Source organism: Arthrobacter sp. E1SS-5 (assembly GCF_057073715.1).
The window spans coordinates 615390-846075 of record NZ_CP172703.1 but is presented as its reverse complement, the minus strand read 5'-3'; the positions used below and the strand labels follow the sequence as shown (position 1 = coordinate 846075).

The following is a 230686-nucleotide window of genomic DNA, read 5'->3' as shown; positions in this document are numbered from 1 at the left end:
TAGAAGGTGGCTTCGCCGTTTACCAGGAACATGGCCGTGGCGAAGATGCCCCAGCTGATCAGGATGCGGGCAATCCATTTGCGGGCGCCGAAGCGGTACATACCGCCGTTGCTCGGGATTTCCAGCAGCGCGTAGCCCAGGAAGAAGATGCCTGCACCCAGCCCGTAGGCGGCCTCGGTCAGGCCGATGTCCCCCTGCATGCCGAGCTTGGCGAAGCCCACGTTGTTCCGGTCGAGGTAGGCAATGAAGTAGAGCAGGACGATCAGGGGCATGAGCCTCCTGCGAACCTTGCGGAGGGTGGTCTCGCCCAGTTCGCTGAGTGCGGGGGCAGCGGCACGGGAGGTCATCGCGTACCTCCCGCTTGTGTCTGGGGACCCTTGAAAAGGGAATGCGCGCGCATGAAGACTCCTTTGGCTGGCGGCATTTTGCGGGGATGCTGATATCAGATGTCTGATGTCTGACTGAGATTGTAGTCACAGGGAAAGGCGACCGTCAACACAGAAGGGGTGGCGCCAGAGGGCCTTTAGCCGGCGGTGGCTTCCGAGCGGCTGGACATGGCAAGGAACTGCTCGTAGTCCTCGAAGGTCTGGGTGATGTGCGCGTCCATGGTGGAGCGGGCGGTGGCAGGGTCACCGGCCGCAATGGCAGCCAGGACCATCTTGTGGTGGTGGATCGCGTGGCGCTGGACATCCGGGAATGCCGAGGTCTCCCGCCGCATGGCATACAGCAGCGTGGACAGCTGGCCCAGCAGGGCCGGCACAAAGGGGTTGCCGGAAGCGCGCAGGACTGTGTCATGGAAGGCGATGTCCGCCACGGTGAGGGCGTCAACATCGCCTGACTGGTGCGCTGCTTCCATCCGGTCCACGCTGTCCTGCAGGGCGGCGAGATCGGCAGGCCTGTGACGGGAGGCGGCAAGTTCAGCGGCCCCGGTCTCCACCATGCGGCGGACTTCAAGGAGCCGCAGCGCTACCTGGTCGGAGGCCACTCCCCTGGAGGCTGCCTGCATGATGGCATCCATGCCGGTCCATCGTTCCGGAGGGTTGACGAACGTCCCGAGCCCGCGTTTTACGTAGACCACGTTTTGGGCCTTCAGGACGTTCATCGCTTCACGTGCCGTCAGCCTGCTGACCCCGGACTCCTTGGCGATATCAGCTTCAGGCGGCAGGGCGTCGTCGGCCTTAATCTCTCCGCTGAGTATGTGCTCGAGGACCTTATCCACGACGGCGTCGACCAGGCTGCGTCGCTTTTCTGCCATCGTCAATCCCCTGCCTGGGCGCGCGGCGCCCCCTGATTTGCCTTACTCAACATTACTCGACGCCCCCGGTCAGCCGCCCGCCGTCGTCCCTTGCTAAGTGGCCGTGTTAAACAGGCAAACGCGGGGCCTCCCCGTCCCGGTCTCCTTGAGGGAACCGGGTCTGGGGTGACCCCGCGTCTGCGGTACTGCTAGAGGGCTGAGTAGACCTCGCGGAGCAGCTTGGCGGTCTCGGAAGGCGTCTTGCCAACCTTCACGCCGGCAGCCTCGAGGGCTTCCTTCTTGGCCTGGGCGGTCCCGGCCGAGCCGGAGACGATGGCGCCTGCGTGGCCCATGGTCTTGCCTTCGGGAGCGGTGAAGCCGGCCACGTAGCCGACGACCGGCTTGGTGACGTTGGCCTTGATGAAGTCGGCTGCGCGCTCTTCGGCGTCGCCGCCGATCTCGCCGATCATGACGATGGCCTTGGTCTCGGGGTCAGCCTCGAACGCGGCCAGGGCGTCGATGTGCGTGGTGCCGATGATGGGGTCGCCGCCGATGCCGATGGCGGTGGAGAAGCCCAGATCGCGCAGTTCGTACATCATCTGGTAGGTCAGGGTGCCGGACTTGGACACCAGGCCGATGGGGCCCTTGCCGGTGATGTTGGCGGGGGTGATGCCAACCAGCGCTTCGCCGGGGGTGATGATGCCGGGGCAGTTCGGGCCGATGATGCGGGTGACCTGGTTGCCGTCGGCGTCCACCTTGGACTGGGCCAGGGCCCAGAATTCGGCGGAGTCCTGGACGGGAACGCCCTCGGTAATGACCACGACCAGGCCGATGCCGGCCTCGATGGCTTCAACCACGGCGTTCTTGGTGAATGCCGGCGGCACGAAGACGATGGAGACGTCCGCGCCGGTTTCCGCCATGGCTTCCTTGACGGTGCCGTAGACGTTGATTTCCTTCTCGCCGTGCAGGACCGTGGTGCCGGCCTTGCGGGCGTTGACGCCGCCAACGATGTTGGTGCCGGCCTTGAGCATCAGGGCGGTGTGCTTGGTGCCTTCACCGCCGGTGATGCCCTGGACGATGACCTTGGAGTCCTTGTTGAGGTAGATAGACATGGTGCGTCCCTTACTTAGCTGCGTTGGCGAGCTCGGCGGCCTTGTCGGCGCCCTCGTCCATGGTGGCGGCCAGGGTAACCAGCGGGTGGTTGGCCTCGGTGAGGATGCGGCGGCCTTCCTCGACGTTGTTGCCGTCGAGGCGGACTACCAGCGGCTTGTTGGCGGAGGTGCCCAGCTCGGCCAGTGCACCGACAATGCCCTTGGCGACGGCGTCACAGGCGGTGATGCCGCCGAAGACGTTCACGAACACGGACTTGACCTGCTCGTCGCCCAAGATGACGTCCAGGCCCGCGGCCATGACCTCTGCCGAGGCTCCACCGCCGATGTCCAGGAAGTTGGCGGGCTTGACGTTGCCGTGGTTCTCGCCGGCGTAGGCAACGACGTCGAGGGTGGACATGACCAGGCCGGCGCCATTGCCGATGATGCCTACTTCGCCGTCCAGCTTGACGTAGTTGAGGTCCTGCGCCTTTGCCTTGGCCTCAAGGGGGTCTGCTGCGTCCTTGTCCTCAAGCTGTGCGTGCTTGGGGTGGCGGAAGTCGGCGTTCTCGTCCAGGGAGACCTTGCCGTCGAGGGCCAGGATGTCACCGTTGCCGGTCTTGACCAGCGGGTTGACCTCCACCAGGGTGGCGTCTTCCTTCTTGAAGACGTCCCAGAGCTTGAGGATGACGCCGGCAACCTTGCCGCGCAGTTCCTCGGCGAAGCCGGCTGCTGCGACGATTTCGTCGGCCTTGGCCTGGTCGATGCCCACAGCGGGGTCGATGGCGATCTTGGCCAGCGCTTCGGGGCGTTCGACGGCGAGCTGTTCAATTTCCATGCCGCCCTCAACCGAGCACATGGCCAGGTAGTTGCGGTTGGCCCGGTCCAGCAGGACGGAGAAGTAGTATTCCTCGGCGATGTCCGCACCCTGGGCAATCATCACCTTTTTGACGGTGTGGCCCTTGATGTCCATGCCCAGGATGTTGGAGGCGTGCTCAAATGCCTCATCGGCGGACTTTGCCACCTTGACGCCGCCGGCCTTGCCGCGGCCGCCTACCTTGACCTGTGCCTTGACAACGGTAACGCCGCCGATCTTCTCGGCAGCTGCCTTTGCTTCTTCTGGGGTGTACGCCACGATGCCGGCAAGCACGGGTACACCGTGCGCCTCGAACATATCGCGCGCCTGGTATTCAAACAGGTCCACGGTTTAGTGTCCTTCTACGTCGAAGTAGTTTCGGTACAGTCGGGCACCATCGAAAGACGATGACCGGGCTGCGGATTGCACGCACCGGCGGCCTGTCTGGAAACGAGCCACGCGGCGTAATGCTCCATGGGGAACTCTAGTCCTTTAGAGGGACCGGGCCGTCCCAGACTACCTCTTATGTGAGTAAGCACACTATTCTACGGAGCGTAGAAAAACCGCGGATTTACGGGGTTTTTGGGGCCGCTGACTGCGGATTTGGACCGCTTGCGGGCGGGCCGGCGATCAGTTCGTAACGTTCAGGGGAAACGAAGAACCCGACGCCGGCCGAGACGTTTCCGCACGCCACGCCGCCGTTGTAGGCGGAACAGCGCAGCCCGTTGCGTTCCAGGTTCTGCCCGTCGGCAAGCACGGGCAGCTGGGCCAGTGGCCCGGTCTTGGTTCCCTTGGGCCCGTAGGCCGCTTCCATGGATGTGACGCCCGACCTGCATTCCCCATAGCGGGCGCTGTCCGGGGCCAGCAGCGCCACCCCGCCCAGGTACCCCAGGTGGGTCCCGGCACAGTCGTCCTTAATGTCGCCTGGTTGCGGTGCCGGGTAGGTGGCCAGCTCGCAGTGCGCCACCGGAACGATGGGCAGCTTGTTGTTGGCGGAGTCGGTGTAGCGGTTCTGCTCATAGGGAAGGTTCAGGTGCTCCCCCCGGGCAGAGGTGAGCGAGCAGGCGACGGTCCGGTCCGCGGTGATGAAGGAGAGGACGTCGGTGCCGCTCGAGAACGCCTTGCCGTCGGCCAGGGGCGCCTTTTCCAGCTGCTCCATGGGTTTGAGCGGGGCGGGCGGGACGTAGCCGGGGTCCTTTGTGGTCACGCTGCACCCCGTGGCGGTGATTAGGAAAAGGGCGGCGAGCATCCCCCATGTAGTCCGTCGCATGGCCTCCATTATGCCCGGGGCGGGGCCCGCTTTAGGCGTCCAGTTTGGTCAGCGGCGCGTACCGGAGCAGCAGCCGCTTCTCGCCGACGTCAAACTTGACCTTGGCTACGGTCTTGTCCCCCGCACCTTCAAGCGCCAGGACGGTGCCGTTGCCGAAGCTGGTGTGGTTGACCTTGTCCCCCACGCTGACGGCGATGATTTCCTTCTGCGGCTGCACCCGGTTCTTGGCGATGAAAGCCGGAACATCGGCGTTGAAGCCGGCGGAGGAATCCGCCGCTGCGCCGCGGGCGGTGCCGGCTCCCCAGAAGGACCCGCTGTAGCGGCCGGACCCAATGGAGCCGCCGCCCCAGCCGCCGGCCTGCCTGCTGGTTCCTTCCCGTTTCCATTCCAGGAGCTCGGCGGGGATTTCCTCCAGGAACTGACTGGCGGGGTTGTACTGGCTTTGGCCCCACATGCTGCGGACCTCGGACCGGGTGACGTACAGGCGCTTGCGGGCACGCGTGAGGCCCACGTAGGCCAGCCGGCGTTCCTCCGCCAGTTCCTTGGGATCAGTGGCGGAGCGCTGGTGCGGGAAGAGCCCGTGTTCCATGCCGGTAAGGAACACCACCGGGAATTCCAGGCCCTTGGCCGTGTGCAGGGTCATCAGCGTCACCACGCCCAGCCGCTTGGCCTCGGCCACTGCTTCGTCGATGTCCGCTCCGGGGGCATCCGGGATCTGGTCGGCGTCCGCCACCAGGGACACCTGTTCCAGGAATGCCGCCAGCGATCCTTCCGGGTTTTCCTGTTCGTACTCGCGCACCACCGCCACGAGTTCGGCCAGGTTCTCCACACGGGATTCGTCCTGCGGATCCGTGCTGGAGCGGAGCGCGGCAAGGTAGCCGGTCTGTTCCAGGACGGCTTCGAGTGCTGCGGCAGCCCCGGACCCGGCGGCTACCTCGGCAAGGTCGTCCAGCATTTTCACGAAGCCCAGAACGGCGTTGACGGAACGGGTGGCCATTGCCGGTGCCTGGTCCGCCCGGCGCGCCGCGGCCATGAAGGAAGTCCGCTCGCGCTCGGCCAAGGCTGCGATGGCTCCCTCGGCACGATCGCCGATGCCCCGTTTTGGCTCATTCAGCACCCGGCGAAGATTGACGTCGTCGTCCGGGTTCACCAGGACGCGCAGGTACGCCAGGGCGTCCTTGATTTCCTTGCGCTCGTAGAAGCGCGTGCCGCCCACCACCTTGTACGGCAGGCCCACGCGCACCAGGACGTCTTCAATGGAGCGGGACTGGGCGTTGGTGCGGTAGAAGATGGCAACGTCGCCGGGGCGCAGGTTTTCCTCGTCCTGCAGGCGGTCAATCTCCTTGGCAATGAACTGCGCTTCGTCGTGTTCGTTTTCGCCGACGTACCCGATGATCTTGTGGCCTTCGCCCTCGGCAGTCCACAAGCGCTTTTCGGGCCGGTTGGGGTTGCGCGAGATCACGGAGTTGGCGGCGCTCAGGATGTTCTGGGTGGAACGGTAGTTCTGTTCCAGCTTGATGGTGCGGGCTTCCGGGTAGTCCTTTTCGAACTCCACGATGTTCCGGATGTCCGCACCGCGGAAGGCGTAGATGGACTGGTCGGAGTCGCCCACCACCGTAAGTTCCGAAGCGCCCGGCCCTTCCCCCACAATCTCGCGCACCAGGGCGTACTGGGCGTGGTTGGTGTCCTGGTACTCGTCTACCAGGACGTGTCGGAACCGGCGCCGGTAGGACTCGGCCAGCGCCGGGAAGGCCCTGAACATGTAGACCGTCTCGGCGATGAGGTCGTCGAAGTCCATGGCATTGGCCTGGCGGAGGCGCTGGGTGTACCCCTTGTAGACGTCCGCCACTGCATGTTCAAAGGGGTCGTTGTAATTGGCTGCCGAGGCGAAGGAATCGGCATCGATCAGTTCGTTCTTCAGCGCGGAGATCTTGTGCTGGATAGCCTTGGGCGCAAACTTCTTGGGGTCCAGGTCCAGTGCCTTGGAAACCTGGGTAACCAGCCGCAGGGAGTCGGCGGAGTCGTAGATGGAGAAGTTGGACTTCAAGCCGACGTTGGCCGCTTCCTGCCGGAGGATCCGAACGCAGGACGAGTGGAACGTGGAGATCCACATGATCTTGGCGCGCCCGCCCACCAGTGCCTCGATGCGTTCCCGCATTTCCGCCGCGGCTTTGTTGGTGAAGGTAATGGCCAGGATCTCGCCGTGATGGGCACGGCCGGTGGCGATCAGGTACGCAATCCTGTTACTGAGCACCCGGGTCTTGCCCGACCCGGCGCCGGCAACGATCAGCAGCGCCGACCCTCCGTGCTTGACGGCCTCCTCCTGCTGGGGGTTCAGCCCCTCCAGCAACTGGGCCGCGTCCGGGCGGTGGCCGCCATGGTGGTGGCTGCCGTCGTTGTGCCGGTTCCCGCCGTTCCGGTTGGCCTGCTGCCAGCCGCCGGACTGGTGCTGCCCATCCATGCCGGAGCTTGGTATTCCGCCCGGTCCGGCCGTGGTGGCAGCACCCTCCGGACCCGTCCTGGTGCGGGCGGTGGCGGCGGGAGCGGCCTTGAACGGTCCGTCAGAGTACGGGTCAAACAACATATCCATGGTGCCTACAAGTCTAGGCGGTGGGACCGACAACGCCCTCCAGCCTGTGGATTACTGCCGTGGTCGCTAACCCACTGACGCTGACTCGAGGGCGGCACGCAACTGGCGCACCGCCGTCGTTCCTCCTGCTATGAACCATTCGAGCCCGTTGACCCGGACGGTGTCGACGGCGCCTCCGGCCGCACGGACAATTGCCTTGCCGGGCAGCCAGTCCCATTCCGGGCAACTGTGCTGGAACCAGCACCCCAGCTGCCCGTCGGCCACACGGCCCAGGTCGCAGGAACCGGAACCGAGCATGCGGAGGGACGCCGCGGAGGTGGCCGCAGCGTGCCACGGCATGGCGCACATGGGGTCCATCAGCCAGGTGGGGTGGATGTAGGTGGCCGCACCAAGTTCCGCGACGGCAGTGCTGTTGCGCTTGCCGCCGCCGTCGGAAAACGAGGTCAGCGCTTCGCCGTTCAGGGTGGCTGGCCTGTTATGCCCGCCCAGCCACAACTTGTCCTCCTCAGGCTGGAAAACCGCGCCCAGCAGCACGTCGTGGCGGTCCTTGAGGGCGATGGCTGAACACCAATAGGTGGAGCCGTGCAGGAAGTTATAGGTGCCGTCCACGGGGTCGATCACCCAGGTACGCCCGCTGGTGCCCTGGACGGAGGCGCCTTCCTCGCCCAGGATGCCGTCCTCGGGCCGGCAGCGCCGCAGCTGCTCCAGCACGTAGGCCTCGGCGGCATGGTCAGCCTCGGTCACGACGTCGGAGACGGAGGTCTTCTGCTCCGACTCCAGTCCGGCCATGCGCATGAGGAGCGCCAGCTGTCCGGCCTCGCGGACCAGCGCTGCCGCCAGTTCGTAGTCGTCCAGTGCGGGGTCAAGAACAGCTGCGCTGTGTAGGCCAGTGGTCATGGGTTCAGTTTATGGGGCGGGATAATGGTGCCATGGCCAAAACCCCTGCCCAGCGGATCAAGAAGCACGGCGCCAACGCGGCCGTGCCGCAGCACCACCTGCCACCGGTGGTCAATCCCACCACGACGCGTACGCCGGAGAAGGCGCAAGGCAACAGCAACCTGATTGTGATTGCCGGGGTGGTGGCCAGCCTGTTCCTGTTCTGGTACCTGCACCTGCTGACCCTGAACCAGATGACGCAGCTCTCGGACGGCCAGGCCATGCCGGATTCGCTGGTGGGTGGGTTCGATGCCGGCTACATCGCCCGGTTGCAGGGCGCCATGAACGGCGACGCCCTGGGCCAGCTGAGCTACGTCCACAAGACCGCCGGGACGCTGTTCCCGCTGATCTTCGGCTTCACGTGGCTGCTGCTGATCGGAACCAACGTGGCGAAGAAGGCGTTGCGGTGGGCCCTCTGGGCGCTTCCCATGCTGTTCGTGGTGGTCCGGTTGTGGGGCAACGTGGCCATTGACGCCATGATGGGTACGCCGGGTCCCGACGCCGGGCAGGTTGCCTTGGCGTCCGGCCTTACAGTTGCAGGCTGGGTGCTTTTGGTGCTGAGCCTGCTGGCCGGGGCTGCGGCGGTGTTCCTCAACAGCCGGAAACGGAAAGAGCGCTAAGCGGCAGCTGTCCGCGCGGCCGCCGCCCGCCGTTCCTTCCGGTGCCGGTGCACGCGCTGGGCGATGACCAACCCGGCGGCAGCCATGCCCACCGTCACCGGATACCCCATCAGACGTTCCAGTGTGCCCGGTTCGGGGACCACCATGCGTGTGAGGCCCCCGGTCGCCGTGGCTGCCAGCGACACACCCCCGCACACCAGGAGGAACCACGCCATGGAGGTCTTGCGCAGCCAGAGGACGCCCAGCACCAACAGGGCGGCCCCGCCGGTGACGAAGTACGTGATGGCGCCGGCGTAGTGCCAGGGCGAGCCGAGGTCTTCCGGGACCAGCCCCACCACTACGGTTCCCGCTCCGGCCGCTCCGGTGAGCAGCCGGACCGCCGTCGCTGCAAACCACGGTTTCCGGCGCCCCCAATCCACGCGGGTGCCGGGTGCGGCCGCCACACGGAGCAGCCCCGAAGTCAGCAGCACCGCACCGAGCAGCAGCCCGAGCCCCTGGACCACGAACGAGGCATTCATCAGCCAGTTCAAGGGAGAGCAGACGTCCCGCCCGGAATAGGCGCCGCAATGGAGCGCACCCAGGTCGCTGATGTATCCGGTCCGCAGGTCATAGGGACGGGGCCCGGCCCACGCCACAGCCACCAATGCCTCCGCGAGGAAATACTGCAGGACGCTCAAAACAGCCCAGGCCCCGATGTAATGCCGGCTGGACGCAACGTTCGGGATGAAGGCGGCGGGAGCGGCAGTGGCGGCTGGACTCATGCCTTGAGCGTAGTACGGCCCGGCACCTTGTATGCTTGTAACCGTGTCCGGACGGACCGGCCCCGCCGAACCACCGGATGCCCGCCCTCGTAGCTCAGTGGATAGAGCACGGCTCTCCTAAAGCCGGTGTCGTTGGTTCGATTCCAATCGAGGGCACTTGAACTCCAGTTCCCCGGGGCCCGGCCTCCGCGATTACCTCCTCGGCAGCCTGGCGGCCAGCCCTGAACGCCGCCCCGGGCAAGCAGGCCGGTGGCGGGTGGAGCGGGACCTGCTGGACAGGGCGGACGGCACGCAGGGAACCTTTTCCGGCGTCGTCCTTTTCACTCCCACGGACGACGGCGGCCTTGCCCTCCGCGAAGAAGGCACCATGCGCTGGCCTGCTTTCATCGGCCCCGCCTCGCGCGAGTACGTTTTGAAGCCCGCGGCGCGGCCGGACGCGCTGGACGTGTTCTTCCCCGACGGCAAGCCGTTCCACCGCATGAGCTTCGCCCCTGATGCCAGCCTGGACACCCACTGGTGCGATCCGGACACCTACCGCGTGTCCTATACGCACCAGGGGCCCGACGCGTTCAGCTACAGCTGGGATGTGAAGGGCCCGCGCAAGGACCTGCTGCTGGTCTCACACCTGGAAAGGATCCCCGAGTGAAGGACCGGATTGTGGTGTCCGCCGTCTGTGTCTTCGACGGCGCCGGACGCCTCCTGACCGTGCGGAAACGGGGAACGGCAATGTTCATGCACCCCGGCGGTAAGCCGGAACCGGGCGAAACCGCCGTGCAGGCAGCTGCGAGGGAACTCGCCGAAGAGGTGGGCATAGTGGTCCGTCCGGAGGACCTGGACCTCATGGGCGTCTGGATCGCCGACGCCGCGAACGAGGCCGCCACCGACATCGAAGCCACCGTCTTCCTCGCCCCGGGCGCATGGGAGGCCACTCCCGCGGCTGAAATCGCCGAGATCCGGTGGCTGGACATCAGCGCGCCGGCGGGTGCGGCCCTCCCCCACGACCTCGCGCCGCTGCTGACGGACCACATCCTGCCCCTGTTGGCGGCGCGGGCGGTCTGAGAAACAGCCTGCGACCGGGCCCCTAGAACTCGGGTACGGACTCCTGCGCCACCGCCGTGGCCTCGGCAAACTGCGTCCGGTACAGCTCGGCGTAGCGGCCGTCGGCTGCCAGCAGTTCGGTGTGGGTTCCGCGTTCCACGATCCGGCCGCCCTCCACCACCAGGATGGCGTCGGCTGCGCGGACGGTGGAGAGCCGGTGCGCAATCACGACGGCGGTCCGTCCCTCAAGCGCTGCGCCCAGGGCTGCCTGCACGGCGGCTTCGTTCGTGGAGTCCAGTGCCGCGGTGGCCTCATCGAGGATGACGACGCGGGGCTGGGCGATCAGGAGCCGGGCGATGGTGAGCCGCTGGCGTTCACCGCCGGAAAGCCGGTAGCCGCGCTCCCCCACCACCGTCTCCAGGCCGTCCGGCAGGGACCGGATCATGGCCTCAAGGCGTGCCTGCCGCAGGGCGTCCCACATGTCCTCGTCCGTGGCGTCGGGCCGGGCGAGCCGCAGGTTGGAGGCGATGGTTTCGTGGAACAGGTGGCCGTCCTGGGTGACCATGCCCAGGGTGTCCCGCAGCGAATCGAAGGTGGCGTCCCGGACATCCAGCCCCGCCCCCGGCACGGTGCCGCCAAGACGCACGGCGCCCGAGTCGACGTCGTAAAGCCTCGACAGCAACTGCGCGATGGTGGACTTGCCGGCGCCGGAGGAGCCCACCAGGGCCACCGTTTGGCCCGGCTCGACCCGGAAGCTGACACCGTGCAGCACTTCCTCCCCGCCCCGGGTGTCAAGGGTGGAGACCTCCTCCAGCGACGCCAGGGAGACCTTGTCCGCGGAGGGGTAGCCGAACCGGACGTTGTCGAACTCCACGGATACGGGGCCGGCAGGGACTGCCACTGCGTCGGGCTTCTGTTGGATGAGCGGCTTCAGGTCCAGGATCTCGAAGACCCGTTCAAAGCTGACCAGTGCGCTCATGACTTCCACGCGGGCGTTTGACAGGGCCGTGAGCGGGGCATAAAGGCGGGTCAGGAGGAGCGCCAGGACCACCACGTCGCCGGGCGCCAGTTGGCCGCCCAGGGCGAGCCAGCCGCCCAGTCCGTAGACCAAGGCGAGTGCGAGCGCCGAGACCAGGGTCAGGGCCGTGACAAAGGTGAACTGCAGCATGGCCATGCGGACGCCGATGTCGCGGACCCGGCCCGCGCGGGCAGCGAATTCGCGGGATTCCTCATCCGGGCGGCCGAACAGCTTCACCAGGGTGGCGCCCGGCGCGGAGAACCGTTCCGTCATCTGGGTGCCCATGGCGGCGTTGTGGGCTGCAGCTTCGCGCCGCAGGTCAGCCAGCTTGGAGCCCATGCGTCGGGCCGGGATCAGGAAGATCGGCAGCAGCACCATGGCGAGCACCGTGACCAGCCAGGACTTGTTGAGCATCACCACCAGGGTCAGAATCAACGCCACCGAGTTGCTCACCACGCCGGAGAGCGTGCCGGCAAAGGCGGACTGCGCCCCGATGACGTCGTTGTTGAGGCGGCTGACCAAGGCTCCTGTCCGGGTGCGGGTGAAGAAGGCGATGGGCATGCGCTGCACGTGGTCGAACACCCGGGTGCGCAGGTCCACGATGACGCCTTCGCCGATGGTCGAGGACAGCCAGCGGGTCAACAGCCCCACCCCCGCTTCGCCCACGGCCACGATGGCGATCAGCACCGCCAGCCAGATCACGGTACCGGCATCCGTCTTGGCGATGATGGCATCAACCACCTGGCCGGCAAGCACCGGGGTGGCCACCGCCAGGAAGGCCGCTGCGATGGAGGAGAGCACGAAAGCAATGAGCTTGCCCTTGTGCGGGGCGGCGAATCCCAGCACCCGTTTCAGGGTTTCCTTGGAGAACGGTTTGGAGCCGCTCTTTGCGGTGCTGATGTTATAGAGCGAGCTCCACGCCACGCGGTCCATGCTCATGGTTATTTCTCCTGGCTTGCAGTGTGGTGGAGTTCCTGGACCGTGCCGTTTTCCAGGTGCCACCGGTAATCGAGTCGGACATTTTCGAGCAGCCGGCGGTCGTGGGTGACCAGCAGCAGCGCTCCGTCGTAGCTTTCGAGGGCCTCTTCCAACTGCTCGATGGCGGGCAGGTCGAGGTGGTTGGTGGGTTCGTCAAGCACCAGCAGGTTCACGCCGCGCGCCTGCAGCAGGGCCAGGGCTGCCCGCGTCCGCTCCCCCGGCGACAGGGAATCCACGGTCCGCGACGTGTGGTCCGCCTTGAGGCCGAACTTGGCCAGGAGGGTACGGACCTCGGCGCCCGTCCAGTCGGCCAGCACCGCTTCGACGGCGTCCCCCAGCGACAGCCGGCCGTCCAGCAGTCCGCGGGCCTGGTCAATCTCGCCGACGGCGACGGAGGCACCCATGGAGGCGTCGCCGTCGTCCGGTGCCTGGGTTCCCAGGAGCAGGCGCAGGAGGGTGGACTTACCCGCCCCGTTGGGGCCGGTGATGCCCACGCGCTCCCCGCCGTTGAGCTGGAGGTTGACCGGCCCCAGGGTGAAGTCGCCTTGCCGTGCCACTGCGTTGCGGAGGGTGGCGACGACGGCGCTGGAGCGGGGTGCCTGGCCGATGCTGAACTGGAGCTGCCATTCCTTCCGGGGCTCCTCCACCACGTCCAGGCGGGCGATGCGCGACTCCATCTGCCGGACCTTCTGTGCCTGCTTCTCCGCCGACTCGGTACTGGCAGCGCGCCGGATCTTGTCGTTGTCCGGGTTCTTCTTCATCGCGTTCCGGACGCCTTGGGAGCTCCACTCGCGCTGCGTCCGCGCACGGGACACCAGGTCCGCCTTGGTGGAGGCAAACTCCTCATATTTTTCGCGGGCATGCCGGCGTGCCACGGCGCGTTCCTCGAGGAAGGCGTCGTAGCCGCCGTCGTAAACGGCCACGCTGTTCTGTGCCAGGTCCAGCTCCACCACCCGGGTGACGCACCGGGCCAGGAACTCACGGTCATGGCTGACCAGCACCACTCCCCCACGCAGCCCGGTCACGAAGTTTTCCAGGGTGGCCAGGCCGGCAAGGTCAAGGTCGTTGGTGGGCTCGTCGAGCAGCACCACATCGAAGCGGCTCAGCAGGAGGGCGGCCAGGGCCACGCGTGCCGCCTGGCCGCCGGAAAGCCCGGTCATCAGCGCATCGGGACCCGCGTCCAGGCCCAGTTCCGCAAGCACCGCCGGGATGCGGTCGTCCAAATCCGCGGCGCCGGAGGCCATCCACCGGTCGAAGGCACGGGAGTAGGCATCATCGGCCCCGGGAGCGCCGGACCCGAGCGCCTCGGCCGTCAATTCCATCTCGGTGGTTGCTTCCGCGCAGCCGGTGCGGCGGGCGATGTAGGCGGCCACCGTCTCGGCGGGGATCCGCTCATGTTCCTGGGGCAGCCAGCCGACGAAGGCATCGGAGGGCGCAAGGCTCACTGAGCCTTCCTGCGGCTGGTCGACTCCGGCAAGGAGGCGCAGCAGCGTCGATTTTCCAGCACCGTTGGCGCCCACGACACCCACCACGTCACCGGGGGCCACCGTCAGCGAGAGCCCGGAAAAGAGCACGCGGTGCCCATGGCCTCCCGAGACATCCTTGGCAACAAGGGTTGCAGTCATCGATTCGTCCTTTCGCCGCTGCCCGGACAGCCGTTGACGGCCGGCAGAGGCGGCAAAAACAGGGCCGCGGCGCCGCTGGGGCTGCTGGACATAGAAGAACCCGCTGGTCCGGACTTGGGGGGTGTACGGACCAGCGGGCTCGACCATCAACTATAGACGAATCTGGACCATGGGCAAAATCGGCCCTACGGCGCCTGCGCAATGCCCGGAGGGCGTTCGCCCGCGGCGGCACGGTAAAATCGTCCCGACCACCCGTTCTGCAGAGAGTCCTCCATGACCCTTTCCGCCAAGGCGTTCCAGCGCTGGCTGCAAAGCATCGCACCCGATGCCAGCACCGCTGACGTCTGCCGGGTCTCGGGGATCAAACGGACCACCCTCGCCCAGCAACTGGTCCGGGGTAAGGTCTCCGTCAGCACCGTGGTCAGCGTCAGCCGCGCCTACAACATCAATCCTGTTGCCGGACTGGCCGGTTTCGACGCATACAGCGTCCTTTCGGGCCCACAGCGCCCGCCCACGCGCAGCGAGCTGGTAAGCCAGATTTCCACGGCGGACCTCATGCGCGCGCTCCTGGCGCGGCCGGCCATGGAGCCTGCAAGGGGAGCCTCCACCCCCGCACTGGGCCCGACTCCCCACGCCACCTCAGTGAAGAACTGGGTGGATGCAATTGACGACGGCGAGGTCAGGCACCGCGTTTCGGCTGCCACCGGGGTGGCCCCGCAAAACTACTCCGCCCAGTTGACGGCAAACCGGCTGTCCCCCGAGCTCGCCGTGGCCACGGCATTGGCCGCCGGGGTTGGACCGGCCGGCGGCCTGGTGGCCACGGGGATCATCACCGAGGAGGAGGCGGGCTGGCCACCCGGGGCGCGGCAGGCAGCCCTGGAAAGCCTCTCGGACGGAGAGCTCACCGCACTGGCCGGGGAACGGCTTCAGGCATTGGGGAAAGTACTGCGCCGGCAGGAGCAGGACCAAGCACAGACAGAGAAGATATGGGAGAACCTGGGATGATCGAAACGCTTCAGTGGACCACGCTGGCGGTTTGCGCACTCGTCTCGGCGGCCCGTATCCCCAGCACCCTCCGTGGCGAGAACCGGTCCCTGTTCGGCATCTTTGCCTCAATGACGCTGGCCATCCTGCTAAGCATCAAGGGACCCTACCTGGTGATCGACCAGGCACTGGGTGGCATCAACCTGGCCAACCTGCTGCTGCGGTTTGTGATCTTCGGCGTCATCTTCTTCATGGGCATCCGAATTTCCAGGGGGTTCAGCGCCGACAGCGCCCACCGGCTCATCACGGGAAAGACCGGCATGCTGGTCCTGCTCGTTGTCTCTGTGGTCATGGTGGCACTGTTTTTCTCCATGGACACCGCCGGCTCCTCGGCGGGACTCCAGGCCATCTCTGCCAAGGACGACCGCCACTTTGCACTGGTTGAGTACTACGGGGCGGCCGGCCGGGCCTACCCCGCCTACGTAGCCCTGGCACTTGTGCCAGCCTTGGTCCGGGCCGCGCAGGACCGGCTTCCGGTACTGGTACGTGTCGGCGCGGCGTTGCTGGCCCTGGGCGGCGTAGCGGTTGCCCTGACACTGCTCTTCCCGGTGATTCCGCCCGAACTCGGCCAGATTGAGTTCATCATCAACTACACGGCCATCCTGTGTTTTGTCATTGGATTGGCCCTGATCTGGGCTGCACGGGTGGTCAACAGGCGCGGCACAGCCCCCCAAAAGACATCTACCGAAACGTAACCTTCTGCGGCTTTCACAAAATCATTAGAATGTGAAACAATCATGAATGTGTGAAGGCGGGGCCGCCTGGCGTTTTCGAACGGGGATAAATTCTGAAATGCCGGCCGCCCCGGAGGCCTTCGCGCACATTGGGGGGATGAGTGGTGGCGGATCGTTGGGGACCGCCCCCACTCAGCCTGTTTAACGGCTCCTTCGCGGAAGCATACCCCCACCCGGCTCTATGAGCTCCCGGGCAGGTACAAGCTCCGAATATCCTTGTACCCGCCCAGGAACCCTCCAAGCCGCTATTTCCGGGCAAACCTCAATGTCACCAGCTGGAACGGCCGCAGCCTAAGCTCGGCCCCGCTGTCGGAGGGAGCGACCCCGGGAGCCTCGGTAAGGCGTTCCAGGAGGTCCGTGGCAAGAACGTTCCGCACCGGAAAATTGGCCGAAATGCATCCATCGGAGCGCTGTCCCAGCGACTCGTAGAGGCGGACCACAACGTCTCCCGAACCGTCCTGGGCCAGTTTCACGGCTTCGATCACCAAGGCGGGATTACTGACGCTGAAGAGCGGCTCCACCGGCGAGGCACCCCGGACCAGCCGCGGCTGCAAGTTGGTCCGGTACCCCTCCTGGACAGCGTCCGCAATATCGGCACCGGGCCGGATGGCCACCGTCAACTCGTGGTGGCCGCGGTCGGCCTCCGGGTCGGGGAACTTCGGCGCCCGCAGCAGGGAGAGCCGCACCGTGGTGGTGGTGCCGCCGTCGGATTCTCTGACGCTCCTGCCCACGTCATGGCCGTAAGTGGATGAGTTGGAGACCGCCACCCCGTAGCCGGGTTCGCCCACATGGATCCACCGGTGGGCGCAGATCTCGAACTTCGCCGCCTCCCAGGACGTGTTGGTATGGGTGGGCCGGAAAACATGGCCGAACTGTGTTTCGGCAGCCGACCGGTCTGCCCGCACATCCAGGGCGAAACCAAGTTTCAGCAGCTTTTCGCGTTCCTGCCAGTCCACCGTCGTGGTGATTTCCAGTGACGGACTGCCAGGTGCCAGGGTGATGCGCTGGGTCAGTCTGGACTTGCCTGCCACCCGCTCCACGACCACCACCGCACTGCCGCCTTCACTCGCAAGGCGGATGGACTCTGCCTGGACCAGTGGCGTGACGTTGCGCCGATAGAATTCGTCGATATCCCAGGCATCCCACTCGTTGGGGGTGTCCCGGTGCAGCTCCAGCAGGTTGCCGCGCTGGCCGGGAGCGATCGCTTCGCGGCCGCTGGCATGGTCCCATAGGGAGGACAGAAGCCCGTCGGAATCCACCACCGCCCGGATGATCCCGTTGTCCAGGATGTAGCCCCCGTCCTGTGGCGTGGCCTGTGCCGGTTCCTGGAACGCCATGGGTTCGGCTGCTGCCAGCGCGGGGACGCCGTCCCGGGTGTGCGGAGTTGCGTTCAGCAGGAATTGCCGGTCACCGGAGCCCAGCATCGCGGCAGCAGCCTGGCCAATCAGTGCCTCAAGGGCAGTTTCGATCGCACGGTAGTTCCGCTCGGCGTCCTGGTGGACCCAGGCGATGGAGCTTCCGGGAAGGATGTCGTGGAACTGCTGCAGCAGCACCAGCTGCCAGAGTCGCTTGAGTTCGGCGGCCGGGTAATCGAAAGAACCCGCGCTCCGGACAGCGGCCGTGGCGCACCACAGTTCCGCTTCCCGCAGCAGGTGCTCGCTGCGCCGGTTGCCCTTCTTGGTGCGGGCCTGGCTGGTGTACGTGCCGCGGTGCAGCTCCAGGTACATCTCCCCCACCCAGACCGGCAGCGCGGAATACTCTTCCTCGGCCTGCAGGAAGAAGCTCTCCGCGGACCCGACCCGGACCCTCGGCGAGCCCTCCAGGTCCGCCGTGCGTGCAGCTGCGGCGAGCATTTCCCGGGTGGGCCCGCCGCCGCCGTCGCCGTACCCGAACGGGACCAGCGACACGGTGCCGCGGCCATGGTCCCGGTAGTTGCGCTCGGCATGCGCCAGGTCCCTGGCACTGAGATCCGAGTTGTAGGTGTCCACCGGCGGGAAGTGGGTGAACAGCCGGGTGCCGTCGATTCCCTCCCAGTTGAACGTGTGGTGGGGCATCCTGTTGGTCTGGTTCCAGGAAATCTTCTGCGTGAGGAACCAGCGGCTGCCCGCGGACTTCACGATCTGGGGAAGGGCCGCACTGTAGCCGAACGAATCCGGGAGCCACGCTTCCCGGCACTCGATGCCAAACTCGGCCAGGAAGAAGCCTTTGCCCTCAACGAACTGCCGGGCCATGGCTTCGCCTCCGGGCATGTTGGTGTCCGATTCCACCCACATGCCGCCGACCGGGACGAACTGCCCCGCGCGTACCTTTTCCCGGATCCGGCGGAACAGCTCCGGGTACAGCTCCTTGATCCAGGCGAGCTGCTGCGCTGAGGAGCAGGAGAAGACAAAAGTGGGGTCTTCGTCCATCAGGGCCACCACATTGGAAAACGTCCGGGCGCATTTGCGGATCGTTTCCCGGACCGGCCAGAGCCAGGCGGAATCGATATGGGCGTGCCCGGTGGCAACCAGTTGGTGCGCGGAGGCGTAGGCGGGCCTGGTCAGGACGTCGGCGAGCGCCCGGCGCCCGGCCGCTGCGGTCCCCGCGACGTCCTCCGGGTCCATCACGTCCATCATGTCTTCGAGGGCCCGGAGGATCTCGTGGCGGCGCGGGAGCTCCAGCGGGAGCTGCTCCATGAGGCCGGCGAGGGTCGAGATATCCTGCTGGAGTTCCCACACGGTTTGGTTCAGCTCGGCGATGGCGATGGTTCCCAGCCGGTACTGCGGGGCATCTCCTGCCGTCGCCTTATCCCCCAAGGGGGTAGCGGCAAAGGTCCAGCCCTGTGCCATGTCCGGGTTCGCGGCCGCTTCAACGTAAAAATCCACTGCCATGCCGCTGCCCAGCAGCTTCAGGGGAATGTACTGGTTGCGGGGGGAGATGGCCTTGATGATGCTGCCATCGGGCCGCCAGGCGATGCCTTCGCACTGGAAGCCGGGCGCTTCGGTGGTGAACCCCAGGTCCACCACCACCTCCACGGCGGTGTCCGGGCCGCCGCCCCAGGATTCGGGGACCTCCCCCTGCAACCGCAGCCAGGTGGTGCCCCAGGGGCGGCCCCACGCGGCGCCGTGCTCCTGGGGCTGGAACTCCTGCCGCATCGCCTCGAGCGCGGGGACCGGTTCGTCCGGAACTTCCCAGCTGCTCAGCGCAAGCGGGACTGACCTGCTGTAGACGGCGGGGGCAATGCGCTCGCGCACAAACCTTGCCAGGCGGACTTCCGTGATCCTGCGGTCGTCATGCAATATATGTCCTCTTTAGGCTTGTGACTGGATCATCGTGTCCATTCGATGGACAAATCTACCCGCTGGCGGCACTGCAACCAACCCCTTTTGCAGTTATCCGCCGGCCGTCCCGGCACCGCAGGGCCCTATGCACCGGGCCCCTGCGCTGCGGGCAGCGCAGGGTCGGGCCGCAGGATCCGCGAGTCCCCGGCGTAGACGTTGAAACTGGTGCCCCGGCTGAATCCGGCCACGGTCAGCCCGTTGGCCTCCGCCAGTTCCACAGCCAGGCTTGAGGGGGCGCTGACGGCGGACAGGACAGGAATTCCTGCAAGGGCGGCTTTCTGCACCAGTTCGAACGATGCCCGTCCGGACACCTGGAGGACCGTTCCGGCCAACGGCAGGAGGCCTTCGCGCAGTGCCCAGCCCACCACTTTGTCCACGGCGTTGTGCCGCCCGACGTCCTCGCGCAGGCACAGGAGCCGCGGCCCGCCGTCGTCCTCAATCTTGAAAAGACCCGCCGCGTGAACGCCCCCGGTATCGTCAAAGACGCGCTGGGACTTCCGCAGCAGTGCCGGCAGGGATGCCAGGATTTTGGCGTCCACCGTCAACGGGTCCGCCTGCGGGCTGAAGTGGGACGATTTCTGGACTGCCTCGATGGAATCCGTGCCGCAGATGCCGCAGGAACTGGATGTGTAGACCTTGCGGCCGGTATCGGGAAGTGGGACGTCCGGCCGCAGCTGCGCCTCCACCACGTTGAAGGTCTGGACCCCGTTCTCGTCCTCGCCGGCGCAGAACCGGAGTGATACCAGCTGTTCGGGCGCCCAGATGACGCCCTCGGACACCAGGAACCCTGCTACCAGGTCAAAGTCGTCCCCCGGGGTGCGCATGGTGACTGAGTAGGAAAGCCTGCCCAACCGGATTTCGAGCGGTTCCTCCACGGCAAGGACGTCTTCGCGGTGCCGGACCGGGTACTCCAGGGCGGCCGGCGAACCGTCCAGGACATACTTGTGCACCTTGCGGCGCTGGGTTACGCGTCCCATGTTCCACCCTGCCTGTTCATTACTCCATCATGGCACCAACCGGGCCTGCCTCAGTCCAGAGGTGCACGGGCCAAAAGGGCCTACCGAAACCGGGCGGAGCGGGAGTGTTGACCCAAAGGCTTCATCCCAGCAGCGCGCTCCAATCCACGGGCCCGTTGGACGCCGGTTTGCCCTTGACCTGGCCGGCCCGTGCGTTGCTTCTCGGCTTGGCTTTGGCCGCGCCTTCTTTCGGCGGCGGAATGGGTGGCCCCCAAGGCAGCGCGAAAGCGGGCACCGGCTCCCCCAGCTGCACGCCGTGCGGCGGTACCACCAGCACACCGTCGGCGGCGGCCAGGCCGCGCATCATGCCGGGGCCTGTGTGCTGAGCAGGGGAAGCCATTCCGTACAGCAGCCGGAAGGGCATCAGGCGGGTGCGTCCGGGATCGGCTTCGATCATGGTTCCGCACGGTACTTCCTGCACGGCGGGCATGGCCCGGTGCCCCAAGGCGGCGAACAACGGGGCGCCGACGGTGGAAAGGGCCATCATGGCCGCGAGCGGGTTGCCGGGCAGCCCAAGGACAAAGCGGCCGTCCGGCAGTTCGGCCAGGACGGCGGGGTGGCCGGGCCGCATCGCCACGCCGTCGATGATGAGCCGGCCGCCGAGTTCGGCAACGGCCCGCCGGAGGTGGTCTGTGCCTGAGCGCCCGGTGCCCCCCGTGGTTATAACGACGTCGGCCGGCAGGTCGGGCGCGTCCGGCACCTCCGGCAGCACGTCTTCGAGCGCCGCGAGCCATTCGGCATATGAGTCACCGATCCGCTGCTGCCCGACATGGATGCCTCCCAGCATGGCAATGACCGCCGGCAATTGGGGGCCGAACGTATCGCGCACCTGGCCGCGAGCCGGGGTGCCGCGTTCCACCACCTCGGATCCGGTCAGCACCAGACGCACCACCGGCTTTCCCTGGACCTGCACTTCGTCGTAGCCTGCCAGTGCCGCAAGGGCCAGGTGTGCCGGGTTGAGTTCCACCCCGGCCTTGACCAGGATGTCCCCTTCAAGGGCTTCTTCCCCGGCCTTTCTGATGTGTTCACCCGCGCGGGGTTCGCCCGGCCGGGCCTTGCCTCCGACCATCACCACCTGGCCTTCATCGTCCTGGCCGAGGACTGCGTTCTCGGTACGGAGCACCGCCTTGCCGCCTGCGGGGATCAGGCCACCGGTGGCAATGGGACTGGCCTGGTGCGGCGCCAGCCGCGTGCCCGGCTCCACCGGGATCCATGGGCCGCTTCCATTGACTGCCCACCCGTCCATGGCTGAGGACGCGTAGTGCGGCATGTCTTGGAGTGCCACGATGTCCTGGTCAAGTTTTCGGCCCAGGGCAATGTTCAGGGCCACAGGGCCGGGAGGAATCGGGGTGGCCGCATCGTAGGCAGCCTGCCGGGCCTCTTCCCACGTGTGTGCCAGGTGATGGTGGTGGGAGCGCCCGGGTTCGGCTTCGCCCGGCTCCTTGTTGCCGGATTCGGCGTCAGCCGTACCGCTTTCTTCCGGGGCGGTTTCTCCCGGGCCGGCGTCCTCCGGGCCGGGACCTGGCGGCGCCGCCGGATCGCTGCGGGTTTCTGCAGTCATTCGCCGGGAGTCCCGGCGGCTTCAGCGTCGTAGTCAGCTGCCAGGGAACGGGCAACGGCCAACGCCGCGTCCATGGAGGCTGCGTCCATCTCCCTGCCGGGAGCGGCAGCCAGGCCTGCGGCAAAGCCAGCAATGAAGGTGGTAAGCGGAGCGGCCGGCCGGACAACCGAATGGGCGGCAACACCGGCCAGTGCCAGCACTGCGTTGATGTCTACCTGGACGTCCTCAAGCTTGTACGCCTGGAGAAGGGACCTGCACCATTCTTCCAGCGTTTCGTCCTGGCTTTTCACGACTTGCCTCCCACGTTAGTTCCGCCCGCGCTTGGGTCCTTGCTTTCACGCTGGCTCCCGGCGGCAATCCCCAGCGCGGCAGCATCGTCCCAGGTATCCACATCGGAAGTGGACCCGGCGGGGACTGTGACAAGCTGCACGTCCAGACTAGCAAGGAGAGCCCTGACAGAGCCGTTGACCAAGGCGTTGCGGGCTGCCAACTCCACACACGCTTGTTTTAACCCAGGCGTGCTATAAAAAGCCGCCAACGGCTGCGCCCTCCCGTCGCCGGACCGGGCCATCATGCCGCCTCCATCGCCTCCCCGGGGGCTGGCGGCAGACGCAGAAAGCGCCTCCCACAACACAGCCACGGCCTCGGACGCCAGCGGCATGTCACAGGCAAGCACCAGGGTGAACGGGGCAACTCCGCCATGTCTCCCCAGGGTGTCCAGGCCGGCGGCGATGGCAGCCGCAGGCCCTGCAAACGGCGGCTCCTCCCGGCACGTCAGCACGCCGGGCGGCCAGTGGGCCGGGGGTACCGGGTTTGATACTGTGCCCCGGGATGGCAGGAAGCCGCCGTCGCCAACGACGACAGTGCGGCGGGCACCGGCTGCAGCATCCATCGCCCGTTCCAGCAGCGTCTGGCCGCGGAAGACAAGGGACTGCTTGGGTACGCCGCCCAGCCGCGATGACCTTCCGCCGGCCAGGATCAGGGCATCAAAAGCCAGGCTCTTCTCTTGCACTCCCCCAGCCTAACCACCGGCCGGCGCAGGAATCACGCCGTTTCCCAGGACCGGGTCAGGCAGCGCGTTCGGGAAGAAGGAACGGATCCCACGCGGGGGTGGGCTTCTCCAGTTCCTTGATCTGCCAGATAGTGCCGCGCGGAGGCTCGGGCACGAACCGCAGCGTCCAGCCCATCTCGGCCGGGGTGTGATCGCCTTTGACGTTGTTGCAGCGGAGGCAGGCGGCCACCAGGTTCTCCCACGAGTCAGCCCCGCCCCTGGATTTGGGGTGAACATGATCGATGGTGTGCGCTGCCTTGCCGCAGTATGCGCATTTATGGCCGTCGCGTCTGAGCACACCCCTGCGGCTGACAGCCGTGGAATGGTTGTATCGGGGCCGGATGTACCGGTTGAGGAGAATCACGGACGGACGGCCCAGGACGTCGGTGGGCCCCACCACGGGGTCATCCCCCTCGGCCACCACGCTCGCCTTGCCCGTGAGCACAAGCACCAGCGCCCGGCGGAAAGTAATAACCGCCAGCGGTTCATATCCAGCATTCAGAACGAGAGTGCGCATGCACTTACCTCTTCACGGCCGCACCCGTCAGGGGCACGAGGGCCGGCTGCCCTCGGCATGTCCGGGCTATGGATCGACATCACAAGAGTAAACAGAGAAGTGCAAAATCAGGTAATCGCCGCCCTGATGGGGTCCCGGTACAAAGCGACGCCGGGCAGCCTCCCCCGGCTGCCGGGAACTTCTTTTAACGCAAAGGACCCCCGCCGCGAGGGCAGGGGTCCTTTGACGTTGGGCACCGGCTGCTGCCTGTGCCCAACGTCGGGTGCTTACCGGACGTGGATGAAAACCGGTCCGGATCCAACGTTTGCGCTGAAGACCACGGTGTCGTTGCCGTTGAAACCGCCATGTACGGCCATGCCGTTTCCGGCGTAGACAGCGATGTGTGCCATTCCTCCGCCACCATCGGCGTAGTAGATGAGGTCGCCGGGCTGGGCCTGGGAGGCAGGCACAGTGTCACCGAGGGACAGGTACCCGGCGGGCCAGTCGTGGAAGTGGATGCCGACGGCGGCCAAGGCGTTGGTCACCAGCATCGTGCAGTCCTGGTGGACGCCGAGCTGGGCGTAGGCGGCGGAGAGGATTGCGGCACCCTTGCCGCTGGCGGAAGCCTGGGCTGCAGGAGCGGCCGGGGCGGCGGCGGTGGCAACCTTGGCCGTGACCTTGGGGGCGGCAACGGGCTGGGCAGCGGGCTCCGCGGCGGGAGCAGGGGCAGCTTCCTGCACTTCAACCTGGGGCTCCGGCTCGACGACGGGGGCCGGCGTGGTGGTCACAGCGGGCTTCTCAAAGCTGATGGCAATGGTGGAAGCAGCGGAAATCGGGGCGTCGATCGCGGATTCAACTTCCAGCGCGGAGGCGGGAGCGGAGTCGCGCTTGACGTTTGCATCGGCGGCGTTCGCCGCAATGCCGCTGGTCAGGACCAGGCCGGAAGCAGCGGCAATGACGGCGGCCTGGCGGCCCATGCCGCCGGCGTTGTCGCTGACAGCTTTGGCAATGACAGCGATCGAGTTGGTCTTGGTGACCTCGGCGCGGTGCCGTGCGGTAGCACGAGTCGTCATCAGTTCTCTCTTTCGTTTTCCTTGCGACCGCGTGTAGGCAGGCAAAGGGTCATAGACGCGCCGGCATCTTGGGGGTACGCCGGCGCGTCCCGAACGGGGATGTGGTTTCTAGCGGAAAAGCTTTGGGCAAAGAAATAGCCCTTGGAGCTTGGAGCCCAAGAACTATTTGTTGAGGTGGTAGTACGACGAGGTACCGGTGGCTGCAGGCGAGTGAAGCAGCGTGCCCTGTGAGGGGTTGAGTGCGCTGATCATCATGCCGTTGCCGACGTAGATACCAACGTGTGCGCCGCCGTTCTGGACAACCAGGTCACCGGGCTGCGGGGCGGAGGTGGGGCTCATGATGCTCCACGCGTTAGTGCGGGGGATGCTGATGCCGGCCTGCGCGTACACCCACTGCACGAAACCGGAGCAGTCCCAGCCGGTGACGGGGCTGGTGCCGCCCCATACGTACGAGTGGCCGATGCCGGTGTAGGCGATGGCTGCGATGCCTGAGGTGGCTGCGGAGGATACGGTCTCGGCGGTCTTGGTGACCGGGGAGACGTCCTGGCCGGCGGCAGCAGCAGTGGCGGCGCCGTTTGCCGTGTCGGTGGACTGGGTACGCACCGCTTCCACCTTTGGAGCAGCGGTGGTCTTGACCACGGGACGCTCGAAGGAAACCGTGGCCGTGGGGGCAGCGGTGACGGCGAGGGCCGTCTGGGCCGAACCGGATTCGGTGGAAGCTGAGACACCGGCAGTGGTGTCTGCAGCGGTGGCCGGCAGGCCCATGCTCAGGATGAGGCCCGACGCGGCTGCCACAACGGCAGCCTGGCGGCCTACGGTCCCGGCATTTGCACTCACGGCCTTGGACACGGCATCCAAGGGGTTGGTGCGAACCGTTTGCGCACGGTGGCGCGCAGAATTATGGCGTGAAGACACGAAGGTAGCCTCTCCCAATGCCTGCGAGGTGAGCTGTCGGATTCGGATGGGAGTCACCCGGCCACGCTGCTTCCTGGGAAGCTTGTGACTTAACCCCAAGGCCTTCTGAATGAAGGCCGAAATTGGTTCCCCCGCCCCTGCCAGACGATGAAATGCGAACGGACCTTGAGCGGTGGCAGAGTTAGGCAATCCACTCAAGAGCGTCAACTTCGGAAAAGTTGACGCGAGTTAGACGGTACAGCAGTTTTGCTTCAATGTCACATTCAGGTCACGGCGGGTCACGGCGATCTGAGAGTAAACAATCATTCGGTTACAGCCAGCCCATGGGATCGACCACTTCGCCGTTGACCTGGACCTCGAAGTGCAGGTGGCAGCCGGTGGACGCGCCGGTGGTGCCGCTCAGGGCCACAACGTCCCCGCGGGACACGGTCTGGCCCACCTTGACGTTGAAGGATGACAGGTGGTTGTACGTGGTTTCCAGCCCGTTTCCGTGGTCGATGACCACCCGGTTTCCGCCGCCGAACTGATGCCAGCCCGCGAAGGTCACGGTGCCGGTGGCGGCCGCCAGGACGGAGGTCCCGCACTGCGCCACGAAGTCCTGGCCCCGGTGGAAGTCACCCGAGCCCCCGGTAATGGGGCTGACCCTGTAACCGAAGGGGGAAGCGGTGACAAGGGAGGCCAACGGTGCGGCCAGGGTGCCGGCTGACGCGGCGCGCGTAACGGAGCCGGCCGACTGCGCACTGAGGAGTTGCTTCAGCTTTCCGTCCGGGTCCGCCTGGGTCACCACTGCCGAGCGACTGAAGTCGATCTGGGCACCGATATCGGCGGAAATCTGGGGCTGGGGCGTGACGGAGGAGGCTGCCACCGGGGCGCTGCCGGCGGCGTCAGTGGCCATAACGGGACTTGTGGCGGGCACTGTCACGGTCAGCACCAGGCCGGTGGCCGCAAGGGCAATGCCGGCCTTCTGGCCTATGCCGCTGGCGGCGGCAAACTCCGTCATCTGGCGGAACGGACCCCGGCGGCGGCGGGCGTCGCGATGGAGGTCGCGGGGACGCTCCGCTGCGGCAGCTTCGACAACCCGCGGTGCCGAAGGGGGGCCGGCAGCACGGCGGCGTCCCCGGGGGGTCTGCATGGTCAAGAAGGGTTCCTCTCTGGAAAAGCCTGCGGAGTTAGCTGTCGGATTCGGGTCAGAGAGATCAAAGACCCGGCCCGCCAAGGGCAAGCTTCTGCGCAGGGGTATTCCCGGAAGAATCCTTCACTGGAGAGGCTTGCTGCTGACGGACTTCACCCCAAGGCAGTCCCCCGCTGCCGGTTGTGGTTCCCCCGCCTCTGCCAGTAACGACTCGTGCACCTGATCCGCTGGCAGAGCTCGGCTCCGGATCAGGTAACGCTTAAGTTTCAACGACTGGTTCTACTATAGGGGCTTAAGACCCTTGGTAACAATTCCGTTATCTTTGCGTGGATGGGCAGGCCCGGGGTATGGAAGTCCCGCTTCACCCCTGCTTGATGGCCACGAAGACATGCGCGGCCACCTCGGGCGGAAGCTCCAGCGCTCCTTCAATCCCGGCCACCCGCACCGAGATGTAATCGCCCACATGTTCCAGGGTCACGGCAGCGCCGGGCCGGATTCCTCCTTCGTCCAACTGCGCCAGCAGTTCCGGCTCCACTTGGATCGGTTCCGCGAGGCGGCTGATAGTCACGCCCGACGCAGGCCCGTAGCTCTTCATCGCCTCCAGCAGGCTGATGGCACCGTCACCAAAGCCGGGGCCCGGCTGGCCGCCCAGCGCGGCAAGGCCGGGGATGGGGTTGCCATACGGGGACTCGGTGGGGTGGTCCAGCATCTCGTAGATGCGCCGTTCCACCCGCTCACTCATCACATGTTCCCAGCGGCAGGCTTCGTCGTGGACGTAGGCCCAGTCCAGCCCGATGACGTCGGCCAGCAGGCGTTCGGCCAGCCGATGCTTGCGCATCACTTCGGTGGCCCGCTTGCGGCCGGTGTCCGTGAGTTCCAGATGCCTGTCGCCGGAGACCACAACGAGCCCGTCGCGCTCCATCCTGCCGATGGTCTGGGACACAGTGGGGCCGGAGTGGCGCAGTCGCTCGGCAATACGGGCCCGTAGGGCAACGATGTTTTCTTCCTCAAGCTCCAGGATGGTCCTGAGGTACATCTCCGTAGTGTCGATCAGATCCGTCATCCAGCTCAGCTCCTCGGGCGCAGTACCTTGCCTTGTCCCACCGTATCGCCTCTTCCCGCGAGGTAGTCCGGGGGAAAGCTTAGCCTATTTTGACTTTGTCCGAATAGCCGCGGCCCAGGGGCACCATCAGGGTGCATACGCGGAACACTTGCACGCGCGGCGCGTTGTCTCAGTGTCTGGACTTTGCGGCTGCCGGTTCCCGCCCGCCGCTGCTGTTCAGGCAGAATGGGAAAGGCCTATGGCACAGCCGCCGCCCGGCTGCCGGCCACCACAACCCGCCCGTCCGGACCAAAGCGTTCGTCCCCGCCGAATTGGAGCACCTGTGAGCGACACCAGCATCACGATTCCCGCCGACCTCCTGCCCAAGGACGGACGGTTCGGGGCCGGCCCGTCAAAGGTCCGGCAGGAACAGATCGATGCCCTCGCCGCAGCATCCAAAACCATCCTGGGCACCTCGCACCGCCAGGCCCCCGTCAAGAACCTGGTGGGGTCTGTCCGTGAAGGACTGACCCACTTCTTCCGTGCCCCTGAGGGCTATGAGGTTGTCCTTGGCGTTGGCGGCTCCACTGCTTTCTGGGATGTCGCCAGCTTCGGCCTGGTGGAGAAGAAGGCCCAGCACCTCTCCTTCGGCGAGTTCGGATCCAAGTTCGCTGCGGCCACCAACAAGGCCCCGTTCCTGGAAGCCTCCTCGATCATCAAGTCCGAGCCCGGCACGCGTCCCGCGGCACAGGCCGAGGCCGGCGTGGACGTTTACGCGTGGCCGCAGAACGAAACCTCCACCGGCGTGGCAGCCCCGGTCCAGCGGGTTTCCGGAGCCGACGAGGGATCCCTGGTTTTGGTGGACGCCACCTCGGCGGCCGGCGGCCTGGACGTGGACGTTGCCCAGAGCGACGTCTACTACTTTGCGCCCCAGAAGAACTTTGCCTCCGACGGCGGGCTCTGGCTTGGCTTGTTCTCCCCCGCAGCACTGGAACGGGCCGCCCGCATCAAGGCCAGCGGCCGCTGGATCCCGGACTTCCTGGACCTCCAGACCGCCATCGACAACTCGCGGCTGAACCAGACCTACAACACGCCGTCGCTGTCCACGCTGGTGACCCTGGACGCCCAGGTCCAGTGGCTGAATTCCAATGGCGGCCTGGACTTCGCTGCCGCACGCACTGCCGATTCCGCCGGACGCATCTACAGCTGGGCCGAGGCCTCTGATTTCGCCACGCCGTTCGTGGCCAAGCCGGAGGAGCGCTCCAACGTCATCGCCACCATCGACTTTGACGAATCAATAGATGCCGCGGCGGTAGCCAAGATCCTGCGTGCCAACGGCATCGTGGACACCGAACCCTACCGGAAGCTGGGCCGCAACCAGCTGCGCATCGCCACCTTCGTTGCCATCGAGCCCGGCGACGTCTCGGCCCTGCTCTCCAGCGTCGACTACGTTGTGGGCGAGCTGCGCAAGTAGGCCCTAACGACACTTAGGCCCTGTCCAGCGGCAGGCACGCTTAACGTACGACGGCGCCGCCCGGGTTTGTCCCGGACGGCGCCGTTTTCGTTGTGCCCGGCAGAGGGCGGGGCCGGTTTCCCGGCGAAGGTGAGGCTAGGCTCCTGCCTGCGCTCCGTCGTCGTCCGCCGGTTCCCCTGGCTGCCCTGATTCCTGCGGGCCAGCGTCGCCTGCCGCTGTTTCCTGGGCTTCCGGCTCCTGCGCTACCGGCCCGCCGGCGTCCGCGTCGTGCCCGCCAACCTCAGGCTCCTGCGGCTGTTCGTCCTCGGGGCGGACCCGTTCGGCCCACGGCACCCACTCCGGGGCGAGGATGGAATCCTCGGACGGCAGCAGGCCCAGCTCGTTCACGGTGACCACCTTGGAACGCGAGTTGCGGGTCAGCACCGCGTACCATTGCCAGCCCGCATAACCTGCCAGGCGGGACTCGAACAGGTGGGTCACCAGCCGGTCGCCCTCGCTCTTGGCCGCAAGGTGGGCCCCGATGGTGGCGGCCGGCGTGATGCCCTCCACCGCTGTGCGGGCCGCGTCAACAGCCGCGGCCAGGAAAGCGTCAGGCTTGCCGGTACGCCATACGGGCACGCCTGCCTTGCGCTTTGGCGGAGTCTTGGCAGCCTGCTCCTGCACTGGCGCGCCCGGCTGTTCAGATTGGGGATTCATGGGCGCCTAAACGTCCAGCTCGTCGGCAACCTTGCGCAGGGCGGCGGCAATGGCCTTGCCCTTGTTGCCCTCCGGGTACTTACCCTTGGACAGAGTCCCGGACAGGTTGTCCAGGACGGTCACCAAGTCCTGCACCAGCGGGGCCAGGTCCTTGGCACTGGGACGCTTCGCCTTGGCAATGGACGGGGTCTTGTCCAGCACCCGGAGGCCCAGGGCCTGGGCACCCTTGCGGCCGTCCGCCACGCCGAACTCCACCCGGGTGCCTGCTTTCAGCTCCGTTACCCCTTCGGGCAGCGACGACTTGGGCAGGAAGACCTCCTGGCCGTCTTCGCCCGCGAGGAACCCAAAGCCTTTGTCCTTGTCATACCACTTGACCTTGCCGGTAGGCACGTAATCAACCTTCTTCGTTCTGCTGTCATGAGACGCGGCCGCCTGCCACCGCATCCGCATTGTTGTGCGGGTTCAAGGTATGGCATGCGCAAACCGCGTTGGTCTGTATCCTTCAAGGTTATCCTGCCGAATGCCTGATTACGCTTCCTGCAGCACTGTTCCGCCCCAGGCGCAAGGGCGCCGGAAGTGTTTAACCGCGCCCATGCTGCCGCTGTAGCGTTACGTCCATGACTCCCTCGCGTTACCGGCGGCCGCTGATGGTCCTCGCCGCTGTTATTGCCGTGCTGTCCCTCATCGCCGTGGGGACGGTCATGGCGCTTGCCTTCGCCGGGTCGGTGGCACCCACATGGGTAACCTACTCTGCGTTGTACGGCCTCCCGGCGGCCTTCATCCTGATGCTCCTGGTGGTCCTGGACGGCGTTGCCGCCCGCCGGCGAGCGGGAAAGGCCGGGCGGCGGTAACGTTGGACTGATGTCCCTCATTCGCGCGCTCGGCATGGAACTGGAGGCACGCAGCGATGATTCGCTGCGCGCATTGTTCGCCGCGCGGCCGGACCTCATTTCCCCGTCGGTTCCGGACTTCGCGGCGTTGGCGGCGCGCGCCAGTTCCCGTGTCAGCGTCCAGCGCGCCCTCGAGCGGCTGAACCGGCCCCAGATGCAGGTCCTGGAAACCCTGCATCTCTGCACCAACACCGACACAGGGCACAGCGCCTCGGCCGAAGGCCTGCACCAACTGATCAGCGGTTCCTCGCTTGCAGTTGTTGAGCAGATCATCGGCACCCTGCAGGAGCTTGCCTTGGTCCACCCGGCCGCTCCCCCGCACGGCGCCCCTGCCCCGGCCGCCGGCCAGCACTTCTTCCTGCCGGTGGGCGCGCTTAAGGACGTGGTGGGCATCTACCCGGCGGGGCTGGGCCGAAGCTACACGGAGCTGGTCCGGCTCCAGCCGGCCTTCGCCCAGCGGGCGGTCCAGCTGGTCGCCGAACTGCACCGCAGCGGTTTCCCAATCCACGGCGCCACCACTCCCATGGAGGCAGCGCTGGCACTTCAGCACTGGACATCGTCCCCGGAAGCCCTGCGGGACATCCTGGCCAAGGCGCCGGAGCGGACGACGGCGCTGCTCGCCAAGTTCCGGAATTGGGCCATGGGCGCCGTCCCCCAAGCGCAACGGAAAGCCTCGGTCACCACGGAAGGGGCCGACGTCGGGCCTGTGGACTGGCTCCTTGCACGCGGGCTGCTGGTGCCGCTGGATGCGGCGCACGTGGAGCTGCCGCACAGCGTGGGGCTGGCCCTGCGCGGCGGGGCCATCATCAACGACTTCACCCTTGCCCCTCCGGTTGCCGAGCTCGGCCGCACCACCGCTGCGCTGCGGAGGAATGCAGCACTGAGTGCTATTTCGGACACCCTCCGGCTGGTCTCCGAACTGTTGCACGCGGTGGGGGCGCAGCCGCTGGCCACGTTGCGGAGCGGGGGCGTGGGGGTCCGCGAGCTGCGACGGCTCTCCGAACAGCTGCGCGTTGACCAGGGCGCGGTGGGCCGGCTGCTGGAGCTGTGCGGCCTGGCCGGGCTGATCCGCCTCGACGTCGATTCCTCATCATGGGTGCAGCCGCCGGAGCTGGAGTGGCTGGTCCTTCCACGGCAGGAACAATGGCTGTGGCTGGTGAACGCCTGGCTGGCCAGCGAGCGCGTACCCTCCATGGTGGGCCAGCCCGTCAATTCAGCGCCCGGTGCGGCGGCCGCCCGCCCGGCCTCCGGCACCACCATCGCCGCACTGTCCGCCGGGGCGCAGCGCCCCGATGCCCCGGTGGTTCGCAAGCGGATCCTGGAAATCCTGCTTGAGCTGACGCGCGAAGCCGAAGATGGCGATGGTGGCGCGCCCGTCCTTGATGCCGCGGCGGTGCTGCAGCGCGCCGAATGGTCCCAGCCGCGGATGGCCCGGCGGTTCAGTTCCCTCATCCGGGGCGTCCTCGCCGAGGCAGAAATGCTGGGCCTGGTGGGCTCTGGGGCCTTGAGCCAGCTGGGGAGCGCCTTCGCGGAGGACCGCCCCGACGCCGCCCTGGCCATTCTGGGCGAACACCTGCCCGCGGCCCTGAACCACGTGCTGCTGCAGGCTGACCTGACCGCGGTTGCTCCCGGATACCTCTCCCCTGCGCTGACGGAACAGCTTCTGGTGATGGCCGACGCCGAGGGGCAGGGTCCTGCCACCATTTACAGGTTCTCCGCGGAGTCGGTCAAGCGCGCATTGGACCGCGGCTATGACGCCGCAGGCCTGCTGGCGTTCCTCCGGGAGCATTCGGCCACGGCGGTTCCCCAGCCGTTGGAGTACCTGGTGGAGGACACCGCTTCCCGGCACGGCAGGCTGCACGTGGGCCAGGCTGCGAGCTTCATCCAAAGTGAGGATGAAGCGGCGCTCACCGACCTGCTGTCCGGACCGAAGGCTGCCCAGCTGGGCCTGGTCCGGCTGGCCCCCACGGTTGTGGCGTCGTCGGCGGCGCCCCGTGAGCTTGCCGCCGTGCTCCGCAGCCTGGGCCTCTCCCCGTCCGTGGACGGTGCCGATGCCGCCGCGCACCTCCGCCGCACCGCCGCCCCGCAGGAGAGCCTGCGCCCGGTGTATACCGCCCCATGGATGGCGCCCGCGGCGGAGGAGGTGGAAGCCCAACTGGACGTCCTGCGGCAGGCCGGCGCCGCCGTCGGGCACCACTCAGGTGCCGCGGCCGGCAGCGAGGTTGCCACGCAACTGGGACTTGAGGCGCTGCAAAGGGCCATTCGGCTCAAGCAGCGGATCAACATGAACGTGGTGGACAACCTGGGGAATGCCAGCCTGGAAGTTGTTGTTCCGCTATCTGTGAGCGGGGGCAGGGTCCGCGTGTTCGATCCCGCAAAGGACACCGAACGGGTCCTGTCCGTCCACCGCATCATCGACATCGAGGCCGCAGAGGAACTGCGCCAGTAAAGGATTCCCGCGCGTGACCGACGGACCCCTGATCGTCCAAAGCGACAAGACCATCCTCCTCGAGGTGGACCATGAGCTGGCCACCGAGGCCCGGCACGCCATTGCGCCCTTTGCCGAGCTGGAACGTGCGCCCGAGCACATGCACAGTTACCGGCTCACCCCGCTGGGGCTGTGGAACGCCCGGGCCGCCGGGCTGGACGCCGAAAAGGTGCTGGACGCGCTGCTGAAGTACTCGCGTTTCCCGGTTCCGCATTCGCTGTTGATCGACGTCGAGGAAACCATGTCCCGGTACGGCCGGCTGCGCCTCGAAAAGGACCCGCGCCACGGATTGGTCATGCGCACGGACGACTACCCCGTCCTCGAGGAGGTGATCCGGGCCAAGAAGATCGCCCCACTGCTCGGGCCACGGATCGACGGCGAGACCGTCGTGGTGCACGCCTCCCAGCGCGGCCAGCTCAAGCAGCTGCTGCTGAAGCTCGGCTGGCCGGCTGAGGACCTGGCAGGTTACGTGGACGGCACCCCGCACCTGATTTCGCTCAATGAGGACGGCTGGCAGCTCCGGCCATACCAGCGCCTGGCCAGCGAAAACTTCTGGGCGGGCGGCAGCGGAGTGGTGGTCCTGCCCTGCGGCGCCGGCAAAACCCTGGTGGGGGCCGCGGCCATGGCCACCGGTTCCACCACCACGCTGATCCTGGTCACCAACACCGTCGCCGCCCGGCAGTGGAAGGATGAACTGCTCAAGCGCACGTCCCTTACCGAGGACGAGGTGGGTGAATACTCCGGCGCCCTCAAGGAGGTGCGGCCGGTGACCATTGCCACCTACCAGGTGCTCACCACCAAGCGGGGCGGCATCTACCCGCACCTGGAACTGGTGGACGGCCACGACTGGGGGCTGATCATCTATGACGAGGTCCACCTCCTTCCGGCACCGATCTTCAGGATGACCGCAGACCTGCAGGCCCGGCGGCGCCTCGGGCTGACTGCCACCCTGGTCCGGGAGGACGGCCGCGAGGGCGAGGTCTTCAGCCTGATCGGGCCAAAACGGTACGACGCGCCCTGGAAGGACATTGAGTCCCAGGGCTACATCGCGCCGGCGGACTGCGTCGAGGTCAGGGTGGACCTGCCAAAGGACGAACGGGTTGCCTATGCCATGGCTGACGACGCGGACAAATACCGGCTGTGCGCCACCTCCGAGTCGAAGACCCAGGTGGTGGAGGAACTGGTGGCCCGGCACTCGGGTGAACAGCTGCTGGTGATCGGCCAGTACATCGACCAGCTGGATGAGCTCGGCGAGCGCCTGCAGGCACCCGTCATCAAGGGCGACACGTCCGTCAAGGTACGGCAGAAGCTCTTTGATGCATTCCGCGCCGGGGAGCTGCAGACCCTGGTGGTGTCCAAGGTGGCCAACTTCTCCATCGACCTGCCTGAGGCCTCGGTGGCCATCCAGGTCTCGGGCTCTTTTGGGTCCCGGCAGGAGGAGGCCCAGAGGCTGGGCCGGCTGCTGCGGCCCAAGAAGGACGGCCGGGCGGCCCGCTTCTACTCCCTCGTGGCACGGGACACCCTGGACCAGGACTTCGCGGCCAAGCGCCAGAGGTTCCTGGCCGAGCAGGGGTATGCCTACCGGATCATGGACGCCAAGGACGTGGCCGCAGCGGACTAGGAATCCAGCGTGCCAAGTTGCGGTTTCGGCGCGCACACTGGAGGCATGGGAACACGAATCGTCCCGGTAGCGCCCGGGCCCGGCCAGGAATCGGTGTGGGACTATCCCCGTCCGCCCCGGATCGAAGCCAGCAGCGAGCGCATCCGCATCGTCCTGGGCGGCGAGCTCATCCTTGACACCACGGACTCGCTGCGGGTCCTCGAGACCAGCCATCCGCCGGTGTACTACATCCTTGAGTCAGCATTTGCCGCCGGCGCGCTGGAACCGTCATCGGGCAGCAGCTTTTGCGAGTTCAAGGGCGCGGCGAAGTACCTCACCGTCCGCGGCGGCGGGAAGGAAGCGGACAGCGCCGCATGGTCCTACCCGGAGCCGGCATCGGGTTTTGAGGCGCTTGCCGGCCGGGTGGCCGTCTATCCAGGCCGGATGGACTACTGCGAGGTGGATGGTGAGCGGGTCACTGCCCAGCCTGGCCGCTTCTACGGAGGCTGGATCACCAGCCGGGTAGTGGGTCCCTTCAAGGGTGAGCCCGGGACGATGGACTGGTAGGCCCAAGCGGAGCACCACCATCCTCACAACGAATATCCAGACAACTCCCAGAGACTGGGAGCATGATGGGAGCATGAACAAGAACGGTCCAGAAGCCAGGCTGCTCGTCGTCGATGATGAACCCAACATCCGCGAGCTCCTCTCCACGTCACTGCGGTTCGCCGGCTTTGAAGTGGTCTCCGCAGCCAACGGGCGCGATGCCCTGGCCGCGGCCGATACGCACTCCCCGGACCTGGCAGTGCTGGACGTCATGCTTCCGGACATGGACGGGTTCACCGTGACACGCCGGCTCCGCGCCTCCGGGAAACACTTCCCCGTCCTCTTCCTCACGGCAAAGGACGACACCGAGGACAAGGTGACCGGCCTGACCGTGGGCGGGGACGACTACGTCACCAAACCCTTCAGCCTCGACGAGGTGGTGGCCCGTATCCGGGCCGTGCTCCGCCGGACGCAGCCCCTGTTGGACGACGACGCGGTGATCCGCGTTGACGACCTGGAACTCGACGACGATGCCCACGAGGTGCGGCGCGGCGGCACTGTCATCGAGCTCTCCCCCACCGAGTTCAAGCTGCTGCGCTACCTCATGCTCAATCCCAACCGGGTGCTTTCCAAGTCGCAGATCCTGGACCACGTCTGGGAGTACAACTTCAATGGCGACGCCTCGATCGTGGAGTCCTACATCTCCTACCTGCGGCGGAAAGTCGACATCGACCCCGACGCACCGGCCCTGATCCAGACCAAGCGCGGCGTGGGCTACGTGCTGCGGACGGCTGAAAAGCGCTGACCTTGCTGAAGCGGTGGAAGTCGGCCTCGCTCAGGTCGCAGCTGGTGGCCATGATCATGGCCCTGCTGATCGTGGCCCTGACGGTGACCGGAGCGGTGACCCTGACCCTGCTCCACAGCTACCTCCAGGGCCAGGTGGACGACAAACTGAATGCCGCCGTCGACTCTGCCCGGAAACAGCGCTCGTTCACCCAATTGCAGGCACCCAACCCCATCCCCACCGACTATTCCCTGATGCTCTTCACCCCGGGTGAGCAGCCGTACACCTTCGGCGGGGACCCGGACGACCACCCGGACATCAGCAGCATCTCGGTGGAACAGGCGCAGGCACTGCAGCTGGCTCCCTTCCAGGTCCGCGGGACGGACGGCGAAAACTGGCGCGTGGTGGCGGTGACGGTCCAGAACGGCCCCACCACATCCGTTGTGGTGATCGGGCTGCCCCTGGAGAGCGTCGACGATGTCCTCAAGCATGCCACCCTGGTGGTCACCGGCGTCGGCCTGCTGACCCTGCTGCTCGCCTCGCTCATAGCCAGCTGGACCGTGTCGCGCGCCTTCCGGCCGCTGGCCAGGGTGGAAAAAACAGCCGCCGCCATTGCCGCCGGCGACCTCTCCCGGCGTGTGGAAGTGGAAAATCCTGCCACCGAGCTGGGCCGGCTGAGCAGTTCACTGAACGCCATGCTGGCACACATCGAGACCGCGTTCGCAGCGCGGACGGCATCAGAAGCAAGGATGCGCCGCTTTGCCGCTGATGCGTCCCACGAGCTGCGCACTCCCTTGGTGACCATCCGCGGGTTCTCCGAGCTCTACCGCCACGGCGCCTTGGCCACGGACGAGGACGTTGCCACCGCCATGGGCCGCATCGAAAGCGAAGCCAAGCGCATGGGTTCCATGGTGGAGGACCTGCTGCTGCTGGCCCGTCTGGATGAGCAGCGGCCGCTGCAGCAAAAGCCCGTGGACCTGCAGCTGGTTGCCCATGACGCCGTTGTGGACACCCAGGCCAGCGACCGTTCCAGGGCGATCACGCTCACGGGACTCGACGGCGGACCGGCGGCCCCGGCGCCGGTCCTCGGAGACGAGGCCAAGCTGCGCCAGGTGGTGGGCAACCTGGTGGGCAATGCCTTGCGCTACACCCCCGAGGGCAGCCCCATCGAACTGGCCGTCGGGGTGCGCCGCACCGACGGCGGCGAACGGTCCGTCATCGAAGTACGGGACCATGGGCCGGGCATCTCCGAAGACGACGCCGCCAAGGTCTTTGAGCGCTTCTACCGGGCGGACACCTCCCGGACCAGGGAGACGGGCGGCAGCGGCCTGGGGCTGGCCATCGTGGCAGCAATCGTCGGCTCCCACGGCGGCACGGTGCGGGTGCAGAAGACCGACGGCGGCGGCGCCACCCTGGTGGTCAGCCTTCCGCGACGGGACGACACGCCGGGCAATAACAGCGACGGCGGGGAGGACGCCGCTGACGACAGTACCGCCCGTGCGGCGGGCAGTGACGGATCGGTTATCCACATATAGCCGCACCGCCGTGGCTTCCGCTTGGTGCTGCTCCATAGGCTCGTTCCAGCGGCCCGGATCCCCCGGGCGCAGGACCCTTGGGGACCCGCCGTAGCGAAAGGCACAGCCATGAGCATCATTTCCGTCGACACCGAGTTACTGCAGTTGAAGTCGGCCAACGTCCAGGCCACAGTGGACCGGATCAGCGCGGACGTGCAGACCATGAAGCGGGGCCTGGATGAGCTGCAGGGCTCATGGCGGGGTTCCGCAGCCACCAATTTCCAAGCACTCGTCACCGAATGGACCATCACGCAGGGACGCGTGGAAGCGTCGCTAGCGTCCATCAATGCCGCCCTGGTGTCTGCAGCCGCCACCTACGCCCAAGCGGAGCAGGGAAACACGCAGCGGTTCAGCTGAGGCGGCCCTCCGGCAGCACGTGGCCCGGCTTCCGCCTCTAGGCTTCTGGGGTTCCCTGGTGGAACCGCAGCCGCCACCGGCCGCTGTCGAGGACCCACAGGGAGCTGCGAAGCGTCGGGCCGGAGCGGGAAAAGCTTCGGTACGTCAGCAGGACCGCGCTGGTGCCGATGCGGTCCGCACCCAGGATTTCAATGTCGGTCCGCTCGCCGGGGTCCTCCTCGAGGGCCATCATCATTGCGTCCCTGGTCCAGACCCGGCCCGAGCTGCCGATCTCCACGAAGTCCGGGTGAAGAAGGATGGCGGTCCGGCCAATGTCCCCGCGCACCAGCGGCCCCAATAGCTCGCGCTCGAGCTCCTCAACCAGCGCCTCGGGCGGGATGGAGCCTGCCTGCTGCGTCGCCTCGGCCACTTCAAGGGCTTCATCGTCCAGCTCGCTGAACAGGTCCAGTTCGTCGAAAGCCGAGACAGGCTCGGGGACCGTCCTGCGCTGGTTGGCGGCGGCTGCAGGAACACCACTGCCGGATGATGCCGGGCGTCCCGCTCCCCCGCCTGCCGCACCCGGAGGCGCTGATTCCCGGCGTTCTGCCTGCGTGTGTGCGGGGGCAGCAGCCGGAATGTCCAGGGTGGCCGGCGGGAGTCCCATGCCGGAAGGCGCCAATGCTTCCGGGGCACGTCCCCGGCCATCCTGGCCAAGTGAACGGTCGTGGTGCGCACCCGGGTGGTGTCCGCCCGGGAACCCGGGGCCGGACCGTGCTGCCACGCCCTGCTGGTAGGCCGTGGCCGCGGCCCTGGCCCGCTCGTCGGCGGCCTCATTGAGGTCGTGCCCGGCATGGCCCTTGACCCATTCGAACGTGTAGGTACGGCCTGCCAGTTCGCGGTCGAGTTCCTTCAGCAACTCCACGTTCAGGACAGGCTTTCCATCAGCCTTGCGCCAGCCCTTCCGCTTCCACCCCGGCATCCACTTGGTAATGGAGTTGATGACGTACTGGCTGTCACACAAAATGCGCAGGTCCTCCCCGGGGAGGTGTGCCGTGGCGCGCAAGAGGTCAAGGACAGCCATCAGCTCCCCCTGGTTATTGGTCCCGTGCGGCCAGCCGCCTGCCCGCCAGCAATCGTCATTCACATACCAGGCCCAGCCCGCCGGGCCTGGGTTTCCCAAGGCCGAACCGTCAGCCGCTGCAGTAATCGTCACCAATCCATCCTGCCAGAAGCAGCTGACAATGGGCGGCCGCGGACGTGCTGCAGCCCATCCTGCTGCGCCTGCCGACGGGTCGGGGGCGCTTCCTGTTTCTTCAGCCGTCACCGTCAGATTTTCGGAAAACGCTTACCGAAAACCTTGACGGGGATACCGGCACGCGAAAGAATCGCAGCACACCAACTCAGAAAACGGTTTCTCTAACTGTCATCCGTAGCCCCAAGGCTGCCGCAGCGCGACGAAGCCAACCGGAAGGAACATCAATGACGATTCCAGTAGTAAGCCGCCGGAGCTTTCAGCTTGGCGCTGCGGCCGTGGCTCTATCCATCCTGGCCACGGGCTGCGGTGCCGCCGGCGGGTCCGGCGGGTCCGGCGACAACGGTCAGGTGACCCTGCGGTTCACCTGGTGGGGCAACGAATACCTGAACGGACAGACAAACAAAGTCATCGCCGCGTTCGAAGCATCCCACCCAAACATCAAGATCAAGACCGAGCCGGGCGAATGGTCCAGCTACTGGGACAAACTGGCAACCAAGACCGCGGCCAACGATGCGCCCGATGTCATCCAGATGGACCAAAAGTACATTGCCGAATACGGCGGCCGCGGCGCGCTGCTGGACCTATCCAAGCAGAGCGGAATCGACACGTCGAAGTTGGACAAGGAGGCACTCGCATCAGGCCAGTACAGCGGCGCGCAGTACGGACTGAGCACCGGCCAGAACGCGTATGTCATCATGGCCAACACCAAGGTGTTTGAAGCGGCAGGCGTTCCCCTTCCCGACGACAAGACTTGGACATGGAAGGACTTCACGGACACGGCGGCAAAGATCAGCGCCGCCGGCGACGGCAAAAACTACGGAGCGGCGTACGGCAGCAACGAGGCCGACCTGATCATTTGGCTCCGCCAGCATGGCGAGAACCTGTACTCAGGGGACGGCAAGCTCGACTTCCAGACCGCCACGGCTGCCTCCTTCTGGGAGCGGCTCAAGGAGCAGCGCGATTCAAAGGCCAGCCCACCGGCCAACGTCGCGACGGAAGACGCAGGAGCGAGCCTTGAGCAAAGCCTCTTCGGCACCAACCGTGTGGGCATGGCATGGTGGTGGACCAACCAGCTGGGCTCGCTTGAAGCCACCACCGGAAGCAGCATCAAGATGCTGCGCGCCCCGAGCGTGGACGGCGCTTCGGCCAAGAACGGCATGTACTACAAACCCACTATGTTCTGGTCCGCTTCCTCCCGTTCCAAGCATCCCAAGGAGGCCGCAGAATTCATCAACTACCTCACCAACAGCCCGGAGGCCGGCACCATTCTCATGACGGACAGGGGCGTGCCCACCAACAGCGACATCGTCGCCGCCATCACGCCCTCGCTGAAGCCGGCTGACACCACGGTGGTCAACTTCCTTAAGGACATCGCCCCGGATATCAAGGATGCGCCGCCGGTACCGCCGGTGGGTGCGGGCAGCGTCCAGAACGTGATCAAGCGCTACACGGATGAAGTGCTGTATGACCGGCTCACCCCGCAGGCTGCCGCCGAGGCCTTCACGAAGGAAGTCCAGGGGATGCTGGATTCCGCCAGAAAGTAATCCGCAGCAAAAATGCGGCCCCCTCACCAGGAGGGAGCCGCATTTTTCTGTTGGCGGGAGGGTATCCCGGCCGGGAGGCTTAGAAGCCGCCCATGCCGCCCATGCCACCCATGTCGTCGCCGCCCGCAGGAGCAGCAGCCTTCTCCGGCTTGTCAGCAACCACTGCTTCGGTGGTGAGGAACAGGCCGGCGATGGAAGCCGCGTTCTGCAGGGCAGAGCGGGTCACCTTGACGGGATCGTTGACGCCGGCGGCCAGCAGGTCGGTGTACTCACCGGTTGCTGCGTTCAGGCCGTGGCCGGCGGGCAGGCCGCGGACCTTGTCGACAACAACGCCGGGCTCCATGCCGGCATTGAAGGCGATCTGCTTCAGCGGGGCGTCGATGGCAACGCGGACGATGTTGGCGCCCGTTGCTTCGTCGCCGGACAGCTGAAGGTTGGCGAACGCCTTGGCGCCGGCCTGGATCAGGGCCACGCCGCCACCGGCGACGATGCCTTCTTCAACTGCAGCCTTTGCGTTGCGCACTGCGTCTTCGATGCGGTGCTTGCGCTCCTTGAGCTCAACCTCGGTTGCGGCACCGGCCTTGATGACTGCAACGCCGCCGGCCAGCTTGGCCAGGCGCTCCTGCAGCTTCTCGCGGTCGTAGTCGGAGTCCGAGTTCTCGATCTCGGCGCGGATCTGGGAAACGCGGCCGGCGATCTGGTCGGCGTCGCCGGCACCTTCGACGATGGTGGTCTCGTCCTTGGTGACAACAACCTTGCGGGCCTGGCCCAGGAGCTCCAGGCCGGCGTTCTCCAGCTTGAGGCCAACCTCCTCGGAGATGACCTGGCCGCCGGTGAGGACGGCGATGTCGGCCAGCTGGGCCTTGCGGCGGTCACCGAAGCCCGGAGCCTTGACGGCAACGGACTTGAAGGTGCCACGGATCTTGTTGACGATCAGGGTGGCCAGGGCTTCGCCCTCGATGTCCTCGGCAATGATCAGCAGCGGCTTGTTGGACTGCATGACCTTTTCCAGGACAGCAACCAGTTCCTTGACGTTGGAGATCTTGGAGTTGACGATCAGGATGTACGGGTCCTCAAGGACCGTTTCCTGGCGCTCGGCATCGGTGACGAAGTAGGCGGAGATGTAGCCCTTGTCGAAGCGCATGCCTTCGGTGAGCTCGAGCTCCAGGCCGAAGGTGTTGGACTCCTCGACCGTGATGACCCCTTCCTTGCCCACCTTGTCCAGGGCTTCGGCGATGAGGGCACCGATCTCGTCGTCACCGGCGGAGATGGAGGCGGTGGCCGCGATCTCTTCCTTGGTTTCGATTTCCTTGGCGGAGTTCAGCAGTTCGGCGGTGACGGCGTCAACGGCCTTCTCGATGCCGCGCTTGAGGGACAGCGGGTCGGCGCCGGCGGCAACGTTGCGCAGGCCTTCCTTGACCAGTGCCTGTGCCAGAACCGTGGCGGTGGTGGTGCCGTCACCGGCAACATCGTCGGTCTTCTTGGCAACTTCCTTGACCAGCTCGGCGCCGATCTTCTCGTAGGGATCGTCCAGCTCGATCTCCTTGGCGATGGAAACACCATCGTTGGTGATCGTGGGGGCGCCCCACTTCTTTTCGAGGACGACGTTGCGTCCACGCGGGCCGAGGGTGACCTTAACGGCGTCGGCGAGGGTGTTCAGGCCACGCTCAAGGCCGCGGCGTGCCTCTTCATCAAATGCAATGATCTTGGCCATAACGGCAGTAGTCCTTTCGGGACAGTCGTTAAGAATGAACCTTCGCTGCAGTGCCCGCGACGGACGATCCTTTAACGGCGGCCTCTGTATGCCCCCGCGTGGGGATCTCACTGAAGTGAGGTGTTACTTTCGCTCCTCGACCGGTGCACGGCGCCGCCGGTGGGAACCAGGCTTTGCTTTAGCAGTCGGTACGTCAGAGTGCTAACTCAATAATTAGCACTCCCCACGTGAGAGTGCAAGCGATGAGACGCCGGACAAGGCGCTGGCCACGGCCGCTTCGCGCAGGGCGATCAGCCGGAGTGTCCGGCTGTTTCGTGCCCGGTGGGGCTGGGGTTGTTGTCCGCTCCGTAAGTGAAGACGGAGAAGGCGGCCGTGGTGATGTCCCCCCTGGCGTCGAAGGCAACCGGGCCGGATTCGCCGTCGTAGTTTATGTCCGGGCCCGCGGCGAGGCCGCCAAGGCACTCCTTGTAACTCAGGCAGGGGGCCTGCGGCGCGCCCGCCCCGGAGGCCGCCGTTCCGCCGGAGACGGGAATGAGGTTCGCGGCAATGGACCGGCCCGCGTCATCCTGCGCCCGTGCCGCTGCGAGGGCCGCCAGCGTCACGGCGTCATACGTTTCGGCAGCGTAGGAAACGTCCTTCAGGGAGGAATCCACCGCCAGCAGTTTGGCCTGGAAAGCCGCGGCGGGGAGCTGGCCGGGGACAACGGAGCGGGCGCCTTCGAGGGCCCGGGACGGCAACCCGGATCCATACCGGGCGAAGGCACCGTCGCTGAGGATGAGTTTCGAACCGCCGACGCCGGCATTGTGAAGTTCGGTCAATGCGGCCTGTGCGCCGTCGCGGGCCACCAGGACGACAGCGTCCGGCGCGGCTTTGGCGGCAGAACGTGCGGCCTCGGCGGCATCCCCCGGTTTGAAGCCCACCCCGGGCAGGACCTTGAGTCCGGACTGTTGGGCAGCTTCGGTGACGGCGGCTGACAGGTCCTTGCCGTAGGAACCCTGCTGGTACAGCACGCTGATGCTGGCGGCACCAGCGTCCTTGGCGAGTTTGGCCAGCACGGGACCTTGGGCGACGTCGGCCGCGGCCGTCCGGAAATAGTAGCCTCCGCTGGCGCTTGTGGAGAGGCCGGCAGCGGTGTTGGCAGGGGAGATGAGCGGCACGTGGGCGCGGGACAGGATGTCCACGGCGGCGGGTGCATGGCTGGAGTCTGTGGGTCCAATGGCTACGTCCGCCTTGGCAGCAGCCAGGTCCTTGGCCTGGGCTGCGGTGTCCTGGTCCGGGTGCACCGGCAGCAGCTCCACGGGCCGGCCCTTGTGTCCGCCTGCGGCGTTCATGTCCTGGATGGCTGCCTTGGCGGCGGCCAGCTGGGGCGCGTTGAGGAAGGCGTTATCGCCGGTGTTGTCAAGGATCAGGCCCACGCGGAGGACGCCGTCGCCCGAAGCCTCCGCGGGCTCTGTCCTGGCATTGCCGCCGGTGCCGGCGCAGGCCGTCATGGACAGGAGGCCCGCCAGGGACGCGGCAAGCGCTGGGCGGACCCGGACTGGGGAGCGGTGAGCCGGCATCATTGCGCGGGCCGGACGTTTTCTGCCTGCGGGCCCTTTTCGCCCTCCCCGAGGTCCAACTGCACCCGCTGGCCCTCGGCCAGGGTGCGGTAGCCCTCGCCCTGGACCGCAGACCAGTGGACAAAGACGTCGTCACCGGAGCCGTCAACGGTGATGAAGCCGTAGCCCTTCTCAGCGTTGAACCATTTCACGGTTCCCAGTGCCATGTGCGGCTACCGGTAGCCCGGGCCGAGCACCACCACAAGCGGTACCTGGAATTCGGTGCTGTTCACCACGGTGGGGATGTTCAACAGGCCGGCAAGCTCCTGGGCGCTGGCCAGTTGCTGCGGGCCGGCATAAAAGATCACGGAGGACTTTTGCGGGGCGCCGGACCAGTTGCCTACCTGGCCGAGCCGCCAGCCGTCAGCCTGGACCATTCCGCCCACGCGGCTGGCCAGCCCTGCCGTGCCGGCGGCGTTGTAAACGGCCACTGCCTGCGACTTGTCGACGACGGCCTGCTGGGTGGCGGAAGCAGTGGGCTCGGGCTCGCTGCTCCGGGTTGGTTGGGCCGAGGCGGACGGCGCCGGGACGGACGCCGGCGCAGACGAGGCCTGGGTGGGCGACGGGGTGGATCCGGTTCCGGCCAGCGGAGCTGATTCAACGGTTGCCGACGCCTGGCTGGCGGTGGTATTGAAGCCGAGCTTGGGAAGGATCAGGAAGGAGACCAGCCCAATGGCCAGGGCCGCAACGCCTACCGCAAGGATGGGCCACAGCCGCACGCGGGACGGGGCCGAGGCCGTCCGGTGGACACCTTGTCGCGACGCGGTCTCCGGGACCTTGTCGAATTCATCGCGGGCGTATCTGGTCATGGTGGAAGGACATCCTTGTTGATTGCGGCTGTTGTCCCGGCCTGGGGCGTCTAAGCGTCGGATCCCAGGCGCCGGGCGGTGCGTGCACGGTGGCGCGACGTACGTAGTCTACGCAATCTCTTCACCAGCATGGGATCGTGGGCCAGGGCGTCCTCGCGGTCGATCAGTGCGTTGAGGAGCTGGTAGTAATGCGTCGCGGAAAGATCGAACAGGTCGCGGATGGCCTGTTCCTTGGCCCCTGCATACTTCCACCACTGCCGTTCCAGGGCCAGCATCTGCTGTTCGCGCTCGGAAAGCGGGGACTCACGGAGGGTGAAATCCGCCAGGAGGGACTTCCCTGGATCCTGCTCCGGCAGGTGTTCCCGGGCCGGTTCCGCCACGGCGCTCTCCTTCGCTGGTTAGGGTCAATGTCTTACCCCTATGCTAGCGGCCGAATAACATGGGTGTCATTTGCGGTGCCTGCAACAATGGGACGATGTTTGAATCGGATGCGCTGTTCGAGCTGCAGCAGGAACCGGCGGACGCCATCAGCTTCAAGGAGTTGGCGGAGCTCCCGCTGGGGGAGCTCATGGCAGCCGACTGGGCCGCGGCCCTCCATGGCGTGGAAGGCCAACTCCGGAAGGTGCTTGCTTTCGTTGCTGCAGAGGAGGCCGCCGGGCACCAGATCCTCCCGCCGCCGTCGAACGTCCTGCGCGCCTTCCGCCAGCCCCTGGCGGAAGTGAAGGTGCTCATCGTCGGGCAGGACCCCTACCCCACGCCGGGACACGCCGTCGGGCTGTCGTTTTCCGTCGAGCCGCACGTCCGCCCCCTCCCCCGCAGTCTGGTGAACATCTACCGGGAGCTGGAATCGGACCTGGGCGTTCCGCCGCGCGTCCATGGCGACCTGTCTGCTTGGGCGGACCAGGGCGTGCTGCTCCTGAACCGGGTGCTCACGGTCCGGGCGGGGGCGGCGGGATCCCACCGCGGCAAAGGCTGGGAGGAAATTACGACGGCGGCAGTCACCGCGCTGGCGAACCGCAAAGCTGCGGACGGGTCCAGGATGCCGCTGGTGGCGGTGCTGTGGGGCAAGGAGGCCGGGGGCGTCCGGCCGCTCCTGGCCGGAGCGCCCGCTGTCAGCAGCGCACACCCCAGCCCATTGTCCGCCTCGCGCGGGTTCTTTGGCTCCCGGCCGTTCAGCCGCGTCAACGAACTGCTGCGGGAACAAGGTGCACTGGACGTAACCTGGGAACTCCCGCCGTCGCCCTAGCTTAGGCTTGCCTTATGAGCACTGTCCCCGCCGCTACCAGCGCCACCAAGAAGAGCCGCCCCCAGGTAAACCTCAGGGTGCTGCGCAAGGAGCAGCTGTCGCCGCACATGGTCCGGATCGTGGCCGGCGGCGAGGGTTTCAGCGACTTCACCAACAACGGGTTCGTGGACCGGTACGTGAAAATCGTCTTTCCGCAGCCGGGCGTCCAGTATCCGTCCCCCCTTGACCTCTGGGCCATCCGCGAAACCATGCCGCGCGAGCAGTGGCCCTTCACCCGCACCTACACCCTGCGCTGGGTAGATCCGGAGGCCCGGGAGCTTGCCATCGACTTCGTGGTCCACGGCGACGAGGGGCTGGCCGGACCGTGGGCGGCCAATGCCCAGGCGGGCGACCTGCTCACCTTCACCGGTCCCGGTGGCGCCTACAACCCCAACCCGGACGCTGACTGGTACCTGTTTGCCGGCGACGAAGCGGCCCTGCCCGCCATCGCTGCCTGCATCGAGTCCCTGCCGGCCGAGGCAACCGGGGTGGCCTTCCTGGAGGTCGGTTCCGAGGCCGACATCCAGCCCATCTCCGCCCCCGCGGGGTTGAACATCACGTGGCTCCCCCGCAACGGGGTACCGGCAGGTTCCAGCGACCTGCTGGTGAACGCCGTGGCAGACGCTGAATGGCCCGGCGGCACAGTGGACGTCTTTGCCCACGGCGAACGCGGGTACATGAAGGCCTTGCGCGAGGTGTTCTTCAAGCAGCGCGGCCTGGAGCGCCGGCAGGTGTCCCTTTCCGGGTACTGGGCGCAGGGCCGGGTGGAGGACGTGTTCCAGGCCGAGAAGAAACTGCCGGTCGGCCAGATCTAGGCTCCGCCTGCTACGGCGCGGCCGGCCTAGCGGCGTCGGGCCCTGCGCCGCTCGTTACTGGCCAGGCTGCGGGTGAGTGGACGGGCCAGGACGTCGCCCAGGACGATGCCGCCTGCCGTGCCCAGCACAATGGCCCCGGCACTGAGCATCCCTCCGGCACCGGCCAGGATCTCGGCTTCTTCAACGGTGAGCACGTACATGGAGCGGAAGATCGTGAGGCCCGGCAACAGGATCAGCGCCGCAGGTACAGCGACCACAAGCTGCGGCGCACCCATCCGCAGGGCCACCACCCTTGCCAGGAGACCAATGACGACGGCGGAAATCGCCGGTGAGAACCGGTCGCCGATCCCCAGCAAACCGCAACCGAGCAGCACCAGGTAGCCAGCCACGCCAACGGCCGCCGTGGGCAGCAGCAGCTTCCACGTGGTCTGTTCGGTGATGCCGATGGCCATCACCGCCGCGGCCACGAAGACGACGAGGACCCAGAGATCATAGGCAGGCGGGAACGTCTGCGTGACGTCAATGCGTTGCAGCCCCGTCAGCTCCCCCACCACGAAGGCAACGGCGATTCCTGCCACGATGGCGCCGAAGGTCAGCAGCGTGGACAGGAACCGTCCCGCCGCCGTCACGGGGAAGCCGTTGATGGCGTCCTGCACGGAGGACACCAGGCGCCCGGTGGGCAGGAGCAGGAGGATGCCGCCCACCACCACGATGGACGGCGAGGCGGTCAATCCGAACTGCCACAGCAGCAGGGCCAGGATGGTGACCACGAACGAGCAACTGGCGGTGATGAAGAAGTCCGGGACCCGCCACCGGCCCAACTGCCTGGCCAGGAGACTGATGCCGATGTTGGCCACGAACGCGATGATCGAGGACACCGGACCGCCGCCCAGCACCCCCACGAACACGGCAGCGAAAACACCGAACGCGGCGGTGACCATCCAGCGCGGGTACGGCTTCGGGCTGGTGATGGCCTCATTGAGCCTGCGGATCGCTTCGTCGCGGCCCACGCCGCCGGCCACGATGTCCGTGACCAGCTGGTGCACCTTGGCCAGTCCGGCATAGTTGTTGGTCCAGGAGCGCACCACTCGCAGCAACGCGATCGGGGTCTGGTCCTTGGGCGCGTAGTTGATGCCGACGGACTGGTTGGTGATGTCCACCTCGATGTTCTTCAGCCCCAAGGCGGCAGTGACGGCAATGATGCTGGTTTCCACTTCCAGGGCACCTGCGCCGTAGCGGAACATGGTCTCGGCCAGGTGCAGCGCAAAGTCGAGGGTTTTGCGCGCGGACTGATCCACGCCGCCCACCTGGATGGTGGGGTTGGCATAGGGGCTGCCGGCCAGGCGGTCCACGATACTCAGCGGGGCCGTGGGCGGATTCTCGCCCTGCACCAGGCGGCGGATCATCCGCCGGGCCGCGGCATCCTGACGGAGCTGCGCAGGAGTCAGCGGTTGGGTTTTGGGCAGGCCGTCAGTCTTGGGCCGGTACCCTGGCTGTTCGGGCCGGTCGTTCATGCCCGCTTCCTCCCTGTGCGCACCGGGTAGTGGTGCGCTGTTCGCTCGGTGATGCGCTGGTCGATAGTGCGCGGTTGGTAATGGTCAGGCTGCGCGCTTCAGCGGTAGCTTGCCCAGCACGGTCCGGGCTGCTGCCACGGCGGAGCGGGCCAACCGGTTGGCGTGGAAGACCGCGGGCCGCACCGGCAGGACGAAGTCGCCCACCAGCTGGACCACTTCCCCGCCGAAGCCCTTCTTGAATTCGTAGCCGCCGTGGCCTTCCTCGTCCTGCGCGGAAATGCCGAAGGTGCCGTAGAAGTTGTAGCGCGGGTACCCCTTCTCCAGCGCGTGCAGCATCATGCCCCAGTAGAGGGAGGTTGCGCCGTTGAAGTAGATGTAGTCCTGGACGGTGCCGCCGATGACGCACACCACCTCGTCGCCGTAGCAGACAAAGTGGATGGCGGCCACGGTGGCGGTCCCCACGGAATCGGGGAACCGCTCGATGTCCTTCAGGCTCCGCTCGTAGCTGTCCACCAGGTCCTGGACCACTTTGAGCCGGTTGGCTTTTTTCTTGCTGCCGGTTTCCTCCACCTCGCGGCGGAGGTCCGCTGCGGTGGCCGATTCCTCGGCCAGGCGTTCGGTGATGGATTTGCGGTACGCCGGGATGTCGATCTTGGCCATCATCAGCTTGGTGAACTCGGGTGACGTGGTGCGGAGCAAGTGCTCGTAGTAGGCGCGTTCGCGGTAGACAAAGCCCTTTTCGTCACCGGCGCGGCTCAGGGCGCCGTAGAAGTCGTCCAGGGTTTCCAGCGTGGCCTGCTCCAGGAAGACGCCGTTCTTTTCGGCTTTCCGGATGGCCTTCCGGGTCCGATAGCTGGTGCCCATGATCAGTTCCTCGGCGTCCTGGATGCCCACGAGGTTCTTGATGAACATCCAGTTGACGTTGACGAAGTTCATGTCCAGGCCCTGGTGCTGGAACCCAATCCGCTCCAGCTCGGCCACCAGCGGGCGGTTGTCCTCAATGTCCGGGTGCTCGGCGCCGTCGGCGTCCCGGGCGATGTACCTGATGTTGGGCGAGATCCGCAGTTCGGCAGCTTTGCGCCCTGCCGCGTGCTTGCGGAGAAGTTCGACGACGGCACCCACCAGGTCCCGGTCCGTGTAGTCCATGAGCGGGCCCTTTGCGCATTCGCAGACGGTGTAGCCCAGGCGGGTGGTGGAGTAGTTCAACTTTCCGGCGGCGACGAGTTCACCGTCGCGGCGGACCCCGAAGAGCTCCACCTGCTGGCCGCGGGCACGCTGGAAGCGGGCAAAGTCGATGGACTGCAGGAAGCTGTTCTGCGGATGCTTCAGGGCGAAGGCCTCGAAGTCGGCGTCGCTGAGGTTGGCGTATTCAAGCCCGGTAGCGGCGGAAACTGTATTCAAGGGGTGACCTTCTTCTCGACTCTTCGCGGCCTTTGTGGGCACGCACTGTATGGAGGGTTTTAGGCGGAGGATGTTCAGGCGGACGTGTTCGCGGCAGGGCCGTCTTTCCCGGCAGTGCTGCGCTGGATTTACAGCCCTGACGGCCGCAGCTCAGTAGAACTGTTGGCCGGTGCGTGCGGTTTCGATCCGGCGGAACACCTTTTCCCCACCGCTGACCCAGAGCCGGTGCCGGAGCGGGGACAGCACATAGTCATGGCAGCCTACAAAGTCGGTGACCGTCTTGGTGAAACTGGTCTTGAACATCCCCATGCCGTAGAGGTTGTGGGTCTTGTCCTTGATGCGTGCTGCCGGCGGAGTCCCGCAAAAGTCGTATTCCGTGCAGCCGAGTTCCTGCATCCGCTTAATGGCAGTCCACTGCACCAGGTGCGAATCCCCGTACTGCTTACGGTTCTGGGTGGAACCACCGTCCTTGTACGTGGCCTTGGCACCGTAGTTGATGACGAAGGCGCCGACGCTGGGCTTCCCGTCCTCATACGTGAAGAAGAAGTTGCCCTGGCCGCGGTTGCAGAACTCGTCCCAGAACTGTGCGTAGTAGTCATAGCTGCGGAGGGGCATGGAGCCCTTGGCGTTGACGGTGTTGGCCATCAGGTCATACAGCGCCCGGTAGGTTTCGGGTCCCTGCTCCTGTCGGACCACCTGGCAGCCCTCCTTCTCAGCGCGCCGGACTGCATTCCTGGCGCGGGAGGAGATGGCTTTGAACACTTCCTCCCCGGTGCCGGAGATGTCCAGCAGGGCGGTGGAGTCGTTGGACTGGATGTTGGGGGCCTTGACCAGCTTAGCCGCCTGCAGCTCCCGCTGCGCGTCCCCGGAATCGATGATGTCTGGCTCCACCTTGATGGTGAAGACGTTCAGTTTGCTGCTGCGGACGAAGGCCGCGCACGCTTCGAGGGCGGGCCACAGGTCCGCCGCGTCGGCCAGGTCAGGACCCTTGATGAGGTACCAAAGCCGTCCCAGGACAGGGAAGCGCTTTTCCAGCACCAGGTTGTAGCTGGGGTTTCCGCCGCCTTCCAATACCAGGAACCGGACTTTCCAGCCACTGCCGTTCTTGACTGATGCATAGGCGGCCGACTGCAGCATGTTGCCGCCGTTCGGGTTGGCCGTGACGTGCTTGTCCCAGTTCTCAATTTCCTCGGCTGTGGCAAAACGTGCGGTGAATTCTCGCAAGGGGGCCGTGTCCAATCGGGTTTGTGCGCGGTTTCGGTACTTCTGGATGCGTGCGGACATGCAGCCTCAAGTCTAAAGCCTGATGCGCTCCCGGCCTTTCCCCGACCCGGCCGGCATGGCCCGTTTCACGCTGCCTGACGCCGTCTTGACGGGGCTTGGGGCGTTCAACAAGGGTGGGGGTATGAGGCCGGATGGGGAAGAAACAGCCGCTCCTGCGGGCACCGGCAGGCAGCAGTACAGCGCCGGGGTTCAGGCCGCTGCGCTTATCGGGTTCCTGGTGGCGTCCCTGGTGGTGGCGGCGTTGGGCGGGCTGGCGTCGGCGGCCAATGTCACCGGCTGGTATGCCACGGCGGACAAGGCTCCTTGGTCCCCGCCCAACGGCGTGTTCGGTCCGGTCTGGAGTGTCCTCTACACGGCGATGGCTGTGGCTGCGTGGCTGGTTTGGCGGAAACGGACCAGCCGGACCCGGCCGGCCATGGCGGTCTATGCCCTCCAGTTGGTCCTGAACCTCGCCTGGACCCCTGCATTTTTTGCCCTGTACCCCGCCCTCGGCACGGCAGCCCTGTGGCTGGGGCTGGCGATCATCCTTGCCCTGATCACCGCCGTCACCGTCACGGTTTTGTATTTCGGTCCCATCAGCCGGACCGCCGGGCTGCTCCTGCTCCCCTACATCTCATGGCTGGTGTTCGCCGCCAGCCTGAACTGGTGGGCGGCAGCGCACAACTAGGAGCTGGCCGTCAGCATTCGACGACGTTGACGGCGAGGCCGCCCATGGCGGTTTCTTTGTATTTGTCGCTCATGTCTTTGCCGGTTTCGCGCATGGTGATGATGACTTCGTCGAGGGAGACCCGGTGGGTGCCGTCGCCCCAGAGCGCCATTTTCGCGGCGTTGATCGCCTTCGCGGCGGCGATCGCGTTCCGTTCAATGCAGGGGACCTGGACCAGGCCGCCGATCGGGTCGCAGGTCAGGCCCAGGTTGTGTTCCATCGCGATCTCGGCCGCGTTTTCCACCTGGGCCGGGGTGCCGCCCATGACCTCGGCCAGGCCGGCGGCGGCCATCGACGACGCGGACCCCACCTCGCCCTGGCAGCCCACCTCGGCCCCGGAGATCGAGGCCTGTTCCTTGTACAGCACCCCGACCGCGCCGGCGGCGAGCAGGAACCGCACCACCACACCGTCCCGGTCAGCCTGGGTGGCCTGGTCCATGCCGGGGGCAAAGTGCAGCGCGTAGTACAGCACCGCGGGGATGATCCCGGCCGCCCCGTTCGTCGGGGCAGTGACCACCCGGCCGCCGGAAGCGTTCTCCTCGTTCACCGCCAACGCCACCAAGTTAACCCACTCCTGCCAATACCGGGGATCGTGGAACTCCCAGCCCGTGAAATCCAGATCCTGGCTGTCCTCACCCGGGCGTGCGCATTCCTTCCGCAGCCGTTCGTACCAGTCCGGGGCGCGGCGGCGGACCCTCAACCCGCCCGGCAGCACCCCTTCCCGCTTCAACGAGGTGGCCACACAGTTTTCCATCACGGACCAGATGTGCAACAGGCCCTCCCGGATCTCCCCCTCATCCCGGGAGGCCTTCTCGTTCAGGAGCATCACGTCCGCGATGCCCAGCCCGGTCACCGCGCAGTGCTCCAGCAACTCAGCAGCGGTCCGGAACGGCAACGGCAACTCGTCCTTGGACGCGTCCAGTTCCTGCTGCGCGGCGTCCTGCTCACCCTCCCGGACGATGAACCCGCCACCGACCGAGAAGAACGTCGCCGCATGCAGCACCTCCCCCTCGGCGCCGGAGACGGTGAACGTCATCCCGTTCGTGTGCCGGGGCAGCACCGTCAACGGCCGCAGCACCATATCCTCCACCCCATACGGCAACGGCACACCACCACCGGAACCCTCCACCACGGCAGCCAGGTGCAGGGTCCCCGTCTCCGCGATCGAAGCCAGCCGCTCCTCCACCTCCGCCGGCAGGATCAACTCCGGATGAAACCCCTCCAACCCCAACAAGATCGCGGTCATCGTCCCATGCCCATGCCCCGTCGCCGCCAGAGACCCATACAAATCCACCCGCAACGAGCTGACCCGGGACAGCACCCCGGCCCCCACCAACTCCTCCGCAAACACAGCAGCAGCCCGCATCGGCCCCACAGTATGCGAAGACGACGGGCCAATACCGATGGAAAAAAGGTCGAATACGCCAACAGCCATGACGGGTTTTCCTAACTAGAACTGCGTTCTTGGAACTCTGGGTGGTTGGGTGGAGCGGGCAGGACATCCTCTGCGTGCTCGGTCGCGTAGACGCCCGCTAAGCGGACGTGACGCTCCCTTAGACGCACGCTGCCGGATGCCCCGCCCACTCCGAGGACACGGCACCAGAGCGCCGGGGCAGGAAGGCAACGAGCGGGCCGACAACGCTCATGAGTGCCGGGGAAAGAGAAACATGCACGTAGTCCTCACCCACTCGCGTCCTGTAAGACCTGACACTGTCCTCGCACAACCGCAACTTCCGCACGAGGGCCGGCGGAGCCGGACTTTTCGAAAGCGTGCGTCAAAGCGAGGAACGAGCAGCACGCGTGAAAATGTCCGGTCCGCCGGTCCCGGTGGTGACCACGGCCGAGCACCAAGGGACTACTTTTGACGGCGGTAGAACGGGAGGTCGACGACTTCGAAAGGCTCTGCCTTGCCGCGGAGATCGATCTCCAGGGCGGTGCCGGGTGCCGAATGTTCGACGTCGACGTAGGCCATCGCGATGGGGTAGCCGAGGGTGGGCGAGGGCTGGCCCGAGGTGACTTCGCCGACCGTGACACCGTCCTTCAGGACGGGGTAGTGCGCGCGGCCGGCGCGGCGGCCCTGGCCTTTGAGCCCTACGAGGCGGCGGCCGGAGGTGCTGCCGGCGCCGGCCTCCTTTTTGGCTGCCAGGGCGGCTTTACCCACGAAGCCGCCTTCCTTGGAGAGTGCGACGACTGCTCCCAGCCCGGCGGCGAACGGGTCGCCCTGCAGCGACAGTTCGTTGCCGTACAGGGGCATCCCCGCTTCGAGGCGGAGGGAGTCGCGGGACGCCAGGCCGGCCGGAACCAGTTCCCCGTCGTCGGCGATAGCGATCAGTGCCTGCCACAGCGCGGCGGCATCGTGATTGTCCACGAAGATCTCGAACCCGTCCTCGCCGGTGTATCCGGTACGGGCGAGCAGGAGTTCCTTGCCCGCACCGCCCACCAGGAAGGGAACCTCGACGGCGGCGTAGTACTTCAGTTCGCTCACCAGGGAGTGCTGGGCGGCCGGAACCAGACGCAGCAGGAGTTCCTGGGCCTTGGGCCCCTGCACCGCGACCAGGGAGGTGCGGGCCGAGGCATCATCCACCACCGCGTCGAACCCCGCAGCACGCTCCTGCAGTGCTGCAGCCACCACGGCGGCATTGCCGGCATTGGGCACCACCAGGAAGACGTCGGTGCCGTCCTGCGCGGCGGGACGCCGGTAGGTGATGAGGTCGTCGATGATCCCGCCGTCCTCATTGCAGATCAGGGAGTACTTGGCTTTGCCCACGGCCATGGCGGAGATCTTCCCCACCAGGGCGTAGTCCAGGAAGGCAGCAGCGTCCGGGCCGGTCACCCAGACCTCGCCCATGTGGGAGAGGTCGAACAGGCCGGCGGCCTTGCGGACCGCGTGGTGTTCGGCGAGCTCGGAGCTGTACTTCAGCGGCATCTGCCAGCCGCCAAAGTCGGTGAAGGACGCGCCCAGCTTCTTGTGCTCGTCGTACAACGCTGTGTATTTCTCGGTCATGGCGGCAGGCCTCAGTTCTCGAACTCGGAGAGCGGGGGGCAGGAGCAGATCAGGTTCCGGTCCCCTGCCGCGCCGTCGATGCGGCCTACCGGCGGGAAGTACTTGTCCTGCTTGTGGTGGGCCGGGAACGCGGCCTGCTCCCGCGGGTAGGCGCGGTCCCAGTCGGAGCTGACGACGGCGGCGGCCGTGTGGGGTGCGCGGCGCAGGGGTGAGTGGGCCACGGCAAAGTCGCCGTTGGCCACCTGGTCGATTTCCTTGCGGATGGTGATCATGGCCTCAACGAAGCGGTCAATCTCGGCGAGGTCCTCGGACTCGGTGGGCTCCACCATCAGGGTCCCGGCGACCGGGAACGCCAGGGTGGGGGCGTGGAAGCCGAAGTCGATCAGCCGCTTGGCCACATCTTCGGCGGTCACACCGGTCCGGGCGGTGAGTTCACGCAGGTCCAGGATGCACTCGTGCGCCACCAGGCCGCCTTCACCGGTGTAAAGGACCGGGAAGTGCTCGTTCAGCCGGGAGGCAACGTAGTTGGCAGCCAGCAGCGCGGACTTGGTGGCCTCGGTCAGGCCCTCCCCGCCCATCAGCTTCACGTACGCCCAGGAGATGGGCAGCACCCCGGCCGAACCAAACCGGGAGGCGGAAATCGGCACGTCGGTGGCGCCGGATCCGGCCTTCCAAGTCGTTGCATCGCCAGGCATGAACGGTGCCAGATGTGCCTTGGCCGCAACGGGGCCGACGCCCGGTCCGCCGCCGCCGTGCGGGATGCAGAAGGTCTTGTGCAGGTTCAGGTGGGACACGTCGCCGCCGAACTTGCCCGGTTGCGCCAGCCCCACCAGCGCGTTCAGGTTGGCCCCGTCGATGTAGACCTGGCCGCCGGCGGCGTGCACGGCGTCGCAGACCTCACGGACGTCGCCGTCGTAGACACCGTGGGTGGAGGGGTAGGTGATCATGATGCAGGACAGGAGGTCCTTGTTGGCCTCGATCTTGGCCGTCAGGTCGTCATGGTCGATGGTGCCGTCAGATGCGGTGGCAACGACGACGACCTTCATGCCGGCGAGAACGGCGGAGGCGGCGTTGGTGCCGTGCGCCGAGGCCGGGATCAGGCAGACGTTGCGCTGCTGGTCACCGCGGGAGTGGTGGTAGCCGCGGATCGCCAGCAGGCCCGCCAGCTCGCCCTGGGATCCGGCGTTGGGCTGGATGGACACCTGGTCATAGCCGGTGATGGCGGTGAGGTCCGCTTCCAGATCGGCGATCAGTTCACGCCAGCCTTCCGTCTGGGAGTCCGGCGCGAACGGGTGGATGGAGGCGAACTCCGGCCAGGAAATGGCTTCCATCTCGGCCGTGGCGTTCAGCTTCATGGTGCAGGAACCCAGCGGGATCATGGTGCGGTCCAGCGCCAGGTCACGGTCGGAGAGCTTGCGGATGTAGCGCAAAAGCTGCGTTTCGGAGCGGTGGGTGTTGAAGACCGGGTGCTGCAGGTAGTCGGTGGAGCGTTCGACGGCGGCCTCCAACCCGAAGTCGGCGCCGCCGGCAACGGCATCCCCTGCCACGGAGGCGCCAAAGATGTCGGCAACCTGGGCGACGATGGCCGCCGTCGTGGTTTCATCCAGGGAGATGCCCACAGTGTCGGCGTCGACGTTGCGCAGGTTGATGCCCCGCGCTTCAGCGTCGGCGACGATGCCCGCGGCGCGGCCCGGAACCCGGACCGTCAGGGTGTCAAAGAAGCTCTTGTGCTGGACCTCGATGCCGGCAGCCGCAAGCGAGGCTGCAAGGCTGCGGGCGTGGCCGTGCGTGGTTTCCGCGATCGCCTTCAGCCCATCCGGGCCGTGGTACACGGCGTACATTGAGGCAACGATGGCCAGCAGCGCCTGCGCCGTGCAGATGTTGGACGTGGCCTTCTCGCGGCGGATGTGCTGCTCGCGGGTCTGCAGCGCCAGGCGGTAGGCGGGGACTCCCGCGTCGTCCTTGGACACGCCAACCAGGCGGCCGGGCAGCGAGCGCTCCAGGCCCTTGCGGACGGCCATGTAGGCGGCGTGCGGTCCGCCGAAGAACAGCGGGACACCGAAGCGCTGGGCAGAGCCCACGGCAATGTCGGCGCCCTGTTCGCCCGGAGGAGTGATCAGGGTCAGGGCCAGCAGGTCTGCGGCGATGGTCACGAGCGCACCGCGCTCCTTGGCGGCGCTGATGACGCCGGACTGGTCCCATACCCGGCCGGAGGCGCCGGGCTGCTGCAGCACGATGCCGTTGATGTCGCCCTCCGGCAGGCCCTGGGAAAGGTCCGCCACTTCAACGTCGAAGCCAAGTGCCTCGGCGCGGCCCCTGACGATGGCCATGGTCTGCGGCAGGACGTCGATGTCCAGCACGGTCTTGCCATCCGCAGCGGGCTTGGCCTTATTGGCACGGCGCATCAGCAGGACGGCCTCGGCGACGGCGGTTGCTTCATCCAGCAGCGAGGCGTTGGCGATGGGCAGGCCAACCAGATCCTGCACCATGGTCTGGAAGTTCAACAGGGCCTCGAGCCGGCCCTGGGAAATCTCCGGCTGGTATGGGGTGTAGGCGGTGTACCAGGCCGGGGATTCAAGGATGTTTCGGCGGATCACCGGCGGAGTGACGGTGTCGAAGTACCCCTGGCCGATCAGCTGGACGGCGGTCTTGTTCTTCCCGGCAAGCTTGCGCAGCTCCGTGAGGACCTCAACCTCGCTGAGGGCGTCCTGGAGCCGCAGGGCGGTTTCCTGGCGGATGACCTTGGGCACGGCCGTGTCCACCAGGGAATCGAGGGTGTCGTAGCCCACGGCTTTGAGCATGGTGTCGACGTCGGCCTGGCGGCGCGCACCGATATGGCGGTCTACGAAGGTGGTGGAGGCTGGTGTAACCGGCACGAAGGAACTCCATTTACTCAGGCGGCGCAGGGTACGCCACAGCTATTTGGGTTCCTCCCCGCTCTGTATTGGACCTGAGAGTTTCCGCGGTGCCTGCCTGGCAGGACCCGCTTGCACCGTCGGTGAGCACAGCAGTTCTTCCGCTCCCCAAAGGAGGAAGGGCAACTGCCTGCTGCTTTCCAGAGGCGCCTCGCCGCGGCGGTACAGGGGCCTGCGAGATTCCTGGGGAGGATTTGCTCCTACGGCGCCTGCCTGTACTTTCGGCAGAACTCTCCCGCCGCAGATCAAAGGCTATTCACTTGTTGGATCATGACGGCCGGTTGCGGCCCTCACAACTCTCCATTGTCCTACGCCCCGCCCCTCCCGGCAAATGGCAGATCCTACCGGCGGAGCCGCTCCAAGGCAGCGAGGAGTTCCTCCACGTCAGCGGCCGCTCCCCCCGCCGGCGCGGGCGCCACCGACAGCATGGCGTTGAAGTAGAGGCCGTCACCCATATAGAGGACCGCCTTCGCCAACTCCGGACCAACATCCGCGGCAATCTCGTCCAGCCAGCGCTGCTGCATGGCCGCGAACCGGCGCCGCGTCTCCTCATGCGCCACCTCGGCAAGCCTGGTGGCGGCAACAATGGCCCGGTCCAGCGGAGTGTCAGCCCACACCGAAGAACGGATGAAGTAGGCGGCGGCGCCTTCGACGGCCGAGGCCATGGCATCGGCGTCCTCCCGGGCCAGGCCCTCCAGCCGGTCCAGCAGCACGGCAATGAGCGCTTCCTTGTTGGGAAAGTGGTAGAGCAGGCCGCCCTTGGACACGCCTGCCTTCCGGGCGACGGCGTCAAGGGTGGCGGCGCGCTCCCCCACCTCGATCAACAGTGATTCGAAGGCATCAAGGACCGCGTCGCGGGCTACGGGCTTTCGGGGCATGCCTTCCATCATGCCCTCCCCAAGGCGGTATGACGGAACCGGAGGAAGTTCATAACTATACCGTCCGGACGGTATAGTTATTTTATGATGACTTCCACCAGCCCCGCGCCCGCACGCCCGGATGAGAACGCCCCAGGGCGGCCGTGGCGGGATTGGCTGGCGTTGGGGCTGCTGATGTTTCCCGTACTCCTGGTGGCCGTGGACAACACAGCCCTGACGTTCGCCTTGCCCGTCATTGCCCGCGCGCTGGAACCAACAGGCGTGCAGCTGCTGTGGATCATCGACGCCTATCCCCTGGTGCTGGCCGGCCTGCTGGTATCCATGGGAAGCCTTGGCGACCGTATTGGCCGGCGGCGGCTCCTGGTCATCGGCAGCATCGGCTTCGCCGCGCTCTCAGCCGCCACGGCCTTCGCCCCCACGCCGCAGTGGCTGATCGCCGGCCGCGCAGCCCTGGGCTTCTTCGGGGCCATGCTGATGCCGTCCACACTGTCGCTGATCCGCAACATCTTTCCCGAGCCCAACCGCCGGCGGCTGGCAGTCGCGATCTGGGCTGCGGGATTCTCGGGCGGCGCGGCCCTGGGGCCCATTGTCGGCGGCTGGCTGGTGGAGCACTTCTGGTGGGGCGCGGTCTTCCTGGTAGCGGCACCCCTCATGGTTCCGCTGCTGGCTTTAGGGCCGGTCCTGATCCCGGAGTCGAAGGATCCCGCACCGGGGAAGGTGGACATCCCCAGCATCCTGCTCTCCATGCTGGTCATGGTGCCCGTGGTGTACGGCATCAAGGCCGTCGCCACGGAGGGGCCGGGCGCAGCAGGGCTGGGGGCAATTGCCTTTGGCCTGGCCATGGGAGCAGTGTTCGTGCAGCGGCAGCTGCGCCTGGAGCACCCACTGCTGGACATGTCCCTGTTCCGCAACAGGGTGTTCAGCATGGCCATAACTGCCAACATCCTGGCCCTGTTTTCCTTCAACGGGTTCATCCTGTTCCTTGCCCAGCATCTGCAACTCCTCGAAGGAATGAGCCCCTCCGGGGCAGGGGTTGCCATGGTCCCCGCGCTGGCGGCCACGGTGGTGGCCGGCCTGGCGGTGGTACCGCTGGTCCGCAAGGTCAGGCCCGGGTACGTGGTGGCTGCGGGGCTGGCTTTCAGCGCCGCCGGCTACAGCATGGTGACGTTCGGAAACCACGACGGCGGCCCGTCGCTGCTGCTGGCAGCCCTCCTGGTCCTGGCGCTGGGCGTGGGCACGGCGGAGACCATCTCCAACGACCTCATCCTGGGTGCCGCCCCGCCCGCAAAGTCGGGGGCGGCCTCCGCAATTTCCGAAACGGGCTACGAGGTGGGTTCCCTGCTGGGGACAGCCGTCCTGGGATCCATTTTGACCGCCTCCTACCAGCAGAACCTTCGGCTGCCTGCGGGGCTGGAGGGCATACTGCCCGGGCCCACCTTGCACAACGCCGGGGAGACACTGGCGGGCGCCGTGGAGGCGGCCAACCTGCTGCCGCCACCGCTTGCCGGCGCCCTCAGGGACGCCGCCGCTGCAGCGTTCGACTCGGGGGTGCACGTGACCGCGGCAATTGGGCTGGTACTGATGGCGACGGCGGCAGTCCTCGCGGCCGTCGTGCTGCGAAAAGTGCCAAAAGCGGCGTAGCGGACGCCCGCGGGAGTCCAGAAACGGACCGCCGGGCAGGCAAAAGCGCCCGGCGTCGAGGAGGAATACCTCACCGCCGGGCGCTCCGTGAAACAACCGCTACTTTGAGTCTGCAGCCGTGACCTTGGCAGTGGGCTTCATGTTTTCCGCCTGCACCATCCAGGCGAACTGCTCCAGCCGGGCGATGAATTCGTGCAGGAGGTCCGCGGAGGTGGGGTCCTCCTCATCCACTTCGTCATGAACCTTGCGCATGGTGCCCACGGCAGCCTCCATGGCAGCGACGATCCGCTCGATGGCATCTTCAGTGCTGATCAGCCCTTCAGGGAACTGGGCCAGGCTGGTGGTTTCGGCAACGGTGGAGCTGCGGCCGTCCGGAAGCGCATGCAGGGCGCGCATCCGCTCGGCGGTATCGTCGGCGAACTGGCGGGCAGCGTCCACGATTTCATCCAGCTGCAGGTGGAGGTCGCGGAAGTTGGTGCCCACGATGTTCCAGTGCGCCTGCTTGCCCTGGACGTGGAGCTCGATCAGGTCCGCAAGGACAGCCTGCAGGTTGTTGGTCAATGTCGGTGAAGCTTTCATGCATCCTCCTCAAGTGGTCCAATGCGCCCGACGCTACCAGCCGCGGACACCGCGGCGGCAGGCCTTCAGGCAATTCATCAGCGAGCTTACTAATTTCGAAAACGAGTCACAAACGAATGTGATTCATATTGCGTCTTGCATCACACGGTCGGCGCCCCCATACTAAATGAACGCCATTCATATAGTGACTTCCGTCTCACAGCCTTCCCAGAAAGTGGTGCCATGACAGAGACAATCCGCACCAGTACGGCCAAACCCGGTCCGCACGCCCACGCCCCATCCGCGGACGGCATTAGCGACAAGGGCCTCAAGGGCGGGCAGCTCGGGCTCCTCGCCGTCGTCGTCCTGGGCATTTCGACCATTGCCCCCGCCTACACCCTCACCAGCGCGCTGGGTCCCACCGTCAATGAAGCCGGCCTCCAGCTGCCCGTCATCTTCCTGATCGGGTTCATCCCCATGATCCTGGTCTCGCTCGCCTACCGGGAACTCAACGCCGACTCCCCGGACAGCGGCACTACTTTCACTTGGGTGACCAAGGCCTTCGGGCCCTGGGTCGGCTGGATGGGCGGCTGGGGCCTGCTGGCGGCCAACATCATCGTGCTGTCCAACCTCGCCGGCGTCGCCGTCGACTTCTTCTACCTTTTCCTGTCCCAGCTCACCGGCTCCCCCGAGCTCGCAGACCTGGCGGACAACAACGCCCTGAACGTCATCACCTGCTTCGTCTTCGTGGCGCTGGCCGTCTGGGTCAGCTACCGCGGTCTGCACACCACCAAGCTGGTGCAGTACAGCCTGGTGGGCTTCCAACTGCTGGTCCTCGGCCTGTTCGTGGGTATGGCGTTTGCCAACTGGTCCACCTCGGAAACGGCCATCCCGTTCAGCTGGGACTGGTTCGACGTCACCAAGATCGAAACCTTCGGCCAGGTTGCCGCCGGCATCTCCCTGTCGATCTTCGTCTACTGGGGCTGGGACGTCTGCCTCACCGTCAATGAGGAGACGGCCAACGGCAAGAAGACCGCCGGCGTGGCAGGCACCCTGACGGCCGTCATCGTCCTTGCCATCTACCTCCTGGTCAGCATCGCCACCATGATGTTCGCCGGCGTCGGAGATACCGGCAACGGCCTGAACAACGCCGAAAACCACGAGAACATCTTCACCGCGTTGGCCTCCCCCATCATGGGCCCCTTCGCCATCCTGATGTCCCTCGCCGTGCTCTCCAGCTCTGCCGCCTCCCTCCAGTCCACCTTCATGTCGCCGTCGCGGAGTCTGCTGGCCATGGCCCACTACGATGCCCTGCCGAAGCCGTTCAGCCGGATCAGCAGGAAGTTCGCGACGCCGGGCTTCGCCACCATCGCGGCCGGGATCATCTCGGCGGGGTTCTACGCCGTAATGCACGTGGTCAGCGAGAACGTCCTGAACGACACCATCCTGGCCCTGGGCCTGATGATCTGCTTCTACTACGGCCTGACCGCACTCGCCTGCACCTGGTACTTCCGCCACAGCCTCTTCAACAGCGCACGCCACTTCCTGTTCCGGCTGGTGTGCCCGGTGGTCGGTGGCGTGGGCCTGTTCGTAGTGTTCTTCCAGACCGCCATGGACAGCCTGGCTCCTGAGTTCGGCAGCGGCTCGGAGGTCTTCGGCGTGGGCCTGGTGTTCATCCTGGGCGTCGGCATCCTGGCGCTGGGCGCCGTCGTCATGCTGGTCCTGTCCCGCACCCACCCCGGCTTCTTCCGCGGTGAAACCCTGAAGCGGGACACCCCCGCCCTGGTGGTTCCGGAGTAAGCCCCTTAGGAAAGGTGCCGTGCCCCTGATGGGGCGCGGCACCTTTTTTGTTTACGACGACGGATGGGTCACCAGAAGTGCGCCACGTCTATGACCAGCCGGGAGCCGGAGCCGGGACCGTCCAGGGTGAAGACCCGGAACGGAAGGCGGGCCCGAACGCCCAGGCCCAGGCTTGTGTATCCTTCAAAGCTTCCTGCGGAGACTACCTGGCGGAAGGTCTGGTAGCCGGAAACGTTGCTGAGTTCATTCCTGTCCGCGGGGCTGTAGGTGGCGTTGCCGTTCTCGTCATAGGAGGGCGCCTTGATGCTGATGTGCAGGCGCGCACCGCCCCGCACCGGAACGGGAAGCCCCGAGCCCTCCTGCTCGATCCGCGGCACATACTGCACGGTATAGGCGACCGCAGGGCCGTTGAGGTCCACCACCAGCCGGTCGAAACAGTAGTGCTGCCCCGTGCGGACATTGGTAACGGATGCGGTACCGGTGTCCTGCCCGGATTTTGCCAGCGAGCCCCAGGTGAGCCCGCAGTAGGGAGCCGCCGAGGCAGGTCCCTGGACCACGATTCCCAGCCCTACAGCCAGCAGGACGGCTGCGAGCCAGATGGAGAACTTTTTCATTGCTGTGCCATCCAGGATTCAAAGCCATTGGATGATTCCAGCGTAGGAGTGTTCCTTGCCGGAGACGAGGGGTCATTTTGATAACGACGGCGGCCGGAGATAGATAGCGCAGGACCAAAAAGCGCCGGCCACCCGAGGGGTGGCCGGCGCCGGGAAAACCAGGAAGTAGTTTTTAGCCTTCGCAGTCGCGGCAGTACTTCAGGCCGTTCTTTTCACGGGCAACCTGCGACCGGTGGCGGACCAGGAAGCACGACGAGCAGGTGAACTCGTCGGACTGCTCGGGAACCACAATGACGGTTAGTTCCTCGTTGGACAGGTCGGCGCCGGGCAGGTCGATACCTTCAGCGGTGTCGTTTTCGTCGACATCGATAACCGCGGTCTGCGCGTTGCCGCTCCGTGATGCCTGGAGGGCCTCGAGAGAGTCAGCGGGCGACTCTTCTTCCTGCTTGCGTGGAGCATCGTAATCGGTAGCCATAGCGTGTTCACTTTCGTTGCTGCGCAGCGCCATTTCAGGCACCTCAGTGAAGCAGTTTAGGGCATTACCACGCTAGTGGCGCAATAGTGTGTTTAACCAGACATCGTGCTGGTTTCGGGTGCTGCCAGCGCATGCTCGGAGCGGGCCTGCTCCGCGCCTGCGGACACCCCGCTCAAGGCCGGCAGCCAGCCCCAGCGGGTGGCGTCAGCCATGGCGCCGCCGGCCAGGGACTCGGAGTCATACGTGAACGTGTCCAGCAGCCAATCGCGGAGCCGGATGAGCAGGGTAGCCGTCATGCCTGCCAACGTACGCAGCGATTGTTGTGGCCACGTTTCGCGGGGGTCTCCCCCGGATTAACTTCGCTGCCGGCAGTTTCAGGCCGGCGGGGCGGTGCTGCTGCGCAGGACGAGTTCGGGCTCCACCACCAGCGTCTGCGGTCCCTCCGCACCGTCCAGTGCCCTGAGCATCAGGTCCATGCAACGCCGGCCCAGTTCTTCGAAGTCCTGCCGGACCACCGTCAAGGGCGGGCTGAAGTAGCCGGCTTCGGGCTGGTCGTCGAAGCCCACCACGGAGACGTCCTCCGGCACCTTGATTCCTGCCTCATTCAACGCCCGCAGGACCCCCAGGGCCATCTGGTCGTTGCCTACAAACAGCGCAGTGGCACGGGGGCTGGCTGCCACCTTGCGGCCTATCTCATAACCGCTGCCGGCGCTCCAGTCACCCTCGATCATGAGATCGGCGTCGAGGCCGGCCGCGTCCAGGGCGCCCCGCCAGCCATCGGCACGGGCCACCGCGTCGATCCAGTCCTGGGGCCCCGCCACGTGCCCGATACGGACGTGCCCCTGCCCGATGAGGTGCCGCACCGCCAGTTCCGCCCCACGGCGCTGGTCCACCTTGACCCCGCCAACGGCGTCAGTGCCTGTGGTCCCCACGGCCACCACAGGCACTCCGATAGGCAGTTCCGCGAGGGCGGCCGGCATCTCCAGGTGCGGAACGATCACCACGATGCCTTCCACCGACTGGTCCAGGAAGTGCCGGACGGCGGCCAGGATCGCATCGCGGTTGACCTCCCGCAAGGCAGCGACGCTGACGAAGTACCCAGCGTCCCGCGCGGCGCGTTCCACCCCGAGCAGGGTGTTGGCAGGCCCGTACTGCGACAGTTCACTGGCCAGGACCCCGATGGTCTGCGAGCGCCGGGTGACCAGGCTTCGGGCAGCGGAGTTGCGGCGGTACCCCAGCTGGGCAATCGCCGCCTCCACTTTCTCCCGGGTCCCCGCGCTCACATTCGGGTGGCAGTTGACCACCCGTGACACGGTCTGGTGCGAGACCCCGGCCAGCTCCGCCACATCCTCAAGCCTCGGCCGCCGCACCATTTCCGGTCAGATCCCCCCGGCCAGCTTGTAGTAGGCCGCGTTCCAGTTCAGGTCCTTCTTGAACTGGCGGATGGTGGTGCCTTCGTCGATGGTGAGCAGCTCCGTCTTGGCGATTTCGGCGAAGTCCTCGAACACGTCCATGCCCACCTGGGTGGAGAGGACGGTGTGGTGGGCGGCGCCGGCGGTCAGCCAGGCGGCGGCCGAGGTGGCGAAGTCGGGCTTGGGCTCCCACAGGGCGCGGGCCACGGGCAGGTTGGGCAGCGGCTGGTCAAGGGGGACGACGTCCACGGCGTTGGCCACCAGGCGGAAGCGGTCCCGCATGTCGGACAGGGCGACGACGACGCCCGGGGAGGCATCGGCGTCGAACACCAGGCGGACCGGGTCTTCCTTGCCGCCGATGCCCAGCGGGTGGATTTCCAGCCGCGGCTTCTGCGCGGTCAGGGAGGGGCAGACTTCCAGCATGTGGGCGCCGAGGATCTTCTCGGACCCCGGCTCCAGGTGGTAGGTGTAGTCCTCCATCAGCGATGCGCCACCGGGCAGGCCGGCGCCCATCACCTTGGCGGCGCGGACCAGGATGGCGGTCTTCCAGTCACCCTCGGCGCCGAAGCCGTAGCCTGCGGCCATGAGCCGCTGCACCGCCAGGCCGGGCAGCTGGCGGAGCGCACCAAGATCCTCGAAGGACGTGGTGAACGCCGCGGACCCGTTGGCCTCCAGGAAGCTGCGCAGCCCCAATTCAATCCGGGCCCCGTACCGCAGCGAATCGTGCCTGGCCGCGCCTGCGCGGAGCTCCGGCACCACGTCATAAAGGTCCTCGTACTCCGCCACCAGCGCGTCGACGTCGGACTCTGCAGCGCCGTGCACGGCGTCGGCGAGTTCGTTGACGGACCAGGTATTGACCGCGACGCCGAAGCGCAGCTCGGCCTCGGTCTTGTCACCTTCGGTGACGGCGACGTTGCGCATGTTGTCGCCAAAGCGGGTCAGCTTCAGCGTGCGGACGGCCGCCCAGCCCGCGGCGGCACGCTGCCAGGACCCCACCTGGCGGCCGACCTCGGGGTTGGAGACGTGCCCGACGACGGTCTTCCGGGCAATGCCCAGGCGGGACTGGATGTACCCGAACTCGCGGTCGCCGTGGGCGGCCTGGTTCAGGTTCATGAAGTCGAAGTCGATGTCCGCCCACGGCAGGTCCCGGTTGGCCTGCGTGTGCAGGTGCAGCAGGGGCTTGCGCAGCAGGTCAAGTCCCTGGATCCACATCTTGGCCGGGCTGAAGGTGTGCATCCAGGCCGTCACGCCGATCACGGAATCATCCGAGTTCGCCTCCAGCGCGGTGCGGCGGATGGCGTCGGAATCGGTGAGGACCGGCTTCCACACGATCCGCACGGGCACCGCGGAAGATGCGTTGAGCTGGTTGGCGATCTCCTGTGACTGGGCGGCCACCTGCTTGAGGACCTCCTCGCCGTAAAGGTGCTGGCTGCCGGTGAGGAACCAGACCTCGTAGCCGTCGAGGGAGGTGTTTGCTGCGGTGCTCATAAATTCTCCTGGGAAAGTTTGGGGGCCCTATTGGCCGTAGACGTTCTGGTAGCGGGCGTAGAGGGAGTCGATGTGGTCCTGTTTGATGGGCAGGGGTTCGCCGAGTTGCCGGGAAATATGGACGGTACGGGCCACTTCCTCGCACATGACGGCGGCCTTCACGGCGGACCGGGCGTCCTTGCCGATGGTGAAGGGGCCATGGTTCTGCATCAGGACCGCAGGCGAATTGGAGTTCTTCAGCGTCTCCACGATGCCGTGGCCGATCGAGTCATCGCCGATCAGCGCGAACGGTCCCACCGGAATCTCGCCGCCGAACTCGTCACCCATCATGGTCAGCACGCACGGGATGGCTTCTCCCCTGGCGGCCCAGGCGGTGGCGTAGGTGGAGTGGGTGTGCACTACCCCGCCCACGTCGGGCATGTGCCGGTACACGTAGGCGTGGGCGGCCGTGTCGGAGGACGGTGACAGGGGCGGGTTGCCCCAATCGACGGTCCCGCCGCCACCGACGTTGGTGCCCCGCACCGGGGTGCCGTGCAGGTCGGTGACAATCATCTGCTCCGGGGTCAGGTCCTGGTAGGAGACGCCGGAGGGCTTGATGACCATGAGGTCGGTCCCGGGTACGCGGGCCGAAACGTTGCCCGCGGTCCAGACCACCAGTTCGTACCGGGTCAGCTCGGCGTGCAGGGCGCACACTTCCTCACGGATCCGGGCAATGGTTTGCAGGATCGCCGGGGTCACACCGGTACCGGCGGTCATGCGGACACCTCCACAGCGGGTGCCGGCAGGTTGCCGGTGCCCGGCAAATCAGTCCGCGCCGCTTTGCGCTGGATGGCCTTGAGCCGGTGCATCACGTCGTTGCTGCCGCGGCCGAAGTAGTCGTGCAGCGTCTTGTACTCCTGGAACAGTTCGTCGTAGGCGGCCACGTTTTCCGGTATCGGCGTGTACACCTCCCCGGGTTCGGCGCCCATGGCATCGGCGGCTTCGCGGATGTCCGCGTAGGCGCCCGCCGCCACGGCGGCGTGGATGGCCGAGCCCAGCGCCGGGCCCTGCTCCGAGCCGATGGTGGACAGCTGCAGGCCGGTGGCGTCCGCGTAAATCTGCATCAGGAGCCTGTTCTTGAGCAGGCCGCCGGCCACAATGAATTCCTTCACCGGGACACCGGCGTCACGGAAGGCGTCCACGATGGTGCGGGTCCCGAAAGCAGTGGCCTCAAGCAGCGCCCGGTATGTGTCCTCCGGCCTGGTGGCCAGGGTCTGGCCCACCACGGTCCCGGAGAGCTCGTGGTCCACCAGGACCGAGCGGTTGCCCGAATGCCAGTCGAGGGCGATCAGGCCGTGTTCTCCGATAGCTTGCCGCGACGCCAGTTCGGTGAGGTACTCGTGGATACCCAGGCCTGCGTCCTTGGCAGCCTGGTGGTATTCGGGGGGGACGCCGTACTTGGTGAACCAGCCAAAGATGTCCCCGACGCCGGACTGGCCGGCCTCGTAGCCCCAAAGGCCGGGCACGATGCCGCCGTCCACTGCCCCGCACATGCCGGGCACTTCGCGCAGTTCGGTTCCGTTCATGACGTGGCAGGTGGAGGTGCCCATGATGGCCACCAGCTGGCCGGAGTCCACGGCTTTGGCGGCCGGGGCCGTGACGTGCGCGTCAACGTTTCCCACGGCCACGGCGATGCCCTCCGGCAGTCCAGTCCAGGCGGCAGCCTCGGCGGTAAGGGTGCCTGCGGCATCCCCCAGCCGCCCGATGGTGTGCTCCAGCTTGGAGCTGACGAAGTCCTTGAAGTCCGGGTTCAGGGCAGCAAGGAAGTCCTCGGACGGATAGCGGCCATCCTGGTAAATCCCCTTGTAACCTGCCGTGCAGGCGTTGCGGACGTACCGCCCGCAAAGCTGCCAAACGATCCAGTCCGCCGCCTCCACCCAGTGGTCCATGGCGGCGTAGGCTTCCGGGTCCTCTTCCAGCAGTTGCAGGCCTTTGGCGAACTCCCATTCGGAGGAGATCAGCCCCCCGTAGCGCGGAAGCCAGTCCTCACCCCGGTCGGCGGCGAGCCGGTTGATCCGGTCAGCCTGCCCCTGCGCCGCGTGGTGGCGCCAGAGCTTCACATAGGCATGCGGCCGGTTGGCGAAGCCGGGCAGTTCGTTCAAGGGGGTACCGTCGGCCTTGACGGGCACCATGGTGCAGGCGGTGAAGTCCGTGGCAATGCCGACGACGGCGGCAGGGTCGATCCCTGCGTCAGCCACCGCGGCGGGGACAGCCCTGCGCAGGACTTCCCGGTAGTCGTTGGGCACCTGGAGTGCCCATTCGCCGGGGAGCCTAGTGGCGTGTCCGTTGGATTCCGCACCCGCTGTATCTTCGGGCAGGGAATCGGTGACCACCGCATGCGGGTACTCGTGGACAGCGCTGCCGAGTTCCCTGCCGTCGCGGACCCGCACCACCACGGCGCGGCCGGACAGGGTCCCGTAGTCCACCCCGATGACGTACTGGTCAGCGCGGGGGTCGGGGCTGGATGTGGACAACGTCTCTGGCATGGGTTTGCCTCCGTCCGGGAGGCGGGGGCCTCTTTACCGGGTTTGTAGGGGTTGGGGTCAAGCTGTGTGCTGCAGCAAGTGTGAACGCTAACAAAGAAGAAGTCAATGGACTCGAAAAACTTGCGAAAATTCCCCCGCGCACTCTTGTTAGCGTTCACAAACCAGTCTATATTGAACCGACACATCAACAATGTGGCCAGGACCAGGGAGCGTCGGGCCTCGTCTTCACCGCCCGGCTCAACTCGGCCCAGCCGGCCGGTGGAACCGGCTTCGAACTGGATTCCATCGCCGCGGCCTTCATCGGCGGCGCCGCGGTCACCGGTGGTATCGGAACCGTCGCCGGAGCCATGATCGGCGGACTCATCATGGGCGTGCTCAACAACGGCATGTCCATCCTGGGCCTGGGCACCGACTACCAGCAGCTCATCAAGGGCCTGGTGCTCCTTGTCGCCTTCGGCTTCGACATCTTCAACAAGAACCGCAGCGGTGGCGGAGGCGAAATTGGAAAACGCTTCAGGCTGAAGACCTCCCCTTCGCCCGCACAGGAAAAGCCGGCTCCGGCCAGTGAAGCAGTGGAAGCAGGCGTCAAGTAGGACGAACCGCCACCTGCGCACCCGAAGGCTCCTGTTGCCCGGACCAAGTCCCGGCAGCGGGAGCCTTCCCTGCGTCCGGCTCCCAGCACATGGCGCCTCTGTTCAGGGTGCGGCGGCCAGGCCCGTGGCGAGGTCTGCCGGCGAGCGCCGGCGCCGGCTCAGCAGCATGAAGGGTGCCGCCAGCAGCTGCACCGCACCACCCAATGCCAGCGAGGCAGGGTAGCCATAAACGTCGGCGGCCCGGCCCAGAACCGGCTGCACCACCACTCCCCCGCTGGAGCCCATGAGCGAGGCGAAGCTCAGGACCGTTGCCCGCTGCTTCGAGCCGATCATGTCGTTGAGGTAGGCCTGGCGCACCGGGGTGCCTGCGGAGGCCACCACGGCCCACAGGGCCAGGAGCACCAGTGCCAGCCAAAAGACACTGGTGGCCAGCAACACCACCAGGACCACCGAACTGGTGATTGTGGAGGCGATCAGCACGGTGGTGCGGCGGCGGACCAGTCTCCGGACCTGGGGCGCCAGCCAACCGCCCACCACATCCGCACCCGCTACGATGGCCGCCGCCAGGCCGGCGATGGCATAGGCCTTGGGATCGCCAAACAGCTGCAGCAGGTACGGCTGAAGGGCATAGAAAACGTAGAACCCCACGCCTTCGGTGAACGGGGCAGCCAGCATCATGAACCGCACCGGCGGGTTCCTCAGGCCGCCGTCCACGGACGCCTTCAGGACTGCGCGGGTGGCCTGCAGGGGGTGGGCCGAGCGCTCCGGTGTGAAGCCGACGTCGTGCATCAGCAGGAAAGCCACCACGAACATTGCCGCCAGGACTGCGACGCGCAGGAGGAACGGCACGCCCAGGTTGGTGGCCTGGGCTATGACTCCACCAGCTACTGATCCTGCCAGCATGGCGATGCCGGAAACGATCTGGCCGCGGCCCAGGACGGTTTCCAGGCCGCCGTCGTAACCGGAAAAGTGCAGCGCGTCCACCAGCCACGCTTCCACTGCCCCGGAAAAGAACGTGAAGCCGAGGCCCAGGAGGGCGGACACCCCGGCCCACCACCAGAACGGCGCGGACAACTGCCACAGCAGGTAATAGAGGTAGGTGGACCCTGCCAGTGTGACGGTGCCCAGGAGAAAGGACGTCCGGCGGCCCCAGCTGTCCGCCACCACGCCCGTAGGCACCTCAAACAGGACCATTCCGGCCGTAAAGAACGCGTTCGCGGCGAAGGCCTCCAGGTTGCTCAGCCCGGCATCGAGCAGGAACAGTGTGTTGATTCCCCAAATGAAGGACGCTGCAAGGGTGTTCCCCAACGTCAGCGTCAGGTAGACGGTCTGGATTCTGCGAGCTGCAGCATTCACTTGACGGCGCTCCGCGGCATTCTTCCTGGCCTGACGGGATCAGGACGGGCTGAAATTCGGGGGCACCGGATCGTGCCGCAGGTACTGCCGGCGGAACCGCCCGGTACCGGCGGTCAAGGCCCGCAGCTCCACGGCATACCGCAGGAGCTCCTGGTCCGGAACCTCCGCGCTGATCTCCGTAAGCCCCTCCCCGGAAGAGGTGGTGCCGGTGAGGCGTCCCCGCCGTCCGGACAGGTCGCTCATCACGGAGCCCACGTGTTCGTCGGCAACCATGATGGACACGGAGGACACCGGTTCCAGCAGCTGGACCTTCCCCGCGGCAGCTGCCTCCCGGAGCGCAAGGGCCCCCGCCGCCTGGAATGCGGCATCGGATGAATCGACGCTGTGGGCTTTGCCGCCTGTGAGGGTCACACGCACGTCCACCACGGGGAAGCCCGCAGAGACCCCCTTTTCCATTTGCGCCCGCACCCCCTTCTCGATGGACGGGATGAACGTTCCCGGGATGACTCCGCCCACTGTCTTGTCCACGAACTCGAACCCGCCGCCGCGCTCCAGCGGTTCCACCTCGATGTCGCACACGGCGTACTGGCCGTGCCCGCCGGATTGCTTGACATGGCGGCCATGCCCCGAAGCCGCGGCAGCGAAGGTTTCCCGCAACGGTGTCATCACGTCCACGGTATGCAGCTTCACACCCTGTTCGCGCAGCCGGTCCAGGACCACTTCAGCGTGCGCTTCGCCCATGCACCACAGCACCAGCTGGTGCGTTTCGGTATTCCGGTCCACACGGAGTGTTGGGTCCCCCGCCGCGATCCTGCCCAGGCTGCGGGCGAGGGCATCCTCATCGCTGCGGGAGTCGGCCTCCACGGCAACCGGCAGCAGAGGCTCCGGCATCTCCCAGGTGGCCAGCAGCAGGGGGTTTTCCCGGCTGGAAATGGTGTCCCCGGTTTCGGCGCTGCCGAGTTTCGCCAGCGCGCACATGTCCCCGGCCACGCAGTAGGGAACGGGGCGCAGTGTGGCGCCCAGCGGCGAGTAAATGTGGGTGACCCGTTCATCGGTGTCGTGGTCCTGGTGCCCGCGGTCAGCCAAGCCGTGGCCCCCCACGTGGACGGGCGAGTCCTCGCGCAGCGACCCCGAGAAGACCCGCACCAGGCAGATGCGTCCCAGGAAGGGATCGTTGGAGGTGCGCACCACTTCGGCAGCGAGCGGACCCGAAGGGTCGCAGGCCAGGCTTCCGGCCGGTTTGCCGGACAGATCGGCGGCATCCGGCAGGCTGCGTTCCACCGGAGGCGGGAAGGCGCGGACCAGCAGGTCCATCAGTTCCGCTGTGCCAAGTCCGGTGACGGCGGACGTGGGCAGCACGGGAAAGAACGAGCCGCGCGCCACGGCGGTTTCCAGGTCGGCGGCCAGCACCGCCGCGTCCATGTCCTCGCCTTCCAGGTAGCGGTCCATCAGCGTCTCATCTTCGCTTTCGGCGATGATGCCCTCGATGAGCGCGCCCCTGGCAGTGCCGGCATCCGTACGTTCACCGGCCGTTGCTGCACGGACTTCCGGTGCTGAATCTTCGGAGGAGTAGTCCGCCACCTCCTGCGACAGCAGTCCCAGCAGGCCGGTAATCCCGCCGTCTGTCCGCACCGGGACATACAGCGGGAGCACGCCGTCGCCGAACGCCCTCTGGCAGGCGGCCAGGGCGCCGTCGTAATTTGCGCGCGGGTGGTCCACCCGGGTGATGACGACGGCGCGTGGGAGCCCCATGTGCCCGCACTCGCCCCACAGCGCGGTGGTGGTTGCATCGATTCCGTCGACGGCGGAGACCACAAAGAGGGCGGCATCCGAAGCCCTGAGGCCAGCCCGCAGCTCACCGATGAAGTCCGGGTAGCCCGGAGTGTCCAGGAGGTTCACCTTGACGTCGTCCACCATTAGCGGCACCAGGGACAGCGTGACCGACCGCTGCTGGTGCACGGCGGCGGGGTCCGAGTCGCTGACGGTCGACCCGTCCGCGATGGAGCCTTTGCGGGTGATCATGCCGTTGGCCGCGAGCAGGGCCTCGATCAGCATGGTTTTCCCGGCACCGGAGTGTCCTACCAGGGCCACGTTCCGGATGCGGGCCGGGTCCTGCGCCGCGATGCCGCCGGCTTGGTCGGCCCGCCTTGATTCAGGCCCGTTCCTGCCGCCTGCCGCCCGCGCTGACTCCTTGGTGCTCTTCACCGACATTGGAACCTCCTGGCATCATTGCCGACCGGACCGAACGTGTCCTTTGATTCGACACCTTGGACGGCAGGACGGCAAGAGCGAAGGCTATTTGCTGCGGGCTTTGCGGGTGGCTGTGTCGTTCGCCTTCCGGAGTGCCTCCACCAACTGGTCCTTGTCCATCTTCGAGCGGCCCTTGACGTCCAACTCCTTGGCCAGCTTGTAGAGGTGGTCCTTCGAGGCGTTCGCATCCACGCCGCCGGCGGTAGGTTCCGACGAGCGGATGCCCTGTTCCGCGCGCTTGTCCGACGGGCCGCGTTTTTCCTTGGGCTCCCAGTGGTCGCCCACCTTCTCGTAGCTGTGCTTCAGCGAGGCATATGCTGCACGCGCGGCCCGCTGCTCGTCCTGGTCATACGACTCAAGGGCGGAGTCGTAGGTCTTGGCGAAGGTGTCCTGGGCCTTTTGGTCAGAACGCTGCAGGGTCGAGGGGAGCTCTTCCTTGCGGGCATGGTCGTTCTTGCCGGTCTTGGGCATGGCACCCATCCTCCTTTAGTCAGCACGCTGATTATTTGGATGGATCCAGCTTAGACCCGGAGGTTGTATGGAGCCCCCTGTCGGATTCGAACCGACGACCCCCGCTTTACAAGAGCGGTGCTCTGGCCAACTGAGCTAAGGAGGCGCGCCCCTTGGGGGCATGCGCCCGAAGGCGCTAGATAAGGTTAGCCCAACTCCCGCCGGGCGTAAAAACGCCGCTGCACGGGCTGTATATAAGGCAGGGGCCCGCCCCGGAGACATTCCGGAACGGACCCCTGCCAGGGCTGTCAGCTCCTAGCCCTTGGCGGCGATGGCTGCCTGCAGGAAGTCGGGGAACGGCGTCTGGGCGCTGTCCCCCTTGCCCCACTGCTTGCCGTCCACGAACACGGTGGGCGTACCGGTAACACCGATGGCCGCCGCTTCCTTCGTCGTGAACTTCACGAACGGGCGGTAGGTCTTGTCATCCACGCAGGAGTTGATGTCCACGCCCATGTCGGACGCCATCTTCTTCAGGTCGTTGTCAGACAGCCCTGCGCTGCCTTCGGCGGGCTGCTGGGCAAACAGGGCATTGAAGTAATCGGAGTACTTCTCCGGGGCCGTGTTGGCCACACAGGCTGCCGCATTCGCAGCACGGGACGAGTAATTGGTGGTGGACCGGCTGTCCAGGAACCCGAGGGGGCGGTACTCAACGGTGATCTTGCCGTCGTTGCGCAGCGAGGTGAGCTGGTCGTTGTACTGCGTTTCAAAGTTCTTGCAGACGGGGCAGATGAAGTCGATGTAAAGGACCACCTTGACCGGCTTGCCCGCCTCCGCCCCGGCACCCGGGGCCACTACCTCGGCGGGCGGAGTCTTCGGAGCATCACCCAGGGAAGCGGCGTCAACCGTGGCAGGCTCTGTCTTGGCAACCTGGTTGTTGGCCAGCAGCGTAACGCCGCCGTGGGCGTTGGCATTGGCAGGAGTGGGCCCCTGGTCCGCGATCGGGGCGTTCCGCTGGATGTTGCCCGCCACCACCAGGCCCACCACCACCAGGATGACCACCACCGCGGCCACGATGCCCCATCCGATCAGCAGCTTGTTGCGCTTGTCCTTCTTTGCCTGCGCTTCCCGGATCAGGCGCGCTTTTTCGCGCGCCTCCGCCGTGCGCTCAGCCTTGGACTTACGTACTTCGTTTGCGGGGCTCATGAGTTCCTTGGGTCGGTCGACGTAGGGGACCACTTCGTGGCACCCCAACATTTTAGGCGAGAAAGCTGACAGCTTGCGGGTTCAACTATTCCTTCGGCTTGACCAACGGACGAATAGCCCCGATGATTCCGTCCGGCTAGGGTGGCTTAGAGGCACAAGCAACCCCAGGGGGCCGCAATGCAAACACCTGTCCAGGAAAAACCCGCCGGCACAGCAACGGCCGGCGAATCCGGTTCCAGCCACGCCGGCCATACAAAGTACGACTTCATGGTGGTCTCCAACAGGCTGCCCGTGGACCGGGTGGCGCCGGGCGACGACAGCGACGACGGCTCCGGCTGGCGCCGGTCCCCCGGCGGCCTGGTGACCGCGCTCGCCCCGATGATGACCAAGACCGACGGAGCATGGGTCGGCTGGCACGGGGCCCCTGACGAAACGGTGAAGCCGTTCAGCCACGGCGGCATGGACCTTGTCCCGGTACAGCTCAGCACCGACGACGTGGAGCTGTACTACGAGGGCTTCTCCAACGCCACACTCTGGCCGCTGTACCACGACGTCATTGCCCCTCCGGAGTTCCACCGCACCTGGTGGGACGCCTACCGCAAGGTCAACCGCAGGTTCGCCGACGCCGTGGTCCGCCACGCCGACCAGGGTGCCACCGTCTGGGTCCAGGACTACCAGCTGCAACTGGTTCCGCGGATGCTCCGCGAAGCCCGGCCCGACCTGCGCATCGGGTTCTTCAACCACATCCCGTTTCCGCCGCCGGAAATCTTTGCCCAGCTCCCGTGGCGCCAGGCCATCATCGACGGCCTGCTCGGGGCCGACCTGGTGGGCTTCCAGCGCGTCAGCGATGCCGGCAACTTCATGCGCTCTGCCCGTCGCTTCCTGGGGGCCAGCGTCAAGCAGCAGCAGGTTCACGTCAAGGACCACAACGGCCAACTGACGCATATTGCCCGGGCGCAGGCCTTCCCCATCTCCATCGACGTTAAGCAGATCAGCGAGCTGGCTGCCAGGCCCGACATCATCGAACGCGCCCGGCAGATCCGGCAGGATATGGGCAACCCCAAGACGATCCTGCTCGGCGTGGACCGGCTTGATTACACCAAGGGCATCCGCCACCGGCTGAAGGCCTTCGAGGAGCTCCTGGCGGACGGCCGCCTCACCGTTGGCGATGCAACCCTCATCCAGGTGGCCTCCCCCAGCCGCGAGCGCGTGGAACAGTACCGCCTCCTCCGCGAGGAGGTTGAGGGCACGGTGGGCCACATCAACGGCACCTATGACACCCTCGAAAACACAGCGGTCCGCTACCTGCACCACAGCTACCCCGTCGAAGAGATGGTGGCGCTGTATCTGGCGGCCGACGTCATGCTGGTCACCGCCCTGCGGGACGGGATGAATCTCGTTGCCAAGGAATACGTCACCGCCCGCAACAACAACGACGGCGCCCTGGTGCTCAGCGAATTCGCCGGCGCAGCGGACCAGCTCAAGCAGGCCCTGCTGGTCAACCCGCACGATATCGCGGGGCTCAAGAACACCATCATGACCGCCATCGAGCTCAGCCCCCGCGAGGCTTCCCGGCGCATGCGGTCCATGCGTCGGCAGATCCTGGACCACGACGTTGACCACTGGTCCGCGGACTTCCTGCGCGCGCTGAACGAAAAGGTGGTCCGCGATGACTCCTGACAGCCGCGGCACCAGGGCTCCGCTGGCGCTCTCGCCCGAGCTGCGGGAAGCCCTGCGCCGGATTGCACGTACAGAGCACTTGCTGGTGGCCATGGATTTTGACGGCACCATGGCGCCGATCGTGGACCGCGCCCAGGATGCGCGGCCGCTTCCGCGTTCGGCCGCGGCGTTCGCGGGCCTCGCCGTGCTTCCGCGCACGACGACGGCACTCATCTCCGGCCGCGCCCTCGCCAGCCTGCGGGAGGTTGCGTCCCCGCCGGTGGACACGCTGCTGATCGGCAGCCACGGCGCCGAAGCGTGGCTGGGGCCGGGCTCCACCGAACTGTCGCTGGAGGAGGACCAGAAAGCGCTCCTGGAAGAAGTGCGGGCCGAGTTGTCGGACATCGTTGCCCAGGCTCCCGGCACCTCGCTGGAGTACAAGCCTGCCGGCGTCGTGCTGCACACCCGCCAGGCCCCGGACGACGTGGCGGAAGACGCCGTGTCGGCCGCCAAGGCTGTTCTGCAGGAGCGCAAGGGCGTCTTCCTGAAAGAAGGCAAGCGCGTCCTGGAGACCTCGGTGGTCCACGCGTCCAAAGGCGAGGGCGTTGCCTTCCTGCGGCAGGCAACGGGAGCCACCGCCGTGCTGTTTGCCGGCGATGACGTCACGGACGAGGACGCCTTCGGCAGGCTCGAACCGGGCGATGTCGGGGTCAAGATCGGCCTGGATTTCACCCAGGCCGAGTACCGGGTGGAGGCGCCCGTCCACGTCGCGGAGCTGCTGGAAGCACTGCTGCAGGAGCGCAGCATCGCCGTGGCGGAAGAAGACCCGCAGGCGGCCTCCGGCTAGACACAGCCGGCCAAAGATGTGACGTTCGTAACATTTGCGCTAAAGAGAGCAACCTCTGGCATACTCTTTGTGTGATGTGGCGCACAACCAGCGTGCGGCGTCATTCAATGCTCCGCGGAAGCCGCGGAGCATTTTGCAGGAACAAAACTGAATAAAAATGAACCATTCACAACGGATCGTCCGGCACGTACCTGCCGGTGAAGGGATTGATAACTGTGGCTACAGTTACTTTTGACAACGCTACGCGTCTGTACCCGGGCACTGAAAAGCCCGCCGTCGATAAGCTCAACATCGACATCGCCGATGGCGAATTCCTGGTCCTCGTTGGACCCTCCGGTTGCGGCAAGTCCACCTCCCTGCGCATGCTGGCAGGCCTTGAGGATGTCAACGCAGGCCGCATCCTGATCGGTGACCGCGATGTCACCGATGTTCCCCCGAAGGACCGCGACATCGCGATGGTTTTCCAGAACTACGCGCTGTACCCGCACATGACTGTGGCCGACAACATGGGCTTCGCCCTCAAGATCGCCGGCGTCTCCAAGGAAGAGCGTGCCGAGCGCGTCCGCGAAGCCGCCAAGCTCCTCGACCTCGAGCAGTACCTGGACCGCAAGCCGAAGGCACTCTCCGGCGGTCAGCGCCAGCGTGTTGCCATGGGCCGTGCAATCGTCCGTAACCCGCAGGTCTTCCTCATGGATGAGCCGCTGTCCAACCTGGACGCCAAGCTCCGTGTCCAGACCCGCACCCAGATCGCGTCCCTGACCCGCCGCCTGGGCGTCACCACCGTTTACGTGACGCACGACCAGGTGGAGGCCATGACCATGGGCGACCGTGTCGCCGTGCTGAAGGACGGCCTGCTGCAGCAGGTTGACACCCCGCGCAACCTCTACGACCGCCCCAAGAACGTCTTCGTTGCCGGCTTCATTGGCTCCCCCGCCATGAACCTGCTGGAACTCCCCGTCGTCGACGGCGGCGTCCAGTTCGGCGGCACCGTCTACCCCGTGCCGCGGGACGTCCTCGAAGAGGCTCACGGCTCCACGGTCACCCTGGGCACCCGTCCCGAAGACCTGGAAACCGCTCCGCACGGTGAAGGCCTGAAGGTTGAGGTGGACGTCGTCGAAGAACTCGGCGCCGACGCCTACGTCTACGGCCACACCAACCTTGACGGCAAGGACCACGACATCGTGGCCCGCGTCGACGGCCGCCGTCCCCCGATGAAGGGCGAGGTCATCTACGTCCGTCCGCAGTCGGGCCACGTGCACCTGTTCGACACCAAGACCGGCCTGCGCCTCGGCGACTGATTTCGGTAGCTCCACCCTGCGGCGGCCCACTCACCGGTGGGCCGCCGTCGGCCTTTAACCATGCCTGCACGGGATTTAGCCGCCCTGCCCCGAGTACGGAAGAATTGAGCCATGACCGAGGAATACAGCGCCCAGTGGCACGACGAACCCACCGACTACGCGCAGATCGGGAAGCTGCCCCGGTTCGTGGCTGCCAGTGCCGATGACAACAAGGCGGCCTCGGTAGCGTCGTCGCTGAACATCACGGCGGCGGCGGCTGATCCCGAACTGCTGGACCTGCCTTGGCATATCGCTTTGGAGGAGTGGCCGGCACAGTACCTGGCGGCGCTGCCCCGCGGTATTTCCCGGCACATCGTCCGGTTCGCCCACCTGGGCGGCTCTGTCATCGCCATCAAGGAAACCTCCGAGCACGTGGCCCGGCACGAGTACCACATGCTCCGCAAGCTGGCGCGCTTCGATGTGCCGTGCGTGGAGCCGGTTGCGGTGATCACCGGGCGCACCACCCCCGACGGACGCCCGCTCAACCCGGTGCTCGTGACCCGGCACCTGAAATTCTCCATGCCCTACCGTGCGCTCTTTTCCCAGATGCTGCGCAAGGACACGTTGACGCGCCTCATCGATGCGCAGGCCCTGTTGCTGGTGAGGCTGCACCTGATCGGCTTCTACTGGGGCGACGTCTCGCTGTCCAACACCCTGTTCCGCCGCGATGCCGGCGCCTTCGCCGCGTACCTGGTGGATGCTGAAACGGGCGAGCTCTACCCGGACCTCTCCACTGGCCAGCGCGAGTACGACCTGGAGATTGCCCGCGTGAACATCGCCGGCGAGCTGATGGACCTGCTGGACGGCGGGCTCATCGAGGAGAAGGTGGACCCAGTGGCCACTAGTGAGCTGATCATGGACAGCTACCGGCGGCTGTGGGCTGAACTGACCGAAAAGGAATCCTTTGAACTCGGCGAGCGCTGGCGCGTGGGCGCCCGGATCCGGCGGCTGAACGAACTCGGCTTCGACGTCGAGGAGTATGCCATCAAGACCACCCAGAACGGCTCCACCATTCAACTGCAGCCCAAGGTGGTGGACGCGGGGCACCACCAGCGGCGCCTGCTGCGGCTTACCGGCCTGGACGCCCAGGAGAACCAGGCGCGGCGGCTGCTCAACGACATGGACTCGTTCCGCGCGGACAACAACCCGGAGATGGACGAGGAATACAGCGCCCACCTTTGGGTCAGCCAGATCTTCGAGCCGATCGTGCGCGCCATCCCCCGGGACCTTTCCGGCAAGCTCGAGCACGCCGAGGTGGTGCACGAGGTCCTGGAACACCGCTGGTACATGTCCGAAAAGCAGGAGCGCCACATCCCGCTGGCAGAGGCCGTGCAGTCCTACATCGACTCGATCCTGCGGCACCGGCGGGACGAGGCCGCCATCATGCTCAACCCGGACACTGAGCTGCTGAAGATCCTTGAGGTGGAGAACGAGGAATCCCGCTACGGAGCCGATGAATCCGATGACGAATACCCGGATTCGGACGACTGAGTCCTAGATAGCCTTTCCGGGGTTGAGGATCCCGGCGGGATCGAACAGGTCCTTGATCCTGCGTTGGAGTTCACGGACCGGTTCCGGCTGCTCCTGGCCCAGCCACCGCAGCTTGTACTGGCCTACGCCGTGCTCCCCCGTGATGGTGCCGCCCATGGCCAGGGCCGCGGTGATGGACTCGTCCAGGGCCGCCTGAAGCCGCTCCATGGCACCGGCATCCACGTCCGGGCCCTGCCGGTCGATCCAGAATGTTGGGTGCAGGTTGCCGTCACCTGCGTGGGCCACCACTTTGAGGTGCACCTGCTGGGCGGAGGCCATGGCCTCGAGCGCGGCAACGTAATCCACCAGGCGAGACCTCGGAACAGCCACGTCTTCACCAACGCGGTACTCGTCGTCCACCTCGGTGCCCCGGCTGTGCCGCCGCAGTTCTACCAGCCGTTCCGCCTCGGCGCTGGCCTCGGTGGTCACCGCGGCACCCCCATCCCGCAGGACCTGCCGCACCACGTCGGCTTCCGCGGCTGCGCCGAATCCGTCCGTCTGGATCAGCAGCAGGGACTTTCCGCGGGTGCTGAGGTCGGAGCCGTGGATGTCGTCCAGCTGGGCCAGCGTCCCGCCGTCGAGCAGTTCCATGATGGCGGGCTGGACGCGTGCCCTGCCCACCGCCAGGACTCCCGCAGCAGCCATCCGGAAATCCGGGTAGAACGCGGCCACGGTGTGGACTTCCCGGGGCAGGTACTTTAGCCGCACGGTAATTCCGACGACGATGCCCAGCGTCCCCTCGGACCCGACGAAGAGTCCCGTGAGGTCGTAGCCCGCCACGCCTTTGAAGGTCTGGTGCCCGGTATGGATGAGCGATCCGTCAGCCAAAACCACGTCCAGGGCCAGGACCGAATCCCTGGTGACCCCGTACTTGGCGCAGCGAAGGCCGCCTGCGTTGGTGGCCACGTTGCCGCCGATGGTGGAGCTTCGGAAACTCGCCGGATCCGGAGCGTACATGAGGCCATGCTCTGCGGCTGCTTCGTTGAGGACGGCATTGACTACGCCGGGTTCCACGACGGCTGTTTCGTCGTCGGGGTTCAGCGCGAGGATCCGGTCCATCCGCTCCAGCGACAGGATGACGCAGTTATTCGTGGCGTGGGCACCGCCGGATACGCCTGTCCCGGCGCCGCGCGGGACGATGGGTACTCCGCTGCCGGCGCACGCCTTCACCACGGATTGAACGTCGGCCACCGATTCGGGGAACACCACGGCAAGGGGAAGCTGGAAGTCGATGACGGGAGCCTGATCGATCGCGTACCGGCGGAGCGACACCTCGCTCACGTCCAGCTGAGCCGGAGCCAGGACGGCTGCCAGTTCGTCAACGATGCTTCCCACAAGGCCTCCATCCGGCGTTGGACATAATTCCCCAGTCTAGGGCGTGATTTTCGCTGGGCCTCGGCACTTACCGTGCCGCAACCGCTTCCAGTTCATCTCCTCCGTGAACGGAGAGGACCTCATGACTGCCCTAGGAAACAATTATGGAAGCGTTTTCATAAAACGGCTCCCCGCAGTTATGCTGACTTCCATGTCCGTCGAAACTGTGATCCACGACACTTCCCCCATTGCCGGCCCACTCACCCTCATCCATGCCGCCGATCCTGCCCCGGGCTGGTGGCGGTCTGCCGTGATCTACCAGGTGTACCCCCGGTCATTTCGGGACCTGAACGGCGACGGCGTGGGCGACTTGGCGGGAATCACCGAGGAACTGCCGCATCTCGCGGACCTGGGTGTGGACGCAGTCTGGCTGTCCCCCTTCTTCCGCTCCCCGCAACGCGATGCCGGGTACGACGTCAGCGACTACTGCGATGTGGACCCTATCTTCGGCACGCTCGGCGATTTCGACGTCATGATGGCTGAGTCGCACAGGCTGGGCCTGCGGGTGATCGTGGATCTGGTGCCAAACCACTGCTCGGACCAACACCCCGCTTTCCAGGCGGCCCTTGCAGCGCCTGCCGGGAGCCCGGAGCGGGACATGTTCATCTTCCGCGACGGCACCGGACCGGACGGACAGGAACCGCCAAACAACTGGCAGTCCCACTTTGGTGGGCCCGCCTGGACACGCGTGCCGGCGCCTGACGGACAACCCGGCCAGTGGTACCTGCACCTCTTTGACTCCTCCCAGCCGGACTTCAACTGGGACAACCCCGCCGTCCACGCAGAGTTCGAGCGGGTGCTCCGCTTCTGGCTGGACCGCGGCGTCTCCGGCTTCCGCGTGGACGTGGCCCATGCCCTGGTCAAAGCGCCGGGCCTTCCGGGATGGGGCGGACGCGCTGACGGCGGCAGCAGCGAGGGGTACCCCGGCCACGAGGCACCGATGTTCGGGCAACCCGGTGTCCACGACATCTACCGGAAGTGGCGGTTGCTCCTTGACGAATACGGACCGGACCGGATTCTCTGCGCCGAGGCAAGTGTTGACCTGCAGCGGCTTGCGCACTGGGTGCGGCCCGACGAGATGCATCAGGCGTTCAACTTCCCTTATCTCCACGCGGGCCTGGATGTCTACCGGCTGCGTTCTGTCATCACGGACTCGCTGACGGTCCTTGACGGTGTTGGGGCCCCGAGTACCTGGGTGCTTTCCAACCACGACGTGGTCCGCCATGCCACCCGCTTTGGCTACAACGGCCAGGGTCCAAGGGACGGGGACGGCATAGGTTCCGCTGACCCGCAGCCGGACGAGGCCCTTGGCCGCCGCCGCGCGGCCGCGGCCTCACTGTTCATGCTGGGGCTGCCCGGCGCCGCATACCTCTACCAGGGGGAAGAGCTGGGGTTGCCGGACGGCATCGACATTCCGGGCCACCTCCGCCAGGATCCGACATTTGGCCGGACAGGAGGCCAGCGGCTTGGCCGTGACGGCTGCCGGGTACCGCTGCCCTGGCGGGCCGGGGACCCGCACTTGGGCTTTGGCGCGGGGGAAGATCCGTGGTTGCCCATTCCTGCCTCGTTCGAAGCGCTGGCGCGGGATCTGCAGGCAGGATCGCCGTCGTCGCACCTCTCGATGTACCGGGACGCCCTGGCATGCCGCCGGCAGCTGAACCTGGGCAGGGGATCATTGTCCTGGGCGGAAGACTGGTGCACGGGGTCGTCCCTGGGCTACCTGAACGGCACTACGCTGGTCCTCATGAACCTGAACCATGAGCCGTTGGACATGCCGGCGGGCCACGTGCTGATCCGCAGCCTCCCCGCAGAGACCGCCCATGCCCTTGCCTCCGGTGAGACGGCATGGATAGAGCTTGGACCGGACCTCATCGCAGCAGACTGACCATGGCGGGCATCAAGGAAGTTGCCAGCCGGGCTGGCCTGTCAGTGGCCACCGTGTCCCGGGCACTGAGCGGCAAATCAAACGTCTCGGCCAGGAGCCGCCGCCTTGCACAGGAGGCGGCCAAGGAACTGGGGTTCGTGCCGTCGTACCATGCGTCCAGCCTCGCATCCGGGCGCAACCACAACATCGGTCTGGTGGTGCCCAACGTGCAACGCTGGTACTTCTCTTCGGTCCTGGAAGGGGTCTCGGAGACGCTGCTGGATGCGGGGTACGACCTGACCCTGTACAACGTGGGCGAACAGCCGGAGCGACGCAGCAGCATCCTGAATGACTTCCTTCTGCGGAAACGCCTGGACGCCGTTATCGCCGTGGCACTGGTGCTTAGCGAAGACGAGATCGGCCAGCTGCTGGCGGTGCACCGCCCAATCGTGGGAATTGGCGGCGCGCTGCGGGGCGCCTCGACGATCAGGATCGACGACGAGGGGCTGGCCGCGCTGGCCACCCGCCATCTGATTGGGCTGGGGCATACCAGGATCGCCCACATTACGGGATACGGAGAGCTGAACCGCGACTTCAAGCTCCCCCGGCTGCGCCAGCGGGGTTTCGCCTCCGCCATGGCTTCAGCCGGGCTGACTGTAAAGCCGGAGTGGAACGCCACCGCCGACTTCACCATCCAAGGTGCCTATGCGGCCGGCCGCCGGCTGCTGGGCACCAGTTCCGAACGCCCTACAGCAGTCTTCGCGGCCTCTGACGAGATGGCCGTGGGCATCATGCTTGCCGCCCGCGACTTCGGACTGCAGGTACCGCAGGATCTCTCTGTCGTGGGCATTGACGGCCACGAGCTCGCCGAGACCTTTGGACTCACCACCATCAACCAGGATCCGCGGGGGCAGGGCCGCTTGGCGGCCACCACTGCCTTGGCCTTGCTGGACAAGCCAGCCGCGGATCCCGACGGCGGCACGGCAGCGGCTGCAGCACAGGACCAGGAGTTCCCAACGGAGTTCGTGATCCGGAACAGCACAGCTGTCCCGCCAGTCGGGACCACGCGGCGCGCTTAGGCAAGGAGGTTCAGACTGCGCTGCCCATGAACCGGGCAAACTTCTCAAGGATGCGCGGCCAGGCCTCCACGTATTCCTGCCGCGCTGCGGCAGGGTCTTCGGCGCCCTCCCAGCCTTCGTGGAAGACGCGAACCTCGGTACCTGCATCCACCGCCCGGAACACTACCAGGAGCTCGGTAGACCAAAGCGCTGTGGTGCCGGGGTGCCAGGTGGCGTGGAAGGACAGGGGTGGCTGCCAGTCGTCGAGGGTTCCCCAGATGGTGGTGCGGCCATCGTCTGCCGTTTCGAGGATCAGGTTCTCTTCAAACTCAACGTACGATGCGGCGCCGTACACCCCGTGCTGCTCCAGGGGCCACCACAGGTGGGTGTGGTCGGTGAAACCGGCGAAAGCGCGGGCCACCGGCCCCGGAACAACCACGGTGTTCACCACAGGTTCCAGGGGATCAACTGCCGGCTGCCCAGCTTCTTCGAAAGGGTCCTGCGCGTGGCTGAAGATGCTGCTCATGAGGGACCATCCTACCCGGCGGCATCCTGCCACCCTGTCCACTCCCGCGGGAACAACGAGCTTGCGGCCCTGGGTGCGTGTGTGGTGGTTAAAGTCGTAGGGCCCTGACGTTCGTTGTCAGGGCCCTACTTTTAATGATGTTCCGGCGGTGACCTACTCTCCCACACCCTCCCGGGTGCAGTACCATCGGCGCTGTGGGTCTTAGCTTCCGGGTTCGGAATGGGACCGGGCGTTTCCCCCACGCTATGACCGCCGTAACCCTTTCACCCGTCACCAACCCCGTCGGGAGTGGTGTGGGAAGACTTGTGTGGTTACAACATTGTCCGTGTTGTTGGACTGGTGGTGTTGTTATTCAGTTATGGTTCCGCCAACAGGGTTGTTGGTTGGGAACCACATAGTGGACGCAAGCAGAATTTGTATGTTTCTGTGTGGTGTAAGTTGTTGGCCTATTAGTACCGGTCAGCTTCACGAGTCGTTAGTCCTCGCTTCCACATCCGGCCTATCAACCCAGTGGTCTGGCTGGGGGCCTCTCACACACAAGGTGTATGGAAATCTCATCTTGAAGCGAGCTTCCCGCTTAGATGCTTTCAGCGGTTATCCCATCCGAACGTAGCTAATCAGCGGTGCACTTGGCAGTACAACTGACACACCAGAGGTTCGTCCGTCCCGGTCCTCTCGTACTAAGGACAGCCCTTCTCAAATTTCCTGCGCGCGCAGCGGATAGGGACCGAACTGTCTCACGACGTTCTAAACCCAGCTCGCGTACCGCTTTAATGGGCGAACAGCCCAACCCTTGGGACCTACTCCAGCCCCAGGATGCGACGAGCCGACATCGAGGTGCCAAACCATGCCGTCGATATGGACTCTTGGGCAAGATCAGCCTGTTATCCCCGAGGTACCTTTTATCCGTTGAGCGACGGCCATTCCACAATGTACCGCCGGATCACTAGTCCCGACTTTCGTCCCTGCTCGAGATGTCTCTCTCACAGTCAAGCTCCCTTGTGCACTTACACTCGACACCTGATTGCCAACCAGGCTGAGGGAACCTTTGGGCGCCTCCGTTACTTTTTAGGAGGCAACCGCCCCAGTTAAACTACCCATCAGGCACTGTCCCTGACCCGGATTACGGGCCGAAGTTAGATGTCCAAAGTGACCAGAGTGGTATTTCAACGATGACTCCACCCGAACTGGCGTCCGGGCTTCAACGTCTCCCACCTATCCTACACAAGCCACTCCGAACACCAATACCAAACTATAGTAAAGGTCTCGGGGTCTTTCCGTCCTGCTGCGCGTAACGAGCATCTTTACTCGTACTGCAATTTCGCCGAGTTTATGGTTGAGACAGCGGGGAAGTCGTTACTCCATTCGTGCAGGTCGGAACTTACCCGACAAGGAATTTCGCTACCTTAGGATGGTTATAGTTACCACCGCCGTTTACTGGGGCTTAAATTCTCAGCTTCGCCCTAAAGGGCTAACCGGTCCTCTTAACCTTCCAGCACCGGGCAGGAGTCAGTCCGTATACATCGTCTTGCGACTTCGCACGGACCTGTGTTTTTAGTAAACAGTCGCTTCCCCCTGGTCTCTGCGGCCCCGATCCCCTCCCACCAGCGATGTGGTGTTCAAGGTTGGGGCCCCCCTTCTCCCGAAGTTACGGGGGCATTTTGCCGAGTTCCTTAACCATAATTCTCTCGATCGCCTTGGTATTCTCTACCTGATCACCTGTGTCGGTTTGGGGTACGGGCGGCTAAAACCTCGCGTCGATGCTTTTCTCGGCAGCATAGGATCACCGAATCCCCCCATACGGGGGTCCCATCAGATCTCAGGCTATATGAATGGCGGATTTGCCTACCATTCGCCCTACATCCTTAGACCGGGACAACCATCGCCCGGCTCGGCTACCTTCCTGCGTCACACCTGTTAATACGCTTGCCTCCCGGGATCAGGTCCTGCGCTCCACCAAAACCCTTCACCCACAAGGGGTGTCAGGCAGGTTTCGGGCAGTTAGTATCCCCCGCTCAGCATGGGCGGTTTTTCGCCGGTACGGGAATATCAACCCGTTGTCCATCGACTACGCCTGTCGGCCTCGCCTTAGGTCCCGACTTACCCAGGGCAGATTAGCTTGACCCTGGAACCCTTGATCATTCGGCGGACGGGTTTCTCACCCGTCTTTCGCTACTCATGCCTGCATTCTCACTCGTGTAGGCTCCACCACTGGTTTACACCGCAGCTTCACCGCCCACACGACGCTCCCCTACCCATCCACACTCCTGAACCACGAAGGCTAGGAACAAGTGTGAATGCCACAACTTCGGCGGTGTACTTGAGCCCCGCTACATTGTCGGCGCGGAATCACTTGACCAGTGAGCTATTACGCACTCTTTTAAGGGTGGCTGCTTCTAAGCCAACCTCCTGGTTGTCTGGGCAACTCCACATCCTTTCCCACTTAGCACACGCTTAGGGGCCTTAGTTGGTGGTCTGGGCTGTTTCCCTCTCGACTATGAAGCTTATCCCCCACAGTCTCACTGCTGCGCTCTCACTTACCGGCATTCGGAGTTTGGCTGACGTCAGTAACCTTGTAGGGCCCATTAGCCATCCAGTAGCTCTACCTCCAGCAAGAAACACGCAACGCTGCACCTAAATGCATTTCGGGGAGAACCAGCTATCACGAAGTTTGATTGGCCTTTCACCCCTACCCACAGCTCATCCCCTCCATTTTCAACTGAAGTGGGTTCGGTCCTCCACGACGTCTTACCGTCGCTTCAACCTGGCCATGGGTAGATCACTTCGCTTCGGGTCTAGATCACGCCACTCACACGCCCTATTCAGACTCGCTTTCGCTACGGCTGCCCCACACGGGTTAACCTCGCGACGTAACACTAACTCGCAGGCTCATTCTTCAAAAGGCACGCCGTCACCACAACAAAGATGGCTCCGACGGATTGTAAGCACACGGTTTCAGGTACTGTTTCACTCCCCTCCCGGGGTACTTTTCACCTTTCCCTCACGGTACTGGTCCGCTATCGGTCATTAGGGAGTATTTAGGCTTATCAGGTGGTCCTGACAGATTCGCACGGGATTCCTCGGGCCCCGTACTACTTGGGATACTCTCACAGGCGGTACAAACACATTACGGTTACGGGACTAACACCCTCTCTGGCCGGCCTTTCAAAACCGTTCACCTATGCGCGCACATCACACCCCACCAGCCCGGCAGAACTGGTATGGAAAGTCCCACAACCCCGACCATGCAACGCCCGCCGGCTATCACACATGGAACGGTTTAGCCTGATCCGCGTTCGCTCGCCACTACTAACGGAATCACTATTGTTTTCTCTTCCTGCGGGTACTGAGATGTTTCACTTCCCCGCGTTCCCCCCACGCACCCTATGTGTTCAGGTACGGGTCACCAAGTCACTCGCGCGCTTAGCGGGGTTTCCCCATTCGGACACCCTGGGATCACAGTCCGGTTATCGACTCCCCCAGGCTTATCGCAGATTCCTACGTCCTTCTTCGGCTCCTAATGCCAAGGCATCCACCGTGTGCTCTTAAAAACTTGACCACAAAGATCAAAAACAAGCTCACTCGAGAGAACCACGAAACCAACCACACCCGCTCAAACCCCCCAAAAGGAAGTCATCACACGCGCGGCCAGATCCAGGTTCAAATATCTTGGAAATTGCTTCTTATACAAGATGCTCGCGTCCACTATGTAGTTCTCAAACAACAACCCCACACCACACAACCCACACACACACAAAGCACGTGAACCGTCATGGCAGGGAAACCAGAAACAAACAAACCCACCCGGCAACCCCCACAAACGCAAGAGCCACCACATGGTCCTGTTGCCTCAGGACCCAACAGTGTGCCAAACACTAAACCATCCCCACCCGCACCCCACCGTTCCAGAACCACCAGGGTTCGTACTAGAGAAGAAGCGCAGGAAGAAACAGCCGCTATTTGTTGATATTCCACCCATGAGCACCCGCCACGAAACGAGCGTCCGTGCAACGGGCCTTTACTCCTGACAACCCCCACCACCAACATGCGTCCGTGATGAGAAAGTTGTAGGTGCTCCTTAGAAAGGAGGTGATCCAGCCGCACCTTCCGGTACGGCTACCTTGTTACGACTTAGTCCCAATCGCCAGTCCCACCTTCGACGGCTCCCTCCCACAAGGGGTTAGGCCACCGGCTTCGGGTGTTACCAACTTTCGTGACTTGACGGGCGGTGTGTACAAGGCCCGGGAACGTATTCACCGCAGCGTTGCTGATCTGCGATTACTAGCGACTCCGACTTCATGGGGTCGAGTTGCAGACCCCAATCCGAACTGAGACCGGCTTTTTGGGATTAGCTCCACCTCACAGTATCGCAACCCTTTGTACCGGCCATTGTAGCATGCGTGAAGCCCAAGACATAAGGGGCATGATGATTTGACGTCGTCCCCACCTTCCTCCGAGTTGACCCCGGCAGTCTCCTATGAGTCCCCACCATCACGTGCTGGCAACATAGAACGAGGGTTGCGCTCGTTGCGGGACTTAACCCAACATCTCACGACACGAGCTGACGACAACCATGCACCACCTGTAAACCAGCCCACAAGGGGAAAGACTGTTTCCAGCCCGGTCCGGTTCATGTCAAGCCTTGGTAAGGTTCTTCGCGTTGCATCGAATTAATCCGCATGCTCCGCCGCTTGTGCGGGCCCCCGTCAATTCCTTTGAGTTTTAGCCTTGCGGCCGTACTCCCCAGGCGGGGCACTTAATGCGTTAGCTACGGCGCGGAAAACGTGGAATGTCCCCCACACCTAGTGCCCAACGTTTACGGCATGGACTACCAGGGTATCTAATCCTGTTCGCTCCCCATGCTTTCGCTCCTCAGCGTCAGTTAATGCCCAGAGACCTGCCTTCGCCATCGGTGTTCCTCCTGATATCTGCGCATTTCACCGCTACACCAGGAATTCCAGTCTCCCCTACATCACTCTAGTCTGCCCGTACCCACCGCAGATCCGGAGTTGAGCCCCGGACTTTCACGGCAGACGCGACAAACCGCCTACGAGCTCTTTACGCCCAATAATTCCGGATAACGCTTGCGCCCTACGTATTACCGCGGCTGCTGGCACGTAGTTAGCCGGCGCTTCTTCTGCAGGTACCGTCACTCTCGCTTCTTCCCTACTGAAAGAGGTTTACAACCCGAAGGCCGTCATCCCTCACGCGGCGTCGCTGCATCAGGCTTGCGCCCATTGTGCAATATTCCCCACTGCTGCCTCCCGTAGGAGTCTGGGCCGTGTCTCAGTCCCAGTGTGGCCGGTCACCCTCTCAGGCCGGCTACCCGTCGTCGCCTTGGTAGGCCATTACCCCACCAACAAGCTGATAGGCCGCGAGTCCATCCAAAACCACAAAAGCTTTCCACCAACCACCATGCGATGGAAGGTCATATCCGGTATTAGACCCAGTTTCCCAGGCTTATCCCAGAGTCAAGGGCAGGTTACTCACGTGTTACTCACCCGTTCGCCACTAATCCAGGAGCAAGCTCCCTTCATCGTTCGACTTGCATGTGTTAAGCACGCCGCCAGCGTTCATCCTGAGCCAGGATCAAACTCTCCGTTGAAAACAAACAGACACAACCAAAACCACCGGAAATAACGGCAAAAATTGGCTGCACAAAATTTGAAACCAGCTAAAAACACCAAACCAGCACCACAGGGGCGGCACGATTCGGCAAATTCAACCAATTACATACATAATCGGTATCAACAAACTTGGCACACTATTGAGTTCTCAAACAACAGACACACCCGGCACCACCCAAACCCTCAGTTCAGGATCGCTCCGGAGCAACTTTTCAAACCTACCCGCTGACATCCTGCGTGTCAAACCGAAGTCCGCGACCATCCTCAGCATAAGCTTGAGGGGATCATGTTTTCCGTCTGACTCCGTGGAGCAGCGCGGAAATAAACTGTACCACCAGTCTTTCGGGATTGCCACTCCACTCTGAACGGGTGTCCCCAAAGCTGCCGAAAGGCCCGGAACCACGCGGATTCCGGGCCTTTCGCAACTCAGTTCCGGCTCGCTTGGAGCCGGGGTGGATCAGTCAGCCGGTGCTGCACCCGGCTTGAAGTAGGACGCCCCAAGCGGCGGCAAAGTGACGGTCAACGTGGCCGGCTGGCCATCCTGTCCGTGATCCGTCGCCTTCAGTTCGCCTTCGTTCAGGACGCCGGAGCCCCCGTACGTGGTGTGGTCCGTGTTCAGGACTTCCGTCCATGCACCGGCCGACGGGACGCCCAAGGTGTAGCCAACATGCGGGGCGCCGGAGAAGTTGATGGCGCAGACGATCGGGTTGCCGTCGGTGTCCCACCTGATGAAGGACAGCACGTTCCGGTCGGCGTCACCTCCATTGATCCACTGGAATCCGGCGGGAACGTTGTCCTGCGTGTACAGGGCCGGAGTGGACGCGTACAGCTCGTTCAGGTCCTTGGTCAGCAACTGCAGTCCCCTGTGCGCAGGGATATCCGCAAGCCACCAGTCCAGGCCGTGCTGCTCCGACCATTCGGCTTCCTGGCCAAACTCGGTACCCATGAAGATGAGCTGCTTGCCGGGATGCGCCCACTGGTAGGCAAAGAAGGCGCGGAGGTTGGCCAACTGCTGCCACCGGTCGCCCGGCATCTTGCGGAGCATGGAACCCTTGCCGTGGACAACCTCGTCGTGGCTGATCGGCAGCAGGAAGTTCTCCGTGAAGGCATACACCAGGGAGAACGTCACGGTGCCGTGGTGCCACCGGCGATTGTAGGGGTCCTCGGAGATGTACTTGAGCGAATCGTGCATCCAGCCCATGTTCCACTTCAGGCCGAAGCCAAGCCCGCCGTGGCTGGTGGGTGCGGTGACGCCCGGGAAGGCTGTGGATTCTTCCGCGATCATCACAGCACCGGGGTGGGTCTTGTACACGGTGGCGTTGACTTCCTGCAGGAAGGAGATGGCTTCCAGGTTCTCCCTGCCGCCGAAGCGGTTGGGCCGCCACTGGCCTTCCTGGCGCGAGTAGTCCAGGTAGAGCATGGAGGCCACCGCGTCTACGCGCAGGCCGTCAATGTGGAACTCCTCCAGCCAGTAAAGGGCGTTGGCTACCAGGAAGTTCCGGACCTCGGTGCGGCCGAAGTCGAAGATGAGGGTGCCCCAGTCAGGGTGTTCGCCGAGGGCAGGGTCGGAGTGCTCGTAGAGCGGCTCCCCGTCAAACTTGGCCAGCGCCCAGGAATCCTTGGGGAAGTGCGCCGGGACCCAGTCCAGCAGCACGCCGATGCCCGCCTGGTGGAGGGAATCCACCAGGTAGCGGAACTCGTCGGGGTGGCCAAACCTGGAGGTGGGGGCGTAGTAGGACGTGACCTGGTAGCCCCAGGAACCACCGAAGGGGTGCTCCGCCACGGGCATGAACTCCACGTGGGTGAACCCGAGCCACTTCACGTACTCCACCAGTTCTTTGGCGAGTTCGCGGTAGCCAAGGCCCAGCCGCCAGGATCCGAGGTGCACCTCGTAGACGCTCATGGCCGAGTTGTGGGGATCGCGCTTGCTGCGCGCTTCCATCCACTCGTCATCCTTGAACGCGTAGGACGGCTCCACCACCCGGGACGCAGTCAACGGGGGAACCTCGGTGCCAAAGGCGAGCGGGTCGGCCTTTTCCACCCAGTAGCCGCCCCGGGTCAGGATCTCGTACTTGTAGCAGGCCCCTGCCGCAACGCCGGGAATGAAGACTTCCCAGACACCGGAGGATCCCAGCGAGCGCATGGAGTTCTCGCGGCCATCCCACGCGTTGAAGTCGCCCTTGACGCGGACGGCCTGCGCATTGGGGGCCCACACAGCGAAGGAAACACCATTGACGTCCCCCAGCGAGGACTTGTAGTGCTGGACGTGGGCGCCGAGCACGGTCCACAGCTTCTCGTGCCGGCCTTCGCCGATGAGGTGCAGGTCCACTTCACCCACCGTGGGCAGGTAGCGGTACGGCTCATCAACCGTCACCGGTTCCTTGCCCGGGTAGGTGACCGAGAGCCGGTAATCCGGAACGTGTCCCTGCTCCACAGGTTCCAGGACAGCAACCCACACGCCGTGGGCCTCGTGCTGCATGGGGACCTCGCCGGCCTGGGTGACCACGGTGATTGCCTCGGCGAGGTGCTTCACGGTCCGGATGGTGACATGCCCGTAGTCGTCCAGGTGCGCGCCCAGGACGGAATGGGGGGCGTGGTGTTCACCGTTCGCGATCCTGCCCAGGGTGCCTTCATCCACGTGCAGGGGCACCCCCGGGCGGTCAGTTCGTGCTGAGCCTGTCATTTCGTTACCTTCCGATGCTGCACCGGCGGACCCGCCGGCACCATTGCTGCCCAGGAGCCGCCTGGAGGCGTTAACTGGAATCGCCACCCAGTCGGGCCTGTTCCGCATTTCATAAACAACTTCGTACAGCGCCTTGTCCAGCCACAATGCCACAAACAGCGGCGAGGTCCGGTCCACCGTGCCGGGAATGACCCCGGCATACCCTGCCAGGAAAGCGTCGGCGCAGTCGTCAACCCAGTTGTCAGGGACTTGCGCGCCTTCCTGTTCGCGCTGGGCTGCTCCGGCTGCGTAGTCGAAGGACCGGAGCATCCCAACGACGTCGCGCAGGGGGACGTCCGGGACGTTCCGTTCGGCGATGGGCCGCAGCGGCTCACCCTCGAAGTCCAGGATGGCCCACCGCGACTCGTCACCGGACTGGCCGGTCACCAGGAGGATCTGGCCCAGGTGCAGGTCCCCGTGGATGCGCTGCAGCGGCCCGGCCGGAGTTTTATCCAAGTCAGCCAGCAGGGCGTCCAGGGCATCGTCGTAAGGCCCGACGGCGGCACGGGCTTCAGCCCAGGCGGTGCGGACGCGCTGGGCAACAGCAGGTCCTGCCCCCTTGCAGGGTTCAGGCTTGGCTGATTGCCCCAGGGCCTCTGCCAGGCGCTTGTGCACCGTCGCCGTTGCCGCGCCAAGGGCCCGCGCTTCTGATGTGAAGCCCCTGCCCGAGCGCGCGGCGTCCACCGCCAGCCGCCAGGCGTCCCGGCCGCCGGCGAGGAACTCGTGGGCAACGGCAAGCTCGCCTTGGACATACTTCGTACCGGTGCCGCCGCCAGCGGTGTTGCCCTGGTTCCCCTGGGCGCCTTGTCCGAGCCACTCCCCCCTGACCCAACCAAGGGTGGCAGGGACTTCGGAGGTGCCGGCCTTGGTCAGGGCAGCACCCACCTCAATCTCGGGATTGGTGCCGTCCGAAAGCACCCGGAAGAATTTCACCATGGCGGCCGATTCGCCGTCGTCCACCATGACGGAACTGTTGGACTGCTCACCGGAGAGCACCTTCACCACGCCCTTGGCCGTGGGCAGCCGGTACGGACCGTCAACCCGGAACCCCGTGGCGGTGCCGCTGGCGGCTTTTTCCTCCTGCCGGATGAGCTCCAGCCACGCGCCCACGAAGTCGGGGTCGTGGACGGCGTCGTAGACCCACGGGTGGGTGGGATCCATTCCCGCGGCGTTGCCCACCAGGGCCCGCTCCATCCCGCCGGCCGGTGCCGGCCGGAAGCTCAAGGGAACCTGGACCACCGCGGTGCGCGCGCCGCCGTCGGGCCCCTCCGTGGTGATGTTGAGGAGGAACACTGCCAGCGCCGCATGGCCGCTGGGGTCCGTCAGCCCCAGGCTGCCCGCCTGGGAGAGGTCGAAATCGGGGGTCTTGACCGGAAACCACCGCTGCTGCGGCAGCCATTCCTTGAGCAGCGCGGTGAGGGCGGGAGTGAGGATTGGCTGATTCATCTCAGTTCTCTATCGACAGGATGGGCATGGCCTGGGTGTAGGGCGACGACGGGTTGGACCCCGCCGAGCGCAACCGGAGCCAGAAGAAATCGTGGCTTCCGATGGTCAAGGTGAGGGTGCCATCGTCGCCGATGCCAGGGAAGATCTGGCCGCCGAAGACATCGCGGAGCCCCCGTCCGGCATATTCGGGGATGCGCAGCGTGGCAGCCACCGGATGCTGGGAAAGGTTGAAGGCGCAAAGGATGGTCTCGGCGTCGGCACCGGCAGGGTTGCCGGCCGGCAGCTCCCGCAGGTACGCCAGGACGGCGTCGTGGTCTGCTTCCACGTGCTTGAATCCGCCCAGCCCAAAGGCGGGGTGGTTCTTGCGGACGCTGAGGATTTGCCGGGTCCAGCGCAGCAGGGACCCCGAATGCGCCGCCTCCGCTTCCACATTGGCCATGGCGTAGTTGTACACCAGGGACTGGATGGGCGGCAGGTAGAGCTTGCCGGGATCCGCGTGCGAGAAGCCGGCGTTCCGGTCCGGGTTCCACTGCATGGGCGTGCGGACGGCGTCGCGGTCCTCAAGCCAGATGTTGTCCCCCATGCCTATTTCGTCCCCGTAGTACAGGAACGGGCTGCCCGGAAGCGAGAGCAGGAGCGCGTTGATCAGCTCGATTTCGGCCCGCGAGTTGTCCAGCAAAGGGGCAAGCCGGCGCCGGATACCAATGTTGGCCCGCATCCGCGGGTCCGGCGCGTACCACCCGAGCATCGCCGCCCGCTCATCGGCGGTGACCATTTCCAGGGTCAGTTCATCGTGGTTGCGAAGGAATGTGCCCCACTGTGCGCCCTCGGGGATATCCGGGGTTTCGCGCATCGTTTCGATGATGGGGGCGGCTTTCTGGTCCCGCAGGGCGTAGTACAGGCGGGGCATGATGGGGAAGTGGAAGGCCATATGGCATTCGGGCTCTTCCACGGTGCCGAAATACTCCACCACCTCGTTGGGCGGCTGGTTTGCTTCGGCGATGATCACGCGGCCGGGATAGTTTTCATCCACCATGGTCCGGAGTTGGCGGAGGAACTCATGTGTTGCCGGCAGGTTCTCGCAGTTGGTGCCCTCTTCCTCGTAGAGGTAGGGGATGGCATCCGCCCGGAAACCGTCGATCCCCTGGTCCAGCCAGAACCGGACCACGTCGAAGACCGCGTCGATCACCGCCGGGTTTTCGAAGTTCAGGTCCGGCTGGTGGCTGAAGAACCGGTGCCAGAAGAACTGCCGCCGGATGGGATCGAACGTCCAGTTCGATTCCTCGGTGTCAACGAAGATGATGCGGGCATCCTGGTACTTCTCGTCGGTATCGCTCCAGACGTAGAAGTCGCCGAATGGGCCGTCCGGGTCCTTGCGGGATTCCTGGAACCAGGGGTGCTGGTCCGAGGTGTGGTTCAACGGGAGGTCGATGATGACCCGGACGCCCCGGGCGTGGGCTTCTGCCACCAGCCGCTTGAAATCGCTGATGGTGCCGAACTCGTCCAGGACGGAGTTGTAATCGGAAATGTCATAGCCGCCATCCCGCAGCGGCGACTGGAAGAACGGGGGAAGCCAGAGGCAGTCGACGCCCAGCCACTGCAGGTAGTCCAGCCGGTCGATGAGTCCGGAGAAGTCCCCGGACCCATCGCCGTTGGCATCCGCAAAGGCCCTCACAAGTACTTCGTAGAACACTGCCTTGCGGTACCACAGCGGGTCATGCTGAAGGCCGGGTGCGTTTAGCTCGAACGTGCTCTTTGGGGTGAAGTGGCCGGAACTTTGCGGATTGAAATTCACTGATGCATTCTCCTCACGCTCAGGATGTGGGCGGGCTCCACGTGCGGATCCAGGCGCACGTAGTTGTACTCGCCCCATTCCCAGCTTTGGCCGGAGATAAGGTCATCCACGTAGAAGCCGCCGCCCGGCGTGAGGTCCTGCGGGTCCAGTTCCAGTGCCGCCAGGTCCAGCGCCACGCTGCATTCCTTGGTGACGTGCGGATCTACGTTGACCACCACGATGATGGTGTCCTTGGACCCGTCGGGAAGCGTCTTGTGCTTGGAGAAGACCACGGTGGAGTCGTCCGTGCTTTGGTGAACCGTCAGGTTCTGCAGGTCCAGCAGCGCCGGGTGGTCCCGCCGGATGTGGTTGAGCCGGGTGATGTACGGGGCCAGCGAGCGCCCTGATTCCGCGGCCGCATCCCAGTCGCGGGCCTTGTATTCGAACTTTTCGTTGTCGATGTACTCCTCCGCGCCGGGCCGGGCCACGTGCTCGAACAGCTCGTAGCCGGCGTAGACGCCCCAGAGCGGGCTTCCGGTGGAGGCAAGCACCGCCCGGATCCGGAATGCCGCCGGTCCCCCGTACTGCAGGAATTCGGTGAGGATGTCCGGGGTGTTGACGAAGAAGTTCGGGCGGAAGAACGCCGGGGACTCATGGCTGACCTCGTCGAAGTATTCCTGGATTTCCTTCTTCGTGTTCCGCCAGGTGAAGTAGGTGTAGGACTGCTGGAAGCCTGCCCTGCCCAGTGCGTGCATCATGGCGGGCCGGGTGAAGGCTTCGGCGAGGAACACCACGCCGGGCTCGGCCTTATTCACTTCGGCAATAAGCCATTCCCAGAACCACACGGGTTTGGTATGCGGGTTATCCACCCGGAAAATCTTTACCCCGTGGCTGACCCAAAGGAGCACAATCCGCAGAATTTCCTGGGAAAGACCTTCCGGGTCATTATCGAAATTGAGCGGATATATGTCCTGGTACTTCTTTGGCGGGTTTTCCGCGTAGGCAATGCTGCCGTCCACCCGGGTGGTGAACCATTCCGGATGGGACTGCACCCACGGGTGGTCCGGTGCTGCCTGCAGCGCGAGGTCCAGGGCTACTTCCAGGCCCAGCTCGTTGGCCCGCGCCACGAAGGCATCGAAGTCCTCGAAGGTGCCAAGGTCGGGATGGATGGCGTCGTGGCCGCCCTCCTTGGCTCCAATGGCCCAGGGCGAGCCGGGATCGTTGGGGCCGGCCACAAGGGTGTTGTTGGGGCCTTTGCGGTGCTGCAGGCCGATGGGGTGGATGGGCGGCATGTACAGGACGTCGAAGCCCATGGCCGCCACGGCGTCGAGCCGCTTTGCCGCGGTCCGGAAGTTCCCCGAGGTCCACGCGCCGGTGTTGTGGTCCTTGACGGCGCCTTCGGACCGGGGGAAGAACTCGTACCAGGCGCCGCGGCCGGCACGGTCCCGCTCCACCAGCAGGGGGTATTTCCGGGATACGGTCACCAGTTCGCGGATAGGCTGGCGGGCCACGATGTCCGCGATCTCCGCGCTGAATCCCGCCCCGAGGCGTTCCTCGGTGCTGCGGGACTGGTCCGCGAGGACGTCCGCGGCACGCTGAAGGGCTGCCCGGTCCACGTCGTCCCGGAAGTCCTCTGCGGCGGCTTCACCAAGCAGCTTGGCACCCTCCGCAAGCATGAGTTCGACGTCGATGCCGGCGTCGATCTTCACCTCCGCGTTGTGGTGCCAGGTGCCGTAGCGGTCGTGCCAGGCTTCGATGACGAAGGACCAGTTTCCGGTTTCCGACGGCGTGAGGATGCCTTCCCAGCGGTCCGTGCCCATGCCGCGTTCCCCGCGGGGCGGCGCAAGCCGGACGCGCTGGCGCTCTGCACCGGACGGGTCCAGGAGCACTGCGCTGACGCCGAGCATGTCATGGCCTTCGCGGAAGGCGGTGGCGCCCACCACGATCGCTTCGCCGGGCAGGGCCTTGGCCGGGAACTTGCCGTCCTCGACGACAGGCTGCACGGCGGTGATGGGAAAACGTCCGAACCGCAGGCCCTCGGTGATTCGGCGCTGGGGCATTTTGGTGGATGCTGCACTGGTTCCTGAGTTAGTCGTCACAGGCTTGACGTTAGCGAGAAATGCGCAGGATTGCTAAGCCTGCTCACTAAATACGCCGTGCCGCGGCCCAATTTCTTCACGCCCCTGTCATTTACCCAAAAGAAACCGAAAGCTGGTTCCGGCCGCGCATGTTGTCGGTTAGTGTGACGCAGGTGAAGGCAATCCGCAGGTTTACGGTCCGTACAGTCCTCCCCGAGCCCATTCGGCCGCTGGCCAGGCTGGCCAGCAATTTGCGGTGGTCCTGGCACCGCCCCACCCGGGAACTCTTCGCCGGGCTGAACCCGCGCCTGTGGGAGGAAAGCGGGCAGGACCCCATAGGTTTCCTGGGGATGGTGAGCCGCGAGGAGTTCCAGCAGCTCGCCGCGGACCAGTCCGTGGTGGAGCGGGTGCGGGCCGCCGAAAAGGACCTTGACCGGTACCTTGAGGAGCCGCGCTGGTACCAGGGACTGGGGTCCGATGCTCCAGCCGCCATTGCCTACTTCTCCCCCGAGTTCGGCATCACCGAGGTCCTTCCACAGTATTCCGGCGGCCTGGGCATCCTTGCCGGTGACCACCTCAAGGCGGCCTCGGACCTGGGCGTCCCCCTGATCGGCGTGGGCCTGCTCTACCAGGCCGGATACTTCAAGCAGTCCCTCTCCCGCGACGCCTGGCAGCAGGAGACCTACCCGGTCCTGGACCCGGACGGGCTGCCGCTCACCCTGCTCCGCGAGCCGTCCCCGGACGGCAACGGCAAGGCACTGGAGATCTCCCTCCCCCTGCCCAACGGCCGGCGCCTCCTGGCACACATCTGGCGTGCCGACGTCGGACGCGTTCCCCTGCTCCTCCTGGACTCCAACGTTCCCGGCAATGACGATGCCGCCCGCAGCATCACCGACCGGCTGTACGGCGGCGGCGGCGACCACCGGCTGCAGCAGGAGCTGCTGCTCGGCATGGGCGGGGTCAAGGCCCTGCGCGCCTTCCAGAAACTGACCGGCTGCGCGGCCCCGGAAGTGTTCCACACCAACGAGGGCCACGCCGGCTTCCTGGGAATCGAACGCATCCAGGAACTGATGTCAGGCGAGCAGGCATTGACGTTCGACGAAGCCCTGGCCGCCGGACGTGCCTCAACAGTGTTCACCACCCACACGCCGGTCCCGGCCGGCATCGACCGGTTCGAAATCAACCAGATCAGCCACTTCTTCCAGGCCGGGCTGGCCCCCGCGGTGCCGGTGGACCGGATCCTGGAACTGGGCCGTGAAAACTACGCGGACGGAAACCCCTCCGTCTTCAATATGGCCGTCATGGGCCTGCGCCTGGCCCAGCGCGCCAACGGCGTGGCCAAGCTGCACGGCGAAGTGTCCCGCGGCATGTTCTCCGCGCTGTGGCCCGGCTTCGACCACTCGGAGGTGCCCATCACCTCCGTGACCAACGGCGTCCACGTGCCCACGTGGGTGGACAGCCGCATCTCCAAGCTGGCCCGCGACCAGTTTGGCAGCGAGGCGGAAGCGCTGGGCAAGTGGGACCTCGCCTACAACGTCAGCGACGCCGACGTTTGGGCCTTGCGCCGGGAACTGCGGGCGGCCCTGGTGGAAGACGTCCGGCGCAGGCTGCGTGCGGCATGGAAGAAGCGCGGCGCCGCCGACGCTGAGCTGGGCTGGACGGACAACGTCCTGGACCCGGACGTGCTCACCATCGGGTTTGCCCGCCGCGTGCCCACGTACAAGCGGCTCACCCTGATGCTGCGCGAACCGGCCCGGCTGAAGGCACTGCTCCTGCACAAGGAACACCCCATCCAGCTGGTCATCGCCGGCAAGTCCCACCCCGCCGATGACGCCGGCAAGAAGATGATCCAGGACCTGGTGCGTTTCTCGGACGATCCGGAAATCAGGCACCGGATCGCATTCCTGCCCAACTACGACATCGCCATGGCCAGGACCCTGTTTCCCGGCTGCGACGTCTGGCTGAACAACCCGCTGCGGCCTTTGGAAGCCTGCGGTACGTCCGGCATGAAGGCGGCACTGAACGGGTCCCTGAACCTGTCCGTTTTGGACGGCTGGTGGGATGAGATGTACGACGGCGAGAACGGCTGGGCCATCCCCACCGCCAACAACGACGCCTCGCCGGAAGAACGCGACGACATCGAGGCCGCGGCGCTGTACGAGCTGCTGGAAACGCAGGTGGCCCCCCGCTTCTACGGCGGCACGGTCTCCGAGGGCGCCGGCGCTGCCGGGCCGTCCACCACCAGGAGCGAAACGGTGCCCACCCACTGGGTGTCCATGATCAAGCACACCCTCTCCCACCTGGGCCCCGCCGTTTCCGCCGAGCGCATGCTCCGGGACTACGTGAACATCCTGTACCGCCCGGCGGCGGATGCGGGCCGCAGCGCCACTGCCAACTCCTACGCCCAGGCCCGGGCGCTGGCGTCCTGGTCGGCGAAGGTCCGCAGCGCGTGGCCGCAGGTGCATGTGGAGCATGTGGATTCCGTAGGCGTGTCCGAGGATCCGCAAATCGGCGACACGCTGCAGGTCAACGCCTACGTGGCCCTGAACGCCCTCACCCCGGACGATGTCTGCGTGGAGGTGGCGTACGGGCGGGCAGAGGAGAACGACACCCTGGCGGACATCACCATGATGGAGCTGCAGGTGAAGGAGGACCTGGGCAACGGACGCCACCTGTTCAGCGGTTCCCTGGTGATCGACCGCTCCGGGCCCTTCGGCTACACCGTCCGGGTCCTGCCGCGGCATGAAGCCCTGGCGTCCAAAGCCGAGCTGGGACTGATCGTCAACGCTTAGCCCCCGGGTCCGATGGGTACGGTTCCTGGCATGCAGGCCAGGAACCCAACCCAGGAGGACCAATGACCGAACGCACGGTGGCCGACGTAATCGTGGAGCGCCTCACCACATGGGGCGTGGACCGGGTCTTCGGCTACAGCGGGGACGGCATCAACGGGTTCATGGGGGCCCTGCGCCGCACTGAGGGACAGGTTGAGTTTGTCCAGGCGCGGCATGAGGAGTCAGCCGCGTTCATGGCCGTGGGCCATTCGAAGTACACCGGCGGCGTAGGGGTGGTCACCTCCACCCAGGGCCCCGGCGCCGTCCACCTGCTCAACGGGCTGTATGATGCCAAGCTGGACGGCGTGCCGGTGGTGGCCATCGTGGGACAGCAGAGCCGCACCGTGCTGGGTTCCGCCTACATGCAGGAAATCGACCTCATGGCGCTGTTCAAGGACGTTGCCTCCCAGTTCGTGCAGCAGGTCAGTGCGGCGGAGCAGGTGCCCATGGTGCTGGACCGGGCCTTCCGGACGGCGAAGGCCACCTCCTCCCCCTGCGTGGTAATCATCCCCCACGACGTGCAGTCCGCGCCCGCCCCGGAACTGGAGCAGCAGCACGGCATCGTGGTCACCGCGCCGTCCTGGAGCGCCGCGGCCAAGACTCCCCGCGAAGAGGACCTCGCCGCCGCGGCCGCCCTGCTCAATTCGGCGGAACGGGTGGCGCTCCTGGTAGGCCAGGGAGCCAGGCATGCCGGCAAGGAAGTGGAGGCGATTGCCGAGAAACTTGGGGCGGGAATCGCCACCAGCCTGCTGGGCAAGCCTCACGTGGATGAGAGCCTGCCCATCGCTGTGGGGACCATGGGACATCTTGGCACCACGGCCAGCGCGCACCTGCTGGGCAGCTGCGACGCCCTCCTGATCGTGGGCTCCAACGATCCCTGGACCGAGTTCTATCCGCCGCCCGGCGCTGCCCGTACCGTCCAGATTGACATCGACGAGAAGAAGATCGGCAACCGCTACCCCGTCGAGGTGGGCCTGGCAGGCGACGCCGCCTCAGCCCTTGCGGCCCTCAACCAACGGCTGGAGCACCGTCCGCGGACCCAGTGGCGCTCGGAGGTGGAGGCAGAAGTCAGCCGCTGGCGCATCCTGGCGGCAGACCGTGCCGCCGTCCCCGCCAGCCCCGTCAACCCGGAACGCGTGGTGAGTGAGCTCAACGGCCGGCTGCCCGGAGACGCCCTGGTGAGTGTCGACGTCGGAAGCTGCGTCTACTGGTACGCCCGCCAACTGGTGCTGCCCCAGGGCGTCCCTGCGCACCTTTCCGGGACGCTTGCCAGCATGGGCTGCTCCATCCCGTACGGGATCGCCGCCAAGCTGGCCCACCCGGACCGTCCGCTGCTGGCCCTGGCCGGGGACGGCGCCATGCAGATGCTGGGCTTGGCGGAGCTGGTCACGGTGGCGCACCGCTGGCGCCAGTGGCAGGATCCCCGGTTCGTGGTGTGCGTGTTCAATAACCGGGAGCTGACCGAGGTCACGTGGGAGCAGCGTGAGTCGGAGGCCGAGCCGCGGTTTGCCGCCAGCCAGGAACTGCCCGATTTTCCCTTCGCCGGCTACGCCGACCTGCTGGGGCTCAAGGGTATCCGCGTGGAGGACCCTGAGCTGCTTGCAGAGGCGTGGGAGCAGGCCTTCGCCGCGGACTGCCCCGTGGTGATCGAGGTGCTGACCGACCCCGAGATCCCGCTGCTGCCGCCCTTCCCGGCAGGGCGGCAGAAGGCGGAGAGCATGCGCAAGGGCCTGGCAGCAGAGGACGACGGCGGCAGGGCTTCGGCACTGCTGGACACCTATGTTTCGTATGAGGAGCGTCCGCAGGGCTAGCTGGGGTGCGTCGCCCTTAAAGCAGGAGCTGCTTCAGAGGAGTACGGCGGTGACGGCCAGGTCCTTGCCCGCGTAGCGTTCGGCGTCCTGCAGGATCTCGCAGATGATGCCGAACGACCGGTCGCTGCGGAACGGGGCGGCCACCTGCCACAGGACCGTAACGGGCGGGTTGCCGTTGTCGGTGATGCTGTCCGCGAAGTCGTGGAGCGAGTCGTTCAGGGCGTCCAGGTTCACGCCGTAGTGTTCGGGAAAGTCCAGGACCTCGCCGAAGGTTTCCAGGACGGCGCGCTTGCTGTCAGCCGGCGGGACCACCACGCTGCGGCGGCCGGCGTCAGCTACCTGTTCCTGCAGTTCTTCCAGGGTCCAGGTGTCGCCGGAGAAGATTCTCATGGTTGTGCTAGCTGCCTTCCGCTATGTACTTGAACGTTGCGTAGTGGTCCCCGGTGTAATACTTCTCGCCGCCATTCCCTGCAACGATCCGCCTGGCGCCCCGGTCCGCTTCGCCGGGCGTTGGAACCGTGTATTCGCGGTAGTAGCCCCGGTCCTTGACCGGCAGAACCCGTTCGAAGTTTCCGAATACCTGGTCATCCTGGCTGTACTGGTAGGGGCCGCCCGCACGGATCAGCGCCAGCACCCTCCGGCCTTCGACGGGGAGCGCAGACTCCCGGATTTCGGGCAGGTTGGACGGGTTGGCCGCCCGGTGGGGCGCAGACTGCTTGGCCGCCCCTGACGCAGCCGTGCCGCCCGGAGTGGACCCCTGGCTGGAAGCCGTTCCCGGCGTCGCACTTTCCGTTTGCTGGCCCAGCAACCCCGCCCCGCCGAACGCCACCATGGCCAGCACCACCAAAGTGGTGATGAGCAAGGGAACGATGGAGCGGTTGCGCATTCGGGGGGTACCTGCCGGCTGGTGGGTTTATTTTTGGAGGTGTCTACGTGCGGTAGATGCTGATGGAGTTGGCCTCGGCGAGGTCGGTTTCCCCCGAAGGCACCTGGATTCCCTGCCGCTCCTTGTGGCGCGGCGAGGTGGTCAGCCGAAGCTCGAACAGGCTGGGGGTCCGCCTCCCTGCGTCCGGGAGCGTGACCTCCACGTCGGAGGCGCTGCCGTTGACCACCACCAGGCCGGCCAGCTCACCATTGTCGTCCCCCAGCAGGAGCTGCATGACCCGGCAGTGCGGATCGTTCCAGCGGTCGGCGGACATGGGCTGGCCCTCGTGGTCGAACCAGTAAAGGTAGGACTGCTCGTCCCGCACAGGGAAATCGTGGGGCTGGGCGGCCAGGAACTCCTTGCGCAAGCGGATGTACCGCTTGGTGCTGCGCAGCATTTCGTGTGCCTCCGGCGACAGCGTCCAGTCCAGCCAGGTGATGTGGTTGTCCTGGCAGTAGGCGTTGTTGTTGCCCTGCTGGGTCCTTGCCAGCTCGTCGCCGGCGGTGATCATGGGCACTCCCAATGACACCATCAGCGATGCCATGAGGTTGCGCCTGGACTGGGCACGCTTTGCCAGGATTACCCCGTTCTCTGTGGGGCCTTCCACGCCGTGGTTGTAGCTGCGGTTGTCGCCGTGGCCGTCCCTGTTTTCCTCGCCGTTGTCCTCGTTGTGCTTGCGGTCGTAGGACACCAGGTCGTTCATGGTAAAGCCGTCGTGGGCGGTGACGAAGTTCACCGACGCCAGGCGCGAGCGGCCGGAGGCCTGGAAGAGGCCTGCGGAACCGGACAGGGCGTCCGCCAGCTTGGCCATGGTTCCGCCGTGGCCGCCGGCATCGATCGCAGCACGGTCCGCCAGCCAGAAGGTCCGCACTGCATCCCGGAAGTGGTCGTTCCAGTCCACCCACCCGGGCGGGAACTGGCCGGTCTGCCAGCCGCCGTAGCCGATGTCCCAGGGTTCGGCGATCAGCTTGGCCTCGGACAGGACGGGATCGGCGGCGACGCCGGTGAGGAAGGGATGCTTGGGATCGAATTCGTTCGCGGCATTGCGGCAGAGTGTGACGGCCAGGTCGAAGCGGAAGCCATCAATGTGGAACTCATCCACCCAGTACCGCAGCGAATCGGTGACCAGCTGGACCACACGCGGGTCCGCGAAGTTCAGGGCATTGCCGCAGCCGGTGGTGTCGACGAATTTTCCATGGTCGTCCACCCGGTAGTACGTGTCTTTCCCCAGTCCTTTGAAGTTCAGGACGGGCCCCTCGACTCCGCCCTCCGCCGTGTGGTTGTAGACGACGTCGAGGATGACCTCCAGCCCGGCGGCGTGCAGTGCCTTGACCATGGCCTTGAACTCGTCCTGGACCGCCTGCGCCCCGGCTTCCTGCGCAGCCTGGGTGGCGTACCCGGGGTGCGGGGCGAAGAAGGCAGCGGTGTTGTACCCCCAGTAGTTGCTGAGCCCCAGGTCCTGGAGGTGAGGTTCGTCGATGTGGAAGTGGACCGGCAGCAACTGGACAGACGTGATGCCCAGGCTGGTGAGATGCTCGACGACGGCAGGATGCGCCAGGCCGGCGTAGGTGCCCCTCAGTTCTTTCGGCACGTCCGGATGGAGCATGCTCTGGCCGCGGACATGGGCTTCGTAGACGATGGTGTTGCGCCAGGGAAGTCGCAGGCGTTCGTCCGTTCCCCAGTCAAACTCGGTTGCGGTGCGGACGCTGGTGAGGACGCCGTCGCGCTGGTCAACTCCCCTGCCGTACGGATCGAGCAGCAACGGCTGCCTGGCCGACCCGTTGCCGCCGTTGTTACCCGTGGGAATTGCAGGGGGCAACGGCTGGTTATCCGACGACGGACGGAAGCCGTAGCGCGACCCGTAAGGCAGGTCCTCCACGATTCCGTGGTGGACGCCCCTGCTGATGTTGGGCAGGGTCTGGACCCTCCACTCCCCGCCCGGAGGGCAGTAAGCGATGTCCAGGCTGGGGACGGCTGGCGCGAAGCAGGCAACATTGGCCCGCCCGCCCGCGTGGTGGCGGGTGCCACCGGAATCAGCGCGCGGGACGCTGACACCGAGGGGAACAGCCGAGGAGGCGTCCATGGCGGATGCGGTGTCGAAGAGCGGCATGACCATCACCTAAATAGTAGCGGCCATTGGCACTTGACCTGCCCGTTCGCCCCTGCGGCGCCGGGAAACCTGCCAGGGACTTGGGTCCCGGCTAACTATCCCGCGGAGCGCTGGCGGGAGACTTCATACAGCGAGATGCCCACGGCCATCGAGGCGTTGAGCGACTCCATGGCCGAATCGATGGGGATGGAGACGATCTGGTCGCAGTTTTCCCGGACCAGGCGGCTCAGGCCCTTTCCTTCAGAGCCCACCACGATGCACACCGGCTCGGTGGCCAAGGTGAGATCAGGCAGCGAGACGTCGCCGTCGCCGTCGAGCCCCAGCACGAAGATGCCCATGTTCTTGAACTGCTTCAGGGCGTTGTTCAGGTTGGAGGCGCGGGCAACGGGCACGCGGACTGCCGCACCGGCGCTGGTCTTCCAGGCCGAGGCGGTGACGCCCACGGAGCGGCGCTCGGGCACGATGACGCCGTGGCCGCTGAAGGCGGAGACGGAACGGATGATGGCGCCCAGGTTGCGGGGGTCGGTGATGCCGTCCAGGGCGACGAAGAGCGGGGCGTTGGCGATGTGCCCCTTCTTCCACTTCTCCACGGTCTCTTCGGCCAGTTCGTAGGCGTCCTGGTACTCGTAGGGCGGGATCTGCAGCACCAGGCCCTGGTGGACGGCGTCATCCGTCATCCGGTCCAGCTCAGGCTTGCCTGTCTCCATCAGCGGGATGCCGCGTTCGGCGGCGAGCTTCAGGGATTCCTTGACGCGGTCGTCCATCTCGATGCGGATGGCCACGTGCAGTGCCTTGGCCGGGATGCCTGCGCGGAGCGCTTCAACCACGGAGTTGCGTCCGGTGACCACTTCCTCGGTGGCACGCCCCTTGGGCCCGGATTTGCCGGCGCCGGCGCTGCGGGCACCGGTGCCGCGCTTTGCGGCCGAGCGTTCGGCGAGCTGCCTTGCCTTGTGGGCCTTGTGGTAGACGCGGTCCTCGGCCTTGGGGGTGGGCCCCTTGCCTTCGAGGGCCTTGCGGCCATGGCCACCGGTTCCGACGGTTGGGCCCTTCTTCGCTTTCACCGATCGGCGACCATTGTTGGCCATGATGTTCCACCCTTGATTGTGCTGACTGAGTCTGCATACCAGTCTACTGACCCGAAAAAAATCGGGGGCTGCTGGTTGTCCTGGGGGTTTCAGCCGGGCTTGGTGGTGAGCCTTAGTCGCGCTTGAGGCTCCAGGTGGCGCCGTCCGGGCCGTCCTCCACCACGACGCCGGCCTGGTTCAGGGTGTCCCGGATGGCGTCGGAGGCGGCCCAGTCCTTTTCGGCGCGGGCAGCGGCGCGCGCCGACAGTTGCGCTTCCACGAGGACCTCCAGTGCCTCGGCCTCCCGGGTGCTCACGGCCGCGGACCCGGCGACGGCGTTGAGGCCCAGGACGTCGGTCATGAGGGCCACCGCGTGCAGGGCGTCCCGCGCGGCGGCGTCGTCACCCTCGGCCAGGGCAGTGTTGCCGGCCCGGACGGTGTCGTGCAGGGCCGCCAGGGCGCGGGGGACGTTGAGGTCGTCGTCCATGGCTTCGCAGAATGCATCAATTCCGGCGGACGCGCCCCGGTTACCGTCGGCAATGCCGGCGTCGCCCCCGAACCGGGCCGCCGCTTTGGCCAGGAACCCGTCAATGCGTTCGACGGCGGCAGCGGCCTCCTGCAGCGACGTGGGCCGGTAATCCAGCACCGAGCGGTAGTGCGCCTGGCCCAGGTAGTAGCGCACCACCCGGGGCGGGGCCAGTTCCAGCATTTCGGCCGGGCTGATGGTGTTGCCGATGGACTTGGACATCTTTTCGCCCTGGTAGGTCACCATGCCGTTGTGCATCCAGAAGTTGGCGAACGGGTGGCCAGCCGCCTGGGATTGCGCCATTTCGTTTTCGTGGTGCGGGAAGCGCAGGTCCAGTCCGCCGCCGTGGATATCAAAGGCGGTGCCGAGGTACTTGGTGACCATGGCGGAGCACTCAAGGTGCCAGCCGGGCCGGCCGGCACCCCAGGGCGAGGCCCAGCTGGCGGTGGCCGGCTCGCCTTCCTTGGAACCCTTCCACAGCGCAAAGTCGCGGGGATCCTTCTTGCCGCGCGGATCGGCGTCGGGCGCTGCCTGCATGTCATCGATGTTTTGCCGGGTCAACGCGCCGTACCTGTCCCAGGAGCGGACGTCGAAGTACACATCGCCGGAATCATCAAGGGCAGGGTAGGCGTGGCCGCGGTCGATCAGCTCCTGGATCAGGGCGTGCATCTCGGGGATATGCCCTGTGGCCCGGGGTTCGTAGGTGGGACGGGAAACGCCGAGGGTGTCGTAGGCCTTCAGGAATTCGCGCTCGTAGCGGTATGCCAGTGCCCACCACTCTTCGCGGGCCACCTCCCCCGTTTCCGGGCTGAAGTCCGGCGCGAAGGAAGCCTCCGACTTGGCAAGGATCTTGTCGTCGATATCCGTCACGTTGCGGACGACAGTGACGCGCAGCCCCCGGTACTGCAGCCAGCGCGTCAGCTGGTCGAAAGCGATGGCGGAACGGATATGGCCCACGTGCGGCAGGCCCTGGACCGTGGCTCCGCAGTAATAGAGGCTGACCTTGCCCTCGACGAGGGGGACGAAGTTCCGGACTTCGGCGGAGGCAGTGTCATAGAAGCGCAAGGTCACCGCTCCAGACTAGCCGATGCCTTAGGTCTGACGCGGGTACACCAGGGCGGTGGCCACCGCCGAAATGCCCTCGCCGCGTCCGGTAAAGCCCAGGCCGTCGCTGGTGGTTGCCGTGACTCCCACATGCGCGCCGGCCGCTTCGCTGAGGACCTTTTGGGATTCCTCCCGCCGGGGCCCGAACTTGGGCCGGTTGGCCACGAACTGCACCGCAACGTTGCCGATCTCGAAGCCGGCCGCCCGGACGATCCGGGCCGCCTCCGCGAGAAGGGTGGCGCCTGAGGCGCCTGCGAACTCCGGACGGTCCGTACCGAAGTGCGTGCCAAGGTCGCCGATGCCGGCGGCGGAGAACAGTGCGTCCGCGGCGGCATGCGCCACGGCGTCCCCATCAGAGTGCCCGGCAAGGCCACGTTCGCCCGGCCACAGGAGCCCGCCCAGCCAGAGCGGCCGCGGGGCGTCTTCGGGGGCGTACGCGTGGACGTCGATTCCGACGCCGGTCCGGGGGAAGACCATGTCCTGGCTCATCCTTCCACCCACCGGGCTCCGAGCGGGCCTTCCAGGAGGCCTTCGGCGAAGATCAGGTCCAGGGGCGTGGTGATTTTGAGGGACTGCGTTGAGCCGCGGACCACGTGGACGGGAGTGCCCAGCATTTCAACCAGCATGGCGTCATCGGTGACAGCCGCCGACTGTTCCTCATCCAGGGCCTCGGCCGCCTGGTGCGCCTGCAACAGCGTGCCGATCCGGAACCCCTGGGGCGTCTGTACCGCGCGCAGTTCCTCGCGGCGGGCGGTTCCCGTGACAACCTCGGGGGCGAAGGCCGCATCCTGCCCCGTGGTGGCAGTCACCGTTTTGACGGTGTCCACAACCGGAAGCGCGGGAATCACGGCATCGGCACCGGCGGCAAGCGCATCGGACACACGGTGGAAAACCGACTCGGGTGTCAGTGCGCGGGCAGCATCGTGGACCAGGACCGCATCGATGCCCTCCATCAGGGCCGCGATGCCGGCCCGGACGGAGTGCGCCCTGGTGGATCCGCCGTCGACAAGCGTCAGGAGGGGTCCGCCGTCGGCAAGTTCCCCGCGGAAGTCGTCGCACAACTGGCGCAGGCCCTGGTCCCCTGCGGGCAGGGCGACGCACACCTGCGTGGCAACCCCGGACGCGACGATGCCGCGCAGGGCATGCATCAGGATTGGCTCGCCGCCCAGCGGCACGGCCGCTTTGGGCATGCCGTAGCCAAGTCGTTGCCCTGAGCCTGCGGCCACCAGGATGACAGCTGTGACCAGGCGCGGAGGTGATTCACTCATGCGGACTAGCCTACGACGCCGGCCCTTCCGGCAGGTGCGCAGGCGCGGCATCCGCGGGGGCAAAAAGAAGCCCCGGCGGCACTTGCGTGCCGCCGGGGCTAAATTCTTAGGAAGCCAGGACCTCGTCGAGAACGCTTGCAGCCTTCTCCTCGTCGGTCTTTTCAGCCAGCGCCAGTTCTGAAATCAGAATTTGGCGGGCCTTGGCCAGCATTCGCTTCTCGCCTGCGGAAAGGCCCCGGTCGTGATCCCTGCGCCACAGGTCGCGAACAACCTCTGCCACCTTGATGACGTCACCGGAAGCAAGCTTCTCCAGGTTTGCCTTGTACCTGCGTGACCAGTTGGTGGGTTCCTCGGTGAACTCGGCGCGGAGCACATCGAACACGTGCTCCAGGCCTTCCTTGCCCACTACGTCCCGGACCCCAACAAGGTCAACGTTCTCTGCTGGAACTTCAATGGTCAGATCACCCTGAGCCACCTTGAGCTTGAGATACATCTTCTCTTCGCCCTTGATGGTGCGCATCTTGATTTCTTCAATCTTCGCAGCACCGTGGTGAGGGTAAACTACTGTCTCGCCGACCTCAAATACCATGTGGACATTTCCCCTTTCCCGCTGACCAGTTTATCACGATTCAGGCATATGACCGGCCGGGGAAAGAGCTTCGAACCGCGAAAATACGCGGAAAATCGGCCCAATCAACTTGGTTCACCCTCTTGACGAATGGGCAGATTAGTGCTTCACGTGAGCGCTCGCACAGGGGTTGTGACACGGCCGAATCCTCGTTTGACCCTCTTTGCGGATAGGCTATGGCTGAAAAAGACTTCAAATTTCTCGAGGAGTACGTGACGTGCGTTCCACTGCGATGAACCGGGCCCAGCGCGGCAAACTGGCACTGACGGCTGCTGCCCTTGGCGCCAGCCTGCTGACCGCGGGCTGCGGTTACATCACGCCCCAGCAGACCAGCCATCAGTACTCCGCCTCGGACGGCATCCGCGCGGACCTCGGTCCGCTGCAGCTGCGGAACATCCTTATCGTCTCCGCCGGCGAAAATGAGCCCGGCCGCCTGATCGGCGCCGTCTACAACTCCTCCTCCAAGGACGTGAAGCTCACGGTCAACGGCGCCAAGGGCTCGCAGACCGAGGTTCCGGTGAAGGCCAACTCCTACACGCTGCTCAACGAGAACTCTGATGCCGCCATCCTGAGCACCACCGGCGGGAAGCCCGGCTCCCTGGTGGACGTCAAGATCAGCGAGAACGGCACCAACGTCAGCAACACCGTCAAGGTTCCTGTCCTGGACGCCACCCTCCAGGAGTACAAGAACTACGTCCCCACCCCGAGCTCCTCCGCGACGTCTTCCTCTTCAGCAAGCCCGAGTTCGTCAGCCAGCGCCAGCTCATCCGCCAGCGAGAGCTCGCCGGCCGGGGCGGGCTCGTCAGCCGGCGCCACTCCGAGCGCTACCGCAACCGCCACCAGCCGCTAAGCAGTCTCCGGCCGCAGGAGGCCGGCAGGCATAACGAAAGGGAGGAGCCCCACGGCTCCTCCCTTTCGTTATGCCGCCGTCCGGCCGGTTTAGGGTTCGAACTTGTAACCGAGGCCGCGGACCGTCACCAGGTAGCGCGGGGCAGAGGGATCGGGCTCGATCTTGCCGCGGAGGCGCTTCACGTGGACATCCAGGGTCTTGGTGTCACCCACATAGTCGGAGCCCCACACGCGGTCGATCAGCTGGCCCCTGGTCAGCACCCTGCCCGAGTTGCGCAGAAGCATCTCCAGGAGCTCGAATTCCTTCAACGGAAGCAGGACCTGCTCGCCGTCAACGCTCACCACGTGCCGCTCAATATCCATGCGGACGGGCCCGGCCTGGACCGTGGACGAGACCAGCTCCTCCGGCTCACCCTGGCGACGCAGCACGGCCCTGACCCGGGCCACCAGTTCGCGGGACGAGTAGGGCTTGGTTACGTAATCATCCGCGCCGAGCTCAAGGCCCACTACCTTGTCGATCTCGGAGTCCTTGGCGGTGAGCATGATCACCGGGACGCTTGAACGCTGGCGGAGCTGGCGGCACACCTCGGTGCCGGAGAGGCCCGGAAGCTGCAGGTCAAGCAGCACCAGGTCGGCGCCGTTGCGGTCGAATTCGGTGATGGCGTCGAGGCCGTTGTCCACCACCTCCACCTCGAAACCTTCTTTACCCAGCAAATAGGACAAGGGATCGCTGAACGATTCCTCATCCTCCACAATCAAAATCCTGCTCAAGCTCTAGCTCCTTGTTCTGTAGCGCCCGGTTCTGTTGCGCCGGCGGCGCGGGGTACTTGGGTAGGGGCTGGCCGCCCGGACGTCTCCCGGGGCTGCACCGGCGCCACTGCCGGCGCGTCCGGAACTGAAGGCCCGGCGTCGCCCTCCTGCCCTTCCATTTCGGGCAGCCGGAGGGTGAAGGTGGATCCCTGCCCGGGCTGGGACCACAGCGTCACCTCCCCGCCGTGGTTCGAGGCCACGTGCTTGACGATGCTGAGGCCCAGGCCGGTGCCCCCGGTCTGGCGCGACCGTGCCGCGTCCACCCGGTAAAAGCGCTCGAAGACGCGTTCCTGCTCCTCGGGGCTGAGCCCATCCCCTTGGTCGGTCACGGAAATCGAGACCAGGCCTTCCCTGGAACGGACGCCGATTCCCACGCGGGTGTTGGGGGGTGAGTAGCGGATGGCGTTGTCGATGAGATTCCGCAGCGCCGTCACCAAAAGGTCCTGGTCGCCGAACACCTTGCCTTCGGTGCGCCCGCCCACCACGATGCTGATGTTCTTGCTTTCGGCGGGAAGCTGCGACCGGTCCACGGCCTCGGCGATGACGGCGTTGATGTCCACGGGTCCGCCCTGCTGCGTCACGCTGGCGCCCTGCAGGCGGGAAAGTTCGATGATGTCCTGGACCAGGGCCGCGAGCCTTGCCGATTCCTTGTGCATGCGCTTGGCGAAGCGGCGGACGGCTTCTTCGTCATCGGCGGAAGATTCGAGCGCCTCGGCCAGCAGGGAGATGGCACCCACCGGGGTTTTCAGCTCGTGCGATACGTTGGCCACGAAGTCGTTGCGGATCTCTTCGGTACGGGTGATCTCGGTACGGTCATCGGCGAGGAGGAGGATGTATTCCTCGCCCAGCATGGCTGCCCGGACCTGGACGATGATGGTTCCCTGCCCCAACGGCCCCCGCGGAAGCTCCAGCTGCTTTTCAAGGATGACCCCGTCCCGCCGGACCCCGGCGGTCATGTCCAGGAGCTCCTTGTGGACCACGGTGTGTCCGCGGACCAGTCCGTAGGCGTAGGCTGCGGGGCTGGCACGGACCACGCCGTCAACGTCGTCCAGCACCACAAAGGCACGCCCGACGACGGCCAGCACCTCCGCTGCGCCGGCCGGAAGCGACAGCTCCTCGGGTTCGACGTCCAACAGCTCGCGCTGCTTCTCGCTGACCCGGTAGGCAAGCACGCCGAACGTGCCAAGCGCCAGGCCGATAAGGCCGGCAACCAGACCAATGAGCATAGGATCCACAGCTCCACTTTATGCTCTTGCCTGGAGCCGCCCGCCGCGTTCCGGGGCATCGGGCGAACGGTTCAACTAACGTTCATCTGTGTGGGGATAATCGTTTACCGGGCGATGCCAAAGTTGGTGGTTAGACCGCCCAACGGCGACACGATTCCTGCTGCCCTGGAGCGGCCGGCGGGAGTTCCAAGGAAAGGACGCCTACGTGCGTAAGGTTTTTCAGGAAGAGCTCACCCAGGTCGGTGACCAGCTGGTGGAGATTTCCCGGCTGGTCAGCGAAGCGATGGCCAAGGCCACTACCTCCTTCCAGGTAGCGGACGTGGACCTCGCCCAGGACGTCATCGCCGCCGATGCGCGGATTGACTTCCTGCAGAACAGCCTGGATGAGCGGGCAATCGACATTCTGGCGCTTCAGGGCCCCGTCGCCAGCGACCTGCGCATGATCGTGGGTTCCCTTCGGATGAGCGCCTCCCTGGAGCGGATGGGCGACCTGGCCCGGCACATCGCCCAGCTGGCCCGCCTCCGCTACCCCTCCATGGTGATTCCGGAGTCCATGACGGACACGTTCAACCGGATGGCCGAACTGGACCAGGAAATCGCAGACAAGCTGACGGTCCTGCTGGAGAGCCGTGACCTTGAGGTGGCCCGGGACATCCTCAAGGCCAATACGGCCATCAATGACCTGCACTTGAGCGTGTTCAAGGCCATCGCGTCGCCCGACTGGTCCGGGTCGCCTGCCACCACCGTGGACGTGGCCCTTGCCAGCCGTTATTTCGAGCGGTTCGCGGACCACGGCGTTTCCGTCGCCCAGAAGGTGACCTACCTGGTCACGGGCGCGTGGCAGCCCAACGCCACCGAGCACAGCTAATCCCAAGCAGGACATACGACGGCGGGCTGGTCACCTGAGGTGACCAGCCCGCCGTCGTATGCGTTAAGGCCTTATTTCTTGCCCTGGTTGGCAACGGCCAGGATGGCCTGCTCGGCGGCCTCGGGATCGAGGTAGGTGCCGCCGGGCTTGATCGGCTGGAAGTTTTCGTCGAGGTCGTACACCAGCGGGATGCCGGTGGGGATGTTCAGGCCGGCGATGGCCTCGTCGCTGATGCCGTCCAGGTGCTTGACCAACGCGCGGAGCGAGTTGCCGTGCGCGGTGACCAGGACGGTCTTGCCGGCCTTGAGGTCTTCCTTGATGTCCGATTCCCAGTAGGGCAGCAGGCGCACCAGGACGTCCTTCAGGCACTCGGTGCGCGGCAGGGCGTCCCCGAGGTCCGCGTAGCGCGGGTCGTGTGCCTGGGAGAACTCGGAGTCGTCGGACAGGGGCGGCGGCGGGGTGTCGTAGGAGCGGCGCCACTCCATGAACTGCTCCTCGCCGAACTCGGCCAGGGTCTGGGCCTTGTCCTTGCCCTGCAGCGCACCGTAGTGGCGTTCGTTCAGGCGCCAGTCGCGCTTGACCGGGATCCAGCCGCGGTCAGCCTTGTCCAGGGCGATGTTGGCCGTGTTGATGGCCCGCTTCAGGAGGGAGGTGTAGAGCACGTCCGGGAGGATGTTGTTCTCTACCAGCAGCTCACCTCCGCGCGCTGCTTCCGCGCGGCCCTGGTCGTTCAGGTCAACGTCCACCCAGCCGGTGAACAGGTTCTTGGCGTTCCATTCGCTGTGGCCGTGGCGCAGCAGGATCAGCTTGTAAGTCATGATTTTCATCCTAGCCGAGCAGTGTTGCCGCCCGCCCAGCGTTACAGGCGGCCGCACAAAGCTGCCGCACACTGCCGCCGTCGAAGATAGGGTTGTGCAGTGGTTCAAAAGGCTGAACGGGTCAATGCCCCGCAACTTTCCAGCAGGTCCTCCGCCACCAGGCAGGGGCGGCCGGTGGGCAACGTGACCCGTGGCACCACCAACCCCAACCGGATGCGCCGGGTGGACAGATGGCTGGCGGGACCGCAGGCCTGGCGGCTGAGGAGGGCAACCGAGCCGCTCGTGGTGGACCTGGGCTATGGCGCAACGCCGGCCACCGCCGTCGAACTTTATGAAAGGCTCGCCGTGGTCCGGCCTGACGTGCGCGTCTGCGGAATCGAGATTGAGCCGGAGCGCGTCCGGGCGGCCCTTCCGCTGGAGCGTCCCGGACTGACGTTCCAAGTGGGCGGCTTTGAGCTGCCTGTTCCCGGGCGCCCCGTCCTGGTCCGGGCCTTCAACGTGCTGCGGCAGTACGAGGAGGCTGACGTTGCGGGCATTTGGTGGCTGGTGCAGGACCGGCTGGCTCCTGACGGCCTGTTCGTCGACGGCACGTGTGACGAGATCGGGCGGCGGGTGACGTGGGTGGCGCTGGACCGGCACCGCCCGCTGTCCCTCAGCATCTCCGTCCGCTTTGGGAGCTTCGACCTGCCTTCCGACGTCGCCGAACGGCTGCCCAAGGCCCTGATCCACCGCAACGTCCCCGGTGAACCCGTTCACACTTTCATGCAGGCGATGGACCGGGCGTGGCTTGAGAGCGCCGCGCTGGGGTCATTTGGCAACCGGCAGCGATGGGTGGGCATGTGCCGAAGCCTGCGCGGCGCCGGGTGGCCGGTCCAGGACGGACCGGGCAGGTGGCGGCTGGGTGAGCTGACGGTGGACTGGGAGGCCGTGGCGCCCTTAGCCAGGGGAGCCGGGGATCACCAGGGGCCGTAGGGACCCATGTTGCGGCTGCCGCCCCGGCCGGCGTCCTTCACCGCGGGCCGGACATCAGCCAGGTAGACGGAGGCTGCCACGACAGCGGCGAGCCCGAACAGGCCGAGGGTGCTGAAGATGCCGCCACCTGCGCCAAGCAGAGAGATGAGGCCCACTGCGGTTGCACCGCCGGTGAGGGCAAGCCAGAAGGTCTTGGTCCGTTTGCCGGTGGCTTCGAAGGCGTTGGGCCGGTGGCGGAGGCAGTCCACAAAAGCCCACAGTTCAAGCCCCAAGGCCACCAGGCCAAGGATGAAGAACACTGCCTGCTCCACGTACGCAATGATTATTCGACCGTCCACAATCCCAGCCTAGCCGTCAAGAGTGTCCAGCGCCTGCTTAAGGTCAGCCCACAGGTCCTCAACGTTTTCCACTCCTACGCTCAGGCGCACCAGGTTCTCCGGCACGCTGGTGGGCTCAGCCGAGTGCCGGCGCCGGCGCTCGATGAGGGATTCCACCCCGCCAAGGGACGTGGCAGGCAGCCAGAGTTCCAGGGCCTGCACCAGTTTGTCCGCGGCATCGGCGCCGCTGAGGCCTGCGGCAGGTGCCACCTGGATGCAGATGATGGAGCCGAACCCCTTCATCTGCTCCTTGGCGCGGACGTGCCCGGGGTCCGTACTGAGGCCGGGGAACCGGATCGATTCGATAGCCGGGTGCGCGGCAAGGCGTTCCGCCAGGACCATGGCTGACTCCTGGGACCGCTCCACGCGCAGTGCAAGGGTCCGCAGGCCGCGCAGTGCCAGCCACGCTTCGAAGGGACCGGCGATGGCACCGTGGATGATGCGGTGGTGGAGGAGCGTGGCACGGATCTCCGGGTTGGAGGTGACCAGCGCGCCGAGGACGACGTCCGAATGCCCGGCCAGGTACTTGGTCACCGAGTGGAGAACGACGTCGGATCCCAGTAACAGGGGCTGCTGCACCAAGGGGGTGGAGAAAGTGTTGTCCGTAACGACGATTGCGCCGGCGGCATGGGCGGCCTCTGCGACGGCGGACATGTCGGCGATTCCGAGCATCGGGTTTGTGGGGCTTTCGAGCCACAGCATGGCCGCTGTCTTCGCGGACGGCCCCTTGGGTGCCAGCGCGTCCTTGACTGCATCGGTATCGGCAATATCGACAGTCCGGAGCTCGATGAAGCCCTTTTCGGCCAGCTCGGAGGCCATCACCAGCGAGCCGGAGTAGCTGTGGTTGGGCATGACCAGCACGCCCCCCGCGGGAATCAGCGACAGCGCGGAACTGACCGCCGCGAGTCCCGATGCGTACAGCAGGCCGGGCAGCGCAGCTCCTTCAAGCTGGCCCAACGCCTCTTCGAAAGGGTCCCAGGTGGGGTTGGAATAGCGGCCATAACCCCGGTCGCCGTCGCCAAGGGGGCCGGTACCGAAGTAGGTGGAGGAAAGGGTGATGGGAGGATTGACCGGCTGGTCCCTTTCCCGCGGCGGCCGACCCGCTGCCACCACCACGGTCTCGGGTGACAGGGACGCGGTCTGGTGCTCGGAAAGACTCATGGTGAAAAGCGTACTGTTCCTGATTGATCCGCGGCCAAGCAGTGACGCTTTGTGGACGGCGTACCGTCCACCTGTCCTGCACAGGCCCCGTCTGGAGGCCGGAAATGTCCGCTAGCCTCGGTAGGCTTAAGAAGTGAACAAACAGAAGGCCGGATTATTCATCGCGTTCGAAGGTGGCGATGGCGCCGGCAAGTCCACCCAGGCGGCCCGTCTTGCGGCGGCCCTGGAATCCCGGGGGTACAACGTGCTCCGGACCCGTGAGCCTGGTGGTACCCCCATTGGGGAAAAATTGCGCTCTCTGGTACTGGACCACGGCAATGGCGATATTGACGCCCACACGGAAGCCCTCATTTTCGCGGCTTCCCGCGCCGCGCACGCCACCCAGGTCATCCGCCCGGCCCTCGGCCGCGGCGAGATCGTGCTGACTGACCGGTACATCGACTCTTCGGTGGCATACCAAGGGGCCGGCCGCAACCTCGGGCAGGACGCCGTCCGGTCCCTCAACGAGTGGGCCACCTCCGGCCTCCAGCCCCACCTCACGGTCCTCCTGGACGTGGACCCCCGGCTTGGCCGCGAGCGCCGCACCGCCGGGCAGGCAGCCGAAGACCGCCTCGAATCCGAGGCCGATGAGTTCCACACCCGGATCCGGAACGCCTTCCTGGACCTCGCCGCGGGCCGCCCTGCGTCGTACCTGGTCCTCCCCGCCCACCTGCCGGTTGATGACCTGGCGGCCCGGATCCTCGCCCGGGTGGAAAACCTGCTTGATGCGCCGGCCCCGGCGGCAGCGCATGCTCTCACGCCGCAACTGGTGGTACCTGAAGCAGCGGGCGACGGCGGTGGGGCGTGACTGTCTGGGATGACCTCCAGGGCCAGCCCGCCGTCGTCGAACAACTGCGCCAGGCCGCAAGCGGTGAAAGCCTGTCGCACGCCTGGCTGTTCACCGGGCCGCCGGGCTCCGGCCGCTCCAACGCCGCCAAGGCCTTCGCCGCCGCGCTGAACTGCGACCAGGAGGACGTCAGCCTCCGTGGCTGCGGGCAGTGCCAGGCATGCCATACGATCCTGGGCGAAACCCATTCAGATGTTACGTTCGTGCGCACGGAAAAGGTCACCATCACCATCGATGAGGCCCGGGAACTGGTGGCGGCGGCAGGCAACCGGCCGTCGTCGGGGCGCTGGCGGATCATCGTCGTTGAGGATGCCGACCGCATGGCCGAACGGACCACCAACGTACTGCTCAAAGCCATCGAGGAACCCACACCGCGGACCATCTGGATGCTTTGCGCGCCGTCCCCTGCCGACGTCCTGGTCACCATCCGCTCCCGCTGCCGGAGTGTGGCGTTGCGGCTGCCGCCGGCCTCGGACGTTGCAGCCCTGCTGGTGCGGCGTGACGGCGTGGATCCTGCCCTTGCGGAGCAGGCAGCACGGGCAGCGCAAAGCCATGTGGGTATTGCCCGCCGGCTGGCCAGGGATCCGGCGGCAAGGGAACGCCGGCTGGAAACGGTCCGCTTTCCGCTTGGCCTCCGCGGCGTCACAGCCGCGGTCATGATGGCGGACAAGCTGGTGAAGATTGCCACCGCCGAGGCCAACAGCTCCAACGAGGAACGGGACGCAGCGGAAAAGGCCGCCCTCCTCGCAACGCTGGGAGCGCCCGAATCGGGCACATTGCCCCCGGCCATGCGCAGCCAGCTGAAGCAGCTCGAGGACGACCAGAAACGGCGGGCCAAGAGATCCATTACGGACTCCCTGGACCGTACGCTCACCGATTTGCTGTCCTTCTACCGGGACGTGCTGATCATCCAGCTGGGGAACGCCGTGGAACTGGTCAACGTTGAGCTGAGGAGTGAGCTGGAGGAGTTCGCCGCCCGCAGCACTCCTGAAACCACGCTGGCCCGCATGGACGCCATAAACAAAGCCCGCGAACGTATCACCACCACCAACGTCGCCCCGCTGCTGACCATCGAGTCCATGGCGGCCAGCCTGATCCAGCCCTCCAAGGAGACCCGATGACTGCCCGCCCCATGTCCGCACGCCACAGGTCCCTGGCAGTCGCCGTCCGCGCCGCGGGAGCAATGGCCCTGGCCATGGTCCTGGCCTCGTGCAGTCTGCTCAACGGCGGCGACAAGAATCCCCCGGAGGCGGCGACGGCCAAGGCCGACCCCTCAATCGTGGCTTCGGCCCCCGCGGGACTGGAAAAGTTCTACTCCCAGGAAGTCGTGTGGCAGCCCTGCGAAGGGGAATTCCAGTGCGCCAAGGTGACCGTCCCCATGGACTATGCCAATCCCGGCGGAGACACCATCCAGCTTGCTGCCATTCGGGCTTCAAGCACGGGTAAGAAGACCGGCAGCCTCCTGGTCAACCCCGGCGGACCGGGCGCCTCCGGCTACGACTTCATCAAGGACGCAGCCGCAACCCACTTTTCAGCCGGCGTACGCAACGCCTACGACCTCGTCGGCTTTGATCCGCGCGGCGTCAAGCGCTCCGCTCCCGTAACCTGCATGACCGACGCTGAACGTGACGCGGCCCGGGCAAAGGTCTATGCCCTCGAAACCGATGCCGGACTCGCGGCGGCCCTGGCCGACAACAAGGTGATTGCCGACCAGTGCGCGGCGCAAACCGGCCCGGTCCTGGGCCACATCGACACCGTCAGCGCCGCCAAGGACCTGGACGTACTCCGGGCAGTCGTGAACGACACCAAACTGAACTACCTTGGCTACTCCTACGGCACGTTCCTGGGTTCCACCTACGCGTCGCTCTTTCCGGACAACGTGGGCCGCATGGTCCTCGATGGGGCTTTGGACCCGTCCATCAGCAATGAGGACCTGACCAGCGGCCAGGCCCGCGCCTTTGAAAAAGCACTCCACAGCTACGTCGCCAGTTGCCAGAAGCAGGGCAAGTGCCCCCTGAGCGGCGATGTCGACTCCGGAGTACAGCAGATCCGGGACCTGATCAACGCGGTGCAGCAGACTCCCCGCACAGCCAAGGACGGTCGCCTGGTCAACGCCACCATGTTCGTCAGCGGCCTGATCACCCCGCTCTACAACGACCAAAGCTGGCCGGCCCTCACGCAGGCACTGGAGGCAGCGATGTCCGGAGATGTGAGCCTCATGCTCCGGCTGGCCGACCTGGGCGCCGACCGCGGCTCCGACGGAAAATACACCTCCAATTCAACGTTCGCCTTCAACGCGATCAATTGCCTGGACTACCCGATGGTTTCCGATGCTGCCGGCATGCGGGCCGAAGAAAAGCGGCTGGAACAGGACTCCCCCACCCTTGGCTACTTCTTTGCCTACGGCGGCACCACCTGCGCAGACTGGCCCTACAAGAACCTCCGCACCCCTGCACCGGTGGAATACACCGGGGACTCCCCTATCGTGGTCGTCGGCACCACAGGTGACCCCGCCACCCCCGTTGACTGGGCAGCCTCGCTCCGCAAGCAGCTGGGCAACGCCTCGCTGCTGACCTGGAGGGGCGAAGGACACACCGCCTATGGCCGGGCCAACAGCTGCCTCGAGGATTCGGTGGACAACTACCTGGTGGGCGGCAAGCTTCCGGCCGACAACACGGTCTGCTGACCACCCGGCAGCCGCCGCACGGCCCATTTTGACCGGGGCGCGGAGACTCCATTACAGTTGACTCTTGCATGAGGCGCCCGGTTCTTCCGGGAAATTCGTGCGGTGCTTCCTTAGCTCAGTCGGTAGAGCGTTTCACTCGTAATGAAAAGGTCATCAGTTCGATTCTGATAGGAAGCTCGGGATAAACCCCGGACAGCCCCTTGTTTAGGGGTTTCCGGGGTTTTTCGCTGGTTAACGGTCTAAGTAGGCTCCTGGTGCAGTGTCCGCTTTGGACCGGATAAACGCCTGGTCCTCGCGGGATATGGCTGCTTCACCATGCTGCCCCGTTTCCAGGGTCTCCCCCGTTTCCTTGGAAATTACCGCGGCAATGGTCCTGGGCAGTGTCTGGCATCCCGGGTTGTCGGTCAACCACTTCCTGGTGGCCGGGTCTAGGCGGCTCCAACGGTCTTTGAGATTCATGGCCGGCTGCTGTTCTCCCTGATCTAACGAGCAGAGCCCCAGGCTCTGCGGCAGGCGCTCCGCCCGCCCCAACGCACTAGTTAACGGCGGCACTGCGGGAGGGCACAGGGCCTAAAGTCTCAATCTGCGGAGGGATCCCGTGGACATCCGGCGGCTGGGTGGCCAGTAGAGGCCAGGCGTTAAGAAAGCGTCAAGATACTTCCGCCAATCCGCCCGCTGCACGGCGCCGGTGCTACGCTCCCGGATTACGGGCATCGGCTTCCCCAGCCCGGGGCTGTGGCCTGCGTCGGGACCAGCAGAGGGGAGACTCCCGTGACGTCCTCCATCCAGCACTCCATACCGGAAAGTGTTCCCCGCCCTTCGCAGGAAGCAGCGCCACGCAACCCCTTGGTCCGTTGGCTGCTTGAGAACCGCGTTCACCAACCTGAAGGCCTCGAGGCCCCGGAGCAGGAACAAGGACAACAAAGCTGGTGGAAGGTCATGTGCCTGACCGGCGTCGACTACTTTTCCACCCTGTCTTATCTCCCGGGAATCGCCGCGCTTGCTGCCGGTGCGTTGTCTCCGCTGGCGACTCTGCTCATCGTCGCCCTGACGCTTTTGGGCATGCTGCCCATGTACCGGCGGGTGGCCGCTGAAAGCCCGCATGGCCAAGGGTCGGTGGCCATGCTGGAAAAGCTCCTGCCATTCTGGCGCGGCAAGATCTTCGTCCTGGTACTGCTCGGGTTCGTGGCGACGTCCTGGATCATCACCATCACGCTTTCCGCAGCGGATGCCACCGTCCACCTGCTGGAAAATCCCTTCCTTCCACCGGTCCTCAAGGGCCAAGCTGTACCCATAACCGTGCTGCTGCTGGTGATCCTTGGCGGTGTGTTCCTGCTGGGCTTCTCGGAGGCTGTCGCCGTCGCCATACCGCTCGTCGGGGTCTTCCTCCTGCTGAACGCCATTGTTATCGGGTCGGGTATGGTCGATATCATCGCTGATCCCGCGCTATTGACATCCTGGACCGGGGCATTGACGGCCCAAGGGACGGGCATCGGCGGCGTCGCGGGACCGGCGCTCCTGGCCTTTCCCTTGCTGGTCCTGGGGCTATCGGGATTCGAAACAGGCGTCAGCATGATGCCATTAATCGCATCCCCGGGCGCCACAAGGGAGGACAAGCTGCAGAGGCGTATCCGGAACACGCGGAAACTGCTCACCACCGCGGCATTGATCATGAGCGTTTACCTGATCGGCAGCAGCTTCGTGACAACTGTCCTGATCCCCCACGAGGCTTTCCAGCCGGGCGGCGCAGCCAATGGCCGCGCCCTTGCCTACCTGGCCCACGAACGCCTGGGCAGCGGCTTTGGGTCCGTGTATGACATCAGCAGCATCCTTATCCTTTGGTTCGCCGGGGCATCGGCGATGGCTGGGCTGATCAACATCGTGCCGCGCTATCTTCCGTCCTACGGCATGGCTCCGGAATGGACGCGGGCGGTCCGGCCGGTGGTGCTGGTTTACACCACGGTCAGCATCCTCATCACCATCGGGTTCAAGGCAGATGTCAACGCCCAGGCCGGCGCGTATGCAACAGGAATTCTGGTCATGATGGTTTCCGGCGCCGTTGCCGTGACAATCTCGGCCCTCCACAGGAAACACCACGGAGCCGCAACCGGTTTCACCGTGCTGACACTGGTGATGCTCTATGCACTGGCCGCGAATGTGCTCGAAAAGCCGGACGGCATCACCATCTCGGCCTTCTTCATCCTCGGGATCATCACCGTGTCACTGGTGTCAAGGGTCAGCAGGACCACCGAACTCCGCGTCGACAGGATCGAATTCGATGCGGTTGCGCGGCGGTTCATCAAGGAGTCCCTGGACTACGACGGACGCCTGACCCTGATAGCGAACAAACCGCAGGCGCGCGACGTCGCCGAATATGACCAGAAGACGGCAGACCAGGAGGACAGCAACCCAACACCCTGGACGGCCGACGTGATCTTCCTGGAAATTGACGTCACCGACCCCTCTGGATTCAGCAAGGTACTGGTTGTCAGGGGCATCGAGGTGGGTAACCACCGGGTGCTCCGTGTACAGAGCCCGGCCGCGCCCAATGCCATCGCAGCCATTCTGCTGGCACTGCGGGATGCCACCGGCGTGATTCCGCATGCCTACTTCGAATGGTCCGAAGGCAACCCTCTCGCTCACCTGATGCGCTACCTGCTCCTTGGCCAGGGCGATACTCCGCCGGTGGTGCGCGAAATCATCCGGCGCAACGAACCGGAACCACGGCGCCGTCCCGGTATCCACGTCGGATAGCGGTGTTGGTTTGCCCTTGCACAGACGTTTGTTACGCCCCGCCGCTCCGGCTACCCGGCAAGGTTCAGGAAACGGCAAGGCGGCCAAGGTATCCTCCCGGAGTGACTCCCTGCTTTCAGGCTGCCGTTCCGCGCCCCACGGCCTGCGCCAACGCCTATGCGGCAGGCTGCAGCCGTACGATGAGTGCCATCCCTGGCTGCCGCACACAAGGCAGCCGTGCGGCCGCCACTTCCTGGTCGCGGCAGGAGGCCTAAGGGTGGAACCGAACGCGCCCCGGCACCTTGGCCAGGACGGCAAGGGCCCCGGCCGGAGGGCAGTCCTGTTGGCGGCCGTGCTGACGCTGTCAGCCGCCGTGCCTGACTTGCAGCCGCATCCGAACCATGAGTCCGGACCGCAAGGAAGAGCGCCGGAAGACGGGGGTTCAGCCGGCGTTTCGTCCCCGGTGATGAACACAGGGCCCGACGGCGACGAACCTGCACCTGCGCCTGCCGTGCCACCGGCGATGCCCCTGCCTTCACGCGCGCAGATCGTTGACACCTACAGCAAGCACCAGGCCCGCTACTGGGGCTTGGAGGCTCCGGGCGTCCTTACGCGGCTGCCTCCCGGCCAGCAAGGTATCGCCCTCACCTTCGACTTTTGCGGCGGCTCGGGCGGCAGCGCCTGCGATCAGGCGCTCCTGGACACCCTGCGCCAGCGCCACGTTCCCGCCACGCTCTTCCTGAATTCGCGGTGGATCACGGCCAATCCGGCCATGGCCCGGCAACTGGCAGCAGATCCGCTTTTTGAAGTTGCCAACCACGGGACGTCGCATAAGCCGCTGTCCACCACTGGCAACACCGCCTATGGAATTCCAGGCACAAAGAACGCCGGCGAGGTCTACGACGAGATCATGCCGAATGACGGCGTCCTGGCCGCCATCACGGGCAAGCGTCCCAGATACTTCCGCCCGGGCACCGCCTACATGGACGACGTCGCTGTGGACATCCTCGGCGCATTGGGAGTGAAAGCCGCAGGCTTCAGCATCAATGGCGACGGCGGTGCAACGTTCCCAGCCGCCGTCGTCGCCAAAGAGGTGGGAAGGGCCCGGGCAGGCGACGTGGTCATCTGCCACGGCAACCATCCCAATGGCGGAACGGCGGAAGGCGTAAAGCAGGCGTTGGACAAGCTGCTGGCGGCAGGAATGTCCTTCACCCACCTGCCGTGAGCGCCCCCCTGGGCTGGTGGCGGGGTGCGTGCTGATCCGATACGTTGACAGGGAAGCCCTGCCCAGCAACGGGCGGCCGGACCGTGGTCCGGCCGCAGCCAAACGTTAGGAATTGCGCATGCCAGATCAGCACAACACTCCTGCCATCGGATGGGTCCCTGCCTGGGCGGACCTCCAGGGACGCTCCGCAGAAGCCATGGACGCCGGGTTCGTTGTCGAGGGAGGCACAGGAGAGGCGCCCCAAGGGCCGGAGTACGTGACGGGCTGGGCAGGTGGGGATGCTGAGGAGCTTGCCGCCAAGGCAGCGGGTAAGGGTGCGGGCCTGACCCTGCTTTGCGCTGACCCCGGAACTGCCCGGGACCTGGCCCCGGGCAGTCTCACCCTGGTGTCCGAGAGGGTCCTGCTCATGGCCCCCACGGCCGAATTGAACACCGGAGTGGAAATCCCGGATAACTCCCAGGTGGCCCTGGCACCCATGGAAACCTATGACGCCGTCGAAATCACCGTCTTTGACCACCCGGTGGCCCGCGGCCGTGTCCAGGTGCGGGACGACTTCGCCGCCGTGGCCATCACGGAAGTCCCGGAAGGCCCGGAAAAGGAGACGTTTGAGCGCGGGCTGTTCGCCGCCATGGCAGAAGAGGCCTTCCTCCACGGCGCCGAATACCTGCACATGGTGGTTGAGCCGGACGCTGCCGCCCCCTACCAGGCGGCGGGGTGGACCACCGCCGGACGCCTGCTAAGTTTCGAAAGCTGACGACGACGGTTCAGCCCACCTTCCTCTTCCTGCGGGCGGTATCCACTTCTAAAATCGATCCATGGTGACAGCGCGGGGAGCCGTTCTTCGCGACGGGCGTGCGGACGCATTGCGGGTGTGGTGGGATGCCCTCCGGGTCCACCGTCAGGGGCCGGCAGCAATCCATACCCGACAGCGCGAGCGGCTGGCCGACCAAGTGGCGTTTGCCCGGGAACACTCGGCCTTTTACCGGGACCTTTACCACGGGCTCCCTGAACAGGTCGATGCCACCATGCTGCCCGTGACGGACAAGCGTCAACTGATGGCCCGGTTCGATGACGTCCTCACGGACCCGGCAGTCACGCGCGCGGACGTGGAGGCCTTCGTGGCGGATCCGGCCCGGATCGGAACGCGGTTCGCTGGCAAATACCTGGTGGCCACCACCGCCGGCACCACCGGCACGCGGGGTTTGTTCGTGCTCGACGACCGCTACTGGGCGGTGGCGTCGGGGATGATGGCCCAACTGGGCGGAGACTGGCTCTCGCCTATCCAGCTGGTGCGGCTGATGGTCCGCGGAGGCCGCTTTGCCACGGTTGTCGCCACCGGCGGCCACTTCCTCTCCGTAGCTGCCGGGACCCGGGAGCGGCGGGAAAAGCCGCGGCGGCATCGCCGGTTGAGGATCTTCTCAGTCCATTGGCCAATGTCCGAGCTGGTAGCAGGCCTCAATTTGGTGCGGCCTGTCCTCCTGCTAGCGTACGCGAGTGTCCTGCACCTGCTGGCAGCTGAACAGGAAAGCGGACGGCTGAGCCTGCAGCCCATGCTTGTGGTCAGCACGGCCGAGGGCCTCCCGCCGGGCGAGCGTGAGCGCATCCAACGGGCTTTCTCGGCCCCGGTGCGGGAGGTTTACGGGTGCACCGAGTCCAGCTACGCCGCCGCCAGCTGCACCCGGGGATGGCTCCACCTTCTTGAGGACTGGCTGATCCTCGAACCTGTCGACGCCGACTACCGCCCAGTTCCGCCAGGAGTGGTCTCACACACGGTACTGATGACCAACCTGGCAAACCGGGTCCAGCCAATCCTCCGCTACGACGTAGGTGACAGGGTACTGATGAAGCCCGACGCGTGCCAGTGCGGCAACCCGGCCCCGGCATTGAAGGTGGAAGGCCGCGCCTCTGACGTGCTCACCTTCCCCGCCGCTGACCGTCAGGGCCATGTCGCGGTGCCCCCGCTGGCTCTGGGCACCGTTATTGACCGGACACCGGGAGTGGAACTGTTCCAGATAGCACAGTCCGCTCCCACCCGGCTGTCGGTGCGGCTGCTTCCCGAACCGGGCGCGGACCCGGACCAAGTGCGAAGGTCGGTAGTGGAAGGGCTGGCAGCACTGCTCACCAGTCTCGGCCTGGCCCACGTCGCAGTGGATGCTGACGCAGTACCTCCCCAGCAGTCGGCGGGCGGGAAGTTCCGCACGGTAATTCCGCTGCCGCCCACCAGCGCACAGAACTTCCCGCCATCGTGACAAGCGCAGGAGCCGGCCCGGACCGCGTAGGAAGCCAGGAACTGCAGGTGCGGTTCGAGCGCTTCCGGGCCAGGTTCCCCATCCAGTCGCTTCAGGCGGGGCCGGCAGCATGGAACTACCTGGACACCGGTGGCCAAGGGCCAGTGCTGCTGATGCTCCCGGGAGGAACCTACCGCCCGGACAACTACTTTCAGCTCATCGACGACCTTGCCCGGGACCACCGCATCCTGGCCCCTGCCTACCCGGCAGTCCATCCGTTGCCCTCGGTGGTGGCCGGGCTGGCCGCGGTGCTGGACCATGCAGGGGTTGGGAGTGCCACGGTGTGCGGGTGGTCCTACGGGGGCTATGTGGCCCAGGTTTTTGCCAAGGAGGCTCCCGGCCGGGTGCGGAACCTGGTGCTGGCGGAGACCGGCACCAGGCATATCTTCGGTCTAACCACCATGCGGGTCTTCGCCGTGGTGTTCGCACGCCTGCCCTTGCGCGCCAAGCGGTCGTTTACCCGGCGGCTGTGGAGGCGCTGGACCAGTGCCGTGCCTGAAAGCCGTGAATTCTGGGACCGCCGGTTGGAGGAGGAACTTCAGCAGATAAGCAACCTCCAGCACACAGCCGGGGTGGCCAACATGATCGACTTCATGGCGCACTACACCCCCTCCCCTGGTTGGCTCTTGCCATGGGAGGGGCGTGTGCTGATCCTTCAGTCCGCCGGTGACGAAGCTTTTTCAGCCCGCCGGCAGGCTGAACTGCGGGCGGCCTACCCGGACGCCGTCGTGCGCACCATCACCGGCGGCCACACAGCTCTGTTCACCAACCCCGGCTGGTTTACGGCTCACATCCGGGAATTTGTCGGCTAGTCGGGCCTGCCCACAACCACCTGTGCAGGGCTGTGGGTCACGTAGCCGTTGGCCCAGGAAAACAACGCCCGGACTTTCTGCTGGAAACCAGGCAACAGGGCAAGGTGCACCGCCAGCCACGAAACGAACGCCAGCGGGCCCTGCAGCTGCAGGCGCCGGCGGCCCAGTTCCGCCACGGCTGCACCGCGTCCCACCATGGCCATGTAGCCCTTGTCCCAGTAGCGGAAGGGCTCCCGGACACCGCCGGTAAGGTCTGCGTAGATGTTGCGGGCCGCCCACTTGCCCGATTGCTGTGCCACGGACCCAAGCTGCGGCAGCTTGTTTCCGTTAGCATCAACGATGTTCGCGGAGTCGCCCAGGACGTAGACACCTTCAAGGTCGGGGGCTGTCAGGTCGGGCTGTACATCCACGCGGCCGCCCCTGCCCTGTTTCAGGCCGGACTCAGTGATGATCCGGCCCGCCTGCAGGCCGCCGGCCCACACAACGATCCGTGCAGGAATAACCGTCCCGTCCTTGAGTGTCACCCCGTCGGGCCTGACTTCACCTACCGCCGTACCCATGTGCAGCTGAACGCCCAATTTCGTCAGCCGCTCCCGCGCGTACGCCTGGGACTTTTCGGAAAAAGCAGCCAGCACGTTGGGGACCATGTCCACCAAGTGCACGTGACACCGGGAAGCCAGTCCCGGCGAGAAGTACTTCGGCACAAGGTACTTGACGTTTTCCGCCAGTGCGCCGGCCGTCTCCACCCCGGTTGGGCCACCGCCCACCACGATCACGTCTGCGTCAGTTGAGGGTTCCCGGTCTGCCTCGTCCATCACCGCTGTTATCGCGGCACTGAGCCGCGTGGCGTCCGCCACCGAGTACAGCGGGTAGGCATGTTCATCAGCGCCCGGGGTATTGAAGAAGTTCGGCACCGCGCCGGTGGCAATGACCAGGACCCGGCACCGGTAACTGGCGCCGTCTGCGGTGGTGACGGTGCGGTTGCCCGCGTCGATGGCGGTCACCTCCGCCGTCAGGACGCGGACATTATTTATCCTGCGGAACTCGGACCGGAGCGGCCGGGTGACCGCCGAGACGCCAATCTGGGATGCAGCCACCTGGTAGAGGAGCGGCTGGAACTGCTGGTAATTGTTGGCATCGAGCAGCAACACCCGGACGCCCTTGCGGCCTAACTCCTCAGCCGCCGTCTTTCCGGCAAAACCGCCGCCAACCACGATGACCTGATATGAATCGTCCATTCGTGCAACATACCCCTCCCGGCGGGCGAGTAACAGGGTGCCCGGCCGCTGCATTATGCGGACATCCTGTCCCGGACCGGGCGGAGCAACCTTCAAAATCCTGCCCTCCCGGCACCTAAGATGGCGGCATGGAAGACGAGGCCCTGGCAGACATTGCGGACCGGCTCTATGCCGGCGCGCTGGACGACTTCGTCGCGTCCCGGGCCGCCGCCGCCAAGGAGGTTGCAGGCCGGGACAAGGGCCTGGCTGCAGCGGTCCGCAGCCTGCCCAAGCCGTCCGTAGCTGCCTGGGCCCTGAATATGCTTGCGCGGCACCGGCCGGACGTCCTGGACGCGCTCGGTGACCTCGGGGCGCGCATGCGGGCCGCGCAGGAGTCGCTGGATGCCCCCGCCCTCCGCGAACTGGGCCGGGAGCGGCGCACCATGCTGGCTGACGCCGTCGACACTGCGCGGTCCGTTGCCCGGGAGCAGGGACGTTCCATCAGTGACGCAATGGCCTCGGACGTCGAGGAGACCCTGCGGGCGCTGACAGCAGACCAGGGTGCGGCCAACGCCGTCGGCAGTGGCCGGCTCCTGAAGGTCCTGTCCGCCGACGGCGTCAACGACGTCGACCTGGATGGGGCGGTGGCCCTCCCCGGGCTGCTTCCTGCGGCTCCGTCCGCCCGCCCCGCCAGCACTCCCTCCTCTGCGCCGAAGGCACAGGCGGCAACAGCAGCGAAGAAACGGACGACGCCGCAACCGGACTCCCAGCCGAAGCCCGCCAGGCCACGCCTTGAGGCAGTGCGGCAGACACCCCGGCCAGCCTCGCCACCGGCGCTGGAAAAGGCAAAGGCGGCCCTCGCCGAAGCCCGGTCCGCCGAAGAGGAGGCGGCACGCCTAGTCGGCGAACTGCAGGACCAGGAGGAGCAGGCGAGGACGGAAATCGCAGAACTCCAGCAGGAAGCGGTCGAGCTGCGGATCCGGCTCAAAGCCGCTGAGGATAGCCTGGAGAGATCGCGCAAGCGGCTCGCGGCGACGTCCGCGGAAGCAAAGCAGGCGGCGCGGGCGGCAGACAAAGCCAGCCGCACCGCAGTGCTGGCGCAGGAACGCGTGCTCCGGTTGCGCAGTAACTGAGGCGCGCCCAAAGCACCCGGGAGTTCCCCCTCCCGCAGGCCGTTCAGGGGACCTACTCTGGAGCTATGGATGCCGCAGCAGCCCATGCCTTTGCGATTCCGCCGGCAGCAGTTCACCGCCCCACCACGGCCCTCGAGGACACCATCACCCTCGCGGCCGGCATCTGGCTCCTCATTGGAACCTACGTTGATGGCTGGGCCCACAATAATCTGCGCAACCTCGAGACGTTCTTCACGCCATGGCACGCAGTCCTGTACTCGGGTTTCGCGGCCTGCGCCGTCTGGATCGCCTCTCTGACGTGGCGCCGGCACTCGCCCGGCACGCGGTGGGTTGAAGCAGTCCCCGCGGGCTACGGGGCTGCGGCGGCCGGAGTCGCCGTCTTCCTGGCCTCCGGGATGGGAGACTTCGCCTGGCATTCGGTGCTTGGCATCGAGCAAAACATCAGCGCACTGTTCAGCCCGTCCCATCTTGGACTTGCCACGGGCGGATTCCTCATCCTCGGTGCCCCTTTCTCGGCCGCATGGCGGTCACCCGGGCGGCCTTGGCCCCGACTGGTGCCGGCGTTCGTCAGCGCCATGCTCGCCGGGATGGTTGCGGCGTTCATCCTCCAGGAATTCGCCGTCTTCGCCCGCCACGGGCTCGTCCAGACCTACACCAACGCTGCGGGAACGCAGCCTACGGTGACGGGCCCGACGTCGGCCGGCATCATGATCTCACTGGCGACCTTCCTGGTCTCGACGGTGGTGCTCTTTGTTCCCGTCCTGTTGCTGTCGCTGCGGTGGCGCCTGCACCCCGTGCTCCCCGCGGCAATGACACTTGTCCCTTCGGCAGCCCTCCAGGTCATGGTGGCGCTGCGGGACGCCTGGCTGGTGCCGGTGGCCCTTGCCGGGGCGCTCCTGGTGGGAGTGGTCTGGGCAGTGGTGCGGCCCGCGCCGGACCGTCCCGGCAGGCTGATGACTGCGGCAGGCCTCTCCCCAGTCGTTTTTTGGGCACCCTATTTCGCCGGTGCGGCGCTCCGGGACGGTTCCCTTAGCTTCTCCCCCGAGATCTGGAGCGGAACGCTCGTCTGGGCCGGGCTGGGAATGCTGGCACTGACGGCTCTTACGTTGAAGGTACGGGCCGGGACCGGCCCCCATCCACAACACGCGGAGGCTGGTTCCTAAGAATGTCAGACCCCGGTTGCACACTGGATTTATGGAAAACGAGGCTGTACAGGAATTTCACGTAACGTACTTCGACGCCGACTGTGGCCGGGCCCGGTCCGAAGTCTTCGAGACGCTAGAAGAGGCTGAGCGCTTCGCCTGCCGGCACTGCCACGGCGAGGACAACTGGGCCGTTGTGGACGCTGTCATGGTGGAGCACTTCCAAGTCGCTGCCTAGGCGGCACACCCAAGGCGCTGCCAGATAGAGCTAATTCACTGGCCGTGGTTTAAATCCATCAGCCCGCGCTGCCAGGCGGTTGCCGGCAGCGCGGGCTGACGTTGTTTGACGGGAGTCCGCAGGCCACGTTGGCCGGCTCCCCGCGTCGCGGGTTAGGCGAAGTCGGAGACCGCGGGATCGGCTCCGATGCGGCCTTCGCCGCTGGCGGTGCGGTCCAGCTTGTTGATGGCCTCAACATCCCCGGCATCCAGGGACACCTCGAGTGCTGCGAAGTTCTCCTTGATGCGTGACTCCGTCACGGACTTGGGGATCACCACGTTGCCGATCGCCAGGTGCCAGGCGATGACAACCTGGGCCGGGGTGGCCTGGTGCTTCTCAGCGATGGACGCGATGACCGGGTCCTTCAGCAGCTCGCCGCCTTGCCCCAGCGGGGACCAGGCCTGGGTCAGGATGCCCTTGGCGGCACCGAACTCACGCAGTTCACCCTGGTTGAAGTAGGGGTGCAGCTCGATCTGGTGGATGGCCGGAACCACGCCCGTTTCGTCGATGATGCGCTGCAGGCCCTCGACGGTGAAGTTGGAGACGCCGATGGACTTGACCCGGCCGCGCTTCTGAAGCTCGATCAGCGCCTTCCAGGTGTCAACGTACTTGTCCTGCTTGGGCTGCATCCAGTGGATCAGGTAGAGGTCAAGCGTCTCCAGGCCGAGGCGGTCCATGGATTCCTCGAAGGCGGCGAGGGTTGACTCGTAGCCCTGGTCCGCGTTCCACAATTTGGTGGTGATGAAAATCTGTTCCGGGGAGAGGCCGGAGCTGGCGATGGCGCGGCCCACGCCGGCCTCGTTGCCGTAGATCTTGCCCGTATCGATGTGGCGGAAGCCGGCTTCGAAAGCCTGGCGGACAACCTTTTCAGCCACGTCGTCCTCAACCTGCCACACACCGTAGCCGAGCTGGGGAATCGTGTTTCCGTCGTTGAAAGTCAAGGTAGGTGAAAGAGTCATGCTTTCATCCTGCCAAAGCAGGGCCGCGGAACGCGCTCAATCCGCGACTTGTCAGCCGCTCGCGTAACACCAAATTTCCCAGGCAAATCGGGAATATTTCACGCCGCTGCCAAACGCGATCCCCCGGCTATTCCCCGCGAAGCTGCCTCTCGGCGTCGTCCACCTGCTGGAAGACGGCCTCGGCACGGCGCCGCACTGACGCTGCTCCTACGGGCACGGGACCGACGGCGAGCCGAAGCATCGCTGCAGCCTCGGCCGTGGTGGCCAGCGAGTTCCCGGCCTTGGAGAGCGACCTGTGCACGTTGGCGAGGGCAACAGGTATGTCCAGGCCTTCACTGGGCGAACGCCGCTGCGCCTCCATGCACACCGCACGCACACGCTCCAGGAGGGCGGCGAGTTCATTCGCAATCTCCACCAGCTCGGCGTACAGCTGGTCATCCTCCACGCCCTCGAGCACCTGGTGGAAGCGGTCCAGTCCCCTGTGGAAGCGGTCGTGGGCGCGTCGCCACAACCCCTTGCCCAGTTCCGCATCATCCTTGCGCCCTTGCCGGGCGGCGCTGAAAAAGCCCAAGCGGAACCTTAGAGGTACTGCCCCGGACCGTGGTCCGGTTCATCACGGGGGCTGGGCCGCGACGGGGCGCCGGGGCGGGCGCCCGCCGGTGCCCGCTGCGGCTCACCGTTCTCACCTATCACGACGCCGGGCGCGATCATGGTGCCGGGCGGCAGCTGGCGCAGCTGCATTTGCGCTGCGGCCTGCTGCTGGGCGGCATGCTGGGCTGCGATGGCGGTCTGGATACCGTGGAAGAGGCCCTCGAGCCAGCCGACCAGCTGGGCCTGGGCGATCCGGAGCTCCGCGTCCGAGGGTGTGGCGTCGTCGGAGAAGGGCAGGCTGATCCTGTCCAGTTCCGCCACGAGCTCCGGCGCCAGGCCGTCCTCGAGCTCCTTGATGGAGCGTTCGTGGATGGCGGCGAGCCGGCCACGCGCGGCGTCGTCCAGCGGCGCGGACTTTACCTCTTCGAGGAGCTGGCGGATCATGGTGCCGATCCGCATCACCTTGGCCGGCTCGTCCACCAGGTCCTGCAGGTTGCTGCCCCGGGGCTTGCCGTCCCCGGCGGACGGATCCTGCGCGGTGTCCTGCTCGTCGTCAACGGGGGTGCCTTCTACCGGGAGGTCCTCAGCTGCCTGAGTGTCTTTGGGATCGCTCATGCGTTCATACTCTCACGGCCTATCCGCCCGGGGCCCGCCAGAAAGCCTCCTGGCGGGCTTGTCCGCTGCGGGCACAATCAGCAGCACCTGCCCTGGGGGTTGCTGTCCTGGCGGTCCGTGCGGTCCCGCCAGAACTCGCGCTCGGTCAGGGGTGCCTCCTGGTGCCCGGCTGCCCTGTGGTGTTCCAGGTACTTGGCGTAGGCGTCGGCGCCCATGACGCCGCCCAGGTAGCGGGCGAAGCCGCGGAACCCGCTGGCCACCAGGGCGATGCCGCTGCTCATCAGTGCCCGGCCCGTTCCAGCCGGGCGTCGGCTGGCACTTTCTCCCACTCGGCGGCCAGTTCACGTTCGGCGGTGGTGGGCACCAGCCCCGCGGGGGCAAAGACGCGCGACGGAACGAACGGGTCCTCGTTGTCCGTGGTGGCTGTCCCGGCCGCCCTGTCGCGGAAGGCCTTGACCGTGGCGAGTACCGCCGTCGCAATCACGACGATGCTGAGCACCACGAAGATCACGGACAGCCAACCCTGGATGGCGGTGTTGCGGACCACGGCTTCCATGGCAGCCACGCTCTTGGCGGTGCCGAACTCGGTCTTGCCGTCCGCCAGCGCCTTGCTGAAGGCTGCGTTGTTGGCGAAGTACCCCACCGCCGGGACGGGCGAGAAGATCTTCTGGTAGCTGGCCGTGATGGTCACCACGGCTGCGAAGGCCAGCGGCAGGGCCACGATCCACAGGTATTTGAACGTTCCGCGTTTGGCAACGATGGCCAGGACGACGGCCAGCGCGATCGCTGCGAGCAGCTGGTTGGCGATGCCGAACAGCGGGAACAGGGTGTTGATGCCGCCCAGCGGATCGGTGACGCCCATGAGCAGCACCGCGCCCCAGGCTGCCACCATGATGGCGGTGCAGAGCCAGGCTCCGGGACGCCAGGAGGCTTCCTTGAACTTGGGGACGAAGTTGCCGATGGAGTCCTGCAGCATGAACCTGGCAACGCGGGTGCCGGCGTCCACAGCGGTGAGGATGAAGAGTGCCTCGAACATGATGGCGAAGTGGTACCAGAAGCCCATCAAGGCCGTGCCGCCGACGAACTGGTGCATGATGTGTGCCAGGCCCACGGCCAGGGTGGGGGCGCCGCCGGTCCGGGACACGATGCTTTGCTCGCCCACGTTCCGGGCCGTCTCCGCCAGCAGGTCCGGGCTGATGTTGACCCCGGCCAGGCCCAGGCTGTTGACCCAGGTGGCTGCGGTTTCGACGGTTCCGCCGGTCAGGGCAGTGGGGGCGTTCATGGCGAAGTAGAGGCCGCGGTCGATCGAAATGGCGGCCACCAGGGCCATGATGGCCACGAATGACTCCATCAGCATGCCGCCGTAACCGATGTACCGGGTCTGCCGTTCCTTTTCCACCAGCTTGGGGGTGGTACCGGAGGAGATCAGGGCGTGGAACCCGGACAGGGCGCCACAGGCGATGGTGACGAACAGGAACGGGAACAGGGCGCCGGAGAACACTGGTCCGTTTTCCCGGCTGGCGAACTCGCTGAAGGCCGGCACGGTGACTTCGGGCCGGACCACGATGATGGCCAGGGCCAGCATCACGATCACGCCGATCTTCATGAACGTGGAGAGGTAGTCGCGCGGGGCCAGCAGCAGCCACACCGGCAGGATCGCAGCGATGAAACCGTAGATGATCAGGCCCCAGGCGATGGTCACCTTGTCCAGGTGGAAGACCGTTGCGCCCCATTCGGTCTGCGCCACCAGGCCGCCGCCGATGATGGCGGCCATCAGCAGGACGAAGCCGATGATGGAGACCTCCATGACCTTGCCGGGCCGCAGGTAGCGCAGGTAGACACCCATGAACAGGGCGATGGGGATGGTCATTCCCACGGAGAACACGCCCCACGGGCTTTCACCCAGGGCATTGACGACGACGAGCGCCAGGATGGCCACGATGATCACCATGATGAGCAGGGTGGCAATGAGTGCTGCCGTGCCGCCGATGACGCCGAGCTCCTCGCGGGCCATCTGGCCCAGGGAGCGGCCGCCGCGGCGCATGGAGAAAAACATCACCAGGTAGTCCTGGACAGCGCCGGCGAGGACGACGCCGACGATGATCCAGATGGTGCCGGGAAGGTAGCCCATCTGGGCTGCGATGACCGGGCCCACCAGCGGGCCGGCGCCGGCGATGGCGGCGAAGTGGTGGCCGAACAGCACGTTGCGGTCGGTGCGGACGTAGTCCTTGCCGTCGGCCTTGTATTCGGCCGGGGTGGCGCGGCGGTCGTCCGGCTTGGTGATGTACCGCTCGATCACCTTCGAGTAGAAGCGGTAGCCGATCAGGTACGTGCACACGGAGGCGAAGACGAACCAGATGGCGTTGACAGTTTCACCGCGAACGATAGCCAGCATGAACCACGCAACGCCGCCCAGCAGGGCAATGGCAGCCCAGAGTGCGATTTTGGCGGGGGTCCACTTCCGGTCCTCTGCCTCGAGCCGGGCCTCGTCCACGGCGGGCGGGGGAAGATCCGGGTCTGTGGCCAGTCCGCCGCCCTCCGCCCGTGATCCGTTCTTCCGTTGGTCAGGCACTCCGGCCATGTCTCCTCCTTGAGAGTTTTCACACTTCTGCCATGGGCACCCTACCAACGGGTAGCCCGGCGGAGACGCCCGACGGCGGCGCGGCGCCGGCCTGTGCGGTGAACGGCACCGACCCGGCGACGAACGAGCGGGCTTCCTGCTATGCCAGGCCGCGCCGGGACAGTGGCAGGCCGGAGCGCGTACAGACCCACGCAAGCGATGCGCCCGCCAACGGAACGGCAACCACGAGGGCCAGCAGGTGCAGCCAGGGAACCTCCACTGCAGTCCGCATGTCGGTGGACAGGACCAGCAGAAGCGCCGGAACGGCTCCTGCTACGGCGCCCAGCAGGGCGCCCACGCCACTGGTGAAGAGGGCCTGGGAACCTGCAAGGGCCCTGCGCAGCCGGGGTGACGCGCCGACTCCGGCAAGGGTGGCGTGGTCCGTGCGGGCGTCGGCCAGGGACAGCCCGGTGGTGATGCCCGCTGCGCTGAACGTGATGAGCGCCGCCGCGGCCACGATGGACCAAGTCATCCACTGGCTGCCCTGCGAGATGCCCGGTTCTGCCTGGAAGGGCATGCCGGGCTGCCGGTAGACGGCGGCGGCTGCAGCGGAGGCTGCGTCCGCCTCAGCCTCCGATGGGTGCTTCGCCAGCTGCACCAACAGTCCGGTGGGTGCCGCGCGCAGGTCAAGGCGCCGGGCTGTCTCGGGTGAGACAACGCCGTAGTAAGGGACGGCGACGGCCGGTTCGAGCACCGCTGCGGCCAGCGTGGTGTTGCTGACCACTGAAGGGACAGAGCCGGGTCCTGAGGGCGCCGGCCCCTGGGTCCGCACATCCTTGGCCTGGAGCACGGCCTTTCCGTCATGGACGAAGACCTGGTTGGTCACCACCATCCCGCCGGCCTTCAGCACCGCGAGCGCCTCCGGGGATGCGTCCCGGCCCAGCGCTGCCCGGATCTCCTCCCCGCCGCCCACCAGGATGGCCCTGCTGGACGGCTGTTCATTGACCATGGATCCGCGGCACCGCCAGTCCGCCCGGTCTACGAGCCTTCCCTGCGGCGTCGTGGGACACTCGTTGGCCTGTGGTGTGGCCAGTGAAAAAACCAGGCAATTGGAGGTGTCCGTCCGTGCTGGGAGCCCTGGATCGGCCGGACCTTCCGGGCAGCTGCGCAGGCCTTCAGGAGCCGTGATGAGCTGGGTCGATTCGACAGTGCCCAGGGCCTCCGCCAGCGCGGAGGAGAGCGCGGATGCGTCCACCTGCCGGGGCGGCTGCCTGGTTCCGTCGGCAGCGAGTGGCTGGTCCACCGTGAGCGGCAGGTACGCCTGGTTTTCCAGGGCGCCCCAGTAATGCGAGTCCCGCAGCCCGGCCTGCTGGCTGGCTGACAGCACCAGGGCGGCGCTTGCCAGGGTAGCGGCGGCGAGGACCGCGGCCACCGCGGGGACACTCCGGCCGCGGTTCCTCGCCGAGTCCCGCGCGGCCATCCGGAGGGAGAGGGAGAGCCATTGTGTCCGGGATGTCAGGCGGAGGATCAGCCAGCCGGTCAGCAGCACCAGGCCGGCAACCCCTATGACCGCCCCCGCAATCAGCACCGTGACCACCACCGGCAGTTGCTCTGCCTGTCTGTCCGGGTCGGCGGTGGAACTGCCCAGGAGCCAGCCGGCCGCCAGCAGTCCAGCGGCAAGTGCCAGTGCGATGACGCCGGCCAAGGTGGTGCCCCGCCCCGTGGTCGCTGGCGCCCGCCCGGATTTAAGCGCAACCAGCACTGCCTGCCTGGACACCTGGCGCGCCGGGACCAACGCGGCCAGCACGCAGGCGCCCAAGCCCATGGCCATGGCCAGGGCGGTCAGGAGGAGGTCCGGGTGCAGGCCTGCCAGCCGGGCGGAGCCGGTGGAACGGACCACGTGGACGACGACGGCAGCGGCCCCCAGCCCCACTGCGGCGCCGGCGGCCACGGCCACGCTGCCAAGCCACAGTCCACCGGCAGTGACGACGGCTCCGATGGTGGAAGTATCCGCTCCGGAGGACGCCAGCAGTGCCAGCTCACGTACCTGGCGTTTCGCTCCAACAGCGAAGGCGGCACCGGCCAGCAGCCCCACCTCAAGGAGTGCGAGCGCCCCGACCAGGCCGAACGTGGCGTAGACGCTCACCAGCACAGGGGTGTTGTCGTGCAGCCGGGAACCCGGAACAGTGCGCTGGCCGGCGGGCGGCGGATCCAGCACTACGCTGCGGGAGAGCACGCCTACGCCTTCGCTGTTGGCCTCTTTGATCTGTTGCCAAGTGATAGGTTCCGGGCCCACCAGATAGTAGGACACGGACTGGCGGGTCAAGGGGCCCGGCGCAAGGTCCGCGGGCGCCTGGCCGGCCTTGAGGTACAGGATGCTGTTGCTGTCCGCGGCGGAAGCGTCACGGATGGTACCCACCGGGACAAAGGTTCCTGCCGACGTCGTAAATTCCTGGCCGAAGGCGAGGTGGAACCGCGCCATCAGCCCCGGCGAAACCAGCACCTCCGTCCCGTCGTGCGGTGCGCGGCCGGCCAGCAGGCTGTACTTGCCCTCAAAAGCCGGATTGAGCGCGTCAACCTCGCGGCCCTGCAGGGAAACAAGGGCCGCGCCCACACCGGTGGTCAGCTGTAACGAGCGCTGCGGCAGCACCTCATAGCCCGCAGGGAGGGCGTCGGCAGGGTTTGTGCGCTGGAAGTCCGGGTCGTAGCGGCCGGAGCTGGACGCGATGACACCGTCATTGAGTGGGTCCTGCAGCGACTCCGCGCTGGGGACCGGCAAGGCGCTGAACCTGGCCTGAGTGTTGCCCAACTCGTAACGGACAATCTCCTCCTGTGTCCGCTGCGAGCTCTGGTAGAGGGTGGCGGCGCCGGTCATGCCCGCCACCGGCAGCATGATCAACAGGATGATCAGGAGGGACCGCCCCTTGTGGCGGGCGATGTCGCGGCGTGCCAGCCGGAGAGCAAGCCGGTGGCTGCTCCGGCGCCAGTGCGGCACCGGAGCCAGGTCCAACGGCATCAGAGCCCGGCCTGCGTCAGGAGCAAGGTGGGATCGTGCATGGCTGCCGCCTGGTCGATGATGCGACCGTCCCGGAGGAAAACCACCCGGTCCGCCCAGGCGGCGTGCCTGGCCTCGTGCGTGACGAGCATGACGGCTGCACCGGCATCGGCCCTGGCACGGAGTACTTCCATGACGCCCTGGCCGGTCGTGGAATCGAGCGCGCCGGTAGGTTCGTCGGCCAGGATCAGCCGGCGCTTGCCCACGATGGCACGGGCGATAGCCACGCGCTGCTGCTGGCCACCGGACATCTGGTCCATGAAACGATCGGCGAGTTCCGGGATTCCCACCTGCCGGAGCGCATCCGCGGCCTGCCGGTGGGCCTTCCTGGCGGAAGTTCCATCCAGCTCAAGCGGCAGTGCCACGTTTTCCGCGGCCGTAAGCGTGGGCACCAGGTTGAAGTCCTGGAAAACGTACCCAACGGCCCTGCGGCGCAGGCGGGCAAGGTCGTTCAAGCCCAGCCCGGCCAAGGGCGTGGATTCAACGTAGACGGCGCCCGACGTGGGGCGGTCCAGACCCCCGGCAAGGGCCAGCAGCGAGGACTTACCGGAGCCCGACGGGCCCATGACCGCGACGAACTCCCCCGCCTGGATGGTGAGGTCAACGTCGCGGAGTGCCGCGACCGACGTCGCGCCTTCCCCGAAAGTCCTGCCAACCTTGGCGAGTTCAAGGACCTGCTGCGGCCCCTGGACGCTCACCGGCGGCTGTCCGCGTTGAGCGGGGCGTCTTCCGTGGCCCCGTTTGACGTCTTCCGCGGGGCACCCGTGGCGGCGGCCTGGGCCTGCTGGACCATCCTGGCCTCGCAGAGGTCCAGCCAGCGGACCTCCGCCTCGGTCTGGAAGATCAGCGAATCCAGGACCAGGAGCCAGGCGGTGTCTGCGGCCCGCTGGTTGGCCGCGGTGTCACGGCGTGCCTTGGTGTAATCCTGCAGGGCCCGGATGGACGCCACCCGCTGGGCCTGGATGATGGCCTGAACATCCACGCCGGGCAGCGTGACGGCGAGCGCGAGCTTGATGGCCAGCTCATTGCGCGGCGGGTTGTTCCGCTCCACCGGGGCTGCGAACCAGCTGCGGACCTCGGCTTTTCCGGCGGGGGTGATGCTGTACACCACATGCCCTTCGCCGTCGTCGCCTTCCTTGGCCACCAGGGCGTCGCGTTCCAGCCGGTCCAGGGTGGTGTACACCTGCCCGATGTTCAAGGGCCACGTGGCCCCGGTGCGGTTCTCGAACTCGACCCGGAGCTGGTAGCCGTAACGCGGCTGGTCCTGCAGCAGGGCGAGGAGGCTGTGGCGAATGGACATTTTGCTCCCCCGGGCTAGTCACTGTCGGTATGCACAGGCCCCCAAGACCCGTGCATACCGCGTATGGTCAGCGTAACGCCCAACCCTGCCGGATGCAATACCGGGTATGCAAAGGGCTTGCTACATGACCAGCAGGACCTTGCCCACGTGGTCCCCGCTGTCGAAGTAGCGGTGGGCCGCACTGACCTGGTCCAAGGGGAAGGTTTTGGCAACCAGCGGGCGGATCCTGCCGTCGGCCACCAGCGGCCACACCGCATCACGGACGGCGGTCATGATGGCGCCCTTTTCCGCCACCGGCCTGGGCCGCAGGGCCGTAGCCACGACGGCAGCCCGCTTCTTCAACAGCAGTCCGAGGTCCAGTTCACCCTTGGCCCCGCCCTGCAGGCCGATCACCACCAGGCGGCCGTAGTCCGCCAGGGCATCCACATTCTGCTGGAGGTACTTGGCCCCCACTACATCCAGGATGACATCCGCGCCCTTGCCGTCGTTTTGCCGCCGCAGGCTCTCGGGAAAATCTTCCTCTTTGTAATTGATGGCAATGTCCGCCCCTAGGAACGCTTTGGCAGTGCTGACCTTTTCCTCGGTGCCGGCCGTCGTGGCCACCTTGGCACCGAACGCCTTGGCCAGCTGGATGGCCATGGTGCCGATCCCCCCGGTGGCGCCATGGATGAGAACCGTTTCGCCCGGCTGCAGCTGCGCCGTCATGATCAGGTTGGAGTAAACCGTGGCGGCCACCTCAGGGAGGGCTGCCGCGGTGACCAGGTCCACCCCCTCAGGCACGCGCAGCACCTGCTCGGCCGGAACGGCCACCTGCTGCGCGTAGCCGCCGCCGGCGAGCAGGGCCACCACCTTGTCCCCCAACGAGAAAGGCTTGCTGACGCCGGGGCCAAAGCCGGCGATCCTGCCGGAAACCTCCAGTCCGGGAACTTCGGAGGCGCCGGGCGGCGGCGGGTAGAACCCCCGGCGCTGCTGCACATCGGCCCGGTTGAGGCCGGCCGCCACCACATCAATCAGCACTTCACCCTGGCCGGGCACCGGGGCATCCACGTCCCGGACTTCCAGCACCTCCGGGCCGCCCGGCTCCGAAATGTAGACGGCTTTCATGGACCTCTCCCGTTCCTGACTCAAATCCCGGCTGCAACCAGTGTGCACCGGACACCTTCCCCGGCCTGTTTTGTTGCAGGCAAGTGCCTATGAAACACTACTAGCTGAGGAAGGTTGTCCGAGCGGCCGAAGGAGCTGGTCTTGAAAACCAGTGTGCGGTAACCCCGTACCAAGAGTTCGAATCTCTTACCTTCCGCAAGGGAACCCCTGGCAGCCGGAAACGGCCGCCAGGGGTTTTTGTTTTTAATCCCGTTGCTTGGCGCCACGGAGCTCGACCGCGGTGACTGCCCCGGTGTTGCCGGGACGTAAATTCTTTGGACTAACCCGCCGCCAAAGCCCCGCCTGGAAGCTACCCGCCGGTATCGTTTGTGATGGCCGGCACACCTGCGTGCTTGCCGGCATTATCACTCCGCCAACAGCATTTCCGGTACGGGTTGGGGAAGCCCGTTCCGGAAGGCGGTCCGTTCCGCTGGGAAACGTCCCGCCGAATGCACGCCTTAGCCACCTTGCGTTCATTCACTGCTGTTGTCATGAGCCGGACACCCACTTGACCAGGAGCAGGACTGTGCACCTGGTCCGACCGGCACAACCGGACGCACCCTCCCGGGCCACCCACCCGGGACACCTCAATGAAAGTAAGAGCGGATGCATCAAAAAACATGGAAGTTGACGCTGGGCACAGCGTTGTCGGCGGGGCTTATCGCAGCCCCGCTGGCAGCTGTGCCCGCGATTGCGGACAACACAGCCGCGGAGGTCTCAACCGCGGCCGGCACCTCCCCCGTTGTGATCAACGAGGCCTACCTGAGCGGCGGCAGCAACGGCGCCGCCTACAAGAACAAATTCGTGGAGCTCTACAACAACTCCGACGCCCCGGTATCCCTTGACGGCTGGTCCGTGCAATACCGCTCCGGCAGCGGCACTGCCGCGCCGAGCGGGGTGGCCGCCCTGTCGGGATCCATCCCGGCCAAGGGTTACTACCTGGTGCAGGGCGGCAGCAACGGAGCCAACGGCGCCGGCCTGCCCAAGCCCGACCTCGTGGCCGGCGCCCTGAACTTCGCCGGCGCCTCCGGCACCATCGTGCTCGCCAAGCAGCCCACCGCCGTCGGACTTCCCACCGGGTCCGTGGTGGAAACCGCAGGCGTAGCCGATCTCCTGGGCTACGGCACCTCGAACACCTTCGAGACCCAGGCAGCCGCGGCGCCCGCCTCAAACACCGACGTGAAGAGCCTCAACAGGACCGCCGGCGCGGACAGCAACAGCAACGCCGCAGACTTCAGCCTCAGCGCCGCCATCACTCCGACGTCCACCGGCGGCGCTGCTCCCGCTCCGGATCCGACGCCCGCCCCGGACCCGGTCGCCAGGACCATCGCCGAAATCCAAGGCACCGGGACCGAAAGCCCATTGACCGGCGCCACGGTCACCACCAAGGGCAAGGTGACTGCGAGCTTCCCCACCGGCGGGCTCAACGGTTACTACATTCAGACCCCGGGCACCGGCGGCGACCTCACGGCCACCAACCATGCCGCGTCGGACGGCATCTTTGTCTACTCCGCCGCCACTGTGGGTTCGGTGCAGGCAGGTGACTACGTCCAGGTGACGGGCACTGTGGCCGAGTACTACGGGATGACCCAGCTCAACGTCACGGCGGCCGCTGGCCTCACCAAGCTCACCGATGCCGCACCCGAGGTCAAAGCCACCATCTTCACCCTTCCTGCCGCCGAAACCTTCCGCGAGTCGCTGGAAGGCATGCTGCTGGCGCCCCAGGGCCCGCTGACGGTGAGCGATAACTACAGCCTGAACCAGTACGGCGAGATCGGCCTGGCGGGCGGAACCACCCCGCTTGAGCAGCCCACCGCAGTGGCACCGTACGGCTCTGCTGAGTACAACGCCCTCGTGGCGGAGAACGCGGCACGCGGCATCAAGCTCGACGACGGCGCCAGCACCAACTTCCTCAAGGACGCCACCACCAAGGCCGAGGTCCTGCCCTACCTCACCACCACGGATCCCGTCCGGGTGGGCTCGCCTGCCACCTTCACCACCAACGTGGTGCTCGGCTACGCCAACAACTCCTGGAAACTGCAGCCCCTCACCCACCTGACCCAGGCCAACAAGGCCACGGTCCAGCCGGCCAGCTTCGGCGCCACCCGCACCGAGGCACCCGCAGCCGTGGGCGGCAACCTGAAGCTCGCCTCCTTCAACGTACTGAACTACTTCCCCACCACGGGCGACGCGCTGTCCGGGTGCACGTTCTACGAGGACCGGGCCGGCAACCCGATCACCGTCCGCGGCGGCTGTGACGCCCGCGGTGCCGCCAACGCCGAGAACTTCAAGCGCCAGCAGGACAAGATCGTCGCCGCCATCAGCAAGTCCGGCGCCGACGTGGTCACCCTCATGGAGGTGGAGAACTCCGCACAGTTCGGCAAGGACCGGGACGACGCCCTGGCCAAGCTCGTGGAGGCACTGAACATTCCCGCCCCCGGCATCTGGGACTACGTCCGTACACCCGCCAACGCTCCGCCGCTGGCCGACGAGGACATGATCCGCACCGCATTCATTTACAAGAAGGCCGCGGCCGAACCTGTCGGCGAATCGATCATCCACAACGACACCGTTGCCTTCGCCAGCGCCCGCAAACCGCTGGCCCAGGTGTTCAAGCCGGTGGGCGGCGGCGCCGGCAGCGAGTTCATCGCCATCGCCAACCACTTCAAGTCCAAAGGTTCGGCCGCAACGCCGGACGACACTGACAAGGGCCAGGGCGCCTCCAACCTCGCCCGCACGGCCCAGGCCAAGTCCCTGCTGGACTTTGCCAACTCCCTGCAGGCCACCAAGGGCACGGACAAGGTCTTCCTGATCGGCGATTTCAACTCGTACGGCAAGGAAGATCCCATCAACGTCCTGACCGGGGCCGGCTACGTCAACCAGGATGACAAGGCGAAGAACGCTGACGGCTCGGCCAAGCACTCCTACCTGTTCGGGGGCCTGGTGGGCTCCCTGGACCACATCCTGGCCTCACCCGCCGCCAATGCGGTGGTATCCGGTGCGGACATCTGGAACATCAATTCCGTCGAATCCGTGGCCCTGGAGTACAGCCGCTACAACAACAACATCACCAACTACTACGCTCCGGACCAGTTCCGCGCCAGCGACCACGACCCCGTGGTGGTGGGCCTGAACCTCCCGGCCACACCTGCCAGCGTTGACCTGAACTTCCTGAACATCAACGATTTCCACGGCCGGATCGACACCAACACCGTGCAGGTGGCCGGCACCATCGAGAAGCTCCGCGCCGCGGCCGCCCCGGGCTCCACGGCGTTCCTGTCCGCAGGTGACAACATCGGCGCCTCCCTGTTCGCCTCGGCCGTGGCCAAGGACCAGCCCACCATCGACGTGCTGAACGCGCTGGAGCTGAAGGCATCGGCCGTGGGCAACCACGAGTTCGACGGCGGCTGGGCGGACCTGCGCGAGCGCGTCATTGCCGGCGGCACCAACGCCAAGTTCCCCTACCTTGGGGCCAACGTCTACAAAAAGGGCACCACCGACCCGGTCCTGCCGGAGTACACGGTGCTGGACATGAACGGGATCAAGGTGGCCGTGATCGGCACCGTTACCCAGGAAGTTCCGTCCCTGGTGACGCCGGCCGGCATCGCCGACCTCGACTTCGGGGATCCCGTGGCGGCCATCAACCGGGTGGCGGCGAAGATCACGGCGGACAAGCTTGCCGACGTGATCATCGTTGAGGACCACGACGGCGCCGGCTCAGGTGTTGTGGAAGGCGCCACTTTGGAACAGGAAGTGGCAGCCGGCGGGCCTTTCGCCAAGCTGGTCACCGAAACGTCCCCAGAGGTGGACGCCATCTTCACCGGGCATACCCACAAGGAGTATGCCTGGGACGCACCTGTCCCCGGTGTGGCGGGCAAGACCCGGCCCATCGTGCAGACCGGCAACTATGGCGAGAACGTTGGGCAGATCCAGCTGACCGTGGACACCGCCACCAAGGAGGTCACCGCGTACAAGGCCGCGAACGTCAAGCGCAGCACTGACGCGGCTGCCGACCTGGTTGCCGCCTACCCGCGCGTGGCCGCCGTCGATTCCATCGTCAAGAAGGCCCTGGCGGACGCCGCCGTGGTGGGGAACCAGTCCGTCGGCTCGGTCACCAAGGACATCACCACCGCGTTCACCACCGACGCCACGGGAACCGCCAAGCGCGATGACCGCGGCAGCGAATCCACCCTGGGCAACCTGGTGGCCGACTCGCTGCTTGATTCGCTGAAGTCTTCCGACCTCGGCGGTGCGGAGATCGGCGTCGTGAATGCCGGCGGCCTGCGCAACGAGCTGTACTACGCGCCGGACGGCACCATCACCTACGCGGAGGCCAACGCGGTGCTCCCGTTCGTGAACAACCTGTGGACCACGTCCCTGACGGGGGCCCAGTTCAAGACCCTCCTGGAGCAGCAGTGGCAGACCAACCCGGACGGCACGGTTCCCAGCCGCGCCTACCTGCAGCTGGGCCTGTCAAAGAACGTGAACTACACCTACGATGCCGCCCGTGCCGCGGGTGACCGGATCACCTCGGTGCGGGTGAACGGCGAACTGCTGGACGCGGCGAAGTCCTACCGGGTGGGCACGTTCAGCTTCCTGGCAACCGGGGGCGACAACTTCCGGGTCTTCACTGAAGGCACCAATACCCGGGATTCCGGGCTGGTGGACCGGGACGCATGGATCGGCTACCTGCAGAAGAGCAGCCCCGTCTCCCCGGACTTCGCACGGCGCTCCGTGGCCGTGGTGAACACCACCGCACCCGAGGTCAAGCCCGGAGAGCCCATCACCCTGGCGGTCTCCAAGCTGGACCTGACGTCCCTGGGCAGCCCGGTGAACACGGCCCTGCAGGCGTCCTTCACTGACGCTGCCGGCTTGGTCACCCCGCTCGGGACGATTCCGGTGGCTTCCGGTGCTGCATCAGTGAACCTGGCAGTCCCGGCCGGCGCTGCTGAGGGCACCGCAACCCTGGTGCTCACCGCCGTCGAGTCCGGGACGGTGGTGAAGGTTGCAGTGGTGGTTGGCGCGGACATTCCGGCGCCGCCGGCCTGCGTCCCGCCGGTCAAGCCCACCCACCCCGCCGATGTCAGGGGCCAGGCCAACTACGGCCAGGCCATGGCCGGGTACCGGGCCTGCCTGCGCGGCTAAAGCCCCGGATGCGCTATCACTTTTGGTTCCTATTCCAACGGTTTAGGGACCATAAGTGATAGCGCATCGTCGTTTAAGTCCCGGAGATTAAGCCCGGTTGAGGATGGCGGCCGCGATCTCGTCGGCGTCGCGGAGGGTGCGCTGGCCACTTCGGTATGTTGGGCTGGCCGCCTGGACCGACTCGGCGGCGATTGCCGTGCCCCACTGGGCGGAAGACAACTGCAGTCCCAGCACGTACAGGTTCTCCGTTACGGATCCGTTGGCGGCCACCGGGCGGTACGGATGGGGCTCCACGTCCAGGCCGGTGGACTCGATGGGGGCGCCCTCCGGAGTCATCATGAGCTTGGGCCGGACCAGCCCGTCGGTCAGCAGCTGTTCCAGCACCGGGGAGTCGTTGGCCGAGACCCGGTTGCCGGGTGCCAGGGCTTCCACCATGGTCCGCGCGGTGGCGGGCGGACCGGCAACCCAGGGCGAGGCCGCGGTGAAGACCGCCGCTTTCCGGTCCACGCCGAACTTCGGGTCGGGGCCAACAAAGCTCACGACGCCGGCACGTGCCAGGGCGGCGAGCTGTTCGGCCCGCAGCGCCGGCGGTCCGCTGGCCAGGCCCTCCACAAAGGACTCGAACCAGCCACGCAGCCCGGCGACCCAGGACTCATCGGTGATGCCGCCGTCGGCCACTGCTGTTTTCAGGACCGCCCGTCCGTGGTGCAGTGCACCGATGGCCATCTTGACGGGGTCGTCCTCCCCCAGTGCCGAGCGGCGCGCATCGTCGAGCAGGAACTCCACCACTGCAGCGTCGTGCTCACTGCGGGACGCGAACGAACGGCCTGCCAGCGGAGCCGTAAGTCCAGGCAGGTCCAGGCGGTGCCGGGGGCCCACGTGGATGGCCAGGACGCTCTCCACGCTGTCCTCCCAGTTGGCAGCGCTGTGCGCGTGCGGCTGCAGCGCCTCCTCCAGCGCGGCCAGGAACGCCGGCGCATCCGGCACCGCCCCTGGCTGCGAGCGCACCAGCGTTGAGTAGTAGGCCCACAGGGCGTCCCGGTGCAGCAACGGCCAGAGGTCGTGGTCAAAGGACGGACGGATGCCGGTCTTGGCCAGCCGCCCGATCGCTGCCTCCGTGAGGTAGCGCAGTGTGATGGACGGGGCGTAATAGCCGGGCAGGGCCGCCTTGGCCCGGTACGGGGTCCCGCGCCGGGACGCGGCGATGATCAGCGGTTCCTGGCCGGACGGTTCGTACTCCAGGCCGCTGCCGGTGGGAACGAACTTCCCGCCGCGGCCCTCGGTGAGCTGCCCCATGGTGTCGAAGAAGTTCAGCCCCATCCCGCGGACCAGGACTGGTTCACCGGCGGGGATCCGGGCCCAGTCCACGTCGGCGGGTACGGCCGGAGGGAAGTACTGAAGCCCCAGCTGCGCAGCTGATGCCTGCAGTTCACGCTGTTCCGGGTTGAGGCGGGACGGGATGTGACCCAGCGCCAGCACCACCGAGTTGGCGCGGATAGTCTCCCCGGCGGCCAGGCCGACGTCGTACCTTCCGTCCCCCACTGGACGCACCGACTGTGCGGACGTTTCGTGGAATTCGACCGTGACGCCGTCGGGCGCCTTGTCCAGCAGTTCCGCGAGGGTGCTGCGCAGGTAGCGTCCGTAGAGGGCGCGGCTGGGGAAGTCAGTGGACTCCAGCACCGCCAGTTCCGCCAGTTCATCGGCCGTAAGGTCCTGCAGCGGATCCCGCTGCTGCTTGGCCCGCCACTGGTCGAAGGTGGTGCCGGCAACCGGCGCGGGCAGCGACGGATCCTGGGGAATCAGGGTCGGGTAGAAGGACTGGGTGTTCATGAGGAACAACCGGGACTGGCCCGGCTGCCAGACATGCCCGGGACCGGCCGGGAAGGGGTCCACCACGTCGACGTGCAGCCGCACCGGCCCGCCGACCGCCGCCGTGTGGGCGAGCAGCCGCTCCAGCACGCTGGTGCCACGGGGGCCGCCACCGATGATGACGGCCCGGTTGCTCTGCGAGAATTCCACGGATCCAGCGTACGGGCTGAAGACGGAGCCTGCGCCCACCGTGTGACTTGCCAGCCATGGGCGATGTTGTTTGGATGGGGCGCATGACCACCACAGCAGCTGATCAAGCGCCCTTTCCCGGTCCCGGCGGGGATACTTCCGGCACCGCACCCCGGAAGACCGCGCCGGAACCCGTCGACGAAAACGTTTGGCTGGAGGACATCTACGGCGAAGAGCAGCTGGCCTGGGTCAAGGAGCAAAACTCCCGCACCGAGGACCTGCTGGAGGACGGCGGCTACGCCGAACTGGAAGCCGGGATCCTGGAAGTCCTGGATTCCACGGACCGGATCGCCATGGTGGGCAAGCGCGGCGACTGGTACTACAACTTCTGGAAGGATGGCCGGAACCCCAAAGGCCTCTGGCGGCGCACCTCCTGGGACAGCTACTGCACCGATGACCCGGAATGGGACGTCCTGCTGGATGTGGATGAGCTGTCCCGCACAGAGGGCGTGGAGTGGGTGTTCCACGGCGCAACCTTCCTGCGCCCCGCGGCCGGCGGGCCCTACCGGCTGGCGTTGCTGGCCCTTTCCCCCGACGGCGGCGATGCCAACCGCTACCGCGAGTTCGACGTCGAGGCACGCGGCTTTGTGGATCAGGGCCAGGGCGGGTTTGACCTGCCGACAGCCAAGGGCAACGTGTCCTGGCTGGACGCGGACACGCTGCTGGTAGCCTCCACCGCGGACGGACTGCCCAAGACCGCCTCCTCCTACGCCCGCACGGCAGTGACGCTCAAGCGCGGTGAATCCCTGGCCACAGCGCCGCGCCTCTTTGAGGTACCCGAAGACCACATGATGGCCGTAGCCGCGCACGACTCCACGCCCGGCTTTGAGCGGACCTTCGCTGTGGACTACATCGACTTCTTCAACCGCACCAACTTTGTGCTGCGGGACGAATCCTGGGTTCCCATTGACGTGCCCACCGACGTCAACGTCAGCGCGCACCGGGAATGGCTGCTCTTCCGCCCGCAGCAGGACTGCGTACTGGAAGGCACCACCTATCCCTCAGGGTCGCTGGTTGCCGCCAACTTCGAGGACTACCTTGCCGGCAGCCGGATGCTGACCGTCCTGTTCACCCCGGACGCCCACACCTCGCTGCAGTCCTGGAGCTGGACCCGGAATTTCCTGCTGCTCAACCTGCTCAAGGACGTTTCCTCGGAGATCCGGGTGCTGGATCCGTCCCGGGCCGGCGACAGCCCGGACGGCGGCTGGGCCGCCACTCCCCTGGACGCCTGCCCGCCGCTGCACGACGTCAACGCCTACGCCGTGGACGACGAGGACGAGGCACCTGCCGACGGCGGGGCCGGCGACGACTTCTGGCTCATCGCCACCGGCTTCACCACCCCCACCACGCTGATGCGCGGCACGCTGGAGCGGGGCGGTGCAGAGGACGGCGCTGATCAATCCGGCACGGGGACGCCTGGCGTGGTGAGCCGGCACGCGACAGTCAAGACCTCGCCGTCGTTCTTTGCCGACGGTGACTATGAGGTGGAGCAGCACTTCGCCGTGTCCGACGACGGCACCCGGGTCCCGTACTTCCAGGTGGCGCCGCGGGGGCTGCCTTTGGACGGGCAGAACCCCACGCAGCTGTCCGGCTACGGCGGGTTTGAGGTTTCACGGACACCCGCTTACAGCGGCACGGTGGGCAGGGCATGGCTGGAGCGGCGGACCACGCTTTCGGACGGAAGCGACGGGAAGGCCCCGCATTCGCGCGGCGGCGTCTACGTGGTGGCGAACATCCGCGGCGGCGGCGAGTATGGGCCGGCATGGCACCGGGCCGCGTTGAAGGAAAACCGGCACCGGGCCTACGAGGACTTCGCAGCCGTGGCCCGGGACCTCATCTCCCGCGGCGTCACCTCCCCGCGGCGGCTGGGCTGTGTGGGCGGCTCCAACGGCGGCCTCCTGGTGGGAAACATGCTCACCCGCTACCCGGAACTGTTCCGTGCCGTCTCCTGCGGTGTGCCCCTGCTGGACATGCGGCGCTACACCAAGCTCTCCGCCGGACATTCCTGGATTGCGGAGTACGGGGACCCGGATGTTCCCGAACAGTGGGAGTACATCAGGACGTTCTCGCCCTACCATCTGCTCAAGGATGCCGTGGAGTACCCCGAGACCTTCATCTGGACGGCCACCTCGGACGATCGTGTGGGTCCGGTCCAGGCACGCAAGATGGCCGCGCGGATGCTGGCCATGGGCATCCCCAACGTCTGGTTCCACGAGGCGCTGGAGGGTGGCCACGCCGGCGCCTCCGACAACCGGCAGGCCGCCGCGCTGCAGGCCCGCAGCCAGCATTTCCTTTGGAAGGCGTTGGCAGGCTGAACGCTTTGGATTCCGCTCTGACCGTCCGAAGGGCCGGCGCCGGCGACGTTGAGCGGCTTGCCCAGGTGCACGTCCTTTGCTGGCAGGAGACGTACCGGGGCATGCTGTCCGACGCCTTCCTGGCTGGAGTGGATCCGGCGGGCCGGCTGCGGTTGTGGCGCCACCTGCTGGACCGCCCGGAGCCTGCCGGGGCGTGGGTGGCGTGCGACGGCGGGACGGTGGTTGGATTCTCCGGCTCCCGCCGGTTGCCCGCTCCCGGTTCGCCGGAAGGCCACGCGCCGCCGTCGTCCGGAGACCTGGAACTGTGGGGTCTCTACCTGCTGGCCTCACACCAGGGTCTTGGGCTGGGCGGCCGTTTGCTGGAGGCGGCCATTGGCACCAGCGCGGCGAGCCTGTGGGTGGCCGCCGGCAACAGTAGGGCCATCGGCTTCTACCGGCGTTTTGGCTTTGAACCCGACGGCGCCGAGGACGTCCTGGCTGACTGGGAGAACCTGCCCGAGATCCGCATGGTCCGCCCGGCGCAGCCTTTCGCATAGGGCCGGCGGGGCTTTAGCGATTGGTTTGCGTACTGACGGGAACCGTTTTGCGCTGCATGGCCGGATCTGCGTATCCTTGGTGGGCTAGCAATAGCAATTGGAGACGTGCCAGAGCGGCCGAATGGACTTCACTGCTAATGAAGGGTCGGGGTTAAACTCGACCGGGGGTTCAAATCCCCCCGTCTCCGCGTTTGGCCCCGGTCCTCGGACCGGGGCCTTTTGCGTTTCCGCCAATTTCACGGGAACGCGCTGTCCAGCACACGGACGTGCAGGGCGCCAGCGCTTGCCGCGGTGGCAGGATTAGCCCATGGCGGCACGCAGCAATTCACACCAGCCGGACGGCACCCATTCGGGATGGAACCCCCGCCTGGCACTCCTGGTGGCGGCAACCTTCTTCATGGAATTCCTTGATGGCACGGTCCTCACCACGGCCATTCCCAGTATCGCGGCCGACTTCGCCATTCCCGCTGCCGACGTCAACATCACCATGACGGCCTACCTCCTGACCGTGGCCGTTGGAATTCCCATCAGCGGGTGGCTGGCTGAACGGTTCGGTGCCCGGCGGATTTTCTGTGCCGCCATCGCCGTGTTCACGCTTGCTTCGCTGGCCTGCGCCCTGAGCCAGGACCTGGTTACGTTGACCTTGAGCCGAATCGCCCAAGGCGCCGGCGGGGCCATGATGGTCCCGGTAGGAACCCTGGTGGTCCTGCGCGGCACACCGAAGTCGGAGCTGCTGCGGGCCACCGCGTTCCTGGTGTGGCCGGGGCTCCTCGCACCGGTCCTTGCACCACTGGTGGGCGGCGCGCTCACCACCTATCTGTCATGGCACTGGATCTTCCTGGTGAACATCCCCCTCGGGGCAGCAGCGTTTGCCGCCGCCCTGCGCCTGGTTCCGGTAACACCCGGGGACCCCGGACGACGGCTGGACTGGACCGGCATGGCACTGACCACCATCGGGGTGGGCGCTCTGGTGGCCGGGCTGGAGCTGGCCAGCAGCCATCCGGAGCTGCCCTGGGCCGGAATCAGCGCGCTGGCCGGAGCCGCAGCACTCACCGCCGCCGTGCTCTGGATGCGCCGGGCCCTCCACCCCCTGTTCAATCTCCAGGTCTTCCATGCCCGGACGTTCCGCGCCATGGCCACCGGCGGGTTTGTATACCGGGTGACCATCAGCTCGGTCCCGTTCCTGCTGCCACTGATGTTCCAGACGGGGTTCGGCTGGTCACCACTGCAGGCCGGTGCCATGGTGGCAGCGGTGTTCATCGGCAACATCGGGATCAAACCCGCCACCACCCCGCTGATCCGGAAGTTCGGATTCAAGGCAATGCTGGTGTTCGCCTCCGTGGCATCCGCCATCACTTTCGCCCTCTGCGCCTTCCTGACGCCGGAGACCCCCGAGGTATTGATGTTCGTACTGCTGGTGGGCAGCGGCGCCTTCCGTTCCATCGGGTTCTCCGCTTACGCGTCGGTCCAGTACGCGGACATCCCGCCGGCACAACTCACGTCCGCCAATACGGTTTCGGCCACAATCGTGCAATTGGGCACCGGTTCGGGCATCGCCCTGGCAGCCCTGCTCATCCGGACCTTCAGCGGCCCGGCCCTGGTCCCCCAGGATCCGGCCGCACCCTTCCGCGGCGCGTTCCTGGCGATGGCCGTCCTGATGCTCGCCAGCACCGCGGACAGCCTGCTGCTCCCCCGGCACGCCGGGGCGGCCGTGAGCCAGCGGGATCAAGCTCCCAAACCCGGTGCCGCAGCAGACGGGCCCGTCCAGCCAACCGCCGCCGGCACCGACGCCGTGTCCAAGCCTGCCCAAGCCGGCAGCACCCAGCCCGCGGTCAGCCTGCCTGCGCCAGAACCAGGGGAAGCACCGCGCCCGCCCCGGCCTGCCGAAGGGCGCGCCCCGCGACGGTAAGGGTCCACCGGCTGTCGGCAAGGTCATCAATCAGCATCACGCTCTGGCCCTGGACCGACTGCAGGGCCGCCCCAAGTTCAGGACCCACCACCAGCCGTTCCCAAACCCCGGCCAGCCGGTAGGCGCTGTTGCCGCCGCGCCCGCCGGTAGGGCCGCCGTGCGCCAACTGCAGCTCGCCCAGGTAGGGGATGCGCCCAATGTCGGAGATTCCCCGGGCCAGTGAGCCCACGAGTTGCGGCTTGCTCCGGGACGGGACGGCAACGATGGCGGCAGGCCGGCCTGCTCCACTCCAGCCTGGGTTCCGGCTGTCGCCAGTCCCCCATTCGCGCAGGACCTGTACGCATGCCTGGAGCATAGGGGGGTCCACCGGCCGGTCCTCCGCCCCGGCGGCAAACAGCTCCCGCAAGGCACCGCCCCACCCGAGATCCGTGAGCCGGGCCAGGACCCGTCCGTCCGACAAGCCTTCGCCCGGCTTGAGTTTGCCTTTCACCGGGACTCCCAAACGGTCCATGCCGCTGGGCCACTGAAGCCGCGGTTCCAGGACGCCTCCTGCCCTGCTCAGGGTCTGGCTTGCAGCTGCCGTGGCGTCCGCGGCCACATCTGCGGGGAACCACTGGCCTGCGCAGTTGTCACACCGGCCGCAGGGGCGGGCTGTCTCGTCGTCCAGGACGGAGGTGATGTATTCCATCCGGCAGCCTGCGGTGTCCTGGTAGATGACCATGGAGTCCTGTTCGTCCACGCGGGCCTCCGCAATGCGGCTGTAGCGCTCCGCGTCGTAAACCCACGGTTGGCCGGTGGACCGCCAGCCTCCACCGACCCGTTCCACCGCGCCGTCCACTGACAGCACTTTCAGCAGCAGCTCCAGCGGCGTGCGGCGCAGATCGACACGGGCTTCCAGCGCCACCGTTGACAGGGCTGTGCCGGCTTCGGCCAGGGCCGTCAGCACGGCCGCAGCCTTTTCTTCAGAGGGCATGGAGGCGGTGGCGAAGTACTGCCAGATCTCACGGTCCTCGGAGCCCGGCAGCAACAGGACATCGGCGTTGGCAGCGCCACGGCCGGCACGGCCCACCTGCTGGTAGTAGGCCACGGGCGATGACGGCGCTCCAAGATGGACCACGAAGCCAAGGTCGGGCTTGTCAAAGCCCATCCCGAGGGCCGATGTGGCCACCAGCGCCTTGACCTGGTTGTCCTTCAACAGTTGCTCTGCCCGCTCGCGGTCCGCAGGATCGGTCCGCCCGGTATAGGCGAGCACATTGTGTCCCGCCTCAGACAGCAGCCGGGCGGTGTCCTCCGCCGCGGAAACGGTCAGGCTGTAGATGATGCCGCTGCCGGGAAGATCGGCCAGGTGGGTCAGCAGCCAGCCCAGGCGCGCTTTGGAGTCCGGCAGCGACAAGACCCCCAGCCGCAGCGAGTCACGGCCCAGGGAGCCGCGGATGGTCAGGACCCCCGCGCCGAGCTGTTCTTCGATATCGTGCACCACCCGCGAGTTTGCCGTGGCTGTGGTGGCCAGGACGGGTACCGACTCCGGCAGCCGGGTGATGAGGTCCGCGATGCGGCGGTAATCGGGCCGGAAGTCGTGGCCCCAGTCGGAAATGCAGTGGGCTTCGTCGATGACCAGCAGCCCGGTCCGGCGGAGGAGTTCGGGCAGTTGGGTCTCCCGGAAGGCAGGGTTGGTGAGCCGTTCCGGGGAGACCAGGAGGACATCAACCTCATCGGCGGCCAACTGCCCGCGGACGGTGTCCCACTCCAGCTGGTTGGCGGAGTTGATGGCGACGGCGCGGACCCCGGCACGGGCGGCAGCGGCCACTTGGTCCCGCATCAGGGCAAGCAGGGGCGAAACGATCAGGGTGGGGCCCGCGCCCCGGCGCCGCAGCAGGAGGGATGCCACGAAGTACACGGCCGATTTGCCCCAGCCGGTGCGCTGGACCACCAAGGCCCGCCGCCCGCCGTCGACCAGTGCCTCGATGGCTTCAAACTGGCCGTCGTGGAAGACGGCGCCCGGGTTGCCCACCAGGCCGCGAAGGACCTCAAGCGCCTCGGCGTGCGTGGCGGTCCCCGGCCCGTCCGGACCTGCGGTATCTGCGACTGCGGTAGCGGAAACTGTGGAGGGGTACTGGTTATTGGCCATTGATTCAGTATCCCAGCACCCTCCGACACCCCGCACGGCACTTGAGCGCTATGTGGAAACGGGCCCGGCATCCACTGCAAAGCAAGGCTGTTACGCAAGTTCTGCCAAAGTCCCCTTGGCCACATGCGCCGCACACGTAAGATAAAGCCCGTGACTAGCGAACAGACAACGACATTTGATCTCTCGGCCTCCTTCAAGGCCTACGACGTCCGTGGGATCGTAGGCGAGTCGATTACCGCCGAAATCGTCGAAGCCGTGGGGGCCGCGTTCGTGGATGTCCTGCAGCTGGAAGGCCAGACCATCGTGGTGGGCGGCGACATGCGCCCCTCATCCCCCGAGTTCACCAAGGCCTTCGCCAACGGAGCGGCAACGCGGGGCGCCAACGTTGAGTTGCTGGACCTGATTTCCACGGACGAGCTGTACTTCGCCTGCGGTTTCCTCAACCGCGCCGGGGCAACCTTCACCGCCAGTCACAATCCTGCCGAGTACAACGGCATCAAGATGGCCAAGGCAGGCGCCGTGCCCATCTCCTCCGAAACCGGCCTCAAGGACATCCAGGCCCTCGCCGAGCAGTACCTGAACTCCGGCTCCATTCCCGCCGCCGGCACCAAGGGCCTCATCAGTGTCCGCGACGTGCTCCGGGACTACTCGGAGTACCTCCGCAAGCTCGTTGACCTCTCCGCATCCCGTCCGCTGAAGGTTGTGGTGGACGCCGGCAACGGCATGGCCGGGCTGACCACGCCTGCGGTCCTGGGTGACGCATTGCTGCCCAAGCTGCCGTTCGACGTCGTTCCGCTCTACTTCGAACTGGACGGTTCCTTCCCCAACCACCCGGCAAACCCGTTGGAGCCGGAAAACCTCCGGGATCTGCAGGCCGCCGTCATCGAGCACGGCGCGGACATCGGCCTGGCGTTCGACGGCGACGCCGACCGCTGCTTCGTTATCGATGAGAAGGGCGAGCCCGTGTCGCCGTCGGCGATCACCGGCATGGTGGCCCGCCGCGAGATCGCCCGGGCCAAGGCCCAGGGCGAGGAAAGTCCCAGCATCATCCACAACCTGCTCACCTCGCGCGCTGTTGCGGAGCTGGTGGAGCACGACGGCGGACGCGCCGTCCGCACGCGCGTGGGCCATTCCTTCATCAAGGCGGTCATGGCCAAGGAAGGCGCGGTGTTCGGCGGCGAGCACTCGGCGCACTTCTACTTCCGCGACTTCTGGAACGCAGACACGGGCATGCTGGCCGCAATGCACGTCCTGGCAGCCCTGGGCGAGCAGGACGGCCCGCTCTCCGAGCTGGCACGCGAATACGAGCCCTACGTCAGCTCGGGCGAGATCAATTCCGAGGTGGAGGACAAGCCCGCAGCAGTGGAGCGGGTCCGCCAGGCCTTCGCGGACGAGGACCTCACCATCGACACCCTGGACGGCAGCACGTTCACAGCCAACGACGGCAGCTACTGGTTCAACCTGCGCCCGTCCAACACCGAACCGTTCCTGCGGCTCAACGCCGAGGCCACGGACCGGGCAACCATGGAACGCGTCCGCGACCGCGTTCTGTCCCTGGTGCGGGCCTAGGACCGGATGACCGACTACACGGGGCAGGCAGCGGACGGCGACGGCGGCCAGGACAGCTGGCGCAATTCCGTCTCCGAAGCCACGGCAACTGACCTGGAGAATCTCCTGGGCACGGGCGTCAGCGCGGCCCAGGAGCAACTCCAGCGCAACGGCGGTTTCCTGCCCTTCGCACTGACCGTCCAGAACGACGGCGAGGTGCGGCTGGTTGCCGTCTCACCGGCGGATGCCGGGGAAGGCACGGACGGAGACTTCGACGCCGACGCCATGATCAGTGACCTGCAGGCGCTCCTGCGCCAGAACCGTGACGACTTCCGTGCCGCCGCCGTGGTTTGCGACATCCTCCTGGTGGAGGAGGATTCGGACGCCATCCACGTCGCCGCCGAACACCGTGACGGTTCCCTCTTCGCGGCCGTGCTGCCGTACTCCGCCAACGCAACCACCCAGTCCTGGGAATTCGGCGAGCTGGGCGCGGACGCCAGCGAGCCCACTATCTGGGTGGACTAGACCGGAACTGCAGCCATGAAGATCAATGCCTTCGCCGACGTCAGCCTGCGCGCGCTGATGGTGCTCGCAGCCGTGCCTGATGGCACGCTGCTGACCACCCAGAGCATCGCGGATTCTGTGGGGACGCCGTACAACCACGTGAGCAAGGCCATGGCCAAGCTGCGGAGCATGGGCCTGATCGAGGTGGTCCGGGGCCGCTCGGGTGGTTCACGGCTGAGCCACGCGGGGCGGATCGCCACGGTCGGCCAGATCCTCCGGCAACTCGACAGCCGCACCGATCCCGCAGACTGCGTGTCTCCCGCCGGAAACTGCCCCCTCATTAACGAGTGCCGGCTGCGCGGCGCCTTGGCCCGCGCGCGCGAGGCGTTCTACGCCGAGCTCGATTCGGTGGTCATCGGGGAACTTCCCCAAGCCCGGCAGATGGCGCCCGTTTTCCAGATGATCGGCCTCCGGGCAGGGCTTTAGCCCCGAAAATGCGGGGGTTCACTCCCGGTTTGATTCAAACTTCTACGCGGTGTAGAACTGAGGCAGAAATACTTGTATTTCAAATACGAGTTTTCCTTCGGCCGGACGAAGGCCCCGGCCATAACCTCAGGAGTACAGATGCTCTCGGACAAGTCCCGCCCCGTCATCGAGGCCACCCTGCCGCTGGTCGGCTCCCGGATCGGATCCATCACCCCCAACTTCTACGCCCGCCTTTTCGCCGCGCACCCCGAACTGATGGATGGCTTGTTCAGCCGCTCAAACCAGCGGTCCGGCAACCAGCAGCAGGCCCTTGCCGGGAGCATCGCCGCTTTCGCCACCCACCTGGTGAACAACCCCGGAACCCTGCCGGAGACCGTCCTTTCCCGCATCGCCCACCGGCACGCCTCCCTGGGCATCACCGAACCGCAGTACCAGGTGGTTTACGAGCACCTGTTCGCGGCCATAGCAGAGGACCTGGCTGAGGTCATCACGCCGGAGATCGCCGAAGCCTGGACGGAGGTTTACTGGCTGATGGCGGATGCACTGATCAAGCTTGAGAAGGGCCTCTACGCCGCCCAGGCCAATGACAGGATGTGGACGCCCTGGCGTGTTGCCGCGAAGACTCCCGCGGGAAGCGGGTCCATGACCTTCACCCTGGAGCCTACGGATGACACCCCCGTGACCCCCGCCCTTCCTGGCCAGTACATCAGCGTCAAGGTTGCCGTTGCGGACGGCCTGCGGCAGGTCCGCCAGTACTCCCTCTCCGGCGACGCCGGCACCAGCCGCACCTTTACCACCAAGCTGGACGGTGGCGGCGAAGTCTCTCCCGTGCTGCACAACACCGTCCAGGTGGGTGACGTCGTCGAAATCTCCAACCCCTACGGTGAGATCACGCTCAAGGAGGGCGACGGCCCGGTGGTCCTGGCCTCTGCCGGCATCGGCTGCACGCCCACCGCTTCCATCCTCCGCTCCCTCGCCGAGTCCGGCTCCGACCGGCAGGTCCTGGTGCTGCACGCCGAGAGCACCCTGGACAGCTGGGCCCTGCGCAGCCAGATGACGGACGATGTGGAACGCCTCGACGGCGCCGAACTGCAGCTCTGGCTGGAAAAGCCTGTGGACGGGGCCAAGGAAGGCTTCATGTCCCTGCGTGAAGTGGACCTTCCCGCCAATGCGTCCCTGTACCTGTGCGGCCCGCTGCCGTTCATGAAGAACATCCGTAATGAGGCCATCAACGCCGGCATCCCGGCCACCCGCATCCACTACGAGGTCTTCGGCCCGGACATCTGGCTCGCCAGCTGATTCCCCACCTGGTTCCATTGCTCCGTACTTGTCGTTTTGGAGGTTGAAAATGACAAGTAGGCAGCAGTCGATGGGACGGCCCAGGTTCAAGGTCTGTTATTACGGCGACGGCCCCGCACCTTTCACTAAAGGTGCGGGGCCGTCGTCGTATGGAAGGTGCGGCGGCTGCTAGTGCCTGGACATCCGGTCCTTCAGGGAATCGAGCTCGGAGCGCAGGGCATCCGGCAGCGAGTCGCCGAACTTGGCGTACCACTCCTCGATGGAGGCGAGCTCCGCATCCCACTCTTCGCGGTCGACGCGGACGGCGTCTTCGACGTGGGCGTGGGTCAGGTCCAGGCCAGTGACGTCCAGGGCGTGCCCGGCGGGGACGTATCCGATGGGGGTCTCGACGGCGTCGGCCTTGCCCTCAATGCGCTCGATGGCCCATTTGAGGACGCGGGCGTTGTCACCGAATCCGGGCCAGGCGAAGCCGCCGTCGGCCGTGCGGCGGAACCAGTTCACCAGGAAGATGTGGGGCAGGCGTTCCGGGTTGGCCTTGCCGGAGACGCTGATCCAGTGCTTCAGGTAGTCGCCTGCGTCGTAGCCGATGAACGGCAGCATGGCCATGGGGTCGCGGCGGAGCACACCCACCTGGCCGGCGGCCGCGGCAGTGGTCTCGGAGGACAGCGTTGAGCCCATGAAAATTCCGTTGGTCCAGCTGCGGGCCTGGGTGACCAGCGGAACGGTGGTCTTGCGGCGCCCGCCGAAGAGGATGGCGGAAAGTTCCACACCCTCCGGGCTGTAGTACTCCTCGGCAAGCATGTCGATCTGCGCGATGGGCGTGCAGAACCGGGAATTCGGGTGCGCAGCCGGCTTGTCCGAATCCGGCGTCCAGGAGTTGCCCTGCCAGTCGGTCAGGTGCGCCGGAACCTCGTCCGTCATTCCTTCCCACCACACGCCGCCGTCGTCGGTCAGGGCGACGTTGGTGAAGATGCTGTGGCCCTTGGCGATGGCGCGCATGGCGTTGGGGTTGGTGCCCCAGCCCGTGCCGGGGGCAACGCCGAAGAGGCCCGCTTCCGGGTTGGTGGCGCGGAGTTCGCCTTCCTTGCCGATCCGCATCCAGGTGATGTCATCGCCCAGGGTTTCCACTTCCCATCCTTCGATGGTGGGATCGAGCAACGCAAGGTTGGTCTTGCCGCAGGCGGAGGGGAAGGCGGCGGAAACGTAGTAGTTCTTCTTTTCCGGCGAGGTCAGCTTGAGGATGAGCATGTGCTCGGCCAGCCAGCCCTCGTCACGGGCCATCACCGAGGCGATGCGCAGCGCGTAGCACTTCTTCCCCAGCAGGGCGTTTCCGCCATAGCCGGAGCCGAAGGACCAGATGGAGCGCTCTTCGGGGAAGTGGACGATCCATTTGTCGGGGTTGCACGGCCACGCGACGTCGTCCTGGCCAGGTTCCAGCGGGGCGCCCAGGGAGTGCAGTGCCGGGACGAAGAAGGCGTTGGTCTCGGTGATCTTGTCCAGCACGGCGGTACCGATATTGGCCATGATGCGCATGGAGGCGACAACATAGGCGCTGTCCGTGATCTCCACGCCGAACTTCGGGTCCTCGGCGTCGAGGTGGCCCATGACGAACGGGATGACGTACATGGTGCGGCCCCGCATGGAACCGGCGAACAGCCCGCGCAGCTTGTCCTTCATCTCGCGGGGGTCCATCCAGTTATTGGTGAAGCCGGCGTCGCGCTTGTTTTCGGAGCAGATAAAGGTCTGCTCCTCGACGCGGGCAACGTCAGCAGGATCCGAGAACGCGGCGAAGGAGTTCGGGAACAGGTCCTGGTTGAGCCGGGTCAGCGTTCCAGCAGCAACGAGCTCGTCGGTGAGACGGGTGTTTTCCTCTTCGGACCCGTCAACCCAGTAAATGCGGTCCGGCTGCGTAAGCTCAGCAACCTCTTCGACCCATGCCAGCAAGCCGGCATGTGTGGTGGGTGCTTTCTCAAGCAGCGGCTTCTGCGCCAGATCGCCCATTGCAGTTCCCTTCCTCGGGTTCATCGGTGTGTCCTAAATGCTATGGTCCGGACCAGTGGAGTTTTTGGGGAGCCTGACTGACATTTCCGGTCACCAAAAGTGAATTCCGCGGGAAATCAAGGAATTATTGCCGCAAAAACCCAAATTAAGTGACAAAGGTCACCTATACCGGTCTAGTTGCCGAGATTACATGCGCTTCGATTTGGCATCAGGCTCCTGCTCGCGTAAAGTAATTCGAGGTTCAGGGAGAGCGGTTCTTCTCCCGGGATACGGAATGCGCCCATAGCTCAGCTGGATAGAGCGTCTGTCTACGGAACAGAAGGTCAGGGGTTCGAATCCCTTTGGGCGCACCAACAAGGTCCGCACCGGTTCGCCGGTGCGGACCTTTTTTGTGCTGTCAGCCGGGTCATCCCCGGCTAGGCTTTGCACATGATGCCCGAGGCCGCTGAGCGCGAATTTGATGTTGTTGTTATCGGCGCAGGCGCCGTGGGGGAAAACGCGGCGGGCCGCGTCGTAGAGGACGGGCTCACGGCCGTGCTCGTGGAAGCGGAACTGGTGGGCGGTGAATGCTCCTACTGGGCGTGCATGCCATCAAAGGCCCTGCTCCGCCCCGGCACCGCACTGCATGGAGCGCAAACTACCCCTGGCGCCAAGGAAACGGTGACCCGAACCCTGGATGCCGCCGCCGTCCTGGAACGCAGGAACTACTTCACTTCCAACTGGCAGGATGATAGCCAAGTTTCATGGGTCAAGGACACCGGCATCGAGCTGGTGCGCGGCCACGGGTGGCTCACGGGACCAAAGACGGTGGAAGTGGCCGGCCTGGACGGGACGCAACACCTGCTGCGGGCGCGGCATGCCGTGGTGCTGGCCACCGGCTCAGCCCCCAATACCCCGCCGATCGAAGGCCTGCAGGACGTGCAGGTATGGGGAACCCGTGAGGCGACCTCGGCAAGTGAGGTGCCGGACCGGCTGACGGTACTGGGCGGCGGTGTGGCCGGGACCGAACTGGCCCAGGCCTTTGCCCGGCTGGGCTCCAGCGTCACACTGGTGGCGCGCAGCGGATTGCTGGGCAGCTTTCCGAAAGAGGCCTCCGAACTGGTGGCGGCGGGGCTGCGGGCGGACGGCGTGGAACTTCGACTGCATACCGCTACGGAACGGATCAGCGGGAACGATGACGGCACCATCACCGTCAGCCTGGGCGATGGATCCACGGTCACGTCGGAGAAGGTGCTGGTCTCCACCGGCAGGCACCCTGCACTGGAGGGCCTTGGCCTGGAAAACGTCGGCTTTGAACCGGACGAACACGGGCACCTGTCCCTGGAGGCGGACATGTCCGGCCTGGTCCGGCAAACACCCGGCGACGAGCCCTGGCTCTACGCCGTTGGAGACGCGGCGGGCAAGAACCTCTTCACCCACCAGGGCAAGTACGAGGCACGTGCCACCGGCGCTGCCATCGCGGCCCGCGCCAAGGGCGAACTCAAGGGCTCCCCCGGCGACTGGAGCCGGTACGCCCAGACGGCAAACCAGCATGCCGTGCCCAGCGTGGTCTTCACCGACCCGGAGCTGGCCAGCGTCGGACGCACGCTGCAGGCGGCCCGCAGGGACGGATACAACGCTTCCTCGGTGGAACTGCCCATCCAGGTGGCAGGGTCCTCACTGCACTCGGAAAACTATGAAGGCTGGGCGCAGCTGGTGGTGGACGAGGACCGCAAGGTCCTGCTGGGCGCCACCTTCGCGGGCCCGGACGTGGCCGAACTGTTGCACGCGGCCACCATCGCAGTGGTGGGCGAGGTGCCGCTGGACCGGCTCTGGCATGCGGTTCCCTCCTACCCCACCATCAGCGAGGTGTGGCTCCGCCTGCTGGAGAAGTATGGCCTCTGATTCCTATTTGAACTGACCAGTCAGTTCGGTTAGCCTTATTGCAGACTTCTTCTGCGAAAGGCAAGCCTTGCTCTCAGCACGCCAGCTCCATGCCAAAGGACGCCGGGACCCGCTGCTTCCGCCCACCTCGCTGGCGGTCGCCCGCGGTGAACTCCTGCTCGTCGTCGGCGAGCGCCAGGACCAGCGGACCGCCCTGTCCCTCCTGCTCAGCGGCAGGATGAAGGCCACGGGCGGAGACGTCACCTGGGACAACAGCCCGCGGACCAAGCAGCTACGGCTGGCAGCGGCCCTGGTGGATTCCCCCGGGGTGAACGAGCCCGAGGAACACCTCAGCGTGCGCGACCTGGTGACCGAGGACCTGGCCCTGATACCCCGCCTCTACCGGGGGGCGTTGCTCAGCGGACCGTGGCTGAAGGTCAACCGGTTCGAGGACATCGCGGACCTGTGGACGGAGCAGCTGGAACCCCGGCGGCGGCTTGAGCTGTTGACGGCACTGGCCCTGGCCAATCCGCGCACCGACCTGCTGGTGGTGGACTCCCCGGACCGCCACAGTGCAGACGCGCTCACCTGGTTGCCGCGCCTCCAGGAGCTGGCGTACGACGCCGGGCGGCCGCTCGCCGTCGTTGCGGCAGTCAGCGCCGTCCCCGCCTGGTGGGACGGCCCGGTTGCCGCAATCGGCAATGACGCGCCCGCCCCTGCCCCTGCCGGCCCTTTCGACGGCTCCGACCCGATCGACGACGACCACGCCGACGACGACACTGCCTCCGCCGGCAGTCATCCCGGCAAGCACTCCGCAGAAGCCGGGCAGGACCCGGAACACACCCAAACCACACTCGAAACCGAGGTTGCCAAGTGACTGTCCTGCGGCTGGCCCGCTCCGAACTGAAGCGCATGACCGGCGGACTGCTGCCAAAGCTGACCATCCTGGCTCTGGCCATGGTTCCGCTCCTTTACGGCGCGGTCTACCTCTACGCGAACTGGGATCCCTACGGGCACCTGAACAACCTGGATGCCGCCCTGGTGGTGGAAGACTCCGGCGCCACAGCTGCGGACGGCGCCCGGCTGGAGGCCGGGGCCAAAGTGGCGGACAGCTTGGTGGACGGCAACGTGTTCCACTGGATTCCGGTGGACAGCTCCGCGGAGGCCGATGCAGGCGTCAGGAGCGGGCAGTACGCCTTTGCACTTCGGATCCCCAAGGACTTTTCCGCCAACCTGGTGTCCCCGGGCAGCTTCGACTCCGCCAGCCAGGCGATGCTGAACGTCACCACGAACGATGCGAACAACTACCTCCTGAGCACCATCGTGGACAAGCTGACCACTGCCGTGCACTCCACGGTGGCCAAGGAGGTGGGCGAGGAGACCGCCAACCAGTTGCTGACAGGTTTCGGCACCATCCACTCCAAGATGGTCCAGGCCGCGGACGGCGCCTCCCAACTGGCCGACGGCGTGGCTACGCTCAGGGACGGAACGGTCACCCTCCACGACGGGACTTCGGCCCTGAGCAGCGGTGCGGACCAGCTGTACGCCGGCCAGCTGAAGCTCCGCGACGGCGCCAACCAGCTAACAGACGGCGCGGGGCAACTGAGCAGCGGCCTGGCAGCCCTCAAGGACAAGACAGCCAGCCTGCCCGCAGACACCCAACGGCTCGCTTCCGGCGCCGCCCAGGTAGCGGCCGGAAACGCGCAGCTCAACGCCAAGGTCCAGGACGTGGCCGCCCAGCTGGACGCCGCAGACCAAGGCCTCCGCTCCCGGGTAGTAGAGTCCAACAGCAGGCTGGTGGCCTCCGGCGTCCTGACCCAGGACCAGGCCAATAAGGTCCTGGCAGACTTCGATGCGGCAGCGGCTTCCAGCACCGTGGCAACGGCCAAGAGCAAAATCCAGACAGACGCCGCCCAGGTCCAGCAGCTGGCCGACGGTTCACAGGCAGTCAGTGCGGGCGCCGCCCAGCTCGCGGCGGGCATGCCGGCACTCACAGGTGCCATCGGGCAGGCCTCGGCAGGGGCTGACCAGCTGCACAGCGGCGCCGCAGCGCTGGCAGCCGGTGAGCAGTCCGCCGTCGACGGCGCCGCAGGCCTTGCCGATGGCGCTCACAAGGTGGACGCCGGCGCCGCCCAGGTCTCCGACGGTGCGGCGCAGGCAGGCACGGGCTCGCGGACGCTGGCCGACGAGATCGGAAAGGGCGCGGGGCAGGTCCCCAACCCCAACGATGCCCAGAAGGGCAACCTGTCCCAGGTGATGGCCGATCCCGTAGCGGTCAGCAACGTCTCCCAGGCCAAGGCCGGGTCCTACGGCGCCGGCCTGGCACCGTTCTTCCTCACGCTGGCCATGTGGATCGGAATCTTCATGCTGGTCCAGGCCATGCGTCCCATCACGCAGCGGGCACTGGCGTCCAATGCGCCGTCGTGGAAGATTGCCTTGGGCGGCTGGCTGCCCTTCTTCCTGGTCTCTGTGGTCCAGGCGTCGCTGTTGACCCTGGTGGCGGACGTGGCACTGGGGCTCAATCCGGCCCATCCGGTCCTGATGTGGCTGCTGATGCTGGCCGCGGCCATGGCGTTCAGCGCCCTGATCCAGGGCATCGTGGCGCTGCTGGGCTCCCCCGGTAAGCTGGTGGTGCTCATCCTCCTGGTGCTGCAGCTGGTGTCGTCGGGCGGCACGTTCCCGTGGCAGACCACGCCGCAGCCGCTTCACGTGGTGCACCAGGTCCTGCCTATGGGGTACGTGGTGACCGGCATGCGGCACCTCATCTATGGTGGGGACCTGTCCATGATCCTCCCCACCCTGGCGGGCCTTGTGGGTTACACCCTACTGGGGGCGGTCCTGTCCACGCTCGCGGTGCGCAAGAACAAGTACTGGACGCTTAAGACGCTGAAACCGGAGATTGCAGTATGACCACTGAACCCAAGGCCGCTGCCAAAAGCCTCCGCCCGGCCAGGACGAATGCCACCCGCCAGAAGCTCTTCGATGCCTCCATGGAACTGATCGGCGAGCGCGGGGCGGCAAGCGTCACGGTCGATGAGATCGCGGCAGCCGCAGGGGTTTCCAAGGGCACCGTGTACTACAACTTCGGCAGCAAGTCCGAGCTGATCGCGCAGCTCCTGCGGCACGGCGTGGACATCCTCAAGGCGAGACTGCTCGAGGCCGCCGACGCCGAAGGAGCGGGCAGCGACCCGCTGCTGGCCATGGAGGCGATGATCGGGCAGGCCATGGATTTCATGGCGGAGTACCCTTCCTTCGCCCGCCTCTGGGTAAGTGAAAACTGGCGGATCCCCAGCGAGTGGCAGGGCACCTTTTCCGTCCTGCGCGGGGAGCTTCTGGCAGTCATCGGCCAGGCCGTGGAGAAGGTGGCCGGGGCTTACCCGGTGGATGATTCGGTGTCCCGGGGCAGCCTGGAGACGGCCATCTTCGGCGCCTGCTTTGTGGTGGGCCTGGACCGGCAGACGTACAACCCCGAGCGCACCCGTGACCAAAGTGTTGCCGCAATCATGGCCATCATGCGCGGCTACGTCCTGAAGGGGCCTGCTCCTCGGGGATGATGGAGCACATGCGTCATACGGGAAAGAGCGGAAAGTTTGCGGTGATCTGCGGTGTGGTCGCTGCGGGGCTGCTGGTGCTCACCGCGATGACCCTTGCCGAGCCGGTGTTCGTCGCATTCCTGGGTGTCCTGGCGCTGGCCTACCTTGCCGCGCTGGCCGAGATCCTGCTCCGGCGGCGGCGCTTTGCCCTGCTGGCCGCAGGGGCCGGGACCGCGCTCGCCCTTGGCTTTTCCCTGGCGTTCCTCAGCACCTGGGAGTTGGCATTCGACGGCCAGTCCTCCTTCCTGGGCACCCCGCTCCCCACCCGCGACCCCGACAACTACTTCATCGGCGCTGCCGGCGCCCTTGCGGCCACCTTCGGCGTCCTCTTCCTGGGAGCCTTGTGGCCGGGCAAGGGACGGACGACGGCGGCGCGCAGGCCTTCACCCGCAGGGCGCGGGACTTCTCCTGCAGCACGCCCCGCGGCCAGGGGAACTGCCCAGGGCCAGGGCAGGCCAGCGGCTCAGCGCCCGCGCCCGCAGGCCGCCCCGCGCAGCGCGGCTCCGCGCAGCGGTGCCCAGGCAGCCACCCCTCAGCGGCCCTCCGCTTCACGTACCCCGGCCGGTGGGCCCGCGGCCGCCGCCAAGCGCCCGTCGTCGGCATCCCCTGCGGCCAGGCCGGCACCCAGGTCCGGCAGCGGCTCCGCCACCCGCCGCTGACGCCGACTGCCTGCACTGGTCAGCACCGCCGTCGCCACGCCACCCAGCAGGAGCAGCCCGCCCGCCATTTCCGTTGGCGACGGCACCTCCGCAAGGACCAGCCAGGCGGCGCTCATGCCCACCACCGGGACCAGCAGGGTGAAGGGGACAACGGCCGACGACGGGTGGCCGGCAAGGAGCCGGTTCCAGATTCCGTAGCCCACCAGCGAGGCGAAAACCGCGGTATAGAGCGCGCTGATGACGGTGGGCGCCTGGAGGGTGGACAGTGAGCGCCACACGGTATCCGGCCCGTCCAGCAGTAGGGACAACCCGCCCAGCGGGAGTGGAACCACGGCGCCGGACCAGACCACCAGCCCGAGGCCCGAGGCTGCTTTGGCCCTGCGGACGATGACATTGCCAGCTGCCCATGACAGGGCCGCGGCCAGGACGATGACCAGCGGCAGCAGCGGGGCCACGGCGCTGCGCCCCACGGCCACGAGTGCGAGGCCGGCGACGCCGAGCACCACTCCCGCCAACTGCCTCCGGCTGGGCCGTTCGCCCAGGAAGGCGGCAGCGAGGAGGACGGTCAGCAGCACCTGCGCCTGCAGGACCAGCGACGCAAGCCCTGCGGGCATCCCCAACGCCATGGCCAGGTAGAGAAGACCGAACTGGCCGGCACTCATGAACAGTCCGACGCCGATGATGGCCTTCCAGCTGACGTCCGGTTTCCTGACGAAGAAGATCCACGGGACCACCACCAGGACAAAGCGCATGGCAACGAACAGCAGCGGCGGGAAGTCCTGCCCGCCCGCGTGCAGCCCGATGTCAATGGCAACGAAATTCAGGCCCCAGAGCAGGGCGACGAGGACGGCAAGGAGGGAGTCTCGCAGGTTCACGCTTCCACTGTCGCAGAGCGGCGGATGAAGCACCAGCGCTCGTTTATGCACTTGATCATGTACCTTTACTTCATGATCGACATCGGCTCACTCCGGGCACTGGCAGGAATTGAGCAGCACGGTTCCGTCATCGCTGCCGCGGAGGCCATGGGGTTCAGCCCCTCGGCCGTCTCCCAGCAGGTGAAGAAGCTGGAGAAGGAAGCGGGCTTCGCCGTCCTGGAGCGCCGCGGACGCGGGGTCCTGCTCACGGAGCGCGGACTCGCACTGGCGGCGTATGGCCGCCGCATTTTGGCTGAACTGGAAGAGCTGCAGTCCACCCTGTTGGCAGACCCTGCGAAGCCGAGCGGCAGCCTGAAGATCGTGGCTTTTTCCACCGCCTGCCGCGGGCTGGTAGGCCCATTGCTGGCACGGCTGGAGCAATCCGGCGCGGCGCTGAGCGTTGCCGTCCTTGCGGAGGATCCGCGCGAGGCTGTGGCGCGAGTTGCGAACGGCGAGGCTGACCTTGGCCTGGTGCACAACTGGAACTCAGTGCCGCTGGTGATCCCGGAACACCTGGCGCTGGAATGGCTGTGTGAGGACGTGGCTGATGTCCTGGTTCACCGCAGCCACCCGTTGGCGCAGCGGCCGGAGGTGGAACCGGCCGAGCTGGTTGATGAGAAATGGATCAGCACTCCGGGCGGGGCGATCTGCAATGAGGCTTTGCTCCGCATCTTCGCCGATCTGGGACGCGTGCCGGACATCCGGGTTTACGATCCCGACTTCGCCACGCACGTCGCCTTGGTGGAGCAGGGAGTGGCGGTTGCCCTCGTTCCCCGGCTGGGGCGGCCGGCGCTGCCGCCGGAGGTTGCTGCGGTACCCGTGGTCAACCCAGTCCAGGCCCGCCAGGTGGGACTGGTCCACCGCAGGACCATGACGGCCAGCCCGGGGATCCGGCACGTTGCCGGACTCCTGCGCGAAATCGCCGCCAACGTGCCTGGTGCCTAGTGGACGCCCCGCCTAACGGTGCCTTAGTGTGCGCGGGGAACTGTGAAGCGGGTGATCCGGGCGTCCTGCCCGTCCAGTTCCGCCCACGGCTTCTCGGTTTCAAGGACCGTCAGCGCGTTGGTGGGGAAACGGGTGGCCGCGTCCATGTAGGCGTCGTGGTCGGAGTCCCGTGAGGCGAGGTGCATGGCCAGGTCCTGGACGCCCGGCAGGTGCGCGATCAGCATCAGCGTGGTCACCGTGTCCGGCACGTGGTTGACCACGGTGAGCATCCGTAGGGCTGACGCCGCGTAGAGGCCGTCTTCAAGCTTGGGCGTGGGGGCCTTGTCGCCGAGTTCCGAGCAGACCCACGTACAGGTTTGCCGGGTCCGCAGGGCACTGGAGCACAGGATGAAGTCCGGAACGATGTTGTGCTTCAGCAGCCATCGGCCGGCCAGCGGAGCTTCCCGGTGCCCGCGCTCCTCAAGGGGCCGCTCATGGTCGGCCACCCCGCCGGGCCAGTCGGCCTTGGCGTGGCGCATGATCACAAGGCGTCGGACATGGTGCGAACTCATGGCCCAAGCCTAGCCCCCGCAAGCGCAGCCAAGGACAGGAGGGAACAGCAGACACGGCCGTCACGGAGAGCACGCTTTCAAGTGCAGGCAACGAGACAAGGCCCGCGAAATCAGGGGGCAGCTACAGTCAAGGCTCCCAAAGCGTGCCCACAGTGACGCGAGGACAAGCAGCCGCGGAGGCACAGTGCTTGGAGAGGGCCGTCTTAACGCCGGAAGGCGGCATGTCCCGACAGCGCCGTTGTTGCGTTGGGCCCACGCCGCCAGGGTCCCTGGCCGAGCTTGCGAGGCGAGGGTGGCGGTGGGGAGGAACGAGCGCAGGCGCCGAAGGATGCCTCGCGAGAGCGAAGGCGACCAGTTCCACGGGAACAGGTCGCCTTCGTGCGCAAGAGACTTAGATCGAGTACTCCGGAGCGGCCCAGACAACAACTTCCGGGTGCTCGTAGAACCGGTAGCCCTGGCCGCGGACGGTGCGGACGGTGTTGGCGAGGCGGCCCAGCTTGGAGCGGAGGCGGCGGATGTGGACGTCGATGGTGCGCTCGTTGGGCACTTCTTCGGCGTTGCGCCACAGTCCTTCGAGGAGTTCGTCGCGGCCCACGGTGCGGGTGCCGTTCTCCACGAGGTAGTTGAGGAGTTCGAACTCCTTGAAGGTGAGGTTGAGGGATTCGCCGTCGAGGTGGACTTCGCGGCGGGCAAGGTCGATGAGAACGCCGGACGGGCGCGGTTCCTGCTGCTGGGCAGGACGGGGGGCCTCGGTGCGCTGGCGGGAGTTGACGGTGGGGTCGCCGAAGGTGGAGCGGACGACGTCGAGCGCGGAACCGGGGGTGCCGGCGGGGGCCACGGCCACGGCGGCGTAGCTCTCGGCGCCGGAGACCAGCGACTGGGCGTAAGCGCGGATTTCCTGCGCGAGCTTGGCGATGGAGGTGCCGGCTGCGGCTGCGGTTTCCTCGTCGATGCCCATGTAGAGGACGAATCCGCGGGCCACGTTCTCATTGGCTACCGGACGTACGGCGTTTGGTCCGGCAATTACCGGGGTAGGGGCAGTAACGGGAGCGGACTCAGCGGGGTGCACGGCGCGGAGCTGGCCATAGGAGTTGGGGTTGTATCCCTGCGGGGCGAAACCCTGGCCGGGAAAGCCGCTTCCGGAGGTGGAGGGAGCGAGAGCCTGCCGCGGGCCGAAACCGGGACGGAGGCCCGAGGGCTGCCCTGCCTTGGCTGCGTTACGGACAGAGATGTGGACGTATCCGGATGCTACTGACATGGAATGCTTACCTCAATGTGAAATGGCCGTCTTCGCGGCTCGAATGCTGACTTCCCCGATTGCACAGAGCGGGGAGGGGCGCCCGACGCTGGGCTTGGGGGCGAATGCCTAAGAACTTCGGAGGGTGGGAAGGTCAGGCGTGCATTCGACAACAGCGCATGTCGGCAGCAGCGGATGTGCTGGGCCAATATTCTGCGGCTGCAGGTGCTGTTGAGTTCTTGTTCACATTGGAAGTGTGCAGCGTAACAATGCCAACTTGCAAGTAACAATGGACCGAAGGGTCCGCATTGTGAGACAAATCCGGAAATTGTGGTCGATGTCACTAGTTCGGCAGCGGGCTTATATTTCGACTCTTATCCGGCAGAACAGCCCAAGCGGACCCCATCTCGAAATATTATTCGCGAACAGACGGCAACGCCGAACAGCATCGAAATTCAATCGTTTGACGTGGAATCGTCCACCGCAGGGTAGCCCGTGTCCAGCCCTCGTCCTGCCCCCGGCGGATTTTCTGCTGAAAATCCTCCGGCCGGAGGCAGGATGAGCGGGCGTGACGGCGGGACCCATTGTCCCGCCCTTAGTTACTGCTGGTTCCCGGGTTGGGAATTGTTGCAGTGCCGGCTGCTGCAAGCTGGATGGTCTGGGCGGTGTAGGTGTCCGCATTCTTTAGGGCCGTGATGCGGACAGTCGCTCCGGTGGTCACGCTGGAGAGGCTGAACGTGCTGCCGGTGGAGCCGCCGCGCTGCCGCATCCCCTGTGTGACCTGGACATCGCTGCCCACAGCGTAGGTCCGGGAAAAACCGTCCTCGCTCTTGACTGTCAGGGAGGTTGCCGAAATCTCCGTCACGGTGCCGGTTTGGCCCGCCATGGTCACGTAACTGGAGTCCCGCAGCACCACGTATTCGGAGTGGACCGCTGCATTGAGGCCTGCTCCGCCCATTCCCAGTCCACCGGGACCGCCGTCCAGCCCCATGCCGCCATCCATGTCGCGCCCGGTCCCGCCGCCGTCCGTGCCGGTTTGGCCACCCGGGCCGGTCATGCCGCCTTGCCCGTTCATGCCGCCTTGCCCGTTCATGCCGCCTTGCCCGCCGGAACCGAACTGGCCATTGGCACCTGCGCCCAGGCCGTTGTTTGCTGAAGCAGCAGTGGAACCGTTTCCGGCGGCGTAGGCGCCGGCACCGGCTGCGGCGGCAACTACCACCGCTACTCCACCCACCAGCAAACCCTTCTTTGCAGTCCAGCTTCCCTTCCCGGTCCGCGGCGAACCGTTTGGCGCGTACGGCTGCGGCGCGCCCCACCCTGTGCCGGGGCGCTCACGGCCGGCTGCCGGCGTCGTGCCCCATCCTGCGGAAGGCGAACCGGGAACGGGCGCGCCCCAGCCCTGTGCAGGCTGCTGCGAAATCGGCTGGTACGTGGCATGGTCCGGAATGTCGTTGGCGTGGTTGGCCGGGGCGTCGTTGGCGTGGTCGGCCGGCGCGCCGCCCCACACGGGTGCCGGCTGCCCCTTCTGTGCTGACGCGTCGGGGACGGCTGGGTTGTCCTGCTGATCCATGGCTTTCTCCAAGAATTGATTTGGTGGTGATGGTGGTGGTGCTGCTGTCCTGTTGTTCGATCAGGTTCTGCCGGTTTGCTGTGCGGCGCCTGTGCCCCAGGCCAAGCCTGCCTGTGACCTGGAGGCACAGGCCCGGTCCGGACGAAACCCCGGTTCCGTGTGCTGGAGGTTCCCGCTGGCTAGGCTGGAGCTCACAGCTGGAACACAGCAACGGCAAAGCATCGGCAAACCGGCAGATCGGAGGGTTGTCCCATGGCATCCCCGCACCCCATGACCAACAACCTTCCGCAGCTCACCCACCCCGACGGCTCCCCCATCCGCGCCCTGGTGGTGGATGACGAGCCCAGCCTGTCCGAGCTCATGAGCATGGGGCTGCGCATGGCCGGGTGGTCGGTGGCCGTGGCCGGGGATGGGCCCACCGCCGTCAAGCTGGCCAAGGACTTCCACCCGGACGTCCTGGTGCTGGATGTCATGCTCCCCGGGTTCGACGGCGTAGAGCTGCTGGGCAGGATCCGCGCCTTTGCCCCGGAGGTGCCTGCGCTCTTCCTGACGGCAAAGGACGCCGTCCAGGACCGCATCGTGGGGCTGGCCGCCGGCGGGGACGACTACGTCACCAAGCCCTTCAGCATGGAGGAAGTGCTGCTGCGCCTGCACCGCCTGGTGCAGCGCTCCGGGGTGGCCGCCATGGACACCGCTGAACTGGTGGTGGGCGACCTGGTGCTTAACGTGGACACCCGGGAAGTCACCCGCGCCGGGGAGGAGATCCAGCTGACGGCAACCCAGTTCGAGCTGCTTCGCTACCTGATGGAAAACCCCAAGCGCGTGGTCAGCAAGGCCCAGATCCTGGACCACGTGTGGGACTACGACTTCGGCGGCCAGGCGAACATCGTGGAACTGTACATTTCCTACCTGCGCAAGAAGATCGAAGCCAACCATCCGCCGATGATCCACACCGTGCGCGGGGCGGGCTATGTCATCAAGCCCGCAGACTAGCCAAGGAAAAGCATGTCATCGCTTTCCGGTGTCCCCCGGCCTGCCGGCCGGTCCTGGTTCAACCCCTCCACCTGGCACCTCCGCACCCGCCTGATCCTGCTCTCCATGGCGCTCCTGGTGGCCATCTCCGGTGCGATCGGCGTGGTCAGCTATGCCTCGATGGACGTGGTCCTCACCAATCAACTGGATGCGCAGCTGAAGCTGGCGTCCCGCGGCCGGCCGCCCGAAGGCAACCCGTCCGGCCGCCCCGATCCACTCGACGCGCGCGGGCAGAGTGTGGGAACGCTGAATGCCCGGGTGGTGAACGGGCAGGTCAGCAGGGAGGCTGGCTTCCTTTCCTCCGACTTCACGCGGACATCCTTGACCTCCTCTGATGTTGCCACCCTGCAGGCACTCCCCCACGATGGCCTGCCGGTTGACCGCGAGCTGTCCAACGGCGACTACCGGGTGCTGGCCACCCAGACCGCGTACGGCGATGTGGTGATCACGGGACTGCCGCTGTCGATGAAGCAAAGCACCGAGGCCTCACTGGTGCTGACCATGGTGCTGGTCTCGCTGGGCGGCCTGGTCCTGATCGGGTTGGCCGGCACGGCCATGATCCGCAGGACCATGCGGCCACTGGAGCAGCTGTCGGACGTCGCCACCAAGGTTTCCAAGCTGCCGCTGGATGCCGGTGAGGTGGCGCTGGCCGTGCGCGTGCCGCCCTCCGCCGCCCATCCCACCACGGAGGTGGGCAGTGTGGGCCATGCCCTGAACCTGATGCTGGACAACGTCTCCAGCGCGCTGGAGGCCCGGCAACGCAGCGAGATGAAGGTGCGCCAGTTCGTTGCCGACGCGTCGCATGAACTTCGAACTCCGCTGACCGCCATCCGCGGCTACACCGAGCTTATGCGCATGACCGAACACCTTACTGAGGACGGGCAAAAGTCGCTGGGCCGCGTCCAGAGCCAGTCGGAGCGTATGACCGCGCTGGTTGAAGACCTGTTGCTGCTGGCCCGCCTGGACGAGGGCAAGGCAACTGAAACCACGGATGTGGACCTGACCCAGCTGGTCATCGAAACCGTCAGCGACGAGAAGGTCATGGCCCCGGACCACACCTGGCAGCTGAAGTTGCCCGACGAACCCGTCACGGTCCGCGGGGACACCACCCAGCTGCACCAGGTGCTGGCCAACCTGCTCTCCAACGCCCGGAAGCACACGCCGGCGGGCACCACTGTAACTACGGGCGTGATGCTCTCAGCAGACGGGAGTGTGGTGGTCACGGTCACCGATGACGGCCCGGGTATCCCCGCCGAATTCCAGGGCAGCATTTTCAGCCGGTTCACCCGCGCGGACACCGCCCGCTCCGGATGGGAGGGGTCATCAGGCCTGGGCCTGTCCATTGTTGAATCCATCGTTGCCGCGCATGGCGGCACCGTGGAACTGGTCTCCCGGCCCGGCAGGACCGAGTTCGCCGTACGCCTCCCTGCCGCGGGGCCGGCCAGGACCTAAAACCAGGGGAGCAACACTTACACAGGCACGTCACAGGTTGTGCCTAAAGCCCACAAATCCGGCGGCGCCACTCTTGATTCATGACGCTCACCGACTCCACTTCAGGAACCCTGCAGGACGCCGCGGTGGCGCCGCCGGGCCCTCCTTCTGCCCGCCTTCCATCCACTGGCCTTCCATCCCGCGGGCGTGCCGTACGCCGCGCGCCCGTCGACACCAGGACCGCTGTCCCCGTCCTGGATGTCACCATTCCCGTCTTCAACGAGGAACGCGACCTTGAGGAATGCCTCCGCAGGCTCCACAACCATCTGCACGATTCCTTCCCGCACAGCTTCCGGATCACGGTGGCGGACAACGCCAGCACAGACGGGACACTGAAGATCGCCGAACGGCTGGCGCGTGAGTTCCCTGAGCTCGCGGTGGTCCACCTCGACGAGAAGGGCCGCGGGAATGCCCTGCGCAAGGTATGGCTGGCGTCGCCGTCGCCCGTCCTGGCGTACATGGACGTGGACCTGTCCACCGACCTTGCCGCCCTGCCCCCTCTGCTGGCACCGCTGATCTCGGGGCACTCGGACCTGGCCATCGGCACCCGCCTCACCCGCAACTCCCGCGTTGTCCGCGGCCCCAAGCGGGAGTTCATCTCGCGCAGCTACAACCTGATGCTCCACTCCTTCATGGGTGCCCGGTTCAGCGACGCCCAGTGCGGCTTTAAGGCCATCCGTGCCGACATCGCCCAGCAGATCCTGCCGTACACCGTGGACAATTCCTGGTTCTTCGACACCGAGCTCCTGGTCCTCGCCGAGCGCTGCGGACTGCGGGTCCATGAAGTTCCCGTCGACTGGGTTGACGACCCGGATTCAAGTGTGGACGTGCTCCGGACGGCGCTGGCGGACGTCCGGGGCATGGCCCGGCTTACCCGGGACCTGGTGTACGGCCGCATCCCGGTACCGGAGCTGCGCGCCGCCCTGGCGCGGGGTCCGCTGCCGGCGTCGTCGCGGGAAGACGAACAGACCCGCGGCAGCAGCCTGTTCGGCCAGTTGGTCCGGTTCGCCGTGATCGGGGCCGCCTCGACCCTGGCCTACCTGCTGATCTTCCTGTTCTGCCGCGGCTTTATGGACCCGCAGCTGGCAAACTTCCTGGCGCTGCTGATCACGGCGGTGGCCAACACCGGAGCGAACAGGCGCTTCACCTTTGGCATCCAGGGCGGCAATCCGGTCCGGCACCACTTCGAGGGGCTGATAGTTTTCGGCATTGGCCTGCTGCTCACCTCCGGAGCGCTCGCCCTTGTGCACAGTACGACGACGCCCGACCGGTGGGCGGAAGTGCTCACCGTAGTGGCGGCGAACCTTGCGGCCACGGCAGTCCGGTTCCTGTTGTTCCGGCTGTGGGTCTTCCGGGACCGGACGACGCCCCCGGTACCGGCCGGTCCCGGCAGCACCGGTTCCGACGCCACTGCTGAAAACATCACGGCAACCACTTCCACAGAAACGGCAGCATCATGACCTCCACCATTTCCCCGGCAGGCGCAGGCTCCACCGCCGTACCCCAGCACCCAGCCGCAGGCCCTGCCGAAACAGCGAACCCGGTACCGCGCAAGCCAATGCCGCGCTGGACCCGCCACGCCTTCGGCAACCAGGCCCACTGGGTGCGGCCCTCCGCGGCGGGGCTCCTCGCAGCCACGGCCGTCCTGTACCTGTGGAACCTTGCAGCAACCGGCTACGGCAACTCCTTCTACGCCGCGGCCATCCAGGCCGGCACCAAGGACTGGACCGCTTTCCTCTTCGGCTCGCTCGACGCCGGAAACGCCATCACCGTCGACAAGCCGCCCGCGGCACTGTGGATCCCCGCGCTCGCTGGCCGGATCTTCGGCTTCTCGCCGCTGAGCATGCTGGTGCCGGAGGCACTCATGGGTGTGGCCGCCGTCGGGTTCCTCTACCTGGCCGTGAAACGAGTTTCCGGACCGGCGGCTGGGCTGCTGGCAGGCGGCGCCCTGGCGTTGACGCCGGTGGCGGCGCTCATGTTCAAGTTCAACAACCCTGACGCAATGCTCACCCTGTGCCTGGTCCTGGCGGCGTACTTCACCACCCGTGCCATCGAGCGGGCCGGCTGGAAGTGGCTGGTGGCGGCCGGAGCGGTGATCGGGCTGGCGTTCCTCACCAAGATGCTCCAGGGTTTCCTGATCGTCCCGGCGCTGGGGCTCGCCTACCTGTGGGCGGCGCCCACCTCGATCGGGCGCCGCATTGCCCACCTGCTGGGCGCCCTGGGCGGAATCATTGTGGTGGCCGGCAGCTATGTGGCGCTCTTCCAGCTCACTCCCGCTTCAGAGCGCCCGTACATGGCCGGCTCCACCACCAACAGTTTCCTGGAACTGACCTTCGGCTACAACGGCCTGGCCAGGATCACTGGTTCCGGCGAAGGCATGCCCGGCGGCGGAGCGGGAGATGCTGCAGGTGCGGCAGGTGGGCCCGCTGGCTTCGGCGGCGGCAACTCCGGGTTCGGCGGGGCTGCCGGCCTGCTGCGGATGTTCGGGACGAGCTTCGGCGGCGAAGTGTCATGGCTGTTGCCCGCTGCCCTGATCCTGCTGGTGGCGGGCCTGTGGTTCACCCGGCGTGAAGCCCGCACTTCCCCAAGCCGCGCGTCCCTGATCCTGTGGGGTGGCTGGCTCCTGGTCACTGCGGGTGTCTTCAGCTTCATGAGCGGCATCGTCCACCCCTACTACTCCGTTGCATTGGCACCGGCCATCGCGGCCCTGGTGGGCATCGGTGCAGTGGAGCTCTGGCGCGGCCGCGCATACTGGCCTGCCCGCATTGTCCTGGCGGTGACCGTCCTGGGCACCTCGATCTGGTCCTCCGTCCTCCAGGGCCGCGACGCATCATGGCTCCCCTGGCTGCGCGTGGCGGTCATCATCCTCGGTGTCCTTGCCGCCGCGGCAATCCTGCTCCGCCTCGACGCGCTGGGCACCGCCGGACGGTTCCGACGCGCCGGGGCCGCCGCCGTCGTCGTGGTATCCCTGCTGGCGGGCGGGCTTGGAGCAGGTGCCTGGACCGTGGCCACTGCTGCTTCCGCGCACTCAGGCTCCATTCCGACGTCGGGGCCCGCGGGCTCGGCGGGCGCTTTCGGTAACCGGGCCGCAGGCTTCCGGGGCGACCGGACCGACGGCAGGAACTCCGCCACGGACTCTGCCACCGGAACCGACGGACTCGATCCCATGAATGGCTTTGGCGGTGCACCGGACGGCGGCGCGGACGGTGCCGGTGGTCCCGGTGGTGCGGGCGGTCCCGGTGAAGGAACCCCCGATGCCGCTGTGACTGCCCTGCTGAAGGCCACCAGCACAAAGTGGTCGGCGATCGTCTCCGGTGCCAGCCAGGCGGCAAGCCTGGAATTGGCCACGGACACCAACGTCATTGCCTTGGGCGGCTGGAACGGCGGCGACCCGTACCCCACTCTGGCCGAGTTCCAGGACATGGTGGCCAAGGGCCAGATCGGCTACTTCATCGAGGGTGGCGCCGGCGGCATGGGCGGAGGGCGCATGGGTGGCCGGGGCGGCAACTCCGAGGTGGCCGCCTGGGTCCAGGCCAATTTCCAGGCCCAGACCGTGGGCAGCTCAACCGTCTACCAGCTCACCAAGTAGGACACCATGGCCAGCCAGCACACCATCCCTGTAACCACCGCAGTCCGCACTGGAGGGAATCCGCTGGTGCGCCGGGAGGGGTTCGCCCTCCGCGACGGCGAGGCCTTTCGCCGGCGGCTGGAACTTGCAGCTGTGCTGGCCGGTACGGCCGTGCTGTACCTGTGGAACCTCGGGGCGTCCGGCTGGGCCAACGCGTTCTATTCCGCCGCAGCCCAGGCCGGATCGCAGGACTGGGCAGCGTGGTTTTTTGGTTCCTCCGACGCCGCGAATGCCATCACGGTGGACAAGCCGCCGGCCTCCCTGTGGATCATGGGGCTGTCAGTCCGCATCTTTGGCCTGAGCTCCTGGAGCATCCTGCTCCCCCAGGCGCTGATGGGGGTTGGGGCTGCCTGGCTGCCGTATCTTGCGGTGCGTCGGGCCGCAGCGCCGGCCGCCGGTGAGGTTCGGCTCGCGCACCGGGCAGGACTGCTGGCGGCGGCAGTCCTTGCCCTCACCCCGGTGGCCACGCTGATGTTCCGGTTCAACAACCCGGACGCCCTGCTGGTGCTGCTCATGACTGCCGCCGCGTACGGGGTCCTGCGCGCAGTCCAGGAGGACCGGCTGCGCTGGCTCCTGCTGGCCGGGGTTTTCCTGGGCTTTGGGTTCCTGGCCAAACAGCTGCAGGTCCTGCTGGTGGTTCCCGGATATGCCCTGGCCTACGCGGTGGCAGGCCCCTCCGGGATGCGGCGGAGGCTGCTCCGGCTGGTTGCCGCGGCGGCAGCCATGGCAGTTTCCGCCGGGTGGTGGCTGCTGGCCGTGGAACTGACCCCGGCGGACATGCGGCCTTACATTGGCGGGTCGCAAAACAACTCCATCCTGGAACTGACCCTGGGCTACAACGGGCTGGGCCGGTTGACGGGCGACGAAACGGGCAGCGTAGGCGGCGGCAACGGCTGGGGTGTTCCGGGCCTGTTGCGGATGTTCAACAGCGAGTTCGGCGGGCAAATTGCGTGGCTGCTGCCGTCAGCCCTCATCCTTGCGGCGGGGCTGATGTGGGTGGGGCGACGGGCCCCGCGGACAGATGCCGTCCGCGCTTCCGTCATCATTTGGGGTTCGTGGGTCCTGGTGACGGGCCTGGTGTTCAGCTTCATGGCCGGCATCATCCACCCCTACTACGCGGTGGCACTGGCGCCGGGCATTGCGGCGATGGCCGGTTTGGGCAGCGTTCTGCTGTGGCAGCACCGCCGGGAGGCCGCTGCCGGCAGCTTCCTGGCTGCAGCGGTGGCCACGGCAGCCCTTATGGCCTTCTACCTGCTGGGAACCACATCCGCCTACGGCCCATGGCTGCGCTGGCTGGTGCTCGCCGGAGGTTTGGCTGCCGCAGCAGGTATCGGGCTCAACAGGTTCCTGCGCTTGCGTTCCATGCAGCGGACGACGGCGGCCCTCGCCATCGCTGCGTCGCTCGCCGGGCCGCTGGCTTACTCCGTCACTACAGCGGCGACGGCACACAGCGGGGCGATCGTGAGTGCAGGGCCAGCCTCCGGCTTCGGCGCAGGCGGACGCGGGCCGGGAGGCTTCAGTGCGGCCGGCCGAAACACCTCCGGACGGGGCACGGGGCAGGGCCCGCGGCAAAGCTTCCCCGGACAGGGCTCCCAGCAGGCCAACCCCGGCGGGCCCGGCGGGACAACCCCAGGCGGAGCCGGGGTTACTGGCGGGACAAGCCAAGGCGGAGCCGGGTTTGCAGGCGGTCCCAGGGGCGGCATGGGCGGTCTCCTCGGCGCACCCACCCCGTCGGCGGATCTTGTGGCCGCGCTCAAGGACGGCGCCTCCAATTACACGTGGGCAGCAGCGGTAGTGGGCTCCAACAATGCCGCCGGGTACCAGCTGGCAACGGAACTGCCGGTGATGGCGGTGGGCGGCTTCAACGGCACCGACCCCTCCCCCACCCTGGCGCAGTTCCAGGACCTCGTGAGGCAGGGAAAGATCCACTATTTCATCAGCGGCGAAACCATGCGGTCCACCTCCGGTTCGGATGCTGCCGCCCAGATCGCGCAGTGGGTGTCGGAGAACTTCACTCCGCAGAGCATCGGCGGCACTACTCTCTATGTCCTCGGAAGCTAACTACAGGTTCTGGTGTACGCAAAGTAACGATCGGAACTGACCCCCCGAGCAAACAGGCGCGCAGGAGATAGTGACATCCGTTACCTAAATGTGACATTGACGCGCTTTTCCTGTACCGTCGATTGGGTGCGGCTCCCGTTCGGGCCGCATATCCCGGGTTGACGCCAAGCTCTGCCGCTTCCCCGGATTCCGATTGAGCAACGGCAGAGGCGGGGGACCCACCGTCCCGGGCAATGAACGCCCTTGGGGTTAAGCACGTACGTGATCTTTCCGTGCGGCCGGATGCCCTCATCCGAACCCGACAGCTAACTCCGCAGGTGTGAGAGGCGATCAATCATGTCCAAAAACACGGCAGAACCACGCCTGCATGCCAAGGCTAAACACCGGGCAGAGCAGCAAGCAGCTACAAAGCCCGCCAAGAAGACCACCTTCGGCACACGGGCCGGGATCCTCGCAGCATCCTGCGCGGTGCTGGTGGGGGTAGGCGCGGCAGGCCAGGCGACCAGCAGCATGACTCCGGTGTCATCCACCGATTCAAACTCTTCCACGGCAGCGGCCGACGCCCAAATGAGCATCGAGAAGAGCGAAATCCGTTCCAACCCGGCAGCCTCGGTTCCGCCTGCCATCAGCGTGGCACCCCAGGCAGCGGAACCAGCCCCCGCACCTGCACCGGCAGCCCCCGCAGCAGAAGCCCCGGCCCCGGCGCCCGCACCGGCACCGGCGCCTGCTCCTGCTCCTGTTCCTGAGCCGGCACCCGCCGTCGCGGTTAATGATCCGGCCGGTGCCCAGGCGTATGCCGCCGGCCAGCTGGCAACCTTTGGCTGGGGACCTGACCAGATGCAGTGCCTGCAGACGCTGTGGACCAAGGAGTCGGACTGGACCACCACGGCCACCAATCCCAGCAGCGGGGCCTACGGCATCGTCCAGTCCCTGCCTGCCGAGAAGATGGCCAGCGCCGGTGCCGACTACCTGACCAACTACCGCACGCAGATCAACTGGGGCCTGGATTACATCAAGAAGAGCTACCAGTCCCCCTGCGGCGCACTGAACTTCCACCTGGCGCACAACTGGTACTAGGCACCTCTCCCCTGGCGCCAGCGCTTGAAGAGGGAACCACCCACTGAATCTCCCCACCTTTGGGGGCGCACGACGGCGCGTCCCCGGCCACCCGCCGTCGCACGCCTTGTTGACGGGGCAAAGTTGGGGAATTCCAGCAAACCGCGGGCCGCATCATCACGATGCGGCCCGCGGTTTGCTTTAACTGTTGCCTTGCCCAGCGTCCTGCGCGCTGTTGTCCTGCCCCGTGTTCCGCCAGGGGATGTACTGGACGGCCCACTTGTTGCCGTCCGGGTCGGCAAAGTAGACGAAGTGGCCCCAAGGAAGCACCTCGATGTCACTGACGTCCACGCCATTGTTCTTCAGGTGGTCGTGCGCTTTTTGAATGTCATCGACCACCATCTGAAGGGTGGTCCCTGTGCCGGGAGGAGCGTCCAAAAGCCCCTCGCCCATGCAAATGGAGCAGGCAGAACCGGGCGGCGTCAGCTGGACAAAGCGGACGTCGTCCGAAGGCCGCTCGTCATAGTCCGCATTGAAACCCACCTTGTTGACATAGAAATCCTTGGCACGGTCAACGTCGGATACAGGGACAAAGACAAGTTCGAGTTTCCAGTCCATCCGCACAGGCTAGCGGTGGGACGTGGATTGAAAAAGGGTGAAAACTACCCTGCGATGCCGTAAAGCCGGTCGCCGGCGTCGCCCAGGCCGGGAACGATGTAGGACTTCTCGTTGAGCTTCTCGTCGATGGAGGCCAGGACGATGTGGACGTTGGCGTCGCCCAGTTCCTCTTCCAGCTTGGCCAGGCCCTCCGGGGCCGCCAGCAGGCAGATGCAGGTGACGTCGGAGGCGCCCCGCTTGAACAGGAACTTGATGGCCTCCCGCAGGGTGCCGCCGGTGGCGAGCATGGGATCCAGCACGAAGACCTGGCGGCCCGTCAGGTCCTCAGGAAGGCGCTCGGCGTAGGTGATGATGTCGAGGGTTTCCTCGTCCCGGGCCATGCCCAGGAAACCCACCTCGGCGGTGGGGACCAGCTTGGTCATGCCTTCCAGCATTCCCAGGCCGGCACGCAGGATGGGAACCACCAGCGGCGTGGGCTTGGTGAACGCTGTGCCAATCGTGGTGCTGACGGGCGTCTGGATGGTGACGGGCTCGGTGCGGACCTCCCGCGTGGCTTCATAGGCCAGCAGAGTCACCAGCTCCTCCGTCAGCTGGCGGAAAACCGGCGACGGCGTGTTCTTGTCCCGCAGGACGGTGAGCTTGTGGGCGACCAGGGGGTGGTCAACAACGAGAGTGCGCATCCCCCAAAACTATCATCCGGCGGTGTCCTTGCCTCGGCTGCCGGACGCACCCTCCTTGCCGGCGTCTCCGCCGTCGTGCACGGATTCCAGGACGACGTCACGCACCACGGGACGGTCGAACGTGGGCGCAGGGCCGGCATGCTGCTTGCGTCTCAACAGGTGGAACAACCGATGCGCCAGGATCACGATGGCCACCCAGGCCAGCCCCAGCGTCCAGCCGGCCATGACGTCGGTCAGCCAGTGGTGGCCCAGGAAAACCCTGCTCAGCCCCATGGCGATGATGAAGATCACCCCGGCCGTGATTGCCGTAACCCTCACCCAAAGCTGGTGGAACTGCAGGCACAGGACATACAGGAGGACGCTGATGACCACCGTGGTGTTGAGGGTATGGCCGCTGGGGAACGACGGCGAATTCTCGTAAGGCGGCACCGCGTCAGCATGGTCGGGACGGGTCCTGCCCACGAGCTTCTTGCCGAACGTGGTGGCCAGGATTGAGACGGTTGCAGCGCCGCCCACCAGGAGGAGTGGCCGCCAGGTCCGGGTCACGAACGTCAGCCACGCGGTAAGGATGCTGGCGAGGATCGGCATGCCCACGCCACCGCCGATGTTGGTGAACCCGGTGACAAAGGCATCGAGACCCGGGTTTCGCAGCGACTCCGCGTAGTGGAGGGCCGGGACGTCAAGGTTCGCGAGCCCGTCCTTGCCCACTACGTCGTCATAGACCTCGGCGCCGGCGAGCGCCATGATGACAACCACCGTTCCGCCGATGATCAGGGTCAGCCAGAGTGCGGCATAGGGCTTGAACCATCGGTCCATCCGCTCTTGGACTCTGCTCATCATGCCTCCCGAAAAAGTACGCAAGCTTAGTATCTCTCGAAACTATCATTGAGCCATGCTGTTGCCCGAAAAGAAACACAACGCCTGGATGGGCCTTGCCCTGGCTGAGGCCCGTCGCGCCCTCGCCACGGAGGACGTGCCGATCGGGGCCGTGGTGATAGGGCCCGACGGCGACGTGCTGGGTTCCGGCCGGAACCAACGGGAGGCATTGGGCGACCCCACGGCTCACGCCGAGGTGGTGGCGATCAGGGAGGCGGCCGTACGCTTACAGGAACGGGCCCGGCTCCGCGGCGGCAGCGACGACGGCTGGCGGCTGTCCGACTGCACGCTGGTGGTCACGCTGGAGCCCTGCGCCATGTGTGCGGGGGCCATCGTGCTGGCCCGGATTCCCAGGGTGGTGTTCGGGGCGTGGGACGAGAAGGCCGGGGCCGCGGGATCAGTGTTCGACATCCTCCGCGAACGCCGGCTCAACCACTGGGTTGAGGTGTACCCCGGGGTCCGGGAGGATGAGTGCGCACAACTGCTGCGGGAGTTTTTCGCAGGGCACCGGAGCACCCTCTAGACCGTTGTCATAGTCCCGGCCCGTTTCTCAGCCCCGCCCCGCCAGAATGCCCAGCATCTGCCGGGCGGTGCTGTTCCAGTCCGGCAGCCTGGTCCGCGCTTCAAGGGCTGCTGTCCGCCAGCTTTCCCGCGTTTGCTGGTCCGTCAACCATTGGCGCAGAACGTCGGCCAGGCGACGCGGACTCTCACTTCCCCCTGCTGGAAGTGGCAGCGCTGCCCCGGGAAGGCGAGGACCGCCGTCGTCCGCTGCCAACCCGGCCGTGCCAAGCGCTTCCACTGCCCCCGTCCCCTCGCGGACAAGTACCGGGATTCCGTGGGCCACGGACTCGGTGACAGCCATTCCGAATGCTTCGATTCGGGATACCAACAAGGTCAGGTCAGCGCGGGCCCATTCGGCTTCGAGCCCGTCCCCCGTCAGTTCGCCCGCGAGCCGCACCCGCTGCTGCAGCCCGTTGGCAGCGACGGCAGCCCGGACCTCTCGCGCGTAATCCGGGTCGGCCTGGTCCGACCCCACGAAAGATGCAGTCCACTCAAGGTCTCGGATCCGGGCCAGCGCCTCGACGGTCAGCACCTGGTCCTTGTTGGGCAGCAGGGCGGCGATGACCGCCAGATGGGGAGGGGTGGAACCGACGGCGGTGGGTCCGGGATCGACTCCAGGCAGGACCACTTGGGCCTTCTTAAGTCCCCGCTTTGTCAGTACTGACGCCGCGGAGGTGCTGGTGCAGACCACGCCAGTTGCTGCCCGGAGCGCCCTTGCCTCCTTTTTCAGGGCAGCCGGCCCGGAACTTTCCGGCACGGGCATATGCACCAGGACCCATGTATTCCGTCCCGCCTTTGCCGCGAGTTCCAGTTCATCCGGGGCACCTACCGCAACCAACCCGTCCACGAGGGCCACGGCACTGCCGGGATCTGTCTCCGGTTCCCATGCCCCCAGCAGGGCGCCCAGCCGGCGCCGTTCCTTCGCTGTGGCGTCCGGCCAGCTGCCATCGACGCTGACGACGTCCACCTGGGCTCCGAGCGCTTGAAGGCCAGCCACCAGGCGGGCGTTGTAGACGTTGCCGCCTGAGCTGTGGCTGATGTTGCCTGGGACCAGAAGCCGGATGGGGCGCACGGTTAGGCGGTGAGGTCCAGGGAGTAGGTGGCCCAAGCGTCGGGATTCTCGCGCAAGGTAACGTCGATGCCCGCCAGTTCGCGGCCGTCGTCGCTGTCCTTGATCCTGGCGGCGACCTGCTGGGTGACGTATTCCGCGAGTGCTTCCGTGGTGGTCAGCTTGCCTTCGAAGTCCGGGTGCTCGTCCAGGTTCTGGTAGTTCAGGCCGGCCAGCACTTCCTCAATGATGGTCCCGGCGGCACCAATATCCAGGACGATTGCGTCGGAGTTAAGCGCACGACGACGGAAGGTCACCTCGGCCACGAAGGTAGCCCCGTGCAGGCCCTGGGCAGGCCCGAACGCCTCACGCGGAAGGCTGTGGGCGATCATGAAGTGACGGCGGACGGTCAGGCTGAACATGGGTTACCTCAAGTTTCCGTTGTTGTCTCTGGCTGTACTGGGTGCGGGAGCGCTTCCGGGATATTCGACCACGTGGCACAGGGCTTGCAGGCTGCCGTCGGCCAGGTTCTGAACCACGTCCGGCAGGTCCTCGAAGCGGGATGATCCGGTCAGGAACGCATCGAAGACGGGGTCCTTGAGCAGCGATACGGCAAGGTCCAGGCGATCCGCGTTAGTGCGGCGGTGGCGCCGGGCACGTGCCACCATGCCCACCTGGCTGGCCCGGATGGACAGGCGCCTCGCATGGAAGTCCTCCCCCAGCGGTACGGTGACCTCCCGGTTGGCGTACCAGGACATCTCGATGACATCACCCTCGTCGCCGACGAGCTGCAGGCTGCGTTCCAGGCCCTCCTGGGAGGCCGAGCAGTGGAAGACGATGTCGCAGTCCGCCAGGGCGTCATCCGGCTGCGCGAACTCGACGCCCAGCGTGTCCGCGAGCTGCTTCCTGCCCAGGTCCAGGTCCACGAGCTGCAGTCGCTGCAGCGGGAAGGTGCGCAGCAGTGTGGCCACCATGCCGCCCACCAGGCCGGCCCCCACCACCGCGACCCGGTCCCCCAGGCGCGGCCCGGCTTCCCACAAGGCATTGACTGCGGTTTCGACTGTGCCGGTCAGGACGGCCCTACGCGAGGGGACCTCGTCCGGGATTCTGGTCAGGGATTCAACGGGAACCACGTAGCGGTCCTGGTGCGGGTTCAGGCAGAAGACGCGCTGGCCCTTCCACCCCTCGGGCCCCTCCTCCACGACTCCGACGGAGAGGTAGCCGAACTTCACGGGCCCGGGGAACTCGCCCTCCTGGTGCGGGGCGCGCATCTCCCCTGCGACCCGCGGCGGAACGGCCCCTGCGTGGACCACCATTTCCGTCCCCTTACTGATGCCCGAATACAGGGCACGGACAAGCGCTTCACCCGGTCCGGGGGCGGCAACTTCTTCCGCCCTGAGCTCGCCGTGCTCCTTGGCAGTGGTCCAGTATGCGGTTGCGTGGATGGGGGTCTCTGAATTCGTCATCTTGCTGACGAATCTATCCGGACGCGCGGCGAGGGGGAAAGTCCGACAGCGGTGTCGGGGGTTTCGTGGCGACCTCGCACGGCTACCTTCGTCGTGCAGCCCGGGGGCAACATTCCCCTGTACCAGGCAAGCTGCTAGGCAGAGGGCGGGTGGAGGATGGTTTCAAGGCCTGCCTCCCCCAAGGAGAGGCCAGCGCCTACCAAGTCCGCGCAGCCAGCAACCGCCCTTTTCAACGGCTTCAGTTGCGGCACCAGCCGCCTGGGCCACATGGGTGGTTCCCAGTCCTGGTGTTCGCTTGGGTAGTGCCGGCCGGTGGGTGAGGTCCAGCCGGGTGGTTCGTTTTTGGTGGCCGGGGTGGGTTTCCACCCGGTGGTGTGGCGGAGTTTGTGGTGTTTGGGGCAGGGCTGTCCCAGGTTGCTGATCCCGGTGGTCCCGCCGTCGGCCCAGGCGAGGATATGGTCCGCGTCGTTGTCCAGGGAGTTGTTGCTGCAGCCCGGGAACGGGCACTTACCGTCCCGCATCCGCAACCAGGCCCGCATCGCACCGCTCACGCGGTAGCTCTTCCGTCCGATTTCCAGCGGCGCCCCGTCCCGCGGATCCACCAACACCCGGTAAAACGACGTTGCCCCGTTCGCGACCAGGGCCCGGGCCATGGACGGCGGGATGGGCCCGTACCCGTCAAGCATGGCCGGCTCGTCGGTCAATCCCATCAACGAGTACACCGGGACCGTCACCAGGACCTGCGCCCGGATCGGCGAAGACAAGTGTCCAGGTCCTGCACCGGCTCCTTCAACGACATCACCAACCACGCCACCGGCCCGGCCGCTGGCACCGACACGTGGACGGGCCCCGTCATCGCTGACCGTGTCGGATAGGGGCATGGCGCAGGTACCACCGCCTTGGGTGATACTGCCGCTGCCAAGAACCGCCACAGCGAAGGTGTCGGCCCGCAACTGCGACATGGTGCGCAACTCCCGGGGGCCTTGGAGTGACCGGGACATTGCGGTGAGCCGGTTCCACCCGGCCAACGCCTGATCCGCCGGCAGACACGCGGACAGCCACGCCATCCCGTCCTGGTCCGGCCGGAACTCCACCCGCCGATCCGCCACACCCTTCACATGGCGCTTCTCAATGCTCTCCGCGTGGTGGCGTTCCCGCCACGTCCTGGCCTTGGCCCGAAACCGGTGCGCCGGCATCTCCCCGGCAGGGCACCCCCGAGCAGGGTCCGGGGCGTCAGGGTCCAGGAAATGGGCTTCCATCGCCGCCGCCCCGGCAGCGTCCAGACACGCGGCCTCGTCCGCCATCACCACCGCGTGCTGCCACGACAGGGTCCCGGCCTGCAGCCCCGCAAGGGTCCGCGGCAACGAGGAAACAACGGCGTGCGAAACAGTCAGGAACGATAACGCCGCCCGCGGCCCCAAAACCAGCACACACCCGATCTCCGCCGCGACCGCCATCTCCTGCGCCTGCACCGGCACATCCGGCCCGGCAACAACAGAGGCGCTCTCCGCGTACTTCACCGCAGCCTTCGCCTTCAAACCAGCGAACCCGGCCTCAACCACCCGGGCACCAGCCAAAACATCCAGGCACCCATCCGCCAAACCACCAAGAGGATCAGCCACCGAAAACGGCTCAGAACCGCACCCATCCACCTCAGCGTTCAACACAGCAAGGGCAGCCCGCATGTCCGCATAAGCCCTGACCACCGCTGCCCTTCCCATAAACCAATCATGACAAGGGGGTACGACAATCACGCGAGATGCCACATGACGGCCATGTTCCGCGGCGGCATTGCTGTTATCTGCCACCTCGCAGAGACCTCGGCAGCACCGAGTCTCTGCTTCGAGCGCACGCCGGGCAGCCGTTTTGGGGATGCAGGCCTTGCTCCGGTACCCTATTGAGGTTGGTGACGTGTCCGAGCGGCCGAAGGTGCAACACTCGAAATGTTGTTTGGTGTAAAAGCCAACGTGGGTTCAAATCCCACCGTCACCGCCAAGTGGAAAGGCCCTGCGCCCCTCGCATAAGAGGGAGCAGGGCCTTTTGTTTTGTCCCAAACTTACCTTTGCGGTCCGGCGCGGACGGCACTCACGAGAGAACTTCGCCTCCCCAACCCACCGTGCCGACACTGCTGCACAGCTCTCCCTTGACTTGTCGACGACCTCGCTGAAGCAGGGCCCGGCAACTGTTTTCGTCACATTTGACGCTCCGCTTCGCCACGTGGCACGCGCGCGGAGAAGGCAAAGTGCAAGCGCTTACACACATCATGCTGCATCCTCGATTGGGGCTGTGTAACGCGTTTTGAGGTCGTTCCCCAGGCCCCCTACGGTATTCATCGGCTGCGCACAGGAATCGTCCAGCCACTTATGAAAAGGAACCCAACGGCCCTTTTCACCCAGTACGAAGGCGTCCCCGGTGACAGCTCTGGTTCTGGGGAGCCCAAGTACTGGAACCGGGCACAAGCCCCACTTGCACACACGGTCACTCCCCTGAGAAGAGCACTATGTCGAAGCACCCCAATGAATCCCGAATGTGGCGAAAGCGATCCGCCGCCGCCTTAGTGGCCGCCCTGGCTGCAACCACTTTCCTGGCAACCCCCGCCGCACTGGCCAACGAGCCCTCCGATCCCCCGTCAATCGAACAGCTGCCAGCTCCCACGCCTGGTTTCCCCCTCCCCAGCAAGCACACGCAGCAGGCCTTCGATCCGGCGTCGGACTTCACCTCGAAGTGGACCCGCGCGGATGCCAAGCAGATCATGGCGCAGAGCAACCCCAACATTGCTCCCGGACAGAATTCGATGAGCCCCGACGTCACCATGCCGGAGATCCCTGAGGATTTCCCCGCCATGAACGATGACGTGTGGGTCTGGGACACCTGGTCCTTAACGGATGAGAACGCCAACCAGGTCAGCTACAAGGGCTGGGACGTCATCTTCTCCCTCGTCGCGGACCGCCACGCCGGCTACGGCTTTGATCAGCGCCACTGGAATGCGCGCATTGGCTACTTTTTCCGCAAGACCAACGCCGATCCGGCCAAGGACAAGTGGAACTACGGTGGACATCTATTCCTGGACAACACCTCCGTGGGCAACACCGAGTGGTCTGGCTCCACCCGCCTGATGCAGGGTGACCACGTCAACGTCTTCTACACCGCCACCACGTTCTATGACGTGGCCGAGCGCAACGCCGGCGGCGGCGGAATCGCCCCGGACGCCGTCATCGCCAAGGCACTGGGCAACATCCACGCCGACAAGAACGGTGTGAGCTTCGACGGCTTCGAGCACACGAAGTTGCTGGAACCGGACGGAAAGATGTACCAGACCAAGGCACAGAACCCGGGCTTCGCGTTCCGCGACCCGTATACGTTCGCCGACCCGGCACATCCCGGCAAGACGTTCATGGTCTTTGAAGGCAACACTGCCGGCACCCGTGGCGACTACGAGTGCAAGGGCGAGGACCTTGGCTACCAGCCAGGCGATCCGCACGCCGAGGGCCTGACTGACGTCCAGAACAGCGGCGCCAAGTACCAGACCGCCAACGTCGGCCTTGCCGTGGCGGACAACAAGGATCTCACCAAGTGGTCCTTCCTCCCGCCGATCCTGTCTGCAAACTGCGTCAACGACCAGACCGAGCGTCCGCAAATCTTCATCCAGAACGAAAACGGCAAGAACAAGTATTACCTGTACACGATCAGCCACCAGTTCACCTACGCGGACGGCATGCGCGGTCCCGATGGCGTCTACGGCTTTGTTGGCGACGGGGTCCGCTCCGATTTCCAGCCGGTCAACAACAGCGGCCTGGCGCTCGGCTCACCGACGGACCTCAACCTGCCGGCCAACAACCCGAGCGGCACCATCTCCGGCCAGCAGAACGGCCGCCAGTTCCAGGCGTATTCGCACTACGTGCAGCCGGGTGGGCTGGTGCAGTCGTTCATCGACAACGTCAACGGCGTGCGCGGTGGATCGCTGTCCCCGACCGTGAAAATCAACTTCCGCAACGGCGTGACCCAGGTTGACCGCAGCTTCGGCCAGAACGGCCTGGGCCCGTTTGGTTACCTTCCCACCAACGTCAACGTTGGCGGGAAGGGTCTCTACAAGTAACCAGCCTTGACCGGATAACGCTGCCCGGCGCAGCGGCCGGCAAAGGATCAGGAGCAGGGGTGCCTTCCGGCGCCCCTGCTCACCTTGCCGATACCGGCACGACCTGAACGGCAGCTATGTCCGCGAAATGGAATCTGTCCTTGGTTCCCAGGAACAACAAACTGTGGCTTTCAGCAACGCTCATCGCCGGCATCATGCTTGTGAGCTTTACGGTGTGGCTCTTCAAGCCGGGCACACCGGACAGCGATGAAGAGCGGGCCAAGGCTGCGTTGGAAAATGTCGCCACGGCGCAGGCCGCCTTCCACTCTGCGCGGGCCGGCTACGGTTCCTACTGGCTCTCAGGAGGGGACCGAACGCTCGAGAACGGCCGGGCCTTGGACACCGCGGGGGTGGAGGATCTGAGGAGCATCGCATGCCCGGACGGTTGGGTAGCCGGCGTCAGGACGGGCAGCAGTATCTTTATGCGGTCAAGCCAGCAAAATGACATCCACAGGCCTGGAGCAGGGGACGCGGCCCGGCCGGGCTGCATCACAGCTGAAGCTGTTGAAGCCATGCTCGAGGATCTCGGCCGGGTAGACCGGACTCCGGTGGCAGGCACCTCGGCCGAAGACAGTAACGAATCGTCGCCGTTCCGGCCGGCCTATCACATCACACCGGACCAGCACTGGATGAACGATCCACAACGCCCGTTCTTCCTCGACGGCCTCTGGCATTACTACTACCTCTACAACGCCGACTACCCCAACGGCAACGGTACCGAGTGGTTCCATCTCACCAGTCCGGACCTGGTGTCATGGAAGGACGAAGGCGTGGCCATTCCCAAATACACGAACGGACTGGGTGATGTGGAAACCGGAAGCGCCGTTGTGGACCACCAAAACGCAGCCGGTTTTGGAAAGGACGCCGTCATTGCCGTGGCGACGCAGCAGGACGCGGGCATCCAGCGGCAGTCCCTGTTCTATTCAACCAACGGGGGCTACAGCTTCACCGCTTACGAAGGAAACCCGGTGATGGAGAACCCTGGGCAAGAGCACTGGCGCGACCCCAAGATCCTCCGTGATGAGGCGAACAACCAGTGGCTGATGGTCCTGGCGGAAGGCAGCAAGCTGGGCATGTACACATCGCAGGATCTGAAGGCGTGGCGATACGTCTCCGGCGTTGAGTTGCCCGGGCTGGGCGTCCTCGAATGTCCGGACCTTTTCCAGTTGGATCTCGACGGGGACCCCTCCAGGCGGACCTGGGTCCTGGCGGCCAGCGCCAACGGCGCCGCGGAAGGCCGTACCACCGGTGTTGCCTACTGGACGGGAACGTGGGACGGCCACACCTTCACGCCTAGCAGCGACCGGCATCAGTGGCTGGACGGAGGCCCTGATTTCTATGCGGCGGTGACATGGGACGATCCACGGCTCACCGCATCCCAGCGGATGCAGTCTCGGCGGGCCATAGGGTGGGTCAACAACTGGGATTACGCCCGCAAGCTGCCCACGGTGGACTGGCAGGGCGGCATGGACTCGATCGTGCGGGACATTCGGCTGAAGACGGTGCAGGGCAAAGCCACGCTGGTCTCGGCACCTTCGGAATCGCTGGCCAGGCTTGAAGGCGCACCCGAAACTGCTGGACCGGCGCCCATTGGTACCGGTGGGACGCCAGGCCTTCCCATGCCCACGGGGGGCGCTTACCGGCTTGATCTCACCCTTGAGCGCTCCATGGTTGATGGTGCAGCAGGCGACAACAACCCCGAGGCTCTCCTGCAACTGACACAAGGGGGCTCGGTCTTCGCCACCGTGGCCTACGACTTCGGGAAAGAAACCGCATCTGTCTCACGCGATCAGCCGCCAGGCACCGGCGCGGACATTGGTCAGGTGTTCACCGGGGCATGGAGCGTGACCGCACCAGCCCGGGACGGTTCCGTGGACCTGACTGTCTTCGTGGACCACTCTTCCGTGGAAGTATTCGTCAACGGCGGGGAGCAGACACTTACGTCGCTGGTGTTCCCCGGGCCGGGAGAGAGTTCCCTGGAGCTTGTTTCCGAAGCACCGGACCTGACCGTGAAAAGCGCTAGGTACACACCGCTGCTGTCGACCCGCTAATCCAGTATTTACTTTGCATGGCACACCTGCGCACCATTCGAAGTGTGGGAACCATGGGCAGGTGGCACGGGCTTGCTTTCGTCCTGTCCCTGTTGATCCCGGCCAGCGCAACAGCGGGGTGCTCCTACGAATACGACGAGCCTGCACGGACTCCAACACTCGGCCCAGCACGCGAAACACACTCCCCCATGCCTTCCATTGATCCTCTCGTCCTGGAGCGCGAGGTCCACAACTACCGTGAGCTGGACCGGCTCCTGAAGGCAGTACCGGGGCCGGTCCTCCTTTTTGAGGAGGGCCCGCTCGATGGCCCGGTCAGGGGTTTTGGCACGACGGCGGAAGTCCCCGTGCCTGGCCAGTACACCTTTACAGCCGCCTGCGTCGGCGCTTCCAGTGCCAGGGTGGCCATCGGGCAGGAACATCCCGGCGCTCCTTTCCGGCCCGTCGAATTGACGCTGGACTGCCCCGGAGCCACAACACAGGTCATGGAACTGCGGCAGGGGTATGTTTTCGCCCACCTGGTGGTGCCGGCACCTGGCGACACCCCCTGGACAGGAGCCGTCGGCGGAGTACGCGTGACAGGCGGGGCAGCTACGCCAGGCACCGGGTAATCCCCCTGACAAAAGGCCCTGTTATCGCTGGCCTCGCGCGGCAAGGCTGGGGTTTGAGGATCATCGGCGGGCCAGGCAGGAGGTCTGGAATGACTGCGCAGCCACAGGACGGATTGCCGCTGGTACCAGGCGCTGAGGGGAAAGGGTTCACCTACTTTGTCCGGCGGCACCCTGTACCTTCCTACTACGCCCTGACCTTTGTCATTTCGTGGGGCTTGATGGGAGCGGTCATCGGCGTCGCGCCGGTCCCGATGGCTGTTGCAGTATCCCTTGGCCCCGTCGGACCCGCCGCCGCATCCATCATCCTCACCAGCTTCCTGGACGGAAAGGCGGGGCTTCGGGAACTGGGAGCCCGCCTCCGCCGGTGGCGGGTGGGCGCCCGCTGGTATGCGCTGGCGCTCCTGACCGCTCCACTCGTCATGGCTTCGGCGTCCGTCGCAGTCGCCGTCGTCTTCCCTGGTTTTTACGGCGGCGTTTCGACGGCGGGCGAGCTGGTGATCGTCGTTCTGGCCGGGATCGCGGTGGGCTTGATAGTCGGCGTGCTGGAGGAGCTGGGCTGGACCGGCTTCGCGCTGCCCCGCCTGCGCCGGCGGCACGGGGTGGTGTCCACTGCCTTGATCATGGCCGTTTTGTGGGGTGCCTGGCACTACCCCATGTTCGCCAACAGCGCTGACCCGTCAGGAGCCATACCCAGCGCCATCATCGGGGCCGTGTTCCTGTTTGGCTGGCTGCCCGCTTACCGGGTGCTGATGGTGTGGCTCTACGACCGGACCGGGAGCCTCCCCCTGGCCATGCTGATGCACGCGCCCCTCTCCGCGGGCGCCTTCATCAACTCCTTCATGGCGGCCTCCGGGAACGCATCGGGAATTGCCATCCTGGTTCCATCGCTCAGCTGGGGTGCGGCATTCTGGGTGGTTGCCGCCGTCGTCCTTCTCACCGAACGCCGCCACCCGTGGGAGACGACGTGACCGCGCAACTCCCGCCGGTGCCGCCAGGGGAAGCAATTCTGGCGGCAGCGCGGCGTTTCACCGCTGCCCACGGCCGGAAACTTAGGGTCGGTGAGGTGGAATGGCGCTATGTAAGGCTGGGCGAGGGACCGCCCGTACTCTGGCTAACCGGCGGCCTGCGCCGGGCTGGGCTGGGGTACGACTTCCTTGGGCGGCTTGCGCTCAACCACACGGTGGTGGCGCCGGATTACCCGCCCGTGAAGCGATTTACCGATTTAGACGACGGCGTCTCTGCGATCCTGCGCGCTGAGGGAATTGAGCATTGCGACGCGGTGGGCCAGTCCTACGGCGGTTTGCTCGCCCAGGCATTCCTTGCTGCCCATCCGGCCCGGATCAACCGGTTGGTGCTCTCCAGCAGCGGCCCGTCCGACTACGGCCGGCTCTGGGTGCCGCCCCTGGCAGTGGCAATCCTGGCGGCGCGGGTACTGCCGAAGCGTTGGTCGGCTTCCCTGCTGCTCGCCGGCCTCACCGGACTCATCCCGGCCGGGTCAGATCCCGATGGCAACTGGGCAGCAGTTCTTCGCCACACTGTCCGGCACGACTTGACCAGGGCGGATATGGTGTCGCATTTCTCGGTCGCCGCTGACGTGGCCAGGAGGCAGCTGGTGCGTCCGGAACGGTTTCAGCAGTGGAGGGGAGACGCCGTGGTGCTGCGGGCGGAGAACGACCGCACCCAGGACGCCCGCGACATCCCCCGGCTCCAGAGATTGCTGGGCAGGCCGGTACGGATGATTTCGATGGGCCCTGCCGGTCACACGGCGGCGCTGCTGGAACCGGAGCGCTATGTGCAATGGCTGGAAAAGGCGCTGGGCTGATCTCCGGCGGACCACCGCCACATGGACGTCGCTCCCCAATTTAAGAGGTGTGCGCAGTTGAACCGCCGGCGGAGCCGCTTTCAAGAATTTGCCTGATCTCCGCGAGGCGCTGCAGCAGCCGGGGCCGCATGCTGCGGGTGATGGCCGGCAGCAGCCACCGGAGGAGCCAATGGGACCGGACGGTTTCCCTGTGGTGCAGGATGCTTCCGCCCTCAAAAGAATCAATTTGGTAGGAGAGGTGCCCGTTGAGCCAGTGGCTGGAAAAGTCCATGCCGAGAAGGTGCGGCGGGTCGAAATTGGACACCACGCTCTCGGTGTGGAACCAGCAACCCGGCGCCAAGCGTACCCATTCGTGCCAGCGTGTGCCCACCGCGGTTGGGCCAGCCGGCTCCTTGACCATCCGGACGGCTGCGTCGCGGGGTATCGGTTCGAAGTCCTGGATATCGGAGAGCAGCGCGAATACCGCCGATGGTGGGCGCCGGATCTCGACGGACAGGTTGAACATCGGAGCCCTCTTGATCACTCTTCAAGCATCCACGACCACAGCCCTACCGGTAGGGACTACTACCCCTGGACTTTTTGTCCTACCTGTCCGGCAGAATGGGGTTTCAATTAGTCAAGCGTCTGGAATGCAAGCCCGCCTACGAGAGCCAGGACAGGAATGAGCGAATTCTTTACCGCGTCTTGCGATGGGGACCTGCTGCGGTTGCAGTGGGTTCCGGAAGCCCTTATCACCTACCAGACGGCGGTGCGTGCAGCCCGGGTTCTGGAGGGTTTGAGCGGTGGGCGCACTTTACCTCTCCTGGTTAATCTCGCCGGTGTCGCCGGGCTGACGCCGGAGTCCCGGGCCGGCATGAATGCGTACCGCGGGTTTTCGGCAGTGGCCCTCATTGGGGACGGGGCGATGGGTAAGGTCGTGGCCGCATTCTCCCAGCGGGCCCTGACCCCCACAGCATATTTCACTGATGATTCCGAGGCCCTGACGTGGTTGTCCGAACAAGGGCAGGGCCAGCATTCCCCGCGAAGCGCGGCAAACGGAACGGTAGTCTTCACCAGGATCACGACGACACCCAGGACGGCCCCCGGCTGTGCACGTTGCCCTCGGCGCGCTTCTTAATGCCCAGGAGCATGGCACGATCCATGACGAGGTAACCGGGGCGGAGGAGGAAGTCCATGACCCGGAGCGCTGGGGGCCGGCCAGGGCCCGATCGCGTCCGCAGCAGCAACCTGGTTCCCCTGGCACCGGAACTGTGGAGGACGAACTGCCACGTTCCGGTGACTGTTCCGGGAGGGGCGCCAGGGCTTGAATCGAGCACCAGGTGGCGGCCGCTCTCCAACTCCACCACGCGCGGCCCCGCCCTTCCTCCCGGATATCCTTCCGGGGTGAAGGCGATGACGTCACCCACCTTCAGGTCCTGCCACTCAGGATTGATGCGGTCAGCATTCGTGACGCCCAGATGGAGCAGTCCGTTCTCCACCCAGGTGTAGGAATACAACCCAGCGCGATCCACACCCATTTGCACTAACCATGGCCAGACTTCGTCCGGCGGTGCGGAGATCGTTACTGCCATGGTCTGTACTTCGTCGGGCTCGGAAATCAGGCCGTCGCCCGGAAGGGACATGCTGCTTTCCAACCCGGTAGCACCCCAGGTCCCCAACACACGCGGCAAGACCGCGTGCGTGAAAATCCCGGCCGCAGCCGCTATGCCGAGAATGCCCGGCAGCTCCCGGAACGCATTTGGAGGCCGGTGCCCGCGGACGGACGACGGCCCCATGAGTGCCAGGAAACCCGATAACACATTGCCCACGCGAACCTCCTTGCTACCGGAATTCATGGAGCCTACAAACAGGGATTGGGCCGGCCCAGAGTCCAAAGGCCCCGCCAGTAAGTACCGGCGCCTGCGTGACACGTCGGGTGCCGATGCTTGACGCCGCCATCCGGCACACGCTAGAAAGTAAGCAGCCTTATTATTTGTCGATTCTGCAAAAGAGTTCTGCAAAGGGAGGACCTGACATGAGTGACAAGCCCGGTAACCAGACGCCGAACACGCCCGATGTGAGCGAGACGAAACTGCGCAGCATGAAGGTGGATGAACTCCGCAAGGAGGCCAGGGAAGAACACATTGCCGGCGCCTCGGATATGCATAAGGAAGAGCTGGTAAAGGCTGTGGCTAAGGCCCGGCAGGAGGACCACGACGGCGGCCGGAAGGAAGGTTCCCGGTCCGGCTCAGGCAACTCCGGACGGGCCAGCAGCGGCAAGGAAGGCAGCGGCAAGGAAGGCCGTGACGAGCCCGGCAACCAAACCCCCAACACCCCGGACGTGAGCGAAACCGAGCTGCGCGGAATGAAAGTGGATGAACTCCGCAAGGAGGCCAGGGAAGACCACATTCCCGGCGCCTCCGGCATGCGCAAGGAAGAACTGGTCAAAGAGGTGGCCAAGGCCCGCCAGGAAGGCGCGGGCGGCGGAGGTAACCGGAGTGAGGATGCCGGCGCAGACGCGGAGGACCTTGGCGCCGGCCCCGACGGCGGCAAGATCCGTTACGGCGATGACTCGTCCAAGTCACTGAAGTACTCGCAGGAGATCACCTCCACCGAGGAGGAGCCCGAGCGCGAAGGCCGCAGCCTGGCAACCACGCACCATGAAGTCATCAGGCAGTGGGCCGAAGAACGCGGCGGTGTCCCTGCCACGGTGGAGGGCACCGAGCATGGCGACCACCTGGGTGTCCTGCGCATCGATTTCCAGGACAGGGACGCCAATCTTCGCGAGGTCAGCTGGGAGGAATGGTTCAAGACGTTCGACGACCGGCGGCTGAACTTCATTTACCAGGAAGAGCGGACGGACGGAAACCAGTCCACCTTCTTCCGGTTGGAGAACCCGGACCGTGAAGACGCGTAGGGCCACCCAGGCCTGACACATGCAGGAGGCGCCATCGCTATTGCGGTGGCGCCTCCTGCATGCTCAGTAGTCCTAAAGCCAGTCCTAAAGCCGCGTATCAAACGACCCGCAAAACACGTTCTCGTTGAACGTGCCCTGGAACTCCGATTTACCCTGGATTTTCTCCACGGCCGCCCGGATGGCCTCCCGCGTTCCCGCATGGGCGTGGATGGCGGTCCTGACCATCGGCACATCAATCAGGTGGTTGGGCTGGTTCAGGGAAACGAACACAGTGGGCACCTCGGTGGCGTACCAGGGGATTTCGGCAGCCATGGGAGAAGACCATTTGATCCGGATGGCTGCCTCCTGCGCGAAGCCTTTCACGTTGGCGAAGACAAATGCGGCATCGTATTTCTCCGCGTAGTCCCCCGTGGCTTCCTCCGCCAGGACCCGCAGAAAGTTCATGCCGGCCTCCCCCGCCGCCTCGCGCTGCTCTGCCGTCCGGAACAGGTGGACCTGGAACCCGGCAGCTTCCAGTTCCTCCTTCACCACTTCCAGGTAGGCCAGTGGATCGGCCCGGGTAAAGTCTGCCCCGCCGGAGATGCCGTACAAACGGATCCGGGGGTGGGTGGCCGGGGTGATGGGCAGGTTTCCGGCCGTGTCCTTGACCAGCGTCACCGTCTTGTCCGCAATCCCAGCAGCCACGGCACGGTGCCCGGAGGAGCCAATGACGGCAAGCGCCCCGGCAGGCGGCACCAACTGGTCGGCAGCCTTCCGGTGCAGCCCCAACGACGCCTTCAGCCCAAGGATGCGCCGCAGCGCATCATGCAGCCTCTGCTCGGTGATGATCCCAGACTTGTAGCCGTCCATCATGTATTGGAAGTCCTCGGCGGGGTTCCGGAAGAACAGGAACATGTCGCAGCCGGCAGCGATCGTGGCAGGCACCAGGTCCTTGCGCTTCATCGCCTGTGTCAGGCCCACCATCTGCGAAGCATCGGTGAGCACCAGGCCGTTGAACCCCAGTTCCCCGCGCAGCAGGTCCTGCAGCAGTTCCGGTGACAGCGTGGCAGGCAGGACCTCGGCGTCGGACAGGCCGGGCCGGAAGTGCCGGGAGACCTCGGGGGCCCCGATGTGGCCAACCATGATGGACTGCACGCCGTGCGCGATCATCTCCCGGTACACGTGCCCGTACGTCCGGTCCCACTCGTCATAAGTGAAAGTGTTGTAGGACGTGACCACGTGCTGGTCCCGCTCATCCACGCCGTCACCGGGGAAATGCTTCATCGCGCAGACGGTGGGCGATTCACTGATGCCGTCGAAGTACTCCTTGGCCCGTTCCACCACAATCTCCGGGGTGTTGCCAAAGGATCGCGTGGAAATTACGGTGTTCCGCCAGTTGTAGTGGATGTCCACAATCGGCGCGAACGCCCAGTTGCAGCCCAGCGCCGCAGTTTCCACCCCTGCCACCTGCCCCATCTGCCGGGCTATGGCCTTGTCCGGGTGCGAACCCGCCTGCAGGTGCGTGCACACGAACGTGCCGTCATCGCAGCTGCCGGCCCCGCCCATCTCCGGATTCGACGCAACCAGCAACGGGATCCGGGACCTGGACTGCGCATACCGGATGTGTTCCTGGACGGCTGCGGACGGTCCCGGCCGGTAGCGCATGCCGCCCAGGTGGTAGTTCTCCAGCACGCCGTCGAGGTACTCGGGCGAGTAGTCGTTGTTGTGGTTGATGAACAGCTGCCCGATCTTCTCCTCGAGCGTCATGGAACCAATGGTGCCCTCCACCCAGGCGACCGCGTCGCCGTCGAGGTTGAACGGCGCGGCGGAAAGGTCGACGTCGAACTGCCGCGGACGGGCGGCGGCCGTCCCTTGAGCGGAAGGTACGACGGCGGCAAGACCCTTGAGTGCCGCGGCCACCACATCCGGCACGGGCGCGGCGATGTCCACCACCACGCCGCGTTCGTCCTCCTGCAGCGGTTCCAGGGTGGCGAGCTGGGAGTCCAGCAGCGCGGGCGGCATGAAATGCCCGGCCCTGCCGCCCACACGTTGCGCCAGGACCTCCTTGCTGCCGTTCAGATGGAGAAAGATGGTGTCCGGAGCCTGTTCCCGGATTGCATCACGGTAGGTCCGCCGCAGCGCCGAACAGGCCAGGACCAGGCCACCGTCGCCGGCGGCAGCCAGCTCACGTCCCACGATTGCCAGCCAGGGCCAGCGGTCCTCGTCGCTCAACGGGTGGCCGGCTGCCATCTTGGCCACGTTCTCCCCCGGGTGCAGCGAGTCGCCATCGAGGAACGGCACCCCGAGTTCGCGGGCTACGAGGCCGCCCACGGTCGTCTTGCCGCAGCCGGAGACGCCCATGACCACCACGCGGGGCTTAGTGGGGGCGGGATTATTGTTGCTCACCAAAGTTGTCCTTCTTGCCGGTCAGTGGCTTTTGTTAACAGTCGTGGCCGCGTTCACCAGTCGTGGACGGTGCCGTCGACGAGGCGGTTGTAGGGCAGGTAGGCCTGCTGGTACGGGTAGGCGTTGGCGGCTTCTTCGTTGAATTCGACGCCGATGCCGGGGTTGTCGCCCGGGTGCAGGTAGCCGTCCACGAACGTCATGGACTGCTCAAAAACCTCGTTGGTCTTCACCGAGTGCTGCATGTACTCCTGGATCCCGTAGTTATGGATCGCCAACCCCACATGCAGCTGCGCCGCGAACCCCACCGGGGAAATATCCGTCGGCCCATGGAACCCGGACTTGATCTGGTACTGCGCAGCGAAATCCATCACCTTCTTCAACGGCGAAATCCCGCCAAAATGCGTGGACGCGGCCCGGACGTAATCGATCAGCTGTTCCTTGATCAGCGTCTGGTAATCCCACACCGTATTGAAGACCTCCCCGATCGCCAACGGCGTGGTGGTGTGCTGCCGCACCAGGCGCAACCCCTCCTGGTTCTCCGCCGGCGTGCAATCCTCCAACCAGAACAAGTCATACGGCTCCAACGCCTTGCCCAGCTTCGCCGCCTGGATCGGCGTCATCCGGTGATGCCCGTCATGCAGCAACGGCAGCTCCGGACCAAACTCATTCCGCACCGCCTCAAACACCGACGGCAAATGCCGCAGGTACGCCCTGGTGTCCCAGTCCTCCTCCACCGGAAACGCACCCCGCCCCGCCGGTTCATAGTCATACCGCTCCCCCGACGCCTGCGCCTGCGCCGCAACCCCATACAACGCCTTGATCCCCGGCACCGCCGTCTGGATCCGGATCGACTTATACCCCAACTCCAGATGCTCGCGCACCGAATCAAACAACGACTCAATATCCGCACCCGAGGCATGCCCGTACGCCCGCAACCCGTTCCGCGACGCCCCACCGAGCAACTGGTACACCGGGAGCCCGGCGATCTTGCCCTTAATATCCCAAAGAGCCATATCCACCGCAGCGATCGCCGCCATCGTCACCGGACCACGCCGCCAATACGAAGACCGGTACAGGAACTGCCACGTATCCTCAATCCGGTGCGGATCCTTCCCGATCAACAACTGCGCCACGTGCTCCTTCAAATACGCGGCAACAGCCAACTCACGCCCATTCAACGTGGCATCACCAATCCCCGTCACCCCGTCCTCCGTCGTAATCCGGAGCGTCACAAAATTCCGGGACGGACTGGTCACAAACACATCGGCGGCAATGATCTTCATGGGGTTTATCTGTTCCTTCCGGAAGTAAAAAGCAGGGTCTAAAGAGGTGAGGGAGTGGCGGTCCGGGCTGCGATGGATCCGCACAGCCCGTGGACCAGCGAAACAACGCCGGGGTCGTCGGCGATGTCCGCGCTGACCAGGCCGAGCAGGGCCTCTACCCTCTCGCTGCCCTCAAGCGCGTTGGCAGCGTGGATGTCAGCGGCCAGCGGGTCCTGGAAGTCCTGGGTGGCAGCAACATAGTCGATCCAGGCGGCAAGCATCAGGGCGGCCCCGCTGCCGGTCCGGCCACGGGCCCGCTCCGCCGTCATAACGGGCACGGCGCGCATCCGAAGCTTGGTGGTGCCGTCGGCAGCGATTTGGGCAAGGCGGTGGGCGATCCGGGCATTACCGAACCGTTCCAGCAGCGCCTGCCGGTACGCGGGAATGTCCAGTCCTGGAGACTGCAGATGGTGCGCGGCCTCGTCCCAGAAGTCCTCCACGGCCTTCCGGCAGGCCGGGTCTGACAGGGCATCGGCCACGGTGGCGTGCCCACGGAGCTGCCCGGCATACGCCAGGATGGAATGCGACCCGTTGAGGAGCCACAGCTTCCGGTTCTCGTACGGTTCAATGTCGTCAACCACGACGGCGCCCGCGTCCTCCCAGCGTGGACGCCCGGCGGGGAAGTCCCCGCTGAGCACCCAGTTGCGGAAAGGTTCGGCCACCACCGGCGAACTGTCGGTGTAGCCGCACTGCTCTGCCACTTCCGCGGTGTCTTCCTCGGTGGTCCGGGGGGTGATCCGGTCCACGGAAGTACTCACGAAGGTGACGTTCGCTTCGATCCACTCCGCCAGCCCGGGGCCCCATCCGGAGGCCAGGCCCAGAATCGCCCGGCGGGCCACCTCACCGTTGGCGGACAGGTTGTCACAGCTGACGACGGCGATCGGTCCCGCGCCGCTGTCGCGGCGCCTGGCGAGGGCCAGCACCAGGCGGCCCAGCGGCGTGCCGGGCACTCCGGCCTCCCCGGACGCCGCTGCCGACAGCGCACGGAGGTCGTCCGCCACACCGGGAGCGCCGCCGGCGAACGTTCCATCTGCCGCAAGCCCATACGCAGCCTCTGTGATGGTCAGCGTGACCACCGCCGTCTCCTTCGCCGCGATAAGCTCGCAGAGCCGGGCAATGTTGGCCCCGTCCGCCGCCTCCACGATGCTGCCGATGACTTCGAAGCTGTCGCCGTCTGCGGAGCGTTCCACCAAGGTGTAAAGGCAATCCTGGGCGGAAAGCGCCTCCGCAGCGTCCGGACGGCGGCCGGTGAACGCCGCGATCCCCCACTCCGCGGCGTCAGGGGCGTGCTGGGTGTACCAGGCCTGGTGGGACCGGTGGAACGCCCCCAGGCCAAGGTGCACGATGCGGACCGGAGCCTTAGGCAGTGGCTTCAGGCTGCGGTCCAGGACAGGGAGTGAGCCCAGTACAGGCGGCGCGGCATTCACAGCTTGAACACCCGCCGTGGCGATGCGTCGATGATGTCCACGATCAGTTCGTGGGCCCGTTCCTCGGTGATCCGGTGCTCGGCCACCAGGCGCGCCAGGAACGACGCCTCGATCCGGCGGGCCGTGTCATGCCGGGCGGGGATGGAGCAGAACGCCCGGGTGTCGTCGATGAAGCCCGAGGACCGGGAGAACCCCGCCGTCTCCGTCACCGCCGAGCGGAAGCGGAGCATGGCATCCGGCGCGTCCAGGAACCACCACGGCGCACCCAGGTACACGGACGGGTAGAACCCGGCCAGCGGGGCCAGCTCCCGGGAGAACACGGTCTCGTCCAGGGTGAACAGGACCAGGTGGAAGTCCTTGGCCGTTCCGAAGTCCTGCAGGAGCGGGCGCACGGCCTCGGTGTAGTTCACCGCCACGGGGATGTCGTGGCCGGTGTCCGCGCCGAAGGTCTCGAACGTGGGCGTGTGGTGGTTGCGGAAGGAGCCTGGGTGGATGGTCATGACCAGTCCGTCCTCCACCGACATCCGCGCCATCTGGTAGATCATGTGCGCTTCGAAGGCATCCCTGTCTGAAGCAGTCGCCTGCCCCGTCCGGCCGCGCTCGAAAAGCCGCTCCGCCTCGGCGTCGTCCAGTTTCAGCGTGGCGGGCGTGAACACGCCATGGTCCGCGGACACCGCGCCGCGCTCCACGAAGTGGCGCCGGCGCGCCTCGAGGGCTTTGATGTACCCCGCATAGCCGGAGGCGCCGTCCCCGGCAGCTCCGATGAGGCGTTCCACGTTGTCCTGCCAGGCCGGGTGCGCCATGTTCAGGTACTGGTCCGGCCGGAAGGTGGGCAGCACGCGGGCTGCGAACGAGGGGTCGGCGTGCAGGGCAGCGTGGCTCTCCAGCGAGTCCAGTGGATCATCGGTGGTGGCGAGCACCTCGATGTTGAATTCCTTGAACAGCTCGCGCGGCCGGAAGCCCGGCTCGGAGAGTTTGGCCTGCAAGGCATCGTAGAGCTGGTCGGCGTTGTCCGCGGACGGCTCCCCGCTGATGCCGAAAACGTGGGCGAACTCCTGCCGGATCCAGTAACCGGATGCCGTTCCCTCGAAACTGGGCCACGCCTCGCAAAAGTGGCGCCACACCTGCCGTGAATCGGCCGGCCTGCTTCCGAGGCCCAGCTGGTCCATGGGCACCCCGCCGGCGTGGATCAGCCGGGTGACGTAATGGTCCGGAGTGACCAGGAGCGCGGCAGGGTCAGGAAAGGGAGTGTTCTGCTCGATGACCGCCGCGTCCACGTGCCCGTGGGGGGAGATGATTGGCAGCCCCTCCACCTTGTTGAAGAGCGACCGCGCAACCTCCCGGACGCCGGGATCAGCCGGCAGCAGCCGGTCCGGGTGGTCCGCTATTGGCTGGCCCATGGCTCACCGCCTCCCTGCCGCGACGGAGAGCCCAGCCAGGGCAGCCGTGGAGCGGAGGTAGTCAAGGTTGTCCGCGGTGCGTTCGGCCAACGGGAGCTCGGTGGAGAAGTCCTCCACGGTCACCCATCCGTCATAGCCGAAGGCCGCGAGTGCCTTGAAGTACTGCAGCACGCTGCCCTGGCCGGAACGGAGCGGAGCCCATTCGTTGCGGTAGACCGCGGCACCGGACTCATCGGTTTCCCCGCTGTTGACCCATACCGCGTTCTTGACGTGCACGTGGGCCAGGTAGTCGCCCAGGAGCTCAAAGGCCGGCAGATAGTCCTCCTGCCCTTCGATGAGGAGGTTTCCCAGGTCATGGATGACGCCTACATGCCGCGGATCCAATCCGTCCAGCAGCCGCAGGGCGGAGGAAGCGGAGGCGGTGATGGTCCGGTGATGCAGTTCCACCAGCGCCTTCACTCCGTGGTGTGCTGCCCGCTCGGCAATCCATTCGAAGTCACGCCGGGCTGCCGCGAAGAGCTCCGGGTAGGGCGTGCCGCTGGCAGGTTCGTTTCCCCATGCCGCGGTTCCCAGCGGAAGCGTGGTTACCCTGACCTTCTCCGCACCCAGCCTGGCCGTTGCGGCAAGCATCCGGTCCACGTCCGCATGGTTGTCGCACCGCGCGTATCCGCCGATTCCGGAAAACTCCAGCCCCGCCCCGCTGCTAAGGGAGGCGATGCGGTCCAGGTGGTCTTCCATTCCCGTGAGCGGGATGGTGGCCCTGTTGCCGGCCCAGAACCCTGGTGCTGCGGCGTCAGCCTGGTCCGTGATGCGCCATTCGACGCCGTCCCAGCCCTGGTCGGCGAGGTGCTTCACTGCCTCTTCCGGAGTCCAATCGGGGGTTGATGCCGTAAATACTGAAAACTTCATGGTGTCAGGCGCTTTCTGCCGCGGAGCTGCCGGTGCGGACTTCAAGGTCGTTGTACTTGCCTGCAAGGACGTCGTCGAAGAGGACGGGCTGGCCGAGGGTGGCCGAAACGTAGACGGAGCGCACGGCCGCGAGCGCGTTGACCGCGTCGCTGACGGTGACGCCGGGCTGCCGGCCGCCGGCGATGGCGGCCAGGATGTCCCGGTATTGCCGCACGTGGCCGGCGGGATACGTGGTGGGGTCCGCGGCCTTGTAGTCCTCCACCGGGTACTTGGCCAGTTCCTGGTCGGCCTGGTTGCCGCCGCCCTGGAGACCCATGTCCGCGGACTCACCGCCGGCGTCCTTGCTGTGGAAGTACTGGAGCCGGTCGTTGTCCACCACGGCTGATCCTTCGGATCCCATGAGCTGGACCCGGACGGTCAGCCCGGGGTAGGCGGAGGTGGTGGCGTGCAGGACTGCCAGTCCGCCGTTTTCAAAGGTGACGGTGGCTACGGCGGTGTCCTCCACCTCGATGCGCTCGTGGGCCAGCAGGGCGGTGTGCGCGTGGATTTCCACGGGGCGTCCCATGAACCACAGGAGCAGGTCCACGGTGTGGACGCCCTGGTTCATCAGGGCACCGCCGCCGTCCATGGCCCAGGTACCGCGCCAGTCACCGGAGTCGTAGTAGCCTTGGCTGCGCCACCAGGCAACCGAAGCGATAGCCGAGGTCAGCCGGCCGAACCGGCCCTTGGCGATGGCGTCGGCGACAGCCACGCTGGACTGGTCGAACCGGTGCTGGCTGATGACCGAGGCAACGACCCCCTTTTCCGCGGCTTCCTTTGCGGCTGCTTCAATCTCCTGGGCCCGCGTAAGGTCCACGTCGAGGGGCTTTTCAATCACCACGTGCTTGCCGGCGGCCAGGACCTCCAGGCCCTGCTGGATGTGGAGGCCGCTGGGGGTGGCCAGTGCCACGAGGTCAATGTCCTCGGACTCGAAGGCTTCGGCCAGGGTGCTGAACTGCGGCGGCCGCGGGCCGCCCTGCTTCTCGACAAAATCGGCAAGCGCTTCGGCGGCGGCAGGGATGGCATCGACGAGGGCGACTATCTGCACCTCCGGGAACTGCTGCAGGGCTACGGCGTGGGTGCGGCCAATGACGCCGCACCCGGTGATGGCTACGTTCAAGGTGCTCATGCGGTCTGGACTCCTGCTTCTGCGGTGACTTTTGCGAAGGCGCGTGCTGCAATGCCGAAAGCGGTGGGGCCGGAGAATCCGCCGAGTCCGTGGGCTCCGGCCAGGTGCGGCTCCAGGGAGGCGAAGCCCTGGTAGCCGTCGGCCTTGAGGGCCTCCACGGTCTTCAGCAGGTCCCCGTCGCCCTCACCGGCCGGCGTGACGTGGCCGTTGGCGAAGAGGGCGTCCTTGACCTGCAGGTACTCCAGGTGCGGCCGCAGCTTGGCGTACCCCTCGTCGAAGGGTTTGACCCCCACCTGGACGAAGTTCGCTGCATCCCAGGCAACCTTGAGGGCGGGCGAGTTGACGGTCTCGATGATGTCCAGGACCCGGTCCGGGACGTCCCCGAAGATGTCCTTTTCGTTCTCGTGGAGGAGGATCACCCCGCCTTCCTCCGCAACAGCGGCGAGGGCCCGCATGCGTTCCATGACGGCGTCCCGGATGCTCTCCACCTGCACGGACTCGCCGTAGTAGAAGGAGAAGATCCGGATGTACTTTGCGTCCAGCACCTTGGCGGCGTTGACCGCCCGGCGCAGGCGCTCCACCTCGTGCTCCACGGGCAGGCTGACATCCACCTTCCCGATGGGCGAGGCGATGGCGGAGACCTTCATCTCCTTCTCCGCCAGCAGGGAGGCGAGGGCCTTGAGCTGTTCGTCGCTGAGGTCCACGATGTTGGTGCCCCACGCGCTGCGGACCTCGATGTGGTTGGCGCCGAGGGCCTGCAGCACTGCGATCTGGACTGCGGGGTCGTCGTCGATCTCATCGCCGAAGCCTGACAGCTGCCAGGTGACCTGGGTGGTCGAAACCATGGTTATTTAACTCCTCCGGCGGTCAGCCCGCCTACTAGGTAACGCTGGAAAATCAGGTAAAGAATGACCACGGGAGCGGCACACACCAGTGCCGCAGCCATCATCTGGCCGTAATAGGGAATGGCGCCGCCTTCCTGGGAGGCACCAAAGATCTGAAGGGCGACGGCGGCCGTCTGGCTTTCCGGGCGCGTCATCACCGAGGCGAACAGCACGTCGTTCCAGCCGAGCAGGAACGCGAAGATGCCGGAGACAACGATGCCGGGCCAGCTGAGCGGCAGGATGATGCGGAAAAGCACTCCAAGGTTGGAGGCGCCGTCGATCCTTGCCGCTTCTTCCAGCTCCTTGGGAAGCCCGCGGAGGTAGGTGACCATCACCCAGGTGGAGAACGGCATGGCGAACGTCAGGTAGGTGACGAACAGGCCCCACTGGGTTCCGATGACCTGGATCCCCAGGTAGGTCGCGGCCGAGGAAAAGAGGACAAAGACCGGCAGTACCATCAGGGTTCCGGGCACGGACTGCAGGGCCAGCAGGCCGCGGAGGATGGTGAGCCGCCCGCGGAAGGTGTAGCGCACCAGCACGAAGGCGGTGGATACGGACAGTGCGGCCGAAACCACTGCGGTGGCGCCGGCCACCAGGACGCTGTTGGCCAAACCGGTGGCAAGGCCCACGCTGGTCCAGATCTTCGAGTAGTTCTCGAACGTGACCGTTGAGGGCCAGAACTCCCCGTTGGCCACCCCGATGTCCGAGTTCACCGAGGCCAGGAAGATGTACAGCACGGGAACCAGGACCAGGGCACCCAGGAACACCAGGACGAAAATCAGCAGCGGGGTCGGGAGCAGCCGCAGCACCTCGTGCTGCCGGTGCGAGCCTGGACGGTCGACTTCAAACGTTGGCGCACTCTGCCGGGTGGCTGTCGTGGCGCTCATTTTTTGCCTCCTGGTCTTTCGGCGTCGTCAAGTTTGACGGCGCGGAGGTAGACGAACAGCGGGATGGCGATGAGCACCAGGGAAATGAAGGCCATCGCGGCGCTCAGGCCAAAGCGGAAGCTCTGGAAGCTGGTGACGTACGTCAGGATGGGCAGGACTTCGACGTCGGACGGGGCCGGGACGCCGAACAGCACGAACGGAAGGGTGAAGTTGTTGATGTGGTGCAGCATCCCGATCAGGAACGCCAGCGCCAGCGGGCCCTTGAGGTAGGGGAAGATCACGTACCGCAGCTTGTTCCACCACAGTGCCCCGTCCAGGGCCGAAGCTTCATGCACTTCGTGGTCCACGGACTGCAGGCCGGACAGCGCCAACAGGTAGATGAACGGCCAGGAGGCCCAGATCTGCACTAGGACCAGCGTCCAGAAGGTTTGGGGGCCGTTGAGCCACAGCCCAACGTGGATGCCCACGGTCCCCAAGGCCTCGTCCACGATCCCGCCGGGCTGGAGCATGGTCCGCCAGACGGTGGCCACCACGAAGGATGGGAGGACGTAGGGAATCAGGAAGATCGACCGGATCACCGCGCGGCCCTTGAAGGCGTTCTGGGTAGCCACCGCGGCGGCGATGCCCAGCGGCAGCGTCACCACCATGGCCAGGAACGAGTAGCTGACGCTGAGCCAGACGGCGTGCAGCAGCGGCGAAGCAGTGACAGCTTCAACGAAGTTTTCGGCTCCGATGAGCGGTGCGCTGATCCACTTCCGCAGGGTGTACTGGTCCAGGTTGAGGACCGACATGTAGATGCCCAGCAGGAGCGGGAGCACGATGATGATGATCATCAATGCCCCGCCGGGGATCAGCATCCAAAGCGGCCGGTTGCGTTCGCTCAGTCCCTTGCGGCGCTTCCCGCCCTTGTGGCCGGGCTGCTGCCCGGCGTCGTCTGTGTTCCGGGGCGCCCGGCTTGCGGCGGTATCCGCCGCAAGCCGGACTTCATGTGAGGCGTCGGTTGACATCAGGACTTATCCTTTGGAGGCGCGGTCCAGGGATGCCTGGCCCTTGTTCTGGGCGTCCTTGATCCTTTGGTCCAGGGCGGACTCGTCCACCTTGCCGGCGGCCAGGTCCGGAATGGACTGGACGGTGACATTCAGGAGGGCGAGCTGGATGTCGCCCCAGGCGCCGGTAAAGGGTGTCGCCTTGGACTTGGCAGCGGCGTCAGCCATCGGCTTGAGCTTCGGATCGGTCAGGCTCGCCAGCGCCTCGGCGTTGGCCGGCAAATCGCCGAAGATCTTCTGGTAGTTCAACTGCTCATCCTTGGACGTGATCAGCTTGATGTACGCGAACGCGAGGTCCTTCTGCTTGGAGTAGTCGGCCACCACCAGGTTGTCACCGGAGAGGATGCTGGCGGCGTCGCCGTCGGACTTGGACTGCGTCTCACCCGGGGGGATGGTGGGCATCAGCGTGTACTCGTATTTGCCGGCAATGGCCGACTTATCGAGCGTCGGGATAGAGGTGCCAGTGGTCATCATCAGGTAGCCGGCCTTGCCGCTGGCAAAGGCCGCCACGGCGTTGCTGTTGCTCCAGCCGACGGAAGCAGGGTCAACAACCTTGTCGTCGGTCAGCCAGCCGAAGTAGGTCTGGTACGCCTTCTTGACGGCGGGATCGTCCAACTTCAGTTTGTTCCCGTCAACCAGGGGGTTGCCGGCCTGCACGGACATGGCCCAGATGAACTTCCAGGGATCGTAGTTGTCCTTATAGCCGGTGGCGATGCCGTAGGTATCACCCTTGGTCATCTTCTTTGCCTGGGCTGCCAGTTCGTCCCAGGTGGTGGCGGGCTTGTCGATGCCGGCCGCTGCCAGCAGGTCCTTGTTGTAGGCCATCACGAACGGACGGCTCACGAACGGGATGCCTGCCTGGTGGTCTTTGTCCGGACCGGAAATGCCGAGTGCGGCGGGGTTGAAGCGGTCTTTGCCGCCTACTGCCTTCCAGTCATCATCCGAGAGGGTGACGAATGCTTTGGTGGCGTAGGCGGTGGGGGTAAACGTGGTGCCGAGGCCGTAGATGTCAGGTCCCTGGCCGGATACCACCGAGGTCTGGATACGGGTGAGCTCGTCATTGGCGGAGGCGAAGGTCTCAAATTTCACGTCGGCGCCGGTCTCAGCCTTGAACTTGGCGGCGATGTCGCTTTGCCACTGTTTCTGCTGTTCGGGGTACTGGGCCAGGACGCCTGTCAGGACATTGAGGGTCTTGCCCGTTCCGTCCACTTTCCCGCCGGCGTTGGAACCTCCGCCGCTTCCGGAGCCTCCGGACCCACAACCGGTCAGGGCGAGTGCTGCAGCCGTGACAATTGCCGCGAGCCCAGTAGTCGATTTAAACCTCATTGTTTTTCTCCTCTAGGACACCCGCATGGCCACATCCGTCCTGTGGCGGAGATCACTGCAGGCGACTCGAGAGTCAGTCTAGGAAGGTGGCAAGCGTGTGGCAAGCGGTTGCCAAAAATTGCCATAAATGCTCAGATAGGTGCATCAGGAATCCCCCGGTGAGTAGCCTTGGGAGCCCCATTAGGCCGGCTTTGCCGGTCCGCGAGGAAAGGCCGCAGCGATGGCAGACCCCACCATGAAAGCGTCCCGCCCGGCAGGGTTCGACGCTGGTGCCCAGCGGGACCGGCCCCCCACCATCCGCGACGTTGCCGAGCTCGCCGGGGTTGCCACCTCCACCGTGTCACGGGCCCTGGCACGCCCGGACAGGGTGAATCCGCGCACCCGCCTGCGGATCGAAGAGGCTGCCGCCCAGCTCAACTACGTACCCAGCTCCCAGGCACGCGGGCTCAGTTCGGGGCGGACCAACGCCGTGGCCGTCCTGGTGCCCGATATCACCAACCCGTTCTACTTCGACATCATTCGCGGCACCCAGCACCAGCTCAAGGCCGCTGGTGTCACGCAGCTGCTGGTGGACACCGAGGAGTCCAGCGAGATGGAACTGGACGCGCTGCATAAGATGCGGAAATCCGCGGACGGATTCATCCTTGCCGCCTCACGCCTGTCCGACGCCCAGCTTGCGGAGGTGTCACAGTCACAGCCCCTGGTGACCTTCAACCGGGCCTCCACCAGCGCCCCGACGGTGATGATTGATACGCCGTCCGCCATCATCCAGGCCCTGGAGCACCTGGCCTCGCTGGGCCATCACAAGGTCTGCTACGTTGCCGGCCCGCCGACGTCGTGGTCCAACCAGATGCGGTGGAAGGTCTTCGAAGAAGATGCCACCAAGCGCGGGATGGAGGTGCACAGGATCGGCCCGTACACCCCCAAGACCACATCAGGGGCTGCGGCGGCCGACGCAGCTGTCAGGACCGGGGCAACTGCCTGCATCGTCTTCAATGACCTGCTCGCCATCGGCATGCTGCAGCGCCTGCAGGCCCGTGGCATCCGGGTCCCCCAGGACATGAGCATCATCGGATCGGACGACATCTTCGGCGCCGACTTCTGCAATCCGCCATTGACCACCATCTCCAGCCCCATCGAACAGGCGGGCAGGGTGGCAGTGTCCATGCTGCTGGCCCAGCTCAACCCGCTGCCCGGCAGCGCCACCCGCCAGCTGGCCGTCATGCCCACGCACCTCACCATCCGGGAATCGACCGGCCCCGCGCCGGCCTAACCCCCAATCCATTGCTCCGTAGTTGTCGTTTTCAGGCGTCAAAACGACACATGGGGAGCAATCGATGGGCGTCAGACGCCAACCCGCCCACGCAAAAAGGCGGGCGTACGACGCCGGGAGCCACCCGCCGTCGTACGCCCGCCTTAGTTCGCGGTGCTTAGGCTTCCACTAGCTTGGCTCCGGCCGGAACCTCGGCCGGGGCACCGGGCTCGTTGCGGCCGTAGAGCCAGTCATTGTACTGGAAGTTGTTGTCGCCGCGGCTCTTGAACAGCATGTTCCGCAGGACGCGGGCCACGCCGCCAACGTGCCAGGACTCGCCCCAGATGCGGGCGGTTCGCTGGACGCGGGCGGTGCGGGCTGCGCGGGTTTCGTTGAACTCGCGGAACGCATCCTCCCACGCACTGGCGTCGATGCCTTCGGGCGTGAAGACGCGGTTGCTGGTGGCATCCTGAAGCACCGCCGCGTCCTCCAGCGCCTGGCAGGCACCCTGGGCCAGGTACTGCAGCATCGGGTGCGCGGCGTCGCCGATCAACGCCATGCGGCCGGACACCCAGTTTTCGATTGGGTTGCGGTCGTACATGGGCCAGCGGATGCCGGTGGCCAGGTTTTTCAAGGCTTCCTGCACGGCCGGGACGCAGTCCTTGTAGGCCGCTTCCAGTTCGTCCACGCCGCCGTACTGCTCCTCGCCGCGTTCAAAGGAGGGCGACTTGAACACTGCCACGGTGTTGAGCAGTTGGCCCTTCCGCAGGGGGTACTGGACCAGGTGGCAGTTGGGGCCGAGGTAGACAATGACGTCCTCCAGGTCCGCAGCGGGGGTCTCCTCCGTGATCGGCACGGTGCCTCGGTACGCCACGTAAGCCGAGTTCACCGGGCCGTCATTGGCAACGGTGCCGCGGAGTGTGGACTTCAGCCCGTCCGCAGCCAGGATGGCGTCGGCTTCGAAAACCTCGCCCTTGGCGCTGTAGGCCCGCGCCCGGTCGCCGTCGGTTTCCACTTTCTGCACCAGGACGTCGTTCACCAGTGTGACGCCGGCTGCCTGGCATGCTTCGAGCAGGATCCGGTGCAGGTCGCTGCGGTGGATCACCACGTAGGGGGCGCCGTAGCGTTCCTCGAACTCACCGCCCAAGGTCTGGCGGGTCAGTTCCTCCCCCGTGACCGCGTCGCGGAACACCAGGTGCTTGGGCTGGACGCCGATTTCCAGGGCCTTTTCCAGCAGGCCCCAGCGCTTGAGGACGCGGGAGGCGTTGGGGGCCATTTGCAGTCCGGCACCCACTTCACCGAAGGCCGGTGCCACCTCAACGAGCGTGACGTCGGCGCCGTTTTCGCGCAGTGCCAGCGCGCCGGCCAGTCCGGCCATGCCGCCACCCACCACCAGGACATCGGTGGCATCTTTGACGTTAGACATTGGAAACTCCTACTGCTGTTGATTTCTTGATTTTGATGCCGACTGCAGCGATCAGGACTGCCGCTGCGGCTGCTGCTCCGGCAAAGGCCAGGAAGTTTGAATTCACGCCGAGGCCCGCTGCGAGCAGGAGCCCGCCGGCCTGCGGTGCGGCCACCGCTCCGATCCGGCCCACGCCGAGGGACCAGCCAAGGGCGGTACCGCGGAGGTGTGCGGGGTAGTGGCTGGCCACGGCGGCGATGATGAGGCATTGGGTGCCGTGCGTTCCCACGCCGGCAAGCACCAGCATGAAGTAGACGACGGCGACAGGCGGCCCGGTCACCAGGACCACCAGGGCGACGGCGGCCACAGCCGCTGCCGCGATGGCCGTGGGGATCGGCCCGAAGCGGGTGCCGGCCCAGGCCGTCAGCACCGAGCCCGCCACGGCACCGAGGTTGAGTGCCAGCGCGAACGTCAGGGCGGAGCCGAGGTTGTAGCCGGCCAGTTGCATCAGGTTGGGCAGCCAGGTACCCAGCCCGTACCAGGCGAACAGGGTCACCAGGGTGCCGATGGCGAACAGCACGCTGATGCCGAGGTAGGGTGCCCGGAGCAGGGAGCCGAAGCCGACGGATTCCTTGGTGGCGCTGCCCCCGGCGGCGCCCGTTCTGGCGGGGGCCAGCGTTTCCGGCAGGCAGCGGATCCCCAGCGGGATCACCACCACGAGGGCGACGACGGCCACCAGGAACATCACCGGCCAGCCGAAGGCCGGAATGAGCGGGATGCCGACGAGGGCGGCGATGGAACCGCCGATGGGAACGCCGGACATCATCAGGGTGGCGATGGTGGAGCGCCACTTTTCCGGAACCAGCTCGGCCACCAGGGCGTTGGCGGACGGGACCAGGCCGCCAAGGCCGATGCCTGCCAGGAGCCGCAGGCCGCCGAAGACGGGTGCGTTGGGTGCAAACGCACAGAGGATGGTGAAGAGGGAGAACACGACGGCGCAGCCGATGATGGTCCGCCGCCGGCCCCAGGTATCGGACATGCGGCCGGCGAAGACCGCCCCGATCATCATGCCGACGAAGGCCATCGAACCGATGGTTCCGGCCGTGGCCTTGGTCAGGCCCCAGCCTGTGTCGCTGATGAGCGAGCCTTGGACGGTGCCATACACGATCAGGTCATAGCCGTCGAAAACGACCAGCAGCCAGCACACCAGGACGGCGAGCACGGAACGCCGGGGAAACCCGGAAAAGCCTGCGCCCGGGGCGGGGGCGGCCATGCGCTGCGGCGCTGCAGCGGAAGTTGTGTGATTCATCCCACCACTGTGCTGGCAGTCATAACGGGTGGCCCATAAGATTCTGTTATGCAGAATCTTCCTGCCCGTCGGAAGCCCACTTACTCCATTGAGGCGGTGGACAACGCCCTGCAGCTCCTGCAGCTCCTGCGGGACGTGGGCAGCCTGCGGCTCAAGGACGCCGCAGCGGAACTGGGCGTGGCCCCGTCCACAGCGCACCGCCTGCTGGCCATGCTGGTGTACCGCGGTTTTGCCGTCCAGGACGAGACGCGGCGCTACGTGCCGGGTCCGGCCATGGGCGCCGGCCCCGCCGGGTTCAGCTGGACCCGGCAGCTGCGGGACATCTCCCGGCCCCACATGGAAGTGCTGTGCGCCCGCACCAACGAGACCGTCAACCTGATGATCCGGGTGGGCACCAAGGTCCGGTTCCTGGACACGGTGGAAAGCTCGAACATCCTGCGCGTGGGAGACCGCCAGGGGACATTGCTTCCGGCGCACAAGGCATCCGGCGGCAAGGCCATCCTGGCCGAGCTGGAACCGGCCGCACTGGAGCAGCTGTTCCGCAGCCCCAACGCGGAGCTCGCCGGGGACTACATTCCCGACGCCGAGTACCCGGCCTTCCTGCGCGAGCTTGAGTCGGTGCGGACCAACGGATTCGCTGCCAACTTCGAGGGCACCGAGGAGGGCATCAGCGCCTTTGGGATGGCCCTGCGCAACGGCCGGGGCATGGTGGTGGGCGCGTTGAGCGTGGCGACTCCGGTGGCCCGGTTCCGGCCGCTGTTCGACGCCGGACTGGTGGGCGTGATGATGGAAACCCGGCGCCAGCTGGAGCTGGACATCGCGGCGAATCCGGTGGACGGTGCAGCGGGCAGCTGACGGGCCGCGGGATAGGCACCAAAAAATTCTGCAGGACAGAATATGTTGGAGATCACAGCACCGCACTCCTTAAGGTCGAATCCACGTCGCAGTCAGTCCGCACGCAAGGAGAAGGCCAGTGTCGATCAGCGCTGAAAACCAAACGCACGAGTCCGTCGCGCAGGAACACCACGTTCCCGAGCCCACGCCCGAGGAGGCTGCCCAGCTCGAGCAGCTCTACAAGGATTTCGATAAAGAGAACCTGATTCCGTTGTGGACGGAGATCGCGGATCTGATGCCGATGGTCCCGTCGCCCAAGGCTGTGCCGCACGTGTGGCGGTGGGATGACCTCTATCCGCTCGCCGCCCGCGCCGGGGACCTGGTGCCCGTGGGCCGCGGCGGGGAACGCCGCGCGATCGCGCTGGCCAACCCGGGCCTGGGCGGCACCCCGTACGCCACCCCCACCCTCTGGGCTGCCATCCAGTACCTGGGCGGCCGCGAAACCGCCCCGGAGCACCGGCACTCGCAAAACGCCTTCCGCTTCGTCGTTGAGGGCGAGGGGGTGTGGACCGTAGTGAACGGTGACCCCGTGCGAATGTCCCGCGGCGACTTCCTGCTCACCCCGGGCTGGAACTTCCACGGCCACCACAACGACACCGACCAGCCCATGGCCTGGATCGACGGCCTGGACATCCCCTTCGTGCACTACGCCGACGCCGGGTTCTTCGAGTTCGGCACCGAGCGCGTCACCGACGAGGCCACCCCGGACATTTCCCGTTCCGAACGGCTCTGGGCCCACCCCGGGCTACGCCCGCTCTCCGGCCTGGAGAACACCACCAACTCCCCCATCGCCGCCTACCGGTGGAAGTACACCGACGCCGCCCTGCGCGAACAACTCCTCCTCGAGGACGAGGGCCACCCGGCCACCGTGTCGCAGGGCCACGCCGCCGTCCGGTACACCAATCCCACCACCGGCGGGGATGTCATGCCCACCATCCGCGCCGAGTTCCACCGGCTGCGCGTCGGCGCCTGGACCGAGACCGTCCGCGAGGTGGGCTCCGGCGTCTGGCAGGTCTTCGAAGGCACCGGCACCGTGACCCTCAACGGCGAAACACGGGTCCTGGCCAAGGGCGACCTGTTCGTGGTCCCGTCCTGGGCCGCGTGGTCCCTCCAGGCCGAATCCGAGTTTGACCTCTTCCGGTTCAGCGACGCCCCCATCTTCGAGCGCCTGAACTTCAACCGCACCTACATCGAAGGACGCACCAAGTAATGAAACTCCTCACCCTCCGCCTCGAAAACGGCAGCACGACGGCGGTCCGCCAGGACGGCGGCACCCTCACCGAGATCCCGGGCTTCTCCGACGTCGGGGCACTCCTGAAGGACCCCAACTGGGAAACCACGGCGAAGGCGGCCAACGGCGCGACGCACGCGCTCGACGGCGCCGACCTCGCCGCCGTCGTACCCTCCCCCGGCAAGATCATCTGCGTGGGCCACAACTACCGCAACCACATCAAGGAAATGGGCGCCGAGGTTCCCGAGCACCCCACCCTCTTCGCCAAGTACGCCGAATCCCTGATCGGCCCCGACGACGACCTGGCGCTGCCGCAGGAGTCCGACACGGTGGACTGGGAAGCCGAACTCGCCGTCGTGATCGGCAAGGCCGGGCGCCGCATCCCCGAATCCGAAGCCGCGGACCACATCGCCGGGTACGCCGTGCTGAACGACATCTCCATGCGCGACTACCAGTTCCGCACCATCCAGTGGCTGCAGGGCAAGACCTGGGAGAAATCCACCCCGTTCGGCCCCGCCCTGGTCACCAAGGACGAATTCACCCCCGGCCCGCTGATGACCTCGGCCGTGGACGGCGACATCCAGCAGTCCACCCCCACCTCGGACCTGGTGTTCACACCCGAATACCTGGTCTCCTACATCTCCACCATCATCACCCTCAACCCGGGCGACGTGATTGCTACCGGCACCCCCGGCGGTGTGGGCCATGCCCAGGATCCCAAGCGCTACCTGCAGGAGGGCCAGGTCCTGGTCACCACCATCGAGGGCCTGGGCCAGCTGGCCAACCGCGTGGTCAAGGAGGCCTGATGGTTGCCCGGCACGACCAGACCACCGATCCCGTCCTGCTCGACGGGCTCCTGCAGGCCAGGCGCGGCACCGCGTTCTTCGCCCGCAAGCTCAACGAGCTCACGGACGCGGAACTGGACGGGAAGTCCCTGCTGCCGGGCTGGACCCGCCGGCACGTTGTAGCCCACGTGGGCTACAACGCCCGGGCCGTCGCGCGGCTGGTCGACTGGGCAGCCACAGGGGTGGAGACCCCGATGTATCCCTCGGTGGAGGTCCGCAACCACGAGATCGACTTCGGCGCCACCCTCTCCCCGATCGCGCTGCGGAACCTGTTCGACCACTCGGCCGTGCACCTGAACGTCGAGTGGCGCGACCTGCCCGCCGACAACTGGCACCACAAGGTCAAAACCGTCCAAGGCCGCGTGGTTCCGGCCGAGGAGACCGTCTGGATGCGCACCCGCGAAATCTGGGTGCACGCCGTGGACCTGGACAACGGGGCAACGTTCAAGGACATCCCGGCCCCCGTCCTGGAACGGCTCCTCACGGACATCACCGGCGCCTGGCACGCCCGCGGCACGGACAACGCGCTCCTCATCACGGTGGACGGCACCGACCTGAGATTCGGTGACACCGCCGCCGACTCGCCCACCGTGGTATCGGGCTCGCTGGCGGCCATCACCCAGTGGTCCACCGGCCGCGGCACGGACGGCACGACGGCAACCCGCGACGGCGGATCGGTCACCCCGGCGCCGCCGGCACCTGCCTGGATCTAAAGCCCGGGACACGTCCACTAACCGCCAAAGGCGGGTCAGCATCCGCTGGCCCGCCTTTCGTGTGTACCGTCATTTACCCGCCTGTCCCCCGCCTGCCGCCGCACCTCAGTCTGCGGACCAAAAATCACCGCCCGCGCTTGGAAAGGGATCCATATTTAGGCTGCCCGGCGCTCGGTAGCATGAGGGAACCGGACAAAGCCGTCCGGCGGGATCGACGCAAAAGGAAAGCCCATGGCCGCGGTTACGGTGGATGACATCCTCTCGGATCTCCCCCTTGGCTTCGCCAGCCTCATCCTCCGGCCCGCTTCTACGGCGCCGGCCATTGAACGGTTCCTGATTGTCGACGCCGACGACGACGCACCCGCAGCCTCCGGCGCGTTTGTCCTGCTCATCGGCGTCCGCGGCCGCTCCGCCCTCCCGGCGCTCCGGCGGCTCCTCAAAGACCCGCCGCCGGTGGTGGCCGTCAAGGGCACCCACGAAGACCTCGCCGAAGCGGAAGAACTGCTGCAGGCCGCCGGCTCGGGCCTCCTGCTGGTGGATCCGGCCGCCGATTGGGACCGCCTGCTCTCCATCGCGCAGGACCGGATCCAGCCGCGCAGTTACCAGAGCGAAGTCCTCACCCTGCTCGAGGAAGACCTGTTCGCCATCGCCCAGACCACAGCCAGGCTCACCTCCAGCCACGTGCTGATCGAGGACGCGGCCAACAAGGTCCTGGCGTATTCAACGGTGACCAATGACATCGACGAGCTCCGCAAAGCGTCCATCCTGTCCCGCCGCGGCCCGCGGAAGTACGAGCTGCTGCTCAAGGACCTGGGTGCCTACCGCGAACTGCACCGGACCCGCCAGCCGGTCCGTGTGCCGGCCCGCCCCCAGGACGGGCTGCGGGAACGGGTGGCCATCGCACTCTTCGCCGGCGAGCGCATCATGGGCTACATCTGGCTCCAGGAGACCGGAGAGGGCTTCGGCCCGGATGTGGAGTACGTCCTCACCGGATCCGCGGCCAGGGTTTCCGCCGAACTGATCCGCTACCGCAACCAGCAGTCCGTCCACATGCGGGAGGACCGGGTGGCCCGGATCCTGTCGGGCCCCGCCGAGGCCGCCGCCAGCGCCCACAGCGGAAAGATCCCCTCGGAGCGTCCCGCGGCGCTGATCCTGATCGGCATGTCCGACGCCGACTCCCGGGCCGATGACGCCGCACTCAAGCACGGCGAACTGGCCAACCTGGCATCCATCCACGCCGCCGCGTACAAGGCGTCCGCCGTCGTCGGCCAGTTCAAGGGCGACACCGCCATCATCCTGCCGGACCTTCAATCCGGCACGGCCGAGGCGGGGCTGAGGTCCCTCGCGGAAGCGGTGGTCAAGGATGCCCGAAGACACCTGGGCATCACCCCCTTCGCCGCCGTCGGACCGCTGGCCCCGGACCTGCTGTCCATCCACGGGATCGCCGGTATTACCGAGGCCCTGCTGGCCTGCGTCCGGGACGCCACCCCGGGCACGGTGGCCGGCGTGGACGATTTCGAGGCGGAAATCCTCTATCGCGAGGCCGTACGGAACTTTCACAGCTCGCCCTTCAGGCACCGCAGCCTGGCCGCGCTGCTCCAGGAGGATGCCGAACTCGCAGCAACCCTGCGGGCCTACTTCGACGCGTGCTTCGACGTATCCGAATGCGCCAAACACATGAACCTTCACAAGAACACCGTCTATTACCGCGTTGCCAAGGCGGCCAGGGTGACCGGGCTGGACTTCGGCAATCCCCGCGATTCACTGGTGGCCCTGCTCCATCTCCAGGAGTGGGCCTCCTCCAACGACAATTCAGGCAGGAAATGAGCACCACACTCAGCGCACCGCCACTTGGCCTCCTCCTGGAGGACATCGTCCGGCGCCACCGGCCCCGGCAGAATGCCGGCAACGTCCCCACTAACATTCCATTCCTGGCCACGGTTCCCTTCGACCACTTCGGCATCGCCGTGGCCACCACCTCCGGGGAGGTCTACAGCTCCGGCGACGCCTGCGTTCCCTTCTCCATCCAAAGCATTTCCAAAGTCTTCACCCTGGCCATGGCCCTGCAGGGCGGCAGGTCCGCCGGCCTTTGGTCCCGGGTGCTGCGCGAACCGTCTGGAACGTCCTTCAACTCGCTGGTCCAGTTGGAAGCCGAAAAGGGCATTCCCCGCAATCCCTTCATCAACGCCGGCGCCCTGGTGGTCACCGACCACCTGCTGGAAGAGACGCCCGACGCCGCCACGCAGCTCCTGCGGTTCCTCACCGAACAGGCGGGGGACGCAGGCCCCGCGCCGTTCATCGATGAGGCTGCCGCGGCCGGTGAGCTGGACAGCAGCAGCCGCAACCTGGCCCTGGCGCACTTCCTCAAGGATTTTGCCAACCTCACCCGGCCCGCCGCCGTCGTGGTGGAGAACTACGTACGCCAATGCTCCATCATGATGACCTGCGTCCAGCTGGCCAGGGCCGGCCTGTTCCTCGCCAACAACGGCCAGGGAACAGCCGGCACGGTGCTGTCCCCCAGCGAGGCAAAACGAATCGGCTCCATCATGCTGACCTGTGGCATGTACGACGCCGCCGGCGAATTCGCCTACCGGGTGGGCCTGCCCGGCAAGAGCGGGGTGGGTGGCGGCATTCTGGTCATCGTCCCGGGCCAGTGCGCCATCTGTGTCTGGAGCCCCCGCCTGGACGCCAAGGGCAATTCCATGGCCGGCACCGCTGCCCTGGCTGATCTCTCGGACCGCACCGGCTGGTCGGTCTTCTAAGCTTCCCCATCCACCAGGATCTTCCCTGATTTGAAAGGAACACCCATGCCCAGCAACCCCAATGACGAGGTTGATTTCCACCGCACGGTTGACGTTCTTGACGGCGGCCGCGCACACGCGCTTAAGACCGCACTGCCCACCGGGGACAAGGGCAACCAGGGGAACCACACTCCCCGGCTCCGCCCCCACCCATCGGACCATGTGCAGCCCCAGCCCAAGTCCGCCGGGCACGTGATTGTCGATTCACTGGCGGCCCACGGCATTGAACGCACCTACGTGGTTCCCGGCGAGAGCTTCCTTGACGTGCTGGACGGACTGCACAATTCGGACATCGAGACCATCGTCTGCCGGCACGAGGGCGGAGCGGCCTACATGGCCGAGGCAGACGGCAAAATGCAGCAACGTCCCGGCGTGGCGATGGTCACCCGGGGACCGGGAGCAGCAAACGCCCACGTCGGGCTGCACACCGCATGGCAGGATTCCACGCCCATGCTGCTCTTCGTGGGCCTGATCCCGTTTGCCCACCGGGACCGGGAAGCATTCCAGGAATTCGACATCAAGTCGTGGTTTGATACCGGCGCGAAGCGCGTCATGGTCCTGGACCATGCGGAGCGGGCCTCGGAAATCGTGGCTGAAGCCATGTTCGCGGCCATGAGCGGCCGGCCCGGGCCTGTGGTGGTCGGACTGCCCGAGGATGTCCTTCGGCAGCACATCAACCCCGCGCTGCACCCCGTAATTCCTGTGGCGGCCGGCGGCATGAGCGGCAGCGATTCCGCGGCATTGAAGGCTGCCCTGGCCGGGTCCAGCAAGCCGCTCTTCGTCACTGGCGGCAATGACTGGACGCAGGAGGCGGCAGATCAGCTCACCGCCTGGCTGGAGCGGCACCGCATCCCCGCCGCTGCCGAATGGCGGACGCAGGGAACGGTTTCCTTTGATTCGCCGTCCTATGTGGGACCCATCGGGTACGGCCGTCCCCGCCCCACCTACGACCTGCTGGAGGAAACCGACCTCCTGGTGTTTGTGGGCACAGTGCCCGGAGACGTGATCACAGACGGGTTTGTGTGCCGGCAGGACTGGGACAAGAAGAACTTCCTGGTGACGGTGGACCCCTCCCTGCGCGGCCGGTCCGGCCCCGTTTCCCGCCAAATCCTGGCCAAACCGGAAGCCTTCGTCCGAGACCTCGAGGAGATCCGCCTGCCGGTCAAGGATGAGTGGAAGGCATGGAGCACAAGGATGCGCGCCGAGCAGGAGAAATTTGCCACCCTCCCCCCGGCCGCGCCGGCTCCCGGCAGGGCCCGGATGGACACCCTGATGGCCAACCTCGTACCCCGCCTTTCGGAGGACTCTGTGGTGACTTTCGGGGCCGGTGAACACACCAACTGGGCCCACCGGTATTTCCCCACCCGCCGCTACGCCTCCATGCTCAGCGCCCGCAACGGCTCCATGGGGTACTCCGTCCCGTCCGCCATCGCCGCATCGCTGGCCGATCCGGGCCGCCGCGTGGTCACCATCGCGGGGGACGGCGAGTTCCTCATGAACGGGCAGGAACTGGCAACTGCCGCCCAGTACGGCGCCACCCCGCTGGTGGTAGTGATGGACAACCGGGAATACGGCACCATCCGGACGCACCAGGAGCGCCACTACCCGCAGCGGATTTCCGGCACGCAGCTGAAAAACCCGAATTTCGCGCTGATGGCCAAGGCTTTCGGTGGTTTCGGGATTACCGTCACGGCGGACTGGGAAGTCCCCGCTGCCCTGAACGCCGCCATGGAGGCAATCGACAGGGACGGCGTGTTCGCGCTGATCCACCTTCTTGTGGAGCAGCGGGTCAAGGCATATTAGGGGGCGGCCACTGCGCCGGAAACAAGTCATGGGTGACAGGACGACGGCGGGTCCTCCCGCCGTCGTCCTCCTGCCTTAACTGCCCGTCACCAACGCCGGCACGGGCTACAGTGCCGACCACCCGCCGTCGGAAGCAAGGATGGCGCCGTTGACGTTGGTGCCGTCGTCGCTGAGCAGGAACGTGATGGACGCGGCAAGCTGGGCGGCAGTGGCGGGCGCGGGGATATTAGCCTGCATCAAGGGGCCCAGACGCTCGGCCGCCATCTGCGACCCCCAGTTGGCCACGATGTTGGTGATGGTGGCGCCCGGTGCCACGGCGTTGAAGCGCACCCCCTTGGGCCCGTACATCACCGCCGAATTCTTGGTCAGCCCCACCACTGCATGCTTCGACGCGGTGTAGGCCGCACCGGCGGCGGAGCCCCGGAGGCCGGCTTCGGAGGAGACGTTGACGACAGAGCCCGCCCCGGCCTCGAGCATCAGCGGCAGCACTGCGCGGGTCAGCCGCATCAGGGCGGTGACGTTGATGCGGAAGACTCGCTCCCAGGTCTCGTCGTCCAGGTCGTGAATGGGCGCGAAATTGTCCATGATGCCTGCCACGTTGGCCAGCGCGTCCACGCGCCCGCCTGCAGCGGCCACCACGGCGGCCACCGTTTCTTCGGTCGAAATGTCCCCCGCCACAGGGACCAGGTCCAGTCCGGCGTTCTGCTCCAGCAGTTCGTCCAGCCGCTCCTTGCTGACATCGGCGGCGATCACCCGGCCGCCTTCCCTGGCCACCCGCAGCGCCGTTGCCTTCCCGATGCCCGAACCTGCGCCGGTGACGATGACGGTCTTGCCTGCGAAGCGGCCCTGCGTGACCACTTCCTGCCATGCAGCTTCGTTGCCCATGATGTCCTTCCCAAGTAGGAGCGAGATGCCCACACTTTATGACACCGAGTGTCATTATGGAAGGGAGAGGGAACGATGGAGCCATGGAGGCAACAGTGAATGGTACGACTGCACGCACCGCCGGACGGCCGGCCACCATTGACCCGGACGCGGTGGCGCGTGCTGCCATGCAGTTGTTCGATAAAGAGGGCTACTACAACACCTCCATGGCCGATATCGCCGGCGCAGCGGGAATCGGCCGCAAGAGCCTGTACCGCTACTTCGCCACCAAAGCCGACCTGGTGTGGGGAGGCATGGAGCACGCCCTCGACGCCTCGCTGAACGTGCTCGGTGCCGGGGCGGCCGAACCCGCCTCCCTCCCGGACCCGCTGGCCGGCCTGACCCATGCGGCCACTGCCGGAGCGCACGCGTTGCCTGACCTTGCACTGACGCGGGCACGTCTGCGCCTCATCGCCGGACACAGTGAGCTTCGCAGCCACAGCTACGAGGCCCTGGGTGCCCAGCGCGGGCGGACACTGGCCTACCTCACGGCAGCGGGAATACCGGAAGATGTGGCGGGGTACCTTGCCGCTGCTTTCATCGGGGCCACCTTCCAGGCCTGGCTGGACTGGGCAGCGGGGACTGGCCCGGATCCTGCCCCTTATCTCCGGGCGGCTGCGGGGGTCCTCCGGGTTCCGGCCGACTGACAGAAAGACGGGGAAGCCGGCGCGCCGGCTTCCCCGTCTTGGAGCTCTGAAAGCGCTAGAGCCGGTCCGTGCGGTCCTCGCCACCCTTGTGGCCGGCCCCACGCAGGTTCTCCTGGACCTTGCCGAACAGGTCCTTGATGGTGGACTCCGCATTGGAAATGACGTCCACGGGAACGAAGACCTCATGGGTCACCGGCAGGTCGTATTCATCCTTCAGGTGCGTGCCGTTTCCAACCCCCGTCAGGGACAGGTAGACCATGGCCTCTGTCCGGGCAATGCCGGCGAGCTTGCCGAACACGACGGTGAACTCATTCGGCTGGAAACTGATGGTCTGCCCGATGTGGCTGCGGCCCAGTTCACCCGCGGGAACGGCCTTCTCCGACTGGCTTCCGGTGTAGTCCATGAACTTCTCCTTCGATCGCCAACACGTACGGAGGCAGTCTAACCCCGGCCCCTTACGCCGTCACAGGCACTGCTGGAGCCGTGCACAAAGGCCGGCACACCGGCGTGGCCATTCCTCCATTGAGCCGGGCAGGGGCGCACCTGTTTGATGGCATCACCGGGCCGGCAACGGCCATACCCTTTCAAAGGAAAAACCGTGACTTCAATGACGAGCCGCGTAAAGAGCCCAGTCCGTTGGGACACCGTCGAGACCGGTGATGCAGTGGAACTGAGGAGTAATGGACGCACTGTTTTCAGCGGCTTGGTGGATGCCAGGACCGACGACGGCGACGTGGTCTGGGTGACTGCTCCCGCGGGCGGGCGGCGCCTGTTCCACATCGCAGACGGCTTCGACCTGGCAGGGGTGCCGGCATGACGGACTGCCCTGAGGACTGCCACTACTGCACGGGGCCCGAGACCGATTGAAAGCCCGTATCATCACGATCCGGGCATCAAATTGCCGCTACTGCATGTGGCATCGTTGACGCGGGCAACAGCTACAGCGAAGGTGGTGCCATGAGGTCTCAGAAAATTTCCCAGGGGTTGGTTATGACGACGGCGGCTGCAGCGGCAGCACTGTTGCTCACCGCGTGCGGTCCAAGCCAGCCGCAGTCCCAGACGACGACGTCGCCCTCGCCTTCAGGCAGTGGGCAGGCGAGCCAGTCCTCCACTCCGTCGGCCAGCACGCCGCCTCCGGCATCTTCGGCGCCGGCCACGTCCACGCCGTCCTCCCCGACTCCCAGCACCACTGCCGCCGGCGCCCCCGGCCTGTGCAAGGCCGGCGGCCTCACCGCCGCCACCGACGCTTCCGGCGGCGGCGCCGCGGGCAGCGTCTATATGAAGCTAAACCTCACCAACAAGGGCTCCGAGCCCTGCATCCTCAGGGGATTCCCCGGCGTTTCCCTGGTGGCGGACGCCGCCGGCGAACCGATCGGCGCCCCGGCAACACGTGACGACTCCGCCGGCGTCGTCGACGTCCTGCTGGCTCCCGGCCAGACCGGCACCGCGGTGCTGCGCTACACGCAGGCGCGTAACTACCAGGGCTGCTCACCGGTGGATGCCGCCGGTTACCGGATCTACCCGCCGGAGGACACCGACTCGCTGTTCATCCCGCAGCCCACAACGGCCTGCAGCAACACAGACATCACCCTGCTCTCCATCGGAGCGTTCCAGGCCGCCTAAACCGCAAACCATTCCCCGAACGGCTGAAGGCGGCCCGGCAATCAAGCCGGGCCGCCTTCAGTAGTCCTGGGCCGCCGTCGGAGGTTTCGCCCGACGGCGGCCCCGTTCAGGTATTCACGCTGCGTTATGGCTACCGGGCTGCCGTGCTGGTGCGGCCTGCGCGCGCCGTCCCGCGGGACAGTGCCACACCCAGGCCGATCATGGCGACTCCGAGGACGAAGTGCAGCCAGTTGTCAGCACTGTTGACCGGCACGAAGTTGGCTCCGCTGTCCTGCCCGATGAACAGGCCGTAGAGCCACAGCACCAGGTAGATGGCGCCGCCGACCACCAGGTAGTTCCTGGAGGCTGCCGCGCTGCGCGCCATCGCGACGCCAGCGATGCCGAACAGCAGGTGGACGATGTTGTGCAGGATCGAAACCTGGAAGATGCCCAGCAGCAGGGCACCTGATCCGTGTCCGGCGAAGCCCAGGGACTCGTAGTTGGAAGTGATGCCCGGGATGAACCCCAGGACCCCCACCAGGAGGAACACCACGCCTACGGCAAGGGTGGCTTTTTGGATGTTGGTCCGGCCCACGGTGCGACCGCCGGAATTCATGGTTGTCATGATGTCTCCTGCTTGTGTCGTTGGTGCATTCTGGCTGCCGGGCGATGCACGACCATTGGTGCTCGACCGTAGACTTAAACCCCGACATCGTAAGTATACTTAGCAAATCCGCCGCGGATAGTAAGGGTCAGTAACGGACCCATCACAAAGTGGCCTGTCAGGGCCTTGGACCGGAGGCAGGTTGGACTGGCATGACGTCGATTTGGCTGGACCGCAGGAACCCTTTTACATCGGATCCATTCGAACCGGACACCCGGTACGACACGGTAGTTGCCGGCGCCGGCCTCACCGGTCTGGTCACCGCCCTGTTGCTGGCCCGGTCCGGGCAGAGTGTGCTGGTGCTCGAGGCCCGCCACCCCGGCGCCGTAACCACCGGCAACACCACGGCCAAAGTAACCCTGCTGCAGGGAACGTTCCTGTCCCAGCTTGCCCGCCAGTACTCCCGGAAACAGGTGCAGGCGTACGTTGACGGAAACCGGGAAGGGCAGGCATGGCTGCTGCGCTACCTCGAGGAACAGAACGTGCCCTTCCAGCGCCGGGATGCCTACACCTACGCTGCCTCCGCCCAGGGCACCGAAAAGCTGCGCGAAGAGATTGGCGCCGCCACCACCGCCGGGCTGGACGTGGACTACGTGCGTGACGCCGGCCTGCCCTTTCCGGTCCACGGTGCCGTGCGCATGCGGAACCAGGCCCAGATCAACCCGCTGGACGTCCTTGACGCACTGGTGGCGGATATCCGTAGCCAGGGCGGACGGATTGTCAGCGGTGTGCGCCTCCGCGACGTCACCGGGGATTCCCCCTCCGCCGTCCGGACCGACCGGGGCAGCGTGAGGGCGGACAAGGTGGTCCTGGCCACCGGCATCCCCGTCCTGGACCGTGGCCTCTATTTCGCCAAGCTGAAGCCAAGCCGCTCCTATGCCGCCGCACTCCAGCTCCAGGAGGACCAGGCACCTCCGCCGGGCATGTATATCTCCGTTGAGCAGCCAACCCACTCCCTCCGGGACTACGAAGTGGACGGCAGGAACCTGCTGCTGGTGGGCGGCCACGGGCACCAGGTAGGCCGCACGGAGTCCGAAAAGGCACACCTCGCAGGCCTGCTGGACTGGGCCGGAAAGCATTATCCCGGAGCCGTCACCACCCACACATGGTCGGCGCAGGACTACATGCCAACCAACCTCATGCCGTTCTTCGGCAAACTCCCCCGCGGCAAGGGCCAAATTTACTTCGGCACCGGCTACAACAAGTGGGGAATGACCAACGCCGTGGCCGCCGCGCTGGGCATTTCCGCGGATATCCTGGGCGGGCAGGTGCCCTGGGCGGACACCATCCACCACCGGATCACGTCACCTGCGGGTGCGCTCTCCGCCGTCACGCTCAACGCCGGCGTGGCTGCCAGGATGGCCATGGACTGGGCAAAGGTGAGTGCCGAGGACCGGAAAATCGACGGCCTGAAACGCGGCACGGAGCCGGCCCCGTCACCTGTGGCGACCGGTCCGTCCGCTGCCGCCACCCCGCCGGAAGGGCAGGGCAAGGTCTACCGGGACGGCAACCGCCCGGTGGCAGTGTCCACCGTGGACGGAACCACGTGCCGGCTGTCCGCAGTCTGCACCCACATGGGCGGCATCCTGCACTGGAACGACAACGAGCGGTCCTGGGACTGCCCGCTGCACGGCTCCCGGTTCACTAACGAGGGCCAGTTGCTCGAAGGGCCCGCCACCAAAGACCTGCCGGAGGCCGGATCTGCCTGAGCAGGGTGGAGTTGAATGGGGCGCAGTTGACTGTCAGTGGCTTGGGGCATGATGGAGGCATGAACCAGGAACAGCGTCCTGCCGGCAGCAGTGCTTCCGGCGCGGCTGCACCCATGGGCCAGTTCAGCCGGCCCACCCGGGAGTGGTTCCTGGGCGCG

At 66.1% G+C, this 230686-nt stretch carries 187 protein-coding genes, 7 tRNA genes, 3 rRNA genes, 1 pseudogene and 5 riboswitches (2 of these 203 only partly in view); of the genes and pseudogenes, 88 read left to right on the top strand and 110 right to left on the bottom strand.

All coding sequences use genetic code 11. The features are described from left to right. From ACIGJD_RS04025 to ACIGJD_RS03995, 7 genes are all read right to left on the bottom strand, one after another. A protein-coding gene (locus ACIGJD_RS04025; RefSeq protein ID WP_483688397.1) for an MFS transporter crosses the window boundary here: on the bottom strand, positions 1–347 show its 5' end (the start). 1003 nt of this gene lie to the left of the window's left edge; the window shows 347 of its 1350 coding nt (coding positions 1–347); the start codon lies at positions 345–347; its stop codon lies beyond the left edge, outside the window. Between the two features lie 176 nt (positions 348–523). Beyond that, positions 524–1255, bottom strand: a complete 732-nt coding sequence (locus tag ACIGJD_RS04020) for a FadR/GntR family transcriptional regulator (protein ID WP_483688396.1) — start codon at positions 1253–1255, stop codon at positions 524–526. A gap of 188 nt (positions 1256–1443) precedes the next feature. Then, positions 1444–2346, bottom strand: coding sequence for a succinate--CoA ligase subunit alpha (gene sucD, locus ACIGJD_RS04015; RefSeq protein WP_142131017.1), 903 nt, complete (start codon positions 2344–2346; stop codon positions 1444–1446). Positions 2347–2356: 10 nt separating this feature from the next. Continuing rightward, positions 2357–3526 carry an ADP-forming succinate--CoA ligase subunit beta gene (gene sucC, locus ACIGJD_RS04010; protein ID WP_483688395.1) on the bottom strand — a complete coding sequence of 390 codons (1170 nt, stop codon included), beginning with the start codon at positions 3524–3526 and terminating at the stop codon, positions 2357–2359. Between the two features lie 223 nt (positions 3527–3749). Beyond that, positions 3750–4427 carry a hypothetical protein gene (locus tag ACIGJD_RS04005; RefSeq protein ID WP_483689425.1) on the bottom strand — a complete coding sequence of 226 codons (678 nt, stop codon included), beginning with the start codon at positions 4425–4427 and terminating at the stop codon, positions 3750–3752. Positions 4428–4479: 52 nt separating this feature from the next. Further along, a complete protein-coding gene (gene pcrA, locus ACIGJD_RS04000; protein WP_483689424.1) occupies positions 4480–7032 on the bottom strand; it encodes a DNA helicase PcrA in 2553 nt (850 codons plus the stop codon). 72 nt (positions 7033–7104) lie between these two features. Further along, entirely contained in the window at positions 7105–7935 is an 831-nt protein-coding gene (locus tag ACIGJD_RS03995; protein WP_483688394.1) for an inositol monophosphatase family protein, read from the bottom strand. A 32-nt stretch (positions 7936–7967) separates the two neighbouring features. Here ACIGJD_RS03995 and ACIGJD_RS03990 point away from each other — a divergent pair, with 32 nt between their 5' ends. Continuing rightward, positions 7968–8594, top strand: coding sequence for a hypothetical protein (locus ACIGJD_RS03990; protein WP_483688393.1), 627 nt, complete (start codon positions 7968–7970; stop codon positions 8592–8594). Here the strand turns inward: ACIGJD_RS03990 and ACIGJD_RS03985 are convergent. Further along, positions 8591–9355: a DUF998 domain-containing protein gene (locus tag ACIGJD_RS03985; protein WP_483688392.1), complete on the bottom strand. Its 765-nt coding sequence runs from the start codon at positions 9353–9355 to the stop codon at positions 8591–8593. The genes ACIGJD_RS03990 and ACIGJD_RS03985 overlap by 4 nt on opposite strands. An 83-nt stretch (positions 9356–9438) precedes the next feature. Between ACIGJD_RS03985 and ACIGJD_RS03980 the strand changes: the two genes are divergently transcribed. The 3 genes from ACIGJD_RS03980 (at position 9439) to ACIGJD_RS03970 (ending at position 10414) form a co-directional block, all read left to right on the top strand. Beyond that, positions 9439–9511, top strand: a tRNA-Arg gene (locus tag ACIGJD_RS03980). A gap of 1 nt (position 9512) precedes the next feature. After that, complete coding sequence (locus ACIGJD_RS03975) at positions 9513–10001, top strand: DUF6314 family protein (RefSeq protein ID WP_483688391.1); 489 nt, start codon at positions 9513–9515, stop codon at positions 9999–10001. Continuing rightward, positions 9998–10414, top strand: a complete 417-nt coding sequence (locus ACIGJD_RS03970) for an NUDIX hydrolase (RefSeq protein WP_483688390.1) — start codon at positions 9998–10000, stop codon at positions 10412–10414. Before ACIGJD_RS03975 ends, ACIGJD_RS03970 begins: the two co-directional genes overlap by 4 nt. Positions 10415–10436: 22 nt before the next feature. On the opposite strand, the gene ACIGJD_RS03965 is transcribed toward ACIGJD_RS03970, so the two are convergent. Both ACIGJD_RS03965 and ACIGJD_RS03960 read right to left on the bottom strand, forming a co-directional pair. Beyond that, the gene (locus ACIGJD_RS03965) at positions 10437–12350 is read right to left on the bottom strand and encodes an ABC transporter ATP-binding protein (RefSeq protein ID WP_483688389.1); all 1914 of its coding nucleotides are present in this window, start codon (positions 12348–12350) and stop codon (positions 10437–10439) included. A gap of 2 nt (positions 12351–12352) precedes the next feature. Further along, the gene (locus tag ACIGJD_RS03960) at positions 12353–14014 is read right to left on the bottom strand and encodes an ABC-F family ATP-binding cassette domain-containing protein (protein ID WP_483688388.1); all 1662 of its coding nucleotides are present in this window, start codon (positions 14012–14014) and stop codon (positions 12353–12355) included. Between the two features lie 273 nt (positions 14015–14287). Between ACIGJD_RS03960 and ACIGJD_RS03955 the strand changes: the two genes are divergently transcribed. Continuing rightward, positions 14288–15019 carry a hypothetical protein gene (locus ACIGJD_RS03955; RefSeq protein WP_483688387.1) on the top strand — a complete coding sequence of 244 codons (732 nt, stop codon included), beginning with the start codon at positions 14288–14290 and terminating at the stop codon, positions 15017–15019. Then, on the top strand, positions 15016–15753 hold the full coding sequence (locus ACIGJD_RS03950; RefSeq protein ID WP_483688386.1) for a hypothetical protein: 738 nt from the start codon (positions 15016–15018) through the stop codon (positions 15751–15753). The genes ACIGJD_RS03955 and ACIGJD_RS03950 overlap by 4 nt, the downstream gene beginning before the upstream one ends. A gap of 284 nt (positions 15754–16037) precedes the next feature. Here the strand turns inward: ACIGJD_RS03950 and ACIGJD_RS03945 are convergent, their stop codons facing one another. The 10 genes from ACIGJD_RS03945 to ACIGJD_RS03900 form a co-directional block, all read right to left on the bottom strand. Continuing rightward, the gene (locus tag ACIGJD_RS03945) at positions 16038–19070 is read right to left on the bottom strand and encodes an alpha-mannosidase (RefSeq protein WP_483688385.1); all 3033 of its coding nucleotides are present in this window, start codon (positions 19068–19070) and stop codon (positions 16038–16040) included. A 125-nt stretch (positions 19071–19195) separates the two neighbouring features. Continuing rightward, positions 19196–20089, bottom strand: a complete 894-nt coding sequence (gene fdhD, locus ACIGJD_RS03940; protein ID WP_483688384.1) for a formate dehydrogenase accessory sulfurtransferase FdhD — start codon at positions 20087–20089, stop codon at positions 19196–19198. Positions 20090–20210: 121 nt separating this feature from the next. Further along, the gene (locus tag ACIGJD_RS03935; protein ID WP_483688383.1) at positions 20211–21689 is read right to left on the bottom strand and encodes a molybdopterin molybdotransferase MoeA; all 1479 of its coding nucleotides are present in this window, start codon (positions 21687–21689) and stop codon (positions 20211–20213) included. Beyond that, a complete protein-coding gene (locus ACIGJD_RS03930) occupies positions 21686–21979 on the bottom strand; it encodes a DUF6457 domain-containing protein (RefSeq protein ID WP_483688382.1) in 294 nt (97 codons plus the stop codon). The genes ACIGJD_RS03935 and ACIGJD_RS03930 overlap by 4 nt, the downstream gene beginning before the upstream one ends. Continuing rightward, entirely contained in the window at positions 21976–22701 is a 726-nt protein-coding gene (gene mobA / locus ACIGJD_RS03925; protein WP_483688381.1) for a molybdenum cofactor guanylyltransferase, read from the bottom strand. Before mobA ends, ACIGJD_RS03930 begins: the two co-directional genes overlap by 4 nt. Before the next feature lie 55 nt (positions 22702–22756). Next, on the bottom strand, positions 22757–23257 hold the full coding sequence (locus ACIGJD_RS03920; protein ID WP_141943486.1) for an HNH endonuclease: 501 nt from the start codon (positions 23255–23257) through the stop codon (positions 22757–22759). A gap of 266 nt (positions 23258–23523) precedes the next feature. Further along, positions 23524–24309, bottom strand: a complete 786-nt coding sequence (locus tag ACIGJD_RS03915; RefSeq protein WP_483688380.1) for an NlpC/P60 family protein — start codon at positions 24307–24309, stop codon at positions 23524–23526. 162 nt (positions 24310–24471) lie between these two features. Then, a complete protein-coding gene (locus tag ACIGJD_RS03910; protein ID WP_483689423.1) occupies positions 24472–25158 on the bottom strand; it encodes a C40 family peptidase in 687 nt (228 codons plus the stop codon). Between the two features lie 70 nt (positions 25159–25228). Further along, a riboswitch (cyclic di-AMP (ydaO/yuaA leader) is annotated at positions 25229–25406 on the bottom strand. Between the two features lie 128 nt (positions 25407–25534). After that, on the bottom strand, positions 25535–26356 hold the full coding sequence (locus ACIGJD_RS03905) for a M23 family metallopeptidase (RefSeq protein ID WP_483689422.1): 822 nt from the start codon (positions 26354–26356) through the stop codon (positions 25535–25537). A 10-nt stretch (positions 26357–26366) separates the two neighbouring features. After that, positions 26367–26578, bottom strand: a riboswitch (cyclic di-AMP (ydaO/yuaA leader). 139 nt (positions 26579–26717) lie between these two features. Continuing rightward, positions 26718–27419, bottom strand: coding sequence for an iron-dependent transcriptional repressor DtxR (locus ACIGJD_RS03900; protein WP_483688379.1), 702 nt, complete (start codon positions 27417–27419; stop codon positions 26718–26720). A gap of 322 nt (positions 27420–27741) precedes the next feature. On the opposite strand from ACIGJD_RS03900, the gene serC reads away from it, so the two are divergent. Continuing rightward, complete coding sequence (gene serC, locus ACIGJD_RS03895; RefSeq protein ID WP_483688378.1) at positions 27742–28872, top strand: phosphoserine transaminase; 1131 nt, start codon at positions 27742–27744, stop codon at positions 28870–28872. A 135-nt stretch (positions 28873–29007) separates the two neighbouring features. Here the strand turns inward: serC and ACIGJD_RS03890 are convergent, their stop codons facing one another. After that, positions 29008–29568, bottom strand: coding sequence for a DUF3027 domain-containing protein (locus ACIGJD_RS03890; protein WP_483688377.1), 561 nt, complete (start codon positions 29566–29568; stop codon positions 29008–29010). Between the two features lie 6 nt (positions 29569–29574). Beyond that, the gene (locus ACIGJD_RS03885) at positions 29575–29958 is read right to left on the bottom strand and encodes a cold-shock protein (RefSeq protein ID WP_142131045.1); all 384 of its coding nucleotides are present in this window, start codon (positions 29956–29958) and stop codon (positions 29575–29577) included. A gap of 227 nt (positions 29959–30185) precedes the next feature. Between ACIGJD_RS03885 and ACIGJD_RS03880 the strand changes: the two genes are divergently transcribed. From ACIGJD_RS03880 to ACIGJD_RS03850, 7 genes are all read left to right on the top strand, one after another. After that, positions 30186–30419, top strand: a complete 234-nt coding sequence (locus ACIGJD_RS03880; protein WP_483688376.1) for a hypothetical protein — start codon at positions 30186–30188, stop codon at positions 30417–30419. 10 nt (positions 30420–30429) lie between these two features. After that, a complete protein-coding gene (locus ACIGJD_RS03875) occupies positions 30430–32907 on the top strand; it encodes a helicase-associated domain-containing protein (protein WP_483688375.1) in 2478 nt (825 codons plus the stop codon). A gap of 13 nt (positions 32908–32920) precedes the next feature. Continuing rightward, positions 32921–34567 (top strand): DNA repair helicase XPB, encoded by a 1647-nt coding sequence (locus ACIGJD_RS03870; protein ID WP_483688374.1) that lies wholly within the window; start codon positions 32921–32923, stop codon positions 34565–34567. A 45-nt stretch (positions 34568–34612) separates the two neighbouring features. Continuing rightward, on the top strand, positions 34613–35113 hold the full coding sequence (locus ACIGJD_RS03865; RefSeq protein ID WP_483688373.1) for a DUF427 domain-containing protein: 501 nt from the start codon (positions 34613–34615) through the stop codon (positions 35111–35113). 73 nt (positions 35114–35186) lie between these two features. Further along, on the top strand, positions 35187–35897 hold the full coding sequence (locus ACIGJD_RS03860) for a response regulator transcription factor (RefSeq protein ID WP_483688372.1): 711 nt from the start codon (positions 35187–35189) through the stop codon (positions 35895–35897). 2 nt (positions 35898–35899) lie between these two features. Beyond that, positions 35900–37411: a sensor histidine kinase gene (locus ACIGJD_RS03855; protein ID WP_483688371.1), complete on the top strand. Its 1512-nt coding sequence runs from the start codon at positions 35900–35902 to the stop codon at positions 37409–37411. 108 nt (positions 37412–37519) lie between these two features. Continuing rightward, positions 37520–37807: a WXG100 family type VII secretion target gene (locus ACIGJD_RS03850; protein WP_483688370.1), complete on the top strand. Its 288-nt coding sequence runs from the start codon at positions 37520–37522 to the stop codon at positions 37805–37807. A 37-nt stretch (positions 37808–37844) separates the two neighbouring features. On the opposite strand, the gene ACIGJD_RS03845 is transcribed toward ACIGJD_RS03850, so the two are convergent. Beyond that, the gene (locus ACIGJD_RS03845) at positions 37845–38999 is read right to left on the bottom strand and encodes an RNase H family protein (protein WP_483688369.1); all 1155 of its coding nucleotides are present in this window, start codon (positions 38997–38999) and stop codon (positions 37845–37847) included. Positions 39000–39265: 266 nt separating this feature from the next. Here ACIGJD_RS03845 and ACIGJD_RS03840 point away from each other — a divergent pair, with 266 nt between their 5' ends. Beyond that, complete coding sequence (locus tag ACIGJD_RS03840; protein WP_483688368.1) at positions 39266–40585, top strand: ABC transporter substrate-binding protein; 1320 nt, start codon at positions 39266–39268, stop codon at positions 40583–40585. 79 nt (positions 40586–40664) lie between these two features. Here ACIGJD_RS03840 and groL read toward each other — a convergent pair whose 3' ends face one another. The 5 genes from groL to ACIGJD_RS03815 form a co-directional block, all read right to left on the bottom strand. Further along, positions 40665–42299 (bottom strand): chaperonin GroEL, encoded by a 1635-nt coding sequence (gene groL, locus ACIGJD_RS03835; RefSeq protein WP_142131065.1) that lies wholly within the window; start codon positions 42297–42299, stop codon positions 40665–40667. Positions 42300–42589: 290 nt separating this feature from the next. Beyond that, positions 42590–43858, bottom strand: a complete 1269-nt coding sequence (locus ACIGJD_RS03830; protein ID WP_483689421.1) for an ABC transporter substrate-binding protein — start codon at positions 43856–43858, stop codon at positions 42590–42592. Beyond that, positions 43858–44064, bottom strand: coding sequence for a cold-shock protein (locus ACIGJD_RS03825; protein WP_483688367.1), 207 nt, complete (start codon positions 44062–44064; stop codon positions 43858–43860). Before ACIGJD_RS03825 ends, ACIGJD_RS03830 begins: the two co-directional genes overlap by 1 nt. A 6-nt stretch (positions 44065–44070) precedes the next feature. Then, positions 44071–44706: a LytR C-terminal domain-containing protein gene (locus ACIGJD_RS03820; protein ID WP_483688366.1), complete on the bottom strand. Its 636-nt coding sequence runs from the start codon at positions 44704–44706 to the stop codon at positions 44071–44073. A gap of 50 nt (positions 44707–44756) precedes the next feature. Continuing rightward, positions 44757–45086 (bottom strand): DUF3263 domain-containing protein, encoded by a 330-nt coding sequence (locus ACIGJD_RS03815; RefSeq protein WP_483688365.1) that lies wholly within the window; start codon positions 45084–45086, stop codon positions 44757–44759. Positions 45087–45181: 95 nt separating this feature from the next. On the opposite strand from ACIGJD_RS03815, the gene ACIGJD_RS03810 reads away from it, so the two are divergent. Both ACIGJD_RS03810 and ACIGJD_RS03805 read left to right on the top strand, forming a co-directional pair. Continuing rightward, positions 45182–45952, top strand: a complete 771-nt coding sequence (locus ACIGJD_RS03810) for a uracil-DNA glycosylase (protein WP_483688364.1) — start codon at positions 45182–45184, stop codon at positions 45950–45952. 14 nt (positions 45953–45966) lie between these two features. Next, the gene (locus ACIGJD_RS03805; protein WP_483688363.1) at positions 45967–46806 is read left to right on the top strand and encodes a siderophore-interacting protein; all 840 of its coding nucleotides are present in this window, start codon (positions 45967–45969) and stop codon (positions 46804–46806) included. 26 nt (positions 46807–46832) lie between these two features. Here the strand turns inward: ACIGJD_RS03805 and ACIGJD_RS03800 are convergent, their stop codons facing one another. The 3 genes from ACIGJD_RS03800 to ACIGJD_RS03790 form a co-directional block, all read right to left on the bottom strand. Beyond that, positions 46833–48320 carry a threonine/serine exporter family protein gene (locus ACIGJD_RS03800; RefSeq protein ID WP_483688362.1) on the bottom strand — a complete coding sequence of 496 codons (1488 nt, stop codon included), beginning with the start codon at positions 48318–48320 and terminating at the stop codon, positions 46833–46835. 84 nt (positions 48321–48404) lie between these two features. Beyond that, complete coding sequence (locus ACIGJD_RS03795) at positions 48405–49721, bottom strand: peptidoglycan bridge formation glycyltransferase FemA/FemB family protein (protein WP_483688361.1); 1317 nt, start codon at positions 49719–49721, stop codon at positions 48405–48407. A 150-nt stretch (positions 49722–49871) separates the two neighbouring features. Beyond that, the gene (locus tag ACIGJD_RS03790; protein WP_483688360.1) at positions 49872–51005 is read right to left on the bottom strand and encodes a lipid II:glycine glycyltransferase FemX; all 1134 of its coding nucleotides are present in this window, start codon (positions 51003–51005) and stop codon (positions 49872–49874) included. 121 nt (positions 51006–51126) lie between these two features. On the opposite strand from ACIGJD_RS03790, the gene ACIGJD_RS03785 reads away from it, so the two are divergent. Then, positions 51127–51672: a TspO/MBR family protein gene (locus ACIGJD_RS03785; protein WP_483688359.1), complete on the top strand. Its 546-nt coding sequence runs from the start codon at positions 51127–51129 to the stop codon at positions 51670–51672. A 10-nt stretch (positions 51673–51682) separates the two neighbouring features. Here the strand turns inward: ACIGJD_RS03785 and ACIGJD_RS03780 are convergent, their stop codons facing one another. From ACIGJD_RS03780 to ACIGJD_RS03765, 4 genes are all read right to left on the bottom strand, one after another. Further along, positions 51683–53146: an L-serine ammonia-lyase gene (locus ACIGJD_RS03780; protein ID WP_483688358.1), complete on the bottom strand. Its 1464-nt coding sequence runs from the start codon at positions 53144–53146 to the stop codon at positions 51683–51685. A gap of 420 nt (positions 53147–53566) precedes the next feature. Further along, positions 53567–54715 carry a glycine cleavage system aminomethyltransferase GcvT gene (gene gcvT, locus ACIGJD_RS03775; protein ID WP_483688357.1) on the bottom strand — a complete coding sequence of 383 codons (1149 nt, stop codon included), beginning with the start codon at positions 54713–54715 and terminating at the stop codon, positions 53567–53569. A gap of 11 nt (positions 54716–54726) precedes the next feature. After that, positions 54727–57591: an aminomethyl-transferring glycine dehydrogenase gene (gcvP, locus tag ACIGJD_RS03770; protein WP_483688356.1), complete on the bottom strand. Its 2865-nt coding sequence runs from the start codon at positions 57589–57591 to the stop codon at positions 54727–54729. A 53-nt stretch (positions 57592–57644) separates the two neighbouring features. Beyond that, positions 57645–57752, bottom strand: a riboswitch (glycine riboswitch). 28 nt (positions 57753–57780) lie between these two features. Beyond that, positions 57781–57878, bottom strand: a riboswitch (glycine riboswitch). A gap of 93 nt (positions 57879–57971) precedes the next feature. Next, positions 57972–58508: a TetR/AcrR family transcriptional regulator gene (locus ACIGJD_RS03765; RefSeq protein ID WP_483688355.1), complete on the bottom strand. Its 537-nt coding sequence runs from the start codon at positions 58506–58508 to the stop codon at positions 57972–57974. Between the two features lie 84 nt (positions 58509–58592). Here ACIGJD_RS03765 and ACIGJD_RS03760 point away from each other — a divergent pair, with 84 nt between their 5' ends. Then, the gene (locus ACIGJD_RS03760) at positions 58593–60149 is read left to right on the top strand and encodes an MFS transporter (protein ID WP_483688354.1); all 1557 of its coding nucleotides are present in this window, start codon (positions 58593–58595) and stop codon (positions 60147–60149) included. Between the two features lie 99 nt (positions 60150–60248). Here the strand turns inward: ACIGJD_RS03760 and ACIGJD_RS03755 are convergent, their stop codons facing one another. After that, positions 60249–60728, bottom strand: a complete 480-nt coding sequence (locus ACIGJD_RS03755; RefSeq protein ID WP_142131093.1) for a Dps family protein — start codon at positions 60726–60728, stop codon at positions 60249–60251. 222 nt (positions 60729–60950) lie between these two features. Here ACIGJD_RS03755 and ACIGJD_RS03750 point away from each other — a divergent pair, with 222 nt between their 5' ends. Then, complete coding sequence (locus ACIGJD_RS03750) at positions 60951–62507, top strand: APC family permease (protein WP_483688353.1); 1557 nt, start codon at positions 60951–60953, stop codon at positions 62505–62507. 68 nt (positions 62508–62575) lie between these two features. Here the strand turns inward: ACIGJD_RS03750 and ACIGJD_RS03745 are convergent, their stop codons facing one another. The 7 genes from ACIGJD_RS03745 to araB form a co-directional block, all read right to left on the bottom strand. After that, positions 62576–63121, bottom strand: a complete 546-nt coding sequence (locus tag ACIGJD_RS03745) for an AMIN-like domain-containing (lipo)protein (protein ID WP_286401939.1) — start codon at positions 63119–63121, stop codon at positions 62576–62578. Positions 63122–63293: 172 nt separating this feature from the next. Beyond that, a complete protein-coding gene (locus ACIGJD_RS03740; protein WP_142131097.1) occupies positions 63294–63596 on the bottom strand; it encodes a DUF4193 domain-containing protein in 303 nt (100 codons plus the stop codon). A gap of 92 nt (positions 63597–63688) precedes the next feature. Further along, the gene (locus ACIGJD_RS03735; RefSeq protein ID WP_286401935.1) at positions 63689–63892 is read right to left on the bottom strand and encodes a hypothetical protein; all 204 of its coding nucleotides are present in this window, start codon (positions 63890–63892) and stop codon (positions 63689–63691) included. A 78-nt stretch (positions 63893–63970) separates the two neighbouring features. Further along, complete coding sequence (locus tag ACIGJD_RS03730; protein WP_286401932.1) at positions 63971–64969, bottom strand: LacI family DNA-binding transcriptional regulator; 999 nt, start codon at positions 64967–64969, stop codon at positions 63971–63973. 6 nt (positions 64970–64975) lie between these two features. Continuing rightward, a complete protein-coding gene (gene araA / locus ACIGJD_RS03725; RefSeq protein WP_483688352.1) occupies positions 64976–66496 on the bottom strand; it encodes an L-arabinose isomerase in 1521 nt (506 codons plus the stop codon). 27 nt (positions 66497–66523) lie between these two features. Next, on the bottom strand, positions 66524–67252 hold the full coding sequence (locus ACIGJD_RS03720) for an L-ribulose-5-phosphate 4-epimerase (protein WP_286401927.1): 729 nt from the start codon (positions 67250–67252) through the stop codon (positions 66524–66526). After that, positions 67249–69021 carry a ribulokinase gene (araB, locus tag ACIGJD_RS03715; RefSeq protein WP_483688351.1) on the bottom strand — a complete coding sequence of 591 codons (1773 nt, stop codon included), beginning with the start codon at positions 69019–69021 and terminating at the stop codon, positions 67249–67251. Before araB ends, ACIGJD_RS03720 begins: the two co-directional genes overlap by 4 nt. 212 nt (positions 69022–69233) lie before the next feature. Between araB and ACIGJD_RS03710 the strand changes: the two are divergent. Continuing rightward, positions 69234–69614, top strand: a pseudogene (locus ACIGJD_RS03710) (ABC transporter permease subunit); the annotation flags it as partial. Positions 69615–69716: 102 nt separating this feature from the next. Here ACIGJD_RS03710 and ACIGJD_RS03705 read toward each other — a convergent pair. From ACIGJD_RS03705 to ACIGJD_RS03685, 5 genes are all read right to left on the bottom strand, one after another. Continuing rightward, the gene (locus ACIGJD_RS03705) at positions 69717–70970 is read right to left on the bottom strand and encodes an MFS transporter (RefSeq protein ID WP_483688350.1); all 1254 of its coding nucleotides are present in this window, start codon (positions 70968–70970) and stop codon (positions 69717–69719) included. 39 nt (positions 70971–71009) lie between these two features. Further along, on the bottom strand, positions 71010–73181 hold the full coding sequence (locus ACIGJD_RS03700; RefSeq protein WP_483688349.1) for an elongation factor G-like protein EF-G2: 2172 nt from the start codon (positions 73179–73181) through the stop codon (positions 71010–71012). A gap of 84 nt (positions 73182–73265) precedes the next feature. Continuing rightward, positions 73266–73691 (bottom strand): ChaB family protein, encoded by a 426-nt coding sequence (locus ACIGJD_RS03695; RefSeq protein ID WP_483688348.1) that lies wholly within the window; start codon positions 73689–73691, stop codon positions 73266–73268. A gap of 68 nt (positions 73692–73759) precedes the next feature. Next, positions 73760–73836: transfer RNA gene (locus ACIGJD_RS03690), tRNA-Thr, on the bottom strand. Positions 73837–73985: 149 nt separating this feature from the next. Further along, positions 73986–74873 carry a DsbA family protein gene (locus ACIGJD_RS03685; protein WP_483688347.1) on the bottom strand — a complete coding sequence of 296 codons (888 nt, stop codon included), beginning with the start codon at positions 74871–74873 and terminating at the stop codon, positions 73986–73988. A gap of 177 nt (positions 74874–75050) precedes the next feature. Here ACIGJD_RS03685 and ACIGJD_RS03680 point away from each other — a divergent pair, with 177 nt between their 5' ends. From ACIGJD_RS03680 to ACIGJD_RS03665, 4 genes are all read left to right on the top strand, one after another. Continuing rightward, the gene (locus ACIGJD_RS03680) at positions 75051–76553 is read left to right on the top strand and encodes an alpha,alpha-trehalose-phosphate synthase (UDP-forming) (RefSeq protein WP_483688346.1); all 1503 of its coding nucleotides are present in this window, start codon (positions 75051–75053) and stop codon (positions 76551–76553) included. After that, complete coding sequence (gene otsB, locus ACIGJD_RS03675) at positions 76543–77379, top strand: trehalose-phosphatase (protein ID WP_483688345.1); 837 nt, start codon at positions 76543–76545, stop codon at positions 77377–77379. Before ACIGJD_RS03680 ends, otsB begins: the two co-directional genes overlap by 11 nt. Positions 77380–77594: 215 nt before the next feature. After that, positions 77595–78677, top strand: coding sequence for an ABC transporter ATP-binding protein (locus ACIGJD_RS03670; RefSeq protein WP_483688344.1), 1083 nt, complete (start codon positions 77595–77597; stop codon positions 78675–78677). Positions 78678–78788: 111 nt separating this feature from the next. Then, positions 78789–80207, top strand: a complete 1419-nt coding sequence (locus ACIGJD_RS03665) for a DUF4032 domain-containing protein (RefSeq protein ID WP_483688343.1) — start codon at positions 78789–78791, stop codon at positions 80205–80207. A 3-nt stretch (positions 80208–80210) separates the two neighbouring features. On the opposite strand, the gene ACIGJD_RS03660 is transcribed toward ACIGJD_RS03665, so the two are convergent. Next, positions 80211–81581 carry an FAD-binding oxidoreductase gene (locus ACIGJD_RS03660; RefSeq protein WP_483688342.1) on the bottom strand — a complete coding sequence of 457 codons (1371 nt, stop codon included), beginning with the start codon at positions 81579–81581 and terminating at the stop codon, positions 80211–80213. A 190-nt stretch (positions 81582–81771) separates the two neighbouring features. On the opposite strand from ACIGJD_RS03660, the gene ACIGJD_RS03655 reads away from it, so the two are divergent. Further along, a complete protein-coding gene (locus ACIGJD_RS03655) occupies positions 81772–83505 on the top strand; it encodes a glycoside hydrolase family 13 protein (protein WP_483688341.1) in 1734 nt (577 codons plus the stop codon). 2 nt (positions 83506–83507) lie between these two features. After that, positions 83508–84563: a LacI family DNA-binding transcriptional regulator gene (locus ACIGJD_RS03650; RefSeq protein ID WP_483688340.1), complete on the top strand. Its 1056-nt coding sequence runs from the start codon at positions 83508–83510 to the stop codon at positions 84561–84563. A 10-nt stretch (positions 84564–84573) separates the two neighbouring features. Here the strand turns inward: ACIGJD_RS03650 and ACIGJD_RS03645 are convergent, their stop codons facing one another. The 7 genes from ACIGJD_RS03645 to ACIGJD_RS03615 form a co-directional block, all read right to left on the bottom strand. Next, positions 84574–85068 (bottom strand): SRPBCC family protein, encoded by a 495-nt coding sequence (locus ACIGJD_RS03645; protein ID WP_483688339.1) that lies wholly within the window; start codon positions 85066–85068, stop codon positions 84574–84576. Between the two features lie 140 nt (positions 85069–85208). Continuing rightward, positions 85209–85325: ribosomal RNA gene (rrf, locus tag ACIGJD_RS03640) — 5S ribosomal RNA — on the bottom strand. 171 nt (positions 85326–85496) lie between these two features. Then, positions 85497–88627, bottom strand: a 23S ribosomal RNA gene (locus ACIGJD_RS03635). Positions 88628–89150: 523 nt separating this feature from the next. Then, a 16S ribosomal RNA gene (locus tag ACIGJD_RS03630) occupies positions 89151–90673 on the bottom strand. The 16S, 23S and 5S rRNA genes sit together here, the layout of an rRNA operon. Before the next feature lie 479 nt (positions 90674–91152). After that, on the bottom strand, positions 91153–94863 hold the full coding sequence (locus ACIGJD_RS03625) for a 1,4-alpha-glucan branching enzyme (protein WP_483688338.1): 3711 nt from the start codon (positions 94861–94863) through the stop codon (positions 91153–91155). Position 94864: 1 nt separating this feature from the next. Further along, the gene (treS, locus tag ACIGJD_RS03620; protein WP_142131118.1) at positions 94865–96658 is read right to left on the bottom strand and encodes a maltose alpha-D-glucosyltransferase; all 1794 of its coding nucleotides are present in this window, start codon (positions 96656–96658) and stop codon (positions 94865–94867) included. Beyond that, positions 96655–98697 (bottom strand): alpha-1,4-glucan--maltose-1-phosphate maltosyltransferase, encoded by a 2043-nt coding sequence (locus tag ACIGJD_RS03615; RefSeq protein WP_483689420.1) that lies wholly within the window; start codon positions 98695–98697, stop codon positions 96655–96657. Before ACIGJD_RS03615 ends, treS begins: the two co-directional genes overlap by 4 nt. A gap of 191 nt (positions 98698–98888) precedes the next feature. Here ACIGJD_RS03615 and glgP point away from each other — a divergent pair, with 191 nt between their 5' ends. Together glgP and ACIGJD_RS03605 are read left to right on the top strand one after the other, a co-directional pair. Beyond that, positions 98889–101507, top strand: coding sequence for an alpha-glucan family phosphorylase (gene glgP / locus ACIGJD_RS03610; RefSeq protein WP_483688337.1), 2619 nt, complete (start codon positions 98889–98891; stop codon positions 101505–101507). Positions 101508–101569: 62 nt separating this feature from the next. Continuing rightward, positions 101570–103357, top strand: a complete 1788-nt coding sequence (locus ACIGJD_RS03605) for a thiamine pyrophosphate-requiring protein (protein WP_483688336.1) — start codon at positions 101570–101572, stop codon at positions 103355–103357. A gap of 33 nt (positions 103358–103390) precedes the next feature. On the opposite strand, the gene ACIGJD_RS03600 is transcribed toward ACIGJD_RS03605, so the two are convergent. The 8 genes from ACIGJD_RS03600 to ACIGJD_RS03565 form a co-directional block, all read right to left on the bottom strand. Continuing rightward, entirely contained in the window at positions 103391–103747 is a 357-nt protein-coding gene (locus ACIGJD_RS03600) for a barstar family protein (protein WP_483688335.1), read from the bottom strand. Positions 103748–103754: 7 nt separating this feature from the next. Further along, positions 103755–104243: a guanyl-specific ribonuclease gene (locus ACIGJD_RS03595; protein ID WP_483688334.1), complete on the bottom strand. Its 489-nt coding sequence runs from the start codon at positions 104241–104243 to the stop codon at positions 103755–103757. Between the two features lie 43 nt (positions 104244–104286). Next, positions 104287–106398, bottom strand: coding sequence for a glycogen debranching protein GlgX (gene glgX / locus ACIGJD_RS03590; protein WP_483688333.1), 2112 nt, complete (start codon positions 106396–106398; stop codon positions 104287–104289). An 89-nt stretch (positions 106399–106487) separates the two neighbouring features. Next, entirely contained in the window at positions 106488–107477 is a 990-nt protein-coding gene (rlmB, locus tag ACIGJD_RS03585) for a 23S rRNA (guanosine(2251)-2'-O)-methyltransferase RlmB (protein ID WP_483688332.1), read from the bottom strand. A 112-nt stretch (positions 107478–107589) separates the two neighbouring features. Further along, a complete protein-coding gene (cysS, locus tag ACIGJD_RS03580; RefSeq protein WP_483688331.1) occupies positions 107590–109053 on the bottom strand; it encodes a cysteine--tRNA ligase in 1464 nt (487 codons plus the stop codon). Positions 109054–109074: 21 nt separating this feature from the next. Further along, on the bottom strand, positions 109075–109575 hold the full coding sequence (gene ispF / locus ACIGJD_RS03575) for a 2-C-methyl-D-erythritol 2,4-cyclodiphosphate synthase (protein WP_483688330.1): 501 nt from the start codon (positions 109573–109575) through the stop codon (positions 109075–109077). Continuing rightward, positions 109572–110354 (bottom strand): 2-C-methyl-D-erythritol 4-phosphate cytidylyltransferase, encoded by a 783-nt coding sequence (gene ispD / locus ACIGJD_RS03570; RefSeq protein ID WP_483688329.1) that lies wholly within the window; start codon positions 110352–110354, stop codon positions 109572–109574. Before ispD ends, ispF begins: the two co-directional genes overlap by 4 nt. 106 nt (positions 110355–110460) lie before the next feature. Then, positions 110461–110943: a CarD family transcriptional regulator gene (locus ACIGJD_RS03565; RefSeq protein ID WP_011690592.1), complete on the bottom strand. Its 483-nt coding sequence runs from the start codon at positions 110941–110943 to the stop codon at positions 110461–110463. 271 nt (positions 110944–111214) lie between these two features. On the opposite strand from ACIGJD_RS03565, the gene ACIGJD_RS03560 reads away from it, so the two are divergent. Then, entirely contained in the window at positions 111215–111832 is a 618-nt protein-coding gene (locus ACIGJD_RS03560; protein ID WP_483689419.1) for a hypothetical protein, read from the top strand. 89 nt (positions 111833–111921) lie between these two features. On the opposite strand, the gene ACIGJD_RS03555 is transcribed toward ACIGJD_RS03560, so the two are convergent. Continuing rightward, positions 111922–112602 (bottom strand): response regulator transcription factor, encoded by a 681-nt coding sequence (locus ACIGJD_RS03555; RefSeq protein ID WP_141943665.1) that lies wholly within the window; start codon positions 112600–112602, stop codon positions 111922–111924. Then, the gene (locus ACIGJD_RS03550) at positions 112599–113867 is read right to left on the bottom strand and encodes a sensor histidine kinase (protein WP_483689418.1); all 1269 of its coding nucleotides are present in this window, start codon (positions 113865–113867) and stop codon (positions 112599–112601) included. The genes ACIGJD_RS03555 and ACIGJD_RS03550 overlap by 4 nt, the downstream gene beginning before the upstream one ends. Positions 113868–114072: 205 nt before the next feature. Here ACIGJD_RS03550 and phoU point away from each other — a divergent pair, with 205 nt between their 5' ends. Then, positions 114073–114735, top strand: coding sequence for a phosphate signaling complex protein PhoU (gene phoU, locus ACIGJD_RS03545; RefSeq protein WP_483688328.1), 663 nt, complete (start codon positions 114073–114075; stop codon positions 114733–114735). 71 nt (positions 114736–114806) lie between these two features. Here the strand turns inward: phoU and ACIGJD_RS03540 are convergent, their stop codons facing one another. Next, positions 114807–115553 carry a phosphoglyceromutase gene (locus ACIGJD_RS03540; RefSeq protein ID WP_483688327.1) on the bottom strand — a complete coding sequence of 249 codons (747 nt, stop codon included), beginning with the start codon at positions 115551–115553 and terminating at the stop codon, positions 114807–114809. A gap of 99 nt (positions 115554–115652) precedes the next feature. Between ACIGJD_RS03540 and ACIGJD_RS03535 the strand changes: the two genes are divergently transcribed. Then, positions 115653–116525 (top strand): class I SAM-dependent methyltransferase, encoded by an 873-nt coding sequence (locus tag ACIGJD_RS03535; protein WP_483688326.1) that lies wholly within the window; start codon positions 115653–115655, stop codon positions 116523–116525. Here ACIGJD_RS03535 and ACIGJD_RS03530 read toward each other — a convergent pair. Beyond that, on the bottom strand, positions 116510–116863 hold the full coding sequence (locus ACIGJD_RS03530; RefSeq protein ID WP_286401851.1) for a DUF2516 family protein: 354 nt from the start codon (positions 116861–116863) through the stop codon (positions 116510–116512). The genes ACIGJD_RS03535 and ACIGJD_RS03530 overlap by 16 nt on opposite strands. Positions 116864–116872: 9 nt before the next feature. Continuing rightward, a complete protein-coding gene (locus ACIGJD_RS03525; protein ID WP_483688325.1) occupies positions 116873–118063 on the bottom strand; it encodes a trans-sulfuration enzyme family protein in 1191 nt (396 codons plus the stop codon). Between the two features lie 133 nt (positions 118064–118196). On the opposite strand from ACIGJD_RS03525, the gene tmk reads away from it, so the two are divergent. The 9 genes from tmk (at position 118197) to ACIGJD_RS03480 (ending at position 128693) form a co-directional block, all read left to right on the top strand. Further along, on the top strand, positions 118197–118910 hold the full coding sequence (gene tmk, locus ACIGJD_RS03520; protein ID WP_483688324.1) for a dTMP kinase: 714 nt from the start codon (positions 118197–118199) through the stop codon (positions 118908–118910). Then, a complete protein-coding gene (locus tag ACIGJD_RS03515) occupies positions 118907–120070 on the top strand; it encodes a DNA polymerase III subunit delta' (RefSeq protein ID WP_483688323.1) in 1164 nt (387 codons plus the stop codon). The genes tmk and ACIGJD_RS03515 overlap by 4 nt, the downstream gene beginning before the upstream one ends. Further along, positions 120067–121635 carry an alpha/beta hydrolase gene (locus ACIGJD_RS03510; RefSeq protein ID WP_483688322.1) on the top strand — a complete coding sequence of 523 codons (1569 nt, stop codon included), beginning with the start codon at positions 120067–120069 and terminating at the stop codon, positions 121633–121635. The genes ACIGJD_RS03515 and ACIGJD_RS03510 overlap by 4 nt, the downstream gene beginning before the upstream one ends. A gap of 104 nt (positions 121636–121739) precedes the next feature. After that, a tRNA-Thr gene (locus ACIGJD_RS03505) sits at positions 121740–121812 on the top strand. Between the two features lie 594 nt (positions 121813–122406). Beyond that, entirely contained in the window at positions 122407–124389 is a 1983-nt protein-coding gene (locus tag ACIGJD_RS03500; RefSeq protein WP_483688321.1) for an APC family permease, read from the top strand. Between the two features lie 256 nt (positions 124390–124645). Continuing rightward, positions 124646–125593: a polysaccharide deacetylase family protein gene (locus ACIGJD_RS03495; protein ID WP_483688320.1), complete on the top strand. Its 948-nt coding sequence runs from the start codon at positions 124646–124648 to the stop codon at positions 125591–125593. A 118-nt stretch (positions 125594–125711) separates the two neighbouring features. Then, positions 125712–126347, top strand: coding sequence for a hypothetical protein (locus tag ACIGJD_RS03490; RefSeq protein WP_483688319.1), 636 nt, complete (start codon positions 125712–125714; stop codon positions 126345–126347). Positions 126348–126408: 61 nt separating this feature from the next. Then, positions 126409–127842 carry a phenylacetate--CoA ligase family protein gene (locus ACIGJD_RS03485; protein ID WP_483688318.1) on the top strand — a complete coding sequence of 478 codons (1434 nt, stop codon included), beginning with the start codon at positions 126409–126411 and terminating at the stop codon, positions 127840–127842. After that, the gene (locus ACIGJD_RS03480; RefSeq protein ID WP_483688317.1) at positions 127839–128693 is read left to right on the top strand and encodes an alpha/beta fold hydrolase; all 855 of its coding nucleotides are present in this window, start codon (positions 127839–127841) and stop codon (positions 128691–128693) included. Before ACIGJD_RS03485 ends, ACIGJD_RS03480 begins: the two co-directional genes overlap by 4 nt. Here the strand turns inward: ACIGJD_RS03480 and ACIGJD_RS03475 are convergent. Next, positions 128690–129931, bottom strand: coding sequence for an NAD(P)/FAD-dependent oxidoreductase (locus ACIGJD_RS03475; protein ID WP_483688316.1), 1242 nt, complete (start codon positions 129929–129931; stop codon positions 128690–128692). The genes ACIGJD_RS03480 and ACIGJD_RS03475 overlap by 4 nt on opposite strands. A 128-nt stretch (positions 129932–130059) precedes the next feature. On the opposite strand from ACIGJD_RS03475, the gene ACIGJD_RS03470 reads away from it, so the two are divergent. The 3 genes from ACIGJD_RS03470 to ACIGJD_RS03460 all read left to right on the top strand — a co-directional run bounded on the left by ACIGJD_RS03470 (position 130060) and on the right by ACIGJD_RS03460 (position 132423). After that, positions 130060–131043, top strand: coding sequence for a hypothetical protein (locus ACIGJD_RS03470; protein ID WP_483688315.1), 984 nt, complete (start codon positions 130060–130062; stop codon positions 131041–131043). A gap of 65 nt (positions 131044–131108) precedes the next feature. After that, positions 131109–132206, top strand: coding sequence for a hypothetical protein (locus tag ACIGJD_RS03465; RefSeq protein ID WP_483688314.1), 1098 nt, complete (start codon positions 131109–131111; stop codon positions 132204–132206). A gap of 31 nt (positions 132207–132237) precedes the next feature. After that, the gene (locus ACIGJD_RS03460) at positions 132238–132423 is read left to right on the top strand and encodes a hypothetical protein (RefSeq protein WP_483688313.1); all 186 of its coding nucleotides are present in this window, start codon (positions 132238–132240) and stop codon (positions 132421–132423) included. Between the two features lie 152 nt (positions 132424–132575). Here ACIGJD_RS03460 and ACIGJD_RS03455 read toward each other — a convergent pair whose 3' ends face one another. The 9 genes from ACIGJD_RS03455 to ACIGJD_RS03415 form a co-directional block, all read right to left on the bottom strand. Continuing rightward, the gene (locus tag ACIGJD_RS03455; protein ID WP_483688312.1) at positions 132576–133421 is read right to left on the bottom strand and encodes an aldo/keto reductase; all 846 of its coding nucleotides are present in this window, start codon (positions 133419–133421) and stop codon (positions 132576–132578) included. A 127-nt stretch (positions 133422–133548) separates the two neighbouring features. Then, positions 133549–133992 (bottom strand): hypothetical protein, encoded by a 444-nt coding sequence (locus ACIGJD_RS03450; protein WP_483688311.1) that lies wholly within the window; start codon positions 133990–133992, stop codon positions 133549–133551. Between the two features lie 8 nt (positions 133993–134000). Then, positions 134001–134627, bottom strand: a complete 627-nt coding sequence (locus ACIGJD_RS03445) for a bacterial proteasome activator family protein (RefSeq protein ID WP_483688310.1) — start codon at positions 134625–134627, stop codon at positions 134001–134003. Positions 134628–134704: 77 nt separating this feature from the next. Then, complete coding sequence (locus tag ACIGJD_RS03440) at positions 134705–134908, bottom strand: YbdD/YjiX family protein (RefSeq protein WP_286401805.1); 204 nt, start codon at positions 134906–134908, stop codon at positions 134705–134707. Continuing rightward, positions 134908–137208 carry a carbon starvation CstA family protein gene (locus tag ACIGJD_RS03435; protein ID WP_483688309.1) on the bottom strand — a complete coding sequence of 767 codons (2301 nt, stop codon included), beginning with the start codon at positions 137206–137208 and terminating at the stop codon, positions 134908–134910. The genes ACIGJD_RS03440 and ACIGJD_RS03435 overlap by 1 nt, the downstream gene beginning before the upstream one ends. Before the next feature lie 139 nt (positions 137209–137347). After that, positions 137348–140203: an FtsX-like permease family protein gene (locus ACIGJD_RS03430; protein ID WP_483688308.1), complete on the bottom strand. Its 2856-nt coding sequence runs from the start codon at positions 140201–140203 to the stop codon at positions 137348–137350. Continuing rightward, positions 140203–140940 (bottom strand): ABC transporter ATP-binding protein, encoded by a 738-nt coding sequence (locus ACIGJD_RS03425; protein WP_483688307.1) that lies wholly within the window; start codon positions 140938–140940, stop codon positions 140203–140205. Before ACIGJD_RS03425 ends, ACIGJD_RS03430 begins: the two co-directional genes overlap by 1 nt. Further along, positions 140937–141542, bottom strand: coding sequence for a PadR family transcriptional regulator (locus ACIGJD_RS03420; protein ID WP_483688306.1), 606 nt, complete (start codon positions 141540–141542; stop codon positions 140937–140939). Before ACIGJD_RS03420 ends, ACIGJD_RS03425 begins: the two co-directional genes overlap by 4 nt. Positions 141543–141662: 120 nt before the next feature. Then, the gene (locus tag ACIGJD_RS03415) at positions 141663–142646 is read right to left on the bottom strand and encodes an NAD(P)H-quinone oxidoreductase (RefSeq protein WP_286401791.1); all 984 of its coding nucleotides are present in this window, start codon (positions 142644–142646) and stop codon (positions 141663–141665) included. Between the two features lie 108 nt (positions 142647–142754). On the opposite strand from ACIGJD_RS03415, the gene ACIGJD_RS03410 reads away from it, so the two are divergent. Then, positions 142755–142842: transfer RNA gene (locus ACIGJD_RS03410), tRNA-Ser, on the top strand. Positions 142843–143291: 449 nt separating this feature from the next. Further along, on the top strand, positions 143292–147830 hold the full coding sequence (locus ACIGJD_RS03405) for an ExeM/NucH family extracellular endonuclease (RefSeq protein WP_483688305.1): 4539 nt from the start codon (positions 143292–143294) through the stop codon (positions 147828–147830). 87 nt (positions 147831–147917) lie between these two features. Here ACIGJD_RS03405 and ACIGJD_RS03400 read toward each other — a convergent pair whose 3' ends face one another. Then, complete coding sequence (locus ACIGJD_RS03400; RefSeq protein ID WP_483688304.1) at positions 147918–149849, bottom strand: FAD/NAD(P)-binding protein; 1932 nt, start codon at positions 149847–149849, stop codon at positions 147918–147920. Between the two features lie 83 nt (positions 149850–149932). On the opposite strand from ACIGJD_RS03400, the gene ACIGJD_RS03395 reads away from it, so the two are divergent. From ACIGJD_RS03395 to ACIGJD_RS03380, 4 genes are all read left to right on the top strand, one after another. Continuing rightward, positions 149933–152203, top strand: coding sequence for a prolyl oligopeptidase family serine peptidase (locus tag ACIGJD_RS03395; RefSeq protein WP_483688303.1), 2271 nt, complete (start codon positions 149933–149935; stop codon positions 152201–152203). Positions 152204–152208: 5 nt separating this feature from the next. Next, the gene (locus ACIGJD_RS03390; protein ID WP_483688302.1) at positions 152209–152739 is read left to right on the top strand and encodes an N-acetyltransferase family protein; all 531 of its coding nucleotides are present in this window, start codon (positions 152209–152211) and stop codon (positions 152737–152739) included. Positions 152740–152838: 99 nt separating this feature from the next. Beyond that, a tRNA-Ser gene (locus ACIGJD_RS03385) sits at positions 152839–152927 on the top strand. 119 nt (positions 152928–153046) lie between these two features. Continuing rightward, entirely contained in the window at positions 153047–154648 is a 1602-nt protein-coding gene (locus ACIGJD_RS03380) for an MFS transporter (RefSeq protein WP_483688301.1), read from the top strand. On the opposite strand, the gene ACIGJD_RS03375 is transcribed toward ACIGJD_RS03380, so the two are convergent. Next, the gene (locus ACIGJD_RS03375; RefSeq protein ID WP_483688300.1) at positions 154572–156776 is read right to left on the bottom strand and encodes a RecQ family ATP-dependent DNA helicase; all 2205 of its coding nucleotides are present in this window, start codon (positions 156774–156776) and stop codon (positions 154572–154574) included. The genes ACIGJD_RS03380 and ACIGJD_RS03375 overlap by 77 nt on opposite strands. A 150-nt stretch (positions 156777–156926) precedes the next feature. On the opposite strand from ACIGJD_RS03375, the gene ACIGJD_RS03370 reads away from it, so the two are divergent. The 4 genes from ACIGJD_RS03370 to ACIGJD_RS03355 all read left to right on the top strand — a co-directional run bounded on the left by ACIGJD_RS03370 (position 156927) and on the right by ACIGJD_RS03355 (position 160613). After that, positions 156927–158345 (top strand): phosphomannomutase/phosphoglucomutase, encoded by a 1419-nt coding sequence (locus ACIGJD_RS03370; protein ID WP_483688299.1) that lies wholly within the window; start codon positions 156927–156929, stop codon positions 158343–158345. Positions 158346–158351: 6 nt separating this feature from the next. Beyond that, entirely contained in the window at positions 158352–158849 is a 498-nt protein-coding gene (locus ACIGJD_RS03365) for a hypothetical protein (RefSeq protein ID WP_483688298.1), read from the top strand. A 15-nt stretch (positions 158850–158864) separates the two neighbouring features. After that, the gene (locus ACIGJD_RS03360) at positions 158865–159314 is read left to right on the top strand and encodes an RrF2 family transcriptional regulator (RefSeq protein ID WP_483688297.1); all 450 of its coding nucleotides are present in this window, start codon (positions 158865–158867) and stop codon (positions 159312–159314) included. A 138-nt stretch (positions 159315–159452) separates the two neighbouring features. Then, positions 159453–160613, top strand: a complete 1161-nt coding sequence (locus ACIGJD_RS03355; RefSeq protein ID WP_483688296.1) for a globin domain-containing protein — start codon at positions 159453–159455, stop codon at positions 160611–160613. Positions 160614–160781: 168 nt separating this feature from the next. Here ACIGJD_RS03355 and ACIGJD_RS03350 read toward each other — a convergent pair whose 3' ends face one another. Then, complete coding sequence (locus ACIGJD_RS03350; protein WP_483688295.1) at positions 160782–162614, bottom strand: phosphoenolpyruvate carboxykinase (GTP); 1833 nt, start codon at positions 162612–162614, stop codon at positions 160782–160784. Between the two features lie 276 nt (positions 162615–162890). On the opposite strand from ACIGJD_RS03350, the gene ACIGJD_RS03345 reads away from it, so the two are divergent. From ACIGJD_RS03345 to ACIGJD_RS03325, 5 genes are all read left to right on the top strand, one after another. Continuing rightward, positions 162891–162967 (top strand) — tRNA-Arg (locus tag ACIGJD_RS03345). A 76-nt stretch (positions 162968–163043) separates the two neighbouring features. After that, positions 163044–164498 carry a dihydrolipoyl dehydrogenase family protein gene (locus ACIGJD_RS03340; protein ID WP_483688294.1) on the top strand — a complete coding sequence of 485 codons (1455 nt, stop codon included), beginning with the start codon at positions 163044–163046 and terminating at the stop codon, positions 164496–164498. A gap of 67 nt (positions 164499–164565) precedes the next feature. After that, on the top strand, positions 164566–165354 hold the full coding sequence (locus ACIGJD_RS03335) for an ABC transporter ATP-binding protein (protein WP_483688293.1): 789 nt from the start codon (positions 164566–164568) through the stop codon (positions 165352–165354). Beyond that, positions 165351–167387: a YhgE/Pip family protein gene (locus tag ACIGJD_RS03330; RefSeq protein WP_483688292.1), complete on the top strand. Its 2037-nt coding sequence runs from the start codon at positions 165351–165353 to the stop codon at positions 167385–167387. The genes ACIGJD_RS03335 and ACIGJD_RS03330 overlap by 4 nt, the downstream gene beginning before the upstream one ends. Further along, positions 167384–168031: a TetR/AcrR family transcriptional regulator gene (locus ACIGJD_RS03325; RefSeq protein WP_483688291.1), complete on the top strand. Its 648-nt coding sequence runs from the start codon at positions 167384–167386 to the stop codon at positions 168029–168031. Before ACIGJD_RS03330 ends, ACIGJD_RS03325 begins: the two co-directional genes overlap by 4 nt. 571 nt (positions 168032–168602) lie before the next feature. On the opposite strand, the gene ACIGJD_RS03320 is transcribed toward ACIGJD_RS03325, so the two are convergent. Continuing rightward, positions 168603–169604, bottom strand: coding sequence for an EamA family transporter (locus ACIGJD_RS03320; RefSeq protein WP_483688290.1), 1002 nt, complete (start codon positions 169602–169604; stop codon positions 168603–168605). A gap of 72 nt (positions 169605–169676) precedes the next feature. Here ACIGJD_RS03320 and ACIGJD_RS03315 point away from each other — a divergent pair, with 72 nt between their 5' ends. Continuing rightward, positions 169677–170588, top strand: a complete 912-nt coding sequence (locus ACIGJD_RS03315; protein ID WP_483689417.1) for a LysR family transcriptional regulator — start codon at positions 169677–169679, stop codon at positions 170586–170588. A 23-nt stretch (positions 170589–170611) separates the two neighbouring features. Here the strand turns inward: ACIGJD_RS03315 and ACIGJD_RS03310 are convergent, their stop codons facing one another. The 3 genes from ACIGJD_RS03310 to ACIGJD_RS03300 form a co-directional block, all read right to left on the bottom strand. Continuing rightward, positions 170612–171139, bottom strand: coding sequence for a SixA phosphatase family protein (locus ACIGJD_RS03310; RefSeq protein ID WP_236801049.1), 528 nt, complete (start codon positions 171137–171139; stop codon positions 170612–170614). A gap of 391 nt (positions 171140–171530) precedes the next feature. Then, positions 171531–172397, bottom strand: a complete 867-nt coding sequence (locus tag ACIGJD_RS03305; protein ID WP_483688289.1) for a winged helix-turn-helix domain-containing protein — start codon at positions 172395–172397, stop codon at positions 171531–171533. Positions 172398–172971: 574 nt separating this feature from the next. Continuing rightward, positions 172972–173946, bottom strand: a complete 975-nt coding sequence (locus ACIGJD_RS03300) for a hypothetical protein (RefSeq protein WP_483688288.1) — start codon at positions 173944–173946, stop codon at positions 172972–172974. A gap of 252 nt (positions 173947–174198) precedes the next feature. On the opposite strand from ACIGJD_RS03300, the gene ACIGJD_RS03295 reads away from it, so the two are divergent. The 6 genes from ACIGJD_RS03295 (at position 174199) to ACIGJD_RS03270 (ending at position 183235) form a co-directional block, all read left to right on the top strand. Next, positions 174199–174939, top strand: a complete 741-nt coding sequence (locus ACIGJD_RS03295; protein ID WP_142131170.1) for a response regulator transcription factor — start codon at positions 174199–174201, stop codon at positions 174937–174939. Positions 174940–174951: 12 nt separating this feature from the next. Next, a complete protein-coding gene (locus tag ACIGJD_RS03290) occupies positions 174952–176430 on the top strand; it encodes a sensor histidine kinase (RefSeq protein ID WP_483688287.1) in 1479 nt (492 codons plus the stop codon). A gap of 80 nt (positions 176431–176510) precedes the next feature. After that, positions 176511–177929 carry a bifunctional glycosyltransferase family 2/GtrA family protein gene (locus tag ACIGJD_RS03285; RefSeq protein WP_483688286.1) on the top strand — a complete coding sequence of 473 codons (1419 nt, stop codon included), beginning with the start codon at positions 176511–176513 and terminating at the stop codon, positions 177927–177929. Further along, on the top strand, positions 177926–180058 hold the full coding sequence (locus tag ACIGJD_RS03280) for an ArnT family glycosyltransferase (protein ID WP_483688285.1): 2133 nt from the start codon (positions 177926–177928) through the stop codon (positions 180056–180058). The genes ACIGJD_RS03285 and ACIGJD_RS03280 overlap by 4 nt, the downstream gene beginning before the upstream one ends. Before the next feature lie 6 nt (positions 180059–180064). Continuing rightward, the gene (locus ACIGJD_RS03275) at positions 180065–182158 is read left to right on the top strand and encodes an ArnT family glycosyltransferase (protein ID WP_483688284.1); all 2094 of its coding nucleotides are present in this window, start codon (positions 180065–180067) and stop codon (positions 182156–182158) included. Positions 182159–182328: 170 nt separating this feature from the next. Next, a riboswitch (cyclic di-AMP (ydaO/yuaA leader) is annotated at positions 182329–182489 on the top strand. 5 nt (positions 182490–182494) lie between these two features. Continuing rightward, entirely contained in the window at positions 182495–183235 is a 741-nt protein-coding gene (locus ACIGJD_RS03270) for an aggregation-promoting factor C-terminal-like domain-containing protein (protein ID WP_483688283.1), read from the top strand. Between the two features lie 180 nt (positions 183236–183415). On the opposite strand, the gene ACIGJD_RS03265 is transcribed toward ACIGJD_RS03270, so the two are convergent. Genes ACIGJD_RS03265 through ACIGJD_RS03255 form a run of 3 tightly spaced genes read right to left on the bottom strand, consistent with a single transcriptional unit; the run spans position 183416 to position 185349 of the window. Continuing rightward, positions 183416–183832 carry a glyoxalase superfamily protein gene (locus tag ACIGJD_RS03265; RefSeq protein WP_142131177.1) on the bottom strand — a complete coding sequence of 139 codons (417 nt, stop codon included), beginning with the start codon at positions 183830–183832 and terminating at the stop codon, positions 183416–183418. A 44-nt stretch (positions 183833–183876) separates the two neighbouring features. Next, positions 183877–184512 carry a uracil phosphoribosyltransferase gene (gene upp, locus ACIGJD_RS03260; RefSeq protein WP_142131178.1) on the bottom strand — a complete coding sequence of 212 codons (636 nt, stop codon included), beginning with the start codon at positions 184510–184512 and terminating at the stop codon, positions 183877–183879. Between the two features lie 12 nt (positions 184513–184524). Beyond that, on the bottom strand, positions 184525–185349 hold the full coding sequence (locus ACIGJD_RS03255) for a phosphatase PAP2 family protein (RefSeq protein WP_483688282.1): 825 nt from the start codon (positions 185347–185349) through the stop codon (positions 184525–184527). A gap of 55 nt (positions 185350–185404) precedes the next feature. Between ACIGJD_RS03255 and ACIGJD_RS03250 the strand changes: the two genes are divergently transcribed. After that, positions 185405–185911: a nucleoside deaminase gene (locus ACIGJD_RS03250; protein ID WP_483688281.1), complete on the top strand. Its 507-nt coding sequence runs from the start codon at positions 185405–185407 to the stop codon at positions 185909–185911. 27 nt (positions 185912–185938) lie between these two features. Here the strand turns inward: ACIGJD_RS03250 and ACIGJD_RS03245 are convergent, their stop codons facing one another. The 4 genes from ACIGJD_RS03245 to ACIGJD_RS03230 all read right to left on the bottom strand — a co-directional run bounded on the left by ACIGJD_RS03245 (position 185939) and on the right by ACIGJD_RS03230 (position 190184). After that, on the bottom strand, positions 185939–187021 hold the full coding sequence (locus ACIGJD_RS03245) for a glycosyltransferase family 4 protein (RefSeq protein ID WP_483688280.1): 1083 nt from the start codon (positions 187019–187021) through the stop codon (positions 185939–185941). A 2-nt stretch (positions 187022–187023) separates the two neighbouring features. Next, complete coding sequence (locus tag ACIGJD_RS03240; protein WP_483688279.1) at positions 187024–187419, bottom strand: 6-pyruvoyl trahydropterin synthase family protein; 396 nt, start codon at positions 187417–187419, stop codon at positions 187024–187026. A gap of 3 nt (positions 187420–187422) precedes the next feature. Continuing rightward, entirely contained in the window at positions 187423–188463 is a 1041-nt protein-coding gene (locus tag ACIGJD_RS03235) for a zinc-dependent alcohol dehydrogenase (RefSeq protein WP_483688278.1), read from the bottom strand. A gap of 134 nt (positions 188464–188597) precedes the next feature. Continuing rightward, the gene (locus ACIGJD_RS03230) at positions 188598–190184 is read right to left on the bottom strand and encodes an HNH endonuclease signature motif containing protein (RefSeq protein WP_483688277.1); all 1587 of its coding nucleotides are present in this window, start codon (positions 190182–190184) and stop codon (positions 188598–188600) included. Between the two features lie 184 nt (positions 190185–190368). Between ACIGJD_RS03230 and ACIGJD_RS03225 the strand changes: the two genes are divergently transcribed. The 6 genes from ACIGJD_RS03225 to ACIGJD_RS03200 all read left to right on the top strand — a co-directional run bounded on the left by ACIGJD_RS03225 (position 190369) and on the right by ACIGJD_RS03200 (position 197079). Then, positions 190369–190458 (top strand) — tRNA-Ser (locus tag ACIGJD_RS03225). A gap of 505 nt (positions 190459–190963) precedes the next feature. Continuing rightward, on the top strand, positions 190964–192559 hold the full coding sequence (locus ACIGJD_RS03220) for a glycoside hydrolase family 68 protein (RefSeq protein WP_483688276.1): 1596 nt from the start codon (positions 190964–190966) through the stop codon (positions 192557–192559). A gap of 140 nt (positions 192560–192699) precedes the next feature. Continuing rightward, positions 192700–194649: a glycoside hydrolase family 32 protein gene (locus ACIGJD_RS03215; protein ID WP_483688275.1), complete on the top strand. Its 1950-nt coding sequence runs from the start codon at positions 192700–192702 to the stop codon at positions 194647–194649. A gap of 188 nt (positions 194650–194837) precedes the next feature. Then, on the top strand, positions 194838–195257 hold the full coding sequence (locus ACIGJD_RS03210) for a hypothetical protein (RefSeq protein WP_483688274.1): 420 nt from the start codon (positions 194838–194840) through the stop codon (positions 195255–195257). 89 nt (positions 195258–195346) lie between these two features. Further along, positions 195347–196225 carry a CPBP family intramembrane glutamic endopeptidase gene (locus tag ACIGJD_RS03205; RefSeq protein ID WP_483688273.1) on the top strand — a complete coding sequence of 293 codons (879 nt, stop codon included), beginning with the start codon at positions 195347–195349 and terminating at the stop codon, positions 196223–196225. Then, positions 196222–197079 (top strand): alpha/beta fold hydrolase, encoded by an 858-nt coding sequence (locus tag ACIGJD_RS03200; protein ID WP_483688272.1) that lies wholly within the window; start codon positions 196222–196224, stop codon positions 197077–197079. The genes ACIGJD_RS03205 and ACIGJD_RS03200 overlap by 4 nt, the downstream gene beginning before the upstream one ends. Positions 197080–197119: 40 nt before the next feature. Here ACIGJD_RS03200 and ACIGJD_RS03195 read toward each other — a convergent pair whose 3' ends face one another. Then, positions 197120–197602 carry an SRPBCC family protein gene (locus tag ACIGJD_RS03195; RefSeq protein WP_483688271.1) on the bottom strand — a complete coding sequence of 161 codons (483 nt, stop codon included), beginning with the start codon at positions 197600–197602 and terminating at the stop codon, positions 197120–197122. A 138-nt stretch (positions 197603–197740) separates the two neighbouring features. Here ACIGJD_RS03195 and ACIGJD_RS03190 point away from each other — a divergent pair, with 138 nt between their 5' ends. After that, positions 197741–198196, top strand: a complete 456-nt coding sequence (locus tag ACIGJD_RS03190) for a DUF7793 family protein (protein WP_483688270.1) — start codon at positions 197741–197743, stop codon at positions 198194–198196. Here the strand turns inward: ACIGJD_RS03190 and ACIGJD_RS03185 are convergent. Further along, complete coding sequence (locus tag ACIGJD_RS03185) at positions 198138–198887, bottom strand: SRPBCC family protein (RefSeq protein WP_483688269.1); 750 nt, start codon at positions 198885–198887, stop codon at positions 198138–198140. The genes ACIGJD_RS03190 and ACIGJD_RS03185 overlap by 59 nt on opposite strands. A 206-nt stretch (positions 198888–199093) precedes the next feature. On the opposite strand from ACIGJD_RS03185, the gene ACIGJD_RS03180 reads away from it, so the two are divergent. Continuing rightward, positions 199094–199975, top strand: a complete 882-nt coding sequence (locus tag ACIGJD_RS03180) for a Rho termination factor N-terminal domain-containing protein (RefSeq protein WP_483688268.1) — start codon at positions 199094–199096, stop codon at positions 199973–199975. 84 nt (positions 199976–200059) lie between these two features. Here the strand turns inward: ACIGJD_RS03180 and ACIGJD_RS03175 are convergent, their stop codons facing one another. The 10 genes from ACIGJD_RS03175 to ACIGJD_RS03130 form a co-directional block, all read right to left on the bottom strand. Further along, positions 200060–202315, bottom strand: coding sequence for a gluconokinase, GntK/IdnK-type (locus ACIGJD_RS03175; protein ID WP_483689416.1), 2256 nt, complete (start codon positions 202313–202315; stop codon positions 200060–200062). Positions 202316–202413: 98 nt separating this feature from the next. Then, on the bottom strand, positions 202414–203643 hold the full coding sequence (gene manD, locus ACIGJD_RS03170) for a D-mannonate dehydratase ManD (RefSeq protein ID WP_483688267.1): 1230 nt from the start codon (positions 203641–203643) through the stop codon (positions 202414–202416). Positions 203644–203681: 38 nt separating this feature from the next. After that, positions 203682–205109, bottom strand: a complete 1428-nt coding sequence (locus tag ACIGJD_RS03165) for a mannitol dehydrogenase family protein (protein ID WP_483688266.1) — start codon at positions 205107–205109, stop codon at positions 203682–203684. After that, a complete protein-coding gene (uxaC, locus tag ACIGJD_RS03160; RefSeq protein ID WP_483688265.1) occupies positions 205106–206509 on the bottom strand; it encodes a glucuronate isomerase in 1404 nt (467 codons plus the stop codon). The genes ACIGJD_RS03165 and uxaC overlap by 4 nt, the downstream gene beginning before the upstream one ends. Positions 206510–206512: 3 nt before the next feature. Next, the gene (locus ACIGJD_RS03155; protein ID WP_483688264.1) at positions 206513–207418 is read right to left on the bottom strand and encodes a sugar phosphate isomerase/epimerase family protein; all 906 of its coding nucleotides are present in this window, start codon (positions 207416–207418) and stop codon (positions 206513–206515) included. A gap of 4 nt (positions 207419–207422) precedes the next feature. Then, entirely contained in the window at positions 207423–208586 is a 1164-nt protein-coding gene (locus ACIGJD_RS03150) for a Gfo/Idh/MocA family protein (protein WP_483688263.1), read from the bottom strand. Further along, complete coding sequence (locus ACIGJD_RS03145; protein ID WP_483688262.1) at positions 208583–209431, bottom strand: sugar phosphate isomerase/epimerase family protein; 849 nt, start codon at positions 209429–209431, stop codon at positions 208583–208585. Before ACIGJD_RS03145 ends, ACIGJD_RS03150 begins: the two co-directional genes overlap by 4 nt. Positions 209432–209433: 2 nt before the next feature. Next, on the bottom strand, positions 209434–210357 hold the full coding sequence (locus tag ACIGJD_RS03140) for a carbohydrate ABC transporter permease (protein WP_142131194.1): 924 nt from the start codon (positions 210355–210357) through the stop codon (positions 209434–209436). Then, complete coding sequence (locus ACIGJD_RS03135; protein ID WP_483688261.1) at positions 210354–211364, bottom strand: carbohydrate ABC transporter permease; 1011 nt, start codon at positions 211362–211364, stop codon at positions 210354–210356. The genes ACIGJD_RS03140 and ACIGJD_RS03135 overlap by 4 nt, the downstream gene beginning before the upstream one ends. A 6-nt stretch (positions 211365–211370) precedes the next feature. Beyond that, positions 211371–212729, bottom strand: a complete 1359-nt coding sequence (locus ACIGJD_RS03130; protein ID WP_483688260.1) for an ABC transporter substrate-binding protein — start codon at positions 212727–212729, stop codon at positions 211371–211373. A gap of 220 nt (positions 212730–212949) precedes the next feature. On the opposite strand from ACIGJD_RS03130, the gene ACIGJD_RS03125 reads away from it, so the two are divergent. Then, positions 212950–214002 (top strand): LacI family DNA-binding transcriptional regulator, encoded by a 1053-nt coding sequence (locus ACIGJD_RS03125; RefSeq protein WP_483688259.1) that lies wholly within the window; start codon positions 212950–212952, stop codon positions 214000–214002. A 157-nt stretch (positions 214003–214159) separates the two neighbouring features. Here the strand turns inward: ACIGJD_RS03125 and ACIGJD_RS03120 are convergent, their stop codons facing one another. After that, on the bottom strand, positions 214160–215407 hold the full coding sequence (locus ACIGJD_RS03120) for an FAD-dependent oxidoreductase (protein ID WP_483688258.1): 1248 nt from the start codon (positions 215405–215407) through the stop codon (positions 214160–214162). Next, positions 215400–216695, bottom strand: a complete 1296-nt coding sequence (locus ACIGJD_RS03115; protein ID WP_483688257.1) for an MFS transporter — start codon at positions 216693–216695, stop codon at positions 215400–215402. The genes ACIGJD_RS03120 and ACIGJD_RS03115 overlap by 8 nt, the downstream gene beginning before the upstream one ends. Positions 216696–216743: 48 nt before the next feature. On the opposite strand from ACIGJD_RS03115, the gene ACIGJD_RS03110 reads away from it, so the two are divergent. The 7 genes from ACIGJD_RS03110 to ACIGJD_RS03080 all read left to right on the top strand — a co-directional run bounded on the left by ACIGJD_RS03110 (position 216744) and on the right by ACIGJD_RS03080 (position 224982). Beyond that, entirely contained in the window at positions 216744–217550 is an 807-nt protein-coding gene (locus ACIGJD_RS03110) for an IclR family transcriptional regulator (RefSeq protein WP_483688256.1), read from the top strand. Between the two features lie 118 nt (positions 217551–217668). Next, positions 217669–218799 (top strand): cupin domain-containing protein, encoded by a 1131-nt coding sequence (locus tag ACIGJD_RS03105; RefSeq protein ID WP_483688255.1) that lies wholly within the window; start codon positions 217669–217671, stop codon positions 218797–218799. Continuing rightward, positions 218799–219626, top strand: coding sequence for a fumarylacetoacetate hydrolase family protein (locus ACIGJD_RS03100; RefSeq protein WP_483688254.1), 828 nt, complete (start codon positions 218799–218801; stop codon positions 219624–219626). The genes ACIGJD_RS03105 and ACIGJD_RS03100 overlap by 1 nt, the downstream gene beginning before the upstream one ends. Continuing rightward, positions 219626–220378 (top strand): maleylpyruvate isomerase family mycothiol-dependent enzyme, encoded by a 753-nt coding sequence (locus tag ACIGJD_RS03095; protein ID WP_483688253.1) that lies wholly within the window; start codon positions 219626–219628, stop codon positions 220376–220378. Before ACIGJD_RS03100 ends, ACIGJD_RS03095 begins: the two co-directional genes overlap by 1 nt. 231 nt (positions 220379–220609) lie before the next feature. Continuing rightward, positions 220610–222205, top strand: coding sequence for a PucR family transcriptional regulator (locus ACIGJD_RS03090; RefSeq protein WP_483688252.1), 1596 nt, complete (start codon positions 220610–220612; stop codon positions 222203–222205). Further along, positions 222202–223140: a glutaminase gene (locus ACIGJD_RS03085; RefSeq protein WP_483688251.1), complete on the top strand. Its 939-nt coding sequence runs from the start codon at positions 222202–222204 to the stop codon at positions 223138–223140. Before ACIGJD_RS03090 ends, ACIGJD_RS03085 begins: the two co-directional genes overlap by 4 nt. A 45-nt stretch (positions 223141–223185) precedes the next feature. Then, a complete protein-coding gene (locus ACIGJD_RS03080) occupies positions 223186–224982 on the top strand; it encodes a thiamine pyrophosphate-dependent enzyme (RefSeq protein ID WP_483688250.1) in 1797 nt (598 codons plus the stop codon). 105 nt (positions 224983–225087) lie between these two features. Here the strand turns inward: ACIGJD_RS03080 and ACIGJD_RS03075 are convergent, their stop codons facing one another. Next, on the bottom strand, positions 225088–225867 hold the full coding sequence (locus tag ACIGJD_RS03075) for an SDR family NAD(P)-dependent oxidoreductase (protein ID WP_483688249.1): 780 nt from the start codon (positions 225865–225867) through the stop codon (positions 225088–225090). An 83-nt stretch (positions 225868–225950) separates the two neighbouring features. On the opposite strand from ACIGJD_RS03075, the gene ACIGJD_RS03070 reads away from it, so the two are divergent. Next, the gene (locus tag ACIGJD_RS03070; RefSeq protein WP_483688248.1) at positions 225951–226553 is read left to right on the top strand and encodes a TetR family transcriptional regulator; all 603 of its coding nucleotides are present in this window, start codon (positions 225951–225953) and stop codon (positions 226551–226553) included. A 55-nt stretch (positions 226554–226608) separates the two neighbouring features. Here the strand turns inward: ACIGJD_RS03070 and ACIGJD_RS03065 are convergent, their stop codons facing one another. Next, complete coding sequence (locus ACIGJD_RS03065) at positions 226609–226956, bottom strand: hypothetical protein (RefSeq protein WP_483688247.1); 348 nt, start codon at positions 226954–226956, stop codon at positions 226609–226611. A 204-nt stretch (positions 226957–227160) separates the two neighbouring features. On the opposite strand from ACIGJD_RS03065, the gene ACIGJD_RS03060 reads away from it, so the two are divergent. Both ACIGJD_RS03060 and ACIGJD_RS03055 read left to right on the top strand, forming a co-directional pair. Continuing rightward, entirely contained in the window at positions 227161–227370 is a 210-nt protein-coding gene (locus ACIGJD_RS03060) for a hypothetical protein (protein ID WP_483689415.1), read from the top strand. A 140-nt stretch (positions 227371–227510) separates the two neighbouring features. After that, positions 227511–228176 carry a DUF4232 domain-containing protein gene (locus ACIGJD_RS03055; RefSeq protein WP_483688246.1) on the top strand — a complete coding sequence of 222 codons (666 nt, stop codon included), beginning with the start codon at positions 227511–227513 and terminating at the stop codon, positions 228174–228176. Positions 228177–228306: 130 nt separating this feature from the next. Here ACIGJD_RS03055 and ACIGJD_RS03050 read toward each other — a convergent pair whose 3' ends face one another. Beyond that, complete coding sequence (locus ACIGJD_RS03050; RefSeq protein ID WP_483688245.1) at positions 228307–228780, bottom strand: DUF4383 domain-containing protein; 474 nt, start codon at positions 228778–228780, stop codon at positions 228307–228309. Between the two features lie 191 nt (positions 228781–228971). Here ACIGJD_RS03050 and ACIGJD_RS03045 point away from each other — a divergent pair, with 191 nt between their 5' ends. Then, positions 228972–230528 carry an FAD-dependent oxidoreductase gene (locus tag ACIGJD_RS03045; protein ID WP_483688244.1) on the top strand — a complete coding sequence of 519 codons (1557 nt, stop codon included), beginning with the start codon at positions 228972–228974 and terminating at the stop codon, positions 230526–230528. A 113-nt stretch (positions 230529–230641) separates the two neighbouring features. Continuing rightward, positions 230642–230686: the 5' portion of a DNA glycosylase AlkZ-like family protein gene (locus ACIGJD_RS03040; protein ID WP_483689414.1), read on the top strand. Its footprint extends 5094 nt past the window's final position; only the first 45 of its 5139 coding nucleotides appear in the window; it begins with the start codon at positions 230642–230644; its stop codon lies off the right edge, out of view.

Bases quoted from the DNA above. Each gene is read 5' to 3' on its own strand.
- ACIGJD_RS03120 (WP_483688258.1), bottom strand. From the start codon at position 215,407: ATGTCTAACGTCAAAGATGCCACCGATGTCCTGGTGGTGGGTGGCGGC.
- ACIGJD_RS03325 (WP_483688291.1), top strand. From the start codon at position 167,384: ATGACCACTGAACCCAAGGCCGCTGCCAAAAGCCTCCGCCCGGCCAGG.
- ACIGJD_RS03755 (WP_142131093.1), bottom strand. From the start codon at position 60,728: ATGAAAGCTTCACCGACATTGACCAACAACCTGCAGGCTGTCCTTGCG.
- ACIGJD_RS03665 (WP_483688343.1), top strand. From the start codon at position 78,789: ATGACCGAGGAATACAGCGCCCAGTGGCACGACGAACCCACCGACTAC.
- ACIGJD_RS03360 (WP_483688297.1), top strand. From the start codon at position 158,865: ATGAAGATCAATGCCTTCGCCGACGTCAGCCTGCGCGCGCTGATGGTG.
- ACIGJD_RS03380 (WP_483688301.1), top strand. From the start codon at position 153,047: ATGGCGGCACGCAGCAATTCACACCAGCCGGACGGCACCCATTCGGGA.
- ACIGJD_RS03745 (WP_286401939.1), bottom strand. From the start codon at position 63,121: ATGAAAAAGTTCTCCATCTGGCTCGCAGCCGTCCTGCTGGCTGTAGGG.
- ACIGJD_RS03110 (WP_483688256.1), top strand. From the start codon at position 216,744: ATGCAGAATCTTCCTGCCCGTCGGAAGCCCACTTACTCCATTGAGGCG.
- ACIGJD_RS03900 (WP_483688379.1), bottom strand. From the start codon at position 27,419: ATGACGGATCTGATCGACACTACGGAGATGTACCTCAGGACCATCCTG.
- ACIGJD_RS03090 (WP_483688252.1), top strand. From the start codon at position 220,610: ATGGCCGCGGTTACGGTGGATGACATCCTCTCGGATCTCCCCCTTGGC.
- ACIGJD_RS03820 (WP_483688366.1), bottom strand. From the start codon at position 44,706: ATGACCAGATACGCCCGCGATGAATTCGACAAGGTCCCGGAGACCGCG.
- ACIGJD_RS03220 (WP_483688276.1), top strand. From the start codon at position 190,964: ATGTCGAAGCACCCCAATGAATCCCGAATGTGGCGAAAGCGATCCGCC.
- uxaC (WP_483688265.1), bottom strand. From the start codon at position 206,509: ATGGGCCAGCCAATAGCGGACCACCCGGACCGGCTGCTGCCGGCTGAT.
- araA (WP_483688352.1), bottom strand. From the start codon at position 66,496: ATGAGCACCGCAGCAAACACCTCCCTCGACGGCTACGAGGTCTGGTTC.
- ACIGJD_RS03750 (WP_483688353.1), top strand. From the start codon at position 60,951: ATGACAGAGACAATCCGCACCAGTACGGCCAAACCCGGTCCGCACGCC.
- ACIGJD_RS03065 (WP_483688247.1), bottom strand. From the start codon at position 226,956: ATGGACTACACCGGAAGCCAGTCGGAGAAGGCCGTTCCCGCGGGTGAA.
- ACIGJD_RS03860 (WP_483688372.1), top strand. From the start codon at position 35,187: ATGAACAAGAACGGTCCAGAAGCCAGGCTGCTCGTCGTCGATGATGAA.
- ACIGJD_RS03790 (WP_483688360.1), bottom strand. From the start codon at position 51,005: ATGTCCGCACGCATCCAGAAGTACCGAAACCGCGCACAAACCCGATTG.
- ACIGJD_RS03890 (WP_483688377.1), bottom strand. From the start codon at position 29,568: ATGAATCCCCAATCTGAACAGCCGGGCGCGCCAGTGCAGGAGCAGGCT.
- ACIGJD_RS03350 (WP_483688295.1), bottom strand. From the start codon at position 162,614: ATGGGCGATCTGGCGCAGAAGCCGCTGCTTGAGAAAGCACCCACCACA.
- ACIGJD_RS03405 (WP_483688305.1), top strand. From the start codon at position 143,292: ATGCATCAAAAAACATGGAAGTTGACGCTGGGCACAGCGTTGTCGGCG.
- ACIGJD_RS03440 (WP_286401805.1), bottom strand. From the start codon at position 134,908: ATGAGCAGCGGCATCGCCCTGGTGGCCAGCGGGTTCCGCGGCTTCGCC.
- ACIGJD_RS03285 (WP_483688286.1), top strand. From the start codon at position 176,511: ATGACGCTCACCGACTCCACTTCAGGAACCCTGCAGGACGCCGCGGTG.
- ACIGJD_RS03850 (WP_483688370.1), top strand. From the start codon at position 37,520: ATGAGCATCATTTCCGTCGACACCGAGTTACTGCAGTTGAAGTCGGCC.
- ACIGJD_RS03740 (WP_142131097.1), bottom strand. From the start codon at position 63,596: ATGGCTACCGATTACGATGCTCCACGCAAGCAGGAAGAAGAGTCGCCC.
- ACIGJD_RS03800 (WP_483688362.1), bottom strand. From the start codon at position 48,320: ATGAACGACCGGCCCGAACAGCCAGGGTACCGGCCCAAGACTGACGGC.
- ACIGJD_RS03255 (WP_483688282.1), bottom strand. From the start codon at position 185,349: ATGAGCAGAGTCCAAGAGCGGATGGACCGATGGTTCAAGCCCTATGCC.
- ACIGJD_RS03340 (WP_483688294.1), top strand. From the start codon at position 163,044: ATGATGCCCGAGGCCGCTGAGCGCGAATTTGATGTTGTTGTTATCGGC.
- ACIGJD_RS03805 (WP_483688363.1), top strand. From the start codon at position 45,967: ATGAGCACTGTCCCCGCCGCTACCAGCGCCACCAAGAAGAGCCGCCCC.
- ACIGJD_RS03965 (WP_483688389.1), bottom strand. From the start codon at position 12,350: ATGAGCATGGACCGCGTGGCGTGGAGCTCGCTCTATAACATCAGCACC.
- ACIGJD_RS03460 (WP_483688313.1), top strand. From the start codon at position 132,238: ATGGAAAACGAGGCTGTACAGGAATTTCACGTAACGTACTTCGACGCC.
- ACIGJD_RS03730 (WP_286401932.1), bottom strand. From the start codon at position 64,969: ATGGTGCGGCGGCCGAGGCTTGAGGATGTGGCGGAGCTGGCCGGGGTC.
- ACIGJD_RS03950 (WP_483688386.1), top strand. From the start codon at position 15,016: ATGATCGAAACGCTTCAGTGGACCACGCTGGCGGTTTGCGCACTCGTC.
- ACIGJD_RS03055 (WP_483688246.1), top strand. From the start codon at position 227,511: ATGAGGTCTCAGAAAATTTCCCAGGGGTTGGTTATGACGACGGCGGCT.
- ACIGJD_RS03050 (WP_483688245.1), bottom strand. From the start codon at position 228,780: ATGACAACCATGAATTCCGGCGGTCGCACCGTGGGCCGGACCAACATC.
- glgX (WP_483688333.1), bottom strand. From the start codon at position 106,398: ATGGTCATGCCGCTCTTCGACACCGCATCCGCCATGGACGCCTCCTCG.
- ACIGJD_RS04005 (WP_483689425.1), bottom strand. From the start codon at position 4,427: ATGCTCGCCGCCCTTTTCCTAATCACCGCCACGGGGTGCAGCGTGACC.
- ACIGJD_RS03680 (WP_483688346.1), top strand. From the start codon at position 75,051: ATGCAAACACCTGTCCAGGAAAAACCCGCCGGCACAGCAACGGCCGGC.
- ACIGJD_RS03865 (WP_483688373.1), top strand. From the start codon at position 34,613: ATGGGAACACGAATCGTCCCGGTAGCGCCCGGGCCCGGCCAGGAATCG.
- manD (WP_483688267.1), bottom strand. From the start codon at position 203,643: ATGAAGATCATTGCCGCCGATGTGTTTGTGACCAGTCCGTCCCGGAAT.
- ACIGJD_RS03785 (WP_483688359.1), top strand. From the start codon at position 51,127: ATGAGGCCGGATGGGGAAGAAACAGCCGCTCCTGCGGGCACCGGCAGG.
- ACIGJD_RS03605 (WP_483688336.1), top strand. From the start codon at position 101,570: ATGACCGAACGCACGGTGGCCGACGTAATCGTGGAGCGCCTCACCACA.
- ACIGJD_RS03595 (WP_483688334.1), bottom strand. From the start codon at position 104,243: ATGCGCAACCGCTCCATCGTTCCCTTGCTCATCACCACTTTGGTGGTG.
- groL (WP_142131065.1), bottom strand. From the start codon at position 42,299: ATGGCCAAGATCATTGCATTTGATGAAGAGGCACGCCGCGGCCTTGAG.
- sucD (WP_142131017.1), bottom strand. From the start codon at position 2,346: ATGTCTATCTACCTCAACAAGGACTCCAAGGTCATCGTCCAGGGCATC.
- ACIGJD_RS03955 (WP_483688387.1), top strand. From the start codon at position 14,288: ATGACCCTTTCCGCCAAGGCGTTCCAGCGCTGGCTGCAAAGCATCGCA.
- ACIGJD_RS03395 (WP_483688303.1), top strand. From the start codon at position 149,933: ATGACCACCACAGCAGCTGATCAAGCGCCCTTTCCCGGTCCCGGCGGG.
- ACIGJD_RS03510 (WP_483688322.1), top strand. From the start codon at position 120,067: ATGACTGCCCGCCCCATGTCCGCACGCCACAGGTCCCTGGCAGTCGCC.
- ACIGJD_RS03700 (WP_483688349.1), bottom strand. From the start codon at position 73,181: ATGTCGGTGAAGAGCACCAAGGAGTCAGCGCGGGCGGCAGGCGGCAGG.
- ACIGJD_RS03075 (WP_483688249.1), bottom strand. From the start codon at position 225,867: ATGGGCAACGAAGCTGCATGGCAGGAAGTGGTCACGCAGGGCCGCTTC.
- ACIGJD_RS03875 (WP_483688375.1), top strand. From the start codon at position 30,430: ATGTCCCTCATTCGCGCGCTCGGCATGGAACTGGAGGCACGCAGCGAT.
- ACIGJD_RS03235 (WP_483688278.1), bottom strand. From the start codon at position 188,463: ATGACGAATTCAGAGACCCCCATCCACGCAACCGCATACTGGACCACT.
- ACIGJD_RS03135 (WP_483688261.1), bottom strand. From the start codon at position 211,364: ATGTCAACCGACGCCTCACATGAAGTCCGGCTTGCGGCGGATACCGCC.
- ACIGJD_RS03070 (WP_483688248.1), top strand. From the start codon at position 225,951: ATGGAGGCAACAGTGAATGGTACGACTGCACGCACCGCCGGACGGCCG.
- ACIGJD_RS03355 (WP_483688296.1), top strand. From the start codon at position 159,453: ATGCTCTCGGACAAGTCCCGCCCCGTCATCGAGGCCACCCTGCCGCTG.
- ACIGJD_RS03420 (WP_483688306.1), bottom strand. From the start codon at position 141,542: ATGTCCATTCGCCACAGCCTCCTCGCCCTGCTGCAGGACCAGCCGCGT.
- ACIGJD_RS03455 (WP_483688312.1), bottom strand. From the start codon at position 133,421: ATGACTCTTTCACCTACCTTGACTTTCAACGACGGAAACACGATTCCC.
- ACIGJD_RS03085 (WP_483688251.1), top strand. From the start codon at position 222,202: ATGAGCACCACACTCAGCGCACCGCCACTTGGCCTCCTCCTGGAGGAC.
- ACIGJD_RS03095 (WP_483688253.1), top strand. From the start codon at position 219,626: ATGGTTGCCCGGCACGACCAGACCACCGATCCCGTCCTGCTCGACGGG.
- ACIGJD_RS03830 (WP_483689421.1), bottom strand. From the start codon at position 43,858: ATGCCGGCTCACCGCTCCCCAGTCCGGGTCCGCCCAGCGCTTGCCGCG.
- ACIGJD_RS03540 (WP_483688327.1), bottom strand. From the start codon at position 115,553: ATGACTTACAAGCTGATCCTGCTGCGCCACGGCCACAGCGAATGGAAC.
- ACIGJD_RS03305 (WP_483688289.1), bottom strand. From the start codon at position 172,397: ATGTCAGTAGCATCCGGATACGTCCACATCTCTGTCCGTAACGCAGCC.
- ACIGJD_RS03435 (WP_483688309.1), bottom strand. From the start codon at position 137,208: ATGGCCGGAGTGCCTGACCAACGGAAGAACGGATCACGGGCGGAGGGC.
- ACIGJD_RS03685 (WP_483688347.1), bottom strand. From the start codon at position 74,873: ATGAGCCCCGCAAACGAAGTACGTAAGTCCAAGGCTGAGCGCACGGCG.
- ACIGJD_RS03275 (WP_483688284.1), top strand. From the start codon at position 180,065: ATGGCCAGCCAGCACACCATCCCTGTAACCACCGCAGTCCGCACTGGA.
- ACIGJD_RS03080 (WP_483688250.1), top strand. From the start codon at position 223,186: ATGCCCAGCAACCCCAATGACGAGGTTGATTTCCACCGCACGGTTGAC.
- ispD (WP_483688329.1), bottom strand. From the start codon at position 110,354: ATGAGTGAATCACCTCCGCGCCTGGTCACAGCTGTCATCCTGGTGGCC.
- rlmB (WP_483688332.1), bottom strand. From the start codon at position 107,477: ATGGCCAACAATGGTCGCCGATCGGTGAAAGCGAAGAAGGGCCCAACC.
- ACIGJD_RS03240 (WP_483688279.1), bottom strand. From the start codon at position 187,419: ATGTTCAGCCTGACCGTCCGCCGTCACTTCATGATCGCCCACAGCCTT.
- ACIGJD_RS03475 (WP_483688316.1), bottom strand. From the start codon at position 129,931: ATGGACGATTCATATCAGGTCATCGTGGTTGGCGGCGGTTTTGCCGGA.
- ACIGJD_RS03905 (WP_483689422.1), bottom strand. From the start codon at position 26,356: ATGCAGACCCCCCGGGGACGCCGCCGTGCTGCCGGCCCCCCTTCGGCA.
- ACIGJD_RS03525 (WP_483688325.1), bottom strand. From the start codon at position 118,063: ATGAGTCTTTCCGAGCACCAGACCGCGTCCCTGTCACCCGAGACCGTG.
- ACIGJD_RS03935 (WP_483688383.1), bottom strand. From the start codon at position 21,689: ATGACTGCAGAAACCCGCAGCGATCCGGCGGCGCCGCCAGGTCCCGGC.
- ACIGJD_RS03645 (WP_483688339.1), bottom strand. From the start codon at position 85,068: ATGAGCAGCATCTTCAGCCACGCGCAGGACCCTTTCGAAGAAGCTGGG.
- ACIGJD_RS03100 (WP_483688254.1), top strand. From the start codon at position 218,799: ATGAAACTCCTCACCCTCCGCCTCGAAAACGGCAGCACGACGGCGGTC.
- otsB (WP_483688345.1), top strand. From the start codon at position 76,543: ATGACTCCTGACAGCCGCGGCACCAGGGCTCCGCTGGCGCTCTCGCCC.
- ACIGJD_RS03720 (WP_286401927.1), bottom strand. From the start codon at position 67,252: ATGACCGCCGGTACCGGTGTGACCCCGGCGATCCTGCAAACCATTGCC.
- ACIGJD_RS03765 (WP_483688355.1), bottom strand. From the start codon at position 58,508: ATGCCCCGAAAGCCCGTAGCCCGCGACGCGGTCCTTGATGCCTTCGAA.
- ACIGJD_RS04020 (WP_483688396.1), bottom strand. From the start codon at position 1,255: ATGGCAGAAAAGCGACGCAGCCTGGTCGACGCCGTCGTGGATAAGGTC.
- ACIGJD_RS03250 (WP_483688281.1), top strand. From the start codon at position 185,405: ATGCTGTTGCCCGAAAAGAAACACAACGCCTGGATGGGCCTTGCCCTG.
- ACIGJD_RS03365 (WP_483688298.1), top strand. From the start codon at position 158,352: ATGACCGACTACACGGGGCAGGCAGCGGACGGCGACGGCGGCCAGGAC.
- ACIGJD_RS03735 (WP_286401935.1), bottom strand. From the start codon at position 63,892: ATGACGGCTACCCTGCTCATCCGGCTCCGCGATTGGCTGCTGGACACG.
- ACIGJD_RS03115 (WP_483688257.1), bottom strand. From the start codon at position 216,695: ATGAATCACACAACTTCCGCTGCAGCGCCGCAGCGCATGGCCGCCCCC.
- ACIGJD_RS03655 (WP_483688341.1), top strand. From the start codon at position 81,772: ATGTCCGTCGAAACTGTGATCCACGACACTTCCCCCATTGCCGGCCCA.
- ACIGJD_RS03205 (WP_483688273.1), top strand. From the start codon at position 195,347: ATGACTGCGCAGCCACAGGACGGATTGCCGCTGGTACCAGGCGCTGAG.
- ACIGJD_RS03780 (WP_483688358.1), bottom strand. From the start codon at position 53,146: ATGGCTGTTGGCGTATTCGACCTTTTTTCCATCGGTATTGGCCCGTCG.
- ACIGJD_RS03175 (WP_483689416.1), bottom strand. From the start codon at position 202,315: ATGGGCGTCTCCGGCTGCGGCAAGACGACCGTGGGCGGCCTCGTAGCC.
- ACIGJD_RS03270 (WP_483688283.1), top strand. From the start codon at position 182,495: ATGTCCAAAAACACGGCAGAACCACGCCTGCATGCCAAGGCTAAACAC.
- ACIGJD_RS03960 (WP_483688388.1), bottom strand. From the start codon at position 14,014: ATGACTGCAACCCTTGTTGCCAAGGATGTCTCGGGAGGCCATGGGCAC.
- ACIGJD_RS03465 (WP_483688314.1), top strand. From the start codon at position 131,109: ATGGATGCCGCAGCAGCCCATGCCTTTGCGATTCCGCCGGCAGCAGTT.
- ACIGJD_RS03920 (WP_141943486.1), bottom strand. From the start codon at position 23,257: ATGCGCACTCTCGTTCTGAATGCTGGATATGAACCGCTGGCGGTTATT.
- ACIGJD_RS03310 (WP_236801049.1), bottom strand. From the start codon at position 171,139: ATGAGTTCGCACCATGTCCGACGCCTTGTGATCATGCGCCACGCCAAG.
- ACIGJD_RS03550 (WP_483689418.1), bottom strand. From the start codon at position 113,867: ATGCTCATTGGTCTGGTTGCCGGCCTTATCGGCCTGGCGCTTGGCACG.
- ACIGJD_RS03445 (WP_483688310.1), bottom strand. From the start codon at position 134,627: ATGAGCGATCCCAAAGACACTCAGGCAGCTGAGGACCTCCCGGTAGAA.
- araB (WP_483688351.1), bottom strand. From the start codon at position 69,021: ATGCCAGAGACGTTGTCCACATCCAGCCCCGACCCCCGCGCTGACCAG.
- ACIGJD_RS03625 (WP_483688338.1), bottom strand. From the start codon at position 94,863: ATGAATCAGCCAATCCTCACTCCCGCCCTCACCGCGCTGCTCAAGGAA.
- ACIGJD_RS03300 (WP_483688288.1), bottom strand. From the start codon at position 173,946: ATGGATCAGCAGGACAACCCAGCCGTCCCCGACGCGTCAGCACAGAAG.
- ACIGJD_RS03190 (WP_483688270.1), top strand. From the start codon at position 197,741: ATGAGCGAATTCTTTACCGCGTCTTGCGATGGGGACCTGCTGCGGTTG.
- ACIGJD_RS03125 (WP_483688259.1), top strand. From the start codon at position 212,950: ATGGCAGACCCCACCATGAAAGCGTCCCGCCCGGCAGGGTTCGACGCT.
- ACIGJD_RS03290 (WP_483688287.1), top strand. From the start codon at position 174,952: ATGTCATCGCTTTCCGGTGTCCCCCGGCCTGCCGGCCGGTCCTGGTTC.
- gcvT (WP_483688357.1), bottom strand. From the start codon at position 54,715: ATGACCGAGAAATACACAGCGTTGTACGACGAGCACAAGAAGCTGGGC.
- ACIGJD_RS03060 (WP_483689415.1), top strand. From the start codon at position 227,161: ATGACGAGCCGCGTAAAGAGCCCAGTCCGTTGGGACACCGTCGAGACC.
- fdhD (WP_483688384.1), bottom strand. From the start codon at position 20,089: ATGGGACGCGTAACCCAGCGCCGCAAGGTGCACAAGTATGTCCTGGAC.
- ACIGJD_RS03995 (WP_483688394.1), bottom strand. From the start codon at position 7,935: ATGACCACTGGCCTACACAGCGCAGCTGTTCTTGACCCCGCACTGGAC.
- pcrA (WP_483689424.1), bottom strand. From the start codon at position 7,032: ATGTTGTTTGACCCGTACTCTGACGGACCGTTCAAGGCCGCTCCCGCC.
- ACIGJD_RS03230 (WP_483688277.1), bottom strand. From the start codon at position 190,184: ATGGGAAGGGCAGCGGTGGTCAGGGCTTATGCGGACATGCGGGCTGCC.
- ACIGJD_RS03985 (WP_483688392.1), bottom strand. From the start codon at position 9,355: ATGAGTCCAGCCGCCACTGCCGCTCCCGCCGCCTTCATCCCGAACGTT.
- ACIGJD_RS03415 (WP_286401791.1), bottom strand. From the start codon at position 142,646: ATGAAAGCCGTCTACATTTCGGAGCCGGGCGGCCCGGAGGTGCTGGAA.
- ACIGJD_RS03560 (WP_483689419.1), top strand. From the start codon at position 111,215: ATGAACCGGGCCCAGCGCGGCAAACTGGCACTGACGGCTGCTGCCCTT.
- ACIGJD_RS03130 (WP_483688260.1), bottom strand. From the start codon at position 212,729: ATGAGGTTTAAATCGACTACTGGGCTCGCGGCAATTGTCACGGCTGCA.
- ACIGJD_RS03140 (WP_142131194.1), bottom strand. From the start codon at position 210,357: ATGAGCGCCACGACAGCCACCCGGCAGAGTGCGCCAACGTTTGAAGTC.
- ACIGJD_RS03915 (WP_483688380.1), bottom strand. From the start codon at position 24,309: ATGACGACTCGTGCTACCGCACGGCACCGCGCCGAGGTCACCAAGACC.
- ACIGJD_RS03760 (WP_483688354.1), top strand. From the start codon at position 58,593: ATGATGACTTCCACCAGCCCCGCGCCCGCACGCCCGGATGAGAACGCC.
- ACIGJD_RS03615 (WP_483689420.1), bottom strand. From the start codon at position 98,697: ATGCCCCAGCGCCGAATCACCGAGGGCCTGCGGTTCGGACGTTTTCCC.
- ispF (WP_483688330.1), bottom strand. From the start codon at position 109,575: ATGAGCCAGGACATGGTCTTCCCCCGGACCGGCGTCGGAATCGACGTC.
- ACIGJD_RS03485 (WP_483688318.1), top strand. From the start codon at position 126,409: ATGGTGACAGCGCGGGGAGCCGTTCTTCGCGACGGGCGTGCGGACGCA.
- ACIGJD_RS03180 (WP_483688268.1), top strand. From the start codon at position 199,094: ATGAGTGACAAGCCCGGTAACCAGACGCCGAACACGCCCGATGTGAGC.
- ACIGJD_RS03295 (WP_142131170.1), top strand. From the start codon at position 174,199: ATGGCATCCCCGCACCCCATGACCAACAACCTTCCGCAGCTCACCCAC.
- ACIGJD_RS03280 (WP_483688285.1), top strand. From the start codon at position 177,926: ATGACCTCCACCATTTCCCCGGCAGGCGCAGGCTCCACCGCCGTACCC.
- ACIGJD_RS03810 (WP_483688364.1), top strand. From the start codon at position 45,182: ATGTTTGAATCGGATGCGCTGTTCGAGCTGCAGCAGGAACCGGCGGAC.
- ACIGJD_RS03840 (WP_483688368.1), top strand. From the start codon at position 39,266: ATGACGATTCCAGTAGTAAGCCGCCGGAGCTTTCAGCTTGGCGCTGCG.
- ACIGJD_RS03990 (WP_483688393.1), top strand. From the start codon at position 7,968: ATGGCCAAAACCCCTGCCCAGCGGATCAAGAAGCACGGCGCCAACGCG.
- ACIGJD_RS03565 (WP_011690592.1), bottom strand. From the start codon at position 110,943: ATGGTATTTGAGGTCGGCGAGACAGTAGTTTACCCTCACCACGGTGCT.
- ACIGJD_RS03045 (WP_483688244.1), top strand. From the start codon at position 228,972: ATGACGTCGATTTGGCTGGACCGCAGGAACCCTTTTACATCGGATCCA.
- ACIGJD_RS03490 (WP_483688319.1), top strand. From the start codon at position 125,712: ATGCCAGATCAGCACAACACTCCTGCCATCGGATGGGTCCCTGCCTGG.
- ACIGJD_RS03600 (WP_483688335.1), bottom strand. From the start codon at position 103,747: ATGAGAATCTTCTCCGGCGACACCTGGACCCTGGAAGAACTGCAGGAA.
- ACIGJD_RS03470 (WP_483688315.1), top strand. From the start codon at position 130,060: ATGGAAGACGAGGCCCTGGCAGACATTGCGGACCGGCTCTATGCCGGC.
- ACIGJD_RS03315 (WP_483689417.1), top strand. From the start codon at position 169,677: ATGATCGACATCGGCTCACTCCGGGCACTGGCAGGAATTGAGCAGCAC.
- ACIGJD_RS03375 (WP_483688300.1), bottom strand. From the start codon at position 156,776: ATGGCCAATAACCAGTACCCCTCCACAGTTTCCGCTACCGCAGTCGCA.
- ACIGJD_RS03430 (WP_483688308.1), bottom strand. From the start codon at position 140,203: ATGCCGTTGGACCTGGCTCCGGTGCCGCACTGGCGCCGGAGCAGCCAC.
- ACIGJD_RS03650 (WP_483688340.1), top strand. From the start codon at position 83,508: ATGGCGGGCATCAAGGAAGTTGCCAGCCGGGCTGGCCTGTCAGTGGCC.
- ACIGJD_RS03150 (WP_483688263.1), bottom strand. From the start codon at position 208,586: ATGAGCACCTTGAACGTAGCCATCACCGGGTGCGGCGTCATTGGCCGC.
- ACIGJD_RS03695 (WP_483688348.1), bottom strand. From the start codon at position 73,691: ATGCCCAAGACCGGCAAGAACGACCATGCCCGCAAGGAAGAGCTCCCC.
- ACIGJD_RS03155 (WP_483688264.1), bottom strand. From the start codon at position 207,418: ATGAAGTTTTCAGTATTTACGGCATCAACCCCCGATTGGACTCCGGAA.
- upp (WP_142131178.1), bottom strand. From the start codon at position 184,512: ATGCGCACTCTCGTTGTTGACCACCCCCTGGTCGCCCACAAGCTCACC.
- ACIGJD_RS03880 (WP_483688376.1), top strand. From the start codon at position 30,186: ATGACTCCCTCGCGTTACCGGCGGCCGCTGATGGTCCTCGCCGCTGTT.
- ACIGJD_RS03825 (WP_483688367.1), bottom strand. From the start codon at position 44,064: ATGGCACTGGGAACCGTGAAATGGTTCAACGCTGAGAAGGGCTACGGC.
- ACIGJD_RS03145 (WP_483688262.1), bottom strand. From the start codon at position 209,431: ATGGTTTCGACCACCCAGGTCACCTGGCAGCTGTCAGGCTTCGGCGAT.
- ACIGJD_RS03210 (WP_483688274.1), top strand. From the start codon at position 194,838: ATGCCTTCCATTGATCCTCTCGTCCTGGAGCGCGAGGTCCACAACTAC.
- ACIGJD_RS03265 (WP_142131177.1), bottom strand. From the start codon at position 183,832: ATGGACTGGAAACTCGAACTTGTCTTTGTCCCTGTATCCGACGTTGAC.